The organism is Streptomyces sp. NPDC057617, assembly GCF_042800555.1.
Taxonomy (GTDB): domain Bacteria; phylum Actinomycetota; class Actinomycetes; order Streptomycetales; family Streptomycetaceae; genus Streptomyces.
In genome coordinates this window covers 1-230,686 of record NZ_JBHVGV010000008.1, presented here as the reverse complement: position 1 = coordinate 230,686, position 230,686 = coordinate 1, and the positions used below count along the sequence as shown (strand labels likewise).

Genomic DNA, 230,686 nt, shown 5'->3' with positions numbered 1-230,686 from the left:
CTCTATGTTCCACGGCTCTTTGACAACTACACATCGTTCACGGGCCGTCCGGCGGCGCTCTTCGCCCAGCCCGTGGTCCGCAGGCCGGGCGTCGGGGTGGTGACGGTGCTCGGCGGGGGCTATCCGGCGTCGGGGGCGGCGGGGCGGGACCGGCTGCCGGTGCCGTATCTGCCGGAAGGGCTGCGTTATGACGGGCAGGAGGGGGCCGGTGAGGTGCAGACCCCGCTGCTCGGACCGGCCGCAGACGATCTGCTGATCGGCGACAAGGTGTGGTTCCGGCATGCCAAGGCCGGTGAGCTGTGCGAGCGGTTCGACACCCTGCGGCTGGTGGAGGGCGACCGCGTGGTGGCCTCGGTGCCGACCTACCGGGGCGAGGGCCGTACGTTCCTCTGAGCCGCGGGCGGACAGGGCCGGCCGGGGCTCAGAGGACGTCGTATCAGGGGCTCATAGAGGGTTCGTCAGGGGCTCATCGGGGCCTAGAGCGGGGTGACGTACGCCCCGGAGATACCGCCGTCGACAAGGAAGTCGGTGGCGTTCACGAACGACGCGTCGTCGCTGGCGAGGAAGGCGACCGCCGCCGCGATCTCGTCCGCCTCGGCGAACCGGCCCACCGGGATGTGCACCAGTCGGCGCGCGGCACGCTCCGGGTCCTTCGCGAACAGCTCCTGGAGCAGCGGGGTGTTGACCGGCCCCGGGCACAGGGCGTTCACGCGGATTCCCTCGCGGGCGAACTGCACCCCCAGTTCGCGGGACATGGCCAGCACCCCGCCCTTGGACGCGGTGTACGAGATCTGGGAGGTCGCCGCACCCATCCGGGCCACGAAGGACGCCGTGTTGATGATGGAGCCCCTCTTCTGCCGCCGCATATAAGGGATGGCCGCCTTGCAGCAGAGGTATACGGAGGTGAGGTTGACGTCCTGGACCCGCTTCCAGGCGTCGAGGTCGGTGGTGAGGATCGAGTCGTCCTCGGGGGGTGAGATCCCCGCGTTGTTGAAGGCGATGTCGACACTGCCGTAGGTGTCGTACGCGGTCTTGAACAGCGCCTCGACCTCATCGGCCTTGGTCACGTCGACGCGTACGAAGGTCCCGCCGACGGCGTCGGCCGCGGCCTTGCCCGCGGTCTCGTCAATGTCGCCGCAGACGAGGTGCGCGCCCTCGGAGGCGAGCCGGCGCGCTGTGGCCAGTCCGATGCCGCTGCCGGCTCCGGTGATGACGGCGGTACGGCCGACGAGCCGGCGGCAGACGGTGTCGTTGGTGGGGGCGGTCATGGTGGTTCAGGCCTCCGTGCTGATGAAGACGTTCTTGGTTTCGGTGAAGGCGGCCAGGGCGTCAGGGCCCAGTTCCCGGCCGAGGCCGGACTGTTTGTAGCCGCCGAACGGGGTCCCGTAGCGGACGCTGCTGTGGGAGTTGACGGACAGATTGCCCGCGGCGACGGCGCGCGAGACCCGCAGGGCGCGGCCCAGGTCCCGGGTCCAGACCGATCCGGCGAGGCCGTAGTCGGTGGCGTTGGCCAGCCGGACGGCGTCCTCCTCGTCCTCGAAGGGCAGGACGACGGCGACGGGTCCGAAGACCTCCTCCGTCGCGACCGGGGAGTCCGGTCCGGCGTCGGTGAGGACGGTCGGGGGGAACCAGAAGCCGGGGCCGCGGGGCGCGCTGCCGCGGATGCCCTTGACGCCCTCGGGGACGTACGACCGTACGCGCTCCAGTTGGACCGCCGAGATCAGCGGGCCCATCTGGGTCCGCTCGTCGGTGGGGTCGCCGACGACGACCGATGCGATGGCAGGGGCGAGCAGTTCGAGGAACCGGTCGTGGACATCGCGCTGGACGAGGATGCGGGTGCGGGCGCAGCAGTCCTGGCCCGCGTTGTCGAGAAAGGCCATCGGGGCGGTGGCGGCGGCCTGTTCGAGATCGGAGTCGGCGAAGACGATATTGGGGCTCTTGCCGCCGAGTTCGAGGGTCACGCGCTTCACCAGGGCGGCGCTCTTGGCCATGATCCGCTTGCCGACCCGGGTGGAGCCGGTGAATACGATCTTGGCGACCCCGGGGTGCTCGACAAGCGCGTTGCCCGTCACCTCGCCCGCGCCGGGCAGGACTTGGAAGAGATGCTCGGGAAGCCCTGCCTCCAGGGCGAGTTCGGCCAGCCGCAGCGCGGTGAGCGGGGTGGTCTCGGCGGGCTTGAGGAGTACGGCGTTGCCGGCCGCGAGCGCGGGGGCGGTGCCCCAGGCGGCGATCGGCATGGGGAAGTTCCAGGGGGCGATCACCCCGACGACACCGAGCGGTTCCAGCAGGGTGATGTCGATGCCTCCGGCGACCGGGATCTGCCGGCCGGTCAGCCGCTCCACTCCCCCGGCGCTGTAGTCGAGGAGGTCGCGGACATTGCCCGCCTCCCAGCGGGCGTTGCCGAGGGTGTGGCCCGCCTCGCGGACCTCCAGCCGGGCCAGCTCCTCGTTGTGCTCGTCGACGACGGCGGCGAAGCGGCGCAGCAGCCGGGCGCGGTCGGCGGGGGCGGCTGCCGCCCATCCGCGCTGGGCGGCGGCGGCCCGGCGTACGGCCGTGTCGACCTGCGCCGGGCTGGTCGCGGGGACCGTGGCGACGGTCTCTCCGGTGGCCGGATTGAGGACCTGATGTCCGGCGGCATGGTGTGCGTGCACGTCGTTCCTCACAGACGTTCGAAGGAGCGGCGAAGCTCCCAGTCGGTCACCGCGGCGTCAAAGGCCTTCACCTCGACGCGCGCCATATTGCTGTAGTGCGCCACGACCTCGTCGCCGAAGGCAGCGCGGGCGAGAGGGCTGTTCTCCCAGAGGCCGGCGGCCTCGCGCAGGGTGGTCGGGACCTGCTCGTAGGCGGCGGTGTAGGCGTTGCCCGCGCAGGCGCCGGGAAGTTCGAGTTCGTTCTCGATGCCGTGGATACCGGCGGCGATCATTCCGGCGACGGCGAGATACGGGTTGACGTCGCCGCCGGGGAGCCGGTTCTCGAAGCGCATGGACCGGCCGTGGCCGACCACCCGGAGGGCGCAGGTGCGGTTGTCATGGCCCCAGGCGACCGCGGTGGGGGCGAAGGAGCCCGGCTGGAAGCGCTTGTAGGCGTTGATGGTGGGCGCGTACAGCAGGGAGAAGTCACGGAGCGCGGCGAGCTGCCCGGCCAGGAAGTGACGCATGACGGCGGACATGCCGTCCGGTCCGTCCCCGGCCATGACGCTGGTGCCGTCCTGGTCCTGGAGCGAGAGATGGATATGGCAGGAGTTGCCCTCGCGCTCGTTGTACTTGGCCATGAAGGTGAGCGAGACGCCTTCCTGGGAGGCGATCTCCTTGGCGCCGGTCTTGTAGATGGCGTGGTGGTCGCAGGTGATGAGGGCCTCGTCGTAGCGGAAGGCGATCTCGTGCTGGCCGGGGTTGCACTCGCCCTTGGCGGATTCGACGGTCAGTCCCGCGACGGCCATCTCATTGCGGATCCGGCGCAGCAGCGGTTCGATACGGCCGGTGCCGAGGACGGAGTAGTCGACGTTGTACTGGTTGACGGGGGTGAGGTCCCGGTAGTGGCGGTCCCAGGCCTGTTCGTAGGTGTCCTTGAAGACGATGAACTCCAGCTCCGTACCGACATGCGCGGTGTAGCCGAGTTCGGCGAGCCGGTCGAGCTGGCGGCGCAGGATCTGGCGGGGCGCGGCGACAACCGGTGAGCCGTCGTGCCAGGCGAGGTCCGCGAGGACCATGGCCGTGCCCTCGTTCCAGGGGACGCGGCGCAGGGTGGTGAGGTCGGGCCGCATGGCGAAGTCGCCGTAGCCGCTGTCCCAGGAGGACATCGCGTATCCGTCGACGGTGTTCATATCGGTGTCGACGGCGAGGAGGTAGTTGCAGCCCTCGGTGCCGTGTTCCAGGACTTCGTCGAGAAAGAAGCGCGCGGCGAACCGCTTGCCCTGGAGCCGGCCCTGCATATCGGGGAAGGCCAGGACCACCGTGTCGATGTCGCCGCTGTCGACCAGGATGCGCAGCCGGTCGACGGCGAGCGGGGGTGTGCGGTCTGCCACGGGACAAGTCCTCCTTCGGCCATCCGGAAGCCATAAGGTATTCCTGGAGACCTTTGGTTGGGAAGGGGAAACGGCGACGTGGCGAAGAACAACGAGCCGATGGACCCGCTGACCACGGTCCTGCGGCCCGTGCGCGCGGGGAACGGTTTCGAGGAGGCGCTGGAGCAGATCCTCCAGGTGGTCAGGCTGGGCCTGGTGGCCGATGGTGAACGGCTGCCCGCGGAGCGGGAGTTGGCGGACCGGCTGCGGATCAGCCGGGTCACGCTCCGCGAAGTGCTCAAGGTGCTCCAGGACCAGGGTCTGCTGGAGAGCCGGCGCGGCAGATACGGCGGGACGTTCGTCCGGCCCAGACCCGGGGCACCGGCCGGGGGCGCCGGGCAGGAGCTGCGCCGACGGGTGGCCGGGGTGGACATCGAGGACGTCCTGCGCTTCCGGGAGGTGCTGGAGGTGGGTGCGGCGGGGCTGTGCGCGGCGGACGGACTGGCCGGGGAACGGGCGGAGCGGCTGCGGTCGGCGCTGGCGGCGACGCATGACGCGCCGCTCGCGGAGTACCGCAGGCTGGACACCCTGTTCCATCTCACGCTCGCCGAGCTGGCCGGTTCGGCGACCCTGACCGCGCAGTACGCCGCCGTACGCGCGACCGTCAACGATCTGCTGGACTGCATTCCGCTGCTCGTACGGAATCTGGAGCACTCGCAGCGCCAGCACACCGCGCTGGCCGAGGCGGTGCTCGACCAGGACGCGGACGCGGCGCGGGAGATCGCGCGGGAGCACTGCGGCGGTACGGCGGCGCTGCTGCGCGGTTTTCTGACCTGAGCGCGGGGAGCGCGCCGGAAGCGGTGGGATCCGGTGGCGAACGGAGTCGTAACAGCCGTTTAACGCCTGAGTCTTGCGCGCGGCCGGACGGGAGCGCAAAGGTATGGCCCCACACCTTTACCCCCGAGGCAGGAGCTGCTCATGTCCGACGGCACCGACGCGCGCACCCCACCGGCCGCCACGGCCGAGGACACGGCCCAGCGGGACGCCGACTATCTGCGGCGGCGGACGCTGCGCCGGGGCAGCGCGGGGTGGCTGCTGCTCACCGGCCTCGGTGTCGCCTATGTGGTCTCCGGAGACTTCTCGGGCTGGAACATCGGGCTCGCCGAGGGGGGCTTCGGCGGTCTTGCGATCGCCACTCTGCTGATGGGGGTCATGTACGCCTGTCTGGTGTTCTCGCTCGCCGAACTCTCCGCCATCCTGCCCACCGCGGGCGGCGGTTACGGCTTCGCCCGGCGCGCGCTCGGCACCTGGGGCGGCTTTCTGACCGGTACGGCCATCCTCATCGAGTACATCCTCGCGCCGGCCGCCATCTCGATCTTCATCGGTGACTATGTCGAGTCACTGGACCTCTTCGGGCTGACGGCGGGCTGGCCGGTCTTTCTGGCCTGCTTCGCGATCTTCATCGGGATCCATCTCTGGGGCGTGGGCGAGGCGTTGCGGTTCAGTCTGGTGGTGACGGCGATCGCGGTGGCGGCCCTGCTGATCTTCGCGGCCGGTGCCTTCACCGAGTTCGACGCGAGCGGACTCAACGACATCCCGGTCGACAAGGAGGCGTTCGGCTCGGGGTCCTGGCTGCCGTACGGAGTGCTGGGCATCTGGGCGGCCTTCCCCTTCGGCATGTGGTTCTTCCTGGGGGTGGAGGGGGTGCCGCTGGCGGCCGAGGAGGCGAAGGACCCGGTGCGTTCGATGCCGAGGGCGCTGTCGATCTCCATGGGTGTGCTGGTTCTGCTCGCGCTGATCACCTTCTTCGCCGCGACGGGCGCGCGCGGCTCGGCGGCCGTCCAGGACGCGGGCAATCCGCTGGTGGTCGCGCTCCAGGGGGACGGTGAGCCGACCGCGCTGAGCCGGTTCGTCAACTACGCGGGCCTCGCCGGTCTGGTGGCCTCGTTCTTCTCGCTCATCTACGCCGGGTCCCGGCAGCTCTTCGCGCTCTCCCGCGCGGGCTATCTGCCCCGCTTCCTCTCCCTCACCAGCAGCCGCAAGGCGCCCTACCTGGGCCTGCTGATCCCGGGCGCGCTGGGCTTCGGGCTCGCCGCGGGCACCGGGGACGGCGGGCGGATGCTCAATGTGGCGGTGTTCGGCGCCACCATCTCGTACGCGCTGATGGCACTGTCGCATCTCGTGCTGCGCCGCCGCGAGCCGGGCCTCGACCGGCCGTACCGCACTCCGGGCGGGATGCTCACCTCGGGCGCCGCGTTCGTGCTCGCCCTGTCGGCGCTGGTGGCGACCTTCCTGGTGGACAAGGACGCGGCGTTCATCGCGCTGGGGGTCTATGTCGTCGCTCTGGCCTATTTCACCTTCTACAGTCGGCACCGGCTGGTCGCGGCGGCCCCCGAGGAGGAGTTCGCGGCCCTGGCCGCGGCCGAGGCCGAACTCGAACGCGGCTAGCGAAGTGGCCCTGCCGAGAGCCAGCCCGTCCGGCGATTGAGGACAACGCGAGCAATGGAGGACCGCAGCGCATGAAGCCGCTCATCGGGATCAGCACCTATCTGGAGGAGTCCGCCGCGTGGGGCGTCTGGGAGCTGCCCGCGGCTCTGCTGCCCGCCGGCTATCCCCGGATCGTCCAACGGGCCGGCGGGCTCGCCGCGATGCTCCCGCCGGACGACCCGGCCGCCGCGGCCCCGGCGGTGGCCCGGCTGGACGGGCTGGTGATCGCGGGCGGCCCGGATGTGGAGCCCGTACGGTACGGAGCCGAGCCGCATCCCCGTACCGGACCGCCCGCCCGCGAGCGGGACGCCTGGGAACTGGCCCTGATCGACGCCGCGTTGGCGTCCGGCACCCCGCTGCTGGGGATCTGCCGCGGCATGCAGTTGCTCAATGTGGCGCTGGGCGGAACGCTCCTCCAGCATGTGGAGGGCCACACCTCGCAGGTCAGGGGGGCCTTCGGCGAGCATCCGGTGAAACCCGTGCCCGGCACCCGCTACGGCGCCCTGGTGGCCGAGGAGTTCGGCGTACCGACACACCATCACCAGACGGTGGACCGGCTCGGGGCGGGGCTCACCGTATCGGCGTTCGCAGCGGACGGCACGGTCGAGGCCGTCGAACTGCCGGGCGCGCACTGGGTGCTGGGGGTGCAGTGGCATCCGGAGATGGCCGAGGACACCCGGGTGGTGAAGGCACTGGTCGAAGCCGCCGCCTCGCGGGCAGCGGGCGCCTGAGCCCCCCGGCCGACAAGAACCCCGTACTCAGTCCAGGGCGCCACGGGTCAGGGTGAGCAGGTCGCGGGCGGGGCCCGCGGGCCGGGTGCCGGCCGGCCAGACCGCGCGCAGATCGCGGCGGAGCCGTACGCCCTCCACCGCCACCCTGACCAGCCGGCGGGCCGCCAGCTCCTCGCCGACCGCGAGTTCGCTCAGGACGCAGGGCCCCGCGCCGCTCACCGCGGCGGCCTTCAGGGCGGTGGTGGAGGCGAGTTCGAGCAGGGGCTCGGCGACTCCGCCGTACGGGGCGAGCCCGGCGTCCAGCACCTGACGGGTGCCGGAGCCGGGTTCCCGCAGGATCAGCGGGCTCGCGGCCAGTTCGCGCGCATCGATCGGTCCGCGACGGCGGGCCCAGGGATGGCCTGGGGCAACGATCACCACCAGCCGGTCATGGCCGATGACGGCCGAGTCGAGGCCCTCGGGCGCCTCGGGGCCCTCCACGAAGCCGAGATCCGACTCATGGGCCAGCACCCGCGCGGCGACGGCGGCGGAGTTGCCCGCCTGCAGCGAGACCGCGGTGTCCGGCCGGGCCCTGTGCAGCGCTATCAGCCAGCCGGGCAGCAGATACTCGGCGATCGTCATACTGGCGGCGACCCGCAGCCGTGAGTCCCTGCGGCCACGCAGCGCTCGCGCCCCGGCGTCAAAGGCCTCGGCGGCCTCCACCACCCGTCGGGCCCAGTCGGTGACCAGGCTTCCGGCGTCGGTGAGCCGGGACCCACGCGGGGAGCGGTCCACCAGGGCCACCCCGAGCAGCCGCTCCATCGCCCGGATCCGGCTGCTGGCGGCGGGCTGGGTGATGCCCAGCTCACGGGCCGCCCGGCCGAGACTGCCCAGCCGGGCGACGGCGAGCAGCAGTTCCAGCGCGCCGAGGTCGGGCACCCGGTGGGCCAGTGGAGTGGCGGGGCGCGCGACGAACGGGGCATCGGCCATAAGTCCAGGTTATGACCTCATAGGGACAAGGGGCCTGGTGGGGGCCGTGCCCCGGCGGCACCGTGGATCCATGGCCACTCTCGCGCACCCCCGCACACGGCCCGGGGCGGCGCGTCCCGCACCGGATCCCGCACCGCCCCTCGGCACACCGCCCGGTACGCCGCCCGGAAATCGCCCCGGAACGCGGCTGCCCCGGCTCCGGCATCTCGGGCCCAACTGGTACGCCATGGTGATGGGCACCGCGATCGTCGCGACCGCGGGCGCCGGGCTCCCCTTCGACGTGCCGGGGCTGCGGGCCGGTTCGATCGTGGTGTGGGCACTGTCGGCGGTGGCGCTCGTCGTCCTGCTGATCGCCAGGACGGGCCACTGGCGGTACCACCCCGACCAGGCGCGCGCGCATCTGCGCGACCCGGCCATGGCTCCGTTCTACGGCTGTGTGGCCATGGCGCTGCTGGCCGTCGGGGCCGCCACGCTGGCGGTGGGCCAAGAGGTGCTCGGCCAGGGGGCGGCGGTCGTCGTGGACGCGGTGCTGTTCAGCGCGGGGACGCTCCTCGGGCTCCTGGTCGCCGTGGCCATGCCGTATCTGCTGGTCGTACTCCACCGGCCGAGGCCCGCGGAGGTGTCACCCGTCTGGCTGCTGCCGGTGGTGCCACCCATGGTCTCGGCGGCGGCCGGTCCTTCGCTGCTGCCGTATCTGCCCGCGGGGCAGGGCCGGGAAGCGCTGCTGTTCGGCTGCTACGCGCTGTTCGGGCTGAGTCTGTTCGCGACGCTGACCATGCTGCCGCTGATCTTCGGCCGGCTGGTGCACCACGGTCCGCTGCCGCTCGCGCTGACCCCGTCGCTCTTTCTGGTGCTCGGCCCGCTGGGGCAGTCGACCACGGCGTTGAGCCGGCTCGCCGATGTGGCGCACGGCGCGGTGAGCGCTCCGTACGCGCGGGCGCTGGGCGGCTTCGCGGTGCTGTACGGCGTACCGGTGATGGGGTTCGCGCTGCTGTGGCTGGTGTTCGCGACGGCCCTGGTGGTGCGGGCCTGGCGGCGCGGGATGCGGTTCACGATGGCCTGGTGGGCCTTCACCTTCCCGGTCGGTACGTGTGTCACGGGCGCGGAGGGACTGGCCGGGCGTACCGGTCTGGTGGCTCTGGAGTGGCTGGCGGTGGGGCTGTACGCGCTGCTGGTCACGGCCTGGGCGGTGGCGGGGTGGTGCACCGCGCGCGGTCTGCTCGCCGGAGCGCTGCCCGCAGCATCTCCGGCGCCCGCACCAGCGACGGCCCGTACCACGTGAGGTACCGCCCGTCGACCAGGGCGGCGGGCAGCCCGGGGAAGGCCTCGGGGCCGTCGTCGGCGGTGAAGCGGTACGGCTCGTCGGGCAGGACGACCAGACCGGCGCCCGACGCCCGCAGCTCGTCCAGCGGGATCCGCGGATAGCGCTCGGGGTGGGCGCCGTACACATTGGCCACCCCCAGCCGGGCGAGCAGATCCCCGGCGAAGGTGTCCCTGCCGAGGACCATCCAGGGCCTGCGCCAGACCGGTACGACCGCCGCGCGCCGCTCGTACGGGGGCGGCTCGGGCGCCTCCCAGGCGCGCCGGGCGTCGTCCAGCCAGCGCGGTACGGCGAGGCCGCAGCCCGCCACCAGGACGCGTTCCAGTTCGGTGAAGGCCTGCTCCAGCGTTCTGACCTCGGTGACCAGCACGGACAGCCCGGCGGCCCGGAGAGCGGCGAGGTCGGGTGCGCGGTTCTCCTCCTCGTTGGCGATCACCAGATCGGGGCGGAGCGCGGCGATGGCGGCCACGTCGGGGTTCTTCGTGCCGCCGATCCGTACGGCGTCGAGGCCGGCGGGCCGTACGCACCAGTCGGTGGCGCCCACGAGCAGGCCGGGCGCGCTGACCGCGACGGCCTCGGTGAGCGAGGGGACGAGCGAGACGACACGTGGACCGGGCACGGCGTGGGGCCGCTCAGCGACGCGGGTCGACGGTCGCGTCGATGTGCTCGGCGACGGCGACGACCAGGATGCGGGTGCCGGGCTCGGTGGCGCGCCAGCGGTGCCGTACGCCGCCGGAGAGATACAGCGTGTCCCCGCGCTCCAGACGGTACGCGCGCCCTTCGGCCTCGACCTCGGCGGCGCCGTCCGCGATGTACATGATCTCGTCGTTGCGGTGCTGGTACTCGCGGCCGGTGTCCTGCTCGCCGGTGAATTCCTTGGCGTTGAGCTGATGCCCGCCCCGTACCACCCTGCGGACTCCCGTTCCGCCGTCGGAGGCCCGTACGACATCGACGGTGCGTGCGGAGTCGGCGGCGGCGTGCAGCCGGGCGGGGGTGGTTTCCAGGGCGTCGGCCACCCGTTCCAGCGAACGGGTGCTCGGTCTGGCCCGTTCGTTCTCGATCTGGCTGAGGAAGGGCACGGACAGCCCGCTGCGGGCGGCCACCGCCGCCAGGGTCAGGCCCAGGGACCTGCGCCGCCTGCGGACGGCCGCGCCCACCCTGAGCGCTTCCTTGTCGTCCATGACTGGCTCCCTCCCGACCGGATCGTCATCTTCTCAGAGTTGACGCCGGTACAAGGGCTGTCCTGCCGCACCCGCTGCCGAACCCTTGCCGGTACGAACGCATGGGCAAGGAGGCGGGCGACCCCCCGGATCAATGATGCGCGCCTGCGGGTGATTCGCAAAGAGCCCGGATATCCGTTCCAGCACACGGAAGGGGCAGGTCCGCCCGCAGACGGACCCGCCCCTCACTGCGACCGCGCCCGGCGAGGCCCTGGTTACTGCCCCGACGCCGAGCCGCCGACCGGGGTCCATCGCTCGGCCAGACCGGGATGGTCCTTGAGCCAGGTCCGGACGGCCTCCTGCTCCTTGCCCTTGCCCGCCGACTGGATCGCCGCCTCCAGGCCGGTGAGCTGCTCCTCGCTCATGCTGAAGTCCTTCAGCCAGGAGGCGACCCGCGGCTGGTCGGCGGAGAAGCCCTTGCGGGCCAGCGTGTGGACTCCGTCGCTCTCCGCGCCGAAGGCCTTCCTGGGGTCCTTGAGCTTGGTGAGGTCATAGGTGCTGTACGCCCAGTGCGGCGACCAGAGCACCACGACGACCGGCTCCTTCTTCTCGTACGAGCGCTTCAGCTCGGACAGCATCCCGGGCGTGGAGCCGTCGACGAGGGTGTACTCGCCCTCCAGGCCGTACTCCTTGAGGACCTTGTCCTTGAGGAGGCCCATCTCGCCCGCGCTGGGCTCGATGCCGATGATCCGGCCCTTGAAGGTGGAGCCCTTGCCCTTGAGGTCGTCGAGCGAGTCGAAGCCCTTCATATAGGCGGGTACGGAGAGTTCCAGCGACGTCCGGTCGTACCAGGAGCCCATGTCCTCCAGGCTGTTCTTGTACTTCGCCCAGTAGGCGGCGTGGGTGACCGGGAGCCAGGAGTCGGTCTGGATGTCGATCTGGCCGCCCGCCTGCCCGGTGTAGAGCGAGCCGGCCTCGTACTGCCGGGCGTCGACCTCGTAACCGCGCCGCTCCAGCAGTTCCTTCCAGAGGAAGGTGGAGGCGATGCCCTCGTCCCAGGGGATGTATCCCATGGTGATCTTCTGGCCCTGGCCGACGTTCCCGGCGCCCGAGGCGGTGGTGCTCTGCGGGGAGCCGCCGAAGACGCCGATGCCGCCGGCGACCAGTGCGAGGACGGCCACCCCGGCGAGGGCGACGACGGGCTGGGGGCGGTGGTTCCAGAGCCGCACCCCGCCGGTCAGTTCCTTCGCCTTGGCGACGGCGCGGCGGCCGAGCGGGGAGACCTGGAGGCTGAGCGCGCCGGTGACCCGGTCCAGATACATGGCCAGGATGACCACGGAGACACCCGCCTCGAAGCCGAGGCCGATGTCGACATTGCCGATGGCGCGGTAGACGGCGCCGCCGAGTCCGCCGCCCCCGACCATGCCCGCGATGACCACCATGGACAGGCCCAGCATGATGACCTGGTTGATGCCGGCCATGATCGTCTGGAGTGCCAGCGGAAGCTGGACGCGCAGCAGGGTGTCACGGGGGCTGGTGCCGAACGCCTCGGCGGCCTCGACCAGTTCGCCGTCGACCTGCCGGATGCCCAGCTCGGTCATCCGGACGCCGGGCGGCAGCGCGAAGATGATCGTCGCGATGATGCCGGGGACCACGCCCACGCCGAAGAAGAAGACGCCCGGGATCAGATAGACCATGGCGGGCATGGTCTGCATGAAGTCGAGCACCGGCCGGGTGACCGAGCTGACCGTTCTGGAGCGCGCGGCCCAGACGCCCAGCGGGACGGCGATGAGCAGGGTCACGACGGTGGCGACGAGCACCAGCGAGAGGGTCGCCATCGCGTCGTCCCACAGCTCGACCGAGTCGATCAGCGCGAAGCCGGCGAAGGCGAGGACGCCGGCGACGAGGCTGCGCAGCCACCAGGCGAGGACGGCGAGGATGCCCGCGAGGAGCAGCGGTTCCGGCGCGGAGAGCACCGCGTCGATGCCGTCGTACATGCCGGAGACGACGGAGCCGATCGCGTCGAACAGCCAGGAGAGATGGCGCTGGAGGAAGTCGACGGCGGAGTCGACGCCGTCGCCGAGACGGAACCTAGGCACGGGCGGCCGCCTTGCCGGTGGTGGTACGGCCAGGGGCGTCACCGACGGCGGTACGGGCAGCGGCCGGCGGGGCTATCGGCTCACCCAGCGCGGCCAGCAGCCTGGCGCGCGGAATGACTCCGACGAGCTTGCCCTTGCCGTCGGTGACGGCGACCGCGACCCCACTGGTCGAGCAGGGGGTGAACAGCTCGCCGACCGGGGTCGAGCCGACCACGCTGGCGGGCGCGGCCGAGATCACGTCCTCGGCGGTACGGAGTTCCCTGCCGTCGTCGGTACGGGTGCCGTAGGCGGTCTCCGGTTCGGCCATGATCGCGGCGGCGGTGAGCACCCGGGAGCGGTCGACGTCCTGGGTGAAGGAGGCGACATAGTCGTCGGCGGGGGTGACGAGGATTTCCTCGGCGCTGCCCTGCTGCACGATCTCGCCGTCACGCATCACCGCGATCCGGTCGCCGAGGCGCATCGCCTCGTTGAGGTCGTGGGTGATGAACACGATGGTCTTCCTGAGCCGCGTCTGGAGTTCGAGGAGCTGGTCCTGCATGTCCCGGCGGATCAGCGGGTCGAGCGCGCTGAAGGACTCGTCCATCAGCAGCAGATCGGCGTCGGTGGCGAGCGCGCGGGCCAGTCCGACGCGCTGTTGCATACCGCCGGACAGCTCGTCCGGCCAGGACGTCTCCCAGCCGCCCAGGCCGGTCAGCTCCAGCGCCTCCGCGGCGCGCCGCTCGCGCTCCGCGCGCGGGACTCCCTGGACCTCCAGGCCGTACGCGGCGTTCTCCAGGACGCTGCGGTGCGGGAACAGGGCGAAGTGCTGGAACACCATGCTGATCCTGGTGGACCGGACCTGGCGCAGCTCGCGCGGGCTCAGGGCGGTGAGGTCCTGGCCGTCGAAGAGGACGCGGCCCGCGGTGGGTTCGAGCAGCCCGTTGAGCATGCGCAACAGGGTGGACTTGCCGGATCCGGACAGGCCCATGACGACAAAGATCTGGCCCGGCTCGACCGAGAAGGAGGCATCGATCACCGCCGCGGTGGTGCCGGCGGCGCGCAGCGCGTCACGGTCCGTACCGTTCTTGAGCCCGGTCACGGCTTCGGCGGGTCGTCTGCCAAAGATTTTGTACAGGTGTTCGGCTTGGAGCCTGGACACATACACCTCTCGCGTTGAACGGAAACGGCCCGCCACCCCCGCGGGCAGGCCGTGGAACGGGGCGGGTCCGGCCCGCTTCATCCGGATATGGGACTGGACCAATGGACGGTCCAACCGGGTTCGCTCCGGGTGCGCGCCTGCCCGCGCTTCCATGCGGCAAACGATGAAGTGGCCCAGGTCACAACGGGTTCGGCGTACATCGGCGAGAAAACGCCTTCCGAGGGACAAGGGGTGACAGCCGGTGATGGCGACGGCAGTAGAGCGGCCCGGGGCCGTCCTCCGGAGCCGCGGCCCGGGCTGTCCGGCGAGAGCGGCTGTCACGAGAGCGACTGTCAGTGGGCTGGGGCATCATCGGGGATGTGACGCCACGCCTGATGCTCCTCGACACCGCCTCCCTCTACTTCCGCGCCTATTTCGGGGTCCCCGACTCCGTACGCGCCCCGGACGGCACCCCGGTCAACGCGGTGCGCGGACTGCTGGACTTCATCGCGCGCCTGGTCCAGGACCACCGCCCCGACGAGCTGGTGGCCTGCATGGACGCCGACTGGCGGCCCCAGTGGCGGGTGGATCTGATCCCGTCGTACAAGGCCCACCGGGTGGCCGAGGAGCGCGCGGAGGGCCCCGACGAGGAGGAGACCCCGGACACGCTCGCGCCCCAGGTCCCGGTCATCGAGGCGGTGCTCGACGCGCTCGGCATCGCGCGGGTCGGTGTGGCGGGGTACGAGGCGGACGATGTGATCGGCACCCTCGCCGGCCGGGCCACCGGCCCGGTGGACATCGTGACCGGCGACCGCGATCTGTACCAGCTCGTCGACGACTCCCGCGGTGTCCGGGTGCTCTATCCGCTCAAGGGGGTCGGTACGCTCCAGCTCACCGACGAGGCGTTGCTGCGGGAGAAGTACGGCGTCGACGGGCCCGGATATGTGGATCTGGCGCTGCTGCGCGGCGACCCCAGCGACGGTCTGCCCGGTGTGCCGGGGATCGGCGAGAAGACCGCGGCCAAGCTGCTCGACAGCTTCGGTGATCTGGCCGGGATCATGGCGGCGGTCGACGACCCGCGCTCGAAGCTCACGCCGTCGCAGCGCAAGCGGCTCGACGAGGCCAGGGACTATGTGGCGGTGGCGCCCAAGGTGGTGCGGGTCGCGGGGGACGTACCGCTGCCGGAGTTCGATCCGGCGCTGCCGTCGGGCCCGCGCGATCCGGCCATGGTCGACGCGCTCGCCGCGCGGTGGGGGCTGGGCGGAGCACTGCGCCGGCTCCTGGTGACGCTTGAGGGCTGACGGCTGTAGGCGCTGACGGCGCCGCCGAAGCGGACGACCGCGTTTGAATGCGTCAATGCGCTGAGCATTGCCGTCCCCGGGCGAAGTGTTAGCTTAGGTAAGCCTAAGAGCAGCGTGCGAGAGTCTGGGGAGACACCGTGGCGGAACAGCCGGCCCGCAAGGCACCGAAGGCCCGTGAGGCACAGGTCGTACGCACCGAGTGGCTCACCCCGCACATGGTGCGGGTCGTTCTCGGCGGTGAGGGACTGGACACCTTCGAGGCCGGCGAATTCACCGACCACTACATCAAGCTGCTGTTCGCGGCGGAGGGTGTGACGTATCCCGAGCCGTTCGACATGGAGCGGATCCGCGCCGAGTACCCGCGCGACCAGTGGCCCACGACCCGTACGTACACGGTCCGCGCCTGGGATCCGGACGCCCGGGAGATGACCGTGGACTTCGTGGTGCACGGCGACGAGGGGCTGGCGGGCCCCTGGGCGGCGCGGGCACGGGCGGGCGAGACCGTACGGTTCCTCGGCCCGGGCGGTTCCTACGTACCGGATCCGGCGGCGGACTGGCATCTGCTGGCCGGGGACGAGAGCGCGCTGCCCGCGATCGCCGCGGCCCTGGAGCGGGTTCCGGCCGGATCGACGGTCCATGCCTTCGTCGAGATCGCGGGCCCCGAGGAGGAGCAGAAGATCACGGCGCCGGACGGCACCGGGGTCACCTGGCTGCACCGCGGTGACCGCCCGGTCGGTGAGGCGCTGGTCGCCGCCGTACGCGGACTGGACTTCCCGGCCGGTGACGTACAGGCGTTCGTGCACGGCGAGGCCGGCTTTGTGAAGGACCTGCGCCGCCTCCTGCGGGTGGAGCGCAACATTCCGCGCGAGCGGCTTTCGGTCTCGGGGTACTGGCGACTCGGCCAGACCGACGAGGCCTGGCGCGCCGTCAAGCGCGAGTGGAACGAACAGGTCGAGCGGGAGCAGGAGGGCGCGTAGCCCCGTACCCGTACCCGTACAGGCCGCCCGCACCCGGGCGGCCTTTCGCGTACGCCGACAAGTAAGCCCAGAGCGTGCGCCAGGCGCGTGTTCAAGCGAGCGCCCCGCCGTACGCCCGTAACGCGCCGTCAGGCCGTCGGGAGCTGTGACTCCTTCAGCTCGCCGTCCGGGTCGTACACCACGCACATGATGTCCCGGTCGCCGTCCGCCCAGGTCTCCCCGGTCGGCAGGACCGGATAGAAGTCGAGCCCCGACTTCTCGCGGCTGGTCCAGTAGTGCCGGAAGCCGCGCTCGCACCCCCGCCACGCGAAGTCCGCCAGTACCGCGCGGTCGTACGGTCCTTCATCGGCCGAGAGGAAACCGTACGACTGGTTCGCCGCGCCCTCCCGGCACGCGCGGTAGAGCACGATCTCGTCGTCCGCGGTCACGGAGTACGTGGGGTCGGTGAAGCACTCCGCCCCCTCGATGTTGAGGATGCCCGAGGTCTCCGCCGTGATGAAGGTGTCGTCCTTGTGCACCGCCGCCGGTGACGGTTCGACCAGCAGGGTTCCCAGCGCGAGAAGGCTGGGAACGGCGGCCAGCAGACGGCGGGCCGGGTGCCGCGCGGCGGCGGTGCGGGCGACGGGCATGGCGGACACCTGAGGGGTGAAGAGGGCGGACGGCCGGATGAACGGCGCCCCGAGGAGCGGGCGGCCCTCGGTTCCTGCATCCAGACATCCCCCGGTGAACACCGGATTCCGCACACTCAACGGCCGGGGGCACGGCCGGAGTCGAGCCGGAACGGATGCCGCGGCGGCTCCCCCGGGCCGCGCCCTCCGGGCGACCCGGATTCGTATGGCGTACATCCCGCAAGCAGTAAAAGTTAAGTCAATCCCGCTTAAATTCCCGGCAATCCAGGCAGCCGCCGTGGAACGCGCATTCACTTCCTTAAGGGGTACACCTCCTCGTGAACGACGTCAGAAGAAGACCCTGGGCCCATGCCTCGCGCCGCGTGAAGATCACCACAACCGGTGTCGCCGCGCTGGTCGTCGCCGGTGTCATCGCCGGCCCCGTCGCCTTCGGTGATGATTTCCCCGCCCCCGTCAAGGTCCCCGCGGCGGAGATCCACAAGCCGTCCGCCATGCCGGACCGCATCATGCTCACCCCCACCACCACTCCGGCCACCAGCCAGAAGGTGACCTGGCGCGCCAACGCGGACGCTCCGTACGCGCAGGCCCAGTTCCTGGAGGCGCCGCGCGCCCTGGGGCAGGTCGCCCCGGCGGCGGGCGCCGTCACCACCGTCCACGCCGAGTCGACCACCCCGGTCAACACCTCGCTGGGGTACGCCTCCACGTACCACACCGCGCTGCTGTCCGGCCTCAAGCCGGCCACCCGCTACACCTACCGGGTCGGCGACGGCACCAACTGGAGCGCGTGGACCGACTTCACCACCGCCGCCGCGGAGCTGAAGCCGTTCTCCTTCATCTACTACGGCGACGCGCAGAACTACATCGACTCGGCCGTGCCGCGCGTCTTCCGCCAGGCGTTCTCGGACCGGCCCGAGGCGAAGGTCATCGTCAACGCCGGTGACCTCATCGACTCGGCCAACAGCGAAGAGCAGTGGGGCCAGTGGTACCAGGCCGGCGGCTTCATCGACTCGCAGATCAACAACATCTCGGTGCCGGGCAACCACGAGTACAGCAACGGCCTGTCGAGCTTCTGGCGCCCGCAGTTCCCGTACCCGGACAACGGCCCGGGTGACGCGGCGCTGAAGCAGACCGCGTACAGCGTGGACTACCAGGGTGTGCGCTTCATCGCCCTGGACTCCAACGTGCAGAGCAATGCCGCGCTGATGGCCTCTCAGACCGCCTGGCTGGAGGGCCTGCTCAAGAACAACCCCAACAAGTGGACCACGGTGACCTTCCACCACCCGGTCTACTCCACGACCGGCACCCGCAACAACCCGGCCGTGCGCGACCAGTGGGGCCCGCTGTTCGAGAAGTACGGCGTCGACCTGGTGCTCCAGGGCCACGACCACAGCTACGGCCGCGGCAACAAGACCGCGAACCGCAAGAGCGTCACCACGCACAACGGTGTCACCTATGTGGTCTCGGTCTCCGGCGGCAAGATGTACGCGCTGAACGACGGCGCCAACTGGACCGGCAATGGCGCCGAGCCGGTCGTCAACAGCGAGAACACGCAGCTCTACCAGCTGGTCGACGTGCAGAACGACCAGCTCCGGTTCGAGGCCCGCTACGCCAACGGCCAGCACTTCGACGGATTCACCATCCTCAAGAACAGCAAGGGCGAGAGGACCGTCAACGAGCTGCCCACCCCGGAGAACTCCGTGGGCGAGCAGGTCGCCGTCGACAGGACGACGGTGCCCAGGGACGGCTCCCTGACCATCTCGGCCTACGGCTTCGACGCGTACGAGTCGGCGTCCATCTACATGCGCCGGGTCAGCGAGGGCAAGCCGGTGAAGCAGGAGCTGGTCGGCGAGGTGAAGGCCGATGAGCTGGGCCGGCTGAACGAGTCGTTCCCGCTGCGCCGCGTCACGTCGACGAAGGACGACTACGTCGTGTACGTGGAGAGCAAGAACCGGAAGATCACCAGTCCGGTCGTGTACGTCACGAAGTGATCCCACGCCGGGGCGAGGGCAACTCGGCCGCGCCCGCGTGCGCCGCCGTTCCTCGCCCTCGCCCCGGCCCGTCCGTGGCGCATCCCGCCCCGGCCGTCCAGGCCCGCCTGCCGTCCGGGCCCCGTCGCCAAGGCCCCTGGCCGTCCGGGACCGCACAGGAGAACCGATCCCTTGACCACCTTTCAGACCCGCGCCCGCTTCAGGGCCGTATGTTCCCGGGCCGTATGTTCCCGGACCGTACGGTTCCGGGCCACGCGTATCCGGGCCACGCGCCTCCGGTCCGCCAGCTTCCGTGCCGTACGCGCGCTGCTGGCCGGTGCCGCGCTGGCCTGCTTCGGCGCGCTGGCCGCTCCGGCTCCCGCCGCGGTCGCCCATCCCTTCGGGCCGCCGTCCACCGCCCGGATCAGCGCGGACGGCTCCCGCGTGTCCATCGCCTGGCGGGCCAACGCGGACGACTGGGTGGCGCTCGGCCAGTCACTCGGCGCCTTCGAGGACCCGGAGAGCGGCACCGTCTCGACGGAGCTGACCGGCGAGCAGAAGCTCCAGCGCTCCCCCGCCGTGCACACCTATCTGCTGCGGCACATCACGGTCGCCCAGGACAGCAGCGCCTGCAAGGGCGAGGTGGCCGCGCTGGAACGGCTGCTCGACGAGGGTGCCCGGCTGACCTTCGACTGCCCGGCCCCTCTGGTGGAGGCGGATGTCACGGTCAGTGTGCTCACCGATCTGAACGAGGCGTACCGCACCATGCTCATGGCGGACGGCACCGCCACCCCGCGGCAGACGCTGTTCACCGCCGTCGACCGCACCCACCATCTGCGGTTCACCGCGTCCGGCGGGGGCGTACCGGGCTCGGTGGCCGTCGTCGCCGGCGGCACCGCCGTCGCCGTACTGGCCGTAGCGGCCGGCCTGTTCGTACGCCGGTCCCGCCGCCGTACGGCAATCGCGCCCGCGACCGGGACCGGAGCCGGGGGCCTGTCATGACGGACCTCGGCGGACTCGACAGCCGCCTTGTCGCTCTCTTCGACGGCCGCGCGGTCTTCTGGATCGCCCTTGTCGTCGCCCTGGGCGTCGGCGCGGCGCACGCCGTCGCGCCCGGCCACGGCAAGGCGATCACGGCCGCGTATCTGGCGGGTACGCGAGGCCGCGTCCGGGACGCAGTACGCCTCGGCGTGATCGTCGCGGCGATGCACACCTTCTCCGTGCTGGTGCTGGCCCTGGTCTGGGTGGGCGTCAGCGGGACGGCGGCGTTCGGTACGGAGACGGCGACCGCGTGGATGCAGGCGGCGGCCGGCCTCATCGTGGTCGCCGTAGGGGCGGGCCTGGTGTACCGGCACCTGCGGGGACACGGCGGTCATGGCCACGGACACGAGCACGGCCACAGCCACACGCATGGGCACACGCACGGGCACCACCCCGCACATCCCGAGCACCATCACCCCACCCACTCCCACGAGTTGACCGATCCCTGGTCCCGTCGCGGTCTGGCGGCCCTCGCACTCTCCGGCGGCCTGCTGCCCTCCCCGTCCGCCTTTCTCGTCCTGGTCAGCGGCCTGCTGACCGGCCGCGCGGCGGGCGCCGTGGTCCTGGTCGTCGTCTTCGGAGTCGGCATGGCGGTCACCCTGACCGGCGTCGGCGTCATGAGCATCCGCGGCTTCGCCTTCCTGGAGAACCGACTGCGCGGCAAGACGGCCGCCGCCAAACTGGCAGCCTGGACCCCAGTGGTAGCCGGCCTGACAGTCGCAACAGCCGGCTGCCTCTACCTCCTGGCCGCCGTCTCCACCCTGTCGACCTGACACCCGCCACGCGCGGCGCCCCGGCCCGTACCGGAGGTGAGGACTTGGGCGCCGCACGGATACGGCCGTGTCACGCCGGTGAAACAGCCCCTCCCTAATTTCTGTCACTCGACAGGAATCAGTGAGCAGAAGTGAGCAGACAGGGGCCGTCATGACCGGTACCGCCACTAGTACGGGCACGGCCGCTCCCGGTACCGGCACGGCCGCCGCCCACCGCGACGCCGCCGAGCTGGCCGGTTTCGGCTACCGGCAGGAGCTGCACCGCAGCATGGGCCGGTACGCCTCGTTCGCCGCCGGGTTCTCCTTCATCTCCGTGCTCACCACCGTCTTCCAGTTCTTCGCCTTCGGCTTCTCGTTCGGCGGCTCGGCCTTCTTCTGGACCTGGCCCGCGGTGCTCCTGGGACAGCTCCTGGTGGCCGCCTGCTTCGCCGAACTCGCCGCCCGCTACCCGCTGTCCGGCGCGATCTACCAGTGGTCGACCCGGCTCAGCAATCCCTCCTTCGGCTGGTTCGCCGGATGGATCATGGTGATCGGCCAGATCGTGGTGGTGGCCGCGGCGGCCCTCGCGCTCCAGGTCGTCCTGCCCGCGATCTGGAGCGGATTCCAGCTCGTCGGCGGCGATCCGGCGCCCACCTCCGCAAGCGGCGCCGCCAACGCCGGGCTGCTCGCCGTCGTCCTGCTCGCCCTCACCACCGTCGTGAACCTGCTCGACAACCGGGTGATGTCCGCCGTCAACCGCATCGGGGTCACCGCCGAGATCATCGGGGCCGCGCTGATCGTCGTCCTGCTCCTCACCCACACCGAGCGCGGCCCCGGCGTCACTTTCCACACCGGCGGCCAGGGCGGCGCCATCGGCGCGCTGCTCGTGGGCTCCTTCACGGCGGCGTACGTCCTGATCGGGTTCGACAGCGCGGGCGAGTTGAGCGAGGAGACGCGCAGCCCCCGGCGTACCGCGCCCCGTACGATCCTGCTCGCCCTCGCGTCCGCCGGGGTCCTCGGCGGACTGCTCCTGCTGGGCGGGGTACTGGCCGCGCCCAGCCTCACCGACGGCCGGCTGGCCACGGAGGGGCTCTCGTACGTCCTGACCAGCACCCTCGGCGACGGCCCGGGCCGACTGCTGCTCGCGGATGTCGCGGTCGCCATCGCCGTGGCCACCCTCGCCATCCAGACCTCCGGCTCGCGCATGCTGTTCTCGATGGCACGGGACGGCGTCCTGCCCGCCGCGGCGCCGCTGGCGAAGGTCTCCGCGCGTACGGGTATGCCGACCGGCCCGGCGCTGGTGGTGGGTACGGGCGCGGCTGCGCTCTGCCTGCTCAACCTGGCGTCCCCGGAGGCCTTTCTGGCGATCGGCACGACCTGTATCGCCATGCTCTACCTGGCGTATCTGATGGTCACCGGCCCCATGCTGCTCCGCAGAATCCGCGGCACCTACGGCACGGGCACCGGCCTCGACGAGACGGGCCGCCCGCTCTTCTCCCTGGGCCGCTGGGGCCTCCCGGTCAACGCGCTGGCCTGCCTGTACGGCGCGGTGATGACGGTCAACCTGGCCTGGCCCCGAGCCACGGTGTACGACCCGGCGGGCGGCCACTGGTACTTCCAGTGGTTCACGCTCCTCTTCCTCGCCGTCACCACAGGCGCGGGTGCGGCCTGGCTCGCGGTACGCGCCCGGCGGACCACAAAGGGCGAGGCCCTACGCTGACCGGATGAGCCTTACCCCGATCGACCGCGCGACCGGAAGCGTCATCGGCTCCGCCGTGGGCGACGCGATGGGCGCACCCTTCGAGTTCGGGCCTCCGGGAGTGTTCACCGCCCGGTTCCCCGACGGGGCGGGTGAGCTGTGCGGAGGCGGCGGCTGGGATCCCGGCGAGGCGACCGACGACACGCAGATGGCGGTGCTCGTCGGCGAGTCACTGCTGGAGCGGGGCGGACTCGATCTCCCGGACATCTTCGGCCGGTTCCAGCGCTGGGCTGCGGCCGATCCCAAGGACATCGGGCTCCAGACCGAGGATGTCCTGCTGAGCGGAGATCCCTGGGATCTGGCGGCGCCGCTGCACTTCCAGCAGACCGGACGCGCGGCGGGCAACGGCTCGTTGATGCGCGCGGCAACCTCCGCCGTGTACTTCGCGTCGGCCGGGCAGCAGGCCACCATGGCCGCCGCCCACCGGATCGCCGCGCTCACCCATGGCGACCGCGCGGCGTGGGAGGGTACGGCCGTCCTCCATGAACTGATCCGGGTGGCCATGGCCGGCGGCGACCCGCTTGCGGCCGTACCGGACACGCTCGCTCTGGTTCACGAGGACCATCGCGAGCGCTGGGCCACCGTACTCGCGTCCGACTGGCGTCCGGATCTGGCCACGGAGTTCAACGGCGCGGTGTGGCCGTGTCTCGGCTCGGCGCTCTGGGCGCTGCGTACGACGGATTCGTACGAGCGGTCCATCGCCGTGGCGATCGACCTCGGCGAGGACACCGACACGGTGGCGGCCGTCACCGGTGCGCTCTCCGGCGCGGTCCATGGCTTCGCCTCGATCCCACGGCGCTGGACGGAGCGGCTGCATGTGCCACTGCCGGGGTTCGGCGGCCGGGTGCTGCGTACGGAGGAACTCATCGCGCTGGCACACGCCTTGGTGCACGGCGCCGACGGAAGGACCGGCGCCGCCCCGACCCCGTAAGCCCTAGAGTCCCGCGATCCGCAGCGCCGCGTCCGCCGTTGCCTCCGCGAAGGCCGCCACGGGGCGTTCCGGGTCGGAGCGGTGGACCAGGATCACGCCCTCGATCAGGCCGAAGACCAGGTCGGTACGGAGGGCCAGCTCGGCCTTGTCGAGTGCGGCGCCCGGCTCCGTCCCGGCGAGGAGCTGTCCGTACGCGTCCTTCAGCTCCGCCCGTACATGGTGGAAACCCGCGAAACGCTCCGCCCGCACCTCGGGCAGCAGATAGAGCCCTCCCAGGTTGTGCGGTCCGCCGCAGAGCAGCTCGACGTCCGAGCGGCACAGCTCCCACAGCCGGCTCCCGGCCGGCCGGTCCTCGTCGGCGAGCAGGTCGCGGGCGAGGAGCAGCGACGGGGTCACGGTCGATTCGAGCAGCTCGGCGAGCAGGTCCTCCTTGCCGCCGAAGTAGTGGTACATCGTGGCCTGCCGCATCCCCGCCCGCTCGGTGACGGCCCGGGTGGTGGTCGCCGCGTACCCGAGCGTGGTGAACAGCTCGGCCGCCGCCCGCAGCAGTTCGTCCCGCGCGGACAGCCCGCTGTCCGGCCGCAGCTCCGCGCGCGGCCGGCCCACCCGTCGTCCCGTCGTCGTGCCCATGCGACCGATCGTCGCACACGCCCCACCGCCCGGATCTTGGCACCGCAGGGGCACTGCGGGGGTGAGCACCCGGTAACTCCCGTGCAATCGACGGGTAATGGCCCCGACTCGCCCCGCCCTTAATTTCTGTCGGTCGACAGAAACAGGGGCAGAAGCAGTCGGGAGGCCGAGCCATGGCGACAGCGACGACCTACGGGGCCAGGGACCATGCCCGCGCCCAAGCGGGCACCAAGGCCGGGACCATGCCCGTGGTGCCCGCCACCGACTGGCCCGATCCCCCCTGCGAGGCCGGGCATCTCGTCTGGGCGGAGACCGTGGCGGGCGGCGGCTACACCCATCGTGCCGTGGCCCGCGGCACCGAGATCCGGCTGACGGATCCGCACGGCGACGCCTGCGCGCATCTGGTGCTGCACGCGGACGGCCGCCCCTGGGAGCGGCTGAACACCGCCGACACGGTCAAGGTCCAGTGGAACGCCTATCTCGGGGCGGGCCACCTCCTGCTCTCCGGCCAGGGTCGCGTTCTCGCCTCGCTCGTCACCGAGACCACCGACGGCCGGCACGACGCCCTCTGCGGCACCTCCACCCTCGCCAGGAACACCGCCCGCTACGGCGACGGCGCCCCCCACTCCCCCACCCCCGCCGGCCGCGAGCTGCTGAAGCTCGCCGCCCTCAAGAACGGTCTTGAGCCACGCGATCTGCCGCCCTCCGTCTCCTTCTTCCAGGGAGTGGCGGTACGGGAGGACGGCACCCTGGACTTCACCGGCTCGGCGGGCCGCGGCGGCTCGGTGACCCTGCGGGCCGAGCAGGATCTGACCGTACTGATCGCGAATGTGCCGCATCCGCTCGATCCGCGCCCGGAGTACCACAGCACCCCGCTGGAGGTGCTGGCCTGGATCGCCGCGCCGACGGCTCCGGGCGATCCGCTCTGGGACGCCACCCCCGAAGGCCGCCGCGCGTTCCTCAACACCGCCGAGTTCCTGGCCACGAGGGGGACCCGATGACCTCCGCGGCAATCGAGGCCACCCCCGCCGGCTCGGTCGTGATACCGGCCCGCGCCCCCTGGTCCGCCGGCGTACGCGCCGGCTCGTACCTCACCCTCACCGATCTGCACGGCAATCAGGCCGTGGACTTCCTGGTGTACGACGCCCATGACACCGCCGTCCGCTACAGCGCGCCCGACACGATCCATGCCCAGGGCGGTGTGTTCCTCACCACCGGCAGTGTGCTGCTGTCCAACGAGCACACCCCGCTGATGACCGTCACCGAGGACACCTGCGGCCGGCACGACACACTCGGCGGCGCCTGCTCCAAGGAGTCCAACACCCTGCGCTACGGCCATCACACCTGGTCGCAGCATGCCTGCATGGACAACTTCCTGATCGAGGGGGCGCGGTACGGCCTCGGTCCGCGCGATCTGGTCTCCAACATCAACTGGTACATGAACGTGCCGGTGGAGAAGGACGGCACGCTCGGCATCGTCGACGGCCTCTCGGCGCCCGGTCTGCGTGTCACCCTGCGCGCCGAGACCGATGTGCTGGTCCTGATCTCCAACTGCCCCCAGATCAACAACCCGTGCAACGGCTTCGAGCCCACCGCAATCGAAGCGACGATCACCGCCGAAGCCCCCGAACCTACCGAGGCCGCCGAGTCCACCGAAGCCACCGAAGCCACCGAAGCCACCGACGAGAAGACCGGCGGGGACGGCGGATGACCTTCGACACCCTGCTCGTCGCCAACCGCGGCGAGATCGCCGTACGGATCATCCGTACCGCCCGCCGCCTCGGCCTCCGTACCGTCGCGGTCTTCTCCGACCCCGACCGCCCGGCCCCCCATGTGAGGCTCGCGGACACCGCCGTACGGCTCGGTCCCGCGCCCGCCAGGGAGTCCTATCTCGATCCCGCGCTGATCCTCGCGGCGGCCAAGGACACCGGAGCGGGCGCCGTCCACCCCGGCTACGGCTTTCTCTCCGAGGACGCCGGATTCGCGCGGCGCTGCGAGGACGCGGGCATCGCCTTCGTCGGCCCGACCCCCGAACAGCTCGCGCTCTTCGGCGCCAAGCACTCCGCGCGCGCCGCCGCCGAGGCCGCGGGCGTCCCGCTCGCCCCCGGCTCCGGACTCCTCCCGGACCTCACCGCCGCACTGGCCGCGGCGGACCGCATCGGCTACCCCGTGATGCTCAAGGCGACCGGCGGCGGGGGCGGGATCGGGATGCGCGCGGTGTACGACGCGGCCGGACTCGCCGACGCCTGGGAGAGCGTACGACGCGTCGCGGCGGCATCGTTCTCCTCGGCCGGACCCTTCCTGGAGCGGCTCGTCGAGGGCGCCCGCCATGTCGAGGTGCAGGTCTTCGGCGACGGACAGGGCCGGGTCGTCACCTTCGGCGACCGCGACTGCTCCCTCCAGCGCCGCCACCAGAAAGTCCTCGAAGAGGCCCCGGCGCCGGGCCTGCCCGACTCCGTACGGCGGCGACTCGCGGACGCGGCAAGGGAGTTGTGCGCGTCCGTCGCCTACCGCTCCGCCGGTACCGTCGAGTTCGTGTACGACCCGGTCCGCGAGGAGGCCTCCTTCCTGGAGGTCAACACCCGGCTCCAGGTGGAACATCCGGTCACCGAGGCGGTCCACGGCGTCGATCTCGTCGAGTGGATGCTGCGGCTCGCACAGGGCGAGACCGAGGTCGTACGGGAACCGGACCCGCCGCGCGGACATGCCGTGGAGGCACGGGTGTACGCGGAGGATCCCGCCCGGGACCACCGCCCGAGCGCCGGACTCCTCACCCGCGTCGCCTTCCCGCCCGAGTGTGACGGCGTACGCGTCGACTCCTGGGTGGAGACCGGTACGGAGGTGACGACGGCGTACGATCCGCTGCTGGCCAAGGTCGTCGTGCACGGCGAGGACCGCGCCGCCGCCCTCGCGGCCCTGGACCGGGCCCTGGCCGCCACCCGGATCGACGGCATCGAGACCAATCTCGGGCTGGTACGAGCCGCCCTGCGCGACCCGGCCGTCACCGCCGCCACGCACTCGACGGCGACGCTCGCGACGGTCACCGATCCGACCCCCCGGGTCGAGGTGACCGCGGGCGGCACCCTGACCACGGTGCAGGACTGGCCCGGCCGCACCGGCTACTGGCAGGTGGGCGTCCCGCCGTCCGGGCCGATGGACAGCCTTTCGTTCCGGCTGGGCAACCGCGCGCTCGGCAACGACGAGGGCGCGCCCGGCCTGGAGTGCACGCTCCAGGGCCCCACCCTCCGGTTCGGCTGCGCCACCACGGTCTGTGTCACCGGTGCCCCCGCGCCGGTCACCGTGGACGGCGAGCCGGTCCCGCAGTGGGAGCCCGTGACCGTCCCGGCAGGCGGATCGCTGGCGGTCGGCGCCCCTGCCGAGCGAGGACTGCGGACGTACGTACTGTTCGGGGGCGGGGGCCTGGACGTCCCCCCGTTCCTGGGCAGCGCCGCCACGTTCACCCTCGGCCGCTTCGGCGGGCACGGCGGGCGGGCCCTGCGTACGGGCGATGTGCTGCACCCGGGTTCCGTACATGACGGCGCGGCGCCCGTACCGCGAGCCGCCACCGCTCCCGTAGCGCACTCCGAGCGGCCCGGCTTCCCCCATCAGTGGGAGATCGGAGTCGCCGAAGGCCCGCACGCGGCACCGGAGTTCTTCACCGAGGACGACATCCGCGCCTTCTACGCGGCCGAGTGGAAGGTCCATTTCAACTCGGCCCGTACCGGCGTCCGGCTGATCGGACCGAAGCCGCAGTGGGCCCGAACGGACGGCGGCGAGGCGGGACTTCACCCCTCCAACATCCATGACACGCCCTACGCGGTCGGCGCCGTCGACTACACCGGGGACATGCCGGTGCTGCTCGGCCCCGACGGCCCCTCGCTCGGCGGCTTCGTCTGCCCGGCCACGGTGGTCGTGGGCCAGCGCTGGAAGCTCGGCCAGGTCCGCCCCGGCGACACGGTCCGGTTCGTCCCCGTCACCACCCGTACCGCCGGGGCCCTGCGCCGCTCCCCCGCCACCACACCCGCCCCCGACCGGCCGGCCATCGGCGACGGCGGCGTCCTCGGCCGCGGCCCCGGCGTCCTCTACCGCAGGAGCAGCGACGACAACGTCCTGGTCGAGTACGGCGAGATGCGCCTCGATCTGGCGCTCCGGATGCGGGTCCACGCACTGGCCCGGGCGGTGGCCGCCGAGGACCTGCCGGGGATCACCGATCTCACCCCGGGCATCCGCTCGCTCCAGATCCAGCTCGATCCCGAGATCCTCTCCCAGGAAGCGCTGCTCGGCGTCCTGACCCGGATCGAGACGGAACTCCCGCCCACGGACGAGCTGGTGGTGGAGTCCCGCACGGTCCATCTGCCGCTGTCCTGGGACGATCCGGCGACACGCGAGGCCATAGCCCGCTATATGGCGGGGGTACGGGACGACGCGCCCTGGTGCCCCTGGAACATCGAGTTCATCCGCAGGATCAATGGCCTGGACTCGCCCGAGGATGTCTACCGCACGGTCTTCGACGCCGAATATCTCGTCCTGGGCCTGGGCGATGTGTACTTGGGCGCGCCGGTCGCCACCCCGCTCGACCCCCGGCACCGGCTCGTCACGACGAAATACAATCCGGCGCGCACCTGGACCGCCGAGAATTCCGTGGGGATCGGCGGCGCGTACCTCTGTATCTATGGGATGGAGGGGCCTGGCGGCTATCAGTTCGTGGGCCGTACGACGCAAGTGTGGTCCGGCTGGCAGCAGCGCGGGGCGTTCCGCGCGGGCAAGCCGTGGCTGCTGCGCTTCTTCGACCGGATCAAGTGGTATCCGGTCGGCGCGGACGAACTCCTGGCGCTGCGGGCCGACATGGCGGCGGGCCGCTTCGTACCACGGATCGAGGAGGGGACCTTCTCGATCCGCGACCATCAGCGGTTCCTCGCCGGGAACGCGGCGTCGATCGAGGAGTTCCGGGCCCGCCAGAGTGCGGCGTTCGCGGCGGAGCGCGCCGCGTGGGAGGCGTCGGGGGAGTTCGCCCGCGCGGAGGAGGTGGCGGTACCCGCGCCGGCGCGCGCCGCCATCGCCATACCGTCGGGCGGGCGGCTGCTGGAGGCCGAGTTCGCGGCGTCGGTGTGGCGGATCGATGTGCGCCCCGGCGATTCCGTACGGGCGGGTCAGCCGCTGCTCGCGCTGGAGGCGATGAAGATGGAGTCGCGGGTCCGTGCTCCGGTGGACGGGGTGGTGACGGAGATCCTGATATCCCCGGGGGCACAAGTGGAAGCGGGAAGTCCGCTGTTGGTCCTGTCACCCTCGCCGTCCCCGTCCGCATCTCCGCCCGAGTCCCCGTCTCTGCCCGAGTCCCCGTCTCCGTCATAAGGAGCCCGACCGATATGCCCACCCCCGCCTTCTCAGCGGTCGACCGCGTCCGCGCCGCCTATGACCGCATCGCGAGCGCCGACCGCCCCGAGATCTGGATCACCCTGAGGCCCCGGGCGGAGGTGGAGGCCGAGGCCCGCGCGCTCGACGCCCGTACCGACGGCGCATCACTTCCGCTCGCCGGTCAACTGCTGGCCGTCAAGGGCAATATCGATGTGGCCGGGCTCCCCACCACCGCCGGCTGCCCTTCGTACGCCCGTCTCCCCGAGCACGACGCCCCGGCCGTGGCCATGCTCAAGGCGGCCGGTGCGCTGGTCCTCGGCACGACCAATATGGATCAGTTCGCGACCGGTCTGGTCGGTACCCGCTCGCCCTACGGCGCGGTACGGAGCGCCCACGATCCGGAGCGGATCTCCGGCGGGTCCAGCTCGGGGTCCGCGGTCGCCGTGGCCCTCGGCCTCGTGGATCTCGCCCTGGGCACCGACACCGCGGGCTCCGGCCGGGTGCCCGCCGCCTTCAACGGTGTCGTCGGGCTGAAGCCGTCCCGCGGTCTGGTGCCCACCGAGGGCGTGGTCCCGGCGTGCGCGAGCCTGGACTGCGTCAGCGTCTTCGCCCGCACCCTCCCCGAAGCCAGGCTGGCGCTCGCGCTGGTGTCCGTACCGCCCGGCCGCGAGGCCCCGCACCGTACGCCAGGCCCCTGGCGGATCGCGGTGCCGCCGCTCGCGGCGCTCGGGCCGCTGGACGACGGCTGGGCGGAGGCGTACGAGGGTGCCGCGGCGCGGCTCGCGGCGGCGGGCGCGCGGCTGGTGCCCCTCGATCCGGCGGCCTTCACGGAAGCCGGAGCGCTGCTGTACGAAGGGGCCTTCGTGGCCGAGCGCTATACCGCGGTCGGCGAATTTGTCGACAAGCACGCCGGTTCCGCCGATCTCGATCCCACCGTCGCCGGGATCATCCGCCGGGCCCGTGACATCCCCGCCCACCGCCTTTACGCCGATCAGGTCCGGCTCGCGGCCCTGCGCACGGCCGCGCTCGGGGCCCTGGGAGACGCGGACGCGCTGCTGCTGCCCACCACTCCGGGCCATCCCACCCTCGCGGAGGTGGCGGCCGACCCGCTGGGGGTCAACGCGCGGCTCGGCCGGTTCACCAACTCGACCAATCTCTTCGATCTGGCCGCGGTCGCCGTCCCCGGCGGCGAGGTGCGCGGCCGGCCCTTCGGTGTGATGCTCATCGGCCCCGCGGGTACGGACGAGCGCCTGGCCGATCTGGCCGCGCTGCTCACCCCGCCCGCCAGGCTCGCGGTCGTCGGCGCGCATCTCACCGGCCAACCGCTCAACGGGCAGCTTCTGGCCCTGGGCGCCCGGCTGGTCCGTACGACGACCACCGCACCGGTTTACCGGCTGCACGCCCTGCGCACCGACCCGCCGAAGCCGGGGCTGGTGCACACGGGCCCGGCGGGAGCGGCGATCGAGGCCGAGATCTGGGAACTGCCCGCCCAGGGTCTCGGCCTGCTCGCCGCCGCGCTCCCCCGGCCCATGACGCTCGGCCGGGTGGAGCTGGCCGACGGCTCCACGGCCACCGGCTTCCTCTGCGAACCCGCCGCGCTCGACGGCGCCGAGGACATCACCTCGTACGGCGGCTGGCGAGCGTACAGCGACCGGCGCCCGACAGACTGAGCGCCGGAGCGCCTCAGCCCACCGAGCTGTACGCCACGACTCCCCGCAGCACCGCGTCGACCGCCTTGCGTGCGTTCTTCGCGACCGTGCTGTTGTCGCGGGGGGCCGCCGCCGCGATCTGGCCGAGTACGTCGATGACCTGCTTGCACCACCGTACGAAGTCACCGGCCGGCATCTCCGCCTCGCGCAGCACCTCGTCGAGGCCCCGGCCCGAGGCCCACATGTAGACCGCCCAGGCGAAGCCGAGGTCGGGCTCGCGCTGGCCGACGCCCTCCGCCTGGTTGATCTTCAGCTCCTCCTCCAGGGCGTCGAGCCTGCCCCAGATATGGATCATCTCGCCGAGCGCGGCCTTGGCCTTGCCCGAAGGGAGCTTGGGCGCCACGGCGTCATCGGCCTGCCGGGCCTCGTACACCAGCGCCGAGACACAGGCCGCCAGCTCGGCCGGGCCGAGATCCTCCCAGACCCGGTCCCGGAGGCACTCACTGGCGAGCAGGTCCAGCTCGCCGTAGAGCCGGGCCAGCCGCTTGCCGTGCACGGTGACCTCGTCGCCGCGCAGATAGTCCAGCTCGGTGAGGAGCGCCACGATCCGGTCGAAGGTACGGGCGATGGTGTTCGTCCGGCCCTCGATCCTGCGCTCCAACTGGCGGGTGTCGCGCTGGAGCCGGTGGTAGCGCTCGGCCCAGCGGGCATGGTCCTCGCGCTCGTCGCAGCCGTGGCAGGGGTGGGCGCGCAGGTCCGAGCGCAGCCGGGCGATCTCGCGGTCGTCGGCCGCCGCCGCGCGCTGCTTGCGGTGGCGCTCGGGCACGATATGTCCGGCCTTGGAGCGCAGCGCGGACGCCAGATCGCGGCGTGACTGCGGCGAGCGCGCGTTGAAGGACTTGGGGATCCGCATCCGCTCCAGCGGCTCGACCGGTACGGGGAAGTCCATCGTGGCCAGCCGCTTGACCTGCCGCTCCACGGTCAGCACCAGCGGCCGCGGCCCGTCCTGGTGCTCGAAGCCCCGGTGCCCGTTGGCCCGGCCGGCCGGCAGCCCCGGGTCGAGGACCAGCGCCAGACCGGCGAACTTCCCGGTCGGTACGTGGATGACATCGCCCGCCTTGAGCTTCTCCAGCGCCGTGGCCGCGGCGGCCCTGCGCTGTGCGGCGCCCTGCTTGGCCAGATCGTTCTCGCGCTCCTTGAGGTCGCGGCGCAGCCGCGCGTACTGCTCGAAGTCCCCGAGGTGGCAGGTCATCCCGGCGCGGTAGCCGTCGAGCCCCTCCTCGTTCTTCCGCACCTGGCGGGAGATCCCGACGACCGACTTGTCGGCCTGGAACTGGGCGAAGGAGGTTTCCAGCAGCTCACGCGAGCGGTGCCGCCCGAACTGGTGCACAAGATTGACGGCCATGTTGTACGAGGGCCGGAAGCTGGAGCGCAGGGGGTACGTACGGGTCCCGGCCAGTCCGGCCAGCGCGCCCGGGTCCATCCCGCGCTGCCAGAGCACCACCGCATGGCCCTCGATGTCGATGCCCCGGCGCCCGGCCCGGCCGGTGAGCTGGGTGTACTCGCCGGGGGTGATGTCGGCGTGCTGCTCGCCGTTCCACTTGACGAGCTTCTCCAGCACCACGGACCTGGCGGGCATATTGATGCCGAGCGCCAGGGTCTCGGTGGCGAAGACCGCCTTGACCAGCCCGCGTACGAACAGCTCCTCGACGACCTCCTTGAAGGTCGGCAGCATCCCCGCGTGGTGCGCGGCGATGCCCCGCTCCAGACCTTCCAGCCACTCGAAGTAGCCGAGGACATGGAGGTCCTCGCCGGGGATCGAGGCCGTGCGCTCCTCGACGATCTCGCGCACCCGCCGCCGCGCCTCGTCGTTGTTGAGCCGCAGCCCCGCGTACAGACACTGCTGGACGGCGGCCTCGCAGCCGGCCCGGCTGAAGATGAAGGTGATCGCGGGCAGCAGCCCCTCGGCGTCGAGGCGCTCGATGACCTCGGGCCTGGAGGGCGTCCAGATCCGGCTCCGCTGCCGGCGCTCGCGCTCCCGGTCGGCCTCGCGGACCATCTTGCCGCGTCTGCGGTCGCGCGGGTTGTACGTCCGCTGGTTCTCCATCCGGGCCAGCCGGACGAGATCCGGGTTGACCTCCCGCTTGCCCGCGCCCCGGCCGCCGTGGTCGGTCTCCTCCTCGAAGAGGTCGTACATCCGGCGGCCGGCCAGCACATGCTGCCAGAGCGGCACGGGCCGGTGCTCGGAGACGATCACTTCTGTGTCACCGCGGACGGTGTCCAGCCAGTCACCGAACTCCTCGGCGTTCGAGACCGTCGCGGAGAGTGAGACGAGCGTCACCGACTCGGGGAGATGGATGATCACCTCTTCCCAGACGGCGCCCCTGAACCGGTCGGAGAGGTAGTGCACCTCGTCCATCACCACATAGCCGAGACCGAGCAGTGACTGGGAGCCCGCATAGAGCATGTTCCGCAGCACCTCGGTGGTCATGACGACCACCGGGGCTTCGGCATTGACGCTGTTGTCACCGGTCAGCAGGCCGACCTTGCCCGCGCCGTAGCGCTTGACGAGATCGGCGTACTTCTGGTTGGAGAGCGCCTTGATGGGCGTGGTGTAGAAGCATTTGCGGCCCTCGGCCAGGGCCAGGTGCACGGCGAACTCGCCGACGATCGTCTTGCCCGAGCCGGTGGGCGCGGCGACCAGCACGCCCTTTCCGGCCTCCAGGGCCTCACAGGCCTCGATCTGGAACGGGTCGAGGCCGAACTCGTACATCTCGCGGAAGGGTGCGAGCGCCGTGGCCTGCTCGGCGGCACGGATCCGGGCAGCGGCGTACCGCTCGGCTGGGGAGAGGTCCTCTGTCATCTTGCTGTCGAGCCTACCCGCCGCTTCTGACAGTCAGCCGATCTTTAATCGTCCTTGGAAACCACCCGTACGGCGGCCGGTGGGCCGCCGCACGAGAAGGTCAGGTGATGTCGTCGTACCCGTTCAGCCGGTCCGTCCGCCCGCCCTGCTCGGGCAGCGACGACGGCGGCGAGACCGGTTCGATCGCACCGACGGACTCCGGGGTCAGATCGAGGTCGGAGGCCTCGTCGTCGTCGAGATCCGCGTCCGGGTTGTTGCGCCTGCGCCGCCGGTCGTTGAGGAAGCAGACACCCAGCGCCAGGAAGTACAGGAACACGATGGGGGCGGCCAGCGTCAGCATGGTGAGCGGGTCACCGGTCGGGGTCGCGACGGCCGAGAAGAGTGTGATCCCCAGCACCATCAGCCGCCACCAGGAGGCGAGCCGCTTCGCCGACAGCACCCCGGTGAAGTTCAGCAGGACCAGCAGCAGCGGCAGCTCGAAGGCCAGCCCGAACACGATCACCATGCGGACCACGAGATCGAGATACTCGTCGAGCGGCAGCAGGTTCCGCGCGTTGTCCGGTGTGAAGTCGAGCAGGATCGTGGCGGTCTGCGGAAGGATCTTGTACGCGAGGACGGCGCCGCTGAGGAAGAGCGGAACGCCGATCCCCACGAAGGCCAGCGCGTACTTCTTCTCATGGCTGTGCAGACCGGGCGCCAGGAAGCCCCAGAGCTGGTACAGCCAGACCGGTGTGGACAGCACGACGCCCGATACGAGGGAGACCTTCAGAGCGATCGAGAAGGGCGAGATCAGACCGTTGACGGTCATGTCCGCGCACGGCTGGCCGTTCTTCTGGGTCAGCGTGCCGCTGACACAGCCCACCGAGTCCAGGATCGGCTGCATCATGAACTCGATGAGGTCCTTGTAGTAGAACGCGGCGATGATCGTGATGACCAGGATCGCCAGGACCGACTTCAGCAGGCGGTTTCGCAGTTCACGCAGGTGCTCGGCGAGGGGCATGCGCCCCTCGACGTCCTTCTCCTGCTTCCGGGCAGACTTGAGCAACCCGCGTCCCTCGTCTCGTAGCGGCAGCCGTCAGTGGGGGGCGGTCAGCTCTGGGCGGTGCGGTTCGGCTCGCTCACCGGACGGGAGCTGGTGACATCGCCGGGCGAGGCCTGGATCGTCCTGGGCGCGGCCTGCTGCTGGGCGGTCGCGTCGGCGGCGGTGGCGGTGGCCTGGTCGGCCGCGGGAGCCGCGGTGTCGTCGTCCTTCTTCATGGCCTTGGCCTCGCTCTTGAGGATGCGGGCCGACTTGCCGAGCGAACGCGCCATGTCGGGCAGCTTCTTGGCACCGAACAGCAGCAGGATGACAACGATGATCAGAACGATCTCTAGGGGCTTCAGATTGCCGATCATGTCCGACTTCCTTCTCGCTGAGGCGGCTGGGACGGGGGCTGCCCGTACAACCGAACCGGTGTCCGGCCTTTGTACTCGCAGCGATCGTAACCCGCAGGGGTAAACGCGGGGCAATCCCTGTGCATACTCCCGACTGCTCCGCGTACGACCGTTCCGCGACCCGTGCGGCCCGTCCGGGTTCCTCCCGGTCCGGCCCGACGGGGGACGCGCTCGTCAGCGTACCGTCCGCCCCGGGCCGGGTGGAGAGCACGGGGGCCGTTGCTACCTCAGCGCGTCACCGGTGGAGGCGAGCCGGGTGGCCGCGCGCTCAAGATCCTCGGCGGCCCGGTTGATCCGCTCGGTGGTCGCGGCGACCTGCCGGCCGAGCCGCTGGGCCTCGACGAACACCCGGACGGCCAGCACACCGAGGACGGCGATCCCGCAGAAACCCAGGGCGATGGCGAGCATGGGCCAGAACATGGGCAGAACCTAAACCGTTCTCAGAAGATCTCAGGAAGTGGCGTGCAGGCGCAGCGTCCGCACCCCGCCGCCGGTGAGGAGTTCCACGATGCGCTCCCCCGCGGGCTTGCGCACCAGGCTCTCGCACTCGGGGCAGGTGAACGAGTAGAAGGTGGTCTTGGGCGTGGCCCCGATCGCCAGGCGCAGCGCGCCCGCCGAGAGTTCGAACCGGGCCAGGCACTCCGTACAGGACGCCTTGAAGAGCACGGGAAGCACCGCCGAGATCTCCTGAACTCCGGACGAGATCTCCGGCACCCCGGTCACCACCGACATCTTCCTCGGTCCTCCTTCTTCTCGCCCGTCCACTCCCGGCCCCCGCCCGTCCACTCCCGTCTCACTCCCGCCCGTCGTACGCCGCGAGCGCCTCGTCCGCCGCCAGCCGCGCGCTCTCCGCGAGGTCCCTCGGGGAGACGATCCGTCCGTCGCCGCCGAGCCGCAGGGCCAGCCGCCTCAGCGAGGCGGGCGCGGGCGTGCGCAGGGTGATCCGCAGTCCCCCGTCGGGCTGTTCCTCGGCGCTGTCGTGCGGGTAGTACTCGGCGACCCAGCGCCCGCCGGGGCCGACCTCGACGACGACTTCAGGATCCTCCGCCGACGGCTGTACGAGCCCCTCCGACAGATCCCTGAGCTCCAGCTCGGGCGGCGCGGCCGGGGCGTCCAGCAGCTTGATCTCGGCGACCCGGTCGAGCCGGAACGTACGCCGCGCCTCGGACAGCCGGCACCAGGCCTCCATATAGGTGTGGCCCACGGCGAACAGCCGGATCGGGTCGACCTCGCGCTCCGTCAGCTCGTCCCGCGCCGGTGAGTAGTAGCGGAGCCACAGCCTGCGGCGCTCGGAGATGGCCCGGTCGACCTCGGCGAACACCCCGCCCTCGGACTCGAAGGTCACCGAGAGCCGGGAGCTGGCGCCCGCCGCCTCGCCGGCCGCGGCCTCCAGCTTCGCGGTGGCGCGCAGCAGCGCCTGCCGGTCGCCCTCGCGCAGCCCGGGCAGCGTGGTGACGGCCCGGGCGGCCACCAGCAGCGCCGTGGCCTCGTCGGCGGCGAGCCGCAGCGGCTCTGCGACATCGTCCGGGTTGTGCCACCAGATCCGGTCGCCGTCGGTGTCGATGTCGAGCAGGTCCCCGCCGCGGAAGCTCGTACCGCACATGGGCAGGACGTCGAGGTCCGCGATCAGCTCGTCCTCGCTGATCCCGAACGCCCGGGCCACATCGCTGACATGGGCGCCGGGGCGCTCCCGCAGATAGGTCACCAGCGAGAGCATCCGCCGGGTCTGGTCGATGGCGTTGGCTGCCATGGTTGTCCGGGTCCCCCTCAGCCCTTGGCCACGGCGCGCAGCCGCTCGACGACATCGGCCCGCAGATCCGCGGGTTCCAGTACGACCACGTCCGGGCCGAACTCCACCAGCCAGGCGTCGAGACCGTGTCCGTACGGGACCTCCAGCTCGTCCCAGCCGTCGCCGAGATCCCTGGACGACAGCGCCCGCGCGCGCAGCGGATAGCCGCACCCGGAGCGCAGCCTGATCAGCGCGGAGCGGGTGGCGGTCTCCCCCGCCCAGCTCTCCACGGTCTCCCGTACGGTGACCACATCCGGTACGGGCACGGTGAACGAACCGGTACGGGAGCGGACCCTGCCGGTGATCCGGGAGAGCCGGAAGACCCGCTCGGCGCCGCGGTCCCGGTCCCAGCCGGCGAGATACCAGTGGCCGCGCCAGCACTCCAGCGTCCAGGGCTCGACCTGGCGCTGCTCGGGGCGGGCCGCGTTGGCCTTGCGGTAGTCGAAGACGACGGGCCGCCGGTCGCGGCAGGCCAGCATCAGCGGTTCGAACGCGGCCTCATGGACCGGGATACGCGGTTCGAGCGCGCTGTGGTGCGCCTCGTACGCGTCCTCCGCCTCCGGCATTCCGGCGGCGCGCAGCTTCTGGAGGGCGCCGCTGGCCGCACCCGCCAGCCGGGCCTGCTGCCAGACCTTCGCGGCGAGGCCGAGGGCCGCGGCCTCCTCGGCGTCGAGGGTGATGGGGGGCAGCCGGTTGCTGTCGCGCCGGGCGAGATAGCCGGTCTCGCCGTCCAGGTTCTCCACCGTCTCGATGACCAGGCCGAGTTCGCGCAGATCTTCCTTGTCTCGCTCGAACATCCGGTTGAAGGAGTCGTCGGTGCCCGCTTCCAGATAGGCCTCGATGGAGCCCCGCAGCTCGCGTTTGCTGAGCGGGCGGCGGGTCCCGAGCAGACACAGCGCCAGATTCATCAGTCGCTCGGCCTTGGCAATGGCCATCGACGCCTTACACCCCTTTTGATCGTTGCGGCCTCCGCCCGTCGACCGTACCGCCCCGGGGTGTCCGGACAAAAGCCGAGGGCCCGTGCGAACGGCACGGGCCCTCGGCCCTGAAGTCCTCGACGGACCTGCGGGAGCCGGACGGCTCAGACGGAGACCAGGTCGCAGACGAAGATCAGCGTCTCGCCCGGGGCGATACGGCCGCCGCCGGCGCCGCGCTCTCCGTACGCGAGGTGCGCGGGGATGGTGAGCTGACGGCGCCCGCCGACCTTCATGCCCTGGACGCCCTGGTCCCAGCCGGCGATGACCTGACCGGCGCCGAGCTGGAACTGGAGCGGCGTACCGCGGTTCCAGGACGCGTCGAACTCCTCGCCGGTGGAGAAAGCCACACCCACGTAGTGGACGGAGACGGTGTCGCCGGCCTTGGCCACCGGGCCGTCGCCCTCCGTGATGTCCTTGATCTCCAGATCGGCCGGCGGCTCGCCACCCGGGAAGTCGATCTCGGGCTTCTCGATGCTCACTGAACTGCTCCTCTAAATGATGAACGGGGCAACCGGGACAGTCTTACACCTTCGCCAGGATGTCCACGGCGAACACCAGCGTGGAGTTCTTGGGGATGCCCTGCTGCTCCTGGTCGCCGAAGGCCTGGTCCGGCGGGATCACGATCAGGATCCTGCTGCCCACCTTCTTGCCGACGATGCCCGACTTCAGGCCCTTGAGGGTCAGTTGGGGCAGCGGGAAGGTGGTGGTGCGGCCCGTCTTGTACGTGCTGTCGAACTGCTTGCTGTCCTTCCACAGATACGCCGCGTAGTTCAGCACGACCGTGTCCGAGTCCTTCACGACCTCGCCGTCGCTCTCCAGCACATAGCTGGAGACCAGCTTCTTGGGCGGGTCGGTCTTGGGGATCGTGACGGTCGGCTCCTTGCCGTCGTCGTTCGTCCCGACCTTGGGCAGCGAGATGTTGTCCTGCGCGACGACGGTGCCCTTGGCGGAGACCGGGACCTGGGTGGCCTTGAGGATGTCGACGACGAAGACCAGGGTGGCGTTGGGCTTGATCTCGCCCTGGCCCTGGGCCCCGTACCCCAGCTCCGGCGGAATGCCCAGCTCGACACGGCTGCCGACCTTCTGGCCCTCCAGGCCCTGGTCCCAGCCCTTGATGACCATGCCGGCGCCGACGGTCAGATCGAAGGGCTGCTTGCGGTCGAAGCTGTTGTCGAAGGGCTTCTCGGAGTCCCAGCTCTGGCCCAGGTAATTGACCTGGATCGCGTCCCCCTTCTTGACCGCGGGGCCATCACCCTTGCTGATGACGTCGACCTTGAGCGCCTTGGGCGGCGTGCCCTCGCCCTTGGCGAGGGTCGGCTTCTCACCGAACTTGGTGCCCGCGGTGATCGCGGGAAGTCCGTTCTTGGACGGGGCGGAGTCGGAGCCCTTGTCGTCGCCGCACGCCGCTGTCGACAACAGCAGCAAGGGGACGACGATCAGGCCGGCAAGTCGGCGCACGAATTCCTCAGATCTCAGACGGCACGGTAGTTGCACGACACTCTAGGGCGTGCCACGGGCCCTGTACGCGTACGTACAGGGCCCGGGTCGCATTGGGCGGCGATGTGTGTCACGTACCGGCCGGCCGTCGGCTACATGCCGGCGATCAGCTTCTCCACGCGGTCGTCCACGGAACGGAACGGGTCCTTGCAGAGCACCGTGCGCTGTGCCTGGTCGTTGAGCTTGAGATGGACCCAGTCGACGGTGAAGTCCCGGCGCTGTTCCTGGGCCCGGCGGATGAAATCGCCGCGCAGCCGCGCCCTGGTGGTCTGCGGGGGCACCGACTTGCCCTCGAAGATCTTCAGGTCGTTGCAGATCCGCGCCGCCTGGCCGCGCTTCTCCAGCAGGTAGTAGAGCCCGCGACGGCGGTGGATGTCGTGGTAGGCGAGGTCTATCTGGGCGACCCGCGGATGCGACATGGTCATATTGTGCTTGGCCCGGTACCGCTCGATGAGCTGGTACTTCATCACCCAGTCGATCTCGGTGGCGATACGGTCGAGATCCTCCGCCTCGATCGCGTCGAGCGTACGGCCCCACAGCTCCAGGACCTGGTCGACCGTGCCGGTGCGGATGCCCCGGCGCTCCACGAAGTCCACGGCCTTCTCGTAGTACTCCCGCTGGACCTCCAGCGCGGAGGCCTCCCGGCCGCTGGCCAGCCGCACCTTGCGCTGGCCTGTGAGGTCATGGCTGACCTCGCGGATCGCCCGGATCGGGTTCTCCAGGGTGAGATCGCGCATCACCGTGCCCGCCTCGATCATGCGCAGCACCAGATCGGTGGCGCCGACCTTCAGCAGCATCGTCGTCTCGGACATGTTCGAGTCGCCGACGATGACATGGAGCCTGCGGTACCGCTCCGCGTCCGCGTGCGGCTCGTCCCTGGTGTTGATGATCGGACGGGAACGGGTCGTCGCGGAGCTGACGCCCTCCCAGATGTGCTCGGCACGCTGGCTGACGCAGTAGACCGCGCCCCGAGGGGTCTGGAGCACCTTGCCGGCGCCGCAGAGGAGCTGCCTGGTGACGAGGAAGGGGATGAGGATGTCCGCGAGCCGGGAGAACTCTCCGTGGCGGGCGACGAGATAGTTCTCGTGGCAGCCGTAGGAGTTTCCCGCCGAGTCGGTGTTGTTCTTGAAGAGATAGACGTCGCCCGCGATTCCCTCCTCGTGCAGGCGGCGTTCGGCGTCGACGAGCAGGCCTTCGAGAATGCGCTCGCCCGCCTTGTCGTGGGTGACCAGCTCGGTCACGTTGTCGCATTCGGGAGTTGCGTATTCCGGATGCGACCCCACATCGAGGTAGAGACGGGCGCCGTTCCGCAGGAAGACATTGCTGCTGCGGCCCCATGAGACAACACGGCGGAAGAGGTAGCGCGCCACTTCGTCAGGTGACAGTCGGCGCTGTCCCCTGAACGTGCACGTGACGCCGTACTCGTTCTCCAGCCCGAAAATGCGGCGGTCCATGTCTGAACATTACGCCTGATGACCAGAGCTGAAACCGGGTTCGGCCGCTCCGCCCGGATCATTTTCCGTCCGGATGGTGGCACTCGCGACATCTCCGGGACCACCGCCGGACACCTTCCCGCGCCCGCCGCCGGGGGCCGCGAGGACCCGCTGGGTGGCCAGCAGGACCAGCAGCGCGGCGATCCCGCCGGCGCCCGCGACCGCGAAGCTCGCGGAGGTGCCGCCCAGCTCCACGGCCGGGCCCGCGGCGGCCGTACCGAGCGCGGAACCGACCCCGATCGTGGTGACGAGCCAGGAGAACGCCTCGGTGACGGTGCCGCGCGGCGCGTGCCGGTCGACGACGATGAAGGCGCAGGCGATCGCGGGCGCCAGGAAGATCCCGGAGACCGCGGCCAGTACGGTCATCGCGGGCACCCCCGGGGTGAGCGTCAGCGGCAGGTAGCAGAGGGCCAGCAGGGCGACGATCGTACGGAGACGGCGCTCGGGGGCGGACGCCCACTGCCTGGCCCCGTACACCGAGCCGCCGATCAGCGCGCCCAGCCCCAGCGCCGCCATCAGCCAGCCGTAGACGGACTCACGGCCCTGGTCGTCGGCGTACGCGACACCCGCGACGGTGATCGAGCCGAGGGCTATTCCGACGAAGAGGAACGAGCCCAGCAGGGCCAGCAGGCCCGGTGAGCGCAGGGCGCCCAGCCAGTGCGCCTCGCGAGGCGCCGAGCGCCAGGCGCGCGACGGCGCGGAGACCACCACGGAGAGCGCGCCGAGGACCCCGATCGCGTTGATGACGAGCAGCGCGGCGGCCGGGGACCAGAGCGCGACGAACAGGGTGACGAGCAGCGGGCCGATCGTGAACATGATCTCCTGGGCGACCGCGTCCATGGCGTAGGCCCGGTGCACCCGTTCCTCACCGCCCAGGACATTCGGCCACAGCGCTCGCAGCCCGCCCTCCAGCGGCGGTGTGAACAGACCCGAGACGGCCACGGCGGCGTAGGCGAGCAGGGTCGAACCGGTCCCGGCGACGACGAGGAGCACGGCGCCCAGGGCGGAGACGACAGCGGCGGGAAGCTGCACCCGGGGCTGGCCGTACAGGTCCACGGCCCGGCCGAGCAGCGGCTGTCCGATCGCGTTGGCGACCCCGTACACCGCCGCGAGCGCGCCCGCGAGGCTGTAGCTGCCGTCACCGGCGCGGACGAGCATCACGATGGCGATGGGACCCGTGGCGTTCGGCAGCCGGCCCACCAGCGTCCCGGTGAGCAGCCGCGCGGCGTGCGGCGCCTTGAGGATGTCCCCGTAGCCGGTGGCCATGGCCCGCCCCCTCTCTCCCCCGGACCCGCCGGGGTTTTACGTATAACGTCGGCGTCATACGTACCATGTGGCCAGTCCGCCGGTCCACTGCCACCGCGGCGGACGGGAACGGCCGGACCAAAGGGCCCGAGTACTTACGGAGAACAGCAGCGATGACAGAGCAGCCCGCCAGGCCCACCAGCAGGGATGTGGCCCGGGCCGCCGGGGTGTCCCAGGCCACGGTCTCGCTCGTCCTCGGTGACAAATGGCGCGGCAGGGTCTCGGAGCGCACCGCCGGGCTCGTACGGGACGCCGCGCACGCCCTCGGCTACCGGCCCAACCTCGCGGCCCGCAGCCTCCGTCTCGGTACGACCAGGACCGCGCTGCTGGTCGTACCCGCGCTCACCAACGAGTTCTTCGCCCGCGTCTACACCGGCGCCGCCGAGGTCGCCGCGGAGCACGGCTTCGGGGTGGTCCTCTACCCCTCCCCCGCCGGGGTGGGCCCCGCCAGGGACCCCTTCGCCTCGGCGCGGGCCGCGCTGGACGGGGTGATCGCCTCCTCCATGGCGACGCAGGCCCTGGACGCGATACGCGGCGCCGATCTGCCGCTGGTGATGCTCGACAGCGACCCGGAGGCGCCCGGCGCCGCCGCGCGGGTGAATCTCGACATCGCCGACGGCATCCGGCAGGTCACGGACCATCTGCTCGCCCTCGGCCACCGGCGTCTGCTCCATCTCGCCTCCGCGGTCTCCTCCTGGACCTTCGACATACGGGCCACGGCCCTGGCCGAGGCGGTACGGAACGTGCCCGGCGCGGTCGTACGGACGGTCTCCGCGCCCCTGGACGTGGGCGCCGGGCGCGAGGCCACCGAGCGCGCCCTGAGCGCCCCGGGCCCCCGGCCCACCGCACTGGTCTGCGACGACGACATCCTGGCCGCGGGAGCCTGCAAGGCGGTACGGCGGCTGGGTCTGCGGGTGCCCGAGGACATCTCCGTCACCGGCTTCGACGATCTGGCGCTGGCGACGGCGATCGAGCCGGAGCTGACCACGGTGAGCCTGCCGGCCGAGCGGGTCGGCGAACGCGGGATGTCCGCCCTGCTGGCGGTCCTGGACGGCCGCCGCCCGGACTCCGGCGACCTCCCGGTCTCCTTGGTGGTCCGCGCCTCGACCGCACCGCCGCCCCAGGACCGCTGAGCGCGGTCCGCCGAGGGCCTCCCGGACACGGCTGTGGGCCCAGTCTCCCGTTTCGGGCGGGGGGAAAAACAAAAAAAAAAAGGGGCCCCCCCTCTTGTTTTTTGGTTCTTTTTTTTCTTTGTGGGGGTGTTCTCCAACCACACCTCCCCCCCAGAACAGCGAAACGCGGTCCAACGGGGGCCTCCCGGAAATGGCTGTGCCCCGGTCCGCGCGTGCGGACCGGGGCACAGCCGAAGAACCGGCGGGCTACTTCTCGGTGCTGTCGGGCTTCTCGGTATCCGTGGCGGGCGCTTCCGCCGAACCCGAGTCGGCGGAGTCCGTGGCGTCCGGCTCCTCCGTGTCCGAGGGCGCGTCCGTCGGCGTCGACGCGGCACCGTCCGCTTCCAGCAGCCGCGAGAGCTGACGCCCCACGATCCGCTTGAACTTGCGCTTCTGCGGTCGCGTACGGTCCAGGACCGCCACTTCCAGCCGCTCCGCGGGGATCTCCCGCTCACCGCCGTTCGTATCCCTGGACAGCGCCTGCACGGCCAGCTTCAGCGCCTCCGCCAGCGACATACCCTCCCGGTGCCGCTGGTCCAGATACGTGCTGATCTGCTCCGAGCTGCCACCGACCGCGACCGAACCGTGCTCGTCCACGATCGATCCGTCGTGCGGCAGCCGGTAGATCTGGTCACCGTCCGGTGTCGCGCCCACCTCGGCGACGACCAGCTCCACCTCGTACGGCTTCTCGCCGGCGCTGGAGAAGATCGTGCCCAGCGTCTGGGCATAGACGTTGGCGAGACCACGGGCCGTCACATCGTCCCGGTCATAGGTGTATCCGCGCAGATCCGCGTAGCGCACACCGCCGATGCGCAGATTCTCGTACTCGTTGTACTTGCCGGCCGCCGCGAAGCCGATCCGGTCGTAGATCTCGCTGAACTTGTGCAGCGCGCGGGACGGGTTCTCGCCGACGAAGACGATGCCGTCGGCGTACTGGAGCACGACGAGGCTGCGACCACGCGCGATGCCCTTGCGCGCGTACTCCGCCCGGTCGGCCATGGCCTGCTGGGGTGAGACATAGAACGGCGTCGACACCGGCTATCCGTCCCTTTCTGTCAGTGGCATGTTTATTCAGAAGAGGACGGCATCAGAGCAGTGCGGCGCGCGGGCCGTCGGGCAGCTGCAGCCGGTGCTCCAGGATCGAGCGGGCGATCTCCGAGGATTCCTCGTCCGTCAGCTTCCGGAAGCCCTCGTCCGTGATGGTCGTGACGATCGGATAGATACGGCGGGCCACATCGGGGCCGCCGGTCGCCGAATCGTCGTCAGCGGCGTCGTACAGCGCCTGGACGACCAGGGTGGTGGCCTGCTCCTCCGTCAGGTCCTCGCGGTAGAGCTTCTTCATCGCTCCCCGGGCGAAGATCGAGCCGGAGCCGGTGGAGGCGAAGCCCAGCTCCTCGGAGCGGCCGCCCGTCACGTCGTACGAGAAGATACGTCCCTTCCCGCGGTCGACGTCCCAGCCGGCGAAGAGCGGGACGACGGCCAGGCCCTGCATGGCCATGGCGAGATTGCTGCGGATCATCGTGGAGAGCCGGTTGGCCTTGCCCTCCAGGGAGAGCTGCGCGCCTTCGACCTTCTCGAAGTGCTCCAGCTCCAGTTGGAAGAGCTTGACCATCTCCACGGCGAGCCCGGCGGTGCCGGCGATGCCCACGGCCGAGTACTCGTCGGCCGGGAAGACCTTCTCGATGTCGCGCTGCGCGATCATGTTCCCCATGGTCGCCCGGCGGTCGCCGGCGAGCACCACCCCGCCGTCGAAGGTCGCGGCGACGATCGTCGTCCCGTGCGGCGCCTCGATGGCACCCTGCAACGGCGGCAGCGAACGCTTGCCCGGCAGCATGTCCGGCGAGTGATGGGCCAGGAAGTCCATGAACGAGGACGAGCCGGGCGTCAGGAAGGCTGCCGGCAGACGCCCGGTGCTACGAGGGTTGGCTTCCACACGTTTCCTTCCGGATGGGCGGCGGCCCGCCGCTGGGGCCGGGCCTGTCTTGGATCTGTGCACGGACCTTACCCGCGCCGTCGCCGGTCATCCGTCCCGGTGCCACCGGCTTCCGCCGGCGCCCGGGACGGACAACGGCCTTTACTGGCCGCCCTTTTGCACGAAGGAGCGCACGAAGTCCTCGGCGTTCTCTTCGAGGACGTCGTCGATCTCGTCCAGGACGGAGTCCACGTCGTCGGACAGTTTCTCCTGGCGCTCCTTGAGGTCCTCGGAAGCCTGGGCCTCCTGGGCCTGCTCCTCGGTCTCCTCCGTGGAACGCGTCGCCTTCTGCTGGCCGCCGCCGGTGTCCTTGGTCGCCATATCCCTCACCCCGCTCGGTTCGCCCCGCTCGATGTGACCTTCAAGATCAGACCCTACAAGCAGGGTCCGACATCGGCCCCGCAGTTGCTACAACGTCCGGGTACCACCCCGATGATTCCCGGACGGGCGCTGTTTCAGCCGCCGGACAGCACCCGCACCAGTTCCTCGGCGGTGCGGCAGCGGTCGAGCAGCTCCTTGACGTGGTTGCGCGTGCCGCGCAGCGGCTCCAGCGTGGGGACTCGTTGCAGTGAGTCACGGCCGGGCAGATCGAAGATGACCGAATCCCACGAGGCCGCCGCCACATCGTCCGCGTACTGCTCCAGGCACCGGCCGCGGAAGTACGCCCTGGTGTCCTCTGGAGGCTTCGTCCTGGCCCGCTCGACGTCCTGCTCGTCCAGCAGCAGGCTGATCCTGCCCCGGGCCGCCAGGCGGTTGTACAGGCCCTTCTCGGGGCGTACGTCGGCGTACTGGAGGTCCACGAGGTGCAGCCGCGCCGCGTCCCAGTCGACGTTGTCCCGGCGGCGGTAGCCCTCCAGGATCTCCCGCTTGGTGATCCAGTCCAGCTCGCCGGACAGGCTCATCGGATCGTTCTCCAGCCGGTTGAGCGTGTCCTCCCACCGGCCAAGGACGTCCCTGGTCTGCTCGTCGGCGTCGGATCCGTACCGCTCCTCGACATACTTCCTGGCCAGCTCGTAGTACTCCATCTGGAGCTGGACCGCGGTGAGTGTGCGGCCGCTGCGGAGCGTGACCAGCCGGGCGAGCGTGGGGTCGTGGGAGACCTGGTGGAGCGTACGGACCGGCTGGTCGACGGCCAGATCGACGTTGATGAAGCCGTCCTCGATCATCGACAGCACAAGCGCGGTCGTACCGAGCTTGAGATAGGTCGAGATCTCGGACAGATTCGCGTCACCGATGATCACATGCAGTCGCCGGTACTTCTCGGCGTCGGAGTGCGGTTCGTCGCGGGTGTTGATGATGGGGCGCTTGAGGGTCGTCTCCAGCCCCACCTCGACCTCGAAGTAGTCCGCGCGCTGGCTGATCTGGAAGCCGTGCTCGTGCCCGTCCTGGCCGATGCCGACCCGGCCCGCGCCGGTGACGACCTGCCGCGAGACGAAGAACGGCGTCAGATGGCGCACGATGTCCGAGAACGGGGTCTCCCGCTTCATCAGGTAGTTCTCGTGCGTGCCGTACGACGCGCCCTTGTTGTCGGTGTTGTTCTTGTACAGGTGGATCGGCTGGGCGCCGGGAAGCTGGGCCGCGCGCTCGGCGGCCTCCGCCATGATCCGCTCGCCCGCCTTGTCCCAGAGGACGGCGTCACGCGGGTTGGTGATCTCCGGGGAGCTGTACTCGGGGTGGGCGTGGTCGACGTACAGCCGCGCACCGTTCGTGAGGATCACATTGGCCAGGCCGATGTCCTCGTCGGTGAGCTGGCTGGAATCGGCCGTCTCGCGGGCGAGGTCGAAGCCACGGGCGTCCCGCAGCGGGTTCTCCTCCTCGAAGTCCCAGCGGGCGCGGCGCGCCCGGTGCATCGCCGCCGCGTAGGCGTTCACGATCTGGGACGAGGTGAGCATGGCATTGGCGTTCGGGTGCCCCGGGACGGAGATCCCGTACTCCGTCTCGATGCCCATTACTCGCCGTACGGTCATGCGGCCCTCCTTGCCCGGCGGCGCTCCCCTCCGGAAGCGGCGCTCAAGTACCGCTCTTTCTTCAGTACGTGTGCGGTCCCCGGCTCCGGGTACCGCCACGCGGCGGTACGAAAGAGCCTAGAACGCCTCCGCGCCGGTGGGGAGATCATTTCCGTCATTGGCCTGGTGTGGTGGAAGGAGCGGGGAAAGCAACCGGCTGCGGACGCCCTTCCGGACATCCGCAGCCGGGCTGCTTTTTACAGGTACTGACCGGTGTTCGCCACCGTGTCGATGGAGCGACCGGTGTCCGCGCCCTGCTTTCCGGTGACCAGCGTACGGATGAATACGATCCGCTCGCCCTTCTTGCCGGAGATCCTGGCCCAGTCGTCCGGGTTGGTGGTGTTCGGCAGGTCCTCGTTCTCCTTGAACTCGTCCACGCAAGCCTGGAGGAGATGGGAGACCCGGAGGCCCTTCTGGTTGTGGTCGAGGAAGGCCTTGATGGCCATCTTCTTGGCCCGGTCGACAATGTTCTGGATCATCGCGCCGGAGTTGAAGTCCTTGAAATAGAGAACTTCCTTGTCGCCGTTGGCGTACGTGACCTCGAGGAAGCGGTTCTCCTCGGACTCCGCGTACATCTGCTCGACCACGGACTGGATCATTCCGTGGGCGGCGGCCTCCTTGGATCCATTGTGCTCGGAGAGGTCGTCCGTGTGCAGCGGGAGCGAGGCGGTCAGGTACTTCGCGAAGATGTCCTTCGCGGCCTCCGCGTCCGGACGCTCGATCTTGATCTTCACATCGAGCCGGCCGGGGCGCAGGATCGCGGGGTCGATCATGTCCTCGCGGTTGGAGGCGCCGATGACGATGACGTTCTCCAGGCCCTCCACACCGTCGATCTCGGCGAGGAGCTGCGGGACGATGGTGTTCTCCACGTCCGAGCTGACACCGGATCCGCGGGTGCGGAAGAGGGATTCCATCTCGTCGAAGAAGACGATGACGGGGGTGCCCTCGCTCGCCTTCTCACGGGCACGCTGGAAGACCAGGCGGATGTGCCGCTCGGTCTCGCCGACGTACTTGTTCAGCAGCTCCGGACCCTTGATGTTGAGGAAGTAGCTCTTTCCCGCGGGCCTGCCGGTCACTTCCGCGACCTTCTTGGCAAGGGAGTTGGCGACGGCCTTGGCGATCAGTGTCTTGCCGCAGCCGGGCGGGCCGTAGAGCAGGATGCCCTTCGGCGGCCGCAGTTCGTGCTCCTTGAAGAGGTCGGGGTGGAGATACGGGAGCTCGACCGCGTCGCGGATCATCTCGATCTGGCCGCCGAGGCCGCCGATCTTGTCGTAGTCGACGTCCGGGACCTCTTCGAGGACCAGTTCCTCGACCTCGCTCTTGGGGACCACTTCGTAGACGTAGCCGGAGCGCGGTTCGAGCAGAAGGGCGTCGCCGGGGCGGATGGTGATGTCCAGCAGCGGCTCGGCGAGCCGCACCACCCGTTCCTCGTCGGTGTGCCCGATCACCAGGGCGCGCTCGCCGTCCTCAAGGACTTCCTTGAGGGTGACGATGTCCCCGGCGCGCTCGTACGCCATGGCCTCGACCACGTTGAGGGCCTCGTTGAGCATGACTTCCTGGCCGCGCCTGAGCTGGTCGAGTTCGACGCTGGGGCTGACATTCACCCGGAGCTTGCGGCCCCCGGTGAAGATATCGGCGGTGCCGTCCTCGTTGGCCTGCAGAAATACGCCGAAACCGGCCGGCGGCTGAGCGAGCCGGTCGACCTCTTCCTTGAGGGCCACGATCTGGTCGCGGGCCTCACGCAGCGTATTGGCGAGCCGCTCATTCTGCGCGGACACGCCCGCCAGGTTCGTCTGCAGCTCGACGATCCGCTCTTCGAGAATCCTCGTGTGCCGCGGAGAGTCGGCGAGCTTTCGTCGCAGGACGGCGATTTCCTGCTCGAGATAGGCAACCTGGCCGGCTGGGTCTTCAGACCCCCGCCCCGGCCGGATGCCGCGGTTGATGTCGTCGTCGTGGGCTGCCACGGTCCTCACCTCCTCCAAGGGGAGCTGGACGCTTCCTGACCCTACCTGGGTGGGTGATGATTGAAACCCCTAGATCACAAAGACTGCGGGGTGTGTCCGATCTTCACCCTTGCGCTGTCCCTCACGCCAGGGGAATACCCACCCAGGAACATCAGAAAGCTGCCGGTTGTATCGTCGAAGTGTTCAACACCCGTCAGGGCTTGCGCGACTTACTTCACTACGCATCGCCCGGTGCGGCAAACGGCAGGAGAGATGACCGTGCAGCAGCAGGCTCCCACCGAAGGCGTCACCGAGTCCGGTGAGCCGCTTGAGGTCTGGATCGACCAGGACCTCTGCACCGGGGACGGGATCTGTGCCCAGTATGCTCCCGAGGTCTTCGAGCTGGACATCGACGGCCTCGCCTATGTGAAGAGCCCCGGGGACGAACTGCTCCAGTCCCCCGGTGCCACCACACCGGTGCCGCTGACACTGCTGCGCGATGTCGTCGACTCCGCCAGGGAGTGCCCGGGGGACTGTATTCACGTACGTCGCGTTTCGGACAGCGTAGAGGTGTACGGGCCCGACGCGGAACCGCAGTGAGCGGTATCACGGACCCCGGTCGACCCGCTGCGACCGGTCGCGCACTCCGCGCTCAGGGCCCCTCGTAGGTCCTCAGGGCTACTCGGTACGTGCTCGGGGCTGTTCGGTACGTGCCTCGGTACGCGCTCAGGGCTGTACGGCGCGGACGAAGGCGGCGTTCTGCCACTGCCAGGTGACGTGCTCTTCCTCGTCGGGGCAGCAGCTCGGCACATCGGGGCTGGAGTAGCCGAGCAGAGTGGCGAGAATCACTCGGTCACGGATCGCGAAGTCGGAACCGACGCTCCGCTTGTCCTTGGGGTCGACCAGGGTCGCCACGATTCTCGGTTTGCCGTCCGCGCCTCTGGTCAGTACGTATACGCCCTGGGGCGGGGTTCCTGAGCCCGCGGCGCAGCGGACCGCGGCCACGGTCTCGGGATTCCGGTCCCCGTCGATGTCTCCGGATGCCTGGCGCGCCACGACGGTGTCCGCTCCCCCGCATGCCAGCGGGTAGTCCACCGCGGCCGGATCGGGTGCGGGCAGCGGGGCGGCCTCCGGTGCGGCCTTCGTGGGCTTGGAGCCGTCCTGGGAGGCGGTGGCGGGGCCGGGCTGCAACAGGCCCGCCAGGGCCACGACACCGGCCATCGCGGTGGCCGTCGCGAGCCAGTGCATGGGGTGGGGCCGGGTGTGCGCGAGGTCCGGGACGTCGGAGATCTGCACGCGGAGTGTCTCCTGTGAGGGGTGCCGTCGAGTGACCAACGGTGGGAGGTGGCCAACGGTGGGAGGGAGACAGCATCGTGCCACACGTCACAGGGAGGCGGAACAGTGGGGTCCGTAAGACCAACCCGAAGCCGCGGCCGCCCAGTTCCCCTCTCCGGTGGGGGAACTGGGCGGCCGTGTTGTCGTAGTTGAGGGTTCGGTGGCGGGTCAGCTCCGGGAGCCGCTGCCCGGACCCTCGTAGTCGTCTCCGTACGCGCCCTTGGCGGGCCTACGGCGGCGCAGGGGCGGCTCCACACCGTCCGCGAGCCTGCGGGCGGTCACGAGGAAGCCGGTGTGGCCGATCATGCGGTGGTCGGGACGTACGGCGAGGCCCTCGACATGCCAGTTGCGGATCATCGACTCCCAGGCGGCCGGCTCGTTGAAGGTGCCGAACTCCCGGATCGTCTCGACGGTGCGGGCGAGCTGGGTGGTCGTCGCGACATAGGCGCAGAGGATGCCGCCGGGGACGAGGGCCTTGGAGACGGCCTCGATGCACTCCCAGGGGGCGAGCATGTCCAGAATCACGCGGTCGACATCCGTGTCCGACAGGTTGTCCTGAAGGTCACCCACGGTGAGCTGCCAGGCCGGGTGGGGTTCGCCGAAGTAGCGCTCCACGTTCTGCTGGGCGATCTCGGCGAAGTCCTGGCGGCGCTCGTAGGAGTGCAGCATGCCCTGGTCGCCGATGACACGCAGCAGGAAGCTGCTGAGCGAGCCGGAGCCCACACCTGCCTCGACGACGCGCGCGCCGGGGAAGATATCGGCGAAGGCCAGGATCTGGCCGGCGTCCTTCGGGTAGACCACGGCGGCGCCGCGGGGCATGGACAGGACATAGTCGGGGAGCAGGGGGCGCAGCGCGAGGTAGGCGACGTTTCCCGTGGTACGGACAACACTGCCCTCGGGAGCACCGATCAGCTCGTCGTGCGGGAAGGACCCTTTGTGGGTGTGGAAGTTCTTCCCGGCTTCGAGCGTGAACGTGTAGTGGCGTCCCTTGGGGTCGGTGAGCTGGACCTGGTCCCCGACCTTGAAGGGCCCGCGTCGGCGGGCGGCACCGGTCGGTTCGGACATGCCTTCCACCTTAGTGCCTGTTTTCAGGGGCTCGGTTCGCCTCCGGGCGTCTCAAGCCCCTGTCGACGGTCGACCGTGCTCGGTCCGCTCGTACCTCGCTGCCCTGCGCCCGCGCGGCGGAGCCGCATATCGAGCACTGCCTCCCTTTCGACAGCGGCCGGCGCCCTTCGGCTCACTCGCCGGCGGCCGTGCGGGAGCCGGGAAGCTACTGAGGGCGGGCCATCGCGGATACGAAGGCCCGCTCGACGTCGGCCGTCGAGAGGACTCCGTAGATCGCGCCGGACTCCTCCAGCACCAGGTACTCCGTCGCCGGATTGGCCCTGAGGCGGTCCAGGAGGGCCTCGCCCGCCAGTTCCGCGGGGACCTTCATGCCCTCCGTGAGGTCCTGCGCGAGCCCGCTCACCGCGACCCAGGGGCGGCGGTGCTGCGGGACTCCGACGATCGCCGACTCCCGTACCAGGGCGGTCGGATCGCCATGGCCGTCGACGATGACCAGTGCGCGGGCGCCCGCCTCGTTGGCGCGGCGCAGCGCCTCGGACAGCGGGGTGCTCGACTCGACGGGCACCGCACGGCGGGTGAGAGCGCGCGCCTGGAGTTCGGGGAGGTGTTCGCGGAGCCTGGCCATTCGCAGGCTGTTGCCCGCGCCGGTCCAGATGATCGCGGCGAGGATGGCCGCGAGCAGCGCGTCGGTGACCGTCTCCATGCCGCTGACCTGCGACGCGGATGTGCCGAGCGCTCCGGTCTGGGTGAGCAGCGGAAGGCCGATGAGGACCGCGACGGCGAGGCCGCGGCCGACCCAGGCGGCGGCGACGGTGCCGCTCATGGGCTTGCCGGTGATCTTCCAGACGACCGCGCGCAGCATCCGGCCGCCGTCCAGCGGGAGGCCGGGCAGCAGGTTGAAGACGGCGACGATCAGATTGGAGACCATCAGCCCGGCGAGCAGGACCCCGGGGACCGTACCGGCCTCGACGACCAGCAGGCCGAGGTAGAAGAGACCCGCGAGGATCAGGGAGAGCAGAGGTCCCACGAAGGCCAGCACGAATTCACGGCCCGGTGTCTCGGATTCCTTCTCGATCTCGGAGACTCCGCCGAAGAACTGGAGCTGGATACGGCGCACCGGCAGTTTGTAGCGCAGCGCGGCGACCGTATGGGCGAGTTCATGGACGAGTACGGAGGCGTAGAAGGCGACCGCGAAGAACAGGGAGACCAGGTAGCGCAGTCCGCCCAGGTCCGGCAGGACGCGTTCGAGCTGACCGCCGAAGATCCAGGTGATCAGCGCGGCCACCAGGAACCAGCTCGGGGCGACATAGACGGGCACCCCGAAGGGGCGCCCCATGAGGATGCCGCCGCCCGGGTCCTCCCGCTTCACCGGCTGCCCGTCGGAGCCCGTGTCCCCGTCGCCGGGCTGCGGCCGCTTGCTCTCGCCGCTCTCGTCGTCCTCTTTCACGGGTTCCCTTCGTTCGCGCCAGCGTCTCGTTCGCGGCAGCGTCGCCCGCTCGATCATGCCAGTGCGAGAGGCTCCGTAGTCGATGGTATTCGGCTGGGTGGGGTCCCACAGGACAGGGTCTCGCTGTCAGTGTCGGGCCATAGGGTTTGCGTCATGAGTACGAGCCTGCCGTCTTCGGCGCCGACGCCTGTCGCGCTGCCGCCCGCCTCGCTCTCGCCGTCGCGGGCGAGCGACTTCATGCAGTGCCCGCTGCTGTACCGGTTCCGGGTGATCGACAAGCTGCCGGAGAAGCCCAGCGAGGCGGCCACGCGCGGCACGCTGGTGCATGCCGTGCTGGAGCGGCTCTTCGACGCCCCGGCCGTGGAGCGTACGGCACCGCGCGCGAAGGCGCTGATTCCCGGTCAGTGGGACCGGCTGCTGAAGTCCCGTCCCGAGCTGGGCGAGCTGTTCGCGCGAGACGAAGAAGACGGGGCAGGCGGGGCCGGCGAAGCGGGCGAGCGGCTGGCGCGCTGGCTGGGGCAGGCGGAGGAGCTGGTGGAGCGCTGGTTCGCGCTGGAGGATCCGACGCGGCTGGAGCCCGCCGAGCGGGAGCTGTTCGTCGAGACGGAGCTGGAGTCGGGGCTGCGGCTGCGCGGGGTGATCGACCGGGTCGATGTGGCGCCGACGGGCGAGGTGCGGATCGTCGACTACAAGACGGGCAAGGCGCCCCGGCCGGAGTACGCGGAGGGTGCGCTGTTCCAGATGACCTTCTACGCGCTGGTGGTGTGGCGGCTCAAGCGGGTGCTGCCGCGCCGCCTCCAGCTCGTCTATCTGGGCAGCGGCGAGGTCGTGACGTACGACCCGGTGGAGGCGGATCTGAAGCGGGTGGAGCGCAAGCTGCTGGCCCTGTGGGACGCGATCAGGGAGGCGACCGAGACGGGCGACTGGCGGCCGCGGCCGACCAAACTCTGCGGCTGGTGCGACCACCAGGCCTTCTGTCCGGAATTCGGCGGTACGCCGCCGGTCTATCCGCTGAGCGTACGGCCGTCGGATCCGGCGCCCGAGAGCGCCCAGGGCGGTTCGCGCCCGGCGGAATGACGGCGGGGGCGGTCAGGGCAGAATGGGGCCGGTCTAGTGAAGGAGTTCCCCGTGACTGTCCGCGTCCTACTGGTCGATGACCAGCCGCTGCTGCGCACCGGCTTCCGGATGATCCTGGAGGCCGAGCAGGACATCGCGGTCGTCGGCGAGGCCGGGGACGGCCTCCAGGCCATCGACCAGGTCCGCGCGCTCCAGCCCGATGTGGTGCTGATGGACATCCGGATGCCGCGGATGGACGGGGTGGAGGCGACCCGTCAGATCACCGGCCCCGGCCGGGACGGTCCGGCGAAGGTGCTGGTCCTGACGACCTTCGATCTCGACGAGTACGTGGTGGAGGCGCTGCGCGCCGGGGCCAGCGGGTTTCTGCTCAAGGACGCCCCCGCCAACGAGCTGGTGCAGGCGATCCGGGTGGTCGCGGCGGGCGAGGCGATGCTCGCGCCGAGCATCACACGCCGGCTGCTCGACAAGTACGCGGACCATCTTCCGTCCGGCGAGGAGCCGGTGCCCGACACCCTGCACACCCTCACCGAGCGCGAGGTCGAGGTGCTCAAGCTGGTGGCGCGCGGGCTGTCGAACGCGGAGATCGCCGCGGATCTCTTTGTCAGCGAGACCACCGTCAAGACGCATGTGGGGCATGTGCTGACCAAGCTGGGGCTGCGTGACCGGGTGCAGGCGGCGGTGTACGCGTACGAGAGCGGGCTGGTGCGCCCCGGCGCGCAGTAGCAGTAGGAGGGAAGCAGCACACGTGCAGTGGTAACGGCAGAGGCCGGCCGGGGCGTGCCCCGGCCGGCCTCACGTTTGCTGCCCGCTCGCTCCCCGGTCAGGAGGACGGCGCGCTCGTACCCCGGCGCAGCTCCCAGAGCTGCAGCTCCGCGGACGAGTTGACCGCCCACTCGACCCGCGCGATGTCGTCACGCGCGGCCACGTACTGCTTGCCCTGCCACAGCGGCAGCACCGGCACCTCCTCGGCGACGATGTCCTGGATCTCCGCGAAGGTCTTCGAGGCGGCGCTGCGGTCGGCCTCGCGGCGCGACTGCGGGATGAGCTGGTTGCGCAGCTTCGGGTTGTTGTACGGGGTGTTGAGGAAGTTGTCCTTGTCGAAGAAGGGCCCGACGTAGGTGTCCGGGTCCGGGAAGTCCGGGAACCAGCCCATGCCGTAGATCGCGTACTCCCGCTTGGTCTGGTTCGGCCGGAAGACGCTCCACTCCTCGCCCTTGATCGAGACATCGAAGAGCTTGCTGCTGTTGAGCTGCTCCCGGAGGGTCTCGAACTCCTTGACGGTGGCTTCGCCGTAGTGGTCGGTGGTGTAGTCCAGCGTGAGCTTCACCGGGGTGGTGATACCGGCGTCCTCCAGCACCTGCGCGGCCTTGGCCGGATTCGCGTCACCGTACTTGTTGAAGAACGAGTTGGTGTGCGTCGCGACGCTCGACGGGATCGGCGAGTACAACGGCTCGGCCATCGCGCCGTACACCTTGGTGACGAGCTGGCCGCGGTCGATGGTGTACGCCATGGCCTGGCGTACCGCCTTCTCCTTGGCCACCGGGGCGTCGGTGTTGAAGGCGAGGTAGCGGATCTCCAGGCCGGGCATCTCGGTGAGCTGGATGTTCTCCTTGGGGTTGTCGATCATCCCCTGGACCTGCTCGGGCGTCATGGCGCGGGTCATCACATCGATGTCACCGGAGTCGAGCGCCGTGCCCATGTCGTCGGCGTCCTTGAAGGGCACCAGCTCGACCTTGTTGTTCTGAAGGGTGAGATCGCCCTTGTACTCGGGGTTCTTGGTGAAGATCGCCTTGACGACGGTGTCGTTCTTGACTTCCGCCCTGAAGGTGTACGGGCCCGAGCCGTCGACGCCGAAGCCGTCGCGGAGCTTCTTCGGGTCGTACGACTTGCGGCTGACGATGCCGGCCGGCGGGGTGGAGAGCTTGTACGGGAAGGTCGCGTCGGGCGACTTGAGATGGAAGACGATCTCGGAGTCGCCGTTGGTCTCCATGGTGTCGATATTGCTCACCAGACCGGAGACACCGCTGGGGTCCTTGATGTCCAGGACGCGCTGGATGGAGTACTTCACGTCCTCGACGGTGACGGGGTCGCCGCTGGAGAACTTGAGGCCCTCCCGCAGGGTGCAGCGGTAGCTCTCGTTCTCCCGGTCGGTGAATCCGCACCGGGAGGCGGCCTCGGGCACCGGCGCTCCGCCACCGCGCGGTACGTGCATCAGCGTCTGGATGGTCTGGCGGAGCACGTTCCAGGAACCGGTGTCGTACGCGTAGGCCGGGTCCAGCGGGGCGGGGCCCTCCGGTGTGGCGATGTACTGATCCGTGGTGCCCACGACAATGGCATCACCGCCGTCGGACCCACCGTCCGAGCCGCCGCAACCGGCGAGCACGGGCGCAAGCAGGCCGATCACGGCCGACAGCGCCAAAGTCTTGCGGTTCATCCTGGACGTACTCCCTCATCCGGCACTGAGATACAGCGGTGCTATCGGAGACTCCGCCGCGCCCACCCGTTCGGGGCAGTGCGATCGGGCCGGGATACAGGGCGATCGGTCCTGTGTGCATGGCGACTTGGTGGGCCGTCGGGACACGTCGTTGATGCGGCGAAGTGCTCGCGACGAGATTAGTCGGAGGCTCCGGTATTGCCGGAACGGGCCTGATCTGAAACGTAATCACACAGTGATCGGCAATAGCGGCGTGTGGATATACGAGCACCGGAATGTTTCGTACACGCCTCCACCAATCCGGACACAAGGGCACGGGAAGACCCGGCCCCGGCGGCCATGGAGCAGCCCCGCCCGCGCCTGTCGACGAGAGCGCAAGTGATAAAGCTCACTCCGGGATTCGTTTAGCGGGACGGCGATTGCCCGCCGCGAGGGTAACGGAAAATACCCGCGCCAATGCCCAGAGTTTCCGTCCGTATTCCGGTGCGACGCTCTGTACGCGGATCAGTGTCCTCGCGTCATCATCCCGCGCAGAAATACCAGATCCACCTCTTCGAGCGAACCGACCACGATCCGTCCCGCGGCGGGCGCGATCGGCGCGACGGACGGTACGGCGACGACCCGGCAGCCGGCGGCCTCGGCGGCGGCGACCCCGGTGGCGGTGTCCTCGATGACCGCACACCGCGTGGGATCGGCGCCCAGACCGCGGGCGGCCAGCAGATAGGGGTCGGGGTGGGGTTTGGTACGGGGCACCTCGTCGCCCGCGACGGTGAGCGAGAAGTACTCGGGCCCGAGGGAGGCCAGGACGCGGTCGATGATGCGCCGGTGCGAGGCGGAGACCAGGGCGGTGGGCACCTCGTGCGCGGCCAGTTCGGTGAGCAGGCGCGTCGCGCCGGGCATCAGCGGTACGCCGCGCCCGATGCGGTCCTCGAAGGTGTCGTTGAGCAGTACGGTCAGTTCGGCGAGGGTGATGGCGGCGCCGGTGGCCTCGATCAGGAAGGTCGCGCTGCGGGTCATGGGTCCGCCCACCACCACATCGCGCCAGGTCTCGTCGAGGACATGTCCGAGGGCTTTGAAGACCTCCACCTCGGCGTCCCACCAGAATCCCTCGGTGTCGACCAGGGTGCCGTCCATGTCGAGCAGGACTGCGTCGAGGGCCGACCCTTCGGCCGTACGGGTCAAGGACGCGGGGACCGTACTGGTCATCCGGCACACCTCCATGAGGGACGAGAAGGCCGGTCACCTTTCCCACGGGGGTACCCCGCCGGGACAGGCGACCGGCCTGCACTGGACCGATAAGTGTACGACTCGTCCGGGCGCCGCGCCGAACGGTATCCGCGATCCCGCCGCGGCCCGGGGTCCGGCCGGGTTCAGCGTGCGTTGAAGTACTTGGCCTCGGGGTGGTGGATCACGATGGCGTCGGTGGACTGCTCGGGGTGGAGCTGGAACTCCTCCGAGAGCTGGACACCGATCCGCTCGGGCTCCAGCAGCGCGGCGATCTTGGCCCGGTCCTCCAGGTCGGGGCACGCTCCGTAGCCGAGCGAGAAGCGGGCGCCCCGGTACTTCAGGGCGAACATGTCCTCGACCTCGGCCGGGTCCTCACCGGCGAAGCCCAGCTCGGAGCGGACCCGGGCGTGCCAGTACTCGGCGAGGGCCTCGGCGAGCTGGACGGAGAGGCCGTGCAGTTCGAGGTAGTCGCGGTAGGCGTCGGACTCGAACAGCTCGGCCGTACGCTCACCGATCTTCGAGCCGACGGTGACGACCTGGAGGCCCACCACATCGGTCTCGCCCGACTCCTCGGGACGGAAGAAGTCCGCGAGGCAGAGCCGGCGGCCGCGGCGCTGTCGCGGGAAGGTGAAGCGGGTGCGCTCGGAGCCGTCGTCGTTGAGGATGATCAGGTCGTCGCCCTTGGACACGCAGGGGAAGTAGCCGTACACGACGGCGGCTTCGAGCAGGTTCTGGGTGTGCAGCTGGTCGAGCCAGCCGCGCAGATGGGGCCTGCCCTCGCTCTCGACCAGCTCCTCGTAGCTGGGGCCGCCCTTGCGGGCTTCCTTGAGGCCCCACTGGCCCTTGAAGAGGGCACCCTCGTCCAGCCACGAGGCGTATTCCTTGAGCTGGATGCCCTTGACGACGCGAGTGCCCCAGAACGGCGGGGCGGGTACGGGATTGTCGACGGCGACGTCCGAGCGGGCCGCGCCCTGCTCGGGGCGTTCCTCGACCACCGTGCCTGCCGTCGCCCTGACCCGGCGCTGCTTCAGCTCGGGGAGGACCGCGCCGGGCACCCCGCGCTTGACCGCGATCAGGGCGTCCATCAGCCGCAGGCCCTCGAAGGCGTCGCGCGCGTAGCGGACCTCGCCCTCGTAGATCTCGTGCAGATCCTGCTCGACATAGGCGCGGGTGAGGGCGGCGCCGCCGAGGATGACCGGGTAGTCGGCGGCCAGCTTGCGCTGGTTCAGCTCCTCCAGGTTCTCCTTCATGATCACGGTCGACTTCACCAGCAGACCGGACATCCCGATGACATCCGCCTTGTGCTCCTCGGCGGCTTCCAGGATCGCGGAGACGGGCTGCTTGATGCCCAGATTCACCACGTTGTAGCCGTTGTTGGAGAGGATGATGTCGACCAGGTTCTTGCCGATGTCATGGACGTCCCCGCGGACGGTGGCCAGCACGATCGTGCCCTTGCCCTCGGCGTCGGTCTTCTCCATGTGCGGTTCCAGGAACGCCACCGCGGTCTTCATGACCTCGGCGGACTGGAGCACGAACGGAAGCTGCATCTGGCCGGAGCCGAACAGCTCGCCGACGACCTTCATGCCTTCCAGCAGCGTGTCGTTGACGATGTCCAGGGCCGGGCGGCTCTCCAGCGCCTCGGTGAGGTCCGTCTCCAGGCCGTTCTTCTCGCCGTCGATGATGCGCCGCTGAAGGCGCTCGTCCAGCGGCAGCGCCAGCAGTTCCTCGGCCCGGCCGTCCTTCATCGACTTGGTGTTGACGCCCTCGAACAGCTCCATCAGCTTCTGGAGCGGGTCGTACCCCTCGCTGCGCCGGTCGTAGATCAGATCGTGCGCGACCTTGACCTGCTCCTCGTCCAGCCGGGCGATGGGGAGGATCTTCGAGGCGTGCACGATCGCGGAGTCGAGCCCCGCCTTGACGCACTCGTCCAGGAAGACCGAGTTCAGCACGACCCGGGCGGCCGGATTGAGACCGAAGGAGATGTTCGACAGTCCGAGGGTGGTCTGCACCTCGGGGTGGCGGCGCTTCAGCTCGCGGATCGCCTCGATGGTGGCGATGCCGTCGCCCCGGGACTCCTCCTGGCCGGTGCAGATGGTGAAGGTGAGGCAGTCGATGAGGATGTCCGACTCATGGACACCCCAGTTGGTGGTGAGGTCGGTGATCAGGCGCTCGGCGATGGCGACCTTGTGCTCGACGGTACGGGCCTGGCCCTCCTCGTCGATGGTCAGCGCGATCAGCGCCGCGCCGTGCTCCACCGCCAGCTCGGTGACCTTCGCGAACCGTGACTCCGGGCCGTCCCCGTCCTCGTAGTTCACCGAGTTGATCACGGCACGGCCGCCCAGCTTCTCCAGACCGGCCTCGATCACCTTCAGCTCGGTCGAGTCCAGCACGATCGGCAGGGTGGAGGCGGTGGCGAAGCGCCCCGCCAGCTCGGCCATGTCGGCGACACCGTCGCGGCCGACATAGTCCACACAGAGGTCCAGCAGATGCGCGCCCTCGCGGATCTGGTCCCGGGCCATCTCCACACAGTCGTCCCAGCGGCCGTCCAGCATGGCCTCGCGGAACTTCTTCGACCCGTTGGCGTTGGTCCGCTCGCCGATCGCGAGGTACGAGGCGTCCTGCCGGAACGGCACGGTCTGGTAGAGGGAGGCGGCGCCCGGCTCCGGGTGCGGCTCGCGCTCCGTCAGCGCCGCGCCCCGTACCCGCTCGACGACCTGGCGCAGATGCTCCGGCGTCGTACCGCAGCAGCCGCCCACCAGGGACAGCCCGTACTCCCGTACGAAGGTCTCCTGCGCGTCCGCCAGCTCACCGGCCGACAGCGGGTAGTGCGCGCCGTCCTTGCCGAGGACCGGAAGGCCCGCGTTCGGCATGCAGGACAGCGGGATACGGGAGTGCCGGGCCAGATAGCGCAGGTGCTCGCTCATCTCCGCCGGGCCGGTCGCGCAGTTCAGGCCGATCATGTCGATGCCCAGCGGCTCCAGCGCGGTCAGCGCCGCGCCGATCTCCGAGCCGAGCAGCATGGTGCCGGTCGTCTCGACCGTCACGGAGCAGATGACCGGCAGGTCGGTGCCGGTGGCGGCCAGCGCGCGGCGCGCGCCGAGGACGGCGGCCTTCGTCTGGAGCAGGTCCTGGGTGGTCTCCACCAGCAGCGCGTCGGCGCCGCCCACGATCATGCCCTCGGCGTTCTGCTGGTAGGCGTCGCGCAGGGTGAGGTACGGGACGTGCCCCAGCGTGGGCAGCTTCGTGCCCGGGCCCATGGAGCCCAGCACCCAGCGCTGCTGCCCGGTGGAGGCCGTGAACTCGTCGGCGACCTCACGGGCGATCCGCACGCCCGCCTCGGACAGTTCGAAGACCCGCTCGGGGATGTCGTACTCGGAGAGGGCCGCGTAATTCGTACCGAAGGTGTTCGTCTCCACGCAGTCCACACCGACCGAGAAGTACGCCTCGTGGACGGACCGGACGATGTCCGGGCGTGTCACATTCAGGATCTCGTTGCAGCCCTCCAGATTCTGGAAGTCCTCCAACGTCGGATCCTGCGCCTGGAGCATCGTGCCCATCGCGCCGTCGGCCACCACCACCCGGGTGGCGAGTGCCTCACGGAGGGCTTGGATACGGGTCCGGCTGTCGGTGGACGGGGTCGGCGACGAGGCCATGAAAGTACTCCCGGGGATGCGACGGCTGTCGGCTTTGCGCCCTCTGATCGAAGACGCACCCGGCCAGCGTAGCCGGGCGGGCCCCTTCGTGGTGGTGCATCCCGGCGAGCGGACAAGATCCGCGGCGTGCGGCAGCACCGGCACCGGGCGGTCCGGGGCCGGATGGCGGATCATCGGTAGGGGACGGGGTTCCGGGAGCGGATCCCGCGCGCACCGAGCAGGAGCGGACACCGTGAGCGACGCAACCACCACCGGCACCGCCCGCGCGGCCGGGCCGTTCATCGCGGCCATCGACCAGGGCACCACGTCGAGCCGCTGCATCGTCTTCGACCGGGAGGGCCGGATCGTCGCGGTCGACCAGAAGGAGCACGAGCAGATCTTCCCGAGGCCGGGGTGGGTGGAGCACAACGCGGTCGAGATCCGGGCCAATGTGCGGGAGGTCGTGGCGGGCGCGGTGGCGAAGGCGGGGATCACCTCCGCCGATGTCCGCGCGATCGGGATCACCAATCAGCGCGAGACCACCCTGCTCTGGGACCGGAACACCGGCGAGCCCGTCCACAACGCCATCGTGTGGCAGGACACCCGTACCGACGCGCTCTGCCGGGAGCTGGGCCGCAATGTCGGCCAGGACCGGTTCCGCCGTGAGACGGGCCTGCCGCTGTCCAGCTACTTCGCGGGCCCGAAGATCCGCTGGCTGCTGGACAATGTCGAGGGTCTGCGGGAGCGCGCCGAGCGCGGGGAGATCCTCTTCGGCACGATGGACTCCTGGGTCATCTGGAATCTGACCGGCGGAGCCCACGGCGGCGCTCATGTCACGGATGTCACCAACGCCTCCCGCACGATGCTGATGAATCTGCGCACCCTCGAATGGGATCCCAAGATCCTCTCCTCGATGGGGGTGCCGGCCGCGGTCCTGCCGAAGATCCGGTCCTCGTCCGAGGTGTACGGCACGGCCAAGGGCGGCGTCCTCGACGGTGTGCCGGTCGCGTCGGCGCTCGGCGACCAGCAGGCGGCGCTCTTCGGGCAGGCCTGTTACGCCGAGGGCGAGGCCAAGTCGACGTACGGCACCGGCACTTTCATGCTGATGAACACCGGCGCCAAGCCCGTCAATTCGTACAGCGGGCTGCTGACGACCGTCGGCTACCGGATCGGTGACGAGCCCGCGGTGTACGCCCTGGAGGGGGCCATCGCCGTCACGGGCGCGCTGGTGCAGTGGATGCGCGACCAACTGGGGCTGATCGGCTCCGCGGCCGAGATCGAGGCCCTGGCGGCCTCGGTCGACGACAACGGCGGCGCGTACTTCGTACCCGCCTTCTCCGGTCTGTTCGCGCCGCACTGGCGCGCGGACGCCCGCGGGGTGATCGCCGGACTGACCGGCTATGTCACCAAGGCGCATCTGGCCCGCGCGGTGCTGGAGGCCACGGCCTGGCAGACCCGGGAGATCAGCGACGCCATGTCCAAGGACTCCGGGGTGGAGCTGACCGCGCTCAAGGTCGACGGCGGGATGACCGGCAACAATCTGCTGATGCAGACGCTCTCCGATGTCCTGGACGCGCCGGTGGTGCGGCCGATGGTCTCCGAGACCACCTGTCTCGGCGCCGCCTATGCCGCCGGTCTGGCGGTGGGCTTCTGGCCGGACACCGACGCGCTGCGTGCCAACTGGCGCAGGGCCGCCGAGTGGACGCCGCGGATGGACGCGGCGACCCGCGACCGCGAGTACAAGTACTGGCTCAAGGCCGTCGACCGCACCATGGGCTGGCTCGACGACGGCGACGGCTGACCGGCACCGACGGTCGTCGGCCCGAGCCGACGCCCCGGCTGATCCCCGGCTGACCCGGCCCGGCGACGGGTCCTGGTGCGACGGCACAATCCGTACATCCGCGCGATACGCAGGGGCATTTCGGCGCGACGGCACATCCGTACGGCATGACAGATGTACGAAATCGAGGGGCGCTCCTTTTCCGGGGCGCCCCTTCTCCGGCTTCCGGGACGCATAATGAAGGCCGATACATCGGATGTATGGAGGTCGCCATGGCAGTCACCGACGAGGCCATCGAGAAGATCAAGGGGATGATCGTCTCCGGTGCGCTGCGGCCGGGAGACCGCCTCCCGAAGGAGAGCGAACTCGCCGCCGATCTGGGGCTGTCGCGCAACTCGCTGCGCGAGGCGGTACGGGCGCTGTCGCTGATCCGCATCCTCGACGTACGGCAGGGCGACGGCACGTATGTCACGAGCCTCGACCCCCAACTCCTGCTGGAGGCACTCAGCTTCGTGGTGGACTTCCACCGGGACGACACCGTGTTGGAGTTCCTCGCCGTACGCCGGATCCTGGAGCCGGCCGCCACTGCGATGGCGAGCGCGCGGATCACGGCGGCCGAACTGGACGTCCTGGACGCACAGTTGGACGAGCTCGGGGCCTGGCCCTCGGTGGAGCAGCTCGTCGCGGCGGATCTGGAGTTCCACCGGGGCATCGTGCAGTCGTCGGGGAACTCGGTGCTCTGCTCGCTGCTGGACGGGCTCTCGGGGCCGACCACCCGGGCCAGGATCTGGCGCGGGCTGACCCAGGAGGACGCGGTCAGCCGTACGCTCCACGAGCACCGGGCGATCCTGGCGGCGCTCAGGGACCGGGACGCCGAAGCGGCCAGGTCCTGGGCGACCGTACACATCGCGAGTGTGGAGATGTGGCTGAGGTCGACCCTCTGAGACGCCTGAGGCCCCTGAGACCAGCGGGTCTCAGGGGCCGGGAGCGGCGGTACGTACGGGCCCAAGGCGGCGTTACGTACGGTCAGTCCTGCTTCTCCCCGCTCGCGAAGCGCGAGATGACCAGCGCGACGATGATGATCGCGCCGTTGAGGAACTGGTTCCAGAGCGCGGGCACTCCCCCGAGCGTCATCACATTCACCACGAGCTGAAGGGTCAGCACACCCGTCAGCGCCCCGAAGAGCGTGCCGCGCCCGCCCTTGAGGCTGATCCCGCCGATGACGGCCGCGGCGAAGACCTGGAAGATCCAGCCGTTGCCCTGGGTGGCCGCGACCGACCCGTAGTGGCCGGTGTAGAGGATGCCCGCGAAGGCCGCCAGCAGCCCGCCGATGGCCAGCACGATCCAGGTGACCCGGTCCACCCGGATACCGGCGGCGCGGGCCGCCTCCGGGTTGCCGCCGATGGCGTACAGCGACCGCCCGTGCCGCAGCCAGGCCAGCGCCGCGCCGCCGACGGCGAACAGCGCCAGACAGATCCAGACCGCGGCCGGGGCCCCCAGCCAGTCGGTCTTGCCCAGGTACCGGAAGGACTCCGGGACATCGGTGATCGACTTGCCCTCGGTGATACCGATGTGCAGACCGCGCAGCATGGTGAGCATGCCGAGGGTCGCGATGAAGCCGTTGACCCGCAGCTTCAGCATCAGGAAGCCGTTGATCGCCCCGATGGCCAGACCGACCAGCAGACAGGCGGGGATGGCCATCCAGACCGGCAGCAGACCGAGTCCGGCGAACCGGCCGCCCTCCGTGGGCAGCACCAGCCACATGGCGACGACCGGCGCGATACCGATCGTCGACTCCAGCGACAGGTCCATCCGGCCGCAGATCAGGATCAGCGCCTGGCCGAGGACCAGCAGGCTCAGCTCCGAGGACTGCTGGACGACACTGATCAGATTGCTGGAGGTGAGGAAGACCGGCGAGACGATGAAGCCGATCACCATCAGCACCAGGATCACCGGCACCAGCGAGAAGTCGCTCCACCGGATGAGCTGGAGCCGCCCCGGCGCCTTGGCCGCCGCGGCCGTCTGTTCCGCCACCGGCGGTCGTATCGTCCCGGTCATTCCCGCTCTCCCACACCTTCCATGGCGGCGACGAGTTCCCCGTCGGTCCACCCGCTTCCGAACGACGCCACCACGCGGCCGTGGAACAGGGCGAGCACCCGGTCGCACACCCGCAGATCGTCCAGCTCGTCCGAGATGATCACGGCCGCGCTGCCCTCGTCCGCCACCCTGCGCACCACGCCGAGCAGCGAGTCCTTCGACTTCACATCGACGCCCGCGGTGGGCCGCAGCGCGACCAGCGCGCTCGGGCCGCGCGCCAGGGCGCGGGCGACGACGACCTTCTGCTGATTGCCGCCGGACAGCCCCGAGACCGGCTGCTCGGGCCCCTGGGTCTTGATGTCCAGCGAATCGATCATGCCCTGGGCGAACTCCCGGGTCCGCGACGGCAGTACGGTCCCCCAGGGGCCGAGCTGGTCGGTGACCGTCAGCGTGGCGTTCTCGGCGACGCTGCGGTCCAGGACGAGGCCCTGGCGGTGCCGCTCCTCGGGGATGTAGCCGATGCCGGCGTCCAGCGCGTGCGGGACGCTGCCGGGCTTGACCGTACGTCCCCGTACGGCGATCCGCCCCGCGGTCGGCGCGCGCATCCCCACCAGGGTCTCGCCGAGCGCCGTGTTGCCGCTGGCCGCGGAACCCGCGAGACCGAGCACCTCGCCCGGCCGTACGGCGAGATCCAGCGGCTCGAACTCGCCGTCCAGGGCGAGCCCTTCGGCCTCCAGTACGGGCGCGGCCTCCGTCTCCGGCGCGGTTTTCCGCGCGGCGTGCCAGGCCACGGCCGTGCCCGCGGACTCCCCGGTCATCGCCGACACCAGATCCGCCTTCGACAGCTCGGCGACCGGGGCGGTCAGCACATGCCGGGCGTCACGGTAGACGGTGACGGCGGTGCACAGGTCGTACACCTCCTGGAGATGGTGGGAGATGAACAGGAACGCCACTCCCTGGCTCCGCAGTTCGCGGAGCTTGTCGAAGAGCCGCTGGATACCTCGGGCGTCGAGCTGCGCGGTGGGCTCGTCGAGGATGATCAGCCGGGCCCCGAAGGACAGCGCCCGTGCGATCTCGACGAACTGCCGCTGCTCGACCGGGAGATCCTTGGCGCGGGCGTTGGGGTCGACATCGACTCCGTACTCCGCGAGCAGCGCCCGCGCCCGGGCACGCAGCCCGCGCCAGCTGATGAACCGGCCGCCGGATCCCCCGGCGGCCCGGTCCAGGCCGTAGTGGTTCAGGAACAGATTCTCCGCGACGGTCAGGTCGGGGACCACCATCGATTTCTGGTAGACGCAGGCGACCTTGGACTGCCAGGCCGTGGTGTCGCCGAAGGCCGGTGCGGGCTCGCCGCCGAAGGTCACCCGGCCCGCGTCCGGCCTGTGCAGCCCGGTGACCACGCTGACCAGGGTGGACTTGCCCGCGCCGTTGCGTCCCACGAGAGCGTGGGACTCACCGGGTCGCACGGTGAGCCGGACACCGTCGAGCGCCAGGGTGGGACCGAAGCGCTTGACGATGCCTTCCGCGTGTACCGCAGCCGGAGCTTCCTGCCGCTTGGAGTCCATCGCTAGCTCTTCTTCTCCAACTGGTTGGCCCACAGCTTCGGGTCGTCCACGTTGTCCTTGGTCACGAGCGGCGCGGGGAGCTGGTCCTCGAAGCCGTTCGGGATCTTGATGATGGTGGAGTCGTGGTCGGTCGGGCCTTCCTTGGGAGTCACGCCCGCGAGTGCCTGCTTGGCCCAGTACAGCGCGTAGTTGGCGTAGAGGTCGGCCGGCTGGGAGACGGTGGCGTCGATCTTCCCCTCGCGGATGGCGTCCAGTTCCTCGGGGATGCCGTCGTTGGAGATGATCGTGATGTGCCCCGGGGTGCCGGGCGCCTTGAGGAGCTTCTTCTGCTCCAGCAGGGCGAGGGTCGGCTGCAGGAAGACACCGCCGGCCTGCATGTAGATGCCGTTGATGTCGGGGTGGGCGGCCAGCGTGGACTGGAGCTTGGCGGAGGCCACATCGCCCTTCCACTCGGTGGCCAGCTCGAAGACCTGGATACCGGGGAACTTCTGGTCCATGCAGGACTTGAACGCCTCGGAGCGGTCCCGCCCGTTGATGGAGGCGAGGTCGCCCTGGAACTCGACGACCTTGCCCTTGCCCTTGAGCTGCTCGCCCAGGTACTGGCAGGCCTTCTCGCCGTACGCGCGGTTGTCGGCCCGTACGACCATGTAGACATCGCCCTTGTCGGGGCGGGTGTCCACGCTGATGACGGGGATCTTCTTGTCGCTCAGCGTCTGGAGCGTCTCGGCTATCGCGCCGGTGTCCTGCGGGGCCATGATGACGGCCTTGGCGCCCTGGTCGGTGAAGACCTGGACATTGGAGACGAGCTTTCCGATGTCGTTCTGCGAGTTGGTCAGGGAGAGCGCGTCGACCGTGCCCGCGTCGACGCCCTTCTCGATGTACTGCTGGTACGAGTTCCAGAAGTCGCTGTCGCTGCGCGGCAGGTCGATACCGACCTTGCCGCCGCCCGCGGCGTCGCTGCCCTGGTCACGGTTGCAGCCGGCCAGCGCCGCGACGGCGAGGACGACGGCGCAGGCCGAGGCTCCCGTCGTACGGAGCCGCCGGAGTGGAAGTCTGTGCGGGGCGGTGCGTCCCGTGAGGTGTCGCTGCATGATGTCCCGATTCCTTGATGGGTGAGGTGCGGCTCAGTTGGCGGGCCGCAGGCGCAGTCCCTGCATTCCGCCGTCGACCGCGAGCGCCGTCCCCGTGACGGCGGCCGCGGCGGGGCTGGCGAGATAGGCGACGGCGGCGGCGACCTCGGCCGCGGCGACAAGCCGTCCGGTGGGCTGGCGGGCTTCGAGGGCGGCGCGTTCGGCCTCGGGGTCCGCGGCCTGGTCGAGCAGCCGGCCCACCCAGGGGGTGTCGGCGGTGCCGGGGTTGACGCAGTTGACCCGGATGCCCTCGCGGACGTGGTCCGCGGCCATCGCCAGAGTCAGCGACAGCACCGCGCCCTTGCTGGCGCTGTAGAGGGCACGCTGCGGCAGTCCGGCGGTGGCGGCGATCGAGCAGGTCTGGGTGATCGAGACGCAGCCGGGCCGCTCGGGCGCCGAGCGGCGCAGATGGGGCAGGGCGTGCCGGGCGGTGCGGACCATGCCGAGGACGTTGATGTCGAGGACCCGCCGCCACTCCTCGTCGGGGTTGTCCGCGACCGTTCCGATGGCGCCGAGTCCGGCGTTGGAGACCACCGTGTGCAGCCCGCCGAACTCCGCGGCGGCGGTGTCCACGGCGGTCCGTACCGCCTCGTCGTCGGTGACGTCCGCCTTGAGCGCCAGGGTCCCGGCGGGCGCGCCCGCGCAGTCGCGGTCCAGTACGGCGACCTGAGCGCCCCGGGCCAGCAGCAGCGTGGCGATGGCCGCGCCGATGCCCGATGCACCGCCGGTCACCAAGGCGCCGAGCCCCTCGAAGTCCCGTACGTCCGTCATCGGTTGCTCTCCTCTGTGGTGCTGCGGCGGGCCTGCCAGACGGGCCCCTCCGGATAGCTGTGTGCGGCGATCGACCCGGGGAGCATGCGGGCGGAGAAGCCCGGCGCGCTCGGCGCCTCATAGCGTCCTGAGGTGATCACCACGGGGTCGGCGAAATGCTCGTGGAGGTGGTCGACGTACTCGATGACCCGGTCCTCCCAGCTCCCGGAGACGGCGACGTAGTCGAACATCGAGAGATGCTGGACGAGTTCGCAGAGCCCGACCCCGCCGGCGTGCGGGCAGACGGGTCTGCCGTACTTGGCGGCGAGCAGCAGGATCGCCAGATTCTCGTTGACGCCGGCCACCCGGGCCGCGTCGATCTGAACGTAGTCGACGGCCTCGGCCTGGAGAAGCTGCTTGAACATGACCCGGTTGGCGACATGCTCGCCGGTGGCCACCTTGACCGGCTGACCGGCCCGTACGGCGGCGTGGCCGAGGATGTCGTCGGGGCTGGTGGGCTCCTCGATCCAGTGCGGTTCGTACGGGGCGAGGGCAGCCATCCAGCGGACCGCGTCGGCGACGTCCCAGCGCTGGTTGGCGTCGACGGCGATCCGGATGTCCGGGCCGACGGCGGCGCGCGCCAGCTTCATCCGGCGTATGTCGTCCTCCAGGTCACCGCCGACCTTGAGCTTGATCTGCGCGAATCCGTCGGCGACGGCCTGCTGGGCGAGGGTGACGAGCTTGGTGTCGGAGTAGCCGAGCCAGCCGGGCGAGGTGGTGTACGCGGGGTAGCCCTCGGCGCGCAGCCGGGCGGCCCGTTCGGCGCGGCCCGGCTCGGCGGCGCGCAGGATGGCCAGCGCCTCGTCCGGGGTGAGGGCGTCGGTGAGATAGCGGAAGTCGACGAGCGAGACGAGTTCCTCGGGCGTCATGCCGGCGAGGAACTCCCAGACGGGCTTGCCCGCGGCGCTCGCGGCCAGGTCCCAGGCGGCGTTCACGACCGCGCCCGCGGCCATGTGCATCACGCCCTTCTCCGGGCCGAGCCAGCGGAGCTGGGAGTCATGGGTCAGCTCGAAGTAGAGGGCGGCGAGAGCGGCCGCGGTGAGCGGGGCCGGTCTGCCGAGTACGTACGGCCGCAGCGCCTCGATGGCGGCGGCGGTGACCTCGTTGCCCCGCCCGATCGTGAAGCAGAATCCGTGCCCCTCCGCTCCGGTGTCCGTACGCAGCACCACATAGGCGGCCGAGTAGTCGGGATCCGGGTTCATGGCGTCGGAGCCGTCGAGCTGTTCCGAGGTGGGAAAACGGATGTCGTGAACCTCGAACCCCGTGACGGTCTGACTCATGCACGCTCCCTGAGAAGTACATCCGACCTGATGCGGTCATCCGATGTATAGCGTCGGGGAGGCGTGATCGTCCAGAGTTAGAACGAAAAATACGATGACAGCTCGGATGAATCTTCAGAAAGAAGCATCGGTTGTCCGGCCTATGCCCCGGTTCGCCGAAGTTCACCCGGGCGTGCACGGGGCTGCGGGCGGGCACACGGAAAGCCGTAAGGTTGGTCCGTACGAAAGGGAACTTCGGAAGGAGGCACTGGGTGATCGAGCTCGAGGGGGTTCCCGAGCTGATCGACCCGGTCATGGTGGCCGCGTTCGAGGGCTGGAACGACGCGGGCGACGCAGCCTCCACAGCGGTCGCGCATCTCGACCGGGAGTGGAAGGGCGAGGTGTTCGCGGCGCTCGACGCCGAGGACTACTACGACTTCCAGGTCAATCGGCCCACGGTCTATCTGGACGGCGGCCTGCGGAAGATCACCTGGCCGACCACCCGGCTCTCCGTGGTGCGGGTCGGCGGCGAGAAGCCCCGTGACCTGGTGCTGGTCCGGGGGATCGAACCGTCCATGCGCTGGCGGTCGTTCTGCAACGAGCTGCTGGGCTTCGCCCATGAGCTGGGCGTGGAGATGGTGGTCATCCTGGGCGCGCTGCTCGGTGACACCCCGCACACCCGGCCGGTGCCGGTCAGCGGTGTCACCTCGGACACCGACCTGGCGCGGACGATGGATCTGGAGGAGACCCGGTACGAGGGACCGACCGGCATCGTCGGCATCCTCCAGGAGGCCTGCACCCATGCCGGGGTCCCCGCGGTGAGCCTGTGGGCGGCGGTGCCGCACTATGTTTCGCAGCCGCCGAACCCGAAGGCGACACTGGCCCTGCTGAACCGGCTGGAGGACCTGATCGGGCTGCGGATCCCGCTGGGCGAGCTGGCCGAGGACGCCCGGGCCTGGCAGCTCGGGGTGGACCAACTGGCGGCCGAGGACAGCGAGGTGGCGGAGTACGTCCAGTCGCTGGAGGAGGCACGGGACACCGCCGAGCTTCCCGAGGCGTCCGGCGAGGCCATCGCCCGGGAATTCGAACGGTATCTGCGGCGGCGCGACGGCGGTCCCGGTCCCGGCCAGGCTCCGGGAGGCCATGCCACGGAGAGCGGTGAGGGCCCGTCATATCTGCGGGACGCCTCGGGCGGGCGCGGCCGTGCGCAGCGCCCGCCGCGCGGCGGCGCCGAGCCGGGCAAGGACACCGACCAGGGCTCGGAGCCGGGTACGGGAGGTCCTCGGCCGGGGCCGGACGGCGAGGACGATTCCTCGGAGGACTGACACTCCGCGGCGACGGAGCGTACGGAGCGGGGCGGTGCCGATGAGGCGCCGCCCCGCTCCGTACGTGCAGAGACCCACGTGCAGAGACCCGCGTCCGGAGACCCGCGTCGAGAGGCCGAGGCCTGCGTCCGGCGGCTCCGTACGTTCAGAAGCCCGCGTCCGGCGGCTTCGTGCTCCGTACGCCCGGAGCGGTTCTTGACCACTCCTGGATCAGGCCTGGATCAGGCCTGGAGTGCTTCTAGAGCGCGACTCCCAGCAGCGCGTCGACCGCCCGCGAGACCACGCCGGGCGCCCCCTCGTCCGTACCGCCCGTGGAGTCCTGGAGCGCCGCCCAGCGGTCGACCGCCGCCAGCGCCGCCGGGGCGTCCAGATCGTCCGCCAGCGCCTCGCGGATCTCTTCGAGCAGCCCCTCGGCCGCCGGTCCGTCAGGTCTCGACACCGCGGCCCGCCAGCGCCCCAGCCGTTCCTCGGCCTCCTGGAGGACCTCGTCGGTCCACTCCCAGTCGGAGCGGTAGTGGTGCGCGAGCAGCGCGAGCCGGATCGCCGCCGGGTCCACGCCCTCACGGCGCAGCGTGGACACGAAGACGAGATTGCCCTTGGATTTGGACATTTTCTCGCCGTTGAGGGCGACCATCCCGGCGTGCACATAGGTGCGCGCGAAGGGGTGCTCGCCGGTCAGCGCCTGGGCGTGCGAGGCGCCCATCTCGTGGTGCGGGAAGGTCAGATCGCTGCCGCCGCCCTGGACGTCGAAGCCCATCCCGAGGTGGTCGAGGGCAATGGCCACGCACTCGATGTGCCAGCCGGGCCTGCCGTGGCCCAGGGTGCCCCCGTCCCAGCTCGGCTCGCCCGGGCGGGCTGCCAGCCAGAGGACCGGGTCGAGGGGGTTCTTCTTGCCCGGCCTGTCGGGGTCGCCGCCGCGCTCCGCCGACAGCAGCCGCATGGCCTCGGCGTCGAGCCGGGAGACCTCGCCGAAGTGCGGGTCGGCCGCCACCGAGAAGTAGATGTCGCCGTCGAGTTCGTACGCCGCCCCGGCGTCACGCAGCCGCTCCACCAGCGGCACGATGCCCGGTATCGCCTCGACCGCGCCGATGTAGTGCTGGGGCGGCAGCATCCGCAGCGCGGTCATGTCCTCCCGGAAGAGCGCCGTCTCGCGCTCCGCGAGCCCGGTCCAGTCCACTCCGTCGCGCCGCGCCCGCTCCAGCAGCGGATCGTCGACATCCGTCACGTTCTGGACGTACTGAACCTGCCGCTTCGTGTCGAGCCACACGCGCTGAACGAGGTCGAACGCGTTGTAGGTCGCCGCGTGACCCATGTGGGTCGCGTCGTACGGGGTGATGCCGCAGACGTAGATACGGGCGACGGGACCGGGCTCGAGGGTGACTCGGCCATTGGTCGAGGTGTCGTGAATCCTGAGGTCGCGGCCACTGCCAGGCAGGGCGGGGACCTCGGAAGCGGGCCAGGCATACATGCCATGAGCGTAACCGGATGGAAGTTCCGGATACGAACCGGATGGGTGCCCCCGTGGCCGGCCGGGCCTCTTGCGCCCCGGGCCGGAACATGCTTGTGCCGTCCGGGAGATACGCGCGCCGGACGGGACCGGGCTCGGCCTACACGGGTGGCCAGGGGATCGCCGGCCACTGGCCCGAGGGCTGCGGGTGCCGGCCGGTACGGAGCAGCTCGCGGACCCGGGCCCGTACGGCGTCGGTCTCGGCCGCCGTGATGAGTTCGGCCAGCCGGGTGGCGAGGGGCGCCGACTCCGCCAGGGCGTCCTCCAGCCGCGCGAGCACTTCGAGGACCTCCGCGGGCAGCGGATCGCCGGCCCAGCCCCACAGCAGGGTGCGCAGCTTGTCGTCCACATTGAAGGTGACACCGTGGTCAATGCCGTACAGCTTCCCCCCGGCGGCGGACAGCAGATGTCCGCCCTTGCGGTCGCCGTTGTTGATGACCGCGTCGAGCACCGCGAGCCGGCGCAGCCGCTCGTCGTCGGCGTGCACCAGCAGCGCCGTACGCCCCTCGCCGACCTCGGCGAAGCCGACCGCCTTCCAGCCGTCGTCCGGCTCCTCGCCCTCGACCAGGGCCAGCAGCGGCGGGGCCGCCCCCTCCTCCTCGGACTCGATCCAGAGCTGGCACATGCCCTGTCCGTACGGGCCGTCCCGCAGCACGGTCGGCGGCACCAGGGCCCAGCCGGTCGCCTCGGAGACCTCGTACGCGGCGACCTCGCGCTGGGCGAGCGTGCCGTCGGGGAAGTCCCACAGGGGCCGCTCCCCCGCGACCGGCTTGTAGACGCAGTGGGCTTCCTCGCCGTCGTACGAGACGGAGCAGTAGAGCACCGCGTTGGACGCCTCACGGATCTGTCCGCGCACGGTCAGCTCGCCCTTGGCGAGCAGATCGGCAACGGTCACGCTCCGCGGCGGTATCCGTTCTGGCGCGGGCATACATGTCCTTCCGGATCGAGCGGCAGACTGCACAGCGGACACGGCGGCCGGCCCGCGTTGACCACGTCCAGGGCGCGCTTGGCGAAGGCCCTGGCCTGGGCGCCGGAGAGCCGGACGCGGAGCATCGGCGGACCGTTCTCCTCGTCCTGGAGCAGCCGCTCCTCGGCCTCCGCGAGGTCCTCCTCGGTGTCGGCGTCCAGCTCGACAAGGGCCTGGGCCTCGACGATCATGCGCTGCTCGTCGCCGTCCCAGGCCAGCGCCATGGTGCCGACCCGGAACTCCTCCTCGACGGGGGCGTCCAGCGGGGCGGAGTCGGAGATCTCGGGGGGCGCCATGACCGGTACGGGGGCGTTCCCCCCGGTGCGGCGTACAACCTCGTCGAGCAGTTCGTCGATCCGCTCGGCGAGCGCGGCCACCTGGGTCTTCTCCAGGGCGACGCTGGTGACGCGGCCCCCGGCGGAAGCCTGGAGGAAGAACGTACGGCGTCCAGGCAGCCCGACCGTACCGGCCACGAAGCGGTCCGGCGGATCGTAGAGGAACACCTGACGGGACACGTCCTGCTCCCTTGGAAATCGACCGGCACTGACAGGCAGTGACGGATTCGGTGACGGAATATGGCGTAACGGGTATGGCGTGACGGATACAGATCAACAGCAGAGGGCGGAACCGGGGTCCGGGGACGGCCCCTGGATCGCGCGGACGGCGCGTCCACCCTACTGCGCGGAGCGATCACGGTGCTCCCGCGCCGCCCCCCACAACACCGCTGCCGCCGCCGCTGTTCTCACGGGGCGCCAGTCCGGCGAGATCCCCCGTGTCGCCGAGCCGGACCAGGAAGGGGCGCAGGCGCGTGTACCGGATGGCGGTCACCGAGCAGGGGTCCACATGGATGCGCTGGAAGAGGTCGAGATGCATCCCCAGGGCGTCCGCCACGAGCGCCTTGATGATGTCCCCGTGGGAGCACATCAGGAAGACGGCGTCCTCGCCGTGCTCCTCCTCGACCCGCGCGTTCCACTCCCGTACGGCCTCCACGGCGCGCGTCTGCATGGCGCGCATGGATTCGCCGCCGGGGAACGCGGCGGCGGAGGGGTGCTGCTGTACGACGGTCATCAGCGGCTCGTCCGCCAGCTCGGCCAGCTTGCGGCCCGACCAGTCGCCGTAGTGGCACTCGCCGATCCGCTCGTCGGTCCGCGCCTCCAGCCCGGGCCGGGCGTCGAGCAGCGGCTGAAGCGTCTCGCGGCAGCGCTGGAGCGGGCTGGTGACGACGGCGGCGAGCGGCACTCCGGCGAGCCGGCCCGGCAGCGCGGCGGCCTGCGCGGCACCGCGCTCGTCGAGGGCGACCCCCGGCGTCCAGCCCGCGAGCACGCCCGCGGTGTTGGCGGTGGAGCGTCCATGACGTACGAGGATCAACATGGCCATGCCCGCCAGGGTATGCCGGTGGGTGCGGGGCGCAGCGGCCGGTCGGCGCATGGGGCACGGCCGGCCGGCCTCTGAGGACACGGCCTGGGGATACGGCCGGGACGCGGCCGGGGATGCGGTCCGGGCCAGGACCGGGAAGAATGCCCGCCGTGATCGTGGACTGTGCCATTTACCGGGGCGGACGCCGGACCGAGGGACCCGCCGACTTCTCGGACGCCCTTGACGAGGCGCGCGCCGAGGGCGACGCCTTCCTGTGGATCGGCCTGCACGATCCGACCCCGCACGAGTTCGACCTCGTACGCGACGAGTTCGGACTGCACCCGCTGGCCGTGGAGGACGCTCTGCACGCGCACCAGCGGCCCAAGCTGGAGGTCTACGACGACTCGCTGTTCATGGTCCTCAAGCCGGTGGATTACGAGCCGGAGAGCGACATCGTCTCGACCGGTGAACTGATGGTCTTCATAGGCGACTCCTTCGTGGTGACGGTCCGGCACGGCGAGGGCGCGGCGCTCAGCGCCGTACGGCAGCGGCTCGAAGCGGAGCCGGAGGTGCTCAAGCACGGCCCCACCGCGGTGATGTACGCGGTCAGCGACACGGTCGTGGACAACTACATCGAGGTCGCGGGGGAGCTTCAGGTCGACCTGGAGGAGCTGGAAGCGGACGTCTTCGCCCCGAGCGGGAGCGACAGCGAACGCCGGGCGTCGCGGGCGGAGTCCGGGTCCTCGACGGCGGCGCGGATCTACAACTTCAAGCGGCAGGTCCTGGAGTTCCGCCGCGCGAGCGGGCCGCTGGCGGCGCCGATGGCCCGGCTGGCCGCCGCGGGCGTGCCTTTCGTCCATGACCACTCGCAGCCGTTCTTCCGGGACGTCAACGACCATCTGCTGCACGCCAACGAACTGGTGGAGGGGCTGGACCGGCTGCTCTCGGACATCCTGTCGGCCCATCTCGCGCAGATGGGGGTACGGCAGAACGACGACATGCGGAAGATCTCGGCGTGGGCGGCCATGGCTGCGGTGCCGACGCTGGTCGCGGGGATCTACGGCATGAACTTCGAGTACATGCCGGAGCTGGGGTACATGTGGGGCTATCCCGCGGTGATCGTGTTCATGGCTATCGTGGTGGCGGCGCTGCACCGGCAGTTCAAGCGGAGGGGCTGGCTGTGAGTTGTGCTTGGGGCCTGGGGCGGACTAGAGGACCGGGACCGTAGCCGCGGGGCCGCCGAGGGCGTCCCGGCGCTCCGGCATCCTGAGGCGGACCATCCGGTGCCGGCCGAGCACCCGTTCGTACGTGTACACCCCGTTGATCCCGGCGGCGAGCAGCGCGGCCTTGGGCGGCGGCCAGTCGAGGATCCTGCCCATCCGCTCCATCACCGCGAGGCTCACCCGCCGGTAGACCTCGATCTCGGCCATCGCGCACTCCCGCAGGGTGCGATGGATGGTCCTGGCGTGGCCCTCCCTGGCCAGCCGGAGCAGTTCCTCGTGGCAGTAGGCGAGATGGTTGTCCTCGTCGTTGCTGATCATCCTGACGGCCCTGCCCACCTCGGGGTGGTCGCCGAAGTACTTGACCAGCATCACCATCTGGTCGGCGGCCCGCTGCTCGGTGATCCGGCTGTGGGAGAGGTAGATGACGATGTCCGCCTCGGTGAGCTGCTCGTCGCGTCGCAGCTTGGCGTGGGTGAGCCCGATGCCCCGGCGCTCCAGCAGCATGGTGTAGTCGGTCTCGCGCGGGACCTCGACCGGCTCAAGGCCGCGCTTCTTCAGGAGGGCGTGGAAAATGCGCCCGTGCTTGTCCTCGTCGGCGCCGTGCCGGGCGATCTTCGGGGCGAGATCCCGCATGGACTCGGGCACCAGTGCGGCGATCCGGCCGTTCTCCCAGCCGCCCTGTGCCTCTCCGCTGGCCGCGATGGAGCAGAACAGCCGGAAGGTACGGTCGTCGTCCAGGATCTCCTGGAACAGGCCTCGGGCCGAGAGCATCACTGCCACCTCCATACAGACATCCGCAGAAACCGAGTCAAATGGGGTGCGGGGCAACAGGCAACAGGTGCGCCGTTCGGCTGAGCCGAAAGAAGGAGCGCCAAGGCGGGTCGGCGCGTAACCGAGTGGGGGGCCGAGGCGTTGTCGTACATGACGGCCGTGGCGGGGAAGACCCCCCGAGCCCCCACCACGGCCGCAGTCTTCAGAAGTCCCCCGGCCGTACGAGTCGGCCCCTCCGGGCTCGTACGGGCCGGCCCTGTGCTCGTATGTCGTGCTCGTACGTGCGCTTGGTGCTCGTACGGGTCAGGACACCAGGCCCGCGCGCTCCAGGGCGTCCGTACCGGCGCGGAGAGCCGCGAGGCGCTCGTCGAGCGTGAAGCCGGCCGGCGCGAGGGTCAGCGTGGTGACACCGGCGGCGGCATAGGCCTGCATCCGGTCCGCGATCCGCTCCACCGGGCCGAGCAGCGTCGTCGAGTCGATCAGCTCGTGCGGAACGGCCGCCGCCGCGCCCTCCTTGTCGCCCGAGAGATACGCGTCCTGGATCGCGGCGGCCTCCTTCTCGTACCCCATGCGGCGGGCGAGCTGGTTGTAGAAGTTCTGCTTGCGGCTGCCCATGCCGCCGACGTACAGCGCGGTGTACGGGCGGAAGGTGTCGGCCAGCGCGTGGATGTCCTCGCCGACCGCGAGCGGCACGGTCGGGCAGACGTCGAAGCCGTCCATGGTCAGTCCGGCCTTCTCACGGCCCGCCCGCAGATGCCTGATCGCGGTGTCCTCAAGATGCTCGGCGGACGGGAAGATCAGCAGGGCGCCGTCGGCGATCTCGCCGGTCTGCTCCAGATTCCTGGGGCCGATCGCGGCGATGTAGAGCGGGATGTGCTCGCGCTCCGGGTGCACGGTGAGCTTGAGCGGCTTGCCGGGGCCGCCGGGCAGCGGCAGCGTCCAGTGCTCGCCCTCGAACGACAGCCGCTCGCGGGACATGGCCCGGCGGACGATCTCCACGTATTCCCGGGTGCGGGCGAGGGGCTTGTCGAACTTCACGCCGTACCAGCCCTCGGAGACCTGAGGACCCGACACACCGAGGCCGAGCCGGAACCGGCCGCCGGAGAGGGAGTCGAGGGTGGCCGCGGTCATGGCGGTCATGGCGGGCTGGCGGGCCGGGATCTGGAGGATCGCGGAGCCGACGTCGATGCTCTCCGTCCGTGCGGCGACCCAGCTCAGCACGGTCGGGGCATCGGAACCGTACGCCTCGGCGGCCCAGCACACGTCGTAGCCGAGGCGGTCGGCCTCCTGCGCGACGGCGAGGTTGTCGCCGTCCATCCCCGCGCCCCAGTACCCGAGGTTGATGCCGAGCCGCATAGCCACTCCCTCACTGCTGAACTACTGATGAGTAACGTCCCTTGCCGGGGACTCTAGCGCGCCATACGGGCTTCCGTCAGGGGCGGGTTGTCCACAGGCTCCCTCCGCGTGGGGCCCTGGCCAGTAATCTCAGCAGCCATGGAGCAGAGGCATCTCGGCCGTACCGGCCTGCGTGTGTCCCGGATCGGGCTCGGCACCCTGACCTGGGGGCGGGACACCGACGAGCACGACGCCGCCGATCAGTTGAAGGCCTTCTGGGAGGCGGGCGGGACGCTCGTCGACACGGCGGATGTGTACGGCGGAGGGGAGTCCGAATATCTGCTCGGGCAGTTGATCGAGCGGCTGGTGCCGCGCCGCGATCTGATCGTCGCGACGAAGGCCGGCAGCGTGCCGGATCCGTACCGGCGCTTCGACGGGTCGCGCGGGCATCTGCTGGCCGCGCTCGACGCGTCGCTGGAGCGGCTGGGGACTGATTATGTGGACCTGTGGCAGATACACGCCTTCGATGCCGAGACACCGCTGGAGGAAACCCTCCACGCGCTGGACATCGCGGTGAGCAGCGGCCGGGCGCGGTATGCGGGGGTGTCGAACTACTGCGGGTGGCAGCTCGCGAAGGCCGCCACCTGGCAGCTCGCCGCCCCCGGGACACGGACCCGGCTGGCCAGCACCCAGATGGAGTACTCCCTGTTGCAGCGCGGTGTGGAGCGCGAGGTGCTGCCCGCGGCGCTGGATCTGGGGGTCGGCCTGCTGCCCTCGTCGCCACTGGGCCGCGGGGTGCTCACCGGGAAGTACCGGCACACCACCCCGCCGGACTCGCGGGGCGCCTCGGAGCAGATGGCGCCGTTCGTCGAGCCGTATCTGGACGAGGCGGCGAGCCGGATCGTCGACGCGGTCGCGACGGCGGCGGACGGGCTGGCCACGACAGCGCTGGAGGTGGCGCTGGCCTGGGTCAGGGACCGTCCTGGTGTGGTGGCCCCGATCATCGGCGCCCGCAACGCACAGCAGCTCACGGCCGCGTTGTCAGTGGAGAGCCTTAGTCTTCCCGACGAGATCTGCCGGGCGCTCGACGATGTGTCGGCGCCGGTGCACCGCTACCCCGACCAGGACTGGAGCACGCTGTGACCACGGACCCCGCCACCGCACCCCCGAAGGAGCCCGGGCTGTCCGAAGGCACGGCTGTGTCCAGTCCGGTGGAGGTGGAGGATGCCGAGGTCGGTACGGGTACGGGCGCGGATGGCGCGGCAGTTGAGGCCGGCGGCGACGAGGGCGGGACCGGTTCGGACACGGACGGAGCGGCCGGCGCAGCAGTCGAGGCCGGTGACGAGGCGGCCGAGGGCGGCACCGCGGCCGGCGCCGACGGCGGTGAACTGTCCGAGGCCGCCGCCGAGTTGGCGGCGCAGCGGGAGTTGCGGGAGCGGATCGAGCGGCGGAAGGCCGAGCGGGACGGGCCCATCGCCGCCGGGGGCAAGCTGAGCGGGCAGGCCGCCGATCTGCTCGCCGCCGTACGGGCCGTGGAGAGCGGCGCACAGGTCGACCCGACCCTGCTGAGGCCACCCGCGCCCGCACCCGCCGCGCCCACTCCCGTACCCACCCCGGCACCGGCCCCCGAGCCCCGGCCGGCGCCCCGGAGCGCCGCACCCGGCACCGTGTCCGCCGTACGGGCCGTCCTCACCGAGGGCGGTGCGCCGGAAGCGCTCGCCGGCCCGGTCGCCACCGCGCTCGGGGAGCAGGCGGCGGACACGCTGCGCGAGGACCCGTGGCGGCTGCTCGCGGTGCCCGGCGTACGGCCCGAGCAGGCCGACGGGTTCGCCCGGGCGCTGCTCGGGGCGGCGTGCGGCCCCGCCGACGAGCGCCGGGCCGCCGCGTTGGTCGCCTGGCTGCTGGAGCGGGCCGCGCTCCAGGGCCACACGGCGCTGGAGGTGTCGTCGGTGCACCGGGCACTGACCGAGCACGCGGTGCCCGACCCGGACGAGGCCGTGCAGCACGCCCTCGCCGAGGGGGCCGTACTGGTCTTCCAGGACGACGACGAGGATTCGGAAGACGGCACCGAGGACCCGGCGCCACAGGAACCCACCGACACCGCCGACACCGCCGCACCTGCACAGTCGGAAGCAGCGCCGGTCCTGCTCGGGCTCGACCGGTACGCCCTCGCCGAGGAGAGCCTCGCCGACGGACTCGCGCGGCTGGTCAAGACCGGCCCGGACGACTCCTGGGAGGAGGCCGCGAAGAGCGCCCCCTCTCCCTCGGCCGCCGAGCTGATCCGCGCGGCCGCCGGGCACGGACTCGTCCTGCACACCGGCGGCGAGGCGGCGCGTGCCGAGCCGGTCGCCCTGGCCGGGACCGCCCGTGCGCTCGGGCTGCGCGCCGTGGTCGCGGCGCACAGCGAGAACGGCCGCGGCAGGCTGGGCGCGGAGGCGGTCACCGTAACCGGGCTGTTGACCGGTACGGAGGGCCCGGGGCGTGACGAGGACGGCCGGTTCGCCCTCGATCTCCTGGTGGTGCTAGACGCGCCGCAGCTCGATGTGGAGACGGCCGCGCTGCTCGTCGAGTCCCTGCCGGACGGGAGCCGGCTGGTGCTCAGCGGTGACCCCGGAGTGCTGTGGTCGGCGGGCCCCGGCCGGGTGTTCGCGGATCTGCTGTCCGCCCGCGCGTGCCCGCAGATCGCCTCCCGTACCCCCGATCCGGGGCCGGTCGGCGAGCTGGTCTCCGGGATCGGCATCGGCGAGCTGAACCAGGTGGAGGCGCCCGGCAAGGAGGTCGTGATCGTGCCGGTGCGGGACGCGGGCGAGGCGGTGCACCGTACGGTCCAGCTCGTCGCCGAGTCGGTGCCGCGCGCCTTCGGGACGGGCCCCGCGGAGACGCAGGTGATCACCGTGGGCCATGGCGGTTCGGCCGGCACCCGCGCGCTCAACGCGGCGCTCAAGCAGCGGCTCACCCCGGGCCCCGGCCGGTTCGGCGGCTTCGACCCGGGAGACAGGGTCGCGTATGTCCCCTCGCCCGGCAGGACGCTTCAGGGCTCGGTGGTCTCGGCCGGTCAGGACGGGCTGCGGCTCGACTGCGAGGGCGGGGAGGTCACCGTACCGAGGGAGCGGGTCGAGCAGGACGTGCGGCACGGCTGGGCGCTCACCGCGCACCAGGCGGCGGGAATGCGCTGGCCCGCGGCGGTCGTGGTGCTCCCCGGCGACGCCGCCCAGGGGCTGAGCCGCCCCTGGGTGTATACGGCCTTCGGCCGGGGCGAGCGCCATCTCTCGGTCGTCCACGGCGTGGACCAGGCACTGCCGCACGCGGTGGCCACGGTCCCGTCCCAGCGGCGCACCACCCGGCTGCGCCCGCTGATAGAGGCCCTGCTGACCCCGGCGGCTCAGTCCTAGGGGCCCTGGGGCCTGTGTGCCTCGTATCGCCGGGCGGCCGGATCGCGGTACGTACACACGTACACCGGATCACATACACCGGATCGCAGCACCCACAGGTGCCAGCCGCCCAGCCTTCCGGCGAGCCCGGCGATCCGAGGACAGGACCCGCGCCCGGGGTCCGTCCTCCGCGCCGGCCGCCGGGTCAGGCGTCCTGTTCCTCCAGGTCGTCGAGGTCAGCGTCGAGATCGTCCTCGTCGAAGACCGCGCTGACATCGAAGCGGCAGACCACCTGTTGCGGATCGGCCTGGTCGAAGGGGGCGCTCAGCCACTCCCCCGGCTCGGGCAGATCGTCCGCCGCCGACACCCAGAGCGTGGAATCGCCCTCTTCAAGCCCGAATTCCTTGTGCCGGGACGCGATCTCGTCGGGTTCGTACTCACCGAAGAGCACCCCGAGGGCGGCATGCACACTGCTGCCCACCACGCCACCGGTGCCGGTATCGCTGTCCACATCGGCGATGCGCTGTGCTTGGGCGAGCAGCCGCTGCGGCTCCACCACCGCGTAATCACGCCGGATCAGCACGCTGAGGGCGTTCGGCTCCTCGGGACCCTTGTACGGCGGAAGCGAGTCGTCCGGATCCGGGATCTCGAAGGGGGTGACTTCGTCGTACCGGTTGTAAAGCCGCTCGTCATAGACCTCGGCCGCGACGGCCAGGGCATTGAACGCGTCGGAGACAGCCGGGTCGTCCTCACCCGTGCGGTGTTCGACCGCCGCGAGGTGGCGGTCCAGAGCGACCTTGACCGCCTCGGCGGCGGCGCGTACCTCGGCAGCGGTGGGCTGCGCAGCATCAGACATAGTGCAGACGCTATCCGTACCTGGCCTCTGCCCGCACAATAGATGCGATGCCGGAATACGAATTTGTCGACGTGTACGTGCCGCGCGGGGTCTCCCGCAAGGAAGCGACCCGTCTGCTGACCGACCATGCCGAGTACGGACACTGGGAATTGGACCGTCTGAGCCTCCACCGGGACGGCAGTCGCAGGGTGCGGCTGCGCCGGCGCATCATCCGTCAGGTACGCGCCACCTGGTGAGTGCGACGGAGCGGGCCCCGCTGTTGCGAGGCCCGCCCGTGTCCGTACTCACCGCCGTACGCACCGGCCGTACGCGTTCGATTACGCGGCGGCGCGGGCGCGGCGGTAGATGAGGCTGCCCGCGAGCAGGAGCCCGGCGCCCGCCGGGATCGCGATCCCGAGTGCGCCCGCACCGGTCTCGGCGAGCGTCTCGGTGGCCCGGGGCTGTGCGACGGTCTTCGTCTCGGGAGTATTGGGAGACGGCGGGATCGCGCGCACCTGGACCGGCTTCCCCGGCGGGGCCGGGATGACCGGGGTGACCGGCTTTCCGGGCTGCTCGGGCTTGGCCGGCGGGGTGACGGGCGACTCGTTGGCGCAGGTGTTGCCCATGGCGGGGTTGAGCAGGCCGCCGATGGTGATGCTGTTCCCGCAGGCGTTCACCGGGATCTCGATCGGCACCTCGATCGTGTTGCCGGAGCCGACCCCGGGAGAGTTCGCCGAACCGCCTTCCGCGTGGGATCCGCCGGCGGGCGTGGTGTGCGATCCGCCCGGGTGCGATCCGCCCTGCTGCGAGCCGCCGGGGTGGGAGCCGCTGTCCTGCGGCGGGTGCGGGCCGCCGCCGTGCGCGCCGGAGCCGCCGGGGGACGTACCGCCCGCGTTGGCGCAGCCGTTGCCGAACGCCGGGTTGAGCGCCCCGACCACGTTCGCGGTGTTCCCGCACACATTGACCGGGACATGCACCGGCACCTGCACATTGTTCCCGGACAGCACGCCCGGAGATTTCGCCGCGGTTCCCTCGGCTCCCGAGTCCGCGTGCGCGTGACCGCCGCCGAGTGCGAGCACTCCGCCCGCGGCCGCCACGGTGATCAGGCCTTTGCGCGTGACCTGTCGCATTGTGTGATCCCTGCCTTCTGCCTTTCCGGGGCTGCCCTGGGCATCGGTGCCGGGGCAGGAGGCCCAGCGGCCCCGGAGTGCATGGCGCGCACTCCGGGGCCGCTCGGGCTCAGACCCTTACGGGTGCGAGTGACGGTGTCACTTGTTGATGCAGGTGTTGCCGAAGGCGGGGTTGAGCAGCCCGATCACGGAGATCGTGTTGCCGCACACGTTCACCGGGACATGGATGGGCGCCTGGATGACATTGCCCGAGACCACACCGGGCGAGTTCACAGCGGCACCCTGGGCGTCCGAGTCGGCGACGGCCATGCCCGCACCCGCGAACACCAGACCGCCGGTGACAGCCGCAGCGGCGACGATCTTCTTGATCATTTTTTCCTCCTAGTTGACAGACACGGCCCCAACCGCGGGCCGCAACACCTGTAACGAGGAGGAACCAATGGGGCTACGAGCGTATGGTCGGATTCACTCTTTTCAGTCAAGTGCGCACGCACTGCCGATTGTTGACGGTTGTCGGTACTTGTCTGCGGCTTGTTCGGGGCTTGTTGAGGGCTTGTTGAGGGGCCGCGCGCTAGCTGTTGTCGATGAACCGGTCGAGCACGCGGACGCCGAACTTCAGCCCGTCCACCGGCACTCGCTCGTCCACGCCGTGGAACATCCCGGCGAAGTCCAGCTCGGGCGGCAGCTTGAGCGGAGCGAAACCGAAGCCGCGGATGCCGAGGTCGTCGAAGGACTTGGCGTCGGTGCCGCCGGAGAGCATGTACGGCACGGCCCGCGCGATCGGGTCCTCGGCGGAGAGCGCGGTCTGCATGGCGTCCACCAGCTTCCCGTCGAAGCTGGTCTCCAGCGCCTTGTCGCTGTGCGCGTCCTCGCGCTTGACCCGCGGGCCGAGGATCCGGTCGATGTCGGCCAGGAACTCCTCCTCGTACCCGGGCAGGAAACGGCCGTCGACATGGGCGGTCGCCTGGCCGGGGATCACATTCACCTTGTAGCCGGCGCCGAGCATGGTGGGGGCGGCGGAGTTGCGCAGGGTCGCCCCGATCATCTTGGCGATCCCGCCGAGCTTGGCGAGCGTGGCCTCCATGTCCTCGGGGTCGAGCGGCGTGCCGAGCGCGTCGGACAGCTCGTCCAGGAAGGACCGTACGGTCTTGGTCACCCTCACCGGCCACTGGTGGCGGCCGAGCCGGCCGACGGCCTCGCACAGTTCGGTGATGGCGTTGTCGTTGTTGGTCATCGAGCCGTGCCCGGCGGTGCCGTCGACCGTCAGACGCATCCAGTGCATGCCCTTCTGCGCGGTCTCGACCAGATAGAGCCGCAGATTCTCGTTGACGGTGAAGGAGAAGCCGCCGACCTCGCTGATCGCTTCCGTGACGCCGTCGAAGAGATCCGGGTGGTTGTCCACGAGATACCGCGCCCCGTACGTACCGCCCGCCTCCTCGTCGGCGAGGAACGCCAGCACGATGTCGCGCGGGGGCTTGCGGCCGCTGCGCATCCGCTCCCGTACGACCGCGAGCGTCATCGCGTCCATGTCCTTCATGTCGACCGCGCCCCGGCCCCAGACACAGCCGTCCACGATCTCGCCCGAGAACGGGTGGTGGCGCCAGTCGTCGGCGTTGGCCGGGACGACATCGGTGTGGCCATGGATGAGCAGGGCGGGCCGGGAGGGATCCTCGCCCTCGATCCGGGCGACGGTCGAGGCGCGCCCCTTGTGCGACTCGAAGATCTGCGGTTCGAGGCCGACTTCGGCGAGCTTCTCGGCCACATACTCGGCGGCGGCCCGCTCCCCCGGTCCCGAGTGGTCGCCGTAGTTACTGGTGTCGATCCGGATCAGATCACGGCAGAGGCCTACGACCTCGTCCTCGCCGGAGACGGTACTGCCCGCGTTCGACTCGGTCACGCTGCTCACTCCCACGGTCGGTGCTGGTGGTCCCCACATCCTCCCGCGAACCACCCCAGCGCCCAAGACCGCTCCTCAGCCGACATACGCCCGACACACACCCCACCCCTCCGAGGCCCGCCGCCGACGGCCCCGTACAGCATCGAGCGGTGATCGGGCACCGCCGAATGTTTGCTATGGTTTCCCACGTCGGAACGGCCCCGAGCCGCCCGGCAGACACCTGGTCCGGGTGGCGGAATGGCAGACGCGCTAGCTTGAGGTGCTAGTGCCCTTTATCGGGCGTGGGGGTTCAAGTCCCCCCTCGGACACGATCTTATGTACACAGAAGAATCGGGTTGTGACTCAACGGTCACGGCCCGATTTTTGCGTCGTGTGTGAGCGTAAGGCCGAAGGCTTGGTAGATGGGGGCTTTGCGGTCGGGCTCGGCGGCGGGGTGGACCGGGCCGCACTCAGGGCGGTGACGTGTTGCTGTGCGGCGGCTGGGCATGGCAGACATCGGTCAGGGAGAGGTTGACTTCGGTCCGCAGGGTGTTGCGGTCGGTAACTTCGTGCACATCGAGCTGAAGTTCGCCAAGGGGCACGCCAGGCCCAGGACTTGGGTCGTCTACACCGCCTATCCGGAGTAAACATGGCATACGAGACAGGTCTCTCCTGGCTCTCGGAGCAGTGCGGGGAGATGGCCGATCGGCTTCCCGCGGAACTCGACTGCCTCGTCGAGCGGGGACCGGTCTCCGCCATGGTCCTGGTCGCGGAGCGGTCGGTGAAGGACCTGGACCGGCCGGCGGCACTGCAACTGGGACGTGATGTGCGGCGTCTGCTGGATTCCGCACTGCCAGAGGAGACGATCCGGACGGCGTGGGTCGGCTCCACGGACCACGTGTTCGACCCGTGCAAGGAGGACGTCGGTCCTCGGGCCTGGCTGGAGAGGATCGAATCGGCCTGGCTCTCCGCCGAGTCGCGCCGCGCTCCCGGGTTCGTTCCGCCGGCCGCCGATCCGGTGACGGACGACGCGCTGCGCGCCGCCGTGCTCCGGGCGACGGGTCCGGTCGCCGCCGACCTGACCTCGGCGGACGAGGTGGGGCAGCGGTACAACCCGCTGCCACTGGCAGGTCTGGTGCCGGCGCTGGAACAGGTGGTCGTCCAGGTCTGCGCCGACCTCGGCTACCGGCTGTTCCTGCGCGCCTTGAAGGCGTACTCCGTGCCGGTCGACACGGCTGCGCGCGAGGTGTTCGTCGCGCTCGGCGAGCGATTCGGATACCCGGACCGCCTGGTGGAGGAAGGCCTCCACCAGACCTGAGGAGATCAGCGCGGTAGAGATGGGGCGGAACGAGGTTCCGCCCCACCTCGTCGCGGATCCCGGTGGCACACGACCCCTTCCAGAGGCCGGTCTCCGTTCCAGGACGGGCGTTCAGAGCGGCGTCAGGACCGTGCTGTGGGGTCAGGCTGCGGCGAGTGCGATGCACAGTGCGACGAGTGCGAGGGTTTGGAGCGCGACGCGCGCGTCTATGACCGAGTCCCAGCGGGCTTGGAGCTGACGGGCGTCGTCCGGCACTCGATCGGCGACTGCCGCTTCGGTCAGCGCTGTGTTCACGGGCTTGCTGACCCGGGTGTAGATCGCCAGGAAAATGATCAGGGCGATTGTGGCGAGGGTCCCTGCCGCGGTGCTCACCCAGTGCCCGGTCGCGGCGGCGAGCGCGGTCATCGCCATGGCGGCGATCATGCCGCCGGCGCCGACAGCCGCAAAGCGGCGGTCGGCGATGCGGTGGACGTGGCCGAGCAGTTGGGTGAGGGTGCGATCATCGACTGCGGCGGTGGCGGGGCGCAGGACGATCGCGCCGAAGACGTCGGTGCCGTAGATGACGGCGTTGGCGAGGATCGCGAGGCCGGCGAGGACTTCGATGAGGGTGCGCATCACTGGGTCTCCGGCTGGGTGAGCATGCGGTGGGCGAGGTCGAGCCGGGCCTGGGCCTGGCTCGCGGGCAGGCGCCCGCCGGCCTGAAGGGTGGCCAGGCCGTGCAGTACCGACCAGGCGACTTCCGCCCGGGTGCCGTCGGCATCAGGGAATGCGTCGCGGATGCCCGAGAACGCGCGCTGGAGCGGTTCGGGGGTGTCTTCGGCCGCGAAGGCCAGCCCCGAGGGCAGCGAGAACATCGCCTCATAGGTCCGGGGGTGCGCGGCGGCGAACTCGAGGTAGGCGCGCATCCGTGCCATGGGCGAGGCGTCCACCGCTGTGAGCGCTGCGGCGACGTCGCTGAAGCCGTTGAGCGCCACCGCGTCGACGAGTGCCTGGCGGCCGGCGAAGGCTGAGTAGAGCACCGGCTGGGTGACGCCGAGTTCTCCGGCGAGGCGGCGCATCGTGACAGCGGGCCAGCCGTCGGCCTCGGCGAGGCCGCGGGCGGCGCGAATGACCTGATCGCGTCTCAGGTCAAGATCCGGAGCGGGTCTGGGCGACATAAGCATAGACTAGCATCGTTATATAACGTCGCTAGTCAACAGTTCCGAAAGGACCCTCCCACCATGCAACTCGCCGCTCTCCTGGTCGCGCTGATCGTTTGTCTCGCCGTCATCGCGATCGGCAGCCGCTTCCTTCTGGCACCTCGGCAGGCGACGCTCGCCTTCGGTGTCACCGCGGACAATCTCCGCGCCCTGACCGAGATCAAGGGCGCCCGCGACATCGCCTCCGGGGCGGTGCTGCTCGTGGTCTGGGCCGCCGCCGGCCGCACGGCACTCGGCTGGGCGCTCATCGCCGCGGCGCTCACACCAGCCGCGGACGCGCTGATCGTACTCACCAACGGCGGGAAGCTCTCGACCGCGCTGGGCATCCACGGGATCACAGCCGGACTGCTCGTCGCGGCCGGCCTCGTTCTGGCACTGGGGTGAACGACCGCGCCGCATCGCCCTGACGACCCGATGCCTCCACTCGCTGAAGATCCACCGCGAACGGCAGCAGTGCGCGCGAGAGACCGCATGCACCACGGGAGGCCCTTCTTAGCGTCTTTGACGGAACGCCAGCGGACCTGGTCAGGCAGACCTGAACTCTCTGGAGTCACTCCACTCCCACAAAGCCGTTCCACTCTGGATCTCCCCATGAACGCAGTCGAAGATCTGCTGGATCTGCGAGATATCTGGGACATCAATAGCGACATGGCGCCCGCCGTTCCACTCACTCAAGAGCCCTGCGGAATCCACGGCCCTACGCAGCGCGGCTCGACTGTCCGTCAAAGGTCGAAGCTCGGCAAAGAGAATTCGTCCGGTGAGGTGCGTGGGTGTCTGTGGTTGTGCGGGGTTGTTGCCGTCAGCTACTGCCGTCAGCCGGTTCAGCCCAGGTACGGCTTCTCGCGGTGTTCCAGGAAGTGCTGGAGCCTGAGCCGTTGGGTGTGGTGCATCGGCAACTGCTTGACCTCTTCCGGCGGTACGAACCGGAGTTCAGTGGACTCGTCGGAGATCTCCAGTTGGCCGCCGGTGATGCGGGCGGTGAAGCAGACGTTGAACTGTCGGCGGACCTCGCCGTCGGTGTAGGCGATGATGTGTTTCGGGTCGGTGTAGGTGCCGACCAGGCCGGTGATCTCGACGTCGAGGCCGGTCTCTTCCTTGACCTCGCGGACAGCTGTGCCTGGCAGGGAGTCGGTGAGGTCCATGCCTCCGCCGGGCAGTGCCCACTGGTCGTTGTCGCGGCGACGCTGGAGGAGGATGCGCCCGTCGTCGTCGGTGACGACGGCGGAGGCGGCGACGACCATGCTGTTCGGCTTGGGCGCGTTCGGGTCGTCGTAATACTCGGTGCGCGCCACGGTCAGCCTTCCTCTCGTACAGGGGTTGCGGTCACCCACACAGCGTCGAAGCTCTCGGCGTAGGTGTCGAACATGCCGCCCTCCTGGTGGCGGCGAAGATGCCACACGGGGGCGGCGTAGGCGTTGACGCCCCAGACATGGGCGTTGACGAGTCGCTGGTCGTCGACACGGTAAAGCGAGTTGTAGAGCGTGGTGCCGTGGCTGCGGACTTCGATGCCGGAAGTGGCGGCGAGCGGCTTGTAGTGCATGAGGGCGAGGCGGCAGCGGGACTCGATGCCGTGGCCGAACCGCTCTTCCTGACCGCGGGCTTGGACGGTGTCGCTGTCGGCGTCCCCGATCGCGATGCGGACGGTGCAGCCATCGGCGGCGCGTTCGGTGAGGAGCTCGTTCAGCCGCGGGTACGCCTCGTGGAGGAAGACGGCCGCGTATACGAGGATGTCGATCCGTTAGCCCAGTCATCTCCATCGTCACGGCCCCCGCCAGGCACCAGGCCCAGGCGGCCGGAACGGCAGCTCGACCCGGATGCCGACTCACGGCACAAACCCGCCGGACGGCCCCTCGGGCTGCTCTGGACAGCTCACCAACCGACCGAGCCGCCGGTCTTCCCGTCAGGGGCGCTGCTGTCGCCGCTTCGTTGACTCGGCCAGTGCGGCCTCCAGCTTCTCGCATGGCGACATGTCCGAGTCTGCACCGTCGTCGTGGAGGGGGCAGGAACAGGCCTCGTCAACTCTTCTCGCGTTTGATCTACCGGCGCTCGTTGAAGACTCGCTGATGTTCCTCGCGGATCGTGACTCATCACCGGTCCGGCTCCGCTTCCCGTTCCAGCAGCTCGTCATCGCCGAGGTCGGCGATGGGAGCTGGGCGTGGACGAGTACGCGGCGCCGGCCACCGTCTTCCGCGCGAACGACAGCCCGAGATCCCGCGCAACGTCGCCCGCAACGTCCGCACCGGCACCCCACGGCCCCAACGCTTCGAACCTTGACCGCCGTCGAACAGCAACACCATGAGCGTGAGGCATCAAGCACCAAGTGGCGGTACAGCGGACCCATGTTCAGACCCGCGACTACAGCGATGGCTTACCGTGCGGAGCCGCAGTTGGCTGACGTTGCCGTCACCTGCGGCCGCCCGATATCCGTGCTGGGAGGAGACCCTTTGATCCCTAGCTGACGCTCTTCACGAGACCCCGATAGTTGAGTTCCCTGGGACCTAGTCCACCACGAACGCCAGGAACTCCACCGGCGCGCAACTGACTGACCGACTCCTGCTGACAGAATCGCTCAAATTCCCGCAGGCTAGTATGTCCATCGAGATCCACCGCTTCAGGCCAGAGCGAGGCAACCTCAAGCGCCTTCTGGAAAATCACGAGGTAAGAGTTCGAAGTCTCGCCGCCTTCAGCGTCGATCGCATCCATGACATCCGCCAAGAACTCGAATCCAGCAAGGGCGAACGGTCGCGTCCGCTCAGCGCCAGAGTACTCGGCAATCAAACGTCGGCATGCCTTCTTGGCAATGCGAACCACATCGGCGTTCAGGCGTCTCCCCTCGCAGGATCTGAGCCCGGCACGGATACCGGCATCCGCCTGATAGTAGAGGTCTCCCTCCCCACCCGCCTCGGCGAGAACATACAGCACACCACCAATCCGCAGTGCTGCGACGCAGCTCAGCGCCTTGGAAGACGTGCCATCCAGCACGCCACTGAACGATGGATCAGACACCTTGGCCTCCTCCCGCATGCCCCACGACCGACTCGCTACCACTCCGCCGTCACCTCGGCGTGCCAGAGATCTGCCCGGGCTACGAGCCTGGCTGGCTGCGGCACTCGGAATCCAAACTCTGTGTCACCGAGATCGGAGAGCTCACCGAATTGAGCCGGTGTCAAATCAGCGCACGCACCAACAGCGTAGAAGTCGAGTCCATCACTTCCCCCAGGTACATCTGCGTGAAATCCACCCATTGTTCTGAATGCAGCGCCGACTCCGGCCGCATCCGTCAAATCATCCACTCGCGATTGGATATGAGCGTTACCTGAAACCGTGCACTGGTTGCATTTTCGCTGGTCAGCGAATTCCGCCTGGTCCGTGGGTGTGCATGGAAGTGCCGTACTGTGCGCCCCTGTTGCCGTCGGCGTTGCTGTCAGACGACTACGCGTATGAGGGAGGTGGAGTCTCAACAGCGGCACGGCGAGCATCCGCAGCACTCTCCAACGCACCAACTCCGGCGGTCTAACCACCCTCCCGACCAAGACCCAGAGCTCCGAGCGGCGCATCGCCCTGCCGACGCCGTGCCTGCGCTCTCTCGAACAGCACCGCACCCGGCAACATCACCCGGCACTTCCGCGGACTCCTCATTCGGGCCGGGCTACGCCGCATCCGCTTCCACGACCTCCGGCACTCGACGGCCCCCCTGCTCCTGGAACAGGGCGTCGACCTGGTGGTCATCAAGGAGCTGCTCGGCCACGCTCACATCGGCGTCACAGCCCGTCCGCTGACGTTGCCGTCAGCGTTGCCGTCAAGGCCCCGCCAGCGTCCTTGCTGGCGGGGCCTTGACGGTTCAGCACGCCTCTAGAGTTCCCAGTTGCTAAGCACAGCAACTTCTTCGATGGAAGGCGCCAGCCTTCCACCAAATTCACTCGATGATGCCTGGATTCGATTCACAGCCAAGGCGCGAGGTTCCCCTTGCCCAGAGGTCGCTGCCCCGCGAACAAGGAGGTCAAGCACTTCACGCTCTGCGTCGATCTCCATTTGAACAAGAGGCCCCGGTGAGGGGGAGGGGTCTCCATATCTCACGACCACAGGCTTCTCGCCCCCTATCTTGAAGTCGAGCATGGAGAGCAGTGACCTGATGGTGTTCACAGCCATCTCGGCCTTTGCGGCGGATGGCCTCAATGAAACCGCGAGAGCGTTTCCGACCAACGCCACGGATTGGGCCACATAGAACTCGGGACGGGAGGAATCATCCTCGTCGTCCTGAGATTCCATCTCCAGCTCATCCAACGCCTCAGCACAGTCATCCTGCACGGAATCGCCAGCAGCTGCCGCCCAGACAAGCCCGAGCGAGGCATCGACCCACTCAGACTGCTCTGATCGGCCGAGTGAGCGACAGAAGACGGCACCCCGCTCCGCCGCTGCGGCACAGATCAGCACCAGTTCAGGGTCCGAGGCATTCGAGATTGCCTGTAGTTCCGGCGAAATTCCCATGTCTCTCTAGTCTCCAGTGGCCCAGAAGGTCGTGAATGGCGAGTTCTGTGGGGCATGACCACGTATCCCCTCACCTCCCACTGTTATCCCACGAACATTCAGCATGGGCGAACAGATGGCGACACAGAAGTTTCTTGAAGCCGCACCGAACACGGCATGCTCATTGGGGCCCAAACTGTTAAGGATCCCTTCTTCGGCATGCCCGGCAGCCTGCACAAACTCCTCCCCCGGCCGCAATGTCCAGCCGGAAGGCATAGCGCCGCCTCCATTGATTCCAATGCGAGTGGTAAATGCCTTCGTTTTGGAGTTAAAGACACCGATCACCGCCGTAGTGCCCTTCACGTCCGCCATGAAGTAGTCGTTTCGCGAGGCCTGCAATTCCTCCGCACGATTAAGTGCGAGCATTGCATCGTCTTCAGTCGCAACCGCTGGACCGCAGTTGTGAACGAGGACCGGCGCAGCCCCCGCCAGCACATAGTACGTGTGGACGTCGGAGACAGTGAGGTTGTGGACCGCGGACTGCTGGGTGGTCCAGCGTTGGATCGCGGTGATCTGGACGTGGGTGCCGGCGCTGGTGCGGAGCCACTGGCCTGGCTTCAGGTCGGTGGCCTTGATCCATTCGCGGAGTTCGGGGACCCAGAAGGGGTGACCGTCGGTCGCGGTGACCTGGGACGTCTTCGAGCCCGCCGTGCCGTCGGTGTCGATGGTGACCTTGACCAGGTGCTTGAGGCCCTGGCCCTTGATCTCGGCGGTGACCGTCTCGGTTTGGGTCCCGCCGGTCTCCGGGTCCGTCGCGACGACCTTGTCGCCGGCCTTCACCTTCTCGATCGGCTTGCTGGTCCCGTCTGCCATCAGCACCTTCGTGCCGGGCACAAAGCTGTTGCAGGAACCGCCTTCCTCGACCTTGCCCGATCCGCCGCTGCCGCTGCTGCCGCCCTTGCTGCGGGAGGAGCCGCCGGAACTGCCCCCGGGCTTGTTCAGACCGACCTTGCCGCCGCCTTTTCCGGCGCCGACCGCCGAGGACGCCTTCGGAGCCGCCTTGGCCTGGGCCTGTTTCTGAACGGGGTTACCGGTCTTCTTGGTTTGCTGGACCGCCTTGTCACTCGTTCTCCTGGCGGCCTCGGCGGCTTTCTTCTTCGCTCTCTGCGCGGCCTCTCTCTTGGCCCTCTCTATCGCCGCCTTCTTGGCCCGGAGTGCCGCCGCCTCGGCGGCCTTGGCTGCCTTGAGGACGGCCTCGGCGGCCCTCTTCGCCGCCTTGAACGCCTGGATGGCGTCGATGGTTCGGTTGACGGCCTTGAGGACTGAGGGAATCTTGCCGAGCTTGGTCCACGGGATGGCCCCGATGATCAGGCCGCCGCAGGACCACATGTCACCGCCGAAGCAGGCCATGGCGTCATTGATGCCGATGAAGTCCTTCAGCGTCTCCCAGGCCACGGAGAGGATCACCGAGGTCAGGGACTTGCCCTGCATCGCCTGCGCCGCTGCGACCTGCGCCGCGGACAGACCCGCGCCCGCGAGCGCGGCGGCCCGCTCGGACGCGGTCAGACTGATGGCCAGACCCGTCGGGTCGGACATCGTCACCGGGTTGTTGTGGGCGTAGGCGTAACCGTTGGTCTGCAGCGGGTCGTTCAGGTCGAGCACTGGGTCGGCCGACAGGAAACGCCCGACCACCGGGTCGTAGAGACGGGCACCGAGCGGCGTGTAGCCGGAGGCGTCGTCCCGGGTCGCTCCGAGGAACCCCTTGTGGTCCTGAAGATAGGCACCGGCGGTGCCGCGCTCGTTGCCGAACGGGTCCTGCTTGCGAATACGCACGGACTGGCCAGCGTAGAGCGCGACCTCCGCGTACACACTGCCCTGGTGGTCCGTGGTCTCGGCGACCAGCAGGTCCGAACTGAGGCCATAGGCGTAGCGCATGACCGCGCCGCCCGGCGCCGTGTAGGTGCGCTGGGTGTTGACCAGGACGCCGCCCCGCTGGACGGTCACCTCGGCCTCGCCCAGGTGCAGCGTGGCCTCCTTGCCCTTGACGGTCAGCAGGCGGCTGCCATCGGGGCCGTAGATGTGACGCGTGTCGTTCTGCGGCTCCCACAACTGCGCCGCGGAGGCGCCGTCGCAGGTGGCGAGCACAACCGGGGTCGAGTTGGCGGTCGCGCCGCCCTGGACCGCCGCGCACAGGCTGGAGGCGATGTGCGTGAGCTGGCCGGTGGCGTTCCGCCTCAGCTCCTGCGCGGCGGATCCGTCGCACTTCTGGATCTGGAACGCCGATCCGGCCGTATTGGCGGCGGGCTCCAGGCACCAGGTGCCGTAGACCGACAGCGTTCCCCGGTCGGGGTCGGTCTGCGGGGCCCCCGCCGTACCCGGGGTGGGGGTGAACTTGAAGTTCTGTGCCGGTGAGGCGTTGCAGGTGTAGAGCTGGATGGGCTGATTCTCGGCGGCCTTGCTCGACTTCAGGTCCAGGCACTTCTGTGCCGGCCCCACATAAGGGGTCCTGCCGCCCGCGCCCTGACCGGTGATCCGGTCGACCTGGCCGTCGTAGGTCCAGGTCAGGTCCTGCTTGTCGCCGTTCTGAACGGAGGTGACGGACTTGGTCTCACCGGTCAGCTCGTACAGCCGCTGCGCCTCGGCGGTGACCTGCGCGCCCGCGGGGGTGGTGTACTTCTTCGACACCTTGGTGAGCGTGTGAGGCTGGGTGCCGTCGGACTTGCCGTACACGTAGCCGGTCGTGGCGTCCTTGGCGGTGGCACCGGTCAGGTCCTTCTCGGTCAGCTTCGTGCGGTTGCCGAGGAGGTCGTACTCGTACTCCTGCCAGTAGCCGGAGTTGTCCTTGCCGCCCGTCACGTTCAGCGTGCCGTCGGCGTTCTTCGGAGCGGTGCACTTCTCCTGGTCCTTCGAGGTCCAGGCGGTCTTGAGCTGACCCATCGGGTCGTAGACGAAGCACTGCCGCTCCTCGATGCCCACCGACTGCTCACGGATGCCCGTGACATTGCCGGCCGGGTCGTAGGTGTACGACCGGTTCGAGACGAGGTTGCCACCGACGACGGAGGTGTCCGCGCCCGTGCCCGAGTGCTGTTCACGGTAGACCAGTTGGTCCTTCAGCTCACCACTGGCCTCGTCGTACGAGTTCTGCGTCCACACCCGGTACGGCTGTGTGCCCAGGGTGGAGCGCATGACCTGGCCGTAGGGCGAGTAGACGGTCTCGGAGCCGTACCAGTCCTTGCCGGAGATCGAGAGGGGCAGACCGTCCTTGTTGTAGCGGACGACCAGCTTCTCCTCGGAGAACTTGCCCACCGCTGGAACGGTGGTCTCCTCCAGCATGCCGTTGTCGGAGTACGTGTAGCCGTACGTGTAGTCCTTCGCCAGACCCCACGTGTCGGCGATCTGCTGCGGCAGGCTCAGCGTGGTCGACGTGGGCTGGTAGTCGGACGTGTAGCCGTTGACCTTCTGGGTGTACGCCAGCGCGTCCGTGTAACGGGTCGCGGTCGCGGGCATCCCCTTCCCGCCGGCGGCGGTGTCGTACGTGAAGTCCGCCAGCAGCGTGCCGGTGGCACTGTTCCGGCGCTGCTGAGTGGGGCGCGACAGCTCGTCGTAGCCGTTCCACACGGTGATACCGCGGGCGTTGGTGGTGGTCAGCGGCCGGTCACGGTGGTCGTAGGACGTATGGCTCGTGCCCGTGTCCGGGTCGGTGGACGTCTCCAGCAGGCCCCTGTGGTCGTAGGTCCACGACCAGGGGTGCGCCGGGTCGGCCGAGCTGGTGGCCTCGGTCACCTGGCCGCGCGCGTCGTACTCGTAGCTCGTCGACGTGAAGCCGCCGGGAGCCGCCGGGTTGAACGTGTCCGTGCGGGACGTCCGGCCCAGCGCGTCGGTGTAGACCCGGTAGGAGGAGGCCCCCTGCGGGTTGATCACCTTCGACCAGTCCTCGCCGTACTCGTAGCGGGTGGCCCGCTCCGGGTACGCCTTCGACGTGGTCTCCTCGGTGACCGGGTCCAGGTATTTGAGGTAGGGCGTCTCCTGCACGACGCGGCCGAGACCGTCGTACGTGTAGCGCGTGATGTTGGGCACGGCCGTGTCGGAGAGCGGTGTGAACAGCTCACCGGGCTTTGCCTCGTTGGTGAGGTAGGCGTTGTTGGTCTGCCACACCTCACCGGAGCTGTTGTACAGCGTGTCGGTGATCAGGTGACCGCCGCCGATGGCCTCCTCCTGCGTCTGCCGCTCACGGCCGAGGCCGTCGTAGAGGGTGACGGAGGTCTCGACCCGGTCCTCGTAGCCACGCGTGTAGGTGGTGACGTACGGGGGCTTGCGGGTCTGTTCGGCCGGATCGACCTCGGGGATCGTGTAGACGGCCTTGAAGTCCGGCACCGGCGATGTCGACGGGGAACGGCCGGGGGCCCAGGCCTCGGCGAGACGGCCCAGCGGGTCGTACACGGCCTGGCTGACCCGGCCGTTGGTGTCGGTCGTCTTGAGGGTGACCGAGCGGCCGGGCTCCAGCTCCTGGATCTGGCTGTGGCCGAGTGGATTCGTCTGGGTGACCTTGAAGACCTGCCCGGAGGGCGGGTCATAGGTGATCGTGGAGGACTGCTGGTCCGGGTCGGTCTGCCGGACGACACGGCCGGTGTCGTCGAAGTCCGTGGTCCCATTGGTCTGGAAGCCCGTGCCGTCGCCGTTCAGCGACCAGGACTCGGTGGCCAGACCACGGGTCGAGGCGCCGAGCGCGGTGCCGTACGCGGTGTCGTCGTAGGCGGTGCGGGCGGCGCCGCTCAGGGTCTTGAGGTCGGCCCAGTCCGCGTTCGCGCAGAGAGTGGGGGAGGTGAGCACCTGCTTGGTGAGACCGATGAGGTTCTTGGCGGTCTCGTGCAGGTACTCCGACCTGGTGCAGGATTCGTCGCCGTTCCTGCCGGTGTCACCGAAGGACTCCACCATGGTGGGCAGGCCGTGGACCGGCTCGTACGTCGTCAGGGTCCGCACGGTGCGCAGGGTGCGCGGGTCATCGGTGTTGGTGCCGGAGGACTTCGTGTACGCGATCTCCTCGGGCTCGGTGACGCGCCAGGCCCGCAGCGGGCTCAGGCCGTCGTCGCGCTCGCGCTCGCCCAGCTCGGTGGCCTCGGGAACCGTGACGTTCCGGCTCAGCCATTCGTTGTCCGCGTCGCTCGCGTCGGCGTAGGAGAGTTCCTCGGCGATGCGGCCGGCGAAGGGCTCCTCGTCCTTGGCGATCTCGGCGCCCGTGATGTCCGTGACGGGCACGGTGTCGCCCATGCCGCGGAAGTAGCGGGTGACGGACTTGGATTTCTTGCTGCCGATGACCGGGTCGTCCGTGCCCGTGATCACGGAGGTCTGACTGAAGCCCGCGAACTGCGAGTACGTACGGGTCGACTTCTTGGTGAACTCCTGCTCGGCGAGCTTCCAGCCCGCGTCCTCGTACGTGTAGGAGGTCTGCGTCGGGTACGCGCCGTCGACGTTGGGCAGTTCCTCGATGGTGTCCACGACGTACTTGTGGAACCAGTCGATGTCCTCGGACTCGGGGTCCGGATTCCAGTACGCGGGGTAGCACAGCCGGGTGTTGGCCTTCAGTGCGGCCTTGTCCGTCTTGGCGGGCAGGTCGCCGGTGGCGCAGTCGCCGGTGACCGGCTTGTAGGTGACGACGGTCTCGCCGCCGTACTCGTTGATGACACGGCCGATACGCAGCCGGGAGAAGCCGGGACGCCGGGGGTTGAAGGCCTTGACGCGGTTCGGCATGTCCTCGGCGTTGGGCTCGAAGCGCACCGGGTTGAGGGGGACCTTGGCGTCGGTCGTGCCGTTGCGGGCGTAGCCGGTGCGAGTGATCGACTCCAGCCACAGGGCCGTGTTCGGGCCTGTCTTCAACTGCGCGAAGCTCTGCGCGAGCTGGTACTCGTCGACCACCTGACGGGCTGTGGTGTCGGTGCGCCGCTGGGCGGACGTGGTGATCTTGTCGAGGCGTTTACGGGACCAGAAGGACGGGCCGGCGTTCCAGCACTTCTTGCCCTTCTCGCAGCGCAGGTCGGCCGGGGTGTCGTACCAGATGCGGTACTTGCCCGGGTCCTTGTCGGTGAAGTTCGCCTCACTGCACGTGAGGGTGTCCTCGGTGTAGCAGCGCTCGGCGACGGTGAATCCGACCCGGGCCGGGGCCGTGGCCGAGAAGATGCTCTCTTTGCGCTGTCCGTAGTAGATGTGGGACAGGTAGCCGTCGCGGTGGTACTCGACCGGGGCCTTGAAGTTGAAGTTGCGCGCGTAGTAGTTGGTGTCGCGCTTCCACCACAGGGACATGGCGTTGCCATGGACGTCCTCGACGTAGTCGAGGTTCCAGCGCCAGGCCTGGTTGCAGTAGGAGTGCGCCCAGTCGCCGGCCTTGTAGCAGGGCTCGTCGTCGTGGTTCCCGTACACCGGGACCGTGAGGACCGAGTCCGTGTACGGGTCGTCGTCGGCGGGGTCCGAGTTGCCCTTGTCGGACCAGCCGGGCAGCTTGTTCAGACCGAAGTGGTAGCGGGTGCCGTCCTTGGTGGTGACGACCCAGTACTCACCGTCCTCGTCCCTGGTCGCCGTGCGGGGGTCCCTGCTGAGGTCCTTGATCCGCTCGACCCTGGAGCCGTCGCCGTTGGCCGTGAACCACTTGTTCTTGGTCTCGTCCCACACCAGCTCGGTGGTGGTGCCGCCGAGGGAAAGGGTGGCGTTCTCCGAGCCGTAGCAGAGGTCCGCGGTGCGGTGCGTGGCGTTGTTGGAGCCGGGTTTCTTCGAATCCTCACGGCAGTTGGCATACGTACGGGTGATGGAACCCGCGTTGTAGTCCCAGCCGTCACCGATCCAGGAGGCCTGGTTGTTGGTGGCGGAGGTCCGGCCGTCCACGGACTGCGAGGAGTACGCGAGACCGACCTTCGGGGTCAGACCGCCGGCGGCCTCGGGAACCTGCACCTGGTAGCCGTAGGTGAACGCGCCGGACGAGGCGCCCGCCGACCAGGAGCCGGAGGACAGCAGCGGCGACGCGGTGAAGTCACCGGAAATGGAGGCTCCGGTGTCCAGGAGACCGAGGGCGGAACCGCCGGCCGGGTCCGCGGCCTGAAGGGCCGCGGAGCGCACCGAGGCACCCGTGGTCCCGGCCTTGGCACTGTTGTCGCGCAGCTCGGCGACGGGCACGGAACCGGTGAGAATCTTGCGGGACTTCGCGTTCCTGGCGGCGGTGGTCCCGGTGGGCGCGTCCTTGGCGGGCACCTCCTTCACCGTGCTGCGCAGCCGCTCGAACGAGCCCGGGTCGTCGTCCTTGCCGGACATGGCCGTCATACCGCTGTCGTCGGCGCATTCGCCGGCGTCCGGGGAGGAGTAGACACACTCGGGCAGCAGCACCAGGCCGAAGCGGTCGGCGGCCTGCGGGCCGTAGAGGTCGGCGAAGCCGGTGGTGTCGACGGTCAGCGCGACCTGCGCGGCCGGGTCGGCGGTGGCCGGCGGTGTGACCTTCATGACAAGGCCCGGGACTCCGGCGGTCTGGGAGGTCTCGGGGGCGGCGAGATCCACGGTCCAGTCGCCGGCGAGGGCGGCCGGATCGGTGCCGACGGGAACACCGAGGGCGATCGGCAGGCCGTTGGAGACCGGGACGGTGGTGCCGGGCTCACTGTCGGCCGTCAGCGTCGCGCTGCCGGTACCCTCCTGCCACGGGGTGACGGCCGTCGGCGTGTACGGGTCGATCGGGACCTCGGGCGCCGTGGTCAGGCTCTTCTCCGCGGCCGTGTCCGCGTCGACCGCCGTACTCTTCGGCAGATCAGGCAGGTTGACCTGCGCGTCCTCGCGGTCCATGCCGGGGCCCGGTATGCCCCATGCCGGGCCGTTCAGGCTCGTCACCGTGAGCGTCGAGGACAACAGGAGGACAACCGCCGTGCGGCGCAGCCGTCTTCGCCGGCGTTGTGACTCCGTCATGGCCAGGCGTCCCCGGCCCCGCCATGACAGTGGACCTGAAGCACGCATACGCGTCGACTCCCACCCAGGTATTACAGACAACGGATGAGGTGCGGAAACACCGGAGAGCACACGCCTGTCTCAGGCACGTGTGTGCGCAGTCTGTGTCATGTCCGCCGCGTGCTTCAAGATCGAGTAAATGGGGGGGATGCCGCCGAAGTGACATGCCCCACAGCACAGTTGTGGCTAGAACGCCTCTGTCGGCAACCTTTGGTCCGGTATCGGAAACCCCGTCACATTCGATGCCATAGCAACTCCCCCAAAGGGGCAGGGAGGGTGATAGCGCCCACGTGCTGCCACGGTTTCGTACTGCTCATAACACTTTCACAACTCCTCCATCTATGGACGCTCTGTGATGATCGTGTAATCGTGTCCGCGCTTGTGCCCCGCGGCCTGCTGAACGGGGGGCTGCTGTGCTGTCCCCCATCCGCCTGGTTCACACGGGAGTAGACCGTCGTGTCCGCGTCGCCGCCTCGTCTTCTCAGCCCTTTCGTGCGCACACGCACCAGGCTGACCCTGACTCTCGGCCTGGTTCTGGCCGCTCTGACCGCTTCTCTCCTGCCCTGGTGGCAGCCCCAGCCTGCGCCAACGGCGCGGGCCGACAGGGCGACGGACACAAAGCCGGCCTCGACCGGTCCGCGTGACGAGGCCGCCGCCGTCGCCGAGGCCCGGCGTACCCGCAAGCAGGTGCTTGTCGACACCGCGACCACGCCCACCGAGCTGACCTGGGCGTTGCCGAACGGGCAACTGCGCACCCGGATAGACGCGGTGGCGCAGCGCGCGAAGAACGCCGAGGGCCGGTGGGCCCCGATCGACAACAAGCTGACGCGGACGGGGAAGGCTCCCCGCAGGCTCGGCATCGCGCCGGTCAACGCCGCCGTACCGGTGCGCTTTTCCAGTGGCGGCGCCGGGAAGGGCCGTACGGACCGCTCGTACACGCGTGCCCCACAGCCGGGTGAGAGCGTCCTCGCCGAGATGGACGTCAGCGGCCACACCATCACCTACACCTGGCCCGGGCCGCTTCCGGAGCCCGTGCTCGACGGTCCGCGGGCCCTCTACCCCGAGGTACTGCCGGGCGTGGACCTGCTCCTCGTCGCTCGCGAGGAAGGCGGCTTCGGGCAGCTTCTCATCGTGAAGACCCGGGAAGCGGCGCGGCAGCCGGCGCTCAAGGACCTTTCGTACGGGCTGCGTTCGCGGACGGCCGTGTTCCGCCACGACAAGGCCCACGGGCGGGTGCTGATCCTGGATGCGAAGGGTACGGAGATCACCTCGGTCCCGACGCCGTTCGGGTGGGACTCCAGCGGCCGTGACCCCGAGCTGCCGGATGCCGAGGCGGCGCCCCGTACCTCCACGGCGACGTCCGCGGACGTGCTGAGGCTCTCCGGCCTGAGCGGCATCGAGCCGGGCGCCCGGCAGGCCCCGGTCGCGGTACACCTCGAAGGGGACAACACCGGTACCGCCCGTCTGCGCCTGGACGCCGCCGGCACGGGCCTGTTCACCGGCGAGGACGTGAAGTTCCCGGTGTTCATCGACCCGACGATCAATCCGGGCTGGCTGGCGTGGACGGTCGCCTACCGCCCCTACCCGAACAGCAGCTTCTACAACGGCACCAACTTCAGCTCCGGTACTTCCGACGCCCGCGTCGGCTACGAAAGCGACACCGGTGGTCTGGCCCGGTCGTTCTGGCGCATGGGCTTCTCCGCCGGCCTCAGGGGCGCGACGATCTCCTCGGCGTGGTTCAAGGTGCTCAACAACCACTCGTGGTCCTGCACGAGCCGTGAATTCCAGTTCTACCTGACCGGCCCCATCTCGTCGGGTACGACATGGAAGGCGCAGCCGAGCTGGTCCACGCTGCTGGAGAAGAAGCAGTTCGCGCACGGCTGGTCCTCCGCCGACTGCCCGGACGAGTACGAGAACTTCGACGTCAAGGCCGCGGCCCAGAAGGGCGCCGACAACGGCTACTCCAACCTGACATTCGGCATGAGGGCCAGCAGCGAGTCCGACACCCAGACCTGGCGCAAGTTCAGGGCCACCTCCGCCACGCTGGAAGTCACCTACAACCGCAACCCCACCGAGCCCACCGACGGTGAGACCACGCCCGGGGGCGACTGTGTCGTGGGTGCGCCAGGTCGTACGGTCGGCAAGACCAACCTGGTCCTGAAGGCGAAGGCCACCGACCCCGACGGCAACCTCAGGGGCCTCCGTTTCCGGTTCTGGAAGGCCGGCACGACCACACCGTCGGGCACACTCGTGACCAACCTGTCCAGTGGCTGGGCCTCGACGACGATCCCGGCCACGAGCCTGGAGGACAAGGCCACCTACAACTGGGACGTGCGCGCCGAGGACTCCGCGTCACCGGCCGGCGTGTCCTCCTATTTCCCGCCGGGCACGGCCCCCTGCGCCGTGACGGTCGACGGCTCGGCCCCGCCGCCGCCGACCGTCACGAGTGAGGTGTTCAAGAAGGCCACCGCCGACGGCGCGACCTGGGCGACGGTCAAGTTCGGCGGCAGCGGTGCCATCACCTTCGCCTCCGAGGGCGCGGCCAAGTTCCGCTTCGGCTTCGAAGGCCTGAACTACACGGACGTCACGGCGACCAACGGCATCTACACCAAGACCGACCTGTCGCCTCCGCACGCCGGTCCGAACTGGCTGCACGTCTTCTCCCTCGACCAGGTCGGCAACGTCAGCGCGCGCACCGACTACGCCTTCTACGTGCCGCCCCGGGACGAGGCCGACGGCCCCGGCGACCTGAACGGCGACAAGAACGCCGACCTGCTCGTCATCGACGCCAAGGGCAACCTGCTCTCCTATCCCGGTGGCCCGGACGGCGAGCTGTACGAGGGCATCGCCGGCTCCTACACCACCGACAGGAAGCTCAACCCACAAGGCCACTGGTACAAGGCCAGCACGGGAGAGGCGGCGCTCATCAGCCACTACCAGGACGTCTACCCCGGTGACGGCTCGACCGACCTGTTCGCCCGTACCCCCGACGGCCAGTTCTGGCTCTACCCCGGCGACGGCTACGGCACCTTCAACGTCGACGACCGGCTCAAGATCCGGCTGCCCTCCAACGCCCCGGCCCCTTCGACCTGGACCCAGCTCAAGGCGGTCGGTGATGTCACCGGTGACAAGCTGCCAGACGTGTTCCTGCGCGCCGGAGCATCCTTCTGGGCCCTGGTCGGCTACACGGGAGCGACCTTCCAGCAGGCGGTCGAGATGAACCCCGACGCCTGGGCCCGCCGTGACCTCGTCAACATCGCGGACATCGACCTGGACGGTACACCGGACCTGCTGTGGCGCAATCTGGACGCGGGCAACCTGTACGTCCGCCACGGCAAGCCCGGCCCGGTCGCCGACAGCGTGGACCTCAACTCGCTCACCACAGCGGCCAACTCCCGTGACGGCGACGTCCCGTACGGCACGACCTGGACCGAGGCCAACGTCTCGGCCGCCATCGGCATCCCCGACGTCAACCGCGACGGGATTCCCGACATCTGGGGCCGCTTCGCCTCCGACGGCCATATGAGCGTGTGGCACTCGTCCAAGACCAGCGCCAACGGACCGTTCAGGACGGTCATCCCGGACAACTGGAATGGTGTCAAGTCCTTCGGCTGACCACCGGTCATTGTCCTCCTCGTACCGGCGCAACCGGAACGGCCTGGGGGCGCGGTGGCTGTGCGGCACTGGCTGCGGGCCGGGCGGGGTGGGTCAGGTGCTGTGCAGCAGGAGCATGAAGCCGTAGTCCATGTGGAGCTGCTGATGGCAGTGGAACAGGGAGAGTCCCGGTTGGTCGGCGGTGAAGTCGAAGTCGAGGGTCTGGTAGCCGCCGAGCATGACGACGTCCTTGTGCAGACCGCTGGTGGGAGTGCCGGCGATGTGGGTGATCTCGAAGGTGTGGCGGTGCAGATGGAGGGGGTGGATGTCGTCGGTGGCGTTGCGGAACCGCATCCGGTAGCGCCTGCCCCGCTCCACCTCGATCACCGACTTGTTGGTGTCCATGGAGAAGGGCACGCCGTTGAGGGTCCAGACGTTGAATCCCTTGTCGGCGGCGTTGCGTTTCTCCACCAGTAGGTCGAGGGTGTGGTCGGGCCGCTGGGCGGTGGCACCGGTGCGGGCGAAGGTCCGGTAGTCCCACGTGGTTTTCGGTGGTGCGGTCCATCGCGCGGCACCGGTGCGGTCGGCGTACTCGACTACGGTGCCCATGCCGGCGTTGCGGTCGTCGTCGGCCAGGTCTCCCAGTACCCATACGCCCGGTTGGTCCATCTCCACCAGGGCCGAGACGCGTTCGGCGGTGCCGATCCACAGCACCGGCACGCCGGCCGGGCGGGGTACGGGGTTGCCGTCGAGGGCGACCACGGTGAAGGTGTGGCCGGGCAGGGCGAGGCTGCGGATCTCGGTGGCGCTGGCGTTCAGGATGTGGAACAGCACACGCTGCCCGGTCCTGACCTTGATCGGCTCGCCGTGGCCCAGTTTGCGGCCGTTGACACTGAAGGCCCGGTAGCCGACCTCGTAGCCGTGCGGCAGGCCCCGGGCGAGCGAGTCGGCCATCGCCTTCTCACCCTTGCGTTTCAGCTCCGGCACCTCGGAGCCCGCGAGAAAGTCCTGGGCCATGTCCCCGCCGTGACTGAGGGACGGCTCGAACTCCTTCAGTGTCAGGAAGACCTCCTGGTCGTAGGCCCCCGGATCGATTTTCGGCTCGATGTAGACGGGACCCGCCTGCCCGGTGTAGGTGCTCCGGCTGAGGTCACCGAGTGCTGCCACGTGGGTGTGGTAAAAGCGGAAACCGGCTGGTCCGGGCGTGAAGGACAGGCGCCGCATCCCGTGTGCGGGAATGAACGGGGTGCCCTCCTCCGAAGCCCCGTCCACCTCCGCGGGAACCACCTGGCCGTGCCAGTGCAGCAGCTCGGGAACGCCGGTGTCGTTGTGGACGTCGACCACGACCGGACGGCCTTCGGTGAACCGCAGCAGCGGACCGGGGAACTGCCCGTTGTAGGTCGTGGTGGAGACGACCGTGCCCGGTGCGAGTTCGACCCGCCCGGTCGCGATCCGCACCGTGTAATCCGCCTTACGCAACGCCCCGGGCCGCGCGGCCAGCTCCGTAGAACCGCAGGAGGAGAGCACGCCGGTGCCGCCCCCGGCCAGCAGCGCGGAGCCCCCCAGCTTCAGGACATCACGACGGTTGATCGGCACAGCTCGCTCCCTTCCCGGTCCCACAACGCGCCCAGCCGATACCCCAGCCGATACCAAGGACCGCACACCTCGCTGATGCGAGATTCGCTGCATAATTCCCATGAGCGACGCCATGATTCCGGCATCACGGATCGAGACCACCCAAACGCCAGCACACAGCACTGTGCGCGGGCGCATGCCGCGACTGCGAGCGGCTGCTCGCCTTCACGCTGAACTGCCGAATGATCTCAGCGCTGCGGCGACCGCCCTGGCGGCCACGATGTCCCACGCGGGTACCCTGCTGCGGGAGTTACGGGTGACAGGGACGAGTGGACGCAGTTTCAGCCGGGGGTAACGTGGTGCGCAGGCTCAAGGTGGTGGTCCCGGTCCTCGCCCTGGTGGCGGTGGCGGCGGGGTGTTCCTCGTCCGAGGGCGAGGACGAGCAGCGGCTGACCAGGCTGCGGGAGAACTACTGCCTGTATCTGGGGACGTGGCAGGAGGCGCGGAACGCCGCGGCCACGGTCACGCCGGAGTCCACAGCGAACGAGGAGGCCGAGCTTGTCGGTCAGGACGTTTTCGTCGTGATGCGACCGCTCCGGGACGAGACCGTCAGCGGAGGCCGCACCTTGGGGGAGGAAACGGTGTTGGCGATAAACAACGGTGACGGCAACGCGGAGGCGCACGTCGTGCGGTACTGCGACGATGCCGGCTTCGAGACGCTGACCCGCTAGTTTCCTGATGCGGATGCTCTGGGAGGCAGATCCACGGCCGCACGATGTTCGCGAGTTCTGACGGCGTGGCACAGCGCATCTGAGGGTCCTCGAATCGCCACCGCCCATCGGTACCCGGCCGGGAACGGTGCCGGCCGGTGGGAAAGGGCGCTCCTCGTCAGGTTTCCGGCAGAGGTCTGCGGCGGACGCGGAGGCCGATGGCGGCCGACAGCACCACCAGGCAGGCCGTGAAGACCAGCCCCGCGTTCTTCAGCCCCAGTGCCAGGGTCAGTGCCCCGACGCCGACCACGGGCAGGGAGATTCCCAGGTACGCCACGACGAAGTAGGCGGAGATGGTGCCGCCGCGCTGTTCGGGCGGCGCGGCGGCGCTGACCGCGGCCAGACCGGCACGGAAGGCCAGTCCGTGGCCGAGGCCGCCGCAGAACGCGCCCAGCACCAGCAGTGGCAGCGACTCCACCGCCAGGGACGCGCCCACCAGCAGAAGGCCGAGGACCAGGAAGAGGCATCCGCCGGGCAGCGCGCGGCGGATGCCGACCTTTCCGAGCAGCGCCTGTCCGACCGTGGAGGCCAGGAAGACCGCGAAGACGACGGCCCCGGACACGGCCAGATTGTGCTCGTTGAGCGTCTGGGAGAGAAAGGCCGGCGCCACCGCCAGGAACAGTCCCAGCAGCGCGAAGCCGACGAACGCGGCGAGCGCCGACGGCGCGAACACCCCGTGCACCCCGGGCGGCACCGTCAGTCCCCGCGGTCTGAGCCGTGGCCACCGCACCGGGTGCCGGACGGTCTCCGGCAGGAGCCAGGTCAGTACGCACGCCACGGCCACCAGCGCGAGATTCACCAAGTAGGTCAGCCGCAACGGCCAGGGCGCGTACTCGGCGAGCAGACCGGACAGCAGCGGCCCGCAGCCCAGACCGCCCATACCGGCCGCGGTGGCGACGAGGGCTGCCCGTGCCTCGCGCCCCGGTGCGGCCAGTTCCAGCACCGCGGCGGTGGCGGTGCCGCTGAGCAGCCCGGCGGCGAGGCCCGACAGCAGCCGGCCGGCGAACAGCAGCGGCAGGCCGCCCTCGAAGAGAAAGCAGAGGGCGCTGGCGGCGGAGAGGCCGAGGGCGACCAGCAGCACCGGCTTGCGCCCCGCCTCGTCCGAGTAGTCGCCCGCGAGCAGCAGTGTGGCGATCACCCCGATGGCGTAGACGGCGAACACCACGGTGACGAGCAGTTCCGAGAAGCCGAGTTCCTCCCGGTAGAGGCCGTACAGCGGGGTGGGCAGGGTCGTACCGGCCATACCGATGGCGAACACCACCGCCGCGGCCGGACCGCCGAGCCACCGCCCGGCTTCGCTCGTGCGAACGATCACATCAGCCACCGTACAAGCGGACGGACGGCGCCGCCTCGCCCACGGCCCCTTCCGTGTCCGTGTTGGCCCGGAGGACGGCGGCGCTGCCGGGCAGGTCGTGTTGCGGAAGTTACGCCTGGCTCGCGCCGCCCGGCACGCACACTGCTGCGTCGGGGGAGCGGACGGCGCTGCTTTCGCAACACGCCCTGAGCACAGCCGGCGCGCCGGTGATCTGCCCGGCTCACCGGCTGTGCTCATCTCACGCCGGACCATGCGCGGCGGCCTCGTACCTCAACCTCACGCTGTCCGGCGCGCCGCCGCCAGTCCCACGGTCCTGCTGTCAGGCCCAGGGATCGAAGGGGATGCCGGACGGCTTGGAGGCATTCAGGAGGTTCCGGAAGCGGTCGTCCTTGTCCGTGGTCTTGATGGTGGCCGACCCGAAGTCCGCGTTGTTCAGGCGGTCCCGCAGAGAGGTGCTGGGCCAGCCGCTCCAGTCCACGATCGGGGGGTAGCGCCAGTTGTGGTAGTGGTTCTCCGCCGGCTCGTCGTTGCTGTTGGCGAGCCGGAAGAAGTGGGTCCCCAGCCCCTCCTTGTGGTAGACGACCTTGGGGTGGGAACCGTCGAAGCGTACCTGCGAGCGCGGGTAGGTGACCTGGCTGGAGTGCTGCGTGGTCGTGACGTATTCAACCTGGTTGGACGCCTGGTTGATCCACGAGATCACGTGCTCGAAGTCGTGGCGGTGACCGCCGAGTCCGCTGCCGGGGAGGGCCTGGTCCTTCTCGAAGTAGCTGGCGTACACGACCGCGCACCAGCCGTTGTTGCACTTCGAGCGGGCGTACGTCTGGGTCCGGTCCAGGTCGGACTGGTCACGGCAACTGCCGTTGACCGCGCCCGAGGTGTTCAGACCGGGATTGAGCGTTCCGTCGGGCGAGATGGCGGCGACGGGGTAGCAGCCATCGCCGTCGTAGTCGTACGCGGGCGAGAACGACTGCTCGTAACCCCCGGCGTTCTGGGGCAGGTTCGGCAGATTGTCGGCGTGAGCCACTGACGTCGGCAGCACGACAGTCAGGACCGTGGCGCCGAACAGCGCCCCCAGCCAGGACCGCTTCCGCTTGAAATACGCCAGAGCCGACCGACCCGCTCCGGGCGATGACAAATTGTCCATGTCCGTCCTCTCGGATGACTCAGCGAGCAGCCGACGCAGTGCCGACGCGGCCGCCGAGTGATGGCTACCGAGAGAATCCCCGCCGGGAGTGTCCATGACAGGTTCTCCTGAAGACCACTCCGGTGAACCGCTCCTGAATAAGATCGACCCCCACTGTGGCGGCCACAGTCCTTATTTCACCCAGGTCAGACTTTTGCGATGTACGGGCCAACACGGAAGCCCGCTCGGCATCGTGACGCCGGGCGGGCTCCGCCGGACAGGACGGGACGGGACAGGACGGGCGCCCGGCACGCAGAGGCTCACAGGTCGACGAGGACCTCGGTCGTCGGTGTCGCGCAGCAGATGAGGGTGTTGCCGGGGGCGGGCGGTTCCAGGGGCGGGGTGGTGTAGTCGACGGCGCCCGAGATAAGAGGGGTGACGCAGGTGTGGCAGACACCCGTACGGCAGGACCAGCGAGTTGGGATGTCGCATGCTTCGGCGAGTTCCAAGAGGGAGTTGTAGACCGCTGACCAGGGCGCCGAGATGCCGCTGCGGGTGAAGGTGACGAGCGGGCCGGAGCCGGGCGGGCCCGGGGGCTGGTGTGGGCGCGCGGCGGCAGCCGCCGCGGCTGCGATGCCGGGGTTGATGGGCGTCCGGGCGCCGAACAGTTCGGTGTGGATGCGCTCACGAGAGAAGCCGAGGTCGTGCAGGGCCTTGCCGAGGTCGGCCATGAAGGATTCAGGCCCGCACAGATAGACATCGGCGTCAGCCGGAATCCCCAGGGCGGCAAGGGCGTCGGGGTCCAAGTGCCCGTACGTCACGTCTGCTTGCCGCCCGGCCCGGGCGCCGTCGGGGGGTGCCGTGTAGAAGATGTGCTGGTGCGCGTCGGGCAGTTGGGCCAGGAGGCGGCTGGATTCGTCGGCGAAGGCGTGCTGTTCGCGGTTGCGTGCGGTGTGGATCCACCACACGGGCTGCGGGGCACGTTCGGAGGCCAGTCGGTACAGCATGGCGAGTACGGGGGTGACGCCGATGCCGGCGGAGAGCAGCACGACGGGGTCGGCGCCCTCTGCGAGCACGAATTCCCCTCTGGGGCTTGCGACGTCCAGGAGCGTCCCGGGGCGCACTCGGGTGTGGAGGTACGTGCTCACCAGACCGTGGGCCTCGCGCTTGACGCTGATGCGGTAGCTGCCCGTACGCAAGTCGTCCCTACCACCCGAGTCATCCGTACCACCCGGGTCGTCTGTTCCCGCTTCGTCCGTTCCCGCTTCGCTCGTACCCGAGTCGTCCCTTCCCGGCGCGGAGGACAGCGAGTAGCTGCGTACCGGAGCGGGCTGGAGGCCGTCGGTGATACGGATCGCCAGATACTGGCCCGGTCGCGCCGCGGGCAGTGGCTGCCGGTCGGTGGGTTCGAGGTAGATCGAGGACACTGTGGGGGTCTCGGGGACGACGCGGGCGACGCGCAGCGGTTTGAACCCCGGCCACCGGGTGGTCCCTTTCTCGGGCTTGGGCGGGGCCACGGCCTGATCGGCGGCCTCCGCCAGCTCGTTGAAGGACTTCCGCCAGCCGGGGCTCAGGGCCGGGATGGACCGTGCGGTACGCAGCTTCGCCGGGTCGCGGCCGGGGAGGTAGAGCAGGGCGTCGATGTCGGCGACGCTGAGCGCCCCCGGCCCGGTCCGGGTACGGATGATCTCGTCGCCGGCCTGGACACGGCCTTCTTCGATGACGCGCAGATAGAAGCCGGGGCGGTGGTGGGCGACGAGCAGGGAGGCCATGGCGGGCACCCCCAGGCGCATTCCGACCCGATAGCAGGTGACGCGTGGCTGGGTGACTTCGAACTCGGCTTCACCTATCCGGTAGCGGTCGCCGATGCACACCTCGTCGTCGGCGAGCCCGTCGACGGTGAAATTCTCGCCGAAATGACCGAACCGCAAATCATCGCGTTCGAGCTGTTTCCGCCAGTACCGATAGGAATCCAGTTGGTATACGAGCACTGCCCGGTATTCCCCGCCGTGCCCTTCCAGATCCCCCTGACCGTCGCCGTCGATATTCAGACGCCGTACCATCCGGGGGCCCTGGACGGGTACTTTCCATACCCCGGTGTGGACGGTCCTGCCCTGCCAGGAAACATCCTTGGGCATACCGACATTCACCGAAAGCAGCGTCGCCATCACGCTTCTCCTGAGTGGGCGGATCGGCCGGGAACCAGCCGCTCGTAACACATCACCGGTCCCCCGTGCGGCGCGTCGGGCAATGACGCGGCCCGTCAGACGATGACGCGGCCGAGGAAGTCACGGATGTGCTCGGCGATGATCTCCAGATGGCTTTCCAGGGCGAAGTGCCCGGATTCGACGAGGTGGATCTCGGCCTTGGGCAGGTCCCGCTGGAAGGCACGGGCTCCCTCGGGGCCGAAGATCTCGTCGTTCGCGCCCCAGACCGCCAGCAGCGGCACCTGGGACTCGCGGAAGTACTGGTGGACGGCCGGATAGCGGTCCACGTTGGTGGGATATTCACGGAACAGCTTGAGCTGGATCTCGTCGTTGCCCGGCCGGTCGAGCAGCGCCTGGTCGTGGACCCAGTTGTCGGGGCTCACGAGGCTGAGGTCGGCCACGCCGTTCACGTACTGCCAGCGCGTGATCTCCGCGGTCAGCGCGGCGCGTACCGGTGCTTCGGTCTTGGGGCCGGGTGACTGGGCATAGGCGAACAGACCGTCCCAGAAGGTCTTGACGAAGCCGTCGGTGTAGGCGTTACCGCTCTGCGTGATGATCGCGGTGATGCGCTGCGGGTCCCGCAGCGCGAGCCCCCAGCCGATGGGGGCGCCGTAGTCCTGTACGTACATGGCGAACCGGTTGACGTTCAGGTGGTCGAGCAGCCCGGCGGTGATCTCGGTGAGCGCGTCGAAGGTGTACGGGAACTCGTCCAGGCCCGGCATCGCCGACTGGCCGAAGCCGATGTGGTCGGGGGCGATGATCCGGTAGCGGTCCGAGAGGGCCGGGATCAGATTCCGGAACATGTGCGAGCTGGTCGGGAAGCCATGGAGCAGTACGAGAGCGGGTGCCTTCGGGTTGCCCGCCTCCCGGTAGAACACGTCCAGGCCGTTGACGGTGACGGTGCGGTAGTGCACGGGAAGTGCCATGGGACTGCCCTTTCGATTGATTCACGCGGTTGATTCACGCGGTTGGCTGATGCGGTTGGCTGATGCGGTTGCACACCAACACCTATATGCCCAACCTTGCACCAAATTCCGATAAATAAGGCAGTTTTGGGGCGCGATCAGGTGTCCCGGGGGTGGGTGCGTCCGTAGTGGCGGGCGACTCGGGCCCGGTTGCCGCAGATGTTGCCGACGCACCACTTACGGCGCTTGTTCTCGGCGAGGAACAGCATCGAGCAGTCGGAGCTCTCGCACCTCCGCAGGAGCGCCAGCCGCTCGGAGCCGGCCAGTAGGCCGATCACTTCGCCGGCGATGGCCGCGAGCGCGGCGTTCCCGCCGTGTTCGATGTGCCAGCGGGTCTCCTGGCGCATTCCTTGCCCGGAGGTGACCAGGCGCGGGCTGCGCGGAACCAACGACGCGGTCGCGTTGATGTCCTCCACCGAGGCGGGGTCCGCCTCGCGCCCCTCCACATGGGCGTCGAGGACATCGCGGATGGCCGTACGCAGTCGCCGCACCGCGGCGGCAGCGGGAGCCGGGCCGGGCGGCAGGCGACGCGCCTGGATGCTCCACCAGACCGCCCCGGCGGCGGGGTCGCCGATCAGATCGACCGGCGGGTCCTTGACCGTCATCACCGTGTCCGCGAGGTCCAGCGCGACCAGCGGCTCCCCTCCCATGGGGAAGCCCGCCGCCTGTAGCTCCTCGACCGTCACGTTAATGTTCACTGCCGGATAATACCCATTAGGTGAAGTGGCGTCCAGCGAGCCGCAAACTCATGTGACCTCGGCCAGATCCACCAGTTGGATCACTGCGCCTTCTATACCTAATGCACATAGATCCATTTATGCATTAGACAGTGCCGGGTCGCGCGGTGGTCCACCGGGGTGCATCGTGGAGCAGGGGGCAGCCTCGGACCCGTCGACGGAAAGGAACCGCCATGGGACTGTCATGGCAGCAAGGCCCGCTGTCCTCCAGCCGGATCGGACGCTTCTTGACGCCTGATCCGCTGCCCGAGCGGCTGCTGTTCGCCGAGCCGCTGCGCCGGCAGATGCGTGTGCTCTTCAACGGCGAGTGGATCGCCGACAGCGAGGACGTGGTCCTGCTGCACGAGCCCGGGCGTTACCCGGTGGCGTACTTCCCGCGTGGCGACGTGCAGCCGGACGCGCTGACAGCGAGCGACCGGATCACCTCGCACAAGGAACTGGGCGACACCGCCTGGTACGCCGTACGGGCCGGTGACCGCACCGCCGAGCGAGCGGCCTGGGAGCTGACCGGCCCGCCGGAGTACGCGGGCGAGCTGAAGGGCCGGATCGCGTTCGCCTGGCGGGCGATGGACGCCTTCTACGAGGAGAACGACCGGATCCTGGGGCACGCCGCCGACGCGTACCACCGCATCGACATACGCGGCACCTCCCGCACGCTGGAGGTCCGTTCCGAAGGCAATGTGGTGGCCCGCTCCGAGCACCCGATGGTGCTGTACGAGTCGGGATTCGCGCCGCGCTGGTACGTACCGCGTTCCGACATCGACGAAAGCAGGCTGCGTCCCGTTGAAGGGCAGACGTTCTGCCCGTACAAGGGCGTGTGCGACTACTACGACATCGACGGCGCACACCGCGCGGCATGGACCTACCGCAACGCGTACACCGAGGTCGGCCGCGTCAACGACATGGTCTCCTTCGAGCCGGACAGCGTCGAGGTCCTCCTGGACGGAAAGCGTCTGGAGCTGGAGCCGGGGCAGCAGGTCGTTCCGCACGGCGTCGACCGCGATCTGGATACCACCGAGGCCGGCACGCACTGATCCGTCATCCGCCGGGCGGAGAAATCAACACCGGGAATTCAACACCGTGAAACGAGCGCCGAGAAGACAGCGCCGAGAAAAAGGAAATCAAAAGGAGACCGTCATGGCAGCGTCCCTGCAGAACAAGACCGTGCTCGTCGTTGGCCGCGGCAGTGGACTCGCCCGGGCTGTGGTCGACGCCGCGGTCGCGGCCGGTGCGCGTGCGGTCGCGGCAAGCCGGGACCGTTCCACACTCGAAATGGAATACAAAGGCACCGACGTGATCACCAAAAGGGTCGATCTGACCGACGAGGACTCGATCGCGGCACTGGCCGAGGACCTCGGCAGCGTCGACCATGTCGTCTCCGTCGCTTCCGCCAGGGCACGCGGGAAAATCAGTGAACTGAAGCCCGAGGCAATTGTCCTCTCCTTTCACACCAAGGTCGTCGGGCCGATCATGCTCGCCAAGCACTTCGCACCGAAGATGCCCAAGGACGGATCCTTCGTACTCTTCTCAGGAGTCGCCGCTCTTGAGCCCGACCCCGGATATCTCGGGGTCGCCGCGACCAATGGATCGGTCAACACCGTCGTCCGCTCGCTCGCAGTCGAACTCGCACCGATCCGGGTCAACGCGATCTCACCGGGCGACATCGACACCGGCGCCTGGGACAGTCTGGGCGAACAGAAGAAGGCGGAGATGTTCGCTCGCCTGTCGAAGAAGAACCCTTCGCGCCGTGTCGGCACCACCGAAGACATAGCCGAGGCGGTCGTCTTCGCGATGACGAACACCTTTATGACAGGCGTCTCACTGGCCGTCGACGGTGGCCAGCCCCTCGTCTGACTCCCCGGGTCCTGTCCCGCCTTCCGCGCGCACCGGGTCGTACCGCCGCACCGGGTCGTACCGCCACCACCAGGCGATGGACTCGACGGGCAGAGGGGTGGGGTCGGTGTCGCTGGGGACGTCCGCGAAGCCCGTGAAGGTGACGGGGACCGCGCCGTCCGAGCGGAGGTAGCGCGGGAACGCGGCGGCTTCGATGTCCCAGGCCAGGGACCCGCGGATGTAGTGGTCGAGCAGGAGGCAGTAGCGCTGGAGCGGCGGGTCGCCCTCGGCCCGTATCTTCCGGCCCAGTTTCAGGTACAGCACCATCACCCGGTCCCGCAGTGCCGTCGCCGTCACCATGGCTTCGTCGAGGGGCAAGCCGTACTGGGCGCTGACCACGTCGATGAGGTTGTTGCCGTCGCCGGTCCGCTCGCGTTCCTTCACGCAGGCGAAGAAGTCGGTGTCCCAGCACACGATGGTCGCCGCCATCTCGGTGAGGGCGTGCACATCCCGGCGTGCCTGTACGGCGGGCGGGAGGGTGAGGTGCTCGAAGGCGGCGGGGAGGCGGGGGAAGACCATGCCGCCACCACCGTAGAGGCGCGCCACCGCGTAGGAATTGAGGTCCGGGCGGATGGAGCGCGCAGCGTTGCCCGACTTCCGTAGTTCGATCATGAAGTAGTTACGCATCCACTCGGTGAACCGGTCTCCCTGGACCGGTGAGGCGAAGGCGTCGAGCCGTATCCGGATGTCGCGCAATGCCATGGCGTACCGGTCATCCGGGTCAACCGGATACTCGGGTATCTCCATCGCGCGGTGCATACGGCTGAACGCGTCGGCCTGCTCGCCGGGCTTGAAGCGCATCGGACCTTCGTCGCAGAATTCGTCATCAAAGGCGAAGGCCCAGGTACAGAAGTCGGCGAAGACGTTCAGGAGATCCTGCGACGGACAGAGCGGCGCCATGAACGCGGCAAGCCGGCCGCAGCGTGTCGAAGCCATCCGATTCCGCTGGACCGGGTCGGAATAGAGGCCGAACTGATCGAGCCAGGAGACGGTGTGCGCGTCCGCCTCGTCCCCGCCCGGATGGATCACTTCAGGCAAAGGGCAGTAGAACTTCGGCAACCGCGGGGCTACGGACGGCGATTGCGCACTGCTGACCATGGAATGCCCTTCGTCAGGAATCTGGGATACGGATGTGAACTCAGGCCTGCCCGCCGCCGGCGCTCCGACGGGCGATGACGCTGAATACGGACGCCTTGTCCGTACGTAACGCCGCGCCCCAGCTCTCACAGGTCACCCGGAGTTCGTCGAGTGCCTTTGTCACCTGCTCCGGTGCGAGGCCGCCGATATTGGTCCGGACCTCGTCGAGCCACCGGATCACCTCGCCACTGGACGGAAGTTCGCGGAGGTCTCGCACCATCAGGCCGTGCCGGTCGAGTACCTCGGTCAGATAGCCCGGCGTCTTGCGATAACCGCAGGCCAGACGGTCCGCCTCGTCGGCAACGGCGGAGGCGTAGGTGTTCAGAGGTACGTTGTACAAGCTCTCGGAAATGACAACGGTGCCGCCGGGACGCACACGCGGAACCAGTGCGCGCATCGTGGACTCCAGCACGTCGTACGAGAAGTGCGTGATGCTTCCGCGCGATATGACGAGGTCGTACGGCTGGTCCGCGTCGGGGAGTTCCCCGATGTCCTGCGCGTTGCACAGATACAGCCGCACCCGGTCCGACAGCCCCAGCTCCGCGATGCGGCGTGCCGCGTAATGGACTTGAGCGCCGCTGATGTTGACGCCGTCGAGCCGTCGGCAAGCAGGGAACATCCGCGCGAGGTGTTCCAGGGCCGTCCCCCAGCCGAAGCCGATATCGAGGATCCGGTCCATGGGAGCGCTGTTCGGCGAGACCCCGGCGAGACCGAGCTGTTCCTCGAAATACGCGCGCCCGGCGTCGTCCAGCGATCGCTCCGAGGGTCCGTCCGAATCGTAGACACCGAACTGGAACCACAGGTCCGTGCCGATCGCCCGCTGCCACAACTCGGCGGAATCAGCGTACGTTTCCTCGACCCGGCCCCGGTACGGATCGGGTAAGCCGCCCGGCACGACGTAGAAAGCACGCTCACCGACTCGTTCTTCACGGATCACAAGAACCTCCAGGAGTGTCAGCTACCGCTCCACACTCGCGCGTGATCACGCGCCGGCGTGAGTCCTCCGCACGAAAGGACTCGTGCACGCGTTGAATCGGATCGCGTGGCGAGGCTCCGTGGGGCGCGGTGAACGGTGTGATGACGGTGTACTGCCGTCCGGTGTCCACGGTGACGGTCAGATCACGCAGGGCGGCCTCGGACCAGCCCTTGGCCGCCGCGGTCCTGCCGGAGCCGCACCGGTCCTGCCGGAGACGCGGCCCCGTCGTCCTGGCTTGGTAAGGTGCCGCCGAAAACCGGTCGCAAATTACACAAAAGGCATTTTTCTGGTCTGGGCGCATGCCCTCCCCGCGCCGGAGAATGCGGAGAACGGGAGCGGATCGTGAGTGACGCAGTGGGAGCCTCCGCGGAGAACACCTATGACGTCGTCGTCATCGGCGCGGGGCCCGTCGGGCAGACCGCCGCCGAGCGGGTGCGGGCCGCCGGGCTGAGTGTGGCGGTGGTGGAGAAGGAGCTGGTCGGCGGCGAGTGTTCGTACTGGGCGTGCATTCCCAGCAAGGCACTGCTGCGGCCGGTGGTCGCCATCGCGGATGCCCGTCGGGTCGACGGTGCGCGCGAGGCGGTCAGCAGTTCGATCAGCGCCCCGGGGGTGTTCGGCCGGCGCGACCGTTCCGTGGCGAGCTGGGACGACGGCGGACAGGCCGACCGGCTGGCGGGCATGGGCGCCGAGCTGGTACGCGGACACGGACGGCTGGACGGGCCGCGCCGGGTCGCCGTCACCCCCGCCGAGGGCGCGCCCGTCGTTCTCACCGCCCGGCACGCCGTGGCCGTGGCCACCGGCAGCGACGCCGTACTGCCCGAGCTGCCCGGTCTCGCCGAGGCCCGGCCGTGGACCAATCGCGAGGCCACCGACTCCAGCACCGTGCCCGCACGGCTCGCCATCGTCGGCGCCGGAGGTGTCGGCGTGGAGATGGCCAGCGCCTGGCAGGGATTGGGGTCCGCGGTCACTCTGCTGGTCCGCCGCTCCGGTCTGCTCCCCCGGATGGAGCCCTTCGTCGGCGAAGTGGTCGCCAAGGGGCTGACGGAGGCCGGAGTGGACGTACGCGTCAATGTCTCCGTCACCGGGCTGAGCCGTCCCGGCTCCACCGGCCCGGTCACCCTGACGCTGAGCGACGGCGGCCGGCTGGAGGCCGACGAGGTGCTGTTCGCCACCGGCAGGAGCCCGCGCACCGATGACATCGGACTGGAGACCGTGGGCCTCACCCCCGGGGCCTGGCTGAAGACGGACGAGACCTGCCGGGTACGGGACGTCGAGGCGGGCTGGCTGTACGCGATGGGCGATGTCAACCACCATGCCCTCCTCACCCATCAGGGCAAGTACCAGGCCCGTATCGCCGGCGATGTCATCGGCGCCCGCGCCGCCGGGCAGCCGCTGGACACCGCGCCATGGGGCGCCCATGCCGCCACCGCCGACGTCCACGCCGTACCGCAGGTCTTCTTCTCCGACCCGGAGGCGGCCGCCGTCGGTCTCTCCGCCGCACAGGCCGAGCAGGCCGGGCACCGGGTGCAGGTGGTCGATGTCGACCTCGGCGATGTCCCCGGGGCGTATCTGTACGCCGACGGCTACCAGGGCCGGGCGCGGATGGTCGTCGATCTCGACCACGGTCATCTGCTCGGTGTGACCTTCGTCGGCCCGGGCGTCAGCGAACTCCTCCACTCCGCCACCGTCGCCGTCTCCGGCCGGATCCCCGTCGAACGCCTCTGGCACGCCGTCCCCTGCTTCCCCTCGATCAGCGAGGTCTGGCTGTTCCTGATGAAGGCGTACCGGGACACGAAGGCGCACCAGGGCTGAGCGGCGCGACCGCGGAGGTACGGAGAGAACCCGCGTGACGGCGCGTCAAGGGACCCGCGTGCCCGCGCGGCTGCGCACAGGGGTCCGGCTGTTCATCCTGGCCGCCGCCGCGCTCGTGACGGTGGGGGCCATCGGCCGGTCGCTGGAGTGGGTGCTGCTCACCACGACCCTGGGCCCGACGGCGTACATCCTGCTCGCGCACCCGCACACGGAGGCCGCCCAGGTCCGCAGCTCGGTCCTCGGACACACCTGTGCCGCCGCCTCCGGGCTGCTCTGCCTGGCGGTCTTCGGCCTGTGGCGCTATCCGTCCATCGCCGAACAGCGGACCGACACCTGGCGGCAGATCGGTGCCGAGGCTCTGGCGGTGGGGCTGACGCTCTTTCTGCTCGTCCTGCTGAACGCCCATCACCCGCCGGCCGCCGCCACCGCCCTGCTCATCACCTCGGGGATCGCCCGGCCGGGACCGCCGCTGTACGGCATGCTCACGGGCCTCGCCCTGCTGATCACCGCGGCCGCCCTGCTGTCCCATGTGCCGTTCCCGGCGAAACGGCGGCGAGCGGAGAAGGACGGCTGAAGAAACAGTGCCAGGCCGCCGTGACCCGTCTGGAGAACCACACCTGCCCGGCGGCCTGAGATCAGCTCTTCTCGTCCTCGGGCTTCGTCCAGATACGGCTGCTCAGGTCGGTGCCCCGCAGCACCTGTACGCGCCAGGGGTCGATCCGCAGGACGTGGTACTGCGGGTCGGCGGGGCCGCCGCGCCAGAAGTTGTACGGGTCGTACCCCACACCGGGCGGGCTGCCCTTCTGGTACAGCTCCCAGGCGTAGGTCTTGGTCTCCATGTCCTCCGCCCAGGTGGAGACGCTGTCGACATAGACCGCGTTCTGGCGCGGGCTCCAGTACGCGTAGGTCGTGTGCGGGTTGTTGGCCAAGTGGGCGACCTTCACCGGGGTCTTGTAGGCGGCGAGCCAGCCGACCGGATTGCCGTCCACGACCTCCCAAATCGGCAGCAGCACCCGGGCACGCGGGCGGGACTTCTTGTCCACCGTAATCATCGTGCAGTAGCGAATGTCTTTGATGTATTCGAAGAATTTGTCCGCGAGCTCGGAAAACGAGTCGACCTTGGCGGCCATGCGGGCTCCTGTCCGCTAGCAATTAACCTGAACTGAAAGGTGATGCGTAGAAGGTCACACCGAAACCAGCATGCATCGGCCACAAGGGTCCTGGAAGAGGGCACTTTGAAGTCACCTACTCACCCTCGCCATACCATGGAATACGAGAGATTCCATGCCGCGGACGGGAACTGACTGGCAGGGCTCAGACGTTCCATGCCCCGCGTGCCGCCGCGTCCGCCACGAAGTCGGCGAAGTCGCGCGGCTCGCGGCCGAGGACACGGCGCACGGTGTCGGTGGGGACGGCGTTCTTGTTGTCGCGGATCTGCGCGACGAGATCGGCCACGAAGAGCGCGTAGTCGGCGGGGACCTCGTACTGGACGAGTTCGTCGACGTAGTCCTGGTGGTCGACATGGACATAGCGGACGGTCCGGCCGATGGCGGCGCTGATCGCGTCGGCCGCCTCGCCGAGACCGATCGCGCGCGGACCGCTCAGCTCATAGGTCTCCCCCGCGTGGCCGTCGTCCAGGAGCGCGGCGGCGGCGACCGCGGCGACATCGTCGGCGTCCACGAAGGGCTCCAGACCGTCGCCCGCGGGAAGCCGCAGCTCACCGTCCTTGACGCCGTCCAGCAGGACGCCCTCGTCGAAGTTCTGGTTGAACCAGTTGGGGCGCAGGACGGTCCACTCGGCGCCGGACGCCTTGACCGACTCCTCGCCGGCGATCAGCGACTTGCCGCCCACCGGCTCGGTCACCCGGGCCTGGAGCAGTACCAGCCGGCGGACCTTGGACTCCACGGCGAACTTGGCGAGTTCACGGATATTGGTCTCCGCGTCCCAGGCGCCGGGCTTGTCCTGCATGTCGACCAGATAGGCGGCGTCGGCGCCCTGGAGCGCCGGTTCCCAGGTGTTCCGGTCGTCCCAGTCGAAACGTACCTGGCCGGACCTGCTCGCGGCACGGACGTGCGCGCCGCGCTCCGTGAGCCGGCTCACCAGACGGCGGCCGGTCTTGCCGGTCCCTCCCAGGACGAGAACGGTCTTGTCGGTCATAGCAGCGGAGTCCTTCCCAGCCGTGGATGTACGAGGATCGAGATTCTTGTTGTGGGCATGACAGGGACACGCCCGTCCGGGCCACCCGCCCGCCTGCTCGGCGGGTGGCCTGGACGACGTGTTGTGCCGGAACCGGCCTGCGGCGCGGCTCAGCGGCTCAGCAGCTCACAGGAAGGGCGTGTCGGGGGCGAGGCCCAGAATGGAACGCCCGTGCACTTCCTGGTTGGAGTTGAACGCGAACAGCGCGTGCAGCGCGAGCCCCCGGATGTCCCGGTGGAAGCGCTGGAACGGCACATCGCGCATGATGACCGAGGCGCCGCTGGCCTCGAACAGCTCGTCCACGGCCTCCTTGGCGAGCTGGATCGCGTACGCCGCCTTGCCGCGCACGGCGGCCCGCTCCTCGACCGACGGCTGGGTGCCGGCGTCGGCGTGCCGCTGGATCAGGCTCAGCCAGCCCTCCTGGAGCCCCTCGGCCGCCGCGATCTTGTTGGCGGCCGTGGCGACCTGGATCTGGGTGACCGGCGACTGGCTCTGGTCGGTCCACGAGGTGTACGTGATACCGCGGCCAGGCAGCCGGTCCAGGAACAGGTCGTAGGCACCCTTGGCGATCCCGATGTACGCCGAGGCGCCCTGGGCCATGAAGAAGGGAATGAACGGGTAATTGCGGCCGGTGGCACCGGTGTTGGAACGGTCACCGGTCGCGCCGTTGAGGATGTCGATCAGGAAGGCCACCCGGTGGGCGGGCACGGTCACGTTCTCGGCGGTGACGGTGGAGCTGCCGGTGCCGGCCGCGGACGAGGCGTGCCAGTCGTCGGCGATGCTCAGCTCGGAGAACGGCACCAGCGCCGCGAACGGGGCCGGGGTCCCGTCCGGTCCTGTGAGCAGGGCCGACAGGAGCGCCCAGTTGGCGCCCCGGGAACCGGAGATCCACTTCCAGGAGCCGCTGAGGGTGTAACCGCCCTCGGTGGGGGTGAGGGTGCCCGTGGGGGTGAAGCCGGTGGAGACCCGGGCGGAGCCGCCCGCGTACACCTCCTCCTGCGCCTGGTCGGAGAACTGGCTGGGAACCCATGAACTGGACACCCAGATCATCGCCACCCAGCCGGTCGCCGTGTCGGCGCGGGAGATCTCGGAAAGGATCCTGACCTGGTCGGCGAGCGGCGCCTCAAGTCCGCCGAAGCGGCGCGGCACCGACAGGCGGAACACGCCGGCCTTGTCGAGCAGTTCGATATTGGATTCGGGGATCCAACGGCGCTCCTCGGCCTCGGGACCGCTCTCCCGAAGCGTCGCGGCCAGACCGGTCACCTCGTCGAGAACCGCGGCGACGGCGCTGTCCGTCGTAGTCATTCTGCCTCCTGAGCAGTCTCGTCCCACCCGGGGGAGGTGGGAGGCGGGGTGCAGGGCCGCCGCCGGGCAGCGGCCCTGGACCGTTTATGCGAATGGGTCAATACGCGCCGCGCGGTTCAGACCGCAACGCAACTGGGCGGAAGCAACCGAAAGCAATCGACCTCGATTCCGGCGCGCACCGACATTCTCTCGGAGGGGCGGTCTCCTACCGGTAATCAGTAAGTCTTCGCCAATCCTCGCCCAATCCACTGCCAATCGCGCACCAATTGGCGCCGGTCACGGCGGTCCCGTACCGGAGCCGGACATGAAAAAGCGACGCCCTGGCCGGCGGGGGAATTGCGGCCAGGGCGTCGCGTTCGGGGGGCACCGCGCGGGGCGGCGCCTAGGGGCGTACAGGCGTCGTACAGGCGCCGTTACGAGACGGGGGCGGCCTCCGGGACGGCCTTGTCGGCGGCACCGGAGCGGTTGCGCAGTCCGAAGGCGCTGATCAGAGTGGCCAGCAGGGCCGCGACCAGGGGTACGACCAGGGCGGCCTGGTACCCGTCGAGCTGGGCCGCGGGCGACGATCCGTCCGTGGCGGCGATATTGACCGCGGCCACCGACGAGAGCCCCAGAGCCGCACCGAACTGGAAGGAGGTGTAGAGCAGACCGCCGGCGACGCCCTGCTCCTCCTCGTCGATGCCCTCGGTGCCGACGATGGTGAGCGGACCGTACGCCAGGGAGAAGGCGAGGCCGAGGACGATCAGGCTCGGGAACATCATCGCGTACGTCCAGTCCGGCCCGACCGGCAGGAACAGCGCGTACGACAGCGAGGCCAGGATCAGACCGCCGAAGATCACCCGGCCGTTGCCGAACTTCTCGACCAGCTTGGGCGTCAGGGTCGGGGAGAGGATCGCGTCGATACCGATCACGATCATCGCGAAGCTGGTCTCCAGCGTCGACCAGTTGCGCAGCTCCTGGAGGTACAGGACGACGATGAACTGGAAGCCGAAGAAACCGGCCGCGAACAGGAGCGCGACGATGTTGGAACGGACGAGCTTGGAGTTGGCGAAGATACCCAGCCGCACCAGCGGCGAGGACGACCTGCGCTCGATGGCGACGAAGGCGAGGAACAGCACCAGGCTGGCGGCGACCGTACCGACCGTCCACGAGGCCGCCACATGCGTGGCGCGCTCGACGGAGAACACCAGCAGCAGGATCGCGCCGGTGACGGTGATCGCGCCGCCCAGGTCGACGGGCTGGCCGTCGCGGCTGGGGCGGGCCGACTTGGGGATGAGGGCGAGGGCGGTGACCAGGATCAGGAACGACAGGATCACCGGGGCGAAGAACACCCAACGCCAGTTGACCGCGGCCAGCAGACCGCCGACGACCAGACCGATGGAGAAACCGCCGGCGGCGGTGCCCGAGTAGACGAGCAGGGCCTTGTTGCGCTTGGGGCCCTCCTCGAAGCTGGTGGTGATGATCGACAGACCGGCCGGGGTCATGAAGGCCGCCGCGACACCGGTCACGAACCGGGCGACGATCAGCATCCAGCCCTCGGTGGCGAAACCGCCGAGACCGGAGAAGAGCAGGAACACCACCAGCCAGAAGATGAACATCTGACGGCGTCCGAACAGGTCCGCGGCCCGGCCGCCGAGCAGCATGAAGCCGCCGTAACCGAGCACATAGGCACTCATGACCCACTGGAGCATGCCCGTGGACATGCCCAGATCCTCACGGATCGACGGAAGGGCCACATTGAGCATCGCGACATCGATGCCCTCCAGGAAGATCGCGCCGCACAGCACGAACAGCACGCCCCAAGCGCGCCCGCTCATGCGGTCGGTGCCGCTGCCCGACGGGTTTTGCACTGTGGACACAGGAAGTCTCCTTGAACACGCAGGAATGATGAAAGAAAATCCGCCCGCGCTCTTGTCCGGCGCAGGTGAAGCGCCCGGGGAAGCAATTGCGGTTCCCTGGGCGCACAGTCGGGTTACGCGAGAGCCTGCCGGTTCCCACTTGTAACTCTCGGAATCATCGGGCAAGCTGACTGGCCATGGAAGAAGGCACTTTAAAGTCACCGACGCACTGCACGGGTACCGATGGGGACTACGACATCCTTCAGTGGGACACGCGCGAAGGCTGCGAGGTACGGCAGATCCTCGACCGCGTCGCCGACAAGTGGTCGCTGCTGGTCATAGCGCTGCTGGAACGGCGGACCCTGCGCTTCACGGAACTGCGCCACCGGATCGAGGGCATCAGCCAGCGGATGCTGACGGTGACCCTTCGTCAGCTCGAACGTGACGGGCTCGTCCGCCGGACCGTACACCCGGTCGTGCCTCCGCGGGTGGACTATGAGCTGACGCCTCTCGGGGCGACGCTCCACGACACCATCCAGGCCCTGGTGGCGTGGACGGAGGCGCATCAGCACGAGATCGCGATCGCCCGCATCGAGTACGACCGGCGCCTGGAGTTCGAGTCCCAGGCTTCCTGAGCCACTGTCCGGCCGGTGACCGCACGGGCGGGGACCGGCCGGCAATCGTCCGGTAACTGCCCGCTCATCGCGGGGTGTTCACAAGCCCTCAGGCACACATTGCGACAACAACTGACTTGGTGTCAGAGGCTCTTCGGGGACGGGGACTGCTCCGTCTCCGCGGCCGCCTGGGTCACATGGTCGGTCCGCTCCCCCGCCGAGAACTCCGCCGCGTACGCCTCCTCGCCCAGCACACCCCGCAGGCGCGCCGCGATGCGCTCCACGTCGGCCTGCTCGGCGGGCGGCTGCGGGGCCCCGGCCCGCCTTCTGGTGGCGGCGGCCGTGCCCAGCAGCCGGGCCGCCCTGCCCCAGAGACCGGCCAGTGAGTGAGCGCCGGCGAGCCCTTCCAGCGCCAGAGCGACAGCCCGCGGGTCACCGGTGGCCATCGCGGTGGCCAGACCGTCCTGATGCAGCGTCAGCGCACTGACTGCGTCTCCGCGTTGCTCCGCGATGAAGCCCAGTTCGGCCAGTACGAGAGCCAGGCCCGGGGCGTCGTAGCGGCTGCGGTTCCAGGTGAGCCACGGGCGCAGCCGGGCCTCCGCGACCTCCAGATTGCCCTCGCGCCGGGCGCCGAGCGCCAGGCCGAGGGCCGCGAACTGCTCGGCCGGCCGGTTGCCCTGCTCGATCGCGAGGCGCTGGGCGCGGGTGTGGAAGTCCTCCGCCTCCCGGTAGCGCCGTTCGAGGATGGCGATCCGACCGAGTCCGGAGAGCTGCCGGGACACCTCGGGCCACAGCTCAAGGGCCTCCGCGATCCGCAGGCCCTCGCGGTGCAGCTGCTCGGCCTGTTCGTAACTGCCGTTGATCTCGGCCAGTACGCTCAGCACCTCGGCGGCCTTCAACTGCCCCCACTGCTCGCCGAGTTCGGTGAACTGCGCGCGTGCTTCGAGGGCGTTGTCGCGCAGGGCGTCCAGATCGCCGCGGGCGAGGGCCAGGGCGGCGCGGCTGCTGAGCGCGGCGGCGGTGCCCCAACTGTCCCGCAGCGCACGGAAGTTCTGGAGGGCGCGCTGTACGCCGTCCTCCCCGGCGGACAGGACGCCCACGCTCCAGTGGGCGGCGCCGAGGAACCACTCGGCCCTGACCTGGCCCACTTCGCGCTCCGCCTCGTCGCTCCCGCTCTTGGTGGGGCCGATGTCCGAGGCGCCCTCGCCCAGCAGCATCGAGAAGCCGGCGTGCCAGGAGGCGGCCTCGGCTCGCTCGGTGGGGGTCACCTTGCCCCCGGTCACCTCGCCCTCGACGGCCAGCGCGGTCGCCAGCGCTCTGCGGGCCTCGCCGAGCCTGCCGCGCAGGAACCGGTACCAGCTCAGCGCGTTGGACAGGCGCAGCGCACGGTGGGCGTCGTCGGTGCGCCTGGCCTCCTCAAGGGCGCGCTGGAAGTTGGCCGCCTCCCCGTCCAGGCGGCGCAGCCAGCGGCGCTGGTCGCGGCCGTGGAGATGGGGCTGGGCACGCTCGGCCAGCTCGGTGTAGTAGCGCAGATGGCGGGCGGCCAGTGCACCGGACTCGCCGGACTCGCCGAGCCGTTGCTGCCCGTACGCGGCGACGGATTCGAGGAGCCGGTAGCGCGCGCCCGCCGGGCTGTCGCTCCTGAGCGCCAGCGAGCGGTCCACGAGGACGGCGAGCGCGTCGACGACATCCTCCCCCGGCATGCCCGCGCCCGAGCAGACCTGCTCCGCCGCCTCCAGATCGCAGCCCTCGGCGAACACGGACAGCCTGCGCAGGACCGTCTGCTCACGGGTGTCCAGCAGGCTCCAGCTCCAGTCGATGGTGGCCTGGAGGGTGCGGTGGCGGTGGGGTGCGTCGCGGTATCCGCTGGTCAGTATGCGGAACCGGTCGTCGAGCCGGTCGTACAGCTCGTCCACGCCCAGCGCCCTGACCCGGGTGGCCGCCAGCTCCAGGGCGAGCGGGATGCCGTCCAGGCGGCGGCAAATCTCGGCGATCCTGCGGACGGTGGCGGTGTCGGGTGAGAAGTCCGGGTCGGTGGCGCGGACCCGGTCGACGAACAGCCGTACCGCGCTGGAGGCGAGCACGGTGTCGAGCCGGTCCTCGCCGGGCAGCGGCAGACCGAGCGAGGGCACCGGCCAGACCGTCTCGCCGCTGATCCGCAGCGGCTCCTGGCTGGTGGCGAGGATATGGAGGCCGGGGGCGCTGTCGAGCAACGGCCCTGCGAGGCGCGCCACATCGTCGATCGCGTACTCGCAACTGTCCAGGACGAGCACCAGCCGCTGCGAGGCGAGGACGTCCGCGAGGCGCTGGCCGGCTCCGGCGGCGCGGCTGTCGAAGGCGGACTCCCTGATTCCCAGCACCGCCATGATCCGTTCGGCGAGCGGCTCCGAACCCATGGCGCGCTCCGGGGCGCAGGCGCCCGCCAGCTCCACCAGCCAGGCCCCGTCCGGGAATTCGGCGCTGAGTCCGTTGACGGTGGCGGCGGCCAGCCGGGTCTTGCCGACCCCGCCGGGACCGGTGAGGGTCACCAGGCGCTGCCGCGAGATGAGCGAGCGCACCTCGTCCATCGCCTCGTCCCTGCCCACCAGGGTGCTCACCGACCCGGTCAGATTGGTACGGACGCGGGCCGCGGTCGCGGGGTCGGTACGGGATTCCTGCCGGGCCAGTTGGGGGTCGTGGCGGAGAATCGCCTGCTGGAGCGCGTCGAGCGCGGGCCCCGGCATCAGTCCCAGTTCCTCGTCGAGACGGCGGCGCAGATCCGCGTAGCTGTCGAGCGCTTCGGAGGGGCGTCCGGCCCGGTAGAGCGTACGCATCTGTACGGCACGGAGCCCCTCCCGGAGCGGGAACCGGTCGACCAGGGTGGTGAGTTCACCGACCAGTACGCTGTGTTCGCCCAGCTCAAGACGGGTTTCCGCGTACACCTCCACCGCCGCGAGCCGCTCCTCCTCCAGTGCGGTGGCAGCGGACCGTACGAACGGCTGGTCGGCGAAGTCCGCGAACGCGGGCCCGCGCCACAGCGACAGGGCGTCCGTCAGGACGGCGGCCTTCGCGCGGGGCTCGTCACAGATCCGGGCCTCGGCCACAAGTGCCCGGAAACGGCCGATGTCCAGTGCTTCCGCCGGTATGTCGATGGTGTATCCCGGTGCTTGGTGGGCGATGAGGGAGCGGGCGCCCGCCTCCGCGTTCTCCAGGGCCCGCCGCAACTGCGAAACCTTGGCCTGCAAGGATGAGGTGGGGCGGGCCGTGTAGGCGGAGCCGCCCCAGAGGTCCTCGATCAGCCGGCCGGTGGGCACCACCTCCCCGTGGTGGGCGAGGAGGTCGGCGAGGAGCGTACGGACCTTCACCTCGGGAACCGGCACCAGCCTCCCCTCGGCGCTCCACACCTCCAGTGGGCCCAGCACCCCGAATCGCATGACCTCACAGTAACCCGGGCGCCTCACGGAGTGACGAGAGTTCTCGCGGGCCACAGCCGCCCGCGGCAAGAGCGGGGCGGGCGCCCCGAACCGGACCCGAAGCAAACCCGAAGGACCATCCGCGACTGTGGGACCGGACCGAGGGCCGCAAGAGGGGGAAGTCCGGTGCGGGGAAACGGGATGGCCGAGAATGACCGGCTGCGGCTGGTGATCGTCATCGGCAGTGTCAGGAAGGGCCGGTTCGGACCGGTCGCCGCGGAATGGCTGGCGTCCCGCGCGCGGTTACGGCGTGATGTCGACGTCGATGTCATCGATCTGGCCACGGCCTGGCTGCCCGATGTCATGTCCGCCGATCCTACGGCGGTCAAGCCCCAGGCGGTCAAGGACCTTGCGCCGTGGCTGGCCGCGGCCGACGCGTTTGTGGTGGTGACCCCCGAGTACAACCAGAGTTTCCCGGCCTCCCTCAAGAACGCCATCGACTGGTACGACGAGGAGTGGCACGCCAAGCCGGTCGCCTTCCTCTCCTACGGGGGCGCCTCCAGCGGGCTGACCGCGGTCGGCCAGCTCCGGCAGGTCTTCGCCGAGGTCCATGCCGTCACGGTGCGCGAGACCGTCAGCTTCCACAACTACTGGGAACGGTTCGGTCCCGACGGCCGCCCCGTCGACGAGGAGGAGTGGGACACGGCGGCCGCCCGGATGCTGGACCGGCTCGGCTGGTGGGCCCGCGCGCTGCGGCTGGCCCGCGCTCAAGAACCCTACGGGCAACCTCAATCGCACGCACGGGAGTGAGAACACTATGAACAGTCAGTGGTTCAGGAGGTTCGGAGAAGCGGGGTCCGGCGGAGTACGGCTGATCTGTTTCCCGCACGCGGGCGGCTCCGCCAGTGTGTACGTCCCCCTGTCGCGCCGGCTGTCGTCCCGCCCCGACAGCGGTGTTGACGTACTGGCCGTGCAGTACCCCGGGCGTCAGGACCGCAGGAACGAGACTCCGCCGGCCGGCATTGCCGAGCTGGCCGGGCGGATAGCCGAGGAGCTGGGTACGGCGGACGGCCGTCCGTACGCCTTCTTCGGCCACAGCATGGGCGCGCTGCTCGCCTATGAGACCGCTCGTGCCCTCATGACCAGGGGCGTGCCGGTCCCGGCACGGCTGTTCCTCTCGGCGCGCGGGGCGCCCACCCCGTATCCGAACCGGCACGATGTGCTGGCCGACGACCGGGAGATCCTGGCCGCCGTCCGCTCCCTGGGCGGGACCGGTGCCACTGTGCTCGCCGACCCCGAGCTGGTGGAGATGGCGCTGCCCGCGCTGCGCGCCGACTACCGGGCGCTCGCCTCGTACCGCTGGAGCGGCGGCGCACCGCTGGACATTCCGATGACGGTGCTGGCCGGGCGTGACGACCCGGTCGTGGCGGTCGAAGAGGCGGCGCGCTGGCGGGAGTTCACCCGGGCGGGATACGAGCTGGAGGTCTTCCCCGGCGGTCACTTCTATCTGGATCAGCATCTCGACGCCGTCGCCGGACTGGTGCTGAGCGGTGTCGGTGTCCAGGTCCGGGACGCAGCCGTACAAGGGGGCAGGTAGACCGAGCCCCAGTCACCGACTGTGACTGTCAGTTGGTCAAAAGATGGGGGAGAAAGCGTGGAATTCAGGATTCTGGGTCCGCTGGAAGTCCAGTCCCGGGACCGTACGCTGGTCCTGGGCGGCTTCAAACAGCGCGCGGTGCTCGGAAAGTTACTGTTACGGGCCAATCAAGTGGTCGCCACCAGCGAGCTGCTGGACGCCCTCTGGTCCCAGGAGAGCCGTCCTGTGACGGCCAGGAAGATCATACAGAACGCGGTGTCCGGGCTGCGGGCCGCGCTGTCGCGGCCGCACTCGCTGCTGGAGGTGCCGGGGGCCTCGGCCCCGGAACTGCTCACCCGGTCCCCCGGCTACATGCTGCATGTGGCCCCCGACACCCTCGATGTCTCCCGCTTCGACCGGCGGGTGGCCGAGGGCCGCAAACTCCTCGACGCGGGCGAACCGGCCCTGGCGGCCGAGCTGTTGCGCGAGGCGCTGGACGAGTGGCGCGGCCCTGTCCTGTCGGACCTGGTGGAACAGGGCCTGGACTGGCCGGAGGTGGCGCGGCTGCGGCAGCTCCGGCTCGACGCGATGGAGTACCGCTTCGAGGCGGAGCTGGCCTGCGGGCGGCACCACGCCGTCCTCGGCGAACTGGTGTCGCTGGTGGAGTCGGAGCCGCTGCGCGAGCGGCTGTGCGGGCAGTTGATGCTCGCGCTGTACCGCTGTGGCCGGCAGGCCGAGGCGCTGAGCGTGTTCAGCCGGGTACGGCTCGAACTGGTCGAGGAGTACGGTCTCGAACCCTCCCGGGACCTCCAGACCCTCCAGCAGCACATCCTCCACCACCACCCCTCGCTCGCGGCGCCCGCCGGGGCGCCGGCCGATGTGGCGCAGGTGGCGCAGGTGACGGATGTGCCGCGGCCCGTGCCGGCCGGGCTGCCGCCGGCGCCGTCCAGGGCGGCACTCCAGCCGGCCGCGGCGCCCGTCGCGGTGATCGGTCCGCCGGACCCCGGTGTGCTGGTGGAGGAGGAGCCCCGGGAGGAGCGGGTGCCCGGCGACGGTGCGCCGACGAGCAGACGCCAGGAGGTGTCCGTACTCCTGATCCAGACGGGCACCCCGGCGGACGACCCGCTGGACGCGGAGCAGCTCAATGCCGCGCTGCACCGGGCGGTGACCGTGGTCGCGGAGTGCATCGAGGAGCACGGCGGCACCGTCGTGGGCTCGGTCGGTCATCTGTCGGCGGCGCTGTTCGGGCTGCGGGACGATCCGTCGTCGGCGTCCCTGGACGCGGTACGGGCGGCGCTCGCCGTACGCGACCGGTTCGGGGACGTACCGGATCTGGCGGTCCGTTCTGTGGTCACCACGGGCGGGGTGCTGGTACGGCACGTACCCGGCGCGCCCGGCGGCGGGGTCTCCGTGGTGGGGGCGCTGCTGGACACGACACAGCATCTGCTCTCGGACGTACCGCCGGGGAAGGTGTACGTCAGCCGGAAGGCGGCGGTCGGCACGGACAGCCATGTGCGCTATCTGCGGGTGCCGGGGAAGGCGGGCGCGGTCTCCGATGTACGGGAGGCCTGCGCAGTCCATCCGCAGGGGCTTCCGGCGGGCGCCCTCGGCGGAGTCCCCGGCGGGGTGCCGAGCGGCCTGCCGGGTGGAGTCGCGGGCGGGATTCCGGGGGGTCTTCCCGGGGGTTTGCCGTTCCCCCGGGAACATGAACTGGACATCCTGAACAGCCTGCTGGCGCACTCCCGCCATCACCGGGTGCCGTATCTGCTGACGGTCCTCGGCGAGCCCGGGTCGGGCAAGTCCCGGCTGCTGGCCGAGTTCGAGAACCGGGTCACCCGGAGTCCCGGCGGGGTGCTGGTGCTGCGGCCCTCGGCGCCCGCGAGCGGCGCGGCGAGTCTGCACAGTCTGGCCGGTGCCCTGCTCGACGCCTGGCGGGAGTTCTCGTCGATCCCCCCGGACACCTCGCAGGGCGAACTGCTCATGCGTCTGGTGCGCGGGACGGTCGGCAGCGGCCCGATGGCGGACCGGCTGCTCCGGGATCTGCTCGTACCGAACCGTCCGCTGCCCTCCATGCACCCCCGCCATGTGATGAACAGCTGGGCGGAGCTGCTGTCCTTGCGGGCGCGGCAGCAGCCGCTGGTCCTGTGTCTCGACAATCTCCATCTCGCCTCGGACGCGGTGCTGGACTGGGTGGAGGAGCTGGCCACGACGGCCGACAACGCCGCCCTGCTGATCGTGGCGTGCGCACGGCCCGAGCTGCTCGGCAAACGCCCGCTGTGGGGGGTGGGGCAGCGCAGCACCAGTACGCTCAGCCTCACCCGGCTCTCGGAGCCGCCCGGGCTGCCGCTCCAGGCGGTCTCCGGCGGCGACGCCTAGCGGTAACCGGCGGAATCGGCGGCATTAGCCGTACGAGCGCCGGGCGTTACCGGCGGGCCCGCGGCAACCGCGCGGTCACGGGCGTTCCATGACCGCCGTGCAGATCGGCAAGTGGTTCCGTGATGTACGGGACTTGGTTAGCTGCTCGTATGGACAACAGCCATACGCAGCGCGAGCACCCTGGCCCCGAGTCCTCGACCCGGGTGACCCTGGGACCCTTCGAGCACGAGGCGACACTCGCCGCCTTCGTCGGCAGGGAGTTCACCGTGGCCCTCACGGAAGGACTCCGCCGGGCGAGGGTCACGTCCCGGACAACGGCGTCCGGTGACGGTGCTCCTCCTGTCCGCCGTCCCGCCCCGGCCCATGAGCGCGCGCCGGGCGTGTCCCTGCTGGCGGAGCACTCCGGAGCGATCCTCCGCCATTTCGAGAAGACCCTGCTGACCGTTCCCGCGCTGAGCGTCCTGGTGCACCACAGGACGCGGTTCTCCGTGGCGCGGTGGGCGCGGCAGGTGCTGGCCGCCGCGTGCCGGACCGAGCGCCCGGCGGGCCGGGACGTACCGCCGTTCCCCCGGGGCGCGGCCCATCAGCACGCCGTCGCGATATCCCTGCTGATCGAGTCGGCGACGCTCACGCTGCCGCCGGACGCACCGGAGTGCCTGGAGGTCATCCGGGCACTGGCCCGCGCCGGCGGTCTCACCGGCGCGGGGGGTGCCAGGGCGCCCCGGGCAGCGCGTTCCGTGCCCGCTATGCCACCACTGCTGCCCGGCCCGGCATGAGCAGGCATTCGAGAAGCTGGTCGAGCGCGTCGTCGGCGACCGGGCCGAGGCTGATCGTCATCGCCTGCGGGCGGCCGGCGGCCCAGCCCGGGCGGCGCGCGAGGAGCCGCGCGTCCGCGCCGACGACATTCAGCAGCGGCAGATCGGCGCGCGGGTCGGCCAGCTTCTCGACCAGTTCGAGCAGCGGCTCGTCGGCGCGGTCGAGATCGTCCCAGATCACCACGAGGGGGTGCTTCGCGGCGGCCAGGGCGAGGAAGTCCCGCCAGGCGCCCAGGACTTCACGCATTACGGGGCCACGCGCGTGGATGAGCGGGCCCAGCGCGGCCAGCAGGTCGGCCCGGGTCTCCCGGTCGTCGGTGAGGCCCGCGAGGGCCATGTCGAGCTTGGCCGAGGCGGATTCGGGGGTGTCCTCGGGGCCCGTCCCGGCGTACGAGGCGAGCATCTGAGCCGGCGCGCACATACCGCCACGCGAGGGGGCGACCGCGCCGGTCAGTACCCGTACGGGCTCGGCGGTGCCGGACTCCACCAGCCGCTGGAACTCCAGCAGCAGCCGGGTCTTGCGGCCGGGCGGGCCGAGGACGGTCACCAGGTGCGGGGTGGAGCGGTGCCGGGTCCTGAGCAGGATGGCCCGCATCAGGTCGAGTTCGCACTCGCGGTCGCCCGCCGAGGCGCCGCACTGGTTGGTGAAGCCGTCCCCCACGGCCAGCAGCTCCCAGGGGGCCATGTTGGTGCCGCCCCCGCGATAGGTGATGTGGCCCTCGGTCAGCCGGCGGGTGGCCTCGCAGACATGGACCTCGCCCGCGGGGACCGAGCCCAGCGCCGCCCGGCAGTCGTCGACGAGATGGCCGCCGATCCACGGCGGGGTCACACCGGGGCCGGGCCAGCGGCAGACGACGACCTGTCCGGTGTACACCGCGCCGTGCGCGGCGAGCGCCTGCCCCGTGGAGCTGGAGTGCAGGGTGGCGGCGGCGATGACCAGACAGTCGCGTACGGCGGCGGCGGCCCGTACCGCGCGTACCGCGCCCGCGTTTTCCGAGGCGTCGTCGTCCTCGAAGAGCCCCAGCAGGACGGAGCCCAGCGCCGACGCGACGATGCCGCCCTCCGCCTCGATCTTCTCGCGGGCGAGCTGGGTCACCGCGTCGAGGACCCGGTCGACGTCCTCCGGCGGCAGCGTGCCGAACTCGGGTCCGAGCCCGAAGCGCAGCAGCAGCACGCTGGCCTGGCGGTACTCGCTCGGTACGGCGATGCTCGCCGCCGGAGCACCGGCCGCGCGCAGTGACTCGGGGCCGGGGACCGGACGCGGCGAGGGCAGGGTGAACTCCGGGACCTGCGCGGTCCGTACGGGCTGCGGCGTCGGCCCGGGCTGCACGGGCGGGGCGGGCTGCACGGGCTGCGCCGTCTGTACGGGCTGCACGGGCTGGGCGGTGCGCCGCAGGTCCAGCGCCGGGTCCTGGGTGAGGACGGCCCGCTGGAGCTGTTGGAGTTCGGGGCTCGGCTCCAGGCCGAGACCATCGACGAGGGCCTCCCGTACCCTCCCGTACACCGCGAGGGCGTCGGCCTGCCGGCCGCAGCGGTAGAGCGCGAGCATGAGCTGGCGCGAGGCGCGCTCGCGCAGCGGCTCGGCCTCGACCAGTGCCTTGAGTTCATGGAGCACGCTCTGGTGCCCGCCGCAGGCCAGCTCCGCCTCGAAGCAGTCCTCCATGACATCGAGGCGCTTCTTCTGGATCGAGGCGACCTCGGCCCAGTAGGTGCCCTCCTCGGCGAGATCGGCGAGCACCGAGCCGCGCCAGAGCGCGAGCGCCTCGGTCAGCAGGTCGCGCGCGGCGACCGGGCGCCCGGCGGCCAGCGCCGCCCGGCCCGCGGCGACCCGCTGCTGGAAGACCAGGAGATCGACCTGCTCGGGCCGTACCCGCAGCATGTACCCGGGATTGCGGGTCAGCAGTTCGGGGGCCGACTCCCCGGAGGACGGCCGGGCGAGGACTCCGCGCAGCCGCCAGATCGCGTTCTGAAGGATCTTGCGCGCGGTCATGGGCGCGTCATCGGCCGGCCAGAGGGCTCCGAGTAACTGGCTGGTCGAGACCACCTGGTTGGCATGGAGCAACAGGTAGGCGAGAGCAGATCGTTGCCTTACACCACCAAGTTCCACCAAGCCGTCGTCATTATCGACTTCCAACGCACCCAGGACACGAAAACGCATGAACTCCCCCGTTCAAATGGCCACCGGCCAAGGTAATTACCAGATAATGCTTTCGTCAAAGGCCTACCGAGGCGTGGGCGTTCAGGGGCGTGACCGATGGCTCAGTGGGGGATGAGCCGGCGGGCTCAGGCCGCGGTCAGCGCTTCCCCCGCCCCGGCCCTGAGCAGCTCGCACACATCGCGCAGCCCCGCGTCGAGCTGGGCGATCTCGGCGTCGGTCAGCTCGATGGAGGGCTCGAAGCGCAGGGTGTTGACCGCGCTCGCGGTGGGGAACGTACGGACCCGGTGGCGGCGGAGCAGATGCCCGGCGAGGACGTAGCCGAAGAACCCGCCGCCCGCGATCTCCCGGATCACCGGGGACGAGGACTCCGACTGGTCCAGGAATTCGAGGCCCAGCATCAGGCCCCGGCCCCGGACGTCGCCGACGACGTCGGGGAAGTCCGCCCGTACGCCCTCCAGCGCCGCGCGCAGGGCCGTGCCGCGCTCCTCGGCGGCCCGGTAGGCGCGTCCGCCGTCGGCCTCCAGCAGTTCGAGGACCTTGAGGGCGATATGGCAGGAGAAGCTGTCCTTGGCGAAGGTCGAGCTGTGGACGATCTCGAATTCCTTGCGGTAATACTTCTCGCGCACCAGCATCACGGAGGTCTTGGCGATTCCGCCGCCCAGTGTTTTGGCGAGGGTGAAATAGTCGCCGCGCAGTCCGAGCGGGGCACTGGCGAGCAGCGTTCCGGTCCTGCCCATTCCGCTCTGGATCTCGTCGACGACGACGGGGCAGTCGATCGACTCGCAGAACTGCTGGATTTCCCCGGCGAATTCACGGGAAAGCACCCGGATTCCGCCCTCGCCCTGAATGGGTTCCACCAGGAAGGCGCAGAAGACGGGGAACTCCCGCTCGGTGAGGGTGAGCTGGCCGTCCACGACCTGTGTGCCGAGGAGAACGCCCCGCTCCTCGGCGTGCACCTGCTTCAGGACGTCCGGCCGGTCCTGCGGTACGAACCGGGCCTGCGCGGCAAGCGACTTGAAGGGCGTGCGGTATCCCTCGTTGTGCGTGAGCTGCACACTCGCCGCGAGCTTGCCGTGGAATCCGCCCTCCAGCGCCAGGAACAGCGGCGGCCGCGCGGTCTGTTCGGCGTTGCGCCGGGCGAGTTCCGCCGCCAGCAGACCGAAGGCCTCGCCGGGGTCCCGCGGCGGGGTGAGGCCGAGACGTTCGAGGGTGTGCTCGGCGACGGCGGCGGTGCCGTTCTCGACCGCGGTGCGCGCCGCCTCGTTCTGTACGGAGATCTCCTCCAGGATGGCGGCGATACGCATCCCCCGGTCCAGCTCGGCGTGTTTGACCGCGGCCTCGACCGCTTCCGCGCCGCTGTTCGCGAATACGGCGAAATACGCTTCGTCGGTGCCGAGTTCCCGGTGGATGATCCGGTTCAGCTCGGCGGCGAGGGCGTTGGCGTAGGGGTGGCTGGAGAACTGCGCGTGTACGGGGGTGTCACCGTCGAGCAGTTCCCGCGCCCTTTCGACGATCTCGGGCCGGTTGTGCCCGAGCAGGACGGAGCCGTAGCCGCCCGCGAAGTCGACGACCGGTATCTCGCCACCGTCGCCGTCCCGTTGGTAGAGCGTATTGCCCTTCGCTCGGACGTATTCAACGGCCAGGCCCGCACCGGCGAGTACTTCACGGAGAAAAGGTTCGGCCAGTTCTCTGGACTGGCTTGCGGTGTTGGTGTGATCCATGCCCCACAGGGTGCTCGGGTCCGGTCAACCAGCGGTCACCAGAGGGTCATCCGCGATGTGTACGGGCAGGTGGCACGGCGGTTACCCGAGGGTGGGAGATGTCGGCGCGGACGCGGGTACGTTGAAGGCCACCGGCCGGCGGGACCCAGGGATACCCACGCGATTCGCACGCGATACCCACGGATGGCACGTGATGTGCCCTGCTCAAAATACCTCGGAGAGGGTGGCATGAATTCCGCGTCCACTGAACTCGATCCCGCGGCCCTGCGTTCCGGGCCGCAGCCGGTGAAACCCGTCCGGCTCAGGGAAGTGATGTCCCGCTTCGCGACCGGTGTCACGGTGATCACCGTGGGGGGCGAGCATGTGCACGCCATGACGGCGAACGCGTTCAGCTCGGTCTCCCTCGATCCGCCCTCGGTGCTGTGCAGTGTGAGCCACGGCGCCGTCATGCACGGTGCGCTGACCTCGGCGGGGCGGTTCGCCGTCAACATACTCGGCGTACGGCAGGAGCCCCTGGCGCGCCATTTCGCGGACAAGCACCGCACGCTGGGAGCGGCCCAGTTCGAAGGGGTGACGTGGGAGGCCGGAGAACACACCGGGGCGCCCCTGCTGGCCGGCTCGGTGGCCTGGCTGGAGTGCGAGCTGACCGACTCGCATGTCTTCGGCGACCACACGATCTTCATCGGGACGGTCCTGGCGGCCGGTCAGGGCAGCGACGAGGACGGACTGCTCTTCGTCAACGGCCGCTTCGGCAAGGCGGATCCGGCCGCCGGGCAGTCCTCCGGGCAGTAGGCGCGCGAAGTACCGCCGGACATACAGGAAGGCCCGGGGCCGTGACAGCGACCCGGGCCTTCTGAGTTGACGCTTGTGGTTCGACGCTTCCGGTCTGACGCTTCCGGGGTGGCGAGCGAGCGCCGGAGCGGCGGTCAGAGGAAGTACGTACCGGGCTCCAGGCCCAGCAGGACCCTGCCCTGCACCTCCAGGTTGGCATTGAGCTGCACCAGGGCGTGCAGCGAGAAGCCCTGGATGTCACGGTGGAAGCGCTGGAGGTCCACATCGCGGCGGATGACAGAGCCGCCGCTGGCCGCGAAGAGCAGCTCCACGGCCTCCTTCGACAGCTGCGACGCGTAAGCGGTCCTGCCGCGGATGACGGCCTTCTCCTCGTCGGACGGCTGGACACCGGCGTCGGCCGCGTTCTGCAGCACCCGGTGCCAGGAGCGGGAGAGCGCCTCGGCCGCGTCGATCTTGTTCGAGGCGATGGCCACCTGCTGCTGGGTGAGCGGGTGCTCGCTCTGCTCGGTCCACTGGGTGTACGTGATGCCGCGTCCGGGGAGCCGCTCCAGGAACAGCTCGAACGAGCCGCGCGCCATCCCCAGGAAGGTCGCCGAGACACTGGACATGATGTAGCCGAGCAGACCGTAATTACGGCCGGTGGCACCGGTGTTGGAGCGGTTGCCGGTGGAGGAGACCATGGCCTCCTCCAGCGGTACGACCCGGTGCGCGGGCACGAAGACGTCCGTGGCGGTGGTCGTCGAGCTGCCGGTGGCGGCGCCGGCCGAGACATGCCAGTCGTCGGCGAACTCCAGCTCGGAGGTCGGCACCAGCGCGACCAGTTCCTCGGCCGTCCCGTCGGGCCCCTCGACGACCGCGGCGAGCAGGTCCCAGCCCGCGCCCCGGCAGCCGGAGTTGAAGCGCCAGGTGCCGTCGAGGCGGTAGCCGCCCTCGGCCGGCTTGAGGGTGCCGGTGGGGGCGAAGACGATGGAGACCCGGCTGCTGCCGCCCTCGAAGACCTCCTTCTGCGCCTGGTCCGGGTAGAGGCTCGCGCACCAGGCGCTGGTGAGCCACACCATCGTCAGCCAGCCGGTGGAGGGGCAGCCCCGGGACACCTCGGCGATGACCGCGGCCTGCTGCGCCACATCGAAGTCGAGACCGCCGTGCTCGCGCGGCACGGCCGTACGGAACACCCCGGCCTTCTCCAGCAGTTCGATGTTCTCGTCCGGTATCCAGCGCTGCTCCTCCGCGGCGGCCCCATTGCGCCGAAGGGCGGGCACGGCGTCGCGTACCGCGTCCAGTACGGAGGTCAGTTCTTCCTGCGTGGCCACTATCTCTCCTCGAAGTGCCGTGGACTGCACGAAATAAACGAAATGCACGGGGAATTCCCCGGGGACTGTCTTCATTTACGCCAGAACCCCCCTGATCGCAGGGGGGTTCGCGGTCGTGCCCCTAGCTCGCTTCGTGCCTGGAACGCCTAGTCGGCGATCAGGCCCGTCGCGGCCACGGGGCGGTCGATGGACATCAGCCAGCGGCCGTCGTCACCGCGGCGCAGGACGTCGGTGCACACGCCCCGGAGCTGTACGGGCTCGCCGTCCGGGCCGGTGGTGTCGATCTTGTAGTCGACACCGATCAGCGCGACATCGCCGGCGACATACGCGTGGGTCACCGTGGCGCGCAGGTCGGGCTTGGTGCCGAGGAACTCCTTGAAGAACGCCAGCCGCGCCTCGCCGGTCAGGGGCTCGCCCGAGAAATTCGAGATCGAGTCGTCGCGGTAAAGGCTGTTGAACAGCGCTCCGTCACCGGAGTTGAACGCCTGGATGAAGATCTCGTTCTGGGTGTCGGTGTCGGCGGTGAGGTCGGGGTTCGCCGGGTCGAAGTCAACACTGAATGTGTACGACATGATCGGTCAGTCCTTTCTGTGGATTCGGGGGAAAGCCGCGCGGACCCGGGTCACTCCTGGCCGTACGGGTCGTCGATGGCGTAACGCCACACCTTGTCCTCGCCCAGCCGCAGGACGTCGACGCCGGTGCCCTTGAGCCGCTCGGGCTTTCCCTCGGCGTCGACCGTGTCGATCGTCCAGTCGACGATCAGCAGGGCCGTGTCGCCGGTCACAAACGTCTGCCGGGGCACGGCGGTCATCGTCGGCCGGCTCTTGAGGAATTCCCGCTGGTATTCCCGGCGCGCGTCGCCCGTCAGCGGCTTGCCCGGCTCCCAGACGGCGACGGACTCCGCCGTATAGAAGCTGTCGACGGTTTCGAAGTCGCCCGCGTTGAAAGCCTCCACATACTGACTTGTGTGCTTTTCCACGTCGTCGGTGAGCTGTGACATGACGAGATCCAACCTGCCTTCTCTTGTAGCCGGGTGCCACCCATTTCGTACGCCGACACTATTGCGACGCCATCAACCTCTCACCCATGAACGGGTAATGCGGCGATCTCCCGGCCCGTGGCAGGGGTGATTACCGCCCGGTGGAGCCGCGCTGAGAGGGCTGAGAGAACCACCTGCCTACGATCTGGAAGCAGTGTCACCGAAATGCCTTTCAAGGTCGCCCAGTTCGGCCGGATTCACTGGAAAGGGAAGTCGAGCGCGATGACGAATCAGCACCATTCCCACAGGGCTGCTCAGGGCGCCGGGCTCGAAGAGGGCGTCGCGGTCGTCGGAGTGTCCTGCCGGCTTCCGGGGGCGGACGGGCCCGAGGCCTTCTGGGACCTGCTGCGCACCGGCTCGGACGCCATCACCGAGGTGCCGGAGGGGCGCTGGCTGCCCGCGTCCGGTACGGAGGCGTACGAGGCGGCGGAGCCGGGGACGCGCCGGGGCGGGTTCCTGGACCGGGTGGACACCTTCGACGCGGACTTCTTCGGGGTCTCGCCGCGCGAGGCCGTCACCATGGATCCGCAGCAGCGGCTGGTGCTGGAACTGGCCTGGGAGGCCCTGGAGGACGCGGGCACCCTGCCGGCCGCGCTGCGCGGCAGCCGTACCGCCGTGTTCGTGGGCACCCTGCGCGACGAGTACGCGGCCCTGCTCTACCAGTACGGCGACCGGGCGATCACCCAGCACACCATGGCCGGGGTCAACCGGGGCGTCATCGCCAACCGGGTCTCGTACCACCTCGGCCTGCACGGGCCGAGCCTGACGGTCGACTCGGCGCAGTCCTCCTCGCTGGTCGCCGTCCATCTCGCCTGCGAGTCACTGCGCTCCGGCGAGAGCGACACGGCGATCGCGGCGGGCGTCAATCTGAACATCCTCGCGGAGGGCGCGGTCACCGAGGAGCGGTTCGGCGGGCTCTCGCCGGACGGTACGACGTACACCTTCGACGCCCGCGCCAACGGTTTCGTGCGCGGTGAGGGCGGGGCGGTCCTCGTACTCAAGCCGCTGGCCCGCGCGGTCGAGGACGGCGACCGGATCTACGGAGTGATCCGCGGCAGCGCGGTCAACAACGACGGTACGACTCCGGGCCTGACGGTCCCCGGCCGGCCCGCGCAGGAGCGGGTGCTGCGCGAGGCGTACGAGAAGGCCGGGGTCGACCCGGCGGCCGTGCAGTACGTCGAGCTGCACGGCACGGGGACCCCGGTGGGCGACCCCATCGAGGCGGCTGCACTGGGCGCGGTGCTGGGCGCGGGCCGGGACCCTCGGACGCGGCTGCGGGTCGGTTCGGCCAAGACCAATGTGGGCCATCTCGAAGGCGCGGCCGGCATCGTCGGTCTGCTCAAGGCGCTGCTGGCGCTGAGCCACCGGCGGCTGCCCGCGAGCCTCAACTTTGATGCCCCGAACCCCCGGATTGCCTTGGACGAGCTGGGACTTGAGGTGCAGCGGGAGCTGTCCGAGTGGCCCGCGCCCGAGCGGCCGCTGGTGGCCGGGGTCTCCTCCTTCGGCATGGGCGGCACGAACGCGCATGTCGTCCTCACCGAGGGCCCGGTGTCCCTCGCGCCCGGCGCTCCCGCACAGCCGGGAGCCGCCGCTGCCGAAGTGGTTCCGCTGGTGCTCTCCGGGCGCTCGGAGGCGGCGCTGCGGGCCCAGGCCGCCCGGCTGCGGGACGCTCTCGCCCGCGAGGACGCGCCCGCCACGGCCGACGCCGCCTGGTCCCTGGCCACCACCCGTACCGTCTTCGAGCACCGGGCGGTCGCGCTCGCCGCGCCAGAGGGCGGCCCCGGTCTGCTGAGCGCCCTCGACGCGCTCGCCGAGGGCCGGGCGTCGGCGGATGTGGTGACCGGGTCCGCGCGGCCGGGGCGGCTCGCCTTCGTCTTCACCGGGCAGGGCGCCCAGCGCGCCGGGATGGGCCTGGAGCTGTACGGGGCGTTCCCCGCGTTCACCGAGGCGTTCGACGCGGTCCGCGCCGAGCTGGACCCGCTGCTCGGCCGGCCGCTGCTGGAGGTGATCGCCTCCGGGGAGGGACTGGACGAGACCGGGTACACCCAGCCCGCGCTGTTCGCCCTCGAAGTGGCGCTCTACCGGCTGGTCGAGTCCTGGGGCGTGGTGCCCGAGCTGGTCGCGGGACACTCCATCGGCGAGATCGCCGCCGCGCATGTCGCGGGGGTTCTCGATCTGCCGGACGCCGCGCGGCTCGTCGCCGCGCGCGGCCGGCTGATGCAGGCGCTCGAATCCGGCGGCGCGATGGTCGCGGTGGAGGCCACGGAGAGCGAGGTGCTCGCGCTCCTCGACGGCCATGAGCGGCAGGCCGGCATCGCGGCGGTGAACGGGCCGCGCTCGGTGGTCCTGTCCGGCGCCGAGGACACCGTGCTCGCCCTCGCGGACCAGCTGCGCGGCCAGGGACGCAGGACCAAGCGGCTGACCGTCTCGCACGCCTTCCATTCGCCGCTGATGGACCCGATGCTCGACGACTTCCGTACGGTCGTCGAAGGGCTGACCCTGCGCGCGCCCCGCCTCGACGCGGTGTCGTCGGTGACCGGCGCGCCCGTCACCGACGCCTGGTCGTCGGCCGCGTACTGGGTGGAGCAGGTGCGCCGCCCGGTGCGGTTCCTGGACGCGGTCCGGGCCCTGGAGGACGCGGGCGCCACGGCGTTCCTGGAGCTGGGCCCTGACAGGGTCTGCTCGGCCATGGTCCGTGACAGCGTCCGGGACGCGGACGCGGCGGTGTCGGTGGCCGTGCTGCGCCGGGGCCGTCCGGAGGCGAGGATCCTGCTGGCGGCCCTCGCCGCCGTCTTCGTACGCGGTACGGACATCGGCTGGGGCGGGGTCCCCTCGTACGGCGACGCCCGCCGCGTACCGCTGCCCGCCTATGCCTTCCAGCGCGAGCGGTACTGGGTGTCGGGCACCGCTCGTACGGGCGAACTCGCGCCCGCGGAGCGGGAGTCGGCGGCCCCGGAGCCGACCGGTCCGGCTTCCTCATTGGCGGTGACCGCGCTGGTCACCGCGCAGGTCGCGGCCGTGCTGGAGTATCCGGCCGGGCGGCAGGTGCCCCCGCACGCCACGTTCAAGGAGCTGGGCTTCGACTCGCTGATGTCGGTGGAGCTGCGCGACGCGCTGGCCTCCGCGACCGGGCTGCGCCTCGCGAGCGGGCTGCTCTTCGACCACCCGACGCCGGACGCCCTGATCGCCCATCTCGGCGCGGCCCTCGCCGGTACGGACCCCGCACCGGCCGGTGAACTGCCCCTGCCCGGCGGCTCGGACGAGCCGATCGCGATCGTGGGCATGGCCTGCCGCTACCCCGGCGGGGTCACCTCGCCCGAGGACCTGTGGCGGCTGCTGGCCGAGGGGCGGGACGCCGTGTCCGGCTTCCCCGCCGACCGCGGCTGGGACCGGAATCTGTACGACAGCGACCCGTCGCGCAGCGGCCACAGCACCGTGCGCGAGGGCGGGTTCCTGGACGACGCGACCCGCTTCGACAACGCCTTCTTCGGCATCTCGCCGCGCGAGGCGCTGGCGATGGACCCGCAGCAGCGGGTCCTCCTGGAGACCGCGTGGGAGGCCGTGGAGCGGGCGAAGCTGGACGCGGACACGCTGCGGGGCAGCCGTACGGGCGTGTTCATCGGCGCCACCACGCTGGACTACGGGCCCCGGATGCACGAGGCCCCCGACACCGTCGACGGCTATCTGCTGACCGGCACCACCCCCAGCGTGATGTCCGGGCGCATCGCCTACCAACTCGGCCTGGCGGGACCGGCGGTGACCGTCGACACGGCGTGCTCGTCCTCGCTGACCGCCCTGCATCTCGCCGTACGGTCGCTGCGCTCCGGCGAGTCGGCGCTGGCGATCGCGGGCGGCGCCACGGTCATGTCGTCCCCCGGGATGTTCGTGGAGTTCTCACGGCAGCGCGGGCTCGCGGCGGACGGGCGGTCGAAGTCGTTCGCGGCCTCGGCCGACGGCACCTCCTGGGCCGAGGGCGTGGGCCTGCTGGTCGTCGAGCGGCTCTCGGACGCCCGCAGGAACGGGCACCAGGTGCTGGCCGTCATCCGGGGCAGCGCCATCAACCAGGACGGCGCCAGCAACGGTCTGACCGCGCCCAACGGCCCGGCGCAGGAGCGGGTCATCCGCGCGGCGCTGGCGGACGCGGGGCTGGCCCCGGCGGACATCGACGCGGTGGAGGCGCACGGCACCGGCACCCGTCTTGGCGACCCCATCGAGGCGGAAGCGGTCATCGCGACCTATGGGCGCGACCGCGCGGACCGCGCGCCCGTCCTGCTCGGGTCGCTGAAGTCGAACATCGGGCATGCCCAGGCGGCGGCCGGTGTGGGCGGGGTCATCAAGATGGTGCAGGCCATGCGCCATGGCGTGCTGCCGAGGACCCTGCATGTCGACGAGCCGACGCCGATGGTCGACTGGGAGTCCGGCGCGGTCGAGCTGCTCACGGAGGCCGCCGACTGGCCCGAGACCGGGGAGCCGCGCCGGGCCGCCGTCTCGTCGTTCGGGATCAGCGGCACCAACGCCCATGTGATCATCGAGCAGAGCCCGTCGGCCCCGGAACAGGCGCCTGGGACCGAGCCGTCCGGGCGCCCCGCGCCCTGGCTGCTCTCCGCGCAGGACGCGGTGGCGCTGCGCGAACAGGCCGCCCGTGTCCGCGCGTTGGCAGCCGGTGGAGCCTCGCCGTACGACATCGGGCTCTCCCTCGCCACCACCCGTGCCGCGCTCCCCCATCGTGCGGCGGTCGTCACCGCCACGGCGGACGATCTCCTGGCCGGTCTTGACGCGCTCGCCGAAGGCCGGGACGACCCCCGGGTGGTGACCGGCGGCGCGGCGGGCTCGGGCAGGACCGCCTTCCTCTTCACCGGCCAGGGCGCGCAGCGCACGGGCATGGGCCGCGAGCTGTACGAGGCTCAGCCGGTCTTCGCCGAGGCGCTCGACGCCGCCTCTGCCGCGCTGGACGCCCATCTCGAACGGCCGCTGCGCGAGGTGCTGTCCGCCGCCGAGGGCAGTGCGGATGCCGCGCTGCTGCACCGGACCGCGTACACCCAGCCCGCGTTGTTCGCCGTCGAGGTCGCGCTGTTCCGGCTGGCCGCGCACCACGGGCTCACCCCCGATCTGCTGGCCGGGCACTCCATCGGTGAGCTGGCCGCAGCCCACTGCGCGGGCGTGCTCTCGCTCGACGACGCGGCGCGTCTGGTCGCCGCCCGTGGCCGGCTGATGGAGTCGGCGCGAGCCAGGGGTGCGATGGTCGCGGTCGAGGCCGAGGAGAGCGAACTCACCGACGACATGGCCGAGTTCGACGGCCGGCTGTCCGTCGCCGCGGTCAACGGCCCCACCTCGGTGGTGGTCTCCGGCGACGAGGACGCGGCGGAGACGGTCGCGGAGCGGTGGCGGGCGCGGGGCCGCAGGACGCGCCGGCTCCAGGTCAGCCATGCCTTCCACTCGCCCCATATGGACGGTGTGCTCGACGAGTTCCGCGCCGTCGCGGCCGGACTGGCCTTCCACGCACCGGAGATACCGATCGTCTCGACGGTCACCGGACGCCTCGCCACCACCGAGGAACTCACCTCGCCCGACTACTGGACCGGGCAGATCCGCGAGGCGGTACGGTTCCTCGACGCCGCCCGGGAACTGGAGGCGCGCGGCGCCACGGTCTTCGTCGAGATCGGCCCGGACGCGGTTCTGGCGCCGCTCGCGCGGGGCTGCCTCGCCGGCGAGGACGCGGTCACCGTACCGCTGCTGCGCGCCGGTCGGCCCGAGCCGGAGACCCTGGTCACCGGCCTCGCCACCGCGCGGGTCCATGGAGCGCCGCTCGACGGGGCCTCGTTCTTCCCCGGTGCCCGCTCGATCGACTTGCCCACGTACGCCTTCCAGCGCGAGCACTACTGGCTGGCGCCCCAAGCGACCGGTGACGCACGGTCGTTGGGGCTGGACTCCGCGCAGCACCCGCTGCTCTCCACCGCCGTGGACCTCGCGGACGGCGAGGGCCTGGTCCTCACCGGTCTGCTGTCGACCGCGACGCATCCCTGGCTGGCCGATCACGCCGTGGGCGGCGGGGTGCTGCTGCCCGCCACGGCCTTTGTCGAACTGGCTCTGGCGGCGGGCGGCCGGATCGGTGTCGACCGGGTGGGCGACCTCACGCTGGAGGCCCCGCTGCTGCTGCCCGACGACACGGCGGTCCGGGTCCAGGTCACGGTGGGCGCTCCCGCCGCCGACGGCGGCCGGCCCTTCGGCGTGCACGCCAGGCCGGACGATGGATCGGACGACGCGGCGCCCTGGACACGCCATGCCTCCGGTGTCCTCGGCGGCCCGGCCTCGGGCTCCGGCGCGCAGGATCTGGCTCAGTGGCCGCCCGCCGGCGCCACTCCCGTACCGCTGGAGGGCGTGTACGAGCGGCTCGCGGACCTCGGGTACCAGTACGGCCCCGCATTCCAGGGGCTCACCGGTCTCTGGACGTCCGGCGACGATCTGTACGCGACGGTGCGGCTGCCCGAGGAACAGCACGCGCCTGCCGCCCTGTTCGGTCTCCACCCCGCGCTCTTCGACTCCGTGCTGCACCCCCTCGTGCTGCACGCCGCCGACGCGGCGGGCGACGGCGCGGTCCGGCTGCCCTTCGCGTGGGCCGGTACGGAGCTGTACGCGACCGGCGCCACCGCGCTGCGGATCCGGATCTCCCCGGCGGGCCGGGACACCTTCGCGCTCACGCTCGCCGACACCACCGGCGCCCCGGTGGCGTCCGTGGAGTCCCTCACCCTGCGCGCGGTCCCCAAGGAGGGACTCGCCACGGCGGCGGTGCGCGATGACGCGCTGTACGGGGTCGAGTGGACGCCCGTACCGGCCGCCCGGCCCGCCCCGGACCTGCGGATCGCATGGGCCGAGGGCGGTGAACTCCCGGACGGGGAAGGCCTGGAGGCCATCGTCGTACGCACGGAGGACCTCGGCGCCCGCGACGAGGACCCGCTGCGGGCGGCGCACGGGACCGTACGGCGTGCCCTCGCGCTGGTGCAGCGGTTCCTCGCCGACGAGCGGTACGCGGAAGCACGGCTGGTGTTCGTCACGCGGGGCGCGGTCGCGGCGGGTCATAACGAAGAGAGCGGAGGGATCGGCGACCTGGCGTCCGCTCCGGTGTGGGGTCTGGTCCGCTCGGTGCAGAGCGAGCACCCGGACCGGCTGGTCCTGCTCGACTCGGCGGGCACGGTCACTGAGGAGACGGTCACAGCGGCCCTGGCGACGGGCGAGCCCCAACTCGCCGCCGAAGAAGGCGACTTGCGCGCACCCCGGCTGGTCCGGGCCGGGCAGGACACCGACGACGCCCCGGCCCCGCTGGACCCCGACGGTACGGTCCTGATCACCGGCGGCACCGGCGGTCTGGGCGCGCTCTTCGCCCGCCATCTCATCACCGACCATGGTGTACGGCATCTGCTGCTGGTCAGCCGGCGCGGCGAGGACGCCCCCGGCGCCCCCGAACTCCGCTCTGCGCTTGAGGAGTTGGGTGCCCGGGTGACCGTCGCGGCCTGCGATGTCGCCGACCGGGAACAACTCGCCGCGCTTCTCGGCACCGTACCGGCCGAACACCCGCTGACCGGTGTCGTGCACACCGCCGGAGTCCTCGACGACGCCACCGTCGAAGCCCTCACCCCCGAGCGGCTCGACGCCGTGCTCGGCCCCAAGGCCGACGCCGCCTGGCATCTCCACGAGCTGACCCGTGATCTGCCCCGGCCCCTGGCCGCCTTCGTCCTCTTCTCCTCGGTCTCCGGCCTCACCGGCACCGCGGGCCAGGCCAACTACGCGGCGGCCAATACCTACTTGGACGCCCTCGCCGCACACCGCCACGCGCTCGGCCTTGCCGCGACCTCGCTCGCCTGGGGTCTGTGGGACGCCACCCATGGCATGGGCGGCACCCTCGGCGAGGCCGGTGTGGCCAGGTGGGCCAGGGCCGGTGTCCGGCCGCTCACCCCGGAACGCGGCCTCGCCCTGTTCGACCGGGCGCTCGTCGGCGCGCGGGCGCTGACTGTACCCGTCGACTTCGACCTGGCCGCGCTCCGCTCCCGTACCGAAGCGCCCGCACCGCTCCTGCGCGGCCTCGTGCGGACCGCGCCCCGCCGCGCCGCCGCGGTGGCCGCGGGCGGCGGCGACACGGGCTGGGTTCAGCAGATGGCCGCGCTGCCCGACGACAAGCGCCGCGAAGCGGTCCTGGACCTGGTGCGGTCCACCGTGGCCGGTGTGCTGGGGCACACCCGCGCCTCGGCCATCGATCCGCGCCGGGCCTTCAACGAGATCGGCTTCGACTCGCTGGCCGGAGTGGAGCTGCGCAACCGGCTGAACGCCGCCACGGGGATACGGCTCTCCGCCACCGTGGTGTTCGACCACCCGTCCCCGGGGGCCCTGGCCGACCGTCTGGTCACGCTGGCCGCGGGAGCGGGTACCGACGCGGCGGCGGCGCGCCCCGCCCCGGCCCGCGCCGCCGCCGCGACCGACGAGCCGATCGTGATCGTCGGCATGGCCTGCCGCTATCCGGGCGGGGTCGCCTCGCCCGAGGACCTGTGGCGGCTGGTCGCGGAGGGCGGTGACGCCATCAGCGAGTTCCCGGTCAACCGGGGCTGGGACCTGGACCGGCTGTACGACCCGGACCCGGCGCACACCGGCACGTCGTATGTGCGGCACGGCGGGTTCCTGCACGAGGCCGACCAGTTCGACCGCGAGTTCTTCGGGATCTCGCCGCGCGAGGCCACCGCGACCGACCCCCAGCACCGACTGCTGCTGGAGACGGCGTGGGAGACGATGGAGAGCGCGGGCATCGACCCGGCCGGCCTGCGCGGTTCCCGTACGGGCGTGTTCACCGGCGCCATGTACGACGACTATGTGTCGCGGCTGGCCGCCAGCCCCGAGGAGTACGAGGGCTTCCTGCTCGCCGGGAACCTCTCCAGTGTCGTGTCGGGCCGGCTCTCGTACACGTACGGTTTCGAGGGTCCCGCGGTCACGGTCGACACGGCCTGCTCGTCGTCCCTGGTGGCGCTGCATCTCGCGGCGAACGCGCTGCGGCGCGGCGAGTGCGATCTGGCGCTGGCCGGCGGTGTGACGGTGATGGCGGGGCCGAGTGTCTTCGTCGAGTTCTCGCGGCAGCGCGGACTGTCGGCGGACGGCCGCTGCCGGTCGTTCTCCGCGGACGCGGACGGGACCGGCTGGTCGGAGGGGGTCGGGCTGCTGCTCGTCGAGCGGCTGTCGGACGCGAAGAAGAACGGGCACCAGGTGCTGGCCGTGCTGCGCGGCAGCGCGGTCAACCAGGACGGCGCCAGCAATGGCCTCACCGCGCCCAACGGCCCGTCCCAGGAGCGGGTCATCCGGGAGGCGCTCGCCGATGGAGGCCTGACCCCGGCGGACATCGACGCGGTGGAGGCCCATGGCACGGGCACTCGTCTCGGTGACCCCATCGAGGCACAGGCCCTGCTCGCCACCTACGGCCAGGAGCGCCCGGCCGAACGGCCGCTGCTCCTCGGCTCGTTGAAGTCCAACATCGGCCACGCCCAGGCGGCGGCCGGGGTCGGCGGGGTCATCAAGATGGTGCAGGCCATGCGCCATGGCGTACTCCCCCGGACCCTGCATGTCGGTGAGCCGACGCCGATGGTCGACTGGGAGTCCGGCGCGGTGGAGCTGCTCACCGAGGCCACCGACTGGCCCGAGACCGGCCGGCCGCGCCGCGCCGCCGTCTCCTCCTTCGGGATCAGCGGCACCAACGCCCATGTGATCATCGAGCAGGGCCCGGCCGCCCCCGAGCGGGAGACCGCCGCCGCGCCCGCGCTGCCCGTTGTGCCGTGGCTGCTCTCGGCGCGCGGCGAGGACGCCCTGCGCGCCCAGGCCGAGCGGCTGCACGTCCATGTCACCGGCCGGCCGGACGCGGACCTCGCGGACCTCGGTCTGTCCCTGGCGACCACCCGTACCGTGCACGACCAGTCGGCCGCGGTCCTCGCCGCTGACCGGGACGGCCTCCTGGACGGTCTGGCGCGGCTGGCCCGCGGTGAGACCCCGGCCTCGGTGGTACGGGGCGACTCCCCGGCGCAGCGCGGGAAGACGGCGTTCCTGCTGACCGGGCAGGGTGCTCAGCGGCTGGGGATGGGGCGTGAACTGTACGCGGCCTCGCCGGTGTTCGCCGCCGCCTTCGACGCGGTGTGCGAGCATCTCGACCGCGAGCTGGTGCGCCCCCTCAAGCAGGTACTCTTCGCGCCCGAGGGGTCCGCCGACTCGGCTCTGATCGACCAGACGGCGTTCACGCAGGCGGCGCTGTTCGCAGTCGAGACCGCCCTGTTCCGGCTCGCCGAGCACCACGGTCTGGTCCCGGACTTCCTGCTCGGGCACTCCATCGGCGAGGTCACCGCCGCGCATCTCGCGGGTGTGCTCGACCTGCCCGACGCCTGTGTGCTGGTCGCCGAGCGCGGCCGGCTGATGCAGGCGGCCAGGGAGGGCGGCGCGATGGCCGCGATCGAGGCGACCGAGGACGAGGTACGCGCCACTCTCGCCGGCCACACGGGTGAAGTGACGGTCGCCGCGGTCAACGGCCCCCGCTCCACGGTCATTTCGGGCGACGCGGAAGCGGTCGACCGGCTCACGGCGCTCTGGCGCGAGCGGGGCAGCAGGGCGAAGAGGCTGCCGGTCAGCCATGCCTTCCACTCCCCGCACATGGAGGAGGTGCTCGACGAGTTCCGTACCGTCGCCGCGGATCTCACCTTCCACGAGCCCCGCATTCCGGTCGTCTCCAATCTCACCGGGACCCTCGCCACGGCGGAGCAGCTCGCCTCGCCCGAGTACTGGGCGCGGCACATCCGCGAGGCGGTCCGGTTCCACGACGGGGTACGGCATCTCGTGGAGCTGGGCGTCACGGAGTGGCTGGAGCTGGGGCCGGACGGGGTGCTCACCGCGCTCGTACGGCAGTGCCTCGGAGACCTCGGGGACGCGGCCGTCGGGGTGCTCGCCCCGGCGCTGCGCAGGGGCCGTCCCGAGACGGCCGTGTTCACGGCGGCTCTCGCCCAACTCGCCCTGCGCGGGGCCCCGGTGCGCTGGGAGACCGTCTTCCCGGGCGCGCGCCGGGTGGAGCTGCCGGGCTATGCCTTCCAGCACCGGCGCTACTGGCTGGACGCCCCGGTGGGTGCGGGCGACGCGGCCGGGTTCGGTCTGGCCGCGGCGGACCATCCGTTCCTGGGCGCCGCGGTGGTGCTGGCGGACCGGGACGAGCAGGTGCTGACGGGCCGGCTCTCACGCCACAGCCATCCGTGGCTGACCGGCCATGTGGTCGCGGGCACCGTCCTCGTACCGGCCACCGGACTGCTGGAACTCGCCCTCAAGTCGGCGGCGCGGACCAGGACTTCGGGGGTGGACGAGCTGACGTTGGCCGCGCCGCTGGTGCTGCCCGAGCACGGCGGCGTACAGCTCCAGGTGTCCGTGTCGGCCGCCGAGGACGACGGCGGGCGGGCCTTCCGTGTCCACTCGCGGCCGGACGGCGACGAGGAGGCCGGGGAGTGGACGCTGCACGCGCACGGCCGCCTGCTCGGTGCCCCTGCCGCCAGCGGCGGTACGGACCTGATGGCATGGCCGCCGCCCGGCGCGACGGAGACCGATCTGAGCGGGGCGTACGAGCGGCTCGCCGAGCGGGAGTACGAGTACGGCCCGCCGTTCCAGAACCTGCGGCGGCTGTGGACAGGACCGGGCGGCGAGCTGTACGCGGAGGTCTCGCTCGGCGAGGAACTGCGCGCCGACGCCGGGCGGTTCGCCGTGCATCCCGCGCTGCTGGACGCCGCGCTGCATCCGCTGCTGCCCGGGGTCACGGACCGGCCGGGGAAGCCCTGGCTGCCGTTCTCCTGGAACGGTGTCACCACGCACGCCGCTACCGGCCCGGCGAGCCTGCGGGTCAGGCTGACGCCCACGGCCAGCGGCGACGCCGACTCACCGGTGTACACCCTGACCGTCGCGGACGGCACCGGGGCACCGGTGGCCTCCGTCGAGGCGCTCACGCTGCGGCCGCTGTCGGCGGACGCGCTGCGGGCGGCGGGCGGCGGCGGTGCGGCGGACGGGCTGTTCCGGGTGGACTGGACGCCGCTGACCGGCGGGGCCGCGAGCACGCCGCTCGGTGAAGCGGCTCTCATCGGCGCAGCGGGCGTCGCGGGGAACGCTCCCTGGGCGGCCAAGACGACCGCGTACGGCTCGGTCGACGAACTCCGGGGCGCGCTCGACCGGGGCACCGAAGTGCCGTCCCTGGTCCTGCTGCCGCTGCTCGGCACCGAGGCCGCGGACGGGGCCGGGGTGCCGGATGCCGCCCGCGCCGTACTGCACCGGCTGCTCACGGACGTACAGGCGTGGCTGGCCGACGACCGGTTCGCCTCGTCGCGGCTCGCCGTGATCACCCGGAACGCCGTCGCCACCGCGCCGGATCAGACGACGGATCTGGTGCATGCCCCGGTCTGGGGGCTGCTGCGGTCCGCGCAGACCGAGAACCCGGGCCGGATCGTGCTGGCCGACCTCGACGATGCCAGCCTCGACAATGCCCAGCTCGCCGATGCCGGCCTCGACGCCCCGGACAGCCCGCTGTCCCTGGACGCGCTCAGCGGCGACGAACCCCAACTGGCCGTCCGCGAAGGGAAGATCCTCGTACCGAGGCTGGCCCGCGCGCTGCCGGTCCTGCCGGCCGAGGGCTCCGCTCCGGACTGGGGCGACGGCGAGGGTACGGTCCTGGTCACCGGCGCGACCGGTGCGCTGGGCGCGGTCCTCGTACGCCACCTGGTACGGCAGCACGGCGTACGCCACCTCCTGCTGGTCAGCCGGCGCGGCGACAGCGCGCCCGGCGCGGCCGAACTCCGCGCGGAGCTGCTGGACCTGGGCGCCGAGGAGGTACGGTTCGCCGCCTGCGACACCGCCGACCGCGACCAGCTCGCCGCGCTGCTCGGCACCGTACCGGCGGAGCGTCCGCTGACCGGGATCGTGCACACCGCGGGTGTCCTCGACGACACCACCGTCGAGGCGCTGACCCCGAAGCGCCTGGACGCCGTACTGCGCCCGAAGGCCGACGCGGCCTGGCATCTGCACGAGCTGACCCGGAACCTGCCACTGTCGGCCTTCGTCCTCTACTCCTCCGTCGCCGGGCTGCTGGGCACGGCGGGGCAGGCCAACTACGCGGCGGGCAACACCTTCCTGGACGCCCTGGCCGCGCACCGCAGGGCGCTGGGCCTGCCCGGCACCTCGCTGGCCTGGGGGCTCTGGGCGGAGAGCAGTGCTCTCAGCGGGCATCTCGCCGAGGCCGATCTGCGCCGACTGGCCCGCTCCGGACTGCGCCCGCTGGCCACGGACGACGCGCTGGCGCTGTTCGACGCCGTACCGGCCACCGGCGAGGCCCTGCTCGCGGTCACCCGGCTGGACACCGCGGCGCTGCGGGCCTCCGGCGAGCTGCCGTCCCCGCTGCTGCGCGGGCTGGTGCGTACGGCGCCGAAGCGCGCCGCGAGCACGGCCGCCGAGCCCGCGGCGGGTCCCGGTCTGGCGGAACGGCTGGCCGCCCTGCCGCCCGGCGAGCGGGACCGTACGCTCACCGATCTGGTGCGCGGACTGGTCGCCGAGGTGCTCGGGCACGCGGACCCCACCGCGATCGCGCCCGAACGCGCCCTCCAGGAGCTGGGGTTCGACTCACTGACCGCGGTCGAGCTGCGCAACCGGCTGGCCGCGGCGACCGGGCTGCGGCTGCCCACCACGCTCGCCTTCGACCATCCCACCCCGGGGGCCCTCGCCATGTATCTGCGCGAGCGGCTCGCGGTCGACGAGATCACCCCGGACGAGCCGGTGCTGGCCGAACTGGCCCGGCTCGGGCCCGCCATCGAGGCGGTCTCGGGGGACGCCGGGGCGCACGGCCGGATCGTCGCACGGCTCCGGGAGCTGCTGGACGCGGCGGAGGCAGCGGGCCTGCCCGCCGCCTCCGCGGAGGAGACCGACGCCGATCTCGACACCGCCACCGACGAGGAGTTGTTCGCCCTGCTCGACGACCTCGAATGACCCGGTGCCGTCCCGGCGCACCGCGCACCCATGAGGCAGCAGACCGATCCCACAGGAGTTGAGAACACCATGGCGGGCGAGGACAAGCTCCGCGACTATCTCAAGAAGGCCATCGCGGATGCCCGTGACGCGCGCAGACAGCTGCGCGAGGCCGAGGACAGGCAGCACGAGCCGATCGCGATCGTGGGCATGGCGTGCCGCTATCCGGGCGGTGTGGCCTCCCCCGAGGAGCTGTGGCGGCTGGTGGCCGAAGGCACCGACGCCATCAGCGAGTTCCCGGAGAACCGGGGCTGGGACGTGGAGCGGCTGTACGACCCGGACCCGGACCACGCCGGTACGTCGTACGGGCGCGAGGGCGGTTTCCTGCACGACGCGGACGGCTTCGACGCGGAGTTCTTCGAGATGTCCCCGCGCGAGGCCCTGGCGACCGACCCACAGCAGCGGCTCCTGCTCCAGACGGCGTGGGAGGCGCTGGAGAGCGCGGGCGTCGACCCGGCCGCGCTGCGCGGCTCCCGTACGGGCGTGTTCACCGGCGTCATGTACAACGACTACGGCTCCCGGCCCCATCTTCCGGCCGACGGTTTCGAGGGGTATCTGTTCAGCGGCAGCGCGGGCAGTGTGGCCTCGGGGCGGCTCTCGTACACGTACGGTTTCGAGGGTCCGGCGGTCACGGTCGACACCGCCTGCTCGTCCTCGCTGGTCGCGCTGCATCTCGCGGCGAACGCGCTGCGGAACGGCGAGTGCGATCTGGCGCTGGCCGGGGGCGCCACGGTGATGTCGACGCCGGTCGCGTTCGTGGAGTTCTCGCGGCTGCGCGGGCTGGCGGCGGACGGGCGGTGCCGGTCGTTCGCGGCTGGCGCGGACGGCACCGGCTGGTCGGAGGGTGTCGGGCTGCTGCTCGTGGAGCGGCTGTCGGACGCGCGGAAGAACGGGCACCGGGTGCTGGCGGTTGTACGCGGCAGCGCGGTCAACCAGGACGGCGCCAGCAACGGCCTCACCGCCCCCAACGGCCCGGCGCAGGAGCGGGTGATCCGGCAGGCGCTCGCCAATGCCCGGCTGTCCGCCGCCGATGTGGACGCGGTCGAGGCCCATGGCACCGGCACCCGCCTCGGCGACCCCATCGAGGCTCAGGCCCTGCTCGCCACCTACGGGCAGGACCGGCCGACCGAACGGCCGCTGCTGCTGGGCTCGTTGAAGTCCAACATCGGGCACGCCCAGGCGGCGGCCGGTGTCGGCGGGGTCATCAAGATGGTGCAGGCCATACGGAACGGCGTCCTGCCCAAGTCGTTGTACGCGGACGATCCGACGCCCATGGTCGACTGGGACTCCGGTGCGGTGGAGCTGCTGACCGAGGCGACCGACTGGCCGGAGACGGGCCGCGCGCGCCGGGCCGGGGTGTCGTCCTTCGGTTTCGGCGGGACGAACGCGCATGTGATCGTGGAGGAGGCGCCGGCCGAGGAGCCGGAGGCCGCTCCGGAGGGCGACCGCCCGGCCGGGGTGGTGCCCTGGATCCTCTCCGCCAGGACTCCGGAGGCCCTGACCGGCCAGGCGCGCAAGCTGCTCGCCCATGTCGAGGCCGACCCGTCGCTGACCGCGCGGGACATCGCGTACTCCCTCGCCCTCACCCGCACCACACTCAACCACGGAGCGGTGACCGTCGGCGCGGACCGCGATGAACTCCTGTCCGGACTGCGGTCGTTGGCGGAGAGAGCACCGACGACTGGAGGCAGCCGCACTCCGGGGCGGCTCGCCTTCCTCTTCACCGGTCAGGGCGCCCAGCGCATCGGGATGGGCATGGAACTGTACGCCGCCTACCCGGCGTACGCCGAAGCCTTTGACACCATCTGCGCCCACTTCGACCCGCATCTGGAGCGGCCGCTGCGCGAGGTCATCGCGACCGGTGAGGGGCTGGACGACACGGCCTATACGCAACCGGCTCTGTTCGCGCTGGAAGTCGCTCTCTACCGGCTGGTCGAGACCTGGGGCATCACCCCGGACTATCTCGCCGGCCACTCCATCGGCGAACTCTCCGCCGCCCACATCGCAGGCATCCTCACCCTCCCCGACGCCACCCGACTCGTCACCGCACGAGCCCGCCTCATGCAGACCATGCCCCCCGGCGGAGCGATGGTGGCCATCCAGGCTCCGGAGGAAGCGGTACGGCCGCTGCTCGAAGGCCGGGAGACCGAAATCGGGATCGCGGCCGTCAACGGCCCGGCCTCGGTGGTGATTTCGGGCGACGCCGAGGCGGCGACGGAGATCGAGGCACGGCTCAAGGAGCAGGGCCACCGGACCCGGCGGCTCACGGTGTCGCACGCCTTCCACTCGCCTCATATGGACGGCATGCTCGACGACTTCCGCACCACCGCCAAACAACTCACCTACAACGAACCCACCATCCCCGTCGTCTCCACCCTCACCGGACACCTCGCCACCGGAGACGACCTCCGCACCCCCGACTACTGGACCAACCAAGTACGCCACGCCGTCCGCTACCACAACGCACTCCACACCCTGGAGTCCCAGGGCGTCACCACGCTGCTGGAGCTGGGCCCGGACGGCGTGCTCACCGCGCTCGCGGCGGCGGGCACCGACCGGCCCGAGGCGCTGACTGCCGCACCGGCACTGCGCCGGGGACAGCCGGAGGCCGCGACTCTGGTGGGCGCGATCGGCACGCTGCATCTCAGCGGGGTACGGGTGGACTGGGAGCGGGCCTTCGCGGGCACCGGCGCCCGGCGGGTGGCCCTCCCGACGTACGCCTTCCAGCCCGAGCGCTTCTGGCTTGCGCCCGAGGTCCCCGAGACCGACGGCGCCGAGGGGACCGGACTCGTCCACCGTGCCTGGGAGGCCTTCGAGCTGCCGGAACTGCCGGAGCCCGCCGAGCCGGTGCGCTGGGCCGTACTGGCACCGGAGGGGCCGGACACACCGCTGGAAGCGCTCCCCGACGCGCCCCGTTTCGCTCGGGTCGCGGATCTCGCGGCGCAGGCCGAAGCCGGGGGTGACGCGCGGCCGACCGCTGTACTCCACCGCCTCACCGCCTCGCCGGAGGCACCGCACCGGGCGCTCGCGCTGGCCCAGGAGTGGCTGGCGGAGGACCGGCTGCTGGGCATTCCCCTGACCGTGCTGACCAGCGGCGCGGTACCGGCCGGTGGGACCCCCGACCCGTACACCGCCGCGGCATGGGGGCTGCTCAGCTCGGCGCAGTCCGAGGCACCGGGCCGGATCGTGCTCGTCGACGCCGCCTCGGCCGTGGACTCAGGCACGCTGGACTCGGTCCTCGCCTCCGGCGAAGCCCGTACGGCCGTACGCCCCGAAGGGGTGCTCGCGCCCCGGCTCCGGCCCGTACGGGAGCACGGCTCCCCCGCCGCTCCCCGGCCCCTCGACCCCGAGGGTACGGTCCTGGTCACCGGCGGCACCGGGACCCTGGGCTCGCTGGTGGCCCGCCATCTCGTGACCGAGTACGGCGTGCGCCATCTGCTGCTGACGAGCCGTCAGGGTGAACAGGCCCCGGGAGCTGGGGAGTTGGTGCCCGAGCTGTCGGAACTCGGTGCCTCGGTCACGGTCGCGGCCTGCGACATCGCCGACCGGGACGGGCTCGCCGCGCTGCTCGGCACCGTACCGGCCGACCACCCCCTCACCGGAGTCGTCCACACCGCGGGTGTCCTCGACAACGGCCTGGTCTCCGGGATGACGTCCGAGCGGCTCGCCGCGGTCCTCGCGCCGAAGGCGGACGGGGCCCGGCATCTCGACGAACTGACCCGGGACCTGGACCTCGGCGTGTTTGTGCTGTTCTCGTCGGCCGCCGGGGTGTTCGGCGCGCCCGGCCAGTCCAACTACGCCGCCGCGAACGCGTATCTCGACGCGCTCGCCGAACGACGGGCCGCCGAGGGCCTGCCCGCCACCTCGGTCGCCTGGGGTCTGTGGCGGTCCGGAGGGATCAACGCGCATCTCGACGAGACGGAGCTGAGCCGGTTCGCGCGGGACGGCTTCCGGGCCGTCACCGACAACGAGGGGCTCGCCCTGCTCGACCGCGCCATCGCGTCAGGACGGCCCGCGCTGATCGCCGGCGTGGCCGGGGCGGCGGGCGCCCGGGGCCCCGCCCGGGCGGCGACGCCGGACGCCGCCGCCGGGCCCGCCACCCTCACCGAGCGGCTGGCGGAACTGCCGGAACCGGAGCGGGAACGGTATCTGCTGACCATGGTCACCGAGGAGGTCGCCTCCGTACTGGGCCATGCGTCGGCGGCGGCCGTCACACCCGACCGGCCCTTCCAGGAACTCGGCTTCAACTCGCTGACGGCCGTGGAGCTGCGCAACCGGCTCGGCGCCGCCACCGGTCTCCCCCTGCCCGCCACGCTGGTCTTCGACCACCCGGCCCCGGCCGCTCTCGCCGCGTTCCTGCTCACCCGGGCGGCACCCGCCGCCGAGGACCCGGCGAAGGCGGTACTCGCCGAACTGGACCGGCTGGAGGCCGCGTTGGCCACCCTGGCGCCCGAGGACGAGTCCCGCCCCACCGTCTCCGTACGTCTGCACTCGCTGCTGGGGAAGCTCAACGCGAAGGCGCCGACTTCCGGCGGCGAGGAGCCCGGCGAGCCGTTCGCGGCGGCGTCGACGGACGACATCTTCGACTTCATCGACAACCAGCTCGGCCGGAGCGCCGGCTGACACCGACAAGAGACCACACCGACACACGGGCACACCGGCACACTGACACACCGACAAGGAGAGACTGATCCCGCATGTCCGCAGACCCGTCCAAAGAGCAGAAGCTGGTCGACTATTTGAAGTGGGTCACTGCGGATCTGCAGAAGGCCCGTGAGCGGATCAACGAGCTGGAGAACGCCGGTGAGGAGCCGGTCGCCATCGTCGGGATGGCCTGCCGGTTCCCCGGCGGGGTCACCTCGCCGGACGGCCTCTGGCAGCTCGTGGCCGAAGGCACCGACGGCATCAGCGAGTTCCCCGTCGACCGGGGCTGGGACCTCGAACGGCTCTACTCCCCCGACGCCGACGCCCCCGGCACCTCGTACACCAAGGAGGGCGGATTCCTCGACGGTGCCGCCCTGTTCGACGCCGGTTTCTTCGGGGTGTCGCCGCGCGAAGCCCGGGCGATGGACCCGCAGCAGCGGGTGCTCCTGGAGACCGCGTGGGAGGCGCTGGAGGACGCCGGGATCGATCCGGCGTCGCTCAAGGGCTCCAGCACCGGGGTGTTCGCGGGGGTGGTGGAGCAGAGCTATCTCGGTCTTGAGGGGCCCGAGGAGCTTGAGGGCCATCTGATGACCGGCCGGCTGAGCAGTGTGGCCTCCGGCCGTATCGCCTACACCCTGGGCCTTGAGGGCCCGGCCGTGTCGGTGGACACGGCCTGCTCGTCGTCGCTGGTCGCGCTGCATCTCGCGGCGCAGTCGGTACGGAGCGGGGAGTCGGCGCTGGCACTGGCGGGCGGCGCGACCGTCACCGCCACACCGGGCGGTTTCGTCGACTTCTCCCGGCAGAAGGGCCTCGCCCCCGACGGGCGCATCAAGTCCTTCGCGGCGGCGGCCGACGGTACGTCGTGGTCGGAGGGCGTCGGCATCCTGGTCGTCGAGCGGCTGTCGGACGCGAAGAAGAACGGGCACCGGGTGCTGGCCGTCGTACGCGGCAGCGCGGTCAACCAGGACGGCGCCAGCAACGGCCTCACCGCCCCCAACGGCCCGTCCCAGGAACGGGTGATCCGCCAGGCCCTCACCAACGCCCGTCTCACCGCCGCCGATGTGGACGCGGTCGAGGCCCATGGCACCGGCACCCGCCTCGGCGACCCCATCGAAGCACAGGCCATCCTCGCCACCTACGGCCAGAACCGCCCCGCCGAACGCCCCCTGCTGCTCGGCTCGTTGAAGTCCAACATCGGGCACACGGTCGCGGCGGCCGGGGTCGGCGGCGTCATCAAGATGGTGCAGGCGCTGCGCCATGGCGTCCTGCCCAAGACCCTGCATGTCGACGAGCCGACTCCGATGGTCGACTGGTCCTCGGGCGCGGTGGAGCTGCTGACCGAGGAGCGCCCCTGGCCGGTACGGGGAGACGCGCCGCGGCGCGCCGCCGTGTCCGCGTTCGGGGTGAGCGGGACGAACGCGCATGTGATCGTGGAGGAGGCACCGGCCGAGGAGCCGGAGGCCGCTCCGGAGGGCGACCGCCCGGCGGGTGTGGTGCCCTGGATCCTCTCCGCGAAGACCCCCGAGGCCCTCGCCGACCAGGCGCGCAGGCTGCTGGCGCATGCGGAGGCCGACCCGTCGCTGACCGCGCGGGACATCGCGTACTCCCTCGCCCTCAGCCGCACCACACTCGACCACGGCACGGTCGCGGTGGGCACCGACCGCGATGAACTCATAAGTAACGTACGGGCGTTGACGGAAAGCACACCGCTGACGATCGCCCGCACCCCGGGCCGAGTGGGCTTCCTGTTCACCGGTCAGGGTGCCCAGCGCATCGGGATGGGCATGGAACTGTACGCCGCCTACCCGGCGTATGCCGAAGCCTTTGACACCATCTGCGCCCACTTCGACCCCCACCTCGAACGCCCCCTGCGCGAAGTCATCACGACCGGTGAGGGGCTGGACGACACCGCATACACCCAGCCCGCCCTGTTCGCCCTCGAAGTCGCCCTCTACCGGCTGGTCGAAAGCTGGGGCATCACCCCGGACTACCTCACCGGCCACTCCATCGGCGAACTCTCCGCCGCCCACATCGCCGGCATCCTCACCCTCCCCGACGCCACCCGACTCGTCACCGCACGAGCCGGCCTCATGCAGACCATGCCCCCCGGCGGAGCGATGATCGCCGTCCAGGCATCCGAGGACGAGGTCCGCCCCCTGCTCAAGGGCCGCGAGACCGAAATCGGCATCGCCGCCGTCAACGGCCCCACCGCCGTGGTGATTTCGGGCGACGCCGAGGCAGCCGAGGAAGTGGCGGCGCGACTGCGCGAAGCGGGCAGGAAGACCAGCCGTCTGCCCGTCTCGCACGCCTTCCACTCGCCGCACATGGACGGCATGCTCGACGACTTCCGCACCACCGCCAAACAACTCACCTACAACGAACCCACCATCCCCGTCATCTCCACCCTCACCGGACACCTCGCCACCGGAGACGACCTCCGCACCCCCGACTACTGGACCAACCAAGTACGCCACGCCGTCCGCTACCACAACGCACTCCACACCCTCCAGGAACGCGGTGTGACGGCCTGTGTCGAGCTGGGGCCCGACAGTGTCCTCAGCGCCCTCGCGCAGAATGTGTTCGACAGCGGGCGGGGCGGGGTCACCACGGCCGCCCTGCTGCGCCGCGGCCGCCCGGAGGCGGAGACGCTGGTCGGCGCGCTCGGCCGGCTGCACTGCGCGGGCGTACGGCCCGACTGGGCGGCCTTCTTCGCGGGCACCGGCGCCCGGCGCGTCGCCCTGCCGACCTATGCGTTCCAGCACGAGCGGTACTGGGTGGAGCCGGCCGGGGCGCCCGCGGACGCCGCCGGGCTCGGGCTCGTACCGGCCGGGCATCCGCTGCTCGGGGCCGCGCTGCGGCTGGGCGGCAGCGACGAGACGGTGTTCACCAGCCGGCTGTCCCGGAGCACGGCGCCCTGGCTGTCCGGGCAGACCCGGGGCGGGGTCGCGGTGCTGCCCGAATCCGCGCTGGTGGAGCTGGCGGTACGGGCCGGGGACGAGGCCGGCTGCGGCTCACTGGACGAACTGCTCGCCGCCGAGCCCGTGGTACTGCCCGCCGAGGGCGGTATCCACCTTCAGGTCCGGCTCGGTGCCCCGGACACCGGCGGGCGGCGCGAGATCACCTTCCACTCCCGGCCTGACGACGCCGAGGTGCCCTGGACCGCGCATGCCCATGGGGTGCTCGGCACCGTACCGCGGACGCCGTCGCCGGGCCCGGACCAGTGGCCGCCCGCCGACGCGACCGAGGCCGCTCCCGAAGCCGTCTATGAGCGGTCGGCTGAGGCCGGGGTGGTGTACGGGCCGGAGGTCCGGGCGTTGACCGGGCTCTGGCGGCGGGGGCGTGAGGTGTTCGCCGAGGTGCGGCTGCCGGAGGGGGCACCGGCCGAGCCGGGCCCGTACGGACTGCACCCGGTGCTGCTCGACGCGGCGCTGCTCCCGCTGCTCACGGACACCGAGCCCGCGACTGTCACCGCCTGGCAAGGGGTACGGCTGCACGCGGCCGGAGCGACCAGCCTGCGCGTCCGACTCACTCCGGGCGACGACGGCACGGTGGCGGTACGGCTGGCCACCCCCGCCGGGCAGCCCGTGGCGGACATCGCGGCCGTCACCGTGGGGCCCCTCGATCTGCCGGCTCTGGCGGCGGGTGCGGCCCGTGACCACGAGGCGCTCTTCCACCTGGACTGGACGCCGTACCGTCTCGCCCTCGCCGATGCTCCGGCCACCGCCACCGCCACCGCCACCGTCGTCGAGTATCTGCGCTCCACCGACACCGCCGACCCCGTCGCCTCGCTGCACCGCACCACCCGGCGCGCACTGGAACTCGCCCAGCACCGACTGGCCGACGAGGACAACACCGACACCCCGCTCACCGTCGTGACCTCGGGCGCCGTGAGCACCGGGCCCGGTGAGCCGATCAGCGATCCGGGTGCCGCCGCGGCCTGGGGACTGCTGCGGTCCGCGCAGTCCGAGGCGCCGGGCCGTATCGTCCTCATCGACGCCGAACCGGACACCGACCCGTCGCTGATCGCCGCCGTCGCCGCCTCCGGCGAGCCGCAGTCCGCGATCCGCCGGGGCGTCGTGACCGTACCCCGGCTGTCCCGCGCCACCCGTCCCGAACTCGCCACCGCAGCCCCCGCGTTCGGCACCGACGGCACCGTTCTGATCACCGGCGGCACCGGCTCACTGGGCTCGCTCTTCGCCCGCCACCTGGTCACCTCGTACGGCGTGCGCCAGCTCCTGCTGGTCAGCCGCCGCGGCGAACAGGCCGCGGGAGCAGCCGAGTTGGCGAGCGAACTCACCGGGCTCGGCGCCTCCGTCACCGTCAGGAGCTGCGATGTCTCCGACCGGGACGAACTCGCCGCGCTGATCGCCGGGATCCCCGCCGACCATCCCCTCACCGGGGTCGTGCACACCGCGGGCATCCTGGACGACGGGCTCGTCCCCGCGATGACCCCCGAGCGGCTGACGGCGGTCCTCACCCCGAAGGCGGACGCGGCCTGGCATCTGCACGACCTCACCCGCGAACTCGACCTCACCGCGTTTGTGCTGTTCTCCTCGGTCGCCGCGCTCGTCGGCGGCCCCGGCCAGTCCAACTACGCCGCCGCCAACGCCTCGTTGGACGCCCTCGCCCAGCACCGCGCGGCCTCCGGTCTGGCCGCCACCTCGATCGCCTGGGGTCTGTGGGCCGAGGCGACCGGACTGACCGGCGGGCTCAGCGAGACCGACCTCAAGCGCATCGCCCGGAGTGGTCTGCTGCCGGTGCCGACCGCCCAGGGCCCAGCCCTGCTGGATCTGGCGCTCCGCGCGGGCCGCCCCGATGCCGTGGCGACCCCGCTCGACTTCGGCGCGCTGCGCGAACAGCCGCGTATCTCCCCGGTGTTCACCTCGCTCGTACGGCGTCCCGCGCGGGAGACCGTACGAAACGAGGCCGCCGAGACCGTCACGCTCGCCGAGCAGCTCGCCGGGCTGGACGAGGAACGGCGGCACGAGGCCGTCAGGGACGCGGTGCTCGACGAGATCGCCGGGGCGCTCGGGCACTCCGGCAGCCAGGGCATCGACGCGCGCCGCCCGTTCCAGCAGCTCGGCCTCGACTCGCTGACCTCGGTGGAGCTGCGCAACCGCCTCGCGGCCCGTACCGGTCTGAAGCTGCCCGCGACGCTGGTCTTCGACCATCCGGACCCGGACGCGCTGGCCGCGTATCTGCTGACCCGGCTCACCGCGGACACCGCAGGACCGGACGCCCCGAACGATACGGTCGACTACGCGGCCGACATCCGGCTCGCCGACGACATCCGCCCCGCCGGGGAGGTCGTCCGTACCGTGGACGATCCGCGCGAGGTGCTGCTCACCGGTGCCAGCGGCTTCCTCGGCGCGTTCCTGCTGCGGGATCTGATGCGTACCACCACGGCCCGTGTCCACTGCCTGGTCAGGGGCGCCGACAACTCCGCCGCGTACGAGCGGCTGCGGGCGAGCCTGGAGTGGTACCGGGTCTGGGACGAGATCGATCCGGAGCGGCTCTTCGTCCTCGCGGGCGATCTGGCCGAGCCCCGGCTCGGACTCACCGAGGACACGTTCGACGGCCTGGCCCGTACGGTCGATGTCGTCCACCACGCCGGAGCCACCGTGCACTGGCTGCATCCGTACCCGGCCCTGAAGGCGGCCAATGTCGGCGGTACGGAGGAGATTCTGCGGCTGGCCGCGCGCCACCGTACGGTCCCGGTCCACTATGTCTCCACGGTCGGCGTGTTCAACGGGCCCGTGACCCCGGGTGTTCCGCTGAAGGTGACCGACCCCACCGGACCGGCCGAGGCCCTGCCCAGCGGCTATCTCCAGAGCAAGTGGGTCGCCGAACAGGTCCTGGGCCTGGCCAGGGAGCGGGGCATTCCGGTGTCGGTGTACCGGGTCGATGTGATCTCCGGCGACCAGGTCAACGGCGCCTGCCAGACCCGGGACTTCGTATGGCTCACCCTCAAGGGCCTGCTCCAGTCCGGGGCCGTGCCGTCCGGTACGGGAGGCCGCTTCCATCTGCTGCCGGCGGACTATGTGAGCGCGGCGATCCTCGCGGTCTCCCGCGATCCCGGCTCGGCGGGCGGCACCTTCCATCTGTTCAACCGCAGTTCGCTGAGCCTGGCGGACTGTGTGGAGCGGCTGCGCGGTCTGGGGTACGAACTCCGGGACACCGGGCGGGAGGAGTGGACCGAGGCGGTGCGCTCGGACCGTGACAACGCGCTGCTGCCGCTGCTCCACGCGTTCGAGATGATGACCACGGACACGGATGCCTTCTATCCGCCGATCGACACGGCCGAGACGGACCGGGCGCTGGCGGGCACCGGGATCGTCTGTCCGCCGCTGACCGGTGAACTCTTCGACAAGTACGTGGAGTTCTTCGTGGCGGAGGGCCACTTCCCGGCGGCCCCGGCCCGGTAGGCGCCGACGCGAGAAGGGCCGGCCGGGGTTTCCGGCCGGCCCTTCTCGCATGGGGCACGCGGGACTCTTGTGGTGTCAGGCGCGCGGGGCCGCGATCAGCGCGGTGGTCTCCATGGGGAGCGTGGCGATCCGCTCGATGTCGAAACCGGCCCGGTCGAGCAGGGACCGGAACAGGTCGTCGGAGCGGTGCCTGCCGCCGTTGGTCATCAGCAGATGCAGGTCCCACAGTGCGGGCAGCACCGTGGAGTCCTTGTCGGTCACGGTCCGGTCGAGGACGAGCAGCCGGGCGTCGGGGCCGGTCATCGCCTCCCGGCAGAGCCGGAAGGCCTCCACGGCGTCGTCGTCCGTCCATCCGGCGAGGACCCGGCAGAACAGATAGACGTCGCCGCCCTCGGGGACGGCCTTGAACATGTCGCCGCCGTACAGTTCGACCCGGTCCAGGCCGATCTCGCGGGAGAGGTACTCCCGCGCGATGGGTATGACATGGTCGCGGTCGATGAGCTTGCCGCGGGCGTCGGGGGCGGACCGCAGAAGCACCGACAGCAAGTGGCCGTTGCCGCCGCCGCAGTCGACGATCGTCTTGCCGCCGGAGAAGTCGAAGACGTCCGGGACGTAGTCGAAGAAGAGATTGCCGGCCTTCATGGTCCGCTGGAACCGGTCGGCCATGTCCTTGTGCCCGTCGAGATACGGGTAGAGGGCCTCGCCGTAGGCGAGTTCGAAGCCCGCGGTCAGGGTGGTGAAGCACTCCGCGGCACGGCCCCAGGCGGTGTAGAACTCCTCGCCGTAGAGCAGGCACATGTCCCGCATCGACCCGGGCCGGTCCATGAGCGCGGCGGACACCGGGGTGTTGAGATACCCGCTCCGGTGGTCCCCCTCGAACACGCCCATCGCCACCAGCAGACGCATCAGACGGCGGATGCCCTCCTCCTCGGCGCCGGTCGCCCGGGCGAGTTCACCGCTGGTGGTACGGCCGGCTTCGATGTGGTCGGGCAGGCCGAGCTTCGCGGCGGTGTGGACGGCCTGGGCACGCCATCCCCCGGTGATCAGCTCGATGACTTCTTGGGCCGCCTTGAGGTCGGCTTTCACTGTGCACACTCCAGGATGTCGCGGGAACCGTGTTCTGACGGGCTGGGGCAGGGCCTAGGTGGGAATGCCGCCCCGCTGGATCACCGGAATGTCAATGCCCAGCGCGCGGAGCTGGTTGTACGGGTTCATGAACTCGCGGTTCTGCACGATCTTTCCGTCGTCCAGCAGGAACGAGTGGATGAAGTGGTTCTCGTAGTGCCCGGCCGGATAACCGGGGAAGAGGATCGCGCCCTTGCCGTCGCACTCGACCCAGAACCGGTTGGGATCCTGCGTCTCGTAGATCTCGACGTTGTACCAGACCCAGTCGGGGAAGCATTGCAGCGACCATTCGCCGTGCGCCTTCAGCTTGTCACGGCCGCGCGAGACGATCGGTTCCTCGGTGTCGGCGGTGTAAAGGCCGCCGCTGCCTTCCTCGACGAAGAGCTGATAGCGGGTCAGACGGCCCTCACCGGTCCTGCTCATGTAATCCTCGACCACGGCCCGGTTGCGGCGCCTGAGTTCCGTATCGTCGTCGGACACCGGTGTGTTCACGGTGGCTTCGGCCATTGCGGACTCCTCGGGAGACGATGGCTGGCAGGGCCGGGAACGCACCCGGCCGGTCCGGAAAACTTTATACGGGCCGCTCGGTGTCCAACCGGGGATTCCCTTCCGTTGGACACCCGGGCGATGTCCCGCACTTGGACACCGACGATTCATTGCCGCCGCGTCCGACTGCCCGATATTTTTCAGGAATGCATGAATACGTAGTCGCCGATGTTTTCACCGACAAGCCTCTTTCGGGAAATCCGGTGGCCGTCTTCCTGGACGCCTCGGACCTGTCCGCCAGTCAAATGCAGCGTCTGGCCCGGGAGTTGAATCTCTCGGAGACGACTTTCGTTCTTCCGCCGCGGGACGGCGGTGATGTGCGGGTGCGTATCTTCACTCCGGTGAACGAGCTGCCGTTCGCCGGGCATCCGACGCTGGGCACCGCGATCGTGCTGGGCTCCGCCACCCGGGACGGCCGGCTGCTGATGGAAACCGCCCAGAGCACGGTTCCGTTCACCTTCGACCGCGGCCCGGACGGTGCGATCCGCTCGGCGCGGATGCGGCAGCCGGTCCCGGTCTGGGAGCCGTACAAGGAGGCCGAGGACCTGCTGGCCGCGCTCGGGGTGAAGTCCTCCGTGCTGCCGGTGGAGGTCTACCGCAACGGTCCTCGCCATGTGTTCGTCGGGCTGGAGAGCGTGGCAGCGCTGTCCGAGGTGACGCCCGATCTCCGGGCCCTGGCACGTCACTTGGACATGGCGGCCAACTGTTTCGCGGGCGAGGGGCACCAGTGGCGGGCGCGGATGTTCTCGCCCGCGTACGGGGTCGCCGAGGACGCGGCGACGGGCTCGGCCGCAGGGCCGCTCGCCATCCATCTGGCGCGGTACGGGCTGATCCCGTACGGGCAGCGGATCGAGATCCGCCAGGGCGTGGAGATGGGCCGCCCCTCCACGATGCTCGCCACCGCCGAGGGTGCCGGTCAGCGGGTCGACAGCGTGGAGGTGGCGGGCTCGGCGGTCATCGTCGCCCGGGGAACGTTCCAGCTCTGACACCGGACGGGCGCACGGCACGCTCGGCGGTGCGGCCGGATCGTACGGTCACGCCTGAAACCGTACGGTCACCGCTGGAGCCGACCGGTCACGGCTGCGGGCGGCCCGTCACGGCTGGAGCCGGCCGGCGGTCCAGCCGTCGCCGGTACGGTCGTACCGCAGGCGCCTGTGCAGCCGGTCCGCGCTGCCGTGCCAGAACTCCACCGCGGACGGCCTGAGCAGATAGCCTGCCCAGGCCTCCGGCCGCGGCAGCTTCTCCCCGCTCTCCGCGAGGACCCGCGCCCGCTCCCGCAGCGCCTCCTCGTCCTCCAGCGGTTCGCTCTGCCGGGCCACCGCCGACATCGGGTGGGTGGCCGCGGGGCGGGCGTGCCACAGCGCGTCGGACTCGCTGTCGGGGAGGCGCGTGGTGGGCCCGGTGAAGACGATCTGCTGCCGGGTCTCGCGCCAGTACCAGACCCCCGAGGCCCAGCCGGTGGCCGCGATGTCCTGGCCCTTGGGGCTGCCGGCGTGGCTGGTGAAGACCAGGCCCTCGGCGGTGAGGGCGATGGTCTGGACGGTACGGTTCGACGCCCGGCCCGCGGTGTCGGCGGTGGCCAGCGCCAGCGCCCCCGGCTCCCGTACCCCCAGCTCCTGGGCGGTCTTGAACCAGTCGCGGAACAGCGCGACGGGATCGGCGGGCGGCTCGTCGAACTCGGGCAGCTCCAGATCGACGGATCCGGCGAAGGTCAGAGGATTGTCTTCCGGCATGTCTTCTCCACGGAATCGGGGATGCGGGGGCGGGGGCGGGCGGGGTTGTGGGGCTGGATCACGCGGGGTCCAGGCGGGGTCAGGAGGCGTCGTAGACCAGGCCGAGGCCGGACAGTGCGGCCGAGCCGTACGCGCCCTCGACCATGGCCTCGACCTCGAACCTGACACGTTCGGTGGGCGGGTAGCCGATCAGCTCGGCGGCCCGGTGCGGCGGCAGCTGCTGCTGGTCGCGGGCCTCCGCCGACTCCCACAGCATGACCGCGCCCCAGCGGTTGCCCGGCCGGTCGGAGATCCAGAACTTCAGGCGCAGCCCCTTGACCGACGTCCAGGGCGGCACGCCCTCGTCGCGCAGATACTCCCGCAGCGAGTCGATGGTCTGCTCGGATTCGGTCAGGTCCCACCAGGCGATGGTGACGATCACGCGCGTAGCACCTCTTCCATATGTGTGGCCCAGATGTGCCGCCCGTCGCGGGTGAGCACCGATTCTGCGTGGAACTGCATCGAGACGAAGTGCGGTCCCCGCAGGGCGTGCACCTCGCCGCTCCCGGCGTCCCGGCTGACCTCGACGGGCCCGTACTCGGGGTGGTGGAAGGCGTCCTGGCCGCAGCGGGCGGCGAAGGCGTTGTAGAAACCGGCGAGCACATGGGTGCCGAAGAGATCGATCTCGCGCCGGGTGCCCTGGTTGCAGACCTCGCAGCGCACCACGTCCAGACCGAGGCGCCGGCTGAGCACCTGGTGGCTGAGGCAGACGGCGAGGAAGGGAAGCCGCCGGGCCAGCAGGGTGCCGATGGCGGTGTGGAGATGGGCGATCCGGGGATCGGCGGTGTCATTGGGGTCGCCGGGGCCCGGGCCCATGACGACGAGGTCGTGGGCGTCGAGGGAGTACGGCTCGTCGAAGCGGCGGACCGTCACCCGGGTGCCCAGGGAGCGGAGCTGATGGGCGATCATCGCGGTGAAGGTGTCCTCGGCGTCGACGACGAGAACGCGCCGCCCGGCCAGCCCGGGCACCGGCTTCCCGCGCACCACGCCCCAGGAAAGCGCCTCCTCCCCCGAAAGCGCCTCGCCTCCGGGAAGCGCCCCGTCCCCCGCCAGCCAAAATCCTGCGAGGTCCTCGTTCCGGCTCTCCAGGGCCGACCGTACGGCCGGATGGTCCCCGAGCCGTACCGCTTGCTCGGCCTGCTCGGCCCGCCCGTCCGGCGACGCGGCCGGTTCCTCCCGTACCACCGCCTCGGCGCTCTCCCGCCGGACACCTTCCAGCGCGGAGAGCAGACCCGCCGCCTTCGCCCTGGTCTCGGCCGCCTCGGAGAGCGGATCGGAGTGCCGTACGAGAGTGGCGCCCACCCCGATGCTCACCCGGCCCGCGTGGTCGATATCGGCCGTACGGATCAGGATGGCCGAGTCCAGCGAACGGCGGCCGCCCTCGCGGCCGATCAGGGCCATGACACCGCTGTAGTAGCCGCGCCCGCCCGGCTCGTACCGCCCGATCACCCGGCACGCGCTCTCCAGCGGGCTCCCCGTGACCGTCGGCGCGAACAGGGTCTCGCGGAGGATCTCCTGCGGCTCCCGGCCGGAGCGCCCCTCGATGAGGTACTCGGTGTGCGCGAGCCGGGCCATCTCCTTGAGCCGCGGCCCCACGACCCGGCCGCCGGTGTCACAGATCCGGGCCATCATCTTCAGCTCTTCGTCCAGCACCATGTACAGCTCGTCGCTCTCCTTCTCGTCGGAGAGGAACTCCAGGACGTCGGAGAGCACGGGCCCGCCCGGCGGATAGCGGTAGGTGCCGCTGACCGGGTTCATCACCGCCGTGCCCGCGCGCAGGCTGATGTGCCGCTCGGGGGTGGCGCCGACGAAGGTACGGGTGCCGGTGTGCGCGATGAACGTCCAGTACGCGCCCGACTCCCGCTCGCAGAGCCGCCGGAAGAAGGCCAGCGCGGCGGCCGGACCGTACCCCTCGATCTCGGTGACGAACGAGCGCTTGATGACGAAGTTGGCGCCCTCGCCGCTGCCGATCTCCTCGGTGACGACCCTGCGGACGATCTCCGCGTAGTCGTCGTCGACGACATCGAACCGGCCGTTCAGCGGGCGGATCGGGACCTCGGGGATCCGCGCCAGCGCCCCGGCCAGCGGGACCACGGCCTGGTCCGTCACCCGCAGCGCGAGCAGCGGCGACCCGTCGTCGACGGTGGCGAAGCCGCGTTCGGCGATCTGCCGGTACGGGATGATCACGAGGACGTCCTGCCCGTCGCCCGCGGGGTCCTCCGGTACGGGAACGCCGGCGAGGGAGTCCGGCTCCGAGAGGTCACCGAGCAGTACGTCCAGCAGGCCGGGGCCGGTCGTCTCCGGGCGGTGGAGCAGCGCGAAGGGCGGCGGCTTCGCGGCCAGCACTTCGACCAGCGGGTCCGCGCTCATGCCAGCACCTGTCTGTGGGTGACCACCATGGCGCAGCGCGCCGCCGCGTACTCCATGGTCATCCGGTGGTGGCGCCGGGAGAAGTCCCCGATGGCGTCGGCGACGAGGAAGGTCTCGATGTCGTGGGTGAACGCCTCGACCGCGCTGGCCAGGACGCCCACATGCCCGTACACCCCGCAGACGACGAGCTGGTCGCGGTTCTGTGCGCGCATCCACTCCAGCAGGTCGGAGCGGTGGAAGGCGCTGTAGCGCCATTTGGTCAGCTGCCGGTCGCCGGGGTCCGGCGCGAGCGGCTCCACCACCTGACGGTCGGCGGGGTCGGTGCGCATGCCGGGGCCCCAGAAGTCCTTGAGCAGGCCGCGCTGTTCGTCGGTCATCCCGCCGGGCTGCGCGGTGTACGCGACCGGCACCCCCAGCGCGCGGCAGCGGTCGCGCAGCGCGGCCGCGTTGCTCACCAGTTCCTTCCGCAGCGGCTCGGGGAACGGCCGCAGGAAGTACCGCTGCATGTCGTGGACCAGCAGCACGGCACGCTGGGGGTCGACGGCCCAGTGTGCGGTGTTGGCCGGGAGACCGGCGGCGGTGGGTAAGGCGTACGGCGCTATGGGGGGAATACCGGACATGACTGGTTCTCTCCTTGGCGAAGGGATGGATCCCGTCCGGGAAGGTCGTGGCGCACGGTCGGCAGGGGCAGGCGCTGGTCTGTGTGTGGGGCGGGTGCGGGCGCGCTATACGGAGTGGGGGGTGTTCCGTGCCAGTTGCTCGGCGACCGCCCGCCAGCCCCTGGCGTACTCCATCGCGGCGCTGGCGATGGTGTGGCGGCGGTGGGCGGGGACGCAGTTGGCGAGGGTCGCCCAGGTCTCACCGCTGAGGGTGTGGGCCTCCATCAGGCGCAGCAGGGTGCGCCCGCTCTCGCTGTAGCGGAGCGAGGGGTCGGTACGGAGGCGCTGGAACACGGCGGTGCGGTCAGGCGGTTCCTGGCCGGGCCCGGTGCCGGTGCACGAGTCGTCGGGACCGGGCCGCGGGGGCGGCTCGGCGGTCCATCCGGCGTCGTCGGGCCCCCGTCCGGCCGGCTCCTCGTCGCACAGGAGGCGGCTGCGGACGGACCGGGCGGTCTCCGGCGAGATGCCCACGGCCTTGGCGATCTGACGGAGCGACAGTTCCGGGTTGCGCAGGATCAGTTCGGAGGCGAGCCGGCGCTTCTCCCCGGCGTCGGCGGGCCGTACGCGTCCGTCGCGGCCGATCCTGCTGTCCGGCCTGCGCGTTGTGGCGGCGGGGTGCTTACGGCGCACCTCGGCGACGGTCTTCGCGGACAGCCCGGTGACGGAGGCGATTAATCGGTCGGACCACTGGGGGTGGGAGGCGATGATGCGCGCCGTGGCCGCCTTGCGGTCGGCCACGGAGAGCGGCAGCCCGCCCGCGAGGTTCGCCTGGACAGCGAGGACGAACGCCTCGGCCTCGTCGCCCTCGAACATCCGGGCTGTGATGAACTCCTGCTTGCGCAGCTCGGCGGCGCGCAGCCGGTGCAGCCCGTCGACCACGCGCATGGTGGGCCGGTGCACGACGATCGGCGGGAATTCGCCCAGAGCACCGGCCAGCATCCGGATGTGCTCCAGGTTCTCCCCGGTGGTGCGCGGCGTGTCGGCGATCACCAAGGACCCGATGACCACCTTGACCGCCGGCCCCAGCATTTTCCGCCGCCGTCCCGGAATCGCACCCCTGCGTTCATAGGGAAGCTGGCTCTCTCTTTCAAGAGGGCCGGCCGCTGAATTCTTCACCATCTATACCCCAACCATCGCAAGGAAATTAAATAAGCCTCCGATGAAGATCCGCCGCCACACTAGGTACCGATTACCGAGAACGTCAATATCACAAAAGTCGCAGACCGCGTGGCGCCGTTCGGGTCCGCGAGAGAAAGTACCCGAGAAAGCCCCGTCCAACTGGCGATTTTCCCCGGCTGGACGCTTCGGCGGAGGCCTGGATAATCCCTCAAGAACCGCTCAAGAACCCGCACTCTGGACAGGTTCACGGGCACAGTGATAAAAGAATTCAAGCAGCCAGGAGGCGGATACCGCCTCCCGCTTTTCGGACGCATTTCATTCCCCATACTTCATGAGGCCACTTCGTGAGGCCGCGTTCCCAGCGTTCCCGCACCACCGCACCGCCACAGAAGTGAGTCCTTTACCAGGAGTGAGTCCTTATGTGTGGTATCGCCGGCTGGGTCTCCTATGACTCCGATCTCACCGCGCGCCATGACGTCCTGAACGCGATGACGGCCACCATGGCCTGCCGGGGCCCGGACGACTCCGGCCTCTGGGTCCGGCCCCACGCGGGCCTCGGCCACCGGCGTCTCGCGGTCATCGATCTCGCAGGCGGCCGGCAGCCGATGGAGGTGCGGACGCCGGGCGGCACGGTCGCCCTCGTCTACACCGGCGAGGTCTACAACTTCACCGAGCTGCGCGCCGAACTGGAGCGCAAGGGGCACCGGTTCAGGACCGCCAGCGACACCGAGGTCGTACTGCTCGGCTATCTGGAGTGGGGCGAGCGCCTGCCCGAGCACCTCAACGGCATGTTCGCGTTCGCCATCTGGGACGAACGCGAGAACAAGCTGGTCATGGTCCGTGACCGGCTGGGCGTCAAGCCCCTCTACTACTACCCGACCCCCGACGGTGTCCTGTTCGGCTCCGAGCCCAAGGCGATCCTGGCCAACCCCCTGGCCCGTCCGGCCGTCGACACCGCGGGGCTGCGCGAGCTGCTCGGGTTCACCATGGCCCCCGGCTGGGCGCTGTGGAAGGACATGCGCGAAGTGGAGGCGGCCACCGTCGTCACCGTCGACGCGCGGGGCATCCGTACCCGTACGTACTGGTCCCTGGAGGCCAGGGAGCACACCGACGACCTGGCGACAACGCTGACCAGGGTCGGTGCGCTGATGACCGACATCGTGCACCGCCAGCTCGTCGCCGATGTCCCGCAGTGCGTGCTGCTCTCCGGCGGTCTGGACTCCAGCGTGGTCACCGGCCTCGCCGCGGCCCGGCTGGCCGCGCAGGGCGAGCGGCTGCGGACCTTCTCGGTGGACTTCGCCAACCGCGAGGAGACCTTCCGGGCCGATGCCAACTGGGACAGCCCGGACACCCCGTACATCCGCGATGTCGTGGACCTGGTCGGCTCCGACCACCGCTTCGTCACCCTCAGCCCGGACGAGCTGACCGATCCCGAGCTGCGCCGCGCGGTGATCACGGCACGCGACATGCCGGTCGGCTTCGGCGAGACGGACACCTCGCTGTATCTGCTGTTCAAGGCCATCAGGGCGGAGTCGACGGTGGCCCTGTCCGGCGAGTCCTCGGACGAGGTGTTCGGCGGGTACCGCTGGTTCCACGACCCCGAGGCGGTGAAGGCGGAGACCTTCCCCTGGCTGGCCTTCCGGAGCCCGATGAGCCACGGGCGCTCGGCCCCGTTCCGCCCGGAGGTGCGCGGCGCCCTCGATCTCGACACGTACGTCGCCGACCAGTACGCGACCGCGGTCGCCGCGGTCGGCCATCTCGACGGGGACGACGAGCACGAGCGGCGGATGCGGACCATCGGCAATCTGCATCTGACCCGGTTCGTCCGGATGCTGCTGGACCGCAAGGACCGGGTGTCGATGGCGGTCGGGCTCGAAGTGCGGGTGCCGTTCTGCGACCACCGGCTGGTCGAGTACGTGTACAACGCGCCCTGGGCGCTGAAGTCCTTCGACGGCCGGGAGAAGAGCCTGCTGCGGCACGCCACCGCGCATGTGGTGCCGGAGTCGGTACGGGGCCGGCGGAAGAGCCCGTACCCGTCCACCCAGGACCCGGGGTACGGGGCGGCCCTCCAGCAGCAGGCGAAGGAGGTGCTCGCCGAGGACAGCCACCCGGTGTTCACCCTGATCGACCGGGCGTGGCTGACCGACGCGGTCGGGCGGGACGTCACGATGCCCAGCGGCGACCGGCGCGGGCTGGAGCGCGTGCTGGACCTGTACCACTGGTTCGACCTCTACCGGCCGGAGATCATTCTGGACTGATCCGGGGCTGATCCGGCGCTGATCCGGGGCCCTGCCCGTGCGGACCGTCCCGACGGGTCCCGACGGGCAGGGCCGTTCGGCCCCTTCGGACCCCGGGGACAGGGCCGACCGGCCCCTGGCCTCCGGTGCACGGCACACGGAGGCTGGGGGTGGGACGGACCTGTAGGAGGGACCATGCACCGCACCCCGCGCATCGTGAGCGACGTGATGACGCGCACCGTGGTCGCGGTCGGCCCGCAGGCCGGGTTCAAGGAGATCGTCGAGGCCATGGAGCGGTGGAAGGTCAGTGCCGTGCCGGTGCTGACCGGCGACGGCCGGGTCGCCGGGGTGGTCTCCGAGGCCGATCTGCTGCCCAAGGAGGAGTTCCGGGACGCGGACCCGAGCCGGATGGAGCAGATGCGCCGCCTCGGCGATCTGCGCAAGGCCGGGGCGGCGACCGCCGACGAGCTGATGAGCGCCCCCGCGGTCACGGTCCGTGAGGACGCCACCCTCGGCCAGGCGGCCAGAACGATGGCCAGGGGCCGGCTGAAGCGGCTCCCCGTGGTCGACGCCTCGGGCATGCTCCGGGGCATCGTCAGCCGCTGCGACCTGCTGAAGGTGTTCCTCCGCTCGGACGAGGACCTCGCCGAGGAGATACGGACGGAGATCGTCGACCGCCTCTTCCTCATGTCCCGCGACACCGTGAGCGTCTCGGTCGAGAACGGGATGGTCACGCTCGGCGGCCGGATCCGGGACACCGCGCTCGTACCGCTGGCGGCCCGGCTCGTACGGGCGGTCGAAGGGGTCGTGGATGTGGAGTGGGCCCTGCCGGGGCCCGGAGTCCGGCGAATCGAACCCCCTGTGCCCCCAGTGGCCTGAGGCGGGGCCCGTTCGGCCCTGGTACGCCCGTGAGCTCCGGAGTCAGGATGAAGGAGTGGCGGGCCGGAGGGCTGTCCGGGCCGGACGGCGTAGGCCACGACGCGGAGGAGAGACATGGACGAGGCATACGGCTTCTCGCCACAGAGGCCGATCCGGGTGTTCCTGCTCGACGACCACGAGGTCGTACGGCGCGGGGTGCAGGATCTGCTCGACGCCGAGCCGGACATCCAGGTGGTCGGCGACGCCGGGTCGATCGGCCATGCCCTGGCCCGGGGCCCGGCCCTGCGCCCGGACGTCGCGATCCTGGACGTACGGCTGCCGGACGGCGACGGGATCTCGGTCTGCCGGGAGCTGCGCTCGCGGATGCCGGGGCTCGCCTGTCTGATGCTCACCTCGTTCGACGACGACGACGCGCTGCTGGACGCGATCATGGCCGGGGCGGCCGGATACGTACTGAAGGAGATCAAGGGAGCGGATCTGGTGGCGGCCGTACGTACGGTCGCGTCGGGCCGGTCCATGCTCGATCCGGCGACGACGACCCGGCTGATGAGCAGCCTGCGCGGCGGCAGTACCGAGGAGGAGCCGGAGGCCGACGCGCTGGCCGAACTCTCGCCGCGCGAGCGGGAGATCCTCGCCCTGATCGGGGAGGGGCTGACCAACCGGGAGATCGGCAAGCGGCTCTATCTGTCCGAGAAGACGGTCAAGAACCACATCTCGCGGCTGCTGGCCAAGCTGGGTGTGGAGCGGCGCATCCAGGCCGCCGTCCTCGCCACCCAGGCCGGTCCGCACCACGACGGGACGGGCTACGGATCCCGCTGAGGCATACGGTGCTTCCCGTGAGTCCGCGGGTCACCGCGGGCTGATCGGTACGGTCCATACGAAGCGGGTCCCCCCGTGCGCCGAAGCCTCGACCGTCATCGTGCCGCCGAGGCTCTCCGCCCGCCCTGCCAGATTGTCCAGCCCGCTCCTGGGCCGGTCAGGCGCCATTCCGGTCCCGTTGTCCACGACCGTGAGCGTCAGCTCGGCCTTCCGTACGACGAGCGACACATCCGCACCCGTGGCACGGGCGTGCCGGGCGACATTGCTCAGCGCCTCCTCCAGGACCGCCACGACATGCTCGGCGACATCCGGCGGGACGTCGGTGTCGATGAGCCCCTCCATCCGCAGGGACGGGGTGAAGCCGAGGGCGCGTACGGCACGCTCCACCACCACGGTGACCCGGACCCGCAGCCCCTGGCGGGCGCGCCCGGTGTCATGGGCGCGCAGCCCGAAGATGGTCGAGCGGATGATCTTGATGGTCTCGTCGAGATCGTCCACGGCGCGAAGCAGCCGGTCGCGCCCGGCCGGGTCCTCGACGAACCGTACGGTGCTCTGGAGGGTCATCCCGGTGGCGAAGAGCCGCTGGATGGCCAGGTCGTGCAGATCACGGGCGATCCGGTCGCGGTCCTCCAGGAGCGTGAGCTGCTCGGCGGACCGCCGCCGCCCGGCCAGCTCCATCGCGATCGCCGCCTGTCCCGCGAAGGCCAGCATCGGAGACGTCTCGGCCTGGGTGAACGGGGTCCTCCCCTGCCTCCTGGCCAGCAGCAGCACTCCGCGCACGCCGTCTTCGGCGAGCATGGGCACCGCCACGGCCGGTCCCAGACCGCGCCACCGGGGCGGACCCACGGTGATCCGCGGATCGGTCTGGACATCGACGGTGAGCAGCGGCTCCCGCGCGTGCAGTGCCGCGCCGACGAACGAACCCTCACGGGGGAGCACCAGCCCGTGGTGGACCTCCGCGTCGACCCCGCTGGCGAGCGCCACCCGCAGGACCTCCCCGCCCTCGCCGGGCAGCGCCAGCGCCCCCAGGTCGGCGGAGAGGATCCGGCGGGCGTGGTCGACGATCAGCGGAAGCACCTGTCTCTCGTCCGCCCCGGACAGCAGGCTGGCGACGATCTCCGCGTTGGCCTCCAGCCAGCGCTGCCGGTTGCGGGCACTCTCGTACAGCCGCGCGTTCTCGATGGCGACCCCGGCCGCGACGGCGAGCGTGGACAGGACGGTCTCGTCCTCGTCGTCGAAGTCCTTGCCGCCGCGCTTCTCGGTCAGGTAGAGGTTGCCGAACACCTCGTCGCGCACCCGGATCGGCACTCCGAGGAAGGAGTGCATCGGCGGGTGTCCGGGCGGCAGACCGTACGAGGCCGGGTGGTCGGACAGTTCGGAGAGCCGCAGGGACTCGGGGCGGCGGATGAGTTCGCCGAGGATTCCATGGCCCTCGGGAAGATGGCCGATGGCCGCGATCCGCTCCTCGGAGATGCCGACCGGCAGGAACTGGGCGAGCCGGGACCCCTCCCCGATCACACCGAGGGCGCCGTACTCGGCGTCCACGAGCGTCACCGCCGCCTGCACGATGTGCCGCAGCACCTGGGGCAGATCCAGCTCCCGCCCGACCGTGAGCACGGCTTCGAGCAGGCTGTGCACGGATTCGGGAGCCCCGTGCTGGACCGCGTCCAGATGGGCCTGCAGCTCCTCCGGCAGGACGTCCAGCCGCCTCGGGGTGCCGTCCGCCGCCCGCTTGTTCCCGTCGTCGCCCACGGTTCGTTCCTCCGTCAGGCTCACGCGTCGGCTCACAACCGGCGGTACTTCCACGGTAGCCGCTGACGGAATCCGGGCATCCCGAGCAGGCCCGTCGGCCCGTACGCCCGGAAGTCCAGCCGTACGGGCGGGGCAGGCGCCCGGGGCACGGGAGGCGTACGAGCCGGGCCTACGGGTCAGTCGTGCGGGACGACCGCCACCGGGCAGGGCGCGTGGTGCACCGCCGCCGACAGGACATGCCCGACCCGGGGGGCGAGCACAGGCCGGTTCTTCCGGCGCCCGACGACCAGCAGCCCGGCGCCCGCCGCGCCCCGTACGACCGCCGGTGCCGCACTCTCGACCCGCACCGTGTCCTCCACGCACACGTCCGGGTACTTCTCCTGCCAGGGCCGCAGTGCCCCGGCCAGATCCCGCCGCGCCTCCTCCGCGGCCCTCCCTGCCACCGTCCCCGGGAAGTACGGGTCGGCGCCGCCATGGGTGAAGGCGGGCGGCGGAAGGTTCCTGCCGTGGACGGCCCGCAGGGGGACCCCCCGCCGGGCGGCACTGTCGAACGCGAACTCCATCAGAGCGTCGCACGGACCGTGCAAACTCAGTCCCACCACCACATCACGCCCCTCGATCACGGACGCGGTGTCGTCCCGGTCGTCCCCAGCCCGTACGAGCACCGAAGGGCGGTCGGCGCGCGCCACCACGTGCAGACCGATATCGCCGAGGAAGTAGCTGGCCATGGGTGCCATGTCCCGCGAACCGAGGACCAGCACCTCCGACTCCCCGGCCGCCGTCAGCAGCGCGCTCACCGGGTCCTGGGCGACCAGGTCCTCGATGACGGGCAGGTCCGGGTGGTGCTCGGTGACGGTACGGAGGGCCTCGGCCATGATCCGCTCGGCCCAGTAGTTCTGATCGCTCTCCCGGGGTTCCGCCGCTGGGGACTCGTCCGGTCCGACGGACAGCAGCACCCACGCGTGCAGCAGGCGCAGCGTCGCGTGCCGCAGCTCGGCCTCCCTCGCTGCCCAGCGGGCGGCGGAGAGGGATTCGGGGCTGCCGTCCAGCCCGACGGTGACGACCGGTGCCATATGTCCTCACTCCCTCCTTGGCTTCCCGCACCTCCGGTGCCGTACCTCCAGCGTCCACGCCCGCGCCGCCGCGCGATATGAGCCACTCGGCCCCTTCGCGGTCCGCGCCGCGACAGCGCGCCCGAAAACCAGGACGCTGGAAGAGGCGGCACGGACAGAAGGAGGCGAGACGGCGATGGAGGCGATGGGGCTTCCCGTGGTCGCGGGAGTCGACGGATCCGAGAGCAGCGGCCAGGCGGTCGACTGGGCGGCGGACGAGGCCGAGCGCTCCGGCCTGCCCCTGCGGCTGGTGCACGCCTCCCTCTGGGAGCACTACGAAGGGGTACGATGGGAGCCCGGCACCGACCGCCCCTTCGAACAGGTCCGGGCCGAGGACCTCCTCGCCGCCGCCGAGGAGCGCGCGCACCGGCTCGCCCCCGATGTGAAGGTCTCCACCGCCGTACAGCCCGAGGACCCGGTGACCGCGCTCCTGCGGGAGGCGCTGGACGCGGCCTTTCTGGTGCTGGGGTCGCGCGGGCACGGCCCGGTCGCCGGCCTGCTCCTGGGCTCCGTGAGCCAGGCCGTCGCGGCGCGGGCCCCCTGTCCGGTGGTCGTGGCCCGCGGTGAGGAGCCGAACCGGCGGTCGGCCCTCCGGCGGGTGGCCGTCGGCGCCGGGGACGGCCCCGGGAGCGCCGCCGCCGTACGGTTCGCCTTCCGCGAGGCGCGGTGGCGCGGCTGTGAACTGCTGGCCGTACGGGCCTGGCACCGCCCTGCACACGAGACGCTGCCGCACCCGTTGACCGCCGCGGACCGGGCCAGGGCACTCCATCGGGAGGCGGGCGAGTGTGCCGACCGGGTCATGGGGCTGGTCAGCGGCGAGTACCCGGATGTCGCCGCCCGGCGCAAGCTCGTACAGGGTCCCGTGCATCAGGCCCTGCTGGACGAGTCGGCGAGCGCGGATCTGCTGGTGGTGGGAGCGGAGCGGCGGCATCCGGTCGTCGGTCTGCCGCTCGGCCGGGTCCACCACGCCGTACTGCACCACGCCGCCTGCCCGGTCGCGATCGTCCCGGTCAGGGGCTGAGCGGGGACTGACCGGAACCGACCGACCGGGACCGGCACCGACCGGGACCAGCGCACCCCGGGACCGACCGCCCCCCGGACCGACGCCGCGCCCGCCGCCCCGACCGACCCTCCTCACCGCCCGGGGCCGACCGGTCCTGAGGCCCTGGGCCGACCGGTCCCCCCGTACCGGGACCGGCCGGCCCCGCCCCCGCTCCCCTGCCCCGCCACTGCTGAGGCAGGCCGTGTCTGACAAATAGCGTCGTCCGCCCGCCGGGCGGGGCGCGCGGCGGCTGGTGCGTGCGATCGCAAGGCGGAGGATCAGCCTCGTACTGGGGTACTCGGCTGACTCCGACAACGCAGCGAGCGTGCGTGCCAGGCGTCGCGCGCCAGACGGGATTTGTCAGACACGGCCTGGTCCCGAGTGGCGCCCGGCCGGGTACGCATCGGCCCGGCGCAAAGGGCCGGTCGGCACTCTCCGTACCGCACCGCCGGCGCTTTACATGAGACGCAACGGAAGAAACCGCACAGGAAGGAGTGAGTGATCGCTGTGTCGGACGAGTGGCGCGACCGCCCGCGCGAGCGGGTCGTGGGCCGGACCACCCTGGTGGAGCTGCACGGGGAGATCGATGTGCTGACCGCGCCCGCCATCTCCGAGTATCTCGACTCGCTGACGGACATCCCCAAGCCCGACCTGCTGATCGACCTCCAGCATGTGAGCTTCCTCGACTGCCGAGGGCTCTCCGTCCTGTGCAGGGCACGCCGCCGGATCAGGGCTCGCGGCGGCAGACTGGCGCTGATCATCCGCAATCCGCCGATTCACCGGATGCTGCGGATCACCGGGCTGCTGGACGCCTTCGACGTACTCGACGCCTGCCCGAGCCCGGTCCAGGAATACGCGGACCGCCGCGTGCCGCGCCAGGGGTGACGGCCGTGCCCTCCCGGTCAGCGGACGCGGGGCTTCGGGGGCGGGCCGCCGGAGGCCAGCGGGGAGCGGGCCAGTTCCAGACAGCCCGCCGCGATCAGACCGATGGCCACGAGTTCGGGCAGCAGCCACCATCCGGTGCGTACCGTCTCGCCGTACAGGACCACCCCGTAGGTGATGCTGATCAGCGCGTCGCCGAGGGTGAGCATCGGCTGGGAGAAGGCGAGCATCCCCGCCTGAAGGGCGTTCTGCAGCAGGAACAGCGCGCCCACCCCGGCCACCGCCGTGCCGTAGACCTGCCAGGAGGTCAGCAGCGCCACCACCCCGCCATGGGTGAGGACGGCCATGGCGTCCTTCATCAGGGCGGCGGTCAGCGCGTATCCACAGGCGGCGGCGAGACCGAGCAGGGCGGCGCGCGGATTGCCGCGCAGCCGCAGGGCCCAGGTGATCACTACGGCCTCGAAGATCCCGGTCGCGACGAGCGCCGGGATCCAGGCGTAACCGCTCACCGAATCGGTCCCGCCGGACGGCGCCGCCGTCGCCATCCCGAGGGCGAGTCCGCCGGTCACCGCCGCCACGCCGTACCAGATCCTGCGCGGCAGCCGGATCCTGAAGGAATACCCGGCGATCAGCAGGGTCGCGGGCAGCTCGATGACAAAGATCGGCTGCACCACGGCGATCGGCCCGGTCGCGAGCGCCACCGCCTGGCAGACCGCGGCCACGATCACGAGGCCGATGCCCATCAGCCACACCCGCTGCCGCAGCAGATGCCCGATCAGCGAGAGCCGCATGGCGACGGCATCGGGCACAGTGGAAGCGGCCCGCCGCTGGAGCACCGAGGCCGAGCCGTTGCTGATCGCGGTGAGCACGGCGAACACAACACTGATCACCACCCCATCATGCGCACGCCCCCACCCGGGAACCGTCCTCATCCCGCCCCGCCCTCCCCCACCGGGGGCCGAACGGGGTACGGGGGATGCCTGCCCGGCGTCGATAGAGTGCGCGGGCGGGGGCGGCACCGGGGAAGACGACGAGGACGACGGGGAGAAGGCGCGAGGGTTGTGGGGCGTAGGCAGCGGAGGGTGCCGGAGTCGCCGTTGGGGCAGCGGGACGGGGTGGATCCGGTGCGGGTGCGGCTGCCGGCGGATCCCGGTGGGGAGTGGGCGACCGTACGGGACCATCTCGTCGCGCGGTTCGGCGGAGCCATCGGGGTGGAGCGGGTCGACGCGATACTGCGGGCGGGCCGGTTCGTCGGGGTGGACGGTCCGGTGGCGGGGGCCGAACCGTACACGGCGGGGCGGTATCTGTGGTTCCACCGGGAGTTCGCGCCGGAGGAGCGGGTGCCGTCCGAGATCGGGATCGTGCACCGGGACGAGCGGATCGTCGTCGTGGACAAGCCGCATTTCCTCGCCACCACACCGCGCGGAAGCCATGTCACCGACACCGCGCTGGCGAGGCTGCGGCGGGAGCTGGGGCTGCCCGGGCTCCAGCCCGCGCACCGGCTCGACCGGCTGACGGCGGGGCTGGCGCTCTTTGTCGTACGGGCGGAGGACCGGGGCGCGTACCAGACGCTGTTCCGGGACCGGCTGGTACGGAAGGAGTACGAGTCGGTGGCGCCTTACGACCCGGCGGTGGCGCTGCCCGTCACGGTGCGCAGCCGGATCGAGAAGGAGCGCGGGGTGCTGACCGCGCGGGAGGTGCCGGGCGAGCCGAACAGCGAGAGCCGGATCGAACTGCTGGAGCACCACGGCGGGTTCGGCCGGTACCGGCTGTCCCCGGCGACCGGCCGCACCCATCAGTTGCGGGTCCATATGAACGCGCTGGGGCTGCCGCTGCTGAACGACCCGCTCTATCCGGTGGTACGGGACGAGGGGCCGGACGACTATGCCCGGCCCCTCCAACTGCTGGCGAAAACACTGGAGTTCACCGATCCGGTGACGGGCGAGCCGTACCGCTTCGAAAGCCGGCTGCGGCTTCTGCCGCTGACCGGGTTCACCCGGCTCGCCCGATAGCCCGCTCGCCCGCTCAGTGGCCGCGCCGGATCCATTCCTCCACGTGCGGTGCCTCGGCGCCGATGGTGGTGGTGTCGCCGTGACCGGTCCGTACGACCGTCTCCGGCGGCAGGATCAGCAGCCGGCCGCGGATCGAGTCGATGATGGTCGGGAAGTCCGAGAACGACCGGCCGGTGGCGCCCGGGCCGCCCTGGAACAGGGTGTCCCCGGTGAAGACCGTCGACAGTTCGGGGGCGTGGAGGCAGATCGCGCCCGGCGCGTGCCCGGGGGTGTGCAGCACGGTCAGGGTGATGCCGCCGACCGAAACGGTCCCGCAGTCGGTGAGTTCACCGTCCGGGACCTGCTCCGGGTGGGTCTGCTTCCAGAGCGGCAGATCGGCGTGGTGCAGCAGGACGGGCGCGCCGGTGGCGGCGGCGAGCGCCGGGGCCGCGCCGATGTGGTCGTTGTGCGCGTGGGTGCAGACGATCGCGCGCAGCGTACGGCCGCCCAGCGCCTCCTCGATGGCGGCGGCGTCGTGCGCGGCGTCGATGACGATCGCCTCGGAGTCGTCGCCGACGATCCAGACGTTGTTGTCGACGTCCCAGGTGCCGCCGTCGAGCGAGAAGGTGCCCGAGGTGATGAGCCGGTCGATACGGACGGTCACTGGAACACCACCACCGAGCGCAGCACATCGCCCTCGTGCATGCGGGCGAACGCCTTCTCCACATCGCCGAGTCCGATGGTCTCGGTGACAAAGGCGGCGAGGTCGATACGGCCCTGCTGGTGCAGGTCGATCAGCATCGGGAAGTCGCGGGAGGGCAGACAGTCGCCGTACCAGGAGGACTTGAGGGAGCCGCCGCGTCCGAAGACGTCCAGCAGCGGGAGTTCGAGCTTCATCTCCGGCGTGGGGACGCCGACGAGGACGATGGTGCCGGCCAGGTCACGTGCGTAGAAGGCCTGTTCGTAGGTCTCGGGACGGCCGACGGCCTCGATGACGACATCCGCGCCGAACCCGCCGGTCAGTTCGCGGATCGCCTCGACGGGGTCGGTGGAGCGGGAGTTGACGGTGTGGGTGGCGCCCATCGACTTCGCCGTCTCCAGCTTGCGGTCGTCGATGTCGACGGCGATGATCCGGGCCGCGCCCGCGAGGCGCGCGCCGACGATCGCCGCGTCGCCCACACCGCCGCAGCCGATGACGGCGACGGAGTCGCCGCGGGTCACCCCGCCGGTGTTGATGGCGGCGCCGATGCCGGCCATCACACCGCAGCCGAGCAGGCCCGCGACGGCCGGGGAGACGGCCGGGTCGACCTTGGTGCACTGGCCCGCGGCGACCAGGGTCTTCTCGGCGAAGGCGCCGATGCCGAGGGCCGGGGACAGTTCCGTACCGTCCGTCAGGGTCATCTTCTGCCGGGCGTTGTGGGTGTTGAAGCAGTACTGCGGCCGGCCGCGCAGACAGGCACGACAGGCGCCGCACACCGCACGCCAGTTGAGGACGACGAAGTCACCGGGCGCGACCTCCGTGACGCCCTCGCCGACCGACTCCACCACGCCTGCGGCCTCATGGCCGAGGAGGAAGGGGAAGTCGTCGTTGATCCCGCCCTGCTTGTAGTGCAGATCGGTGTGGCACACGCCGCACGCCTGCACCGCCACCACGGCCTCGCCGGGGCCGGGGTCGGGTACGACGATCGTCTCGACCCGTACCGGCTCGTTCTTGCCGGGGGCGATGACCCCTTGCACCTGCTGCGCCATGCCAGGACCTGCCTTTCCTCACCTCTGGGACGGAATCCTTCGCCACCACTATCCCGTGCTCGGGCGGCTACCGCTGGACACCGGCGCCGGTTCGACGGGACGTCAGGACATCCGGTCGCGGGCCGGCGTCCGGGGCCGGCGCATCGGGTCAGGGAGCCAGGACGTCCAGTTCCTGGAGTGCGCCGACGGCGATCTCGCGGGTGAGTTCCTCCGCGCGGGCCGCGTCGCCCTCGCGTACCGCCTCGGCGACCCCCACATGCAGGGTGACGGCCGCGGGGTCCGGGTCGTCGAACATCACCTGGTGGCGGGTGCGGCCGGTGAGGATCTCGGCGACCACATCGCCGAGCCGGGCGAACATCTCGTTGCCCGACGCGTTCAGCACCACCCGGTGGAAGGCGATGTCGTGGACGAGGTACTCCTCCAGCCTGCGCCCCCGCGAGGTGGCGACCATGCCGAGCGCCTGCTCGGTGAGGGCGGCGCACTGCTCGGGCGTGGCGTTGCGGGCGGCGAGCCCGGCCGCGACCGGTTCGACCGCGGAGCGCAGCACGGTCAGCGAGCGGAGCTGGCGGGGCCGGTCGGTGCCGGCGAGGCGCCAGCGGATGACCCGCGGATCGTAGACGTTCCACTCCTCGGCGGGGAGTACGGTCACGCCGACCCGGCGCCGGGACTCGACGAGGTGCATCGATTCGAGGACACGGACCACTTCACGGACGACGGTCCGCGAGACATCGAAGCGCTGGGCGACCTCGTCGGTACGGACCACGCTTCCGGCGGGGTACTCGCCGGCGGTGATGGCGAGGCCGAGAGCGTCCAGCACACGGGTATGCAGGCCCCGGCCTTCTGTGGTCATGGGCCAAGCCTACGGGTCACGGCCCGACCGTAAAAAGTACGACGTTTACATCACAGCCTCTTGAATACGTCGTACCTAATGCGTTTCATTGGCGCGAAGCCCGGTCGAGGACGACCGGGCTCTGAAGACGCTGAAGACAGCGAGGTTCGCGATGAGCACCCCCCACGTCGTCGTGGTGATGGGCGTGGCAGGGACCGGCAAGACCACCGTCGGGCCCCTGCTCGCCGCCGCACTGGGCGTCCCGTACGCCGAGGGCGACGACTTCCACCCGCCCGCGAACATCGCCAAGATGTCCGCGGGCGTCCCGCTGGAGGACGCGGACCGGTGGCCCTGGCTCGACGCGATCGGACGCTGGGCGCACGGCCGGGCCGGGCTCGGCGGTGTGGTGAGCAGCTCCGCGCTCAAGCGCTCCTACCGCGACCGGCTGCGGGCCGCCGCGCCCGGTGCGGTCTTTCTGCATCTCACCGGGGACCGGGCCCTCATCGGGCGGCGGATGGCCGAGCGCAAGGGGCACTTCATGCCTCCCGCCCTCCTGGACTCGCAGTTCGCGGCCCTGGAGAACCTGGAGCCCGACGAGACGGGCGTCAGCGTCGATGTGTCAGGTACCCCCCAAGAAATCACCGCACGGGCCGTCGCCGCGCTGCGCCGGCTCACGGACTGAATCCCCGGCCGGATCCAGGACACGAGCCGACCGAAGAGCCACACCCAAGAGCCACACCCAAGGGCCGCATCCGAGAACCGACAACCGAGAACCGCATCCACGAATCGAAGGAATCCCCCCGTGACCAGTCTCAGCGTCGAGACGCTGGCAGCGGACACCGTCGAGCCGATCACCTCGGCGGGCAACGCCCAGCTCGGCATAGCCGTGCTCGCCGGTATCGCCGTCATCGTCCTGCTCATCACCGTCGCCAAGCTCCATGCCTTTCTCGCCCTGACCATCGGCTCGCTGGCGCTCGGCGCCTTCGCGGGCGCCCCGCTGGACAAGGTCATCGCCAGCTTCACCACCGGTCTCGGCTCCACCGTCGCGGGCGTCGGAGTGCTGATCGCGCTCGGCGCCATCCTCGGCAAACTGCTCGCCGACTCCGGCGGCGCGGACCAGATCGTCGACACGATCCTCGCGAAGGCGGGCGGGCGCGCGATGCCCTGGGCGATGGTCCTCATCGCCTCGGTCATCGGGCTGCCGCTCTTCTTCGAGGTCGGCATCGTGCTGCTGATCCCGGTGGTGCTGCTGGTCGCCAAGCGCGGCAACTACTCGCTGATGCGGATCGGCATCCCGGCGCTGGCCGGGCTCTCCGTGATGCACGGTCTGATCCCGCCGCACCCCGGGCCGCTGGTCGCGATCGACGCGATCGGCGCCAATCTGGGGGTCACCCTGGCGCTGGGCGTGGTCGTGGCCATTCCGACGGTGATCATCGCGGGGCCGCTGTTCTCCCGGTACGCGGCGCGCTGGGTGGACATCCCGGCCCCCGACCGGATGGTGCCGCAGCGCACCTCCGAGAAGCTGGAGCGGCGGCCGAGCTTCGCCGCGACCGTCGCCACGGTGCTGCTGCCGGTGGTGCTGATGCTGGGCAAGGCGCTGGTGGACATCGTCGTGGACGACCCGGAGAACACCGTCCAGCGGGTCGCGGACGTCGTCGGTTCACCGCTGATCGCACTGCTCGCCGCCGTACTGGTCGGGCTCTTCACGCTGGGGCGCGCGGCCGGGTTCACCAAGGACCGGCTCGCCTCGACCGTCGAGAAGTCGCTCGCCCCGATCGCGGGTGTGCTGATGATCGTCGGCGCGGGCGGCGGCTTCAAGCAGACCCTGATCGACTCCGGGGTGGGCCAAATGGTCCTGGACATCTCCAAGGACTGGTCGATCCCGGCGCTGCTGCTGGCCTGGCTGATCGCGGTGGCGATCCGGCTGGCGACCGGCTCGGCGACCGTGGCGACGATCTCGGCGGCCGGCCTCGTAACGCCGCTGGCCGCGGACATGTCCAGCACCCATGCCGCGCTGCTGGTGCTGGCGATCGGGGCGGGCTCGCTCTTCTTCAGCCATGTCAACGACGCGGGGTTCTGGCTGGTGAAGGAGTACTTCGGGATGAACGTCGGTCAGACGATCAAGACCTGGTCGGTGATGGAGACCCTGATCTCGGTGGTCGGTCTGGGCTGTGTGCTGCTGCTGTCGCTGGTGTTGTAGCGACGCCGACCGCTCGTACGAGCCGGCTGTCCGTACGAGAAGCGCGGGCGGGGCGGGGCACTCCGAGGTCAGTCACCTTTCCAGTGACGGTGCTCCCGCTCCGCCCACGCCCGGTCCACCGACCCCGTGCGCATCCCGCGCCGGGCCTCGGGATCCCCGTACGCCATACCGATGTGCCCGGCGAGGACGATGCCGATGGCCAGGGCCAGCCAGTCGTGGATGAAGGTGGCGCTCGTACGCCACATGACCGGCGCGAGCCCGGTGAACCACATCAGCAGCCCGGTCCCGAGCATCACCAGCACCGCCCCCGCGATCCAGGCCGCGTAGAGCTTCTGTCCGGCGTTGAACTTCCCGGACGGCCGGGACGCGGGGCGCAGATCGCGCCGCAGTGCGGCTCGCAGCCACTCCTTGTCGTACGGCAGGAAGCGGTTCAGCCGGCCCAGGTCGGCCCGGAACGCCCGGGAGACGAGGCCGACGAGCACGGGCACCGGCAGCAGCAGCCCCGACCACTCGTGGACGGTGACCACGAGCAGGCGCCGGCCGACGAGTTCGGCGAGCTGCGGTACGTACAGACAGGCCGCGCTCGCCACGCACACCAGCATCAGGGCTCCGGTCGTACGGTGCACCCAGCGCTGGGCCGGGCCGAAACGCCGTATCCGCGCGGCGGCACCGCCCGGGTCAGACGGTGGGGGTGTCGTCGCGGCCGTTGGACCTGCCGACCCAGGCGTCGACGTCATAGCCGCGCTCCTCCCAGTAGCCGGGCCGTACGCCGGAGGTGACGGAGATCCCGGAGAGCCATTTCGCCGACTTGTAGAAGTACATCGGCGCCACATAGAGCCTGACCGGGCCGCCGTGCGCGTGCCCGATCTCCTTGTCCTGCATCTTCAGCGCCACGAGGACATCGGCGCGGCGGGCCTGCTGGAGGGTCAGGCTCTCGCTGTACGCGCCGTCGAAGCAGGTGAAGCGGACCGCCTTGCCCTCCGGGCGTACCCCGGCCGCGTCGAGGAGGTCCGAGAGCCGTACGCCCTCGAAGGGGGTGTGCGGCACGCGCCAGCCGGTCACGCACTGCACATCGCGCACGATCCGGGTCTGCGGCAGGTCCCGCAGCGCGTCGAGGGTGTACGTGGCGGGCCGGTCGACCAGTCCGCCGACCGTCAGCCGGTAGGTGTCCGGGCCCCTGCGGGGCACGGAGGCGGTGACGGAGTAGTAGCGGAAGCCGCCGCCGTTGGGCAGCAGCCCGGTCAGACCGGTCGGGTCCTTGTCGGCCGCCGAGCCGAGGAAGGCCTCGAAGCCGCGCTGGAGCTGGGGCGCCGCGACAAGCCCCGCCGCGCCCAGGCCGAGCATGGAGAGCACCACGCGCCGGCCCACGGGCGCGCCCTCGGGCTCGCTCTGTTGAGGGTTCACCCATCGAGGAGAACACCAGCGGCGCCCGGAATCCAGGGGCGGCGGACATCCGTCAGACTTTCGTCAGAACCGCGAAGGGCCCCGGAGGGCTTTCGTACGACCAGCACGACCAGCACGGCCGGCATGACCGGCATGACCGGCACAAACCAGCACGGCCGGACCGCGGACCGGTGTCAGCCGACCGCCTTCGCCGCCGCGCGGCCCGCCGTACGCCCCGAGAAGATGCAGCCGCCGAGGAAGGTCCCTTCGAGCGAGCGGTAGCCATGGACACCGCCGCCGCCGAACCCGGCCGCCTCGCCCGCCGCGTACACCCCGGGCAGCGGCTCGCCCCCGGCGGTCAGGACGCGCGAGGAGAGGTCGGTCTCCAGGCCGCCGAGCGACTTGCGGGTCAGGATGTTCAGCCGTACGGCGATCAGCGGCCCGGCCGCCGGGTCGAGGATCCGGTGCGGCGGAACCGTACGGGTCAGCCGGTCGCCGAGATAGGTGCGGGCGCCCCGGATCGCGGTGATCTGGAGGTCCTTGGTGAAGGGGTGGGCGATCTCCCGGTCGCGCGCGGTGATTTCACCGCGCAGCCGGTCCTCGTCGATCAGCGGCTCCCCGATGAGCGTGTTCATCCCCCGTACCAGCGCGGCCAGATCGCGCTCGACGACGAAGTCCGCGCCCTTGTCCATGAACGCCTTCACCGGGCCGGGCACTTCGGCACGCACCCGCCCGAAGACCCCGCGCACCGACTTGCCGGTCAGGTCGGGGTTCTGCTCGGATCCCGAGAGCGCGAACTCCTTGCGGATGATGCGCTGGTTCAGGACGAACCAGGTGTGGTCGTGGCCGGAGCGCGTGATGTGCTCCAGCGTGCCGAGGGTGTCGAAGCCGGGGAAGAGCGGTACGGGCAGCCGCCGCCCGGTCGCGTCCAGCCAGAGCGAGGACGGTCCCGGCAGGATCCGGATGCCGTGCCGCGCCCAGATGGGATTCCAGTTCTCGATGCCCTCGGTGTAGTGCCACATCCGGTCGCGGTTGATGTGGTGCGCGCCGGCCGCCTCCGTGATGCCGAGCATCAGCCCGTCGACATGCGCGGGCACCCCGGAGAGCATCCTGCGGGGCGGGGTGCCGAGCCGCTCGGGCCACTGGGCGCGCACCAGGTCGTGGTTGCCGCCGATGCCGCCGGAGGTCACGATCACGGCCTGCGCCCGCAGTTCGAAGGCCCCGGTCGCCACGCGGCTGCTCGCGGTGCCGCGTTCGGCGTCGCTCGGCTCCAGGATCTCGCCGGTCACGGTGTCCACGGCACCCGCCGTGGCGGCCAGGCCCGTGACCCGGTGCCGGAACCGCAGGGTCACCAGGCCCTTGGCAACCCCCTCGCGCACCCGCCGCTCGAACGGCGCGACCACCGCGGGCCCGGTGCCCCAGGTGATGTGGAAGCGCGGTACGGAATTGCCGTGCCCGGTGGCGTCGTACCCGCCGCGCTCGGCCCAGCCGACGACCGGGAAGAACCGTACGCCCCGCCGGTACAGCCAGTCCCGCTTCTCGCCCGCCGCGAAGTCGACGTACGCCTCGGCCCAGGCGCGCGGCCAGCGGTCCTCGGGGCGGTCGAAGCCGGCGGTGCCGAGCCAGTCCTGGAGGGCCAGTTCACGGCTGTCCCTGATCCGGAGCCGGCGCTGCTCGGGCGAGTCCACGAGGAACAGCCCGCCGAAGGACCAGTGCGCCTGGCCGCCGAGCGACTGCTCGGGCTCCTGGTCGAGGACGATGACGGACCGGCCGGCGGCGGCGAGTTCGGCGGTGGCGACCAGGCCCGCGAGGCCCGCCCCGATCACGATCACATCAGCGTCGTAGGCCATGGTTTCCGTCCTTAGAGGGGCTTCGGAGCTTCAGGGTCGGGTGGGTGGTCCGATCCTCCGTACGCGCGAGTAACGCGTCAACCGGTCGGATGAGGTTGGATGGGGCCCATGAGCGCTGCTGACGAGATCCTGGACATCGTCGACGAGGACGACCGTGTGGTCGGGCGGGCGCCACGCGGCGAGATCTACGCGAAGGGCCTGCGCCACCGCTGTGTGTTCGTGTTCGTACGGGACGCGGACGACCGGGTGTTCGTCCACCGCAGGACCGCGGGGAAACTCGCCTTCCCTTCCCTGTACGACATGTTCGTGGGCGGTGTCGTCGGCGCGGGCGAGAGCTATGACGAGGCGGCGCTGCGGGAGGCCGAGGAGGAGCTGGGGGTGTCGGGGCTGGACCGTCCCGTACCGCTGTTCCCGTTCCGGTACGACGCCGAGGACGGGTCCATCCGGGAGAGCGCATACGTGTACACGGTCCGCTGCGAGCTGCCGGTGAACCCGCAGGCCGAGGAGGTCGCCTGGCACGCCTTCCTGCGGGAGGAGGAGCTGGAGCGGCGGATCGGGGAGTGGGCGTGGGTGCCGGACGGCCTCGCGGCGTACGAGCGGCTCCGGGCGTCCCGGTCGTCCCAGTTCTCACGCGCCTCCCGCGCCCCGCGCGCGTAGGGTGCGGCGGGTGAGCGACTTCGCGCGGACCCTGCGGCTGTGGTTCGCTCCCGGGCGTATCGGCGACGAGGGCGAGACCCCGGACTACCGGTTCTCGCTGGCCAATGAGCGCACCTTCCTGGCCTGGATAAGGACGGCGCTCGCGCTGGTGGGCGGCGGGTTCGCGGTCGACCAGTTCCTGCCGGAGCTGCGCTGGGGCGTACGGGTCGGGCTCGCGGTGGCTCTGCTGGCGGCCGGTGCGCTGTGCGCGCTGCGGGCGGTCAACCACTGGGTGCGCTGCGAGCGCGCGATGCGCCGCGGCGAGGACCTGCCGGTGTCCGGCTTTCCGACAGTGCTGGCCCTGGCGGTGGGGTTGGTCGCCGTGGTGATGGTGGTCGTCGTGGTGCTGGGCCGGGGCGGCTGATGGCCCCCCGGGACACGGACCAGGACCGGGACCGGGATCCGGGGCTCCAGCCGGAGCGCACCCGCCTGGCTTGGCGGCGTACGACTCTCGCCTGCACGGTCGTGGCGGTACTGGCGGTCCGCCAGGCGGTCCACGACAACTCGGCCTTCGCCCTGGCGGCCATCACACTGACCGTACTGGTCTGGCTGGCCTTCCTGACCGTGGCCCACCACCGGTCACTGGCCCTGACCACGGCCCGGCCCCCGGCACTCCCGGTCCGCGCGGCGACGGCCACGGCGGTCTGCACCGTACTGCTGGCGGTCTGCGCGGTCATGGTGATGCTCTGACGCCGACCGTACCGGCTTCGGAACCCCGCGTACGGTGGTCGCGTTCAGGATCGTGTCTCGCGCTGGAGGACTCCGTGACCGTCGCTCGTCTTGTGGCCACCGTCGCCGCACCGCTGGACCCGGCGTCCGCGGACGCTCCGCACGTGCTGCACTGGCCGGGACGCAGGTTTCTCGTGCAGCGCGGTGACGCCGAACTGGTGGTTCTCGACCTGGACAGGGAGGGAACGGAGGTCCGCTTCACCGCGCCGTGGCCCCGCCGGTACGGCTCGGTGACGGTCTCTCCCACGGGCGATGTCGCCGTGTTCGCCGGTGTACACGCGGTACGCGCCGTGGAGGCGACCGGAGCAACGCGGTGGGAGGTACGGCACGGCTGCTGGGGCGGCGCGTGCCCGCTGACACACACGTCGTTCGCGGAGTACGCCGACGACGACGAGGACCACCGGTATCCGGACAGCGGATCGGCCGCCGCCTCCGCCGACGGCAAGCTCGTCTGGGCCCACGTCCGCGGTCCCCTGAGCGGCGACAACGAGTCGGACGAGGACGACCAGGAGCTGTGGCTCGTCCTGGACGCCGACGACGGCAGAGTCCTGGGACGCGCCGAAACCGGGACCGTGGCCTCCGTCTCCTACCACACGCCGCACCCCGACCCGGCGCGGATGGGACTGAGCATCGGCGAGGGCGAGGAGGACTCGCCCGCCCTGTGGGGACGGTGGGACGGGCAGGGTCTGACCGCCGAGCGGATCGGTATCGAGCGGCTTCTGCTGGGGGTGAGCCCCTCCGGCGGGCGCCTCCTCACCGTTGACCTCGGGCAGTGGTCCCTCTGCCTGCACCAGGCGGAGGACCGCTCGGTCCTGCGGAAACTGGACGCCCAGGGCACTGTGCCGGCACACCCGGCAAGCACGGGCGAGGACCGCGTGTACTGGGACTACGAAGGCGCCTTCATCGACGATGACACCATCATCGCCGGCACCTCCGAGTGCGACGCCCGGTACGGCACAGCCCGCCACTGGCGCGTCGACACGCGGGGGATGACCCTGCGCGGCGAAGTCTCGTACCCCTTCCCGGTCTCCGGGCCGCCCCGCTCCGCGGGCGACGGCACCTGGTTCACGGTCTCGGAAGACCGTGGGGCCCTGCACCTGTGGCGGCCCGCCGACGAGGACTGACCGGACGCGAAGCGGCCCGCCGGCCGGAGCCGGCGGGCCGCGTTCACGCGTGGACGTCCACCACGTCCGTGATGCGTGCTCCTAGTACCGCGTGGTGAGCCAGAACATCCTGAACCGTGTCTTGTCACTGGCTCCCCGGAACGGCTTCCCGCCCAGGTTCAGCGTCTTCTGGACCAGCGGCGCGCAGATCCCCTTGCACACGTTCCTCGATGTCCCGCCGTAGATGACCTCGTAGTCGGGGTTGCTCTTGACCCAGTTGAAGACGGCCTCCTCGGCGTGCTCGAACGCCTGGTTGCCGTCCTTGGTGAGCCTGCCCGGAACCGTCGATCCCTGGATGAAGTCCTCGCCGTTCTGGAGGACGTTCTGGCCGACCGCGCTGATGTCCTTGCCACCGGCCAGTGAGACCTTGTGGACGATGTCCCCCGTCTTCTTGTGGCGCACTCCGACCACGGCGACCGTCGACCAGCCGTGCCCCTTGCCCCACTGCTGCTTCAGATCGTCGGCCCGCTTCTGAGCCGCGATCGCCTCGTTCTCGTAGCCGCAGTTGTGGACCAGGACCGCGGTGTGGCCCGTCCCCACGTAGTACGTGTGGACGCCCTCGACGGAGAGGTTGTAGACGCGGGCCGTCCGGTGCGCGGTGTCGACCGCGGTGATCTGGACCCAGGTGCCGGCTGCCGTCCGCAGCCACATGCCGGGCTTCAGATCGCCGGCCTCGGCCCACCTGCCGAAGTCCGGCAGCCAGTACAGGTGTGCCGCGGTCGAGGTCAGCTTGAGCTGTGCGGCCTCGCCGTCCCCGCCGTCGGATCCGACCGTCAAGGTGACGAGATCCTTGGCCCCGGCGTGGTCGCGGGTGGCGGTGACCGTCCGGGCCCGGGTGTCACCGGTCTCCGGGTCGGTGGCCACCACCTGGTCGCCGACATCCAGCGACTCGATGTTCTGTGCGCTGCCGTCCGCGAGGACGACCTTCGTACCGGGGAGGAAGCTGTTGGTCTTGCAGCTCTTCGCATCGGGCTGCTCGGGCTTCTTCGCCGTCGGCGCGTCCGCCTTGCGCGCGTCGTTGGCCGCGTCGACGGCTCCCTCGGCGCCGTTCGCCGCCTTGCGGGCGTCGTTGGCCGTGTCGGCGGCGTCGATGCCCTTCTTCGCATACCTGCCGGCCTTGACGGCCGTCGCCCCGTAACCCACCAGCGGGATCGCCGAGGTCATGGACAGCGCGGCGTCGACGTAGTTGCCCTCGGCCGCGTACCAGATGCCGTTGGCGACGTCCGCGACCTCGCCGACCACCGGGACCAGCCCCACCACGTCGAGCGTGGCGTGGCCGATGTCGGACAGGGAGAGGCCGAAGAGATGGCCGTCGATTTCGACGAACGTGATCGGGTTGCCGCCGGCGAAGGCGTAGCGGTTGCCGGTGAACGGGTCGGTGGCCAGCGACATGTCGGCCAGGGCACCGCTGTACGAGTCACGGGTGAGGAATCGGTTCAGGCCCGGGTCGTAGTTGCGGAAGCCCATGTCGTACGTGCCCGACGCGCCGTCCCAGCGCGAGGAGTTGAAGCGGAACGCGTTGTACGCGCCGGCGCTCGTCCCGCCGCCGCTGTCCGGCTTGTCGGCGCCGGTCGTCTGCGCCACGTCGGCACTGCCGTAGGCGGTGTAGCCGTATGTGGCGCGGGTCCTGCCGTCCTCCTTCGTGATGGCTTCGATGTCACCGCGCGGGCTGGTGACGTACTGCGAGTACTCCCTGGCGCCACCGTCCTTGTGCGTGATCTGTGTGGCCCGCCGGCCGCCGGCCAGATACTGGTAGTCCTTGTCGGTCTTGCCGTCGACCGTCTCCCGCAGGAGCGTGCTGTCGAGCCCGAGGTACGTGAACGCCGTGGTCTTCGCCTCCGTGCCGGAGGTCGTCTGGGAGACCGTCCGGTCGAAGGGGTCGAAGAGGTACGCGGTGGTCTGCGCACCCGCGCCGGCGCCGGCACGGACCTTCACCGTGCGGTCGAAGCCGTCGTAGTAGTACTTCTCGGCCGTCCGGCCACCGGTACTGACCGTGTCGAGACGCCCGAGCGGGTCGTAGTTGTAGGTGGACGTCACGCCCTGGGACGTCGCCGAGAGAAGCCGGTTGCGGTCGTAGCGCTGCGTCGTGGTGACGCTGTCCACGGTCTGCTCGGTGATGTTGCTGTTGCGGTCGTAGGTGTACGACTCGGTCGACGGGTTGTCACCCGCCTTGGTGACCTTGGCGATCCGGTCCTGCGGGTCGTAGTCGAAGGTATAGGTGTTGTTGATGTACGCCGAGTTGTCGTCGGCGTTCATCAGCTTGAGCACGTCCTTGGAGCGGTGCCCGTTGGGCGAGTACTCCAGGTCGTGCTGGGAGACCACCGCTCCGCCGGACGTCTTCTCCAGCGACCGCCTGACCGACCCGTCCAGGTAGTAGGTCATGTCGAGCGTGTTGCCGTTGGGCTTGGTCTGCTTGAGCAGCATCCCGCGGGCGGTGTAGGTCATCGTCGAGATCTGCTGATCACCGGCCGTCGGCGAATCCGCGTTGGTGACCTTCCTGACCAGGTCCCGCTCGTCGTACTCGATCTTCGACCAGGTCAGATCGTGGGTGGAGGTGAGCGGGTTGCCGTTCTCGTCGTAGGTCATCGCGGTGGTGTTCTTCACCGTGCCGCCGTCGAGTTCCTCGACCTTGCTGATCCGGTTCAGACCGTCGTACGCGATCCGGTACGTGTCGGCCTTCGCGCCCGGCGAACGGTCCTGGACCTCGACCATGTTGCCGTTGGTGTTGTACTTGTAGGTGAAGTCCTTCTTCTCGTTGTCCGTTTCGGCGGAGTTGGAGCGGACGAGCTTCACCGTGTCGGCGAGGACCGTGCCGTTGGCGGCGTCGGTCAGCGTGACCTTCTGCGGACCGTCCTCGACGAACGAGTAGGACCCCAGCGAGATCCACTCGCCCGGCCGCTGGGTCTGGTCAACGGTCTTCGTGGCGCTGCCACCGTCGTGGTCGACCTTGAACTTCGCGTCGCTCGCGGCGCCGGTCATCCGCGGATGCCGCGCGAAGACCTCGTACGTGCCGTCCTGCGGGATGTTGAGCTGCCAGGTGAACGACGCGGTGCCGGTGCCGGCCGCGTGCGAATAGGTGTCGTAGCCGTACTGCTGCTCGGCCTGCGTACGGGCCCAGTTCCCCTGGATCGCGGTGTTGTTGAAGTCAGAGCTGTCGACCAGGACGACCTGTCTGCCGACGGGCACACCATCGTCGGAGCGTGCCTTCTGGTTGCCCGACCGGTAGTAGTCCCAGGTCATGGTGCGCTGCTGGGAACCGCCCGCCGAGGTCAGCGTGTTCTTCGTCTGCTGACCGAGGTCGTTGTACTGGTAGGACGTGGTGATGTCCCACGGGTCCTTCGCGGTCTCGGTCCAGCCGTTGTCGTAGTGGGTGTACTCGGTGACGTTGCGGACCGGCTGCCCGTCCGACGGCGGTGCGGAGACGGAACTCAGATTGCCGACCGAGTCGTAGAAGTAGAACGTCGAGTCCGGGGTGTTGTAGCGGACGTCCGAGGTGTCGAACGGTGAGCGTTCCTCCTTCACCCGGTTCAGCTCGTCGTAGACGGTCTCCGAGGTGAAGTCGGTGGCATCGCCGGTGGTGGCGACGCCCCGCGGAGTGATCGTCTTCGTCCGGTTGCCGGCCTGGTCGTACTCGTACTTGGTGGTCCGGTGGCTGACGGTGCCGGAACCGTCCTTGTCCAGCGGGATCTTGGACTCGGTGAGCGTGCCCCGCTCGTCGTACACGGCGAGCGACTCATTGCCTTCCGCGTCCGTCTGCCCGACGGTCAGGCCGTCCTTGTCGTAGCGGGCGGAGGTGAACTTGCCGATCGCGTCGGTCGTCTTCACCACACGGCCGTTCAGGTCGTACTCGTACTTCGTGGTGTAGTCGTCGGGATCGGCGGTGGCGTTCTTGCGGGGGTCGACGACCTTGGTGACATTGCCGACGGCGTCATACGCCACCGTGGCCTTGTTCCCCTGGGCGTCCACCATCTCGATCGGCTGATAGACCGCGTCGTACAGCGTGGTGGCCGTGAAGTCGTCGGCCTCGGGTGTCCGGTTGCCCTCCGGCCCCGTGACCGTGAGAACATTGCCGACCTTGTCGAACGTGGTCGTCGTCCTGCGGCCCGGGTCGGTCGGCTCGTCGCCGGGGTCGACGCTTTCGACGACCTGATCGGCCTTGTCGTACGCCGAGGTCGAGACCGTCCCGTTGGGCGCCGTCACCTTGGTGATGTTGTCGTTGGCGTCGTAGACCGGGGCGGGCGTGACGACGAAGTCGTTCTCCGCCTGCTTGACGGGCTCCTTCTTCTCCAGGGGCCGGCCGAAGGTGTCGTAGGTCTGGGTGACCTCGGCGCCCTTGGCGTTGGTGACCTCAAGGACGTTGCCGCGCTCGTCGTACGCGAAAACGGAGGGGTTGTTCAGCGCGTCGGTGATCGTCGCCGGGTAGCCGGTCGCCTGGAAGTCGCTGTTGACGGTGGCGTGGCCGTTGGCGTCGGTCGACTTGGTCAACTGGCCGTACGTGTCGTACTCGGACTTCGACGTGTAGTCCTCGGGCGTCGGTGTCGCCACGCCCTTGGGGTCGGTGACCGAGGTCGGATTGCCCCTGGTGTCGTAGCCGAACTGCCAGGTGCGGCCCTCGGGCGACTTCTTCCGGAACAGGTCCGCGACATGGCCGTTCAGCCCGGTGGAATAGGTGAAGGTCTGCGCGTCGGTGCCGTTCTTGTTGGCCTCGGCGTCCTTCTGTTCCAGCGGATAGCCGGTCTTCGGATCGTACGACCAAGTCGAGACCGCCCCGTTGGCCTCCTCCAGCCGCGTGACATTGTTGTCGGCGTCCCAGCCCAGCTTCGTCGTCTCCGACTTGGCGTTGGTGATCTCGGTGGGGCGGCCGTAGCCGTCCAGGACATGGGTGGCCGCGTTGTTCTCGGCGTCCGTCACCTCGGTCCTGATGACCGAGCCCGCCTGGCCGTCCGGGTCCGTGTAGACATAGCCCGTGGTGCCGCCGAGGCGGTCGGTGATGGTCTGGGTGTTCCAGTGGAACTTCGGGTTGTCGCCCTCGTTCGGGTAGTAGTAGTCGAGCGAGGTCGTGTTGGAGCGCGGGTCGGTGACCTTGACCAGCTTGACGTTCTTGTTGCCCTGAGTGGCGTCGTACTCGAAGAGGAAGACCTTGGGCTGGGCGGAGCCCGCGCCGTCCGTCAGCTTGGTGAGCAGGCCCTTGTCGGAGTATTCGAAGGTGAGCTTCCGACCGGAGATGTCCGTCATCGACCTGACGTGGTCGATGATCTTCGGATTGTTCGAGTCGGACTTCGTGTAGTAGTCGACCGTCAGCGACTGGCGGCCGGCCGGATCGGTGATGTACTGAAGGAACTTGACCGGCTTGTTGTTCGACTTGCGCGAGGCGTACGTGTACGTCTGCGTGTTGCCGTTCTTGTCGACGATCGACGACAGATAGCCGTCGCAGTCGAAGAAGAACTGCGTACGGTCCGGCCGGGTCATCGACCAGGCCTTCGGGTCACCGTCGCTGGAGGGCTTGCAGTCGACGCCCGTGACCTGCTGAAGCAGATAGTGGACGCCCGCCGGGGCCTTCCAGGTTCCGTCGTCCTGCTTGCGGAAGATGTGCTCGGTGCCGTCGCCGTCGGGCAGTGTCACCTCGCGCGGATCCGGGTTCGGATGGAAGTCCAGCGGAGCGCCGAGCCGGAGCGGCCCGGCGGCCTGGGCCGACCAGCCGTGGCCGAGGACGGTGTCGGAGGTGTCCTGGGTGTTGTACGCGAAGCGCACGAACGTCGACAGTCCGCGCCCCGGGTTGCTGAAGGCGTTGTACTGCCAGACGGAGTTGCCCGCGTACAGGTTGGTCATCAGCGAGGACCCGGCGCCGGTGTTCTTTCCGGCGTACGAGTAGAACTTCTCCAGGCCGAGCTGGTTCGAGGTCGGGTCCTCGGTACGTACGTTCTGTGCGAGCGGCGGAATGGCCTCGGTGGCCGAGAGCCAGGTCCCCGCGGCCTTGTCGCGCAGATCCCACTTGAGGACGTAGTCCAGCCGCTTGTTGCCGGAGTCGGAGTTGACGGGCGCCTTCAGGGCCGCCTTCACCGTGACCGTGTCACCGGGTTGGATGTCCTTCGGGAGCGCCGTCTCCATCTGGTTGCCGCCGGTCGTGGCGTCCGTACCGTCGGGCAGTGACCAGGTGTACGACAGGACCCGGTCGGCGGCCTTCCACACCGAGGTGGTGGTGTTGGTCAGGGTGACATCGACGGTGTACTCGTCGCCGGGGATCATCCGGGCCGGGGTGTATGGCGCGTAGTACGTGGATTCCGTCGACTTGTCGATGTACGTGACGACGAGCTGCGGACGCAGTTGCGGCTCCTCGGCCTCCGAGGAGAGGAAGATGGTGCGCTCCTGCGGGCCGCTCGTCGACTCGTCCTTGAGCTTGACCACGAGGCCCTTGTTGGTCGCCGGGTCGCGGACCCAGTCCTGCGCGAGCGAGGTGACGTACCAACTCTGCCGCGCCGGGTCATTGGTGACGGAGCCGATCGTGTCGGCGACCGCGGTGCCGGTGTCGCCGCCCGGGGTGGTCCACCCGGTGGCCGCGTCCGCCATGTTCCAGGACGCGGTCGTCTCGTCGAAGTCCCGGTTCAGAGCACGCACTTCGTAGAGGGCGCCGGAGGTCCCGGTGGTGGTGACGGTGCCCCACAGATCGAGCTGGGACTCCAGTACGCGGGCGCTCGACGGAATCTTCCCCAGCTCGGGGAACTTGAGCAGCGCCCGGGTCTTCCCGTACGTCGTGGAGTTGTTGCCCACCGACAGCCAGGGGTGGCCGATGCCGGACTCGGAGAGCGTGTCATGGCCGGTCGTCGGCTGGGCGGAGGAGAGGGTGGTGTCGGCCGCGCCGCCCTGGAGCACCACGGTCGTACGGCCCGCCTTGGGCAGCCGGACCAGCCGGGTGGGGGCCGGAATGACCTGTCCGTCGCGGGTCTTCACCGCGATCATGTAGTAGAAGACATTGCCGAACGCGTCGACGGAGTCGGCCGGGGTCGGGGTCGCCGTGGTGTCGGTGAAGGCGGTGGCGGTGGACACGACCGGGGAGACCAGCGTCTGCGGTGACGGGGTGAAGGTCTGGAAGACGCTGCGGTGCACCTGGTACTCGACGATGTCGTCGCCCGTGCCGATCGGGTCCAGATCCCGGTACGGGGACCACTTCAGCTCGGCGCCGGTGGAGTGGACGACCTCGGGCGCGTCAAGCGTGGTTCCGGGGCGGCCCCACGTCAGCACCAGCTTGGGGTAGCTGGCGACCTCGCCCTTGTACGCGTACTCCGCGGCCTCGTAGCGGGGGCCGCCCTTCGGCGCGGTCGTGGACTCGTCGGCGGCCTTCACCACGAAGCCGTGGTTGGGGTTCGTACCGTCGATCCAGGACTGGACGGTGTCCTTCACCGAGAAGGAGTGCCAGGTATTGGCGGCGGAGGCCTTCTTGGTGACGGTGGCGTCCTTGGTCAGCCGTACGGCGTCCGCGATGACCGCCTTGCTGGTGTCGGCGGTGTCACCGAGGACGACCTTGCCGGCCGAACCGGCCTTGAAGGGGTGGCTGCCCAGCGTCTGCCACACACCGTTGGTGCCGGCGGTCTGGTTGACGGGGTAGGTCTTCGTACCACCGTCGTAGGTGACGGTGTACGGCGCGTTGGTGGCCCGGTCGGTGGCCGGTACGTAGTGGACGTCGACCCGGTACGTGCCGTCCTCGGGAAGCTTCGGCTGCCAGGTGTAGGTGTCACCGGTGACCGTGTCCTTGTTGGCCAGATAGTCCTTGTTGACCGCGTACTGGGTGAGCCCGGTGTTGGTGGAGGCGGGCCAGGCGCCCTTGGCCGCGGTCAGCGCGGGGTCGCCGTCGTCCACGAGGGACGAGGTGCCGGACAGTTCGCCGGTGAGGTCCTTGGCGTTGTTCCAGGTGGCGGTGGACTCGTTCCAGGCGGCGGTGGCGCGGTGCGCCTCCAGCGGCACGGCGGTGCCGTCCGTGGTGTGCGTCTGGTCGTAGTAGAGCTGGAGGTTCGCGGCGTCCAGCCTGGTGCCCGGGGGGACTCCGGTGAGCGGGAACTTGAGCAGGGCGCGTGACGAACCGGTGGCGGTGTTGCCGACCGAGAGCCGCCACAGGCCGTCGTAGTTGTCGTTCGGCCCGTCCGAGGAGATCATCACGTCCTGGGACTGGGTGACGGTCGGTGAGATCGAGATCGTGGGATCGACCACGACGGGGTACGTACGGTCCTTCGCCGCCAGCCAGCCGGGATCCGGGCGCAGGCTCAGCGCGTACGTCCCGTCCCCGCCGGTGAGCTTCTGCCGTACGGCGTCGGTGCCCGTCGTACCGTACGGAGAGGAGCTGTCCTTCCGGGCATCCGTCATGAACGGCGCGGGGATGACCAGTTCGGGGCGGCGCTCTCCCGCGCTCTCGCTGTAGAGCGCGATGGAACCGTTCTTGAGCTGCTTGGCAGTCAGGCCGTGTGTGGTGAGCGTGAAGTCGTACGAGGGAGCGCCGACGGGCCGCTCGGACAGGACGATGCCCTCTTTGACGGTGCCGTTTCCGACCGTGTACGTCAGATCCGCGCCGGCGCCGAAGGCGTTCTTGTACGTGACGGTCGAACCGTCGACCCGCGGTGTCAGCTTCCCGGCGCCCTTGGCTCCCTTGGATCCCTTGGCGCCCTTGGCTCCCTCGGGGCCGTCGACCGGCTTCACACCGAGAACGACCCAGTGGCCCTTGTCGAGTTCGAAACGGACGAGTTCGCTGGGGCGTTCCCCGAAGTAAGTCCGGGCGGTATTGGTGGTGTTGGCGTACGCGTACGCGTCCCGGTCGGAGCCGCGCACCGTGGTGTCGATCGGCTTCCAGCCCTTGCCGACGGCGTAGTCGGTGGGGAGGGCCGAGATCTCGGACCGCACCCGGCCGTCGGAGAGCTGCCAGTAGCGGGCGTTGGCCGTGCGTCTGTCCTTGAGTTCCTTCACCCGTTTCGGCGGGGAGGTCGCTCTGCCCTTCGGAAGACGCTCATTGCTCACCACCCCGGAGTCGGGCAGCCCAGGAGGTTCGGCGTCGCGCTCGGCGCCGCGCTTGTCATTGTGGACGCCGAAGAGGCTTCTCAGACCGGCGGCTATCGCGCCCACGTCCGCGGGGGCGGCGAATGCCGGTTGAGGGATGCCCGCCGCGAGGACCGCAAGGGCCCCGCAGACCGCCAACCGACGTCGTACAGGTGGTCCGAACATCGTGTTCCCCTTTGTGAGGGCATACGGAACCAGGCCCTGTGCGCGCGTACGCGCGGTGCCTGCTGGAACATGACGGATCACACCGGCAGCCAGGGGCTGCCGTCAGCGGAGAGTTGTACTGGTTCGGAAGGGGGCCATGTCAAGCGTCAGAACATAAGCCCCAAAAGCGACTTAGCGCCACCATGCGGCCGACCGTACGGGCGGACCGTCCGAAGGACCGGCAGAAGGACCGGCAGAAGGACCGCCGGAAGGATCAACGGGCGGACCGCCGTCGGTCCCCTCCCGGCGCGCGGGCCGCTCGGCCGCGTCCAGGCCGGAGGAACGGCCGTGGAGCCGCAGATAGAACGTCTCCAACGACTCCTCGGACCCCACGACGAAACGGTTCACCACACGGCCCAGCGGATTCCACACCCGGCCGTCCGGCAGCCGTACCCCCACGGACTGCCCGAACATGGCCCGCTGGTCGTCGTCGAAGTCCACCCACACCGCACCGGCTCTGCGTACCAGCACCTCGCCCACATAGGCGCCGAGGCCGCGCAGGGTCTCAGTGACCTGCCCCCGCGCCGGACCGCCGCTGCGCAGCCCCTCGATGATGAAGTCCACGACCCGCAGACTGGCGACCGTGTAGTCCAACGGCAGCCGGTTACGCGCCGTCAGAGCGCGCACCACGGACGAGACATAGCCACGCATCTGCGCGGCGGAAGGCATCGGCTCCGGCATCTGCTCCCCCATGGCTCTCGCCATCCCTTCACCTCGGCTCGTCGGTCGTCCGCCGCCGTCGGTCCCGTCGTACGGACTCCCGTCTGTGAGAAAGCGGCTCGCTCCCCCTCAGTGGAGAGCGCGGCTCACGTCCGTAGCATCACCGGAGCACGGCGCGGTACGGTGCCGGGGCGGGACCAGGTCCTGTCCGGCCGGACAGGACCTGGACGGCATACCGACCGGTCGGCATGATTGGTGTCACACAGCACTGCTTCTGCCCCGGAGGTACGCGGATGAGCCCAGTCCCCCCGCCCGGACTCGACCCCGAGCGGCTGCGCGCCCATCTCGGCCGTGCGCTCCCCGGGCTGGTGAGCGGGCCGTTGGAGGCGCGGCTGATCGAGGGCGGCCGGTCGAATCTGACGTACACCGTCTCGGACGGCAGCCGGCGCTGGGTGGTGCGCAGACCGCCACTGGGCCATGTCCTGGCCACCGCCCATGACATGAGACGTGAGTACCGGGTGATCGAGGCGCTCCATCCGACGTCCGTGCCGGTGCCGGAGCCGCTGCTGCTCTGCGAGGACGAGTCGGTCCTGGGCGCGCCCTTCTATCTGATGGAGCAGGTGCCCGGCACCGCGTACCGTACGGCCGAACAGCTCGCCCCGCTCGGGCCCGCGCGTACCCGCGCCGCCCTTCTCGCGCTGGTCGACACCCTGGTCGAGCTGCACGCCGTCGACCCGGAGGCGGTCGGTCTCGGTGACTTCGGGCGGCCCGAGGGCTTCCTCGACCGGCAGCTCCGCCGCTGGGCCAAGCAGCTCGACGCCTCCCGCGGCCGCGAGCTGGCCGGGATCGGCGAACTGCACGCCGCCCTCGGCCGCGCGCTGCCCGTCTCGCCCCCGCCCACGGTGGTCCATGGCGACTACCGGCTCGACAATGTCCTGCTGGGCGAGGACGACCGGATCAACGCGGTGCTGGACTGGGAGATGTCCACGCTCGGCGATCCGCTCACGGATCTGGGGCTGCTGGTGATGTACAGCGAGCCGCTGGAGGTGGCGGACTCCCCGGTCAGTACGACCGCGGGCGCGCCGGGGCATCCCACGCCCGGCGAGCTGGTCGAGCGGTACGCGGCGCGCTCGGGCCGGGACACCTCCGCCATCGCCTGGTACACGGCCTTCGCCTGGTTCAAGCTCGCCGTGATCCTGGAGGGCATCCACTACCGCTACACCCTCGGCCAAACCGTGGGGCCCGGCTTCGACCGGATCGGCGCTCTCGTACCCGTCTTCATCCAGCACGGTCTCACCACCCTCCAGGAAGGCTGAGTCACCCCGATGGACTTCGCGTTCGACGCCCGTACCGAAGAACTCCGCGCCCGGCTGCTCGCCTTCATGGACAGCCATGTCCTGCCGGCCGAGGAGGTGGCCCGCGAGCAGCGGGCGAAGCTGGCCGACCCCTGGGACACCCCGGCGGTCGTGGAGGACCTCAAGGCCGAGGCGCGCAGGCAGGGCCTGTGGAACCTGTTCCTGCCCGACGCGGAGTACGGCGCCGGGCTGACCAATCTCCAGTACGCGCCGCTCGCCGAGATCACCGGGCGCTCCCCACAGCTCGCGCCCACCGCGCTCAACTGCTCGGCGCCCGACACCGGCAATATGGAGGTCCTCGCCCAGTTCGGCACGGAGGAGCAGCGCAAGCGCTGGCTGGAGCCGCTGCTCGCGGGCGAGATCCGGTCGGCGTTCGCGATGACCGAGCCGGAGGTGGCCTCCTCCGACGCGACGAACATCAGGACCCGCATCGAGCGCGACGGCGACGACTACGTCATCAACGGTCGCAAGTGGTACATCTCCGGGGCGATGGACCCCCGGTGCGCGGTCTTCATCGTGATGGGCCAGACGGACCCGGACGGCGAGGACATCCGCCGCCGGCAGTCGATGATCCTGGTGCCGCGTGACACCCCCGGGCTCGAAGTCCGGCGCGCGATGCGGGTGTACGGGTACGAGGACCACTACCACGGCGGCCATGCCGAGGTGGCCTTCGAGAATGTACGGGTGCCCGCCGCGCATCTCGTCGGCGAGGAGGGCGGCGGTTTCGCGATCGCGCAGGCGCGGCTCGGGCCCGGCCGTATCCACCACTGCATGCGGCTGATCGGGATGGCCGAGCGGGCGATCGAGCTGATGTGCCGGCGGGCGGTGTCCCGTACGGCCTTCGGCGGGCCGCTCGCCCGGCAGGGGGTGGTGCAGAACTGGATCGCGGACGCCCGGGTGACGGTCGAGCAGCTCCGGCTGCTGGTCCTGAAGACGGCCTGGCTGATGGACACGGTCGGCAACCGGGGCGCGCACACGGAGATCCAGGCCATCAAGATCGCGACTCCGCGCGCGGTGGCGGACATCATCGACTCGGCGGTGCAGTTGCACGGCGCGGGCGGGGTGAGTCAGGACTTCCCGCTGGCCGAACTGTGGGCGGCGGCACGGACCTTGCGGCTGGCGGACGGCCCTGACGAGGTGCACCAGCGGTCGCTGGCACGGCGGGAGCTGAAGAAGTACCTCTGACGGTACGAGGAGTCCCTCCGACGGTACGGGGCGTCGCTCCGACGGTACGAGTACGAGGCGCCGTCGGCCCCGGGAGGGACCCTCGCGTACCGCACAGGGCCCGCTCCGCGTCACCATCTCGCCACTTATGTCAGCCTTTACGGTGGCAACTCACGCATCGGTCTCAACTCGGGCCATTTACCGGGCTAGCGTCAGCGGTACGCCAGGGACCGGGACCGTCCGTAGGGCCTGTACGGCGCACAGGCCCTACGGACGCAGCGCCCGCAGCAGCAGGTCCGCGAGATGATCGGCGACCTGCTGCGGAGAGAGCGGGCCGTCCGGGCGGTACCAGGTGGAGAGATGGTGGACGGAGCCGAAGTGGTAGTCCACCACGAGGTCGGCCGGGGTGGCGGAGGAGAAGACCCCGCCGCGCTGGCCCTCCTCGATCAGCGCGCGGAACCGCTCGTGGTAGCGCCGCCGCTCGGCCCGTACCTGCTTGTTCTTCTCCGGGCTGAGGTGGTGCATCGAGCGGAAGAAGATCGAGGCGTCGTCGAGATTCTCGATCGTCGTCACGACGACATCGGCGGCGGCGGCCCGCAGCCGGCGCTCGACCGGTTCGTCCGCGTCGGCGAAGGCGTCGAGGCGCTCCTGCTGGAGGCGCAGGACCCGGGCGTACACCTCCTGGAGGAGGTCTTCCTTGGAGCCGAAGTAGTGGTAGAGGGCGCCCTTGGTGACCCCCGCCGCCTCGACGATCTCCTGGACCGAGGTGCGGTCGTAGCCGTGCTCCGCGAAGAGCCGGGTGGCGGCGGCCAGCAGCCTCTGGGGGACGGGCACTCCGTCTCCGTCCGTCGTCCTGGCCATGGGGCCGCCACCCGCCTTCCGCTCCGTGCCGCTCGCGCGCGTACTGCTCGTGTCACTCGTGTCGCTCGTACTGTTCGCGCTGTACGTCATCTGTCGTCTGTTGTTCGTCGTTCGTTCGAGGGAACTTCGAAGAGCACAGTCCCTTTCGGAGGATCTTCCCACTAGTTACGGCGGATGGCTCCGGCGGGAAGGCACGGGCTCGCGGGTCTTAGCCAGCGGTCCCCTCCCAGGTCTGCTGGACACGGTTCATCGTGGCCAGCCAGCGGTCCGGATCGGCGGCGCGCGCCTGGTGGTAGCCGGCCACCTCGGGGTGCGGCAGGACGAGGAAGCGGTCCTCGGCCATGGCGGCGAAGAGGGCGTCGGCGACCGCCTCGGGCTCGATGGCGGTGGCGGCCAGCACCAGATCGCCCGCGCTGCCCGAGGCGGTGAGCATGTCCGTACGCACCCCCTGCGGGCAGATGGCGTGCACGGCGAGGCCGCGGTGGCGGTAGGTCAGCGAGAGCCACTCCGCGTACGCCAGCGCGCCGTGCTTGGTGACGCTGTACGGGGCGGCGCCGATCATGGTGAGCAGCCCGGCGGCGGAGACGGTGGAGACGAACCGGCCGCTGCCGCGCTCCAGCCAGTCCGGCAGCAACTCCCTGACGGCCCGTACGTGCGCCATGACGTTGACGTCCCAGGCGGCCGACCAGAGATCGTCCTCGCAGAGGGCGTCACCGGCCGCGCCGACACCGGCGTTGGCGCAGTAGATGTCGACGGTGCCGCCGAGCGCCTCGCGGGCCTCGGCGACGATCAGCGAGGCATCGCCGGGGACGGCAAGCGCGCCGATCTCGGCGGCGACGGTACGGGCCTTCTCCGCGTCCAGGTCGTTGACGACCACGCGGGCACCCTCGGCGGCGAACCGGCGGGCGAGCGCGGCACCGATGCCTCCGCCGGCCCCGGTGACCACCACCCCCGCGCCACTCACCGTGCTGATCGGGACCGTACTCATCAGGACCTGCCTCTCCGGACCGCTGACACTTCGAACACTGCTCAGCAGACTAACCAGTCGGTATGTGGTCACGGAAGAGACGGCGCTCGGCGCGAGGAGGCAGGCTGGGGAGCACCGCGGGAGCGCGGGCACCGCTCCGTACGCCGTTCCGCTCCGTTCCGTACGGCGGTCAGGCGCACTAGCGTACGTGGGCATGACAGACGACCCGACCACGGAGGTAGCGGAATGAGCCTGTCCAGACGGGGTGTGCTGGCCGCCGGCGGCGCGGTGGGGGCGGCGGGGGCGCTCGCCGCGGGCACTTCCCCCGCCGCCGCGCGCTCGGGCGGCCGGACCGGGGTGCGTACGGGCTTCGACCGGCTGGCGGCCGGGGGTTACCGCCCGCTGGCGGGCCGTCGGGTCGGCATCGTCACCAACCCCACCGGGATCACCCGGGACGTCCGCCATGTGGTGGATGTGATGCACACCGACGACCGGGTGGATCTGATGGCGGTCTTCGGCCCGGAGCACGGCTTCCGTGGGACGGCCCAGGCGGGCGGCTCGGAGGGGCGCTACGACGACCCGGCGACCGGGCTGCCGGTCTACGACACATACCTCAAGAGCGGGCAGCCGCTCGCGGACATCTTCACCGCCTCCGGTGTCGACACGATCGTCTTCGACATCCAGGACGCGGGTGCCCGCTTCTACACCTATATCTGGACGCTCTACGACTGCATGGAGGCGGCGGCGCTCGCGGGCAAGCGCTTCGTCGTACTGGACCGCCCCAACCCGGTCACCGGGCGCGCCGCTCTCGGGCCGGTGCTCCAGCCGGAGTTCGCGACCTTCGTGGGCCGCCGGCCGATCTCGCAGGCGCACGGGATGACGGTCGCCGAGCTGGCACTGCTCTTCAACGGCGAGTTCCTGGAGCGGCCGGTGGACCTGACGGCCGTGACAATGTCGGGATGGCGCCGTTCGGACTTCTTCGACGCGACCGGACTGCCCTGGGTACCCCCGAGCCCCAATATGCCGACACCGGACACGGCCCTGGTCTACGCGGGCACCTGTCTGTTCGAGGGCACGAACCTGTCCGAGGGGCGCGGCACGACCCGCCCCTTCGAACTCCTCGGCGCGGACGGCATCGACCGCCGCTGGGCCGAGGCGGCCAACGCGCAGGAGCTGCCCGGGGTGCGCTTCCGCGAGGCGTACTTCGCTCCGACCTTCTCCAAGTTCCAGGGCAAGACGATCGGCGGGGTCCAGCTCCATGTCCACGACCGCGACTCCTTCGACCCGGTACGCACCGGAATCGCGCTCCTGGTGACGGCGAACCGCACCTGGCCCGGCTTCGCCTGGCGCCCCGACAACTGGATCGACAAACTCACCGGCTCCACCCAGGTCCGCACCCTGATCGACGCGGGCGCCGACACGGACGAGGTGGTGGCCACCTGGCAGAACGACCTGAAAACATTCAGCCGAACACGCCGCGCCTACCTGCTCTACGCCTGAGCACCGCCACGCCGTACGGGCTGCCTCAGCCCGTACGGCGGTTCGGGGCCGACCGCTAACGGTGAGACCCGAACTCCACTACCTGCTGGTAGGTCGGTCGGTTCTGCCAGTTGGTCGTGGGGTGGGTGATGCCGCCCAGGGGGCGGTGGATGATCGCGTCCGTGCACCACTGGTTGCCCGCCGCGCAGTTGTCGTCGCCGGGGTAGACCGTGGTGGCGGGCAGGGACGCGGCTGTTTTGAGCGTGGTGAGCAGGGTGTCGCGGCAGGCGTTGAGGGTGCCGTTGCCGCAGTATGTCGTCGCCGTCGGGGACTGGACCGGGTCGCCGAGGATCTGCCTGAGGTCCTTGTCGACATATCCCCACCAGCCGTACTGGAAGGCCGAACCGCTGTGCGCGCCGGTCGGGCCGTGGCTCGACGCCGGTGACTCGTCGACCGGGAGCGAGGCGGTGAGCGCCTGGTAGAGACCGTCTCCGAGCGCGGGCCTGAACTGGGCCTCCACCAGCCGGGGCCACCAGGCGTCCATGATGCGTACGGCGGCGGAGTGGCCGTACGAACGCGAGCCGGGCGCGGTCTCCCTGCGCTGCGCCCCGGCGGCGCCCCAGGCCTCCAACTGCCGTACGGCGGTGTCCAGTTGGGGATCGGTGACGGGTGCCGAGCGCACCACCCTGAGCAGTTCGGGCAGCACCTGCTCACCGCGCAGATCAGTCACCGCGGCCTCGGCCATCGCCCGGGTGAGGGAGGCACGGGTGACCCCGCCGTCCGCGACCAGTTCCTTGACCCGGTCGTCGAGGAGATCGCCCCGGTGCACCGCGCCGAAGCCGAAGCCGGCCGTGTCGTACTCCCTGGCCTGCCGGTTGTTCCAGGAGATGTAGTAGTCCTGCCCGGCCGACTGCGGATGCTCGGCGAAGGGGGTGTACGCGGCGGTGTTGTACGCCGGGTCGTAGTCCTGCCATTCGTACGCCGGCTCCGCCCTGACCGGCAGCGCCGGATCGACGCCGGGCGCCCGCACCGGATTCATTCCGCTGTTGAAGTACGCGGCGGTGCGGGAGTCGGCGTAGAACCAGTTGAAGGCATAGCCGATGTGTGAGGCCGCGCGCTGGAAGGAGGCGGCGTCCTTGGTGTACGAGGGGTCGTTGAGCATCTGGAAGCCGATGATCGAGTCGGCCTCGTGCCGGTAGGTCGTACGCAGCGAGGTGTACGCGACGGGCTTGCCGCCGATGGTCGCGCGATGCGTGACCATGCCGTACTCGGTGCGCCGGACCTGGAGCCGGTAGGAGCCCGCGGCGGTGGAGTCGGCGACGCTGGGCTTCCAGGAGTTGACGCGTTCCATCTTCTCCATCGGGGTGCAGACGGAGTGGTGGAGATAGTGGGCGGAGGCCGTGGTGGGGGCCGATCCGTCGGGTTCGCACAGCTCTACGGCGTAGGTGTCGGTGATGTCCTGGCCCGATGAGGTGGCACTCCAGGCGTAGTCCTGGCCGCGGCCCATCTGGACGTACATCCCGACACCCGCGAAGGCGGCGCCGCGGGCGCTGATACCGGGGCCCTGGAGTTCCTGGAGCATCAGGAGCTGTGGCGCGAAATAGCCGGTTTGCGGGCCGAAGACGGCGACGGGGTTGCCGCTCGCGGTGTGCTCGCCGGAGACCAGCAGGGCGTTGGACATGCCGCGACCGGCGGAGAGCGAGCCGGGCGGGATCACCCCGTCGTCGAAGATCCCCTGGGCGGGCTTGAGCAGCGCGGGGGCGCGGACGGGGGCTTTCGCACCGGTGCCGGCCGAGCCCGTCCTGTCGTACACGAGCTGCTCGGGCCGTACGGAGCCCGGGTCGGGCAGGGCCGTGCCCCTGGGCTGGGCGGGCTTCCTCGCGTACGGGAAGGCCGTGCCGTTGTGGAGGGTGAGGACGGCCTCGGGGTCGTCGCGCTGGCGGAAGGACTCCCAGACCCGGGTGCCCTCGACGACTCCGTACTTCTGCTGCGCCGCCAGCAGCGAGAGCGCGGCCTGCACCTCGCCGCCGCCTCCGCCGCCGAACTGGCCGCCGACGACGGAGGCGATGGAGATCAGGTCGGTGACCTTGAACGGCTGGATCTCGCCGGCGTTGGTGATCGCGTCGACCTTGCCGGTGAGAACGTACTCGCCGGGGAAGTAGCGGCCGTTCTTGGACTGCTGCCGGTAGGCGTTGATGCCGTCCACATACGCCTGCGCGTCGGCCATGGCCAGCTCGCCGCGCTCGCCGCCGGTGGTCCTGATCCGCTCGATCTGCGCCTCGTAGTCGGCTTCCGTGTACGGGGCGGCGGGCCAGAACTGCTGCTCCAGGCCCTGGTTGGCGAGGGCGCCGCCGGCGAACGGAGTCAGCTCACCGCGCCCGATATGGCGGAAGAGGTCCATCATCCAGAGCCGGTCCTGGCCCGCCGCGTAACCGGCGCCGAACTCGGTGCCGTAGCGGGTGGTGCCCTTGATGTGCGGGACGCCGGTCTGCTTGTCGCGGGTGATGGTGACATCGGGGCGCGGAGTGATGACGGATTCGACCCGGTCCGCGGGGACGCCGAAGGACGCGTCGTTGAAGAAGTCGGTGAGCTTCTCGTCGGTGAGCCCGCTCTGGCCGGCCACCAGCGCGTCGTACCGGGCGAGTTGGTCGGAGCTGTGGCCGGGGCGGGTGCCGAACCCCTGGTGGGCGAGGATCTCGGCGAGGGTGGCGTTGCCGTTCTGGCCGGGCGGCAGGATGTCGGCGCACCGGTTCGCGCAGTGGTCGGTGACGGGGTCGGCGGCGGGCGCGGACGTGGACGCGGGCGCGCGGTCGAGTGCGGCGGGTACGGCGGAGGCCCGCTCCAGCGGGACCAGCAGAGCCGCGCCCAGCGCGCACACCGCGGCGGCGGTGGCGGGTGTGAGTCTTCCGGTGCGTCGTCGCATGGGTGCTCCTCGGGGAGTCCGGTGCGCGGGAGGTTACCGAGGGTATGACCGATCGGTAAGGTGAACATCAGTCACCTTCTCCGGGACATCAACACCTCTCCACGGGCTGCCGCACCCGGGGCCGACGGGCTGCCGCACTCGTGACCTACGGGCTGCCGCGCTCGGGGCCGACGCGCCGGGTTTCCTCTGAGTCACCTATGCATCGCGCATGAATTTCGCTCGAAAACAGCCGTTATGACTGGTTCATCGAAGCAATCTGGAATTTGATGGAGCCAAACGGGGCAGGCGTACGTCCATTCCTCAACGCCGAAGTAGCGACGGAGGTGGCATGCGATGGCCGGATTCCGGAGTCTTGCGAGACAGGTGCGCGATCCGCGATGTGATCTGGCCTTGCGACGGTATTCACTGCGCAAGTGCCTGGAGCGGTTCGCCCCCTATGGACACCGGGCGACCTGGGATCATCTGTGCGCACGGCACGGTATGGAGCCCGAGGACAGGTCCCCCGACCCGGCGCGGCTGATGGCCGCGCTCGATGAACTGGAAGAGGCGCGGGCCGTCTGGCTCGTGTACGAGGGAGAATTCGCGGAGCGGCGCAGGCGCGAGAAGCACGAAGGGCTGAGGCGGCCCGGGAGCTTCGACGACTGGCACCGGCGGACCTGGGGCGGCAATGGTGTCGCCCGCTGCGACGACCCGGCGGTCCATCCGTCCGAGTCGCTCGCCGAGGTGCTGCGCCGGCTGATCTCGGGCCTGCAGTCGGAGCCGGGCGTGGCCTGTCCCGTCTGCGCGGAGCCGGGGATCGTCTGGCGGCCCGATCTGTCCAACGAGCCGTGGTCGGGACCGGTCTGCCGGAGCTGCGGCATCGTCGTACCGCAGCCGCTGCTCACCCCCGAGGCGCTGGCCCGGGCGAAGCGGACACGGCTCAAGGAACTCGCTTCGGTGGCATGAGATCCGCGGGGGCGGCACCAGGACGGCGCGCCCCCGCAGCGGACGGCGAGTAGCAGTGGGCAGCAGGCTCCGCGGTGAGTGGCCACGGCGGTACGACCGCGGTACGAGCAGCCGTACGAGCCGATGTCAGCAGCAGCGGGTGGTGTCCGGGCGTCCGGCGTCCGGCCGCTCCTTGGGAACCCGGGCCTCCGGCATCAGACGCGAGCCCGTCATCCGGTCGCCGAACACATCGTCCGGATTGGACAGCACGCAGGTCTCCAGGGACAGACAGCCGCAGCCGATGCAGTCCGTGAGGTGATCACGGAGCCGGCCGAGCTGTTTGATGCGCTCGTCCAGCTCCGAGCGCCAGGCCCGGGAGAGCCGGGCCCAGTCGTCGCGGTTCGGCGTGCGCTCCTCGGGGAGTTCGGCGAGGGCGTCCCTGATCGTCGCCAGCGGGATGCCCACCCGCTGGGCGGCGCGTACGAACGCCACCCGGCGCAGCGCGTCGCGCCCGTATCTGCGCTGGTTGCCGCTGGTCCTGCGGCTGCTGATCAGGCCCTTGGCCTCGTAGAAGTGGAGCGCCGACACCGCGGCGCCACTGCGCGCGGAAAGCTGTCCGACGGTCAGCTCATGGATCTTCTCGGGAATCTGCGGCACTCCTCCAACCCTAGACGAGTAAGTCCGAGGTTCCGTCTGCCTGGAGACGCCTGGCACGCACGCTCGCGGCGTTGCCGAAATGCCCAAGTAGCTCCGCTACGAGGGCACTGCGGCGCCTTGCGATCGCACGCACCAGCCGCCTCCAGGCCCGCCCTGCGGGCGGACGACGCCACCTCGGACTTACCCGTCTTGCCCGTACGGGGTGTGCGCGTTGACAGGAGCACACCGGCCCAGCAAGCTGAGCAAGCGCTTGGAACGGGCCTGCGGGGCAGGGACCGGGAAGACCGAGAAGCCAGGGACCCCGAGAGGCAGGGAACAGGGACATGGCCGAGCCGAGGATCTTCACCTCCGCCGACGAGCTGCGCGCCGGGGTCGGCGAGCAACTGGGGCACAGCGACTGGCTGGAGATCGACCAGAAGCGGATCGACCTCTTCGCCGAGGCCACCGGGGACCACCAGTGGATCCATGTGGACCCGGAGCGCGCGGCGTCGGGCCCGTTCGGTACGACCATCGCGCACGGCTATCTGACGCTGTCGCTGCTGCCCGTGTTCGTCCCCCAGATCCTGCGGGTCGAGAATGTGACGATGGGCATCAACTACGGGACCAACAAGGTCCGTTTCCCCTCCCCGGTGCCCGTCGGCTCGCGGCTGCGTGCCTCGGCGGTGCTCAAGGAGGCCGTGGAGGCGGGCGGGGGTGTGCAGATCACGACCCTGGTCACGGTCGAACGGGAGGGCGGCGAGAAGCCGGCCTGTGTGGCGGAGTCCGTCTCGCGCTTCTACTTCTGAGGATCCCGCGGCTTCCGAGGCTCGTCAGGCCCCTGCGTGCGACTGCGGGTCCTGCGAATCCCCCGGCTCCGACGGCTCCGCCGGCTCCCGCGCCGAGACCATGCGCAGCACCAGACCGGCGTAGAGCGCGCCGACCTCGTCGGGCGTCCGGCGGCCCGCCGCGTTGAACCAGCGCGCCACATCGATGCAGAGCGACAGCACCGCGAGCGTGGTGCCCGGCACGTCGGGCACATCGAACTCGCCGTCCCGCACCCCGTCGCCCAGGATCCGCCGTACCGCCGCGTCGCTGCGCCGCCGCAGCTCGACGATCTCCGTACGGTGCTCTGGGGCGAGCGAGTCGAGTTCGTACTGCACGACCCGGGCGGTGGTGTGCTGCGCCGCGTGCCAGCGGACGAAGGCGCGTACGGCCTCGGAGAGCCGCTCCGCGGCCGTGCCCTCGCCGTCCGCCGCAGCCGTCAGAATCTCCAGCGCCTTGTCGTGCCCGATCCTGCTGATCCGGTGGAGCAGTTCTTCCTTGGTCTTGTAGTGGATGTAGAGCGCGGCCGGGCTCATGCCCGCGCGGCCCGCGATGTCCCGGGTGGTGGTGGCGTGGTAGCCGCGCTCGGCGAACGCCTCGACGGCGGCGACCAGCAGCCTTCTGGCCGCCTCCGGCTCGACCTCACCCCACGGAGCGCCCTCGCCGTCCGCCGTCTGCTCCGCCGTCCGCATCGCTCGCACCTTTCCCTCGGCCCCTCGGCCTTCCGTTCGGCCGTCCACTCGGCAGGACGAACACCATACCCCGAGCTGAGCAAGCGCTTAGAGCGCACGGAACCCGGCCGCGCCCGACCCGGCGAGCAACCTTTCGGTCCGCGCCGAACCGTTCCTGCCGCACCCTGGACCCATGGCACCCACCGCGCACCCGGGAACCCCGCTCGCGAGTCTCGCCGCGCTGCTCGCCGACGAGACCCGCGCGGCCTTCTGTCTCGCCCTGCTCGACGGCCGCGCCTGGACGGCGGGCGAGCTGGCGCGGTACGCGGGCGTCGCGCCCTCCACCGCCAGCGAGCACCTCGGAAAGCTGATCGCGGGCGGGCTGTTCGCCGAGGAGCGGCAGGGCCGCCACCGGTACGTACGGTTCGCCGACCCGGGCGCCGCGCATCTCGTCGAGGACCTGGCCGCGCACTCCGCACCCGCGCCGGAGCGGCCCCGCACCCTGCGGGTGGCGGGCGCGACCAGCGCCATGGCCCGCGGCCGCACCTGCTACGACCATCTCGCGGGCCGCCTCGGGCTCGCGGTCACGGAGGCGATGACCGTACGGGGACTGCTCCGCCAGGACACCGGCTTCGCGCTCACCGACCGGGGCCTGAAGTGGTTCGGGGAGTACGGGATCGCTCTGGAGCGCTCGGGGCGGCGGCCGCTCGTACGGCCGTGTCTGGACTGGACGGAACGCAGACCGCATCTGGCCGGGGTGGCGGGCGCGGCGTTCTGCCGCCATGCGCTGGACAGCGGCTGGTGCGTACGGATCGGCTCCGAGCGGGCGGTGAAGGTGACGCCGGAGGGCGAGCGGGCGCTGTACGAAGGGCTGGGGATCGAGCCGCGCATATTGCGGTGAGGGCCGAACTGTTGTCCGCGTACCTTCCCCGTATGACGCACTCGCACCGCACGACGCCACCGGCGCGGACGGCCTCCGCGCAGGCCCCCTCGGTAAAGACCCCCTCGGTGAAGTCCTCCTCGGTGAAGTCCCCCTCCCCCGCCGCCTGGCTCCCCCTGGCCGCGGCCGGGGTGACGGTCTTCTGCTGGGCCTCGGCCTTCGTATCGATCCGCAGCGCCGGAGCCGCCTACTCGCCGGGGGCACTGGCCCTCGGCCGGCTGCTCGCCGGGGCGCTGGTCCTCGGCGCGGTCTGGCTCGTACGGCGCGAAGGTCTGCCGCCCCGGGCGGCCTGGCCCGGGATCGTCGTCTCGGGCGTGCTGTGGTTCGGCGTCTACATGGTGGTGCTCAACTGGGGCGAGCGGGAGGTGGACGCGGGCACGGCCGCGATGCTCGTGAACATAGGCCCGGTCCTCATCGCCCTGCTCGGTTCCCGGCTGCTGGGCGAGACGCTGCCGCCCCGGCTGGTCGCGGGCATGGCGGTGTCGTTCGCGGGCGCGGTGGCGGTGGGACTCTCGATGTCGGGCGAGGGGCGCGCCTCGGTACTCGGGGTGCTGCTCTGTCTGCTGGCGGCGGTGGCGTACGCGGCCGGGGTGGTCGCGCAGAAGCCGGTGCTGGCGAAGGCGACCGCGCTCCAGGCGACGGTGTTCGGCTGTCTGATCGGCGCCGTCGCCTGCCTGCCGTTCGCGGGGCAGCTCCTCGACGAGATCGGGAGCGCCCCGCTGTCCGCCACGCTCAACATGGTCTATCTGGGCGTGTTCCCGACCGCGCTGGCGTTCACGACGTGGGCGTACGCACTGGCCCGTACGACGGCGGGACGGATGGGGGCGACGACGTACGCGGTTCCGGCGCTGGTGGTGCTGATGTCCTGGCTGTTCCTGGACGAGGTCCCCGGCCTGTTCACGCTCGCGGGCGGCGCACTGTGCCTGGCCGGAGTGGCGGTGGCACGCTCCCGCGCACGGTCAGCCCGTCCGGCGATTGAGGACACAGCCAGCCGGTCCGGCGCTTGAGGACACGGCTCGGTTGTCGACCGCGCAACCCGTTCACGCGTCCAGGCCCGGCAGTTTCCTCGGTGCCGGGCAGATCCGGCGGCCGTAGTCGTCGAACACGTACAGATGCGCGAGATCGACCAGGAGCGGCACCTGCGCGCCCGTCCGCAGCCGCATGTCGGGGCCGGTACGGACGACGAGATCGCTCGCCGTGATGGCCGGGCGGTCGGGGCTGTACGTGAGGGGCGTCGGCTGCTCCGGCTCGTCGACGCCCCCGGCGGGACCGCCGGCCCGTCCGGCGGCCCGGCCCCGGAGCCGCCCCAGCACGCCGGGCTTCTGCCCGTTCCTGCGGCGGCGCGGGGCGGTCCTCGGCCGGTTCGCGGGCCGCGGCGATTCGAGTTCGGTCACCACGGCGGGCCGGGAGCCGGTGTTGAGATGCACCAGCGCCTCGTGCCCCTGGTACTCCATGTGCTCGACGATCCCGCTCAGCGCCACCTCGCCGGAGCGCGCCTCGCTGGGCGACGCGATACGCGCGGCCTCGGACCGCAGCCCCACGATGATCTGCCGGCCCTGCTGGATCCGGAGCAACTGGTGGTCGGAGCTGAGGGGTTCGGGCAGCGGCAGCCGCTGCTTGCCGAGGTCGATGGACATCCGCCCGGCCAACGGCGCATACACCACGGCCTGGAGGAGATTGATCCGCGGGGTGCCGATGAACGCGGCGACGAACACGTTCTCCGGCAGCGCGTACACCTCGCGCGGCGCACTCACCTGCTGGAGCACTCCACCGCGCATCACCGCGACCCGGTCGCCCAGCGACATCGCCTCGGCCTGATCATGCGTCACATATACGGTGGTGACGCCGAGTTCGGCGGTGAGCTGGGCTATCTCGGCACGCAGATGGTTACGCAGCTTCGCGTCCAGATTGGAGAGCGGCTCGTCCATCAGAAAGGCCGAGGGCCGCCGGGAGATGGCCCGGCCCATCGCGACCCGCTGGCGTTCGCCGCCGGAGAGCTGGCTGGGATAGCGGTCGAGTACGCTCTCGATGCCGAGCATCCTGGCGGTGGCCTGGACCCGCTGGCTGGTGTCCGCGCGGGGGTTCTCCAGCCGCAGCGGGAAGCCGATGTTGTCGCGGTTGGTCATGTTCGGGTAGAGCGCGAAGTTCTGGAACACCATCGCCATACCGCGTTCCCGGGACGGCATGAGGTTGGAGTACACGCCGTCGAGGAGGAGTTCGCCCTCGGTGATGTCCTCCAGCCCCGCGATCATGCGGAGCACGGTCGACTTGCCGCAGCCCGACGGGCCGAGCAGCACCACGAACTCACCGGGGGCGATATCGAGCGAGAAGCGGTCGACGGCGGGCGGCACGGACCGGCCGTACAGCTTGGTGACACTGTGCAGAGAGATGGCGCGAGTCATGGATGTTCCGCCCGGGGAGGGAGAGGTGGAGCGGGTGCGACGCCTGAAGTTAGCCGACTACGCGCGGTCGCGGAACGTTTCGCGCGAAGGTTCGGGGCCAGGGTACGGAAGGCGTCAGGAGCCGTGCCGGGAAACCGGTTCAGTAACCGGTTTCCCCGCGGATTCCGGTGTCCCGTCCACTGTCCCGCCCGGTGTCGCGCCCGGCTTCCGCAGTCCCATCCCCGCCGCAGCGATCAGCAGCGCGCCGAGCATCATGAAGGGCGCGGCCGCCCCGGCGACCCCCGCCACAAGACCGGCGGAGGCGGGCGCGGCGACCTGTCCGAGGCGGTTGCCGGTGAGCCGCAGCGCCAGGGCGGTGGAGCGCGCCTCGTCGGGAGCGGCCCGTACGACGGTGGTCATCGACAGCGGCTGGCCGACCCCCAGACAGAACCCGAGCGCGGCAAGCACCAGACCGAGCCCCCACACCGGTACGGGCAGGGCGATGCCCGCGCACAGCAGTCCGCCGAGCAGACAGGTCGCGGTGAGCAGGGCCGTACGTCCGAGCAGGCGCAGCATCGGCGGCATCACCAGCCGGCAGGCGATGGTGGCGGCGGCGCGCAGGCTGAGCAGCAGGCCGATGGTGGCGGGCGCGATGCCCCGCCGCTCGCCGATGACCGGCAGATAGGCGGTGAGGACATCGGTCGTGGAGAGCACGGCCAGGCTGATGAACATGCCCGCGGGGACGCCTCTGGTCCGCAGTATCCGCCCGACGGGCACCTTGGCCGGCCGTCCGGCGGCGCGGGCGGCGGGGGTACGGGGTTCGAGCCGCCAGAGCGCGGTGAAGGCGGCCGCGGCGACGGCCGCCGAGGCGAGCAGGGCGAGGGCGCTCGTACGGTCCATGCCCGCGCCCTGGCCGGAGACCAGCAGCCCGGCGGCGGCCGGTCCCGCGAGCTGCCCGAGGGAGGCGCCTATGGTGAAGTGGCCGAAGTTTCGGTCCTGTTCGGCGGAGGCGCTGCGGCGGGCGACGATCGACTGGGCGCCGATGACGAAGCAGAGATGCCCGAGGCCCATCAGCCCGCTCCAGACCGCGAGGGCGGCGAGCGAGCCCGCCGTACCGCTGAGGGCGCAGCCGGCGGATATGAGGACCACCCCGGCGGCCAGCAGCGGGGCGCACCGCCCCCGGTCGGTCCTGCGGCCCAGCGGTACGGCGACAAAGAGAGGAAGCAGCGCGTACACCGCGGTGATCACACCGATCGCGCGCTCGTCCGCGCCCATGGAAAGGGCCCGGTACGAGACCGCGGGGCGCGCCATCGACACCGCGCCCTGCGCGAAGCAGAACGCGACGACCAGCCGGAGGAGCCAGCCCCGCCCGCCGGGCACCCGGTCCCCGCCCCGTCGCCGCACCATCAGATGATGCCGAAAAGGAGCCCGGCGCCGAGCACCACCAGCGAGGTCAGGGCGGCCCATTTGACGGTGAACCTGGTGTGGTCGCCGAACTCGACCTTGGCCATGCCGACCAGGACATAGACGGCCGGCACCAGCGGGCTCGACATGTGCAGCGGCTGCCCGACCAGTGAGGCACGGGCTATTTCCAGCGGGGAGACGCCATGGGCGGCGCCGGCCTCGGCGAGCACGGGCAGGACTCCGAAGTAGAAACCGTCGTTGGACATGAAGTAGGTGAGCGGCACGCTCAGCACACCGGTGACAAGCGCCATGTGCGGGCCCATCCCCTCGGGAATGGCACCGACGAGCCAGTCGGCCATGTGCTGGACCATACCGGTACCGGTGAGGACGCCGGTGAACACGGCCGCCGCGAAGACCATCCCGGAAACATTGAGGACATTGTCGGCATGGGCCGCGATCCGGGCCTTCTGGTCGGCCATGTTCGGGTAGTTGACGGTGAGGGCGAGCGCCGCGCCGAGGAGGAAGAGGACCGGGATGGGCAGCAGCTCCATGATCATCGCGGTGAGCAGGGCGACGGTGAGCGCGGCGTTGAACCAGTAGAGGCGGGGGCGGAGGGTGGCGCGGTGCGGGTCGAGCCCCTGGAAACCGCCGTCGCCGGGGCCCTCGGATCCCTGTGCGCCTTCGGAGCGTTCGGATCCTTCGGCGGGAACGGTACGGTTGCCCATTCCTTCGGCGGGAACGGTACGGTCGTCCGCGCCGGTTCCGGTGCCGCCGCTGCCAGTGCCGCTGCCGCCGGTCGCGCTCGTCCCCGTACCGCCGCCGCTCTTCACCAGGACCGGCTGCCCGGTCGTCACGGTCCCGCTCTCCAGCGCCTCGTCCAGGGTGAGCATCCCCAGCCGCCTGCGCTCCCGTACCCCCAGCACATAGGCGAGTACGAACACACAGAGCAGCCCCACACCCAGCGCCGGGATCATCGGGACGAACACATCACCGGCGTCGACCTTGAGCGCGGTGGCCGCGCGGGCCGTCGGGCCGCCCCAGGGCAGGGTGTTCATCACGCCGTTCGCGGTGGCCGCGACCCCGGTCATCACGATCCGGCTCATCCCGAGCCGCTTGTAGAGCGGATACATCGCGGACACGGTGATCATGAAGGTGGTGGAGCCGTCGCCGTCCAGCGAGACGATCGCGGCGAGCAGGGCCGTACCGACGACGATCCGCATCGGATCGGCCTTGCAGAAGCGCAGAATGCCCCGGACGACCGGATCGAAGAGCCCGACATCGATCATCACGCCGAAGTAGACGATGGCGAACATCAGCATGGCGGCCGTGGGCGCCAGATCCCCGACTCCCTTGAGGACATAGTCGCCGAGTTGTCCGCCCTGACCGACGAACACACAGAACAGCGCGGGGATCAGCACCAGCGCCGCGATCGGCGACATCTTCTTCATCATGATCAGCACCAGGAAGGTGGCGATCATGACAAAGCCGAGGATGGTCAGCATGGAAAGGCCCCTCACGTTCACCCTTGAACTCCCGCCGGGGCGGCGGTCCGCATGACGTTAGGGCCGGTTTCCGGCCGTTTACAAGATGTTGACATGCGAGCAATAAGCGCAAAACCCCAGGTCACAGCGGGGGCGCCGGCTCCGCGACCGGAGCGGAGAGGCCCTCGGTCCAAGCACTCGCCCCAGACCCACCGCCCCAGCCCTCGGTCCAAGCCCTCGGTCCAAGCACTCAGTCCAGCGTTCTCGCCAGATACGCCCGGAGCAGTTCCCTGGTCTCCGCCACTATCCCCGGGTCGCCCGCCGGGTCCCTGCGGAACGCGAGCTGGAGCAGTGCGTCGGTGGCCTCCACCGCGACCAGGACCGTCCGGTGCAGCTGCTCCGTGGGCGCCCGGCCGAGATGCGCCGCCAGCAGCCCGGTCAGGCGGCCCACCACCCGCAGCCCGGGATCCGCCTCCGGCGCGGTCGCCATCACCCGTGTTCCCAGGGGGAGTTGGGCGCCGAAATCGACCCGTCCGAAGCCGGGCACGGTGCGCCGCATGGCGAGGTACTCGTCCAGTACGGCATCGATCGCGGCCCGCCAGTCGCGCGCGTCCAGCGGTGCCAGCCGCTCCGTGACGCGCCCGGCGTAGCGGTCCAGATTGCGCCGGGCGAGCGCGTCGGCCATGGCGCGCTTGTTGTCGAAGAAGCGGTAGACGGAGCCGATGGGCACGCCCGCGCGCACGGCGACGGCCCGGGTGGAGAGCCGCTCGTACCCCGTCTCGTCGAGGAGTTCGGCGCAGGCGTCGAGGATCCGGGCGAGCCGCTCCGTACTGCGCTGCTGGACGGGCACCCGGCGCAGCCCGTCCGCGGAAGGCTCCCCGGCGGGCCCGGCGGGGAGCCCTCGGGGCCCCGGGCCCGTATCCGGCCGGATGTCCGGCTCCGCGCCCGGTGTCGCGTCCGTACGGTCGTGTGGCACGGATCCCATGATGCCGCGTGGCCCGTTGACGTGCCGCGACCGCATTCCTACGGTAGTACATAGGAATTCGTCCGGACAGGGACGGTACGAGCCGTGAGCGGACAGGGAGCGGACGCGGACGATGAGCGGCATCGAGCAGGCACGGAAGACCGCCGGGGATCTTGAGCACTCCCCCGGCTTCGGCAATGAACACACCTCGGAGGCCGTCCCCGGCGCGCTGCCGCTCGGCCGCAACGCGCCGCAGCGCGCGCCGCTCGGGCTCTACGCGGAGCAGCTCAGCGGCAGCGCGTTCACCGAGCCGCGCGCCCAGAACCGCCGGTCGTGGCTGTACCGCATCCGCCCGTCGGCCGCGCACCCGCCGTTCGTACGGATCGGCAACGGCGCGGTCAGGGGCGCACCGTTCACCGAGACCGTCCCCGACCCCAACCGGCTGCGCTGGAATCCGCTGCCCGACCCGGCCCCCGGTACGGACTTCCTGGCCGGGCTCTGGACGCTGGGCGGCAACGGGGACTCGACGCGGCGCACCGGTATGGCCGTGCACCTCTACCACGCCAACACCGCCATGACCGACCGGGTGTTCAGCGACGCGGACGGCGAGCTGCTGATCGTCCCCGAGCGCGGCGGGCTGCTGATCCGTACGGAACTGGGCCTGCTGGCCGCCCGCCCCGGCGAGGTCGCGCTGATCCCGCGCGGGCTGCGCTTCCGGGTGGAGCTGCTGGACGAGACGGCGCGCGGCTATGTCTGCGAGAACTACGGCCGGCCGTTCACCCTCCCCGACCTCGGCCCGATCGGCGCCAACGGCCTTGCCAACGCCCGGGACTTCCTGGCCCCGGTCGCCGCGTACGAGGACATCGAGCGGCCGGTCCAGGTGATCAACAAGTTCTGCGGGAACCTCTGGGCCGCCACCTACGACCACTCGCCGCTCGACGTCGTCGCCTGGCACGGCAGCCATGTGCCGTACGTATACGATCTGCGCCGTTTCAATGTCATCGGGTCGATCAGCTACGACCATCCCGACCCGTCGATCTTCACCGTACTGACCTCGCCCTCCGACACCCCGGGCCTGGCCAACGCCGACTTCGTGGTCTTCGGCCCGCGCTGGCTGGTCGGCGAGAACACCTTCAGGCCGCCGTACTTCCACCGCAATGTGATGAGCGAGTACATGGGCCTGATCGAGGGCGCGTACGACGCGAAGACGGCCGGCGAGGGCGGCTTCGTCCCGGGCGGGGGCTCGCTGCACAACATGATGTCGGCCCATGGCCCGGACCGGGACACCTTCGAGCGGGCGAGCGCCGCCGAACTGAAGCCGCAGAAGATCGACGACGGTCTCGCGTTCATGTTCGAGACCCGCTGGCCGGTGGCCGCGACCGCGCAGGCGGCCGGAGCGGCCCATCTCCAGCGCGGGTACGACGACGTGTGGCAGGGTCTTGAGCGCCACTTCAGGCCCTGACACACGGGGCCTGCCTCAGGGGCTCCGGCCCAGGGGCCCTGATCCGGGGGGCCGTGGCCGTCGGGCTCCGGGCCAGGGGTTCCGGCGTGAGATCACAGTTGTGGAGGAGCAGGTGACCGCCTTCGCCCCCGACTCGCTGGTCCTGAACCGCAAGCTGCCGCTGTGGTACCAGGTCTCGCAGTCGCTGCGCGCCTCGATACTCGGCCGCCGGCCGCACGATCCGCTGCGGCTGCCCACCGAGGAGCAGCTCGCCACGCACTACGGGGTCAGTGTGCTGACGATGCGTCAGGCCCTCAAGGAGCTGGAGGAGGAGGGCCTGATCAGCAGGCACCGCAGGCGCGGCACCTTTATCGAGCCGGGCGTGCGCCGGGGCGCGCCGCGCCGGCTGCTGGGCTCGGTCGACGCGATCGTGGCGCAGCAGTCGGGGGAGCGTACGACCGTCCTCGGGCACGGTCCCGCCCCGGTCCCGGGTGAACTCGCCGAGTACTTCCCGGGACTCGACGAGGTGATCAGCTACCGGCGGCTGCGCTGCGACGGCGAGAGCGGGGAGCCGGTCAACTGGGCGGAGAACGCGGTCCGTCCGGAGATCGCGGCGGGGCTGGACGTGGCGGACCTGGAGCGCTGGCCGATGACCAAGGTGCTGCGCGACGGCCTCGGCGTCCGGATCAGCCGGATCACGGACACGGTCGAGGCGCGCCTCGCGGACCCGGCCACGGCGGAGCTGCTGCGGGTGCCGCTGCTCAGCCCGATCCTGCACTACACGGGCGTGACGTACGACGACGAGGGCCGGGTGGTGGATGTGGCCCGGATCCGCTACCGGGGCGACCGTTTCTCGTTCTCGGTGACAGTGGAGACGGACCTCACGGCCGAGCAGGCGCGGAAGAGCCCGTCCGGCGACTAGGGATACAGCGCAACGAGCCCGTCCCGCGATTTCCGTGCGGCGATCGAGGACAAAGCGGGTCCGGGCGGGCCCGATGGGGCGGCGGATACGATGCCGCAGAGGGCGCGCAGACCGACGGGAGGGCGGTCCGGATGACGGCGACGCGGTCCGGTACGACGGGCGGGAGCCCGCTGCTGGCGGATCTCCTGCCGTGGTCGGCGGCTCCGCTGCGGCTCGGCAGGTCCTGGATCCTGGCCCCGGACCGGGCGTCCCTGACGGCCCGCTGGGACCGGCTCGTAGGGGCCGGGGGCGCCGAGCGCGAGACGCTGTTCGGGCCGAGCCGGGCCCGTACGCCGCACAGCGCGGTCGCCGCGCTGCCGGGCGGGGCCACCGGCACCGGCCGGTTCGCACGGGAGTCCGGGCGCTGCCCGCAGCCGCGCCGGGTACTGCACGGACCGTTCGACGAGCAGTGGCTGATCCCGGACCACCGGCTGATCGACGCGGCACGCCCCGAGCTGTGGCGGGTCGCCGACGAGCATCAGCTCTTCGCCCTGGAACAGGGGTACGTACCGCAGGGCGAGGGCCCCGCGCTGCTGGTGACCGGGCTGCTGCCGGACGGGCGTTCCGCCGGGGGCGGGCCGGTCCGTATCCGGCCGCTCTACCGACGCCCCGGCGGCACGGAACCCAATGTCGCCCCCGGGCTGCTCGGCCTGCTCTCGGTCCGGTACGGGCACGAGGTCACCGCCGAGGAGCTGCTGGCGTGGGCCGTCGCCGCCGCCGTCCCCTCCCCCGAGGGCCCCGCGGTCCCGCTGACCGCCGATCCGGACGTCTGGGCCTCCGGGGTCGCGCTCGGGCGGCGGATGACCGAGGTCCAGCTCCGCGGGGCGCGGGGCGGCGAACGGCCCCGGCTGCCGGGCGGCCGGCGCCCGTACGTACGGGCCGCGATTCCCGCCCGGCCCGAGGAGATCGCATACGACCCGGAGGACGAGGCGCTCCTGCTCGGTACGGGCCGGATCTCGCCCGTACCGCACGGGGCATGGGAGTTCACGGTGAGCGGGGTACGGATCCTGGAGCTGTGGTTCGAGCGGCGCACCGCGCCCGCCGAGCCGGGCACGCTGGAGGCGATCCGGCCCCCGGCCTGGCCGCAGGAGTGGACCTCGGAACTGCTGGAACTGATCACGGTGCTGGCGCTGCTCGCGGAACTCCGGCCGCTCCAGAAGGAGTTGCGCGGCGGCCCGGAGATCGGTCCGGATGAGCTGCGGGCCGCGGGCGTCCTGCCGGTCCCGTCCGCGGCACGGCGGCCGGCCTCCGTACTGGACCACCACGAAGAGGGCCCGGAAGGCCAGTTCGCGCTGATCTGAGGGCAGCTCGTCTGAGGGCAGCCGGCCCGAGGGCAGAAGCGCGCGTAAAAGACAAGCGGGCTTCAAGGGCGGGTCGAGCGGGACTCAAGTACGGGTCGAGCGGGAGTCGAGTACAGGTCGAGCCGCCCGGGGACATCCGACGCGGTGCCGCGGGGCCGTTGGGGAGGACGGGCGAGCGGGAAGGGCACCGCGCCGGAGGGCCGGGATCACCCGGGCGCGTGATGGATCGTCTGAACACCGGAGCACCGGAACGCCGGCCACCGGTTCGCTGCCGCGAAGGTCAGTCGCGGCTGCCGAACAGCGAGCGGCGCAGCCGGCGCAGCGGCGCGAAGAGCGAGACCCGCGCGCTCTTGCTCCGGTGCGTCTCGGAGGCGTCCCGCGCGGTCAGTTCGCGCATCAGGAGCGTCGCCTCGGCCGTCTCTCCCTGCGGGACGGCGGGACCGCCGAGCACCGAGAGATGGCGGTCGAGGCGCGAACTGGTCGCGCTGCTCCCGCACACGACGGCAGGGACTCGCGCCCTGCTGTGTGCCGTTATCTGTTTCATGTCACTCCCCACCCGTACGAGGGCACCCGACCCGGGCAGGTTAACCCTAGCGCCCCCTCACGACACTCGGGTATCCCGCCTTCGCAAGGAACCACACCCGTACGGGGATTGACGCCCATGGCTCGATCCACCGCATTTCAGGGGTAGTTGGACATTTCGCCGGGCGGGCCTTCTGAGCCGGTCCGCCCACCTACGCCCTGCCGCCCGGCCGGAACCGGTACGGGACCAGTACGGGACCGGCAGCGGCTCCGGGGCCCGTCGGCGGTGCCCGGACCCTCTGCCGGTCCCGTCCGCATCAGGCGGCCGAGGTGAAGACCGGCAGATAGCCGCCCGACTGACCGGCGGCGGTGGGGTGGTACGACTCGCCTATGTTCAGCCAGTTGACGCTGTGCAGCCAGGCGTTGCCCGAGCAGATCTCATGCCCGGTGAAGGCCCCGGCGACACTGGCGAAGGTGAAGCCGTGGTCGGCGGCGCGCTTGCTGGTGACCGAGTTGAGATGGTCGGAGGCGGCGTTGATCGCGGCGCGCTCGTTCTCGCTCAGCCCCACCACACAGTTGCCGTTGAGCTGGTAGAAGCGCGGGTAGCCGAGGACGACCACGCGGGCCGAGGGAGCCTTCGATCTGATCGCGCCGTACACCGAGTTGAGGTTTCCGGGAAGGGTGCTGTCGACGTAACTGCGGGCCTGCGCGACCCGGTTGAGACAGGTGGCCTCGGACTGGAGGACACAGGTGGTCATCACATCGGCGAAGCCGGCGTCGTTGCCGCCGATGCTGATGCTGACGAGGTCGGTGGCCGCGTTGAGCGGGCCGAGCTGACCGGCGGTCACATCACCCGTACGAGCGCCGGAGCACGCGGTGAAGGCGAAGGTCGTGGGTGCGTGCGCGGCCGCCCAGAGGGCCGGATAGGCCCTGGGGGTGCGCTTGCAGTTGCCGCTGGCGCTGTCGTAGGCGCCGGCTCCGACACCGGAGGAGTACGAGTCCCCCAGCGCCACATAGTCGACGGCGGCGGCGGGGGCGGCCTGGGCGGCGGCCGCTCCGGTGAGAGCCAGCACCGCCCCCAGGACGAGCGAGGACGCGAGTGCCGTGATTCGGGACAGTTTCATGAGACCTCTCCGAAGCAGGGGCAGGGTTTCTGCCTGAACTGTGGTACCAGCCGCCACAGTTCACTGGAAGTGTCCATGCCAAAAACATTTCGGCGAGGTTTCGGAGCTGCCCCGCATCTGCCGGAGATCGAATGGAAACGATCAGGGAGGTACGGGATGCGACCGTCGAAGTACGGCCAAAAAGCCAAAAAGCGATTCGAGATCCCAGGTCTTGCCATACAGTCCGATTCATCAATACCGTCGTACATCCACCCGCATCGGTCCATCGGTCTCGGTCCACGGCATGGCGGCTCAAGGGGAGGGCTCAAGTGCCGCGGTGGGTCCCGGGGCGGGGCGTGCAATAGGGCCTGTCGTCACGGTGTCGTCGGGCCCTAGGGGGGTGCCGCTCGGTGACCGCTCCAGGCCGACACGGCCCGGGGCCGAATCGCGTGCCGCGCGGCCAGTACCACAGCTCACCCGCTCAGCACGGAGTGCCATGCCGTCATGTCCGGGGTGAGAACCCCCCTTTCGAACCGGAAACTCAGCCGGACCGCCCGGGGGCGGGCGGTCCACCGGACGAGAGGGAACACGACTCGTGAGCGCTTTTCTGCGCCCGGCGGCACCGGGCGAAGAGCCGTTAGCACATGAAGCGGCACCTGCCGCGTCCACCGGGGCCCTGCGCTACCGGCCCGTCTCCTCGCATCTCGCGATCGCGCCGCCCGTGAGCGTGGTCATTCCCGCGATGAACGAGGCGCGCAACCTTCCATACGTCTTCGCGACCCTGCCCGACTGGATCCATGAAGTCGTCCTGGTGGACGGCGATTCGAGCGACGACACCGTGCGGGTGGCCCGCGAGCTGTGGCCGGAGGTCAGGGTCGTCGCCCAGCGCGGCAAGGGCAAGGGCGATGCCCTGATCAGCGGATTCGCCGCGTGCACCGGCGACATCATCGTGATGATCGACGCGGACGGCTCGGCCGACGGCCAGGAGATCGTCTCCTATGTCTCGGCCCTGGTCTCCGGCGCCGACTTCGCCAAGGGCTCCCGCTTCGCCAACGGCGGCGGTACGGACGACATGACCGCGATCCGCAAGCTCGGCAACCGGGTCCTGTGCGCGGTCGTCAACGCCAAGTTCGGCGCCCGCTACACCGATCTCTGCTACGGCTACAACGCCTTCTGGCGGCACTGCCTGGACGACATCACCCTGGACTGCACCGGGTTCGAGGTCGAGACCCTGATGAACATCCGGGTCGTCAAGGCCGGGCTGAAGGTGCAGGAGATACCCAGCCATGAGTACGACCGGATCCATGGGGCCAGCAATCTGAGAGCCGTACGGGACGGCCTCCGCGTCCTCAGGGTGATCCTCCGCGAGCGGGGCGTCCCCCGGGCCGTACGGGCGGCGCGTACCCGGGCGGCGCGGGCCGTCCGTACCGGCGCGACGGCGCTCCTGGGCGCGGTTCCCCGGGGCGAGGTGTCATGAGCCGCCCGCACCGGACCCACCGTCACCCGGCCCGGCGTCACCGGCCCTTCTCCGTGGTGATCTGCGTCTATACCGAGGACCGCTGGCAGGACATCCTCGCGGCGGTCGACTCGGTGCGGGCCCAGTCGCTGCCCGCCCTGGAGACCCTGCTCGTGGTCGACCACAACCCGGCCCTGCTGGAGCGGCTCACCCGGGAGTACCAGCAGCACACGGCGCGCGGGGAGGTGCGGGTGCTCGCCAACGCGGGCCCCCGCGGCCTCTCCGCGGGCCGCAACACCGGGATCGCCGCCGCCCGCGGCGAGCTGGTCGCGTTCCTCGACGACGACGCGGTGGCCGAGCGCGACTGGCTGCGGTACTTCGACGAGGCGTACGAGGACCCGAAGGTGCTGGCGGTCGGCGGGCGTACGGAACCGGCCTGGTCGTCCGGGCGCCGGCCGGACTGGTTCCCCCAGGAGTTCGACTGGGTGGTCGGCTGTACGTACCGGGGGCTGCCCGGGGGCAGGGTGCGGGTCCGCAATGTCCTGGGCGGGAACGCGTCGTTCCGGCGTACGGCGTTCGACGCGGCCGGGGGGTTCGCGACGGGCATCGGGCGCGACGGCGACAAGCGCCCGCTGGGGTGCGAGGAGACGGAGCTGTGCATCCGGCTGAGCAGGGCCGTGCCGGACGCGGTGATCCTGATCGACGACCGGTCGGTCATCCACCACAAGGTCCCGCCGGGACGCGAGCGCTTCGGCTACTTCCGTACCCGCAACTACGCCGAGGGGCTGTCGAAGGCGCTGGTCGCGCGGAGCGTGGGCGCGGACAAGGGGCTCGAATCCGAGCGCCGCTACACCACTCACGTGCTCCCGGCGGGCGTCGCGCGCGGGCTGCGCGACGCGGCCCTGGGCCCCCCGGGAGGCGCGGCCCATGCGGACAGGAGCGTCACAGGGGTGGCCACAGCGGCGAAAGGGTACCTGGT

At 70.5% G+C, this 230,686-nt stretch carries 168 protein-coding genes, 1 tRNA gene and 4 pseudogenes (1 of these 173 cut by a window edge); 72 read left to right on the top strand and 101 right to left on the bottom strand.

What is annotated here, in order from left to right; translation table 11 throughout:
- Window positions 1-393, top strand: partial view of an amino acid deaminase/aldolase gene (locus ACFU9P_RS21235; protein WP_384083091.1) — the 3' portion only. 810 nt of this gene lie to the left of the window's left edge; 393 of the gene's 1,203 nt are visible here — the last part of the coding sequence; its start codon lies beyond the left edge, outside the window; it ends in the stop codon at window positions 391-393.
- 83 nt (window positions 394-476) lie between these two features.
- On the opposite strand, the gene ACFU9P_RS21230 is transcribed toward ACFU9P_RS21235, so the two are convergent.
- The 3 genes from ACFU9P_RS21230 to ACFU9P_RS21220 are packed head-to-tail and all read right to left on the bottom strand — an operon-like array spanning window position 477 to window position 4,024.
- The gene (locus ACFU9P_RS21230; RefSeq protein ID WP_046505727.1) at window positions 477-1,268 is read right to left on the bottom strand and encodes a 3-oxoacyl-ACP reductase; all 792 of its coding nucleotides are present in this window, start codon (window positions 1,266-1,268) and stop codon (window positions 477-479) included.
- A 6-nt stretch (window positions 1,269-1,274) separates the two neighbouring features.
- Window positions 1,275-2,651 (bottom strand): aldehyde dehydrogenase family protein, encoded by a 1,377-nt coding sequence (locus tag ACFU9P_RS21225; RefSeq protein WP_384083088.1) that lies wholly within the window; start codon window positions 2,649-2,651, stop codon window positions 1,275-1,277.
- An 8-nt stretch (window positions 2,652-2,659) separates the two neighbouring features.
- Window positions 2,660-4,024, bottom strand: coding sequence for a glutamine synthetase family protein (locus tag ACFU9P_RS21220; protein WP_376373106.1), 1,365 nt, complete (start codon window positions 4,022-4,024; stop codon window positions 2,660-2,662).
- A gap of 99 nt (window positions 4,025-4,123) precedes the next feature.
- Between ACFU9P_RS21220 and ACFU9P_RS21215 the strand changes: the two genes are divergently transcribed.
- The 3 genes from ACFU9P_RS21215 (at window position 4,124) to ACFU9P_RS21205 (ending at window position 7,221) form a co-directional block, all read left to right on the top strand.
- On the top strand, window positions 4,124-4,840 hold the full coding sequence (locus ACFU9P_RS21215; RefSeq protein ID WP_376373334.1) for a FadR/GntR family transcriptional regulator: 717 nt from the start codon (window positions 4,124-4,126) through the stop codon (window positions 4,838-4,840).
- A gap of 141 nt (window positions 4,841-4,981) precedes the next feature.
- On the top strand, window positions 4,982-6,451 hold the full coding sequence (eat, locus tag ACFU9P_RS21210; RefSeq protein ID WP_384083084.1) for an ethanolamine permease: 1,470 nt from the start codon (window positions 4,982-4,984) through the stop codon (window positions 6,449-6,451).
- A gap of 71 nt (window positions 6,452-6,522) precedes the next feature.
- Window positions 6,523-7,221: a gamma-glutamyl-gamma-aminobutyrate hydrolase family protein gene (locus ACFU9P_RS21205; protein ID WP_384083081.1), complete on the top strand. Its 699-nt coding sequence runs from the start codon at window positions 6,523-6,525 to the stop codon at window positions 7,219-7,221.
- Between the two features lie 27 nt (window positions 7,222-7,248).
- On the opposite strand, the gene ACFU9P_RS21200 is transcribed toward ACFU9P_RS21205, so the two are convergent.
- Window positions 7,249-8,190 carry a LysR family transcriptional regulator gene (locus ACFU9P_RS21200; protein ID WP_384083078.1) on the bottom strand — a complete coding sequence of 314 codons (942 nt, stop codon included), beginning with the start codon at window positions 8,188-8,190 and terminating at the stop codon, window positions 7,249-7,251.
- A 70-nt stretch (window positions 8,191-8,260) separates the two neighbouring features.
- On the opposite strand from ACFU9P_RS21200, the gene ACFU9P_RS21195 reads away from it, so the two are divergent.
- Window positions 8,261-9,472 (top strand): TDT family transporter, encoded by a 1,212-nt coding sequence (locus ACFU9P_RS21195; RefSeq protein ID WP_384083076.1) that lies wholly within the window; start codon window positions 8,261-8,263, stop codon window positions 9,470-9,472.
- On the opposite strand, the gene ACFU9P_RS21190 is transcribed toward ACFU9P_RS21195, so the two are convergent.
- From ACFU9P_RS21190 to ACFU9P_RS21175, 4 genes are all read right to left on the bottom strand, one after another.
- Window positions 9,366-10,130: a helical backbone metal receptor gene (locus ACFU9P_RS21190; protein ID WP_384083073.1), complete on the bottom strand. Its 765-nt coding sequence runs from the start codon at window positions 10,128-10,130 to the stop codon at window positions 9,366-9,368. The two genes, ACFU9P_RS21195 and ACFU9P_RS21190, sit on opposite strands and share 107 nt — an antisense overlap.
- Before the next feature lie 13 nt (window positions 10,131-10,143).
- Entirely contained in the window at window positions 10,144-10,692 is a 549-nt protein-coding gene (locus tag ACFU9P_RS21185; RefSeq protein WP_376373092.1) for a helix-turn-helix domain-containing protein, read from the bottom strand.
- Window positions 10,693-10,946: 254 nt separating this feature from the next.
- The gene (locus tag ACFU9P_RS21180) at window positions 10,947-12,770 is read right to left on the bottom strand and encodes an ABC transporter permease/substrate binding protein (RefSeq protein ID WP_384083070.1); all 1,824 of its coding nucleotides are present in this window, start codon (window positions 12,768-12,770) and stop codon (window positions 10,947-10,949) included.
- A complete protein-coding gene (locus tag ACFU9P_RS21175; RefSeq protein ID WP_384083067.1) occupies window positions 12,763-13,848 on the bottom strand; it encodes a glycine betaine/L-proline ABC transporter ATP-binding protein in 1,086 nt (361 codons plus the stop codon). The genes ACFU9P_RS21180 and ACFU9P_RS21175 overlap by 8 nt, the downstream gene beginning before the upstream one ends.
- Window positions 13,849-14,282: 434 nt before the next feature.
- On the opposite strand from ACFU9P_RS21175, the gene ACFU9P_RS21170 reads away from it, so the two are divergent.
- Together ACFU9P_RS21170 and ACFU9P_RS21165 are read left to right on the top strand one after the other, a co-directional pair.
- On the top strand, window positions 14,283-15,188 hold the full coding sequence (locus tag ACFU9P_RS21170; protein WP_384083490.1) for a 5'-3' exonuclease H3TH domain-containing protein: 906 nt from the start codon (window positions 14,283-14,285) through the stop codon (window positions 15,186-15,188).
- A 137-nt stretch (window positions 15,189-15,325) separates the two neighbouring features.
- Window positions 15,326-16,165, top strand: coding sequence for a siderophore-interacting protein (locus ACFU9P_RS21165; RefSeq protein ID WP_384083064.1), 840 nt, complete (start codon window positions 15,326-15,328; stop codon window positions 16,163-16,165).
- A gap of 128 nt (window positions 16,166-16,293) precedes the next feature.
- Here the strand turns inward: ACFU9P_RS21165 and ACFU9P_RS21160 are convergent, their stop codons facing one another.
- Entirely contained in the window at window positions 16,294-16,794 is a 501-nt protein-coding gene (locus ACFU9P_RS21160; protein ID WP_384083061.1) for a hypothetical protein, read from the bottom strand.
- A gap of 317 nt (window positions 16,795-17,111) precedes the next feature.
- Between ACFU9P_RS21160 and ACFU9P_RS21155 the strand changes: the two genes are divergently transcribed.
- The 5 genes from ACFU9P_RS21155 to ACFU9P_RS21135 all read left to right on the top strand — a co-directional run bounded on the left by ACFU9P_RS21155 (window position 17,112) and on the right by ACFU9P_RS21135 (window position 23,244).
- Window positions 17,112-18,782, top strand: coding sequence for a fibronectin type III domain-containing protein (locus ACFU9P_RS21155; RefSeq protein WP_376373078.1), 1,671 nt, complete (start codon window positions 17,112-17,114; stop codon window positions 18,780-18,782).
- Between the two features lie 171 nt (window positions 18,783-18,953).
- Window positions 18,954-19,763: a hypothetical protein gene (locus ACFU9P_RS21150; protein ID WP_384083056.1), complete on the top strand. Its 810-nt coding sequence runs from the start codon at window positions 18,954-18,956 to the stop codon at window positions 19,761-19,763.
- Window positions 19,760-20,575 carry a hypothetical protein gene (locus ACFU9P_RS21145; protein WP_384083053.1) on the top strand — a complete coding sequence of 272 codons (816 nt, stop codon included), beginning with the start codon at window positions 19,760-19,762 and terminating at the stop codon, window positions 20,573-20,575. The genes ACFU9P_RS21150 and ACFU9P_RS21145 overlap by 4 nt, the downstream gene beginning before the upstream one ends.
- 151 nt (window positions 20,576-20,726) lie before the next feature.
- Window positions 20,727-22,274 carry an amino acid permease gene (locus ACFU9P_RS21140; protein WP_384083050.1) on the top strand — a complete coding sequence of 516 codons (1,548 nt, stop codon included), beginning with the start codon at window positions 20,727-20,729 and terminating at the stop codon, window positions 22,272-22,274.
- A gap of 4 nt (window positions 22,275-22,278) precedes the next feature.
- Window positions 22,279-23,244 carry an ADP-ribosylglycohydrolase family protein gene (locus ACFU9P_RS21135; protein WP_384083048.1) on the top strand — a complete coding sequence of 322 codons (966 nt, stop codon included), beginning with the start codon at window positions 22,279-22,281 and terminating at the stop codon, window positions 23,242-23,244.
- A 3-nt stretch (window positions 23,245-23,247) separates the two neighbouring features.
- On the opposite strand, the gene ACFU9P_RS21130 is transcribed toward ACFU9P_RS21135, so the two are convergent.
- Window positions 23,248-23,874 (bottom strand): TetR/AcrR family transcriptional regulator, encoded by a 627-nt coding sequence (locus ACFU9P_RS21130; RefSeq protein WP_376373063.1) that lies wholly within the window; start codon window positions 23,872-23,874, stop codon window positions 23,248-23,250.
- Between the two features lie 173 nt (window positions 23,875-24,047).
- Here ACFU9P_RS21130 and ACFU9P_RS21125 point away from each other — a divergent pair, with 173 nt between their 5' ends.
- The 4 genes from ACFU9P_RS21125 to ACFU9P_RS21110 are packed head-to-tail and all read left to right on the top strand — an operon-like array spanning window position 24,048 to window position 30,899.
- Window positions 24,048-24,875: an urea amidolyase associated protein UAAP1 gene (locus ACFU9P_RS21125; protein ID WP_384083045.1), complete on the top strand. Its 828-nt coding sequence runs from the start codon at window positions 24,048-24,050 to the stop codon at window positions 24,873-24,875.
- The gene (locus ACFU9P_RS21120; RefSeq protein ID WP_384083042.1) at window positions 24,872-25,585 is read left to right on the top strand and encodes an urea amidolyase associated protein UAAP2; all 714 of its coding nucleotides are present in this window, start codon (window positions 24,872-24,874) and stop codon (window positions 25,583-25,585) included. Before ACFU9P_RS21125 ends, ACFU9P_RS21120 begins: the two co-directional genes overlap by 4 nt.
- Window positions 25,582-29,226, top strand: coding sequence for an urea carboxylase (uca, locus tag ACFU9P_RS21115; RefSeq protein ID WP_384083039.1), 3,645 nt, complete (start codon window positions 25,582-25,584; stop codon window positions 29,224-29,226). Before ACFU9P_RS21120 ends, uca begins: the two co-directional genes overlap by 4 nt.
- Before the next feature lie 14 nt (window positions 29,227-29,240).
- On the top strand, window positions 29,241-30,899 hold the full coding sequence (locus tag ACFU9P_RS21110) for an allophanate hydrolase (protein WP_384083036.1): 1,659 nt from the start codon (window positions 29,241-29,243) through the stop codon (window positions 30,897-30,899).
- A gap of 13 nt (window positions 30,900-30,912) precedes the next feature.
- On the opposite strand, the gene ACFU9P_RS21105 is transcribed toward ACFU9P_RS21110, so the two are convergent.
- The 11 genes from ACFU9P_RS21105 to ACFU9P_RS21055 all read right to left on the bottom strand — a co-directional run bounded on the left by ACFU9P_RS21105 (window position 30,913) and on the right by ACFU9P_RS21055 (window position 42,197).
- Window positions 30,913-33,741, bottom strand: a complete 2,829-nt coding sequence (locus ACFU9P_RS21105; protein WP_384083033.1) for a DEAD/DEAH box helicase — start codon at window positions 33,739-33,741, stop codon at window positions 30,913-30,915.
- 100 nt (window positions 33,742-33,841) lie between these two features.
- Window positions 33,842-34,786, bottom strand: a complete 945-nt coding sequence (gene tatC, locus ACFU9P_RS21100; protein ID WP_376373046.1) for a twin-arginine translocase subunit TatC — start codon at window positions 34,784-34,786, stop codon at window positions 33,842-33,844.
- Between the two features lie 44 nt (window positions 34,787-34,830).
- Window positions 34,831-35,136, bottom strand: coding sequence for a Sec-independent protein translocase subunit TatA (gene tatA / locus ACFU9P_RS21095; protein WP_376373043.1), 306 nt, complete (start codon window positions 35,134-35,136; stop codon window positions 34,831-34,833).
- Window positions 35,137-35,397: 261 nt separating this feature from the next.
- Window positions 35,398-35,595 (bottom strand): hypothetical protein, encoded by a 198-nt coding sequence (locus tag ACFU9P_RS21090; protein WP_376373040.1) that lies wholly within the window; start codon window positions 35,593-35,595, stop codon window positions 35,398-35,400.
- A 30-nt stretch (window positions 35,596-35,625) separates the two neighbouring features.
- A complete protein-coding gene (locus ACFU9P_RS21085; RefSeq protein WP_376373037.1) occupies window positions 35,626-35,907 on the bottom strand; it encodes a hypothetical protein in 282 nt (93 codons plus the stop codon).
- 61 nt (window positions 35,908-35,968) lie between these two features.
- On the bottom strand, window positions 35,969-36,925 hold the full coding sequence (locus ACFU9P_RS21080; protein ID WP_376373034.1) for a helix-turn-helix transcriptional regulator: 957 nt from the start codon (window positions 36,923-36,925) through the stop codon (window positions 35,969-35,971).
- A 17-nt stretch (window positions 36,926-36,942) separates the two neighbouring features.
- Complete coding sequence (locus tag ACFU9P_RS21075; RefSeq protein ID WP_384083027.1) at window positions 36,943-37,899, bottom strand: helix-turn-helix transcriptional regulator; 957 nt, start codon at window positions 37,897-37,899, stop codon at window positions 36,943-36,945.
- Window positions 37,900-38,045: 146 nt separating this feature from the next.
- Window positions 38,046-38,420, bottom strand: coding sequence for an FKBP-type peptidyl-prolyl cis-trans isomerase (locus ACFU9P_RS21070; protein ID WP_046498814.1), 375 nt, complete (start codon window positions 38,418-38,420; stop codon window positions 38,046-38,048).
- Window positions 38,421-38,463: 43 nt separating this feature from the next.
- Complete coding sequence (locus ACFU9P_RS21065) at window positions 38,464-39,399, bottom strand: FKBP-type peptidyl-prolyl cis-trans isomerase (RefSeq protein WP_376373029.1); 936 nt, start codon at window positions 39,397-39,399, stop codon at window positions 38,464-38,466.
- A gap of 131 nt (window positions 39,400-39,530) precedes the next feature.
- Window positions 39,531-40,892: a Pup--protein ligase gene (gene pafA, locus ACFU9P_RS21060; RefSeq protein ID WP_046498809.1), complete on the bottom strand. Its 1,362-nt coding sequence runs from the start codon at window positions 40,890-40,892 to the stop codon at window positions 39,531-39,533.
- Window positions 40,893-40,901: 9 nt separating this feature from the next.
- The gene (locus ACFU9P_RS21055) at window positions 40,902-42,197 is read right to left on the bottom strand and encodes an MFS transporter (RefSeq protein WP_384083022.1); all 1,296 of its coding nucleotides are present in this window, start codon (window positions 42,195-42,197) and stop codon (window positions 40,902-40,904) included.
- Window positions 42,198-42,349: 152 nt separating this feature from the next.
- On the opposite strand from ACFU9P_RS21055, the gene ACFU9P_RS21050 reads away from it, so the two are divergent.
- A complete protein-coding gene (locus ACFU9P_RS21050) occupies window positions 42,350-43,369 on the top strand; it encodes a LacI family DNA-binding transcriptional regulator (RefSeq protein WP_384083019.1) in 1,020 nt (339 codons plus the stop codon).
- A gap of 246 nt (window positions 43,370-43,615) precedes the next feature.
- Here ACFU9P_RS21050 and prcA read toward each other — a convergent pair whose 3' ends face one another.
- From prcA to arc, 5 genes are all read right to left on the bottom strand, one after another.
- Window positions 43,616-44,443: a proteasome subunit alpha gene (gene prcA, locus ACFU9P_RS21045; RefSeq protein WP_376373019.1), complete on the bottom strand. Its 828-nt coding sequence runs from the start codon at window positions 44,441-44,443 to the stop codon at window positions 43,616-43,618.
- Between the two features lie 52 nt (window positions 44,444-44,495).
- Window positions 44,496-45,341, bottom strand: coding sequence for a proteasome subunit beta (gene prcB, locus ACFU9P_RS21040; RefSeq protein ID WP_376373016.1), 846 nt, complete (start codon window positions 45,339-45,341; stop codon window positions 44,496-44,498).
- Window positions 45,342-45,482: 141 nt separating this feature from the next.
- Complete coding sequence (locus tag ACFU9P_RS21035; protein ID WP_030754525.1) at window positions 45,483-45,701, bottom strand: ubiquitin-like protein Pup; 219 nt, start codon at window positions 45,699-45,701, stop codon at window positions 45,483-45,485.
- A gap of 134 nt (window positions 45,702-45,835) precedes the next feature.
- Window positions 45,836-47,347, bottom strand: a complete 1,512-nt coding sequence (gene dop / locus ACFU9P_RS21030; RefSeq protein WP_384083014.1) for a depupylase/deamidase Dop — start codon at window positions 47,345-47,347, stop codon at window positions 45,836-45,838.
- 236 nt (window positions 47,348-47,583) lie between these two features.
- On the bottom strand, window positions 47,584-49,350 hold the full coding sequence (gene arc, locus ACFU9P_RS21025; RefSeq protein WP_376373009.1) for a proteasome ATPase: 1,767 nt from the start codon (window positions 49,348-49,350) through the stop codon (window positions 47,584-47,586).
- Window positions 49,351-49,602: 252 nt separating this feature from the next.
- Here arc and ACFU9P_RS21020 point away from each other — a divergent pair, with 252 nt between their 5' ends.
- Window positions 49,603-49,929 (top strand): ferredoxin, encoded by a 327-nt coding sequence (locus tag ACFU9P_RS21020; protein WP_376373006.1) that lies wholly within the window; start codon window positions 49,603-49,605, stop codon window positions 49,927-49,929.
- A gap of 126 nt (window positions 49,930-50,055) precedes the next feature.
- Here the strand turns inward: ACFU9P_RS21020 and ACFU9P_RS21015 are convergent, their stop codons facing one another.
- The 3 genes from ACFU9P_RS21015 to ACFU9P_RS21005 form a co-directional block, all read right to left on the bottom strand.
- Window positions 50,056-50,625, bottom strand: a complete 570-nt coding sequence (locus tag ACFU9P_RS21015; RefSeq protein ID WP_384083010.1) for a hypothetical protein — start codon at window positions 50,623-50,625, stop codon at window positions 50,056-50,058.
- Window positions 50,626-50,832: 207 nt separating this feature from the next.
- A complete protein-coding gene (locus ACFU9P_RS21010; protein WP_376373002.1) occupies window positions 50,833-51,729 on the bottom strand; it encodes a tRNA (adenine-N1)-methyltransferase in 897 nt (298 codons plus the stop codon).
- Between the two features lie 205 nt (window positions 51,730-51,934).
- The gene (locus ACFU9P_RS21005; RefSeq protein ID WP_376372999.1) at window positions 51,935-53,176 is read right to left on the bottom strand and encodes a site-2 protease family protein; all 1,242 of its coding nucleotides are present in this window, start codon (window positions 53,174-53,176) and stop codon (window positions 51,935-51,937) included.
- Window positions 53,177-53,329: 153 nt separating this feature from the next.
- On the opposite strand from ACFU9P_RS21005, the gene ACFU9P_RS21000 reads away from it, so the two are divergent.
- Window positions 53,330-54,253: a RecB family exonuclease gene (locus tag ACFU9P_RS21000; RefSeq protein WP_384083006.1), complete on the top strand. Its 924-nt coding sequence runs from the start codon at window positions 53,330-53,332 to the stop codon at window positions 54,251-54,253.
- 51 nt (window positions 54,254-54,304) lie between these two features.
- On the top strand, window positions 54,305-54,976 hold the full coding sequence (locus ACFU9P_RS20995) for a response regulator transcription factor (protein WP_046498782.1): 672 nt from the start codon (window positions 54,305-54,307) through the stop codon (window positions 54,974-54,976).
- A 97-nt stretch (window positions 54,977-55,073) separates the two neighbouring features.
- On the opposite strand, the gene ACFU9P_RS20990 is transcribed toward ACFU9P_RS20995, so the two are convergent.
- The 3 genes from ACFU9P_RS20990 to metH all read right to left on the bottom strand — a co-directional run bounded on the left by ACFU9P_RS20990 (window position 55,074) and on the right by metH (window position 61,567).
- On the bottom strand, window positions 55,074-56,687 hold the full coding sequence (locus ACFU9P_RS20990) for an ABC transporter substrate-binding protein (RefSeq protein WP_376372993.1): 1,614 nt from the start codon (window positions 56,685-56,687) through the stop codon (window positions 55,074-55,076).
- Between the two features lie 504 nt (window positions 56,688-57,191).
- Entirely contained in the window at window positions 57,192-57,893 is a 702-nt protein-coding gene (locus ACFU9P_RS20985) for an HAD family hydrolase (RefSeq protein WP_376372990.1), read from the bottom strand.
- 164 nt (window positions 57,894-58,057) lie between these two features.
- On the bottom strand, window positions 58,058-61,567 hold the full coding sequence (metH, locus tag ACFU9P_RS20980; protein WP_384083002.1) for a methionine synthase: 3,510 nt from the start codon (window positions 61,565-61,567) through the stop codon (window positions 58,058-58,060).
- A gap of 232 nt (window positions 61,568-61,799) precedes the next feature.
- Here metH and glpK point away from each other — a divergent pair, with 232 nt between their 5' ends.
- Together glpK and ACFU9P_RS20970 are read left to right on the top strand one after the other, a co-directional pair.
- Window positions 61,800-63,347: a glycerol kinase GlpK gene (glpK, locus tag ACFU9P_RS20975; RefSeq protein WP_376372983.1), complete on the top strand. Its 1,548-nt coding sequence runs from the start codon at window positions 61,800-61,802 to the stop codon at window positions 63,345-63,347.
- A 251-nt stretch (window positions 63,348-63,598) separates the two neighbouring features.
- Window positions 63,599-64,270, top strand: coding sequence for a FadR/GntR family transcriptional regulator (locus ACFU9P_RS20970; protein WP_046498853.1), 672 nt, complete (start codon window positions 63,599-63,601; stop codon window positions 64,268-64,270).
- An 82-nt stretch (window positions 64,271-64,352) separates the two neighbouring features.
- On the opposite strand, the gene ACFU9P_RS20965 is transcribed toward ACFU9P_RS20970, so the two are convergent.
- Genes ACFU9P_RS20965 through ACFU9P_RS20945 form a run of 5 tightly spaced genes read right to left on the bottom strand, consistent with a single transcriptional unit; the run spans window position 64,353 to window position 70,148 of the window.
- Complete coding sequence (locus tag ACFU9P_RS20965) at window positions 64,353-65,384, bottom strand: ABC transporter permease (RefSeq protein WP_384082997.1); 1,032 nt, start codon at window positions 65,382-65,384, stop codon at window positions 64,353-64,355.
- A complete protein-coding gene (locus ACFU9P_RS20960) occupies window positions 65,381-66,928 on the bottom strand; it encodes a sugar ABC transporter ATP-binding protein (protein WP_384082994.1) in 1,548 nt (515 codons plus the stop codon). Before ACFU9P_RS20960 ends, ACFU9P_RS20965 begins: the two co-directional genes overlap by 4 nt.
- Before the next feature lie 2 nt (window positions 66,929-66,930).
- The gene (locus ACFU9P_RS20955) at window positions 66,931-68,019 is read right to left on the bottom strand and encodes a sugar ABC transporter substrate-binding protein (protein WP_384082991.1); all 1,089 of its coding nucleotides are present in this window, start codon (window positions 68,017-68,019) and stop codon (window positions 66,931-66,933) included.
- Between the two features lie 33 nt (window positions 68,020-68,052).
- Window positions 68,053-68,829, bottom strand: a complete 777-nt coding sequence (locus ACFU9P_RS20950) for an SDR family NAD(P)-dependent oxidoreductase (protein ID WP_384082988.1) — start codon at window positions 68,827-68,829, stop codon at window positions 68,053-68,055.
- Window positions 68,826-70,148: an enolase C-terminal domain-like protein gene (locus ACFU9P_RS20945; RefSeq protein WP_376372967.1), complete on the bottom strand. Its 1,323-nt coding sequence runs from the start codon at window positions 70,146-70,148 to the stop codon at window positions 68,826-68,828. Before ACFU9P_RS20945 ends, ACFU9P_RS20950 begins: the two co-directional genes overlap by 4 nt.
- Window positions 70,149-70,399: 251 nt before the next feature.
- Here ACFU9P_RS20945 and ACFU9P_RS20940 point away from each other — a divergent pair, with 251 nt between their 5' ends.
- Window positions 70,400-71,452, top strand: a complete 1,053-nt coding sequence (locus tag ACFU9P_RS20940) for a PAC2 family protein (RefSeq protein WP_384082985.1) — start codon at window positions 70,400-70,402, stop codon at window positions 71,450-71,452.
- Between the two features lie 238 nt (window positions 71,453-71,690).
- On the opposite strand, the gene mshC is transcribed toward ACFU9P_RS20940, so the two are convergent.
- The 4 genes from mshC to ACFU9P_RS20920 all read right to left on the bottom strand — a co-directional run bounded on the left by mshC (window position 71,691) and on the right by ACFU9P_RS20920 (window position 75,303).
- Window positions 71,691-72,920, bottom strand: a complete 1,230-nt coding sequence (gene mshC / locus ACFU9P_RS20935; protein ID WP_384082982.1) for a cysteine--1-D-myo-inosityl 2-amino-2-deoxy-alpha-D-glucopyranoside ligase — start codon at window positions 72,918-72,920, stop codon at window positions 71,691-71,693.
- Between the two features lie 139 nt (window positions 72,921-73,059).
- The gene (locus ACFU9P_RS20930) at window positions 73,060-73,887 is read right to left on the bottom strand and encodes an SCO1664 family protein (protein WP_384082979.1); all 828 of its coding nucleotides are present in this window, start codon (window positions 73,885-73,887) and stop codon (window positions 73,060-73,062) included.
- Complete coding sequence (locus ACFU9P_RS20925; protein WP_376372956.1) at window positions 73,851-74,441, bottom strand: DUF3090 domain-containing protein; 591 nt, start codon at window positions 74,439-74,441, stop codon at window positions 73,851-73,853. The genes ACFU9P_RS20930 and ACFU9P_RS20925 overlap by 37 nt, the downstream gene beginning before the upstream one ends.
- 175 nt (window positions 74,442-74,616) lie before the next feature.
- Window positions 74,617-75,303, bottom strand: coding sequence for a histidine phosphatase family protein (locus tag ACFU9P_RS20920; RefSeq protein ID WP_384082975.1), 687 nt, complete (start codon window positions 75,301-75,303; stop codon window positions 74,617-74,619).
- Window positions 75,304-75,443: 140 nt separating this feature from the next.
- On the opposite strand from ACFU9P_RS20920, the gene ACFU9P_RS20915 reads away from it, so the two are divergent.
- Window positions 75,444-76,466 carry a magnesium and cobalt transport protein CorA gene (locus ACFU9P_RS20915; RefSeq protein WP_384082972.1) on the top strand — a complete coding sequence of 341 codons (1,023 nt, stop codon included), beginning with the start codon at window positions 75,444-75,446 and terminating at the stop codon, window positions 76,464-76,466.
- Window positions 76,467-76,490: 24 nt separating this feature from the next.
- Here the strand turns inward: ACFU9P_RS20915 and ACFU9P_RS20910 are convergent, their stop codons facing one another.
- Window positions 76,491-77,276, bottom strand: a complete 786-nt coding sequence (locus ACFU9P_RS20910) for a ferritin-like domain-containing protein (protein ID WP_384082969.1) — start codon at window positions 77,274-77,276, stop codon at window positions 76,491-76,493.
- Between the two features lie 303 nt (window positions 77,277-77,579).
- Window positions 77,580-78,632 (bottom strand): LLM class F420-dependent oxidoreductase, encoded by a 1,053-nt coding sequence (locus ACFU9P_RS20905; RefSeq protein WP_384082966.1) that lies wholly within the window; start codon window positions 78,630-78,632, stop codon window positions 77,580-77,582.
- Window positions 78,633-78,770: 138 nt separating this feature from the next.
- Between ACFU9P_RS20905 and ACFU9P_RS20900 the strand changes: the two genes are divergently transcribed.
- Complete coding sequence (locus ACFU9P_RS20900) at window positions 78,771-79,754, top strand: aldo/keto reductase (protein ID WP_376372945.1); 984 nt, start codon at window positions 78,771-78,773, stop codon at window positions 79,752-79,754.
- Complete coding sequence (locus ACFU9P_RS20895) at window positions 79,751-82,003, top strand: helix-hairpin-helix domain-containing protein (protein ID WP_384082963.1); 2,253 nt, start codon at window positions 79,751-79,753, stop codon at window positions 82,001-82,003. The genes ACFU9P_RS20900 and ACFU9P_RS20895 overlap by 4 nt, the downstream gene beginning before the upstream one ends.
- Before the next feature lie 184 nt (window positions 82,004-82,187).
- Here the strand turns inward: ACFU9P_RS20895 and ACFU9P_RS20890 are convergent, their stop codons facing one another.
- Window positions 82,188-82,838 (bottom strand): hypothetical protein, encoded by a 651-nt coding sequence (locus tag ACFU9P_RS20890; RefSeq protein WP_046503786.1) that lies wholly within the window; start codon window positions 82,836-82,838, stop codon window positions 82,188-82,190.
- A gap of 47 nt (window positions 82,839-82,885) precedes the next feature.
- On the opposite strand from ACFU9P_RS20890, the gene ACFU9P_RS20885 reads away from it, so the two are divergent.
- On the top strand, window positions 82,886-83,074 hold the full coding sequence (locus ACFU9P_RS20885; RefSeq protein WP_005319466.1) for a DUF5703 family protein: 189 nt from the start codon (window positions 82,886-82,888) through the stop codon (window positions 83,072-83,074).
- An 81-nt stretch (window positions 83,075-83,155) separates the two neighbouring features.
- Here the strand turns inward: ACFU9P_RS20885 and ACFU9P_RS20880 are convergent, their stop codons facing one another.
- The 3 genes from ACFU9P_RS20880 to ACFU9P_RS20870 all read right to left on the bottom strand — a co-directional run bounded on the left by ACFU9P_RS20880 (window position 83,156) and on the right by ACFU9P_RS20870 (window position 85,844).
- Window positions 83,156-83,947, bottom strand: coding sequence for a chaplin family protein (locus ACFU9P_RS20880; protein WP_384082959.1), 792 nt, complete (start codon window positions 83,945-83,947; stop codon window positions 83,156-83,158).
- 138 nt (window positions 83,948-84,085) lie between these two features.
- Entirely contained in the window at window positions 84,086-84,319 is a 234-nt protein-coding gene (gene chpH / locus ACFU9P_RS20875; protein WP_046503775.1) for a chaplin ChpH, read from the bottom strand.
- Between the two features lie 199 nt (window positions 84,320-84,518).
- Window positions 84,519-85,844 carry a M20/M25/M40 family metallo-hydrolase gene (locus ACFU9P_RS20870; protein WP_376372938.1) on the bottom strand — a complete coding sequence of 442 codons (1,326 nt, stop codon included), beginning with the start codon at window positions 85,842-85,844 and terminating at the stop codon, window positions 84,519-84,521.
- Window positions 85,845-86,067: 223 nt separating this feature from the next.
- Here ACFU9P_RS20870 and ACFU9P_RS20865 point away from each other — a divergent pair.
- The 3 genes from ACFU9P_RS20865 to ACFU9P_RS20855 all read left to right on the top strand — a co-directional run bounded on the left by ACFU9P_RS20865 (window position 86,068) and on the right by ACFU9P_RS20855 (window position 87,141).
- Window positions 86,068-86,152, top strand: a tRNA-Leu gene (locus tag ACFU9P_RS20865).
- Window positions 86,153-86,329: 177 nt separating this feature from the next.
- Window positions 86,330-86,470, top strand: a complete 141-nt coding sequence (locus tag ACFU9P_RS20860) for a hypothetical protein (protein WP_384082955.1) — start codon at window positions 86,330-86,332, stop codon at window positions 86,468-86,470.
- Between the two features lie 2 nt (window positions 86,471-86,472).
- Window positions 86,473-87,141: a hypothetical protein gene (locus ACFU9P_RS20855; RefSeq protein WP_384082952.1), complete on the top strand. Its 669-nt coding sequence runs from the start codon at window positions 86,473-86,475 to the stop codon at window positions 87,139-87,141.
- A 141-nt stretch (window positions 87,142-87,282) separates the two neighbouring features.
- Here ACFU9P_RS20855 and ACFU9P_RS20850 read toward each other — a convergent pair whose 3' ends face one another.
- Window positions 87,283-87,756, bottom strand: a complete 474-nt coding sequence (locus ACFU9P_RS20850) for a DUF1772 domain-containing protein (RefSeq protein ID WP_384082949.1) — start codon at window positions 87,754-87,756, stop codon at window positions 87,283-87,285.
- Entirely contained in the window at window positions 87,756-88,298 is a 543-nt protein-coding gene (locus ACFU9P_RS20845) for a TetR/AcrR family transcriptional regulator (RefSeq protein ID WP_384082946.1), read from the bottom strand. Before ACFU9P_RS20845 ends, ACFU9P_RS20850 begins: the two co-directional genes overlap by 1 nt.
- 63 nt (window positions 88,299-88,361) lie before the next feature.
- Here ACFU9P_RS20845 and ACFU9P_RS20840 point away from each other — a divergent pair, with 63 nt between their 5' ends.
- Entirely contained in the window at window positions 88,362-88,724 is a 363-nt protein-coding gene (locus ACFU9P_RS20840) for a DUF4267 domain-containing protein (protein WP_384082943.1), read from the top strand.
- Window positions 88,725-89,161: 437 nt separating this feature from the next.
- Here ACFU9P_RS20840 and ACFU9P_RS20835 read toward each other — a convergent pair whose 3' ends face one another.
- The 3 genes and pseudogenes from ACFU9P_RS20835 to ACFU9P_RS20825 all read right to left on the bottom strand — a co-directional run bounded on the left by ACFU9P_RS20835 (window position 89,162) and on the right by ACFU9P_RS20825 (window position 91,346).
- The gene (locus ACFU9P_RS20835) at window positions 89,162-89,632 is read right to left on the bottom strand and encodes an NUDIX hydrolase (protein WP_384082940.1); all 471 of its coding nucleotides are present in this window, start codon (window positions 89,630-89,632) and stop codon (window positions 89,162-89,164) included.
- A 2-nt stretch (window positions 89,633-89,634) separates the two neighbouring features.
- Window positions 89,635-90,078 (bottom strand): annotated as a pseudogene (locus tag ACFU9P_RS20830) (XRE family transcriptional regulator); the annotation flags it as partial.
- A gap of 713 nt (window positions 90,079-90,791) precedes the next feature.
- Complete coding sequence (locus ACFU9P_RS20825; protein ID WP_384082937.1) at window positions 90,792-91,346, bottom strand: hypothetical protein; 555 nt, start codon at window positions 91,344-91,346, stop codon at window positions 90,792-90,794.
- 441 nt (window positions 91,347-91,787) lie between these two features.
- Here ACFU9P_RS20825 and ACFU9P_RS20820 point away from each other — a divergent pair.
- Window positions 91,788-92,196, top strand: a pseudogene (locus ACFU9P_RS20820) (site-specific integrase); the annotation flags it as partial.
- On the opposite strand, the gene ACFU9P_RS20815 reads toward ACFU9P_RS20820, so the two are convergent.
- Complete coding sequence (locus ACFU9P_RS20815) at window positions 92,193-92,828, bottom strand: hypothetical protein (RefSeq protein ID WP_376372917.1); 636 nt, start codon at window positions 92,826-92,828, stop codon at window positions 92,193-92,195. The pseudogene ACFU9P_RS20820 and the gene ACFU9P_RS20815 sit on opposite strands and share 4 nt — an antisense overlap.
- A gap of 6 nt (window positions 92,829-92,834) precedes the next feature.
- Window positions 92,835-100,742 (bottom strand): polymorphic toxin-type HINT domain-containing protein, encoded by a 7,908-nt coding sequence (locus ACFU9P_RS20810; RefSeq protein ID WP_384082933.1) that lies wholly within the window; start codon window positions 100,740-100,742, stop codon window positions 92,835-92,837.
- A gap of 531 nt (window positions 100,743-101,273) precedes the next feature.
- On the opposite strand from ACFU9P_RS20810, the gene ACFU9P_RS20805 reads away from it, so the two are divergent.
- Window positions 101,274-104,396 (top strand): DNRLRE domain-containing protein, encoded by a 3,123-nt coding sequence (locus tag ACFU9P_RS20805; protein ID WP_384082930.1) that lies wholly within the window; start codon window positions 101,274-101,276, stop codon window positions 104,394-104,396.
- A 93-nt stretch (window positions 104,397-104,489) separates the two neighbouring features.
- Here the strand turns inward: ACFU9P_RS20805 and ACFU9P_RS20800 are convergent, their stop codons facing one another.
- A complete protein-coding gene (locus tag ACFU9P_RS20800; protein WP_384082927.1) occupies window positions 104,490-105,971 on the bottom strand; it encodes a multicopper oxidase family protein in 1,482 nt (493 codons plus the stop codon).
- A gap of 338 nt (window positions 105,972-106,309) precedes the next feature.
- Here ACFU9P_RS20800 and ACFU9P_RS20795 point away from each other — a divergent pair, with 338 nt between their 5' ends.
- A complete protein-coding gene (locus ACFU9P_RS20795) occupies window positions 106,310-106,681 on the top strand; it encodes a hypothetical protein (RefSeq protein WP_384082924.1) in 372 nt (123 codons plus the stop codon).
- Window positions 106,682-106,838: 157 nt separating this feature from the next.
- Here the strand turns inward: ACFU9P_RS20795 and ACFU9P_RS20790 are convergent, their stop codons facing one another.
- The 5 genes from ACFU9P_RS20790 to ACFU9P_RS20770 form a co-directional block, all read right to left on the bottom strand.
- Window positions 106,839-107,963 (bottom strand): MFS transporter, encoded by a 1,125-nt coding sequence (locus ACFU9P_RS20790; RefSeq protein WP_384083487.1) that lies wholly within the window; start codon window positions 107,961-107,963, stop codon window positions 106,839-106,841.
- Between the two features lie 391 nt (window positions 107,964-108,354).
- A complete protein-coding gene (locus ACFU9P_RS20785) occupies window positions 108,355-109,179 on the bottom strand; it encodes an NPP1 family protein (RefSeq protein ID WP_376372907.1) in 825 nt (274 codons plus the stop codon).
- Window positions 109,180-109,478: 299 nt separating this feature from the next.
- On the bottom strand, window positions 109,479-111,326 hold the full coding sequence (locus ACFU9P_RS20780) for an MOSC domain-containing protein (protein WP_384082919.1): 1,848 nt from the start codon (window positions 111,324-111,326) through the stop codon (window positions 109,479-109,481).
- Window positions 111,327-111,421: 95 nt separating this feature from the next.
- Window positions 111,422-112,291 (bottom strand): alpha/beta fold hydrolase, encoded by an 870-nt coding sequence (locus tag ACFU9P_RS20775; RefSeq protein WP_384082917.1) that lies wholly within the window; start codon window positions 112,289-112,291, stop codon window positions 111,422-111,424.
- A 137-nt stretch (window positions 112,292-112,428) separates the two neighbouring features.
- Window positions 112,429-113,028, bottom strand: a complete 600-nt coding sequence (locus ACFU9P_RS20770) for a CGNR zinc finger domain-containing protein (protein ID WP_384082914.1) — start codon at window positions 113,026-113,028, stop codon at window positions 112,429-112,431.
- Between the two features lie 212 nt (window positions 113,029-113,240).
- Here ACFU9P_RS20770 and ACFU9P_RS20765 point away from each other — a divergent pair, with 212 nt between their 5' ends.
- Entirely contained in the window at window positions 113,241-114,101 is an 861-nt protein-coding gene (locus tag ACFU9P_RS20765) for a DUF427 domain-containing protein (RefSeq protein ID WP_384082911.1), read from the top strand.
- A 103-nt stretch (window positions 114,102-114,204) separates the two neighbouring features.
- Window positions 114,205-114,921: an SDR family oxidoreductase gene (locus ACFU9P_RS20760; protein WP_384082908.1), complete on the top strand. Its 717-nt coding sequence runs from the start codon at window positions 114,205-114,207 to the stop codon at window positions 114,919-114,921.
- Here the strand turns inward: ACFU9P_RS20760 and ACFU9P_RS20755 are convergent.
- Together ACFU9P_RS20755 and ACFU9P_RS20750 are read right to left on the bottom strand one after the other, a co-directional pair.
- Window positions 114,886-115,989, bottom strand: a complete 1,104-nt coding sequence (locus ACFU9P_RS20755) for a hypothetical protein (RefSeq protein ID WP_384083484.1) — start codon at window positions 115,987-115,989, stop codon at window positions 114,886-114,888. The genes ACFU9P_RS20760 and ACFU9P_RS20755 overlap by 36 nt on opposite strands.
- A 109-nt stretch (window positions 115,990-116,098) precedes the next feature.
- Window positions 116,099-117,034 (bottom strand): SAM-dependent methyltransferase, encoded by a 936-nt coding sequence (locus tag ACFU9P_RS20750; protein ID WP_384082905.1) that lies wholly within the window; start codon window positions 117,032-117,034, stop codon window positions 116,099-116,101.
- Between the two features lie 381 nt (window positions 117,035-117,415).
- Here ACFU9P_RS20750 and ACFU9P_RS20745 point away from each other — a divergent pair, with 381 nt between their 5' ends.
- Together ACFU9P_RS20745 and ACFU9P_RS20740 are read left to right on the top strand one after the other, a co-directional pair.
- Window positions 117,416-118,885, top strand: a complete 1,470-nt coding sequence (locus tag ACFU9P_RS20745) for a dihydrolipoyl dehydrogenase family protein (RefSeq protein WP_384082902.1) — start codon at window positions 117,416-117,418, stop codon at window positions 118,883-118,885.
- Window positions 118,886-118,919: 34 nt separating this feature from the next.
- A complete protein-coding gene (locus ACFU9P_RS20740; RefSeq protein ID WP_376372882.1) occupies window positions 118,920-119,459 on the top strand; it encodes an HPP family protein in 540 nt (179 codons plus the stop codon).
- 61 nt (window positions 119,460-119,520) lie between these two features.
- Here ACFU9P_RS20740 and ACFU9P_RS20735 read toward each other — a convergent pair whose 3' ends face one another.
- The 4 genes from ACFU9P_RS20735 to ACFU9P_RS20720 all read right to left on the bottom strand — a co-directional run bounded on the left by ACFU9P_RS20735 (window position 119,521) and on the right by ACFU9P_RS20720 (window position 124,203).
- The gene (locus ACFU9P_RS20735; protein ID WP_217309442.1) at window positions 119,521-120,015 is read right to left on the bottom strand and encodes a pyridoxamine 5'-phosphate oxidase family protein; all 495 of its coding nucleotides are present in this window, start codon (window positions 120,013-120,015) and stop codon (window positions 119,521-119,523) included.
- 184 nt (window positions 120,016-120,199) lie between these two features.
- The gene (locus tag ACFU9P_RS20730; protein WP_384082897.1) at window positions 120,200-121,042 is read right to left on the bottom strand and encodes an NAD(P)H-binding protein; all 843 of its coding nucleotides are present in this window, start codon (window positions 121,040-121,042) and stop codon (window positions 120,200-120,202) included.
- A gap of 165 nt (window positions 121,043-121,207) precedes the next feature.
- A complete protein-coding gene (locus tag ACFU9P_RS20725) occupies window positions 121,208-122,386 on the bottom strand; it encodes an acyl-CoA dehydrogenase family protein (RefSeq protein ID WP_376372876.1) in 1,179 nt (392 codons plus the stop codon).
- Between the two features lie 413 nt (window positions 122,387-122,799).
- Window positions 122,800-124,203, bottom strand: coding sequence for an MFS transporter (locus ACFU9P_RS20720; RefSeq protein WP_376373320.1), 1,404 nt, complete (start codon window positions 124,201-124,203; stop codon window positions 122,800-122,802).
- 218 nt (window positions 124,204-124,421) lie between these two features.
- On the opposite strand from ACFU9P_RS20720, the gene ACFU9P_RS20715 reads away from it, so the two are divergent.
- On the top strand, window positions 124,422-124,859 hold the full coding sequence (locus ACFU9P_RS20715; RefSeq protein WP_376372873.1) for a winged helix-turn-helix transcriptional regulator: 438 nt from the start codon (window positions 124,422-124,424) through the stop codon (window positions 124,857-124,859).
- Between the two features lie 122 nt (window positions 124,860-124,981).
- Here the strand turns inward: ACFU9P_RS20715 and ACFU9P_RS20710 are convergent, their stop codons facing one another.
- Window positions 124,982-128,251 (bottom strand): BTAD domain-containing putative transcriptional regulator, encoded by a 3,270-nt coding sequence (locus ACFU9P_RS20710; protein WP_384082892.1) that lies wholly within the window; start codon window positions 128,249-128,251, stop codon window positions 124,982-124,984.
- A gap of 180 nt (window positions 128,252-128,431) precedes the next feature.
- Here ACFU9P_RS20710 and ACFU9P_RS20705 point away from each other — a divergent pair, with 180 nt between their 5' ends.
- From ACFU9P_RS20705 to ACFU9P_RS20690, 4 genes are all read left to right on the top strand, one after another.
- A complete protein-coding gene (locus ACFU9P_RS20705) occupies window positions 128,432-129,040 on the top strand; it encodes an NADPH-dependent FMN reductase (protein ID WP_376372868.1) in 609 nt (202 codons plus the stop codon).
- Window positions 129,041-129,047: 7 nt separating this feature from the next.
- Window positions 129,048-129,827: a thioesterase II family protein gene (locus ACFU9P_RS20700; protein ID WP_384082889.1), complete on the top strand. Its 780-nt coding sequence runs from the start codon at window positions 129,048-129,050 to the stop codon at window positions 129,825-129,827.
- A gap of 57 nt (window positions 129,828-129,884) precedes the next feature.
- Complete coding sequence (locus ACFU9P_RS20695) at window positions 129,885-132,182, top strand: BTAD domain-containing putative transcriptional regulator (protein ID WP_384082886.1); 2,298 nt, start codon at window positions 129,885-129,887, stop codon at window positions 132,180-132,182.
- A gap of 149 nt (window positions 132,183-132,331) precedes the next feature.
- Window positions 132,332-132,958: a hypothetical protein gene (locus tag ACFU9P_RS20690; protein WP_376372860.1), complete on the top strand. Its 627-nt coding sequence runs from the start codon at window positions 132,332-132,334 to the stop codon at window positions 132,956-132,958.
- Here ACFU9P_RS20690 and ACFU9P_RS20685 read toward each other — a convergent pair.
- The gene (locus tag ACFU9P_RS20685; protein WP_384082882.1) at window positions 132,927-135,155 is read right to left on the bottom strand and encodes a BTAD domain-containing putative transcriptional regulator; all 2,229 of its coding nucleotides are present in this window, start codon (window positions 135,153-135,155) and stop codon (window positions 132,927-132,929) included. The genes ACFU9P_RS20690 and ACFU9P_RS20685 overlap by 32 nt on opposite strands.
- A gap of 125 nt (window positions 135,156-135,280) precedes the next feature.
- Window positions 135,281-136,876 carry an aspartate aminotransferase family protein gene (locus tag ACFU9P_RS20680; protein WP_384082879.1) on the bottom strand — a complete coding sequence of 532 codons (1,596 nt, stop codon included), beginning with the start codon at window positions 136,874-136,876 and terminating at the stop codon, window positions 135,281-135,283.
- 228 nt (window positions 136,877-137,104) lie between these two features.
- On the opposite strand from ACFU9P_RS20680, the gene ACFU9P_RS20675 reads away from it, so the two are divergent.
- Window positions 137,105-137,668: a flavin reductase family protein gene (locus ACFU9P_RS20675; protein WP_376372851.1), complete on the top strand. Its 564-nt coding sequence runs from the start codon at window positions 137,105-137,107 to the stop codon at window positions 137,666-137,668.
- A 134-nt stretch (window positions 137,669-137,802) separates the two neighbouring features.
- Here the strand turns inward: ACFU9P_RS20675 and ACFU9P_RS20670 are convergent, their stop codons facing one another.
- The 3 genes from ACFU9P_RS20670 to ACFU9P_RS20660 all read right to left on the bottom strand — a co-directional run bounded on the left by ACFU9P_RS20670 (window position 137,803) and on the right by ACFU9P_RS20660 (window position 139,978).
- Window positions 137,803-138,978, bottom strand: a complete 1,176-nt coding sequence (locus ACFU9P_RS20670) for an acyl-CoA dehydrogenase family protein (RefSeq protein ID WP_384082876.1) — start codon at window positions 138,976-138,978, stop codon at window positions 137,803-137,805.
- A gap of 146 nt (window positions 138,979-139,124) precedes the next feature.
- Window positions 139,125-139,550, bottom strand: a complete 426-nt coding sequence (locus ACFU9P_RS20665; RefSeq protein ID WP_376372846.1) for a YybH family protein — start codon at window positions 139,548-139,550, stop codon at window positions 139,125-139,127.
- 50 nt (window positions 139,551-139,600) lie between these two features.
- Window positions 139,601-139,978 carry a YybH family protein gene (locus ACFU9P_RS20660; protein ID WP_376372843.1) on the bottom strand — a complete coding sequence of 126 codons (378 nt, stop codon included), beginning with the start codon at window positions 139,976-139,978 and terminating at the stop codon, window positions 139,601-139,603.
- Window positions 139,979-140,239: 261 nt separating this feature from the next.
- Here ACFU9P_RS20660 and ACFU9P_RS20655 point away from each other — a divergent pair, with 261 nt between their 5' ends.
- The 3 genes and pseudogenes from ACFU9P_RS20655 to ACFU9P_RS20645 all read left to right on the top strand — a co-directional run.
- The gene (locus tag ACFU9P_RS20655) at window positions 140,240-154,036 is read left to right on the top strand and encodes an SDR family NAD(P)-dependent oxidoreductase (RefSeq protein WP_384082872.1); all 13,797 of its coding nucleotides are present in this window, start codon (window positions 140,240-140,242) and stop codon (window positions 154,034-154,036) included.
- Window positions 154,037-154,144: 108 nt separating this feature from the next.
- Window positions 154,145-158,698 (top strand): annotated as a pseudogene (locus tag ACFU9P_RS20650) (SDR family NAD(P)-dependent oxidoreductase); the annotation flags it as partial.
- A gap of 95 nt (window positions 158,699-158,793) precedes the next feature.
- A pseudogene (locus ACFU9P_RS20645) lies at window positions 158,794-165,144 on the top strand (type I polyketide synthase); the annotation flags it as partial.
- A gap of 75 nt (window positions 165,145-165,219) precedes the next feature.
- Here ACFU9P_RS20645 and ACFU9P_RS20640 read toward each other — a convergent pair.
- Both ACFU9P_RS20640 and ACFU9P_RS20635 read right to left on the bottom strand, forming a co-directional pair.
- Window positions 165,220-166,230, bottom strand: a complete 1,011-nt coding sequence (locus ACFU9P_RS20640) for a methyltransferase (protein ID WP_384082869.1) — start codon at window positions 166,228-166,230, stop codon at window positions 165,220-165,222.
- 54 nt (window positions 166,231-166,284) lie between these two features.
- Window positions 166,285-166,776, bottom strand: coding sequence for a PhzA/PhzB family protein (locus ACFU9P_RS20635; RefSeq protein ID WP_376382918.1), 492 nt, complete (start codon window positions 166,774-166,776; stop codon window positions 166,285-166,287).
- A gap of 185 nt (window positions 166,777-166,961) precedes the next feature.
- Here ACFU9P_RS20635 and ACFU9P_RS20630 point away from each other — a divergent pair, with 185 nt between their 5' ends.
- Window positions 166,962-167,801 carry a PhzF family phenazine biosynthesis protein gene (locus tag ACFU9P_RS20630; protein WP_384082866.1) on the top strand — a complete coding sequence of 280 codons (840 nt, stop codon included), beginning with the start codon at window positions 166,962-166,964 and terminating at the stop codon, window positions 167,799-167,801.
- Window positions 167,802-167,909: 108 nt separating this feature from the next.
- Here the strand turns inward: ACFU9P_RS20630 and phzG are convergent, their stop codons facing one another.
- The 5 genes from phzG to ACFU9P_RS20605 all read right to left on the bottom strand — a co-directional run bounded on the left by phzG (window position 167,910) and on the right by ACFU9P_RS20605 (window position 172,645).
- Complete coding sequence (gene phzG / locus ACFU9P_RS20625) at window positions 167,910-168,548, bottom strand: phenazine biosynthesis FMN-dependent oxidase PhzG (protein WP_376382922.1); 639 nt, start codon at window positions 168,546-168,548, stop codon at window positions 167,910-167,912.
- Between the two features lie 79 nt (window positions 168,549-168,627).
- Window positions 168,628-168,969, bottom strand: a complete 342-nt coding sequence (locus ACFU9P_RS20620; protein ID WP_384082863.1) for a hypothetical protein — start codon at window positions 168,967-168,969, stop codon at window positions 168,628-168,630.
- The gene (locus tag ACFU9P_RS20615; RefSeq protein WP_384082860.1) at window positions 168,966-170,957 is read right to left on the bottom strand and encodes an anthranilate synthase family protein; all 1,992 of its coding nucleotides are present in this window, start codon (window positions 170,955-170,957) and stop codon (window positions 168,966-168,968) included. Before ACFU9P_RS20615 ends, ACFU9P_RS20620 begins: the two co-directional genes overlap by 4 nt.
- The gene (locus ACFU9P_RS20610) at window positions 170,954-171,577 is read right to left on the bottom strand and encodes an isochorismatase family protein (protein WP_384082857.1); all 624 of its coding nucleotides are present in this window, start codon (window positions 171,575-171,577) and stop codon (window positions 170,954-170,956) included. Before ACFU9P_RS20610 ends, ACFU9P_RS20615 begins: the two co-directional genes overlap by 4 nt.
- 105 nt (window positions 171,578-171,682) lie before the next feature.
- Window positions 171,683-172,645, bottom strand: a complete 963-nt coding sequence (locus ACFU9P_RS20605; protein WP_384082854.1) for a ParB N-terminal domain-containing protein — start codon at window positions 172,643-172,645, stop codon at window positions 171,683-171,685.
- Window positions 172,646-173,154: 509 nt separating this feature from the next.
- Between ACFU9P_RS20605 and asnB the strand changes: the two genes are divergently transcribed.
- From asnB to ACFU9P_RS20590, 3 genes are all read left to right on the top strand, one after another.
- On the top strand, window positions 173,155-174,993 hold the full coding sequence (gene asnB, locus ACFU9P_RS20600; RefSeq protein ID WP_376382932.1) for an asparagine synthase (glutamine-hydrolyzing): 1,839 nt from the start codon (window positions 173,155-173,157) through the stop codon (window positions 174,991-174,993).
- Between the two features lie 174 nt (window positions 174,994-175,167).
- Window positions 175,168-175,851 carry a CBS domain-containing protein gene (locus ACFU9P_RS20595; protein ID WP_384082850.1) on the top strand — a complete coding sequence of 228 codons (684 nt, stop codon included), beginning with the start codon at window positions 175,168-175,170 and terminating at the stop codon, window positions 175,849-175,851.
- Window positions 175,852-175,965: 114 nt separating this feature from the next.
- Window positions 175,966-176,670 carry a response regulator gene (locus tag ACFU9P_RS20590; RefSeq protein ID WP_384082847.1) on the top strand — a complete coding sequence of 235 codons (705 nt, stop codon included), beginning with the start codon at window positions 175,966-175,968 and terminating at the stop codon, window positions 176,668-176,670.
- Window positions 176,671-176,700: 30 nt separating this feature from the next.
- Here ACFU9P_RS20590 and ACFU9P_RS20585 read toward each other — a convergent pair whose 3' ends face one another.
- Complete coding sequence (locus ACFU9P_RS20585) at window positions 176,701-178,422, bottom strand: GAF domain-containing protein (RefSeq protein ID WP_384082843.1); 1,722 nt, start codon at window positions 178,420-178,422, stop codon at window positions 176,701-176,703.
- Window positions 178,423-178,598: 176 nt separating this feature from the next.
- A complete protein-coding gene (locus ACFU9P_RS20580) occupies window positions 178,599-179,495 on the bottom strand; it encodes a universal stress protein (RefSeq protein WP_384082840.1) in 897 nt (298 codons plus the stop codon).
- Window positions 179,496-179,679: 184 nt separating this feature from the next.
- On the opposite strand from ACFU9P_RS20580, the gene ACFU9P_RS20575 reads away from it, so the two are divergent.
- Together ACFU9P_RS20575 and ACFU9P_RS20570 are read left to right on the top strand one after the other, a co-directional pair.
- The gene (locus tag ACFU9P_RS20575; RefSeq protein ID WP_384083481.1) at window positions 179,680-180,555 is read left to right on the top strand and encodes a universal stress protein; all 876 of its coding nucleotides are present in this window, start codon (window positions 179,680-179,682) and stop codon (window positions 180,553-180,555) included.
- Between the two features lie 519 nt (window positions 180,556-181,074).
- Entirely contained in the window at window positions 181,075-181,461 is a 387-nt protein-coding gene (locus ACFU9P_RS20570; RefSeq protein ID WP_376382942.1) for an STAS domain-containing protein, read from the top strand.
- 17 nt (window positions 181,462-181,478) lie between these two features.
- On the opposite strand, the gene ACFU9P_RS20565 is transcribed toward ACFU9P_RS20570, so the two are convergent.
- Complete coding sequence (locus tag ACFU9P_RS20565; RefSeq protein WP_384082837.1) at window positions 181,479-182,348, bottom strand: DMT family transporter; 870 nt, start codon at window positions 182,346-182,348, stop codon at window positions 181,479-181,481.
- A gap of 192 nt (window positions 182,349-182,540) precedes the next feature.
- Between ACFU9P_RS20565 and ACFU9P_RS20560 the strand changes: the two genes are divergently transcribed.
- Window positions 182,541-183,470 carry an RluA family pseudouridine synthase gene (locus tag ACFU9P_RS20560; protein ID WP_376382946.1) on the top strand — a complete coding sequence of 310 codons (930 nt, stop codon included), beginning with the start codon at window positions 182,541-182,543 and terminating at the stop codon, window positions 183,468-183,470.
- A 13-nt stretch (window positions 183,471-183,483) separates the two neighbouring features.
- Here ACFU9P_RS20560 and ACFU9P_RS20555 read toward each other — a convergent pair whose 3' ends face one another.
- The 3 genes from ACFU9P_RS20555 to ACFU9P_RS20545 form a co-directional block, all read right to left on the bottom strand.
- A complete protein-coding gene (locus ACFU9P_RS20555; protein WP_384082834.1) occupies window positions 183,484-184,113 on the bottom strand; it encodes an MBL fold metallo-hydrolase in 630 nt (209 codons plus the stop codon).
- Entirely contained in the window at window positions 184,110-185,198 is a 1,089-nt protein-coding gene (locus ACFU9P_RS20550; protein ID WP_384082831.1) for an S-(hydroxymethyl)mycothiol dehydrogenase, read from the bottom strand. The genes ACFU9P_RS20555 and ACFU9P_RS20550 overlap by 4 nt, the downstream gene beginning before the upstream one ends.
- A gap of 148 nt (window positions 185,199-185,346) precedes the next feature.
- Window positions 185,347-186,048 (bottom strand): FadR/GntR family transcriptional regulator, encoded by a 702-nt coding sequence (locus tag ACFU9P_RS20545; protein WP_376382952.1) that lies wholly within the window; start codon window positions 186,046-186,048, stop codon window positions 185,347-185,349.
- A 151-nt stretch (window positions 186,049-186,199) separates the two neighbouring features.
- Here ACFU9P_RS20545 and ACFU9P_RS20540 point away from each other — a divergent pair, with 151 nt between their 5' ends.
- Both ACFU9P_RS20540 and ACFU9P_RS20535 read left to right on the top strand, forming a co-directional pair.
- Complete coding sequence (locus tag ACFU9P_RS20540) at window positions 186,200-186,709, top strand: gluconokinase (protein ID WP_384082826.1); 510 nt, start codon at window positions 186,200-186,202, stop codon at window positions 186,707-186,709.
- A 120-nt stretch (window positions 186,710-186,829) separates the two neighbouring features.
- Entirely contained in the window at window positions 186,830-188,227 is a 1,398-nt protein-coding gene (locus tag ACFU9P_RS20535) for a GntP family permease (RefSeq protein ID WP_384082823.1), read from the top strand.
- A gap of 68 nt (window positions 188,228-188,295) precedes the next feature.
- On the opposite strand, the gene ACFU9P_RS20530 is transcribed toward ACFU9P_RS20535, so the two are convergent.
- The 3 genes from ACFU9P_RS20530 to ACFU9P_RS20520 all read right to left on the bottom strand — a co-directional run bounded on the left by ACFU9P_RS20530 (window position 188,296) and on the right by ACFU9P_RS20520 (window position 191,460).
- On the bottom strand, window positions 188,296-188,964 hold the full coding sequence (locus tag ACFU9P_RS20530; protein ID WP_384082821.1) for a cytochrome b/b6 domain-containing protein: 669 nt from the start codon (window positions 188,962-188,964) through the stop codon (window positions 188,296-188,298).
- Complete coding sequence (locus ACFU9P_RS20525) at window positions 188,906-189,571, bottom strand: molybdopterin-dependent oxidoreductase (protein ID WP_384083478.1); 666 nt, start codon at window positions 189,569-189,571, stop codon at window positions 188,906-188,908. The genes ACFU9P_RS20530 and ACFU9P_RS20525 overlap by 59 nt, the downstream gene beginning before the upstream one ends.
- A gap of 233 nt (window positions 189,572-189,804) precedes the next feature.
- Window positions 189,805-191,460, bottom strand: a complete 1,656-nt coding sequence (locus ACFU9P_RS20520) for an FAD-binding dehydrogenase (RefSeq protein ID WP_384082818.1) — start codon at window positions 191,458-191,460, stop codon at window positions 189,805-189,807.
- 108 nt (window positions 191,461-191,568) lie between these two features.
- On the opposite strand from ACFU9P_RS20520, the gene ACFU9P_RS20515 reads away from it, so the two are divergent.
- The 4 genes from ACFU9P_RS20515 (at window position 191,569) to ACFU9P_RS20500 (ending at window position 194,009) form a co-directional block, all read left to right on the top strand.
- Window positions 191,569-192,117 (top strand): NUDIX domain-containing protein, encoded by a 549-nt coding sequence (locus tag ACFU9P_RS20515; protein ID WP_384082814.1) that lies wholly within the window; start codon window positions 191,569-191,571, stop codon window positions 192,115-192,117.
- Between the two features lie 10 nt (window positions 192,118-192,127).
- On the top strand, window positions 192,128-192,520 hold the full coding sequence (locus ACFU9P_RS20510) for a YidH family protein (RefSeq protein ID WP_376382965.1): 393 nt from the start codon (window positions 192,128-192,130) through the stop codon (window positions 192,518-192,520).
- Window positions 192,520-192,846 (top strand): DUF202 domain-containing protein, encoded by a 327-nt coding sequence (locus tag ACFU9P_RS20505; protein WP_384082810.1) that lies wholly within the window; start codon window positions 192,520-192,522, stop codon window positions 192,844-192,846. Before ACFU9P_RS20510 ends, ACFU9P_RS20505 begins: the two co-directional genes overlap by 1 nt.
- Window positions 192,847-192,920: 74 nt before the next feature.
- Window positions 192,921-194,009: a hypothetical protein gene (locus ACFU9P_RS20500; protein ID WP_376382969.1), complete on the top strand. Its 1,089-nt coding sequence runs from the start codon at window positions 192,921-192,923 to the stop codon at window positions 194,007-194,009.
- An 81-nt stretch (window positions 194,010-194,090) separates the two neighbouring features.
- Here the strand turns inward: ACFU9P_RS20500 and ACFU9P_RS20495 are convergent, their stop codons facing one another.
- Together ACFU9P_RS20495 and ACFU9P_RS20490 are read right to left on the bottom strand one after the other, a co-directional pair.
- A complete protein-coding gene (locus ACFU9P_RS20495) occupies window positions 194,091-203,252 on the bottom strand; it encodes a DNRLRE domain-containing protein (protein ID WP_384082807.1) in 9,162 nt (3,053 codons plus the stop codon).
- Window positions 203,253-203,423: 171 nt separating this feature from the next.
- Window positions 203,424-203,996 (bottom strand): hypothetical protein, encoded by a 573-nt coding sequence (locus tag ACFU9P_RS20490; RefSeq protein WP_384082804.1) that lies wholly within the window; start codon window positions 203,994-203,996, stop codon window positions 203,424-203,426.
- A 248-nt stretch (window positions 203,997-204,244) separates the two neighbouring features.
- Here ACFU9P_RS20490 and ACFU9P_RS20485 point away from each other — a divergent pair, with 248 nt between their 5' ends.
- The gene (locus ACFU9P_RS20485; RefSeq protein ID WP_384082801.1) at window positions 204,245-205,267 is read left to right on the top strand and encodes a phosphotransferase family protein; all 1,023 of its coding nucleotides are present in this window, start codon (window positions 204,245-204,247) and stop codon (window positions 205,265-205,267) included.
- Window positions 205,268-205,276: 9 nt separating this feature from the next.
- Window positions 205,277-206,491, top strand: coding sequence for an acyl-CoA dehydrogenase family protein (locus tag ACFU9P_RS20480; protein WP_384082798.1), 1,215 nt, complete (start codon window positions 205,277-205,279; stop codon window positions 206,489-206,491).
- A gap of 246 nt (window positions 206,492-206,737) precedes the next feature.
- Here the strand turns inward: ACFU9P_RS20480 and ACFU9P_RS20475 are convergent, their stop codons facing one another.
- Both ACFU9P_RS20475 and ACFU9P_RS20470 read right to left on the bottom strand, forming a co-directional pair.
- A complete protein-coding gene (locus ACFU9P_RS20475; protein ID WP_384083475.1) occupies window positions 206,738-207,331 on the bottom strand; it encodes a TetR/AcrR family transcriptional regulator in 594 nt (197 codons plus the stop codon).
- 208 nt (window positions 207,332-207,539) lie between these two features.
- Window positions 207,540-208,319: an SDR family oxidoreductase gene (locus ACFU9P_RS20470; protein ID WP_384082795.1), complete on the bottom strand. Its 780-nt coding sequence runs from the start codon at window positions 208,317-208,319 to the stop codon at window positions 207,540-207,542.
- 225 nt (window positions 208,320-208,544) lie between these two features.
- Here ACFU9P_RS20470 and ACFU9P_RS20465 point away from each other — a divergent pair, with 225 nt between their 5' ends.
- A complete protein-coding gene (locus ACFU9P_RS20465; RefSeq protein ID WP_384082792.1) occupies window positions 208,545-209,798 on the top strand; it encodes an exo-beta-N-acetylmuramidase NamZ domain-containing protein in 1,254 nt (417 codons plus the stop codon).
- Between the two features lie 55 nt (window positions 209,799-209,853).
- On the opposite strand, the gene ACFU9P_RS20460 is transcribed toward ACFU9P_RS20465, so the two are convergent.
- A complete protein-coding gene (locus ACFU9P_RS20460) occupies window positions 209,854-212,700 on the bottom strand; it encodes a penicillin acylase family protein (protein ID WP_384082789.1) in 2,847 nt (948 codons plus the stop codon).
- Between the two features lie 333 nt (window positions 212,701-213,033).
- On the opposite strand from ACFU9P_RS20460, the gene ACFU9P_RS20455 reads away from it, so the two are divergent.
- A complete protein-coding gene (locus ACFU9P_RS20455) occupies window positions 213,034-213,645 on the top strand; it encodes a hypothetical protein (RefSeq protein ID WP_384082786.1) in 612 nt (203 codons plus the stop codon).
- A gap of 126 nt (window positions 213,646-213,771) precedes the next feature.
- Here the strand turns inward: ACFU9P_RS20455 and soxR are convergent, their stop codons facing one another.
- The gene (gene soxR, locus ACFU9P_RS20450) at window positions 213,772-214,281 is read right to left on the bottom strand and encodes a redox-sensitive transcriptional activator SoxR (protein WP_376382995.1); all 510 of its coding nucleotides are present in this window, start codon (window positions 214,279-214,281) and stop codon (window positions 213,772-213,774) included.
- Window positions 214,282-214,604: 323 nt separating this feature from the next.
- Here soxR and ACFU9P_RS20445 point away from each other — a divergent pair, with 323 nt between their 5' ends.
- Window positions 214,605-215,066 (top strand): MaoC family dehydratase, encoded by a 462-nt coding sequence (locus ACFU9P_RS20445; protein WP_384082781.1) that lies wholly within the window; start codon window positions 214,605-214,607, stop codon window positions 215,064-215,066.
- A gap of 24 nt (window positions 215,067-215,090) precedes the next feature.
- Here ACFU9P_RS20445 and ACFU9P_RS20440 read toward each other — a convergent pair whose 3' ends face one another.
- Entirely contained in the window at window positions 215,091-215,774 is a 684-nt protein-coding gene (locus ACFU9P_RS20440) for a TetR/AcrR family transcriptional regulator (protein ID WP_384082778.1), read from the bottom strand.
- 172 nt (window positions 215,775-215,946) lie between these two features.
- On the opposite strand from ACFU9P_RS20440, the gene ACFU9P_RS20435 reads away from it, so the two are divergent.
- Both ACFU9P_RS20435 and ACFU9P_RS20430 read left to right on the top strand, forming a co-directional pair.
- Entirely contained in the window at window positions 215,947-216,654 is a 708-nt protein-coding gene (locus ACFU9P_RS20435) for an ArsR/SmtB family transcription factor (protein ID WP_384082775.1), read from the top strand.
- 32 nt (window positions 216,655-216,686) lie between these two features.
- The gene (locus tag ACFU9P_RS20430) at window positions 216,687-217,700 is read left to right on the top strand and encodes a DMT family transporter (RefSeq protein ID WP_384082772.1); all 1,014 of its coding nucleotides are present in this window, start codon (window positions 216,687-216,689) and stop codon (window positions 217,698-217,700) included.
- Between the two features lie 33 nt (window positions 217,701-217,733).
- On the opposite strand, the gene ACFU9P_RS20425 is transcribed toward ACFU9P_RS20430, so the two are convergent.
- The 4 genes from ACFU9P_RS20425 to ACFU9P_RS20410 form a co-directional block, all read right to left on the bottom strand.
- A complete protein-coding gene (locus ACFU9P_RS20425) occupies window positions 217,734-219,095 on the bottom strand; it encodes an ABC transporter ATP-binding protein (RefSeq protein ID WP_384082769.1) in 1,362 nt (453 codons plus the stop codon).
- Between the two features lie 114 nt (window positions 219,096-219,209).
- Window positions 219,210-220,481: an MFS transporter gene (locus ACFU9P_RS20420; RefSeq protein ID WP_384082766.1), complete on the bottom strand. Its 1,272-nt coding sequence runs from the start codon at window positions 220,479-220,481 to the stop codon at window positions 219,210-219,212.
- Window positions 220,481-221,980: a CitMHS family transporter gene (locus tag ACFU9P_RS20415; RefSeq protein ID WP_384082763.1), complete on the bottom strand. Its 1,500-nt coding sequence runs from the start codon at window positions 221,978-221,980 to the stop codon at window positions 220,481-220,483. Before ACFU9P_RS20415 ends, ACFU9P_RS20420 begins: the two co-directional genes overlap by 1 nt.
- Window positions 221,981-222,209: 229 nt before the next feature.
- The gene (locus ACFU9P_RS20410; protein WP_384083472.1) at window positions 222,210-222,890 is read right to left on the bottom strand and encodes a TetR family transcriptional regulator; all 681 of its coding nucleotides are present in this window, start codon (window positions 222,888-222,890) and stop codon (window positions 222,210-222,212) included.
- Between the two features lie 166 nt (window positions 222,891-223,056).
- Here ACFU9P_RS20410 and hmgA point away from each other — a divergent pair, with 166 nt between their 5' ends.
- From hmgA to ACFU9P_RS20395, 3 genes are all read left to right on the top strand, one after another.
- Window positions 223,057-224,385 carry a homogentisate 1,2-dioxygenase gene (gene hmgA, locus ACFU9P_RS20405; RefSeq protein WP_384082761.1) on the top strand — a complete coding sequence of 443 codons (1,329 nt, stop codon included), beginning with the start codon at window positions 223,057-223,059 and terminating at the stop codon, window positions 224,383-224,385.
- A gap of 112 nt (window positions 224,386-224,497) precedes the next feature.
- Window positions 224,498-225,286 carry a GntR family transcriptional regulator gene (locus tag ACFU9P_RS20400; RefSeq protein WP_384082758.1) on the top strand — a complete coding sequence of 263 codons (789 nt, stop codon included), beginning with the start codon at window positions 224,498-224,500 and terminating at the stop codon, window positions 225,284-225,286.
- A 131-nt stretch (window positions 225,287-225,417) separates the two neighbouring features.
- Window positions 225,418-226,626 (top strand): type ISP restriction/modification enzyme, encoded by a 1,209-nt coding sequence (locus ACFU9P_RS20395; RefSeq protein WP_384082755.1) that lies wholly within the window; start codon window positions 225,418-225,420, stop codon window positions 226,624-226,626.
- Window positions 226,627-226,906: 280 nt separating this feature from the next.
- Here ACFU9P_RS20395 and ACFU9P_RS20390 read toward each other — a convergent pair whose 3' ends face one another.
- Window positions 226,907-227,170, bottom strand: a complete 264-nt coding sequence (locus ACFU9P_RS20390) for a hypothetical protein (protein WP_376383014.1) — start codon at window positions 227,168-227,170, stop codon at window positions 226,907-226,909.
- A gap of 295 nt (window positions 227,171-227,465) precedes the next feature.
- Window positions 227,466-228,272, bottom strand: a complete 807-nt coding sequence (locus tag ACFU9P_RS20385) for an SGNH/GDSL hydrolase family protein (RefSeq protein WP_384082752.1) — start codon at window positions 228,270-228,272, stop codon at window positions 227,466-227,468.
- Window positions 228,273-228,846: 574 nt separating this feature from the next.
- Between ACFU9P_RS20385 and ACFU9P_RS20380 the strand changes: the two genes are divergently transcribed.
- Both ACFU9P_RS20380 and ACFU9P_RS20375 read left to right on the top strand, forming a co-directional pair.
- Window positions 228,847-229,728, top strand: a complete 882-nt coding sequence (locus tag ACFU9P_RS20380) for a glycosyltransferase family 2 protein (RefSeq protein ID WP_376383018.1) — start codon at window positions 228,847-228,849, stop codon at window positions 229,726-229,728.
- Window positions 229,725-230,686, top strand: a 962-nt coding sequence (locus ACFU9P_RS20375; RefSeq protein WP_384082745.1) for a glycosyltransferase family 2 protein, incomplete at its 3' end; no start/stop codon positions are given. The genes ACFU9P_RS20380 and ACFU9P_RS20375, both read left to right, overlap by 4 nt.

What these genes read in the sequence shown, in the direction of transcription:
- ACFU9P_RS20700 (WP_384082889.1), top strand. Translation starts at nt 129,048, where the DNA reads ATGAACAGTCAGTGGTTCAGGAGGTTCGGAGAAGCGGGGTCCGGCGGA.
- ACFU9P_RS20730 (WP_384082897.1), bottom strand. Translation starts at nt 121,042, where the DNA reads ATGACCGACAAGACCGTTCTCGTCCTGGGAGGGACCGGCAAGACCGGC.
- ACFU9P_RS20965 (WP_384082997.1), bottom strand. Translation starts at nt 65,384, where the DNA reads ATGACCGGGACGATACGACCGCCGGTGGCGGAACAGACGGCCGCGGCG.
- ACFU9P_RS20860 (WP_384082955.1), top strand. Translation starts at nt 86,330, where the DNA reads ATGGCAGACATCGGTCAGGGAGAGGTTGACTTCGGTCCGCAGGGTGTT.
- ACFU9P_RS21110 (WP_384083036.1), top strand. Translation starts at nt 29,241, where the DNA reads ATGCCCACCCCCGCCTTCTCAGCGGTCGACCGCGTCCGCGCCGCCTAT.
- ACFU9P_RS21140 (WP_384083050.1), top strand. Translation starts at nt 20,727, where the DNA reads ATGACCGGTACCGCCACTAGTACGGGCACGGCCGCTCCCGGTACCGGC.
- ACFU9P_RS20505 (WP_384082810.1), top strand. Translation starts at nt 192,520, where the DNA reads ATGGCCCCCCGGGACACGGACCAGGACCGGGACCGGGATCCGGGGCTC.
- ACFU9P_RS20425 (WP_384082769.1), bottom strand. Translation starts at nt 219,095, where the DNA reads ATGACTCGCGCCATCTCTCTGCACAGTGTCACCAAGCTGTACGGCCGG.
- ACFU9P_RS20810 (WP_384082933.1), bottom strand. Translation starts at nt 100,742, where the DNA reads ATGACGGAGTCACAACGCCGGCGAAGACGGCTGCGCCGCACGGCGGTT.
- ACFU9P_RS20545 (WP_376382952.1), bottom strand. Translation starts at nt 186,048, where the DNA reads ATGACCACAGAAGGCCGGGGCCTGCATACCCGTGTGCTGGACGCTCTC.
- ACFU9P_RS20990 (WP_376372993.1), bottom strand. Translation starts at nt 56,687, where the DNA reads ATGAACCGCAAGACTTTGGCGCTGTCGGCCGTGATCGGCCTGCTTGCG.
- metH (WP_384083002.1), bottom strand. Translation starts at nt 61,567, where the DNA reads ATGGCCTCGTCGCCGACCCCGTCCACCGACAGCCGGACCCGTATCCAA.
- ACFU9P_RS21170 (WP_384083490.1), top strand. Translation starts at nt 14,283, where the DNA reads ATGCTCCTCGACACCGCCTCCCTCTACTTCCGCGCCTATTTCGGGGTC.
- ACFU9P_RS20595 (WP_384082850.1), top strand. Translation starts at nt 175,168, where the DNA reads ATGCACCGCACCCCGCGCATCGTGAGCGACGTGATGACGCGCACCGTG.
- ACFU9P_RS20480 (WP_384082798.1), top strand. Translation starts at nt 205,277, where the DNA reads ATGGACTTCGCGTTCGACGCCCGTACCGAAGAACTCCGCGCCCGGCTG.
- ACFU9P_RS20445 (WP_384082781.1), top strand. Translation starts at nt 214,605, where the DNA reads ATGGCCGAGCCGAGGATCTTCACCTCCGCCGACGAGCTGCGCGCCGGG.
- ACFU9P_RS20815 (WP_376372917.1), bottom strand. Translation starts at nt 92,828, where the DNA reads ATGGGAATTTCGCCGGAACTACAGGCAATCTCGAATGCCTCGGACCCT.
- ACFU9P_RS20540 (WP_384082826.1), top strand. Translation starts at nt 186,200, where the DNA reads ATGAGCACCCCCCACGTCGTCGTGGTGATGGGCGTGGCAGGGACCGGC.
- ACFU9P_RS21200 (WP_384083078.1), bottom strand. Translation starts at nt 8,190, where the DNA reads ATGGCCGATGCCCCGTTCGTCGCGCGCCCCGCCACTCCACTGGCCCAC.
- ACFU9P_RS20855 (WP_384082952.1), top strand. Translation starts at nt 86,473, where the DNA reads ATGGCATACGAGACAGGTCTCTCCTGGCTCTCGGAGCAGTGCGGGGAG.
- pafA (WP_046498809.1), bottom strand. Translation starts at nt 40,892, where the DNA reads ATGGACCGCCGCATTTTCGGGCTGGAGAACGAGTACGGCGTCACGTGC.
- ACFU9P_RS20890 (WP_046503786.1), bottom strand. Translation starts at nt 82,838, where the DNA reads ATGTCTGATGCTGCGCAGCCCACCGCTGCCGAGGTACGCGCCGCCGCC.
- ACFU9P_RS21085 (WP_376373037.1), bottom strand. Translation starts at nt 35,907, where the DNA reads ATGTCGGTGGTGACCGGGGTGCCGGAGATCTCGTCCGGAGTTCAGGAG.
- asnB (WP_376382932.1), top strand. Translation starts at nt 173,155, where the DNA reads ATGTGTGGTATCGCCGGCTGGGTCTCCTATGACTCCGATCTCACCGCG.
- ACFU9P_RS20970 (WP_046498853.1), top strand. Translation starts at nt 63,599, where the DNA reads ATGGCAGTCACCGACGAGGCCATCGAGAAGATCAAGGGGATGATCGTC.
- ACFU9P_RS21020 (WP_376373006.1), top strand. Translation starts at nt 49,603, where the DNA reads ATGACCGTGCAGCAGCAGGCTCCCACCGAAGGCGTCACCGAGTCCGGT.
- ACFU9P_RS20615 (WP_384082860.1), bottom strand. Translation starts at nt 170,957, where the DNA reads ATGAGCGCGGACCCGCTGGTCGAAGTGCTGGCCGCGAAGCCGCCGCCC.
- ACFU9P_RS20440 (WP_384082778.1), bottom strand. Translation starts at nt 215,774, where the DNA reads ATGCGGACGGCGGAGCAGACGGCGGACGGCGAGGGCGCTCCGTGGGGT.
- ACFU9P_RS21120 (WP_384083042.1), top strand. Translation starts at nt 24,872, where the DNA reads ATGACCTCCGCGGCAATCGAGGCCACCCCCGCCGGCTCGGTCGTGATA.
- ACFU9P_RS21010 (WP_376373002.1), bottom strand. Translation starts at nt 51,729, where the DNA reads ATGTCCGAACCGACCGGTGCCGCCCGCCGACGCGGGCCCTTCAAGGTC.
- ACFU9P_RS20900 (WP_376372945.1), top strand. Translation starts at nt 78,771, where the DNA reads ATGGAGCAGAGGCATCTCGGCCGTACCGGCCTGCGTGTGTCCCGGATC.
- ACFU9P_RS20515 (WP_384082814.1), top strand. Translation starts at nt 191,569, where the DNA reads ATGAGCGCTGCTGACGAGATCCTGGACATCGTCGACGAGGACGACCGT.
- ACFU9P_RS20675 (WP_376372851.1), top strand. Translation starts at nt 137,105, where the DNA reads ATGAATTCCGCGTCCACTGAACTCGATCCCGCGGCCCTGCGTTCCGGG.
- ACFU9P_RS20490 (WP_384082804.1), bottom strand. Translation starts at nt 203,996, where the DNA reads ATGGCGAGAGCCATGGGGGAGCAGATGCCGGAGCCGATGCCTTCCGCC.
- ACFU9P_RS20610 (WP_384082857.1), bottom strand. Translation starts at nt 171,577, where the DNA reads ATGTCCGGTATTCCCCCCATAGCGCCGTACGCCTTACCCACCGCCGCC.
- ACFU9P_RS20525 (WP_384083478.1), bottom strand. Translation starts at nt 189,571, where the DNA reads ATGCTCGGCCTGGGCGCGGCGGGGCTTGTCGCGGCGCCCCAGCTCCAG.
- ACFU9P_RS20635 (WP_376382918.1), bottom strand. Translation starts at nt 166,776, where the DNA reads ATGGCCGAAGCCACCGTGAACACACCGGTGTCCGACGACGATACGGAA.
- ACFU9P_RS20460 (WP_384082789.1), bottom strand. Translation starts at nt 212,700, where the DNA reads ATGCGACGACGCACCGGAAGACTCACACCCGCCACCGCCGCCGCGGTG.
- ACFU9P_RS20725 (WP_376372876.1), bottom strand. Translation starts at nt 122,386, where the DNA reads ATGACTACGACGGACAGCGCCGTCGCCGCGGTTCTCGACGAGGTGACC.
- ACFU9P_RS20840 (WP_384082943.1), top strand. Translation starts at nt 88,362, where the DNA reads ATGCAACTCGCCGCTCTCCTGGTCGCGCTGATCGTTTGTCTCGCCGTC.
- ACFU9P_RS20420 (WP_384082766.1), bottom strand. Translation starts at nt 220,481, where the DNA reads ATGGTGCGGCGACGGGGCGGGGACCGGGTGCCCGGCGGGCGGGGCTGG.
- ACFU9P_RS21230 (WP_046505727.1), bottom strand. Translation starts at nt 1,268, where the DNA reads ATGACCGCCCCCACCAACGACACCGTCTGCCGCCGGCTCGTCGGCCGT.
- ACFU9P_RS20920 (WP_384082975.1), bottom strand. Translation starts at nt 75,303, where the DNA reads ATGGCCATGTTGATCCTCGTACGTCATGGACGCTCCACCGCCAACACC.
- ACFU9P_RS20790 (WP_384083487.1), bottom strand. Translation starts at nt 107,963, where the DNA reads ATGGCCGGTACGACCCTGCCCACCCCGCTGTACGGCCTCTACCGGGAG.
- ACFU9P_RS20530 (WP_384082821.1), bottom strand. Translation starts at nt 188,964, where the DNA reads ATGACGTCGACGCCTGGGTCGGCAGGTCCAACGGCCGCGACGACACCC.
- ACFU9P_RS21075 (WP_384083027.1), bottom strand. Translation starts at nt 37,899, where the DNA reads ATGGCCATTGCCAAGGCCGAGCGACTGATGAATCTGGCGCTGTGTCTG.
- ACFU9P_RS20915 (WP_384082972.1), top strand. Translation starts at nt 75,444, where the DNA reads ATGCCCGCCGTGATCGTGGACTGTGCCATTTACCGGGGCGGACGCCGG.
- ACFU9P_RS21105 (WP_384083033.1), bottom strand. Translation starts at nt 33,741, where the DNA reads ATGACAGAGGACCTCTCCCCAGCCGAGCGGTACGCCGCTGCCCGGATC.
- ACFU9P_RS20390 (WP_376383014.1), bottom strand. Translation starts at nt 227,170, where the DNA reads ATGAAACAGATAACGGCACACAGCAGGGCGCGAGTCCCTGCCGTCGTG.
- ACFU9P_RS20680 (WP_384082879.1), bottom strand. Translation starts at nt 136,876, where the DNA reads ATGGATCACACCAACACCGCAAGCCAGTCCAGAGAACTGGCCGAACCT.
- ACFU9P_RS21055 (WP_384083022.1), bottom strand. Translation starts at nt 42,197, where the DNA reads ATGGCCACCGGCTACGGGGACATCCTCAAGGCGCCGCACGCCGCGCGG.
- ACFU9P_RS21135 (WP_384083048.1), top strand. Translation starts at nt 22,279, where the DNA reads ATGAGCCTTACCCCGATCGACCGCGCGACCGGAAGCGTCATCGGCTCC.
- ACFU9P_RS21035 (WP_030754525.1), bottom strand. Translation starts at nt 45,701, where the DNA reads ATGGCGACCAAGGACACCGGCGGCGGCCAGCAGAAGGCGACGCGTTCC.
- ACFU9P_RS20605 (WP_384082854.1), bottom strand. Translation starts at nt 172,645, where the DNA reads ATGCTGGGGCCGGCGGTCAAGGTGGTCATCGGGTCCTTGGTGATCGCC.
- hmgA (WP_384082761.1), top strand. Translation starts at nt 223,057, where the DNA reads ATGAGCGGCATCGAGCAGGCACGGAAGACCGCCGGGGATCTTGAGCAC.
- ACFU9P_RS21090 (WP_376373040.1), bottom strand. Translation starts at nt 35,595, where the DNA reads ATGTTCTGGCCCATGCTCGCCATCGCCCTGGGTTTCTGCGGGATCGCC.
- ACFU9P_RS20690 (WP_376372860.1), top strand. Translation starts at nt 132,332, where the DNA reads ATGGACAACAGCCATACGCAGCGCGAGCACCCTGGCCCCGAGTCCTCG.
- phzG (WP_376382922.1), bottom strand. Translation starts at nt 168,548, where the DNA reads ATGCCGGAAGACAATCCTCTGACCTTCGCCGGATCCGTCGATCTGGAG.
- ACFU9P_RS21125 (WP_384083045.1), top strand. Translation starts at nt 24,048, where the DNA reads ATGGCGACAGCGACGACCTACGGGGCCAGGGACCATGCCCGCGCCCAA.
- ACFU9P_RS20475 (WP_384083475.1), bottom strand. Translation starts at nt 207,331, where the DNA reads ATGGCCAGGACGACGGACGGAGACGGAGTGCCCGTCCCCCAGAGGCTG.
- ACFU9P_RS20430 (WP_384082772.1), top strand. Translation starts at nt 216,687, where the DNA reads ATGACGCACTCGCACCGCACGACGCCACCGGCGCGGACGGCCTCCGCG.
- ACFU9P_RS20665 (WP_376372846.1), bottom strand. Translation starts at nt 139,550, where the DNA reads ATGTCGTACACATTCAGTGTTGACTTCGACCCGGCGAACCCCGACCTC.
- ACFU9P_RS20760 (WP_384082908.1), top strand. Translation starts at nt 114,205, where the DNA reads ATGGCAGCGTCCCTGCAGAACAAGACCGTGCTCGTCGTTGGCCGCGGC.
- ACFU9P_RS20960 (WP_384082994.1), bottom strand. Translation starts at nt 66,928, where the DNA reads ATGGACTCCAAGCGGCAGGAAGCTCCGGCTGCGGTACACGCGGAAGGC.
- ACFU9P_RS21080 (WP_376373034.1), bottom strand. Translation starts at nt 36,925, where the DNA reads ATGGCAGCCAACGCCATCGACCAGACCCGGCGGATGCTCTCGCTGGTG.
- ACFU9P_RS20385 (WP_384082752.1), bottom strand. Translation starts at nt 228,272, where the DNA reads ATGAAACTGTCCCGAATCACGGCACTCGCGTCCTCGCTCGTCCTGGGG.
- ACFU9P_RS20850 (WP_384082949.1), bottom strand. Translation starts at nt 87,756, where the DNA reads ATGCGCACCCTCATCGAAGTCCTCGCCGGCCTCGCGATCCTCGCCAAC.
- ACFU9P_RS21130 (WP_376373063.1), bottom strand. Translation starts at nt 23,874, where the DNA reads ATGGGCACGACGACGGGACGACGGGTGGGCCGGCCGCGCGCGGAGCTG.
- ACFU9P_RS21205 (WP_384083081.1), top strand. Translation starts at nt 6,523, where the DNA reads ATGAAGCCGCTCATCGGGATCAGCACCTATCTGGAGGAGTCCGCCGCG.
- ACFU9P_RS20985 (WP_376372990.1), bottom strand. Translation starts at nt 57,893, where the DNA reads ATGACCAGTACGGTCCCCGCGTCCTTGACCCGTACGGCCGAAGGGTCG.
- ACFU9P_RS20735 (WP_217309442.1), bottom strand. Translation starts at nt 120,015, where the DNA reads ATGGCCGCCAAGGTCGACTCGTTTTCCGAGCTCGCGGACAAATTCTTC.
- ACFU9P_RS20435 (WP_384082775.1), top strand. Translation starts at nt 215,947, where the DNA reads ATGGCACCCACCGCGCACCCGGGAACCCCGCTCGCGAGTCTCGCCGCG.
- ACFU9P_RS20655 (WP_384082872.1), top strand. Translation starts at nt 140,240, where the DNA reads ATGACGAATCAGCACCATTCCCACAGGGCTGCTCAGGGCGCCGGGCTC.
- tatA (WP_376373043.1), bottom strand. Translation starts at nt 35,136, where the DNA reads ATGATCGGCAATCTGAAGCCCCTAGAGATCGTTCTGATCATCGTTGTC.
- ACFU9P_RS20465 (WP_384082792.1), top strand. Translation starts at nt 208,545, where the DNA reads ATGAGCCTGTCCAGACGGGGTGTGCTGGCCGCCGGCGGCGCGGTGGGG.
- ACFU9P_RS20520 (WP_384082818.1), bottom strand. Translation starts at nt 191,460, where the DNA reads ATGGCCTACGACGCTGATGTGATCGTGATCGGGGCGGGCCTCGCGGGC.
- ACFU9P_RS20945 (WP_376372967.1), bottom strand. Translation starts at nt 70,148, where the DNA reads ATGAGTCAGACCGTCACGGGGTTCGAGGTTCACGACATCCGTTTTCCC.
- ACFU9P_RS20910 (WP_384082969.1), bottom strand. Translation starts at nt 77,276, where the DNA reads ATGCTCTCGGCCCGAGGCCTGTTCCAGGAGATCCTGGACGACGACCGT.
- ACFU9P_RS20950 (WP_384082988.1), bottom strand. Translation starts at nt 68,829, where the DNA reads ATGACGGACGTACGGGACTTCGAGGGGCTCGGCGCCTTGGTGACCGGC.
- ACFU9P_RS20905 (WP_384082966.1), bottom strand. Translation starts at nt 78,632, where the DNA reads ATGCGGCTCGGCATCAACCTCGGGTACTGGGGCGCGGGGATGGACGGC.
- ACFU9P_RS20455 (WP_384082786.1), top strand. Translation starts at nt 213,034, where the DNA reads ATGGCCGGATTCCGGAGTCTTGCGAGACAGGTGCGCGATCCGCGATGT.
- ACFU9P_RS20845 (WP_384082946.1), bottom strand. Translation starts at nt 88,298, where the DNA reads ATGTCGCCCAGACCCGCTCCGGATCTTGACCTGAGACGCGATCAGGTC.
- ACFU9P_RS20495 (WP_384082807.1), bottom strand. Translation starts at nt 203,252, where the DNA reads ATGTTCGGACCACCTGTACGACGTCGGTTGGCGGTCTGCGGGGCCCTT.
- ACFU9P_RS20590 (WP_384082847.1), top strand. Translation starts at nt 175,966, where the DNA reads ATGGACGAGGCATACGGCTTCTCGCCACAGAGGCCGATCCGGGTGTTC.
- ACFU9P_RS20660 (WP_376372843.1), bottom strand. Translation starts at nt 139,978, where the DNA reads ATGTCACAGCTCACCGACGACGTGGAAAAGCACACAAGTCAGTATGTG.
- ACFU9P_RS21000 (WP_384083006.1), top strand. Translation starts at nt 53,330, where the DNA reads ATGAGTACGAGCCTGCCGTCTTCGGCGCCGACGCCTGTCGCGCTGCCG.
- eat (WP_384083084.1), top strand. Translation starts at nt 4,982, where the DNA reads ATGTCCGACGGCACCGACGCGCGCACCCCACCGGCCGCCACGGCCGAG.
- ACFU9P_RS20710 (WP_384082892.1), bottom strand. Translation starts at nt 128,251, where the DNA reads ATGCGATTCGGGGTGCTGGGCCCACTGGAGGTGTGGAGCGCCGAGGGG.
- ACFU9P_RS20550 (WP_384082831.1), bottom strand. Translation starts at nt 185,198, where the DNA reads ATGGCGCAGCAGGTGCAAGGGGTCATCGCCCCCGGCAAGAACGAGCCG.
- ACFU9P_RS20880 (WP_384082959.1), bottom strand. Translation starts at nt 83,947, where the DNA reads ATGCGACAGGTCACGCGCAAAGGCCTGATCACCGTGGCGGCCGCGGGC.
- ACFU9P_RS20580 (WP_384082840.1), bottom strand. Translation starts at nt 179,495, where the DNA reads ATGGCACCGGTCGTCACCGTCGGGCTGGACGGCAGCCCCGAATCCCTC.
- ACFU9P_RS21160 (WP_384083061.1), bottom strand. Translation starts at nt 16,794, where the DNA reads ATGCCCGTCGCCCGCACCGCCGCCGCGCGGCACCCGGCCCGCCGTCTG.
- ACFU9P_RS20415 (WP_384082763.1), bottom strand. Translation starts at nt 221,980, where the DNA reads ATGCTGACCATCCTCGGCTTTGTCATGATCGCCACCTTCCTGGTGCTG.
- ACFU9P_RS20630 (WP_384082866.1), top strand. Translation starts at nt 166,962, where the DNA reads ATGCATGAATACGTAGTCGCCGATGTTTTCACCGACAAGCCTCTTTCG.
- ACFU9P_RS20395 (WP_384082755.1), top strand. Translation starts at nt 225,418, where the DNA reads ATGACGGCGACGCGGTCCGGTACGACGGGCGGGAGCCCGCTGCTGGCG.
- ACFU9P_RS20775 (WP_384082917.1), bottom strand. Translation starts at nt 112,291, where the DNA reads ATGGCACTTCCCGTGCACTACCGCACCGTCACCGTCAACGGCCTGGAC.
- ACFU9P_RS21195 (WP_384083076.1), top strand. Translation starts at nt 8,261, where the DNA reads ATGGCCACTCTCGCGCACCCCCGCACACGGCCCGGGGCGGCGCGTCCC.
- ACFU9P_RS20780 (WP_384082919.1), bottom strand. Translation starts at nt 111,326, where the DNA reads ATGGCGACGCTGCTTTCGGTGAATGTCGGTATGCCCAAGGATGTTTCC.
- ACFU9P_RS20705 (WP_376372868.1), top strand. Translation starts at nt 128,432, where the DNA reads ATGGCCGAGAATGACCGGCTGCGGCTGGTGATCGTCATCGGCAGTGTC.
- ACFU9P_RS21050 (WP_384083019.1), top strand. Translation starts at nt 42,350, where the DNA reads ATGACAGAGCAGCCCGCCAGGCCCACCAGCAGGGATGTGGCCCGGGCC.
- dop (WP_384083014.1), bottom strand. Translation starts at nt 47,347, where the DNA reads ATGACCGTACGGCGAGTAATGGGCATCGAGACGGAGTACGGGATCTCC.
- ACFU9P_RS20470 (WP_384082795.1), bottom strand. Translation starts at nt 208,319, where the DNA reads ATGAGTACGGTCCCGATCAGCACGGTGAGTGGCGCGGGGGTGGTGGTC.
- ACFU9P_RS20485 (WP_384082801.1), top strand. Translation starts at nt 204,245, where the DNA reads ATGAGCCCAGTCCCCCCGCCCGGACTCGACCCCGAGCGGCTGCGCGCC.
- ACFU9P_RS20930 (WP_384082979.1), bottom strand. Translation starts at nt 73,887, where the DNA reads ATGCCCGCGCCAGAACGGATACCGCCGCGGAGCGTGACCGTTGCCGAT.
- ACFU9P_RS20785 (WP_376372907.1), bottom strand. Translation starts at nt 109,179, where the DNA reads ATGGACAATTTGTCATCGCCCGGAGCGGGTCGGTCGGCTCTGGCGTAT.
- ACFU9P_RS21215 (WP_376373334.1), top strand. Translation starts at nt 4,124, where the DNA reads ATGGACCCGCTGACCACGGTCCTGCGGCCCGTGCGCGCGGGGAACGGT.
- uca (WP_384083039.1), top strand. Translation starts at nt 25,582, where the DNA reads ATGACCTTCGACACCCTGCTCGTCGCCAACCGCGGCGAGATCGCCGTA.
- chpH (WP_046503775.1), bottom strand. Translation starts at nt 84,319, where the DNA reads ATGATCAAGAAGATCGTCGCCGCTGCGGCTGTCACCGGCGGTCTGGTG.
- ACFU9P_RS20885 (WP_005319466.1), top strand. Translation starts at nt 82,886, where the DNA reads ATGCCGGAATACGAATTTGTCGACGTGTACGTGCCGCGCGGGGTCTCC.
- ACFU9P_RS20955 (WP_384082991.1), bottom strand. Translation starts at nt 68,019, where the DNA reads ATGCAGCGACACCTCACGGGACGCACCGCCCCGCACAGACTTCCACTC.
- ACFU9P_RS20720 (WP_376373320.1), bottom strand. Translation starts at nt 124,203, where the DNA reads ATGAGCGGGCGCGCTTGGGGCGTGCTGTTCGTGCTGTGCGGCGCGATC.
- mshC (WP_384082982.1), bottom strand. Translation starts at nt 72,920, where the DNA reads ATGTATGCCTGGCCCGCTTCCGAGGTCCCCGCCCTGCCTGGCAGTGGC.
- ACFU9P_RS21145 (WP_384083053.1), top strand. Translation starts at nt 19,760, where the DNA reads ATGACGGACCTCGGCGGACTCGACAGCCGCCTTGTCGCTCTCTTCGAC.
- ACFU9P_RS20765 (WP_384082911.1), top strand. Translation starts at nt 113,241, where the DNA reads ATGGGACTGTCATGGCAGCAAGGCCCGCTGTCCTCCAGCCGGATCGGA.
- ACFU9P_RS20575 (WP_384083481.1), top strand. Translation starts at nt 179,680, where the DNA reads ATGGGGCTTCCCGTGGTCGCGGGAGTCGACGGATCCGAGAGCAGCGGC.
- ACFU9P_RS20715 (WP_376372873.1), top strand. Translation starts at nt 124,422, where the DNA reads ATGGAAGAAGGCACTTTAAAGTCACCGACGCACTGCACGGGTACCGAT.
- ACFU9P_RS21185 (WP_376373092.1), bottom strand. Translation starts at nt 10,692, where the DNA reads ATGGACGACAAGGAAGCGCTCAGGGTGGGCGCGGCCGTCCGCAGGCGG.
- ACFU9P_RS20685 (WP_384082882.1), bottom strand. Translation starts at nt 135,155, where the DNA reads ATGCGTTTTCGTGTCCTGGGTGCGTTGGAAGTCGATAATGACGACGGC.